Source organism: Pseudomonas sp. GW823-FHT02C02 (genome assembly GCF_058797635.1).
This window is the reverse complement of record NZ_JBXAJV010000001.1, coordinates 1-229,367: the sequence shown is the minus strand read 5'-3', so window position 1 is coordinate 229,367 and position 229,367 is coordinate 1. Positions and strand designations below refer to the sequence as shown.

Sequence of the window (229,367 nt, the reverse complement as noted above, 5' to 3'; positions counted from 1 at the left end):
CACCAGAAACACTTCCATGGCCCGCTCCACGAGACTGCCAAAAGCGAGCATGTCACCCATCATGATGCCCGCGGCGACCTGGGTGTCTTCAAGGTTGTCGGTATCGCCATGCACCGCGTGTTGTGGTTCGACGTTCTGGTGACCGACCACCGGCTGGACCAGATGCTCGGCAGGGGTTTCGTCGTTGCCCGTGGAGCTGACTTCTTCCTGGCGCAATCCGAGGCCGGCGGCGAACACCGACAGAAACCCATAGGCGTGGATAGACTCGGCCCCGACATACGCCAGGGCAATCAAAGCAAGGGCCAGGTAATCGTTCGGAGACAGCGTGCTGTCATCGTTCTTGATCCGCAGCGCCAAGGTCAGGCGCCCGATGCCGCGTCCCATCCAGTACCCCGTCAGAAAACCGGCCGGAACCGCCCAGATCAGACTGCGCAGCACCCAGTCGCCCAACCAGCCGGGGTTACCCTCGTGTTGCAGCAGGAGCAGGCCAAGGATCACGAACGGAAACGCGATCCCGTCATTGAGCCCGGCCTCACCGGAGAGGCCGAAGCGCACGCTGTCGTCATCCCGCGCGTCGTTGACCTGGACCAGCGCGGCGAGCACCGGATCGGTGGGGGCCAGGATCGAGCCGATCAGCACTGACGCGCCCCATGACAATTGCAATGCGTAATGCAGCAACAAGCAGACGCCGACAATGGTCAGCAGCATCACCGGGCCGGCCAGGCCGACCGCAATCCGCCAGTTTTTATGCTTGAGCGGCGAGCGCAATTTCAGGCCGCAGACAAACAGCGAAAAGAGCACCGCGACTTCCGTCAGGTGCTCCATCCAGATCGAAGCGTCAGCGGTGTCCAGTTTCAACAGCCCGAACCCGGCCGGGCCGATGGCGGCGCCCAGCACCAGGCACACCGCCGACGTGGTCACTGGCATCCATCGCAGGTAGGACGAGGTCAGCGCCAGCGTCAGGAGTACAGCACCCAACACGGCCACCCATAAAATGAAACTCATACTCGGTTCTCGCTGGGGGTGGACCGCGTTTGTTGGTCTCTGCGGATCAACCGACCGTGGCGCGCAGGTATTCAGGCGTCAGCACGTTGAACCACAGCAGAATCATCTCTACCAGAATAGTCACCAATACCAGGAGCCCGACGCCCCAGACGCACGCCGCATTCAGCAGGCCTTGTTCCTTGCGCTCGTGCATGAACGTCGGCAAGCCGACGAACAGCAAAAACGTCGAATAAGCCGAAGCAGCCATCAACACAATGATTGCCAGCCAGCGACTCGGGTACAGCCCGGCAATTCCCGCCAGGAAAAACGGCGTCGCGGTATACGCCGCAAAACCGATGCATTGATTGATGGTCGGACGCGCGTCGAAGGTGCGCGACATCCAGCGGATGAATCCCCCCATCAACGCCACGCCGGCGATGATGGTGACGTACAGCAGCACGCAGAGTTGCAACGCACTTTGGGTACTGAGTTTGACGGTTTCGTTCTCGGCCAGGCTCCAGCCGACATAGGTGGTGCCGATGAACAGGCAGACGGCGGGGATCAAGGCGAGCAGCAGCAAATGCGCGAGGTAATGGCGCGGATGTGCTTCCTCCTCCCGGCGAATATCCGTCCAGGCGAAATTGGGCTGGGTGAACAGTTTGACGATAGGTGCGGACATGACGACCTCCTCGAACGGCCCGTGATGGGGGCCTAAACGTATTGAGGGGAGAGATTTGTCAGGGGTTCATTTTTTCGCGACTTCGCGGAATGACGTGTACGTGTAGCCGTTGGCCAGCCTTGTGGCGAGGGGCAAGCCCCTCGCCACAAGGCTGCTGCTATTACAGCGGGCGGTCACAACATCGGTTTACCGCCGGTCACGCCGTACCGCTGGCCGGTGATGTAGCTGGCCTCGTCCGACGCCAGCAGCACGTAAATCGGCGCCACTTCCACCGGTTGGCCCGGCCGGCCCAGCGGGGTGTGCGCGCCGAAGTTCTGCACCTCTTCATCGGGCATGGTCGAGACGATCAGCGGTGTCCAGATCGGCCCCGGCGCCACGCTGTTCACCCGAATGTTTTTCGGCCCGAGCATCTGCGCCAGGCCACCGGTGAAGTTGGCGATGGCACCCTTGGTCGTGGCGTAGGCCAGGAGGGTGGGTTTGGGCATGTCCGAGTTGACCGAACTGGTGTTGATGATCGAACTGCCGGCCTTCATGTGCTTGAGCGCGGCCTGGCAGATCCGGAACATGGCGGTGATGTTGACGTCGAAGGTCATCACCCATTCTTCGTCCGGGATGTCTTCGAAGTGTTCGTGCGTCATCTGGAACGCGGCGTTGTTGACCAGAATATCAATCCGCCCGAAGCGTTCGACTGTCTTGTCCACCAGGGCCTGGCATTGCGCTTTCTGCGCGATGTCGCCGGGCAGCAGCACGCACTGACGTCCGGCCTGTTCGACCCAACGTGCGGTTTCCTGCGCGTCTTCATGTTCATTGAGGTAGGCAATCGCGACATCGGCGCCTTCACGGGCGAAGGCGATGGCGACCGCACGGCCGATGCCGCTGTCCGCCCCGGTGATCAGGGCGATCTTGCCATCCAGCCGGCCCGAGCCTTTGTAGCTTTTTTCGCCGCAGTCTGGATACGGGTCCATTTTCTTTTGGGAGCCTGGGACAGGCTGGCCTTGTTTGGGGAAGGGTGGTCTTGGGTAGTCAGTCATGGCAAATCTCCGATCTCGGGGCACAGGATTCAAAGGGTTGACCCTGATGTTTTGCCTTGAGTTCGGTTGGATTCAGGTGGGTGCACAAAACCCCGAATCCTGGCAAATCCCTTGTAGGAGCGAAGCTTGCTCGCGAAGGCGGTGTGTCAGTCATACATGTGTCAACTGGCACACCGCCTTCGCGAGCAAGCTTCGCTCCTACAGGGGGATTTGTCGTGTTGTCAGGCCTTGAGGTTGAGCAAGCTACGCGCCATGCGTGCCAAGCCTTCTTCGAGCAATGCCCGTGGGCAGCCGAAGTTCAGGCGCACGAACTGGCGGTTGTTGTCGCCGAAATCCAGGCCGGGGCTGAGGCCGACCTTGGCCTGGTCGAGGAAGAACTGCTGCGGATTGTCCAGCCCCAGGGCGGAGCAATCGAGCCATGCCAGATACGTCCCCTGCGGGATGTTCATCGTCACGCCCGACAAGCGCGTGCGAACCGCTTCCACCAGGTAATCCCGATTGTCTTGCAGGTACGCCGTCAACCCGGCCAGCCACGGGCCGCCTTCGCTGTAGGCAACGCGAGTGGCTTCCATTCCCAGCGGGTTGACGCTGTCGACCATGCCGCAACGGGCATGATTGACCCGCGCACGCACCGCCGAATCCTGGATGATCATGAAGGAGGTTTTAAGACCGGCAATGTTGTAAGCCTTGCTCGCCGACATCAGGGTGATGGTGCGCTGGGCGATCTGCGGGCTGAGCGATGCCGTGGGAATGTGCACGCGCCCGTCGAAGCACAACTCGGCGTGGATTTCGTCGGAGATGATCCACGCGTTGTGTTCCAGGCAAATGTCCGCCAGCGCTTGCAGTTCTTCCCGCGGGAAAACCTTGCCCAGCGGATTATGCGGGTTGCTCAGCAGCAGCGCGCCGCCGCCGGTCAGTGCCTGGCTCAAGGCCGCAAGCGGAGTGTTGTACGTTCCATCGGCCAGCGCGTCGAATTCCAGTTCAACCTTGTTCAAGCCCCAATGACCTGGCGCATGACGCAGCGGCGGGTAGTTCGGCACCTGGACCACGACGTTTTGTTGCGGCTCGATCAGCGCCTTCAGGGCCATGTTGAAACCCGACTCCACACCCGGCAGGAAAATCAGTTCCTCCGGCAAGACGCGCCAGGCGTATTTGTTCCAGAGGTCGGCGACGATGGCGGCGCGCAAATCGTCCTGAGGCACGCTGTAGCCGACCATCGGGTGTTCCAGGCGTTTACGCAGGGCTTCAAGGATGACCGGCGGCGCGGCGAAGTCCATGTCGGCGACCCACATCGGCAACACGTCGGCCGGGTAGCGGCTCCACTTGGTACTGCCGGTGTTGTGGCGGTCGAACACCTGATCAAAATCGAAGGTCATGCTCAGTCTCATAAAAAGCGGGGTTGAACGTGGCGCCATGATAAACGCCAAGCCCCTGTGGGAGCGAGACGGTAATCGCCCAAACAACACAAACCCCTGTGGGAGCGAGCCTGCTCGCGATGGCGTCAGCTCATTCATCATCCAGGCAAACTGACCCACCGCTATCGCGAGCAGGCTCGCTCCCACAGGGTTATGCGTGATGGCTGGCATTTGGGCACTGTCCGATGGTCGGTTTTCAGGCAGTCAGTTCTCCCATTGTCTAGAGTTCAAAGTGTCGGTAGCCACGCTGCCGGCACCGTGATCGTCCAGAAAAACCCGGCAAAAGTACCGGGTCTCCACCTGATCAGGAGTGCACGATGGACCTCAACCGTCGTCAGTTCTTCAAGGTCGCCGGTATCGGCCTTGCGGGCTCGAGCCTCGGCGCGCTGGGCATGCTGCCCACGCCTGCCTTTGCCGAGCAGGTACGCCATTTCAAACTCGCCCACACCCATGAAACCCGCAACACCTGCCCGTATTGCTCGGTCGGCTGCGGGTTGATCATGTACAGCCAGGGCGATAACGCCAAAAACGTTGCGCAAAGCATCATCCACATCGAAGGCGACGCAGACCACCCGGTCAACCGCGGCACCCTGTGCCCCAAAGGCGCCGGCCTGCTGGACTTCATTCACAGCCCCGGGCGCCTGCAATATCCGCAGGTGCGCAAACCCGGCAGCACCGAGTGGACGCGCATCTCCTGGGATGAGGCACTGGATCGCGTTGCCGACCTGATGAAGGCCGACCGCGACGCCAACTTCATCGAGAAGAACGACAAGGGCCAAACGGTGAACCGCTGGCTGACTACCGGTTTTCTCGCAGCCTCGGCGGCGTCCAACGAAGCGGGTTATATCACCCACAAGGTCATTCGCAGTCTCGGCATGCTGGGGTTTGATAACCAGGCGCGTGTCTGACACGGCCCGACGGTGGCAAGTCTTGCCCCGACGTACGGCCGTGGTGCCATGACCAATCACTGGACCGATATCGCCAACGCGAATCTGATCCTGGTGATGGGCGGCAACGCAGCAGAAGCGCACCCGTGCGGTTTCAAATGGGTGACCGAAGCCAAGGCGCATAACAAGGCGCGCTTGATCGTGGTCGATCCGCGTTTTACCCGGACCGCCTCGGTGGCCGACTATTACGCGCCGATTCGCACCGGCACCGACATCGCCTTCATGGGCGGGTTGATCAATTACCTGCTGAACGAGGACAAAATCCAGCACGAATACGTGCGCAACTACACCGACGTGTCGTTTATCGTCAAAGCGGGGTACGGCTTCGAGGACGGCATCTTCAGCGGTTACGACGCGGCCAAACGTGTGTATACCGACAAATCCGGCTGGGGGTACGAATTGGGCCAGGACGGTTTCGTCAAAACCGACCCGAGCCTGCAAGACCCGCACTGCGTGTATCAGCTGATGAAGCAGCATTACAGCCGCTACAACATCGAACTGGCGAGCCAGATTTGCGGTATGCCGGTTGATGCCATGCAGAAGATCTGGGAAGAAATCGCCACCTGCTCGCAACCGGGCAAGACCATGACGATTCTCTACGCGCTGGGCTGGACCCAGCACTCGATCGGCTCGCAAATCATCCGCAGCGCGGCGATGGTGCAACTGCTGTTAGGCAACGTCGGCATGCCGGGCGGGGGCGTCAATGCCTTGCGCGGGCACTCCAACATCCAGGGCCTGACCGACCTCGGCTTACTGTCCAACGCACTGCCGGGCTACCTGACCCTGCCGAACGACGCCGAGCAGGATTACACCGCCTACATCACCAAGCGCACGCAAATGCCGTTGCGTCCGGGGCAGCTGTCCTACTGGCAGAACTACAGCAAATTCCACGTCAGCCTGATGAAGGCCTGGTACCGCGACAACGCCACGCTGGAGAACAACTGGGCTTACGACTATTTGCCGAAACTGGACATTCCCAACTACGACATCCTCAAAGTGTTCGACCTGATGGGCCAGGGCAAGGTCAACGGCTATATGTGCCAAGGGTTCAACCCCATCGCCGCGCTGCCTGACAAGAATCGCGTCATGGCGGCCCTGGCCAAGCTCAAATGGCTGGTGGTGATGGACCCGCTGTCCACTGAAACCTCGGAGTTCTGGCGCAATGTCGGGCCGTACAACGATGTGGAAACCGCCGGCATCCAGACCGAAGTGATTCGCCTGCCCACCACCTGTTTCGCCGAGGAGGACGGCTCGCTGGTCAACAGCAGCCGCTGGCTGCAATGGCACTGGAAAGGCGCCGATGGCCCGGGCGAGTCGCGCACCGACGTGCAGATCATGAGCGAACTGTTCCTGCGGCTGCGCCAGCGCTATCAAGCCAAGGGCGGGGCTTATCCCGACCCGATCCTCAAACTGTCGTGGCCGTACAAGATCGCCGACGAACCCTCGCCGGAAGAACTGGCGCGAGAAATCAACGGCACGGCCGTCACCGACTACACCGACGCCACGGGCGCGACGATCAAGGCGAATGCGCAACTGGCCGGGTTTGGCCAGCTCAAGGACGACGGCAGCACGGCGTGCGGCTGCTGGATTTTCTGCGGCAGCTGGACCGAGGCGGGCAATCAGATGGCCCGGCGCGACAACAGCGACCCCTACGGCATGCACCAACATCAGGGCTGGGCCTGGTCCTGGCCGGCCAACCGACGGATTCTCTACAACCGCGCTTCGGCCGACCCGCAAGGCAAGCCATGGGACGAGAAAAAGCGCCTGGTGTGGTGGAACGGTAAAACGTGGGGCGGCACCGATGTGCCGGACTTCAAGGCCGACTCACCGCCGGAAGCCGGGATGAATCCGTTCATCATGAACCCCGAAGGCATCGCGCGGTTCTTCGCCGTCGACAAGATGAACGAAGGCCCATTTCCCGAGCACTACGAGCCGTTCGAGACGCCGATCGGCATCAACCCGCTGCACCCGCAAAACAAGAAAGCCACCAGCAACCCGGCGGCACGGATCTTCGATTCGGTGTGGGATTCCCTCGGCGTGGCCAAAGACTATCCGTATGCGGCGACCAGCTACCGGCTGACCGAGCATTTCCACTTCTGGAGCAAGCATTGCAAGCTCAACGCGATTTCCCAACCCGAGCAATTCGTCGAGATTGGTGAAGTGCTGGCCAAGGAGAAAGGCATTGTCGCCGGCGACCGGGTCCGGGTCAGTTCCAAGCGCGGGCACATCGAAGCGGTGGCGGTGGTGACCAAGCGGATTCGTCCGCTGCAGGTCAACAATCAGGTGGTGCATCAGATCGGTATCCCGCTGCACTGGGGCTTTACCGGCCTCACGCGCCACGGTTACCTGACCAACACCCTGGTGCCGTTCCTCGGCGATGGCAACACACAGACCCCGGAATCCAAGTCATTCCTGGTCAACGTGGAGAAAGTCTAAATGGCCAGCCAAGACATCATCGCCCGTTCGGCCACCACCACCGTGCCGTCCTCGGTGCGCAACCAGGAGGAAGTGGCCAAGCTGATCGACACCACCAAGTGCATCGGTTGCAAGGCCTGCCAGGTCGCCTGCTCGGAATGGAACGAGTTGCGCGACGACGTCGGCCACAACCTCGGCACCTACGACAACCCGCAAGACCTCAGCGCAGAAACCTGGACCCTGATGCGCTTCACCGAGCATGAAACCGATGCCGGCAACCTGGAGTGGCTGATCCGCAAGGATGGCTGCATGCACTGCGCCGAGCCGGGTTGCCTGGCGGCGTGCCCGAGCCCGGGGGCGATCATCAAGCACGCCAACGGCATCGTCGATTTCGATCAGGACCATTGCATCGGTTGCGGCTATTGCATCACCGGCTGCCCGTTCAACATTCCGCGGATCTCGCAAAAGGATCACAAGGCCTATAAATGCACCTTGTGTTCAGACCGGGTGGAAGTGGGGCTGGAACCGGCCTGCGTGAAAACCTGCCCGACCGGCGCCATCGTGTTCGGCAGCAAGGAAGACATGAAAGAACACGCCGCCGAACGCATCGTCGACCTGAAAAGCCGCGGCTTCGATCACGCCGGCCTGTACGACCCCGAAGGCGTGGGTGGTACGCACGTCATGTACGTGCTGCATCACGCCGACACGCCGACGTTGTACGCCGGTTTGCCGGGCAGCCCGACGATCAGCCCGCTGGTGGAATTGTGGAAGGGCGTGAGCAAACCCTTGGGCTTGCTGGCCATGGGCCTGGCGGTGCTGGCCGGGTTCTTCCATTACGTGCGCGTCGGGCCGCAAGTGGTTGAAGAAGATGAATTGCCGCCGCTCAACGACCCGGCCGTGCATGAAGTCGATCCGTCGGTGCATACCTTTGATCCGCGTGGGGAGGACAGACCATGATCCGCAGACAGATCCTGCGCTACACCCCAAACCAGCGAACCAATCACTGGCTGGTGGCGATCCTGTTTTTCACGGCCGCGCTGTCAGGCCTGGCGCTCTTTCACCCGGCGTTGTTCTGGCTCAGCCACCTGTTCGGCGGCGGGCCGTGGACACGCATCCTGCACCCGTTCCTGGGGGTGGCGATGTTTGTGCTGTTCCTTGGTCTGGTGATCCAGTTCTTTCGGGCGAATTTCTTTATCAGCAATGACCGGTTGTGGCTCCGGCGCGTCGGGCGGGTGATCCGCAATGAAGAGGAGGGTCTGCCGCCGATCGGCAAGTACAACCCGGGGCAGAAGCTGCTGTTCTGGATCTTGTTGCTGTGCATGCTGGTGTTGCTGTTCAGCGGGTTGGTGATCTGGCGTGCATATTTCAGCGAATACTTCGGCATCACCTCGATTCGCTGGGCGATGCTGCTTCACGCGTTGGCGGGTTTTGTGCTGGTGTTGAGCATCATCATCCACATTTACGCAGGGATCTGGATCAAAGGCTCGGTCAGCGCCATGGTGCATGGCGGGGTCAGCCGCGCCTGGGCGAAGAAGCACCATGAGCTCTGGTATCGGGAAGTGACCCGGGACGAGCACCCTGAGCGGCCGATCAGCAAAAAAGGATAAGCCCTTTGGCAACCATTCTTGAGCCTGGAGAGATCGAAGCGGCGGCGGGTTCTCCGCCGTTCCTGCACCTGCCACCGAACAACCTGTTCGCGTTGCGGGCGCTGCGCCTGGAAAAACTGGCAGACGGGCACCCACTGGCCGATTACTTGCGGCTGGTGGCGGACCTGTGCCGCGTTCAGCAGGACCTGTTGGACAATCCACCTGACTCGGCGCCACTCGATCCCGAGCGTCTGCGAATGTGCCAGCAACACGGTCTGCCACCGTTCGCCGCCGACAGCCTGGTGCGCGAAGACACCTGGCTCGCGTATCTCGACGCCTTGTTGCAGCGGTATTCGCCACCACCAGACTCCGCCGTCGAGAAAGCCATCGCGTCCTTGCGCAATGCCAACAGCGGGCAACGCAAAGCCTGGGCGATCGCACTGGTCAGCGGCCAGTATTCGCTGCTGCCGGCGGCGCTGGTGCCCTTTCTTGGCGCAGCGTTGCAGGCCGCGTTCAGTCATTGGCTGCTGCACACGCCGAAGCTTGCGCTCAAACCCGGCGACAGCCTCAACCAATGCCCGGCCTGTGGTTCGCCGGCCATGGCCGGGGTCATTCGCCATCGCGGCAAACACAACGGTTTGCGTTATCTGGTGTGCTCGTTGTGTGCCTGCGAATGGCACGTGGTGCGGGTCAAATGCGTGTACTGCGAACAAAGCAAAGGCCTGGAATACGTCAGCCTCGATGACGACCGCCATGCCGCCAATCAGGCGCCGCTGCGCGCCGAAACCTGCCCCGGCTGCCACAGCTACCTGAAACTGCTGTACCTGGAAAACGACGCCGAGGCCGAAGCGCTCTCGACCGACCTGACCAGCCTGATGCTGGACATGCGTCTGGAACAGGAGGGTTACGTGCGCCCGGCACCGAATCTTCTGCTCGCACCGGGAGGCGATTAAGCACAACGGCTACACTCAGGCGCGACAGTTAACGTTTGCGGGAGCGCCTGATGCCTGCCAGATCCGCCAGCCCAGCCTTGCGGCTGCCTTCCATCGACAGTTTGCTGCGCCATCCGGCGTGCCTGCCATTGACCGAGCGCTATGGGCGTGACGCGCTGCTGGCCAGCCTGCGGCAGTTGCTGGATGACCTGCGCGAACCGGTACTGTCAAGCCAACTCGACGCCGTTGAAATCACCCCCGAAGTCTTGGCTGGCAGAGCGGGCGAGCGCCTGGATCTCCAGCATCGCAGCCAGGTACGCCGGGTGTTCAACCTGACCGGCACAGTGCTGCACACCAACCTCGGTCGCGCGTTATTGCCAGACGAAGCCATCGATGCGGTGCAAAGGGCCGCTCGCTATCCGCTCAATCTCGAATTCGACCTGCAAAGCGGCAAGCGCGGCGACCGTGACGACCTGATCGAAGGCCTGATCCGTGAACTGACCGGTGCCGAAGCCGTGACCGTGGTCAACAATAACGCCGCTGCCGTGCTGCTGACGCTCAACAGCCTGGGCGCGCGCAAGGAAGGGATCATTTCCCGGGGCGAGCTGATCGAAATCGGCGGCGCCTTCCGCATTCCCGACATCATGGCCAGGGCCGGCGTCAAACTGCACGAAGTCGGCACCACCAATCGCACCCACGCCCGGGATTACGAGGCGGCGATTGGCCCGCGCAGTGGGCTTCTGATGCGGGTGCATGCGAGCAATTACGCCATTGAAGGCTTCACCGCCCGGGTGCCGACGGCCGAGTTGGCTGAATTGGCGCACAAGCACGGGCTGCCACTGCTCGAAGACCTTGGTAGCGGCAGTCTGCTGGACCTGACCCGCTGGGGCTTGCCCGCCGAACCCACGGTGCGCCAGGCGCTGATCGATGGCGCGGACATCGTCACCTTCAGCGGCGACAAGTTACTCGGCGGTCCACAGGCCGGGTTGATCGTCGGCCGCAAAGACTTGATCGCGAAGATCAAGAAGAACCCGCTCAAACGTGCGTTGCGGGTCGACAAACTGACCCTGGCAGCCCTCGAAGCGGTGTTGAGCCTGTACCGTAATCCCGATCAACTGGCCGAACGACTGCCGAGCCTGCGCCTGCTGACCCGACCGCAGGCCGACATTCTTGCGCAAGCCGAACGCCTGCAACCGTCATTGGCGCAGGCTCTGGGCGATGGCTGGAGCGTCAGCGCAGTGGCGGCGCTGGGCATGATCGGCAGCGGCAGCCAACCGGTGGCTCGCCTGCCGAGCGCGGCGTTGTGCCTGCGCCCGTTGGTCAGTAAACGCCTGCGCGGCCGGCATTTACTGGGGCTGGAGGCCGCGTTCCGTCAGCTGGCCATTCCGGTGCTAGGCCGGATTGACGACGACGCGCTGTGGCTGGACCTGCGCCAACTGGACGACGAAGCCGCGTGGCGGGCGCAACTCGATCAATTGCAGGTGCCAGGGTGATTGTCGGCACCGCCGGGCACATCGACCACGGCAAGACGGCGTTGCTCAAGGCATTGACTGGCCAGGCCGGCGACCGTCGCCGGGAAGAACGCGAGCGCGGCATGACCATCGACCTCGGTTATCTCTACGCCGCATTGGAACCGGGCGCTGCATTGACCGGTTTTATCGACGTACCGGGTCATGAGCGCTTCACTCACAACATGCTGGCCGGAGCCCAGGGCATCGATCTGGTATTGCTGGTAGTGGCAGCGGATGACGGCGTCATGCCCCAGACCCGCGAACATCTGGCAATCGTCGAACTGCTGGGCATCCCTCGGGCGCTGGTGGCGATCAGCAAATGCGACCGGGTCGATCCGGCCCGCGTGCAGGCCGTGCGCGAACAAATCGAAAGTTTGCTGGTGCCCGGGCCGTATGCCGGCGCGCCGCAGATTGCCCTGTCGAGCGTGACCGGGGAGGGCGTCGAGACGTTGCGTCTGGCCTTGCTGGATGCGCAGCGTGATGTGCTGCAACGCAGCACCCGTGGCAGTTTTCGTCTGGCGATTGATCGTGCGTTCAGCGTGGCCGGGGCCGGTATCGTGGTGACCGGCACGGCGCTGTCCGGGCAGGTTGCCGTGGGCGATACGCTGATGCTCGGTCCGTTGGGCAAGTCCGTGCGCGTGCGTGGCTTGCATGCGCAAAACCAGGCCGCAGAGATTGGGGTTGCGGGTCAGCGAGTGGCGCTGAACCTGAGTGCCGAGCGCTTGGCACTGGAGCAGATTCACCGTGGCCACTGGCTGGTGTCCGAGTGGCTCTACGCACCGACCCAGCGCCTGGACATCGACATGCGGTTGCTGGCCAGCGAAGCCAAGGCGTTCGAGCATTTTCAAACGGTGCATGTTCACTTGGGGACGCAGGATGTCACGGGGCGAGTGGCGCTGTTGGAAGGTGCCAGCGTTGCGCCGGGTGAACGGATGTTCGCGCAAATCCTGCTGAATGCGCCGGTGCAGGCGGTGAAGGGCGATCCATTGATTCTGCGTGACCAGAGCGCCCAACGAACCCTCGGCGGTGGCCGGGTGCTCGACCCGTTCGCGCCGACCCGACACCGTCGCAGCCCCGAGCGATTGGCGCAGCTGCAGGCACTCGCCACCCGCAATGCGCTGGAAGACGTGCTGCCTGCGTTATTGCTGAACAGCGAAACCGGGCTCGACCCGCGACGCCTGGAGCGTCAGTTCAACCGGCCGCGTGACACCTGGGTCCTGCCCGCCAATATCCGTTTGATCGATACCCGCCAAGGACCCTTGCTGTTCAGCGCTGACCGTTGGGAAGCGCTGAAAGCGCCATTGCTGGGGCATCTGGCTCGTTTCCATCAGCTCGAACCGGACCAGATGGGCCCCGACCGGGATCGCTTGCGGCGCTTCGCCGGGACATCTTTGGATCGGCCGACTTTCATCAGCCTGGTCGACGAATTACTCACCAGTGGCGCCATGCTGGCCAGCGGGCCGTGGCTGCATTTGCCCGAGCATCAGGTGCGCTTGAGCGAAGAGGACGAAGCGTTGTGGCAACAGCTGCAACCGTTGTTCGAACAGGCCGGGTTCAATGCCCCATGGGTGCGCGACCTTGGCCATGACGAAGTGACGGTGCGCCTGCTGCTGCGAAAAATGGCGAGGCTGGGGCTGGTGCATCAGGTCGTCCGCGACCTGTTCTACACCGAAGCAGTCATTCGCCGATTGGCGGCTATGCTTGTGCAACTGGCCGCGCAGAACCCGGTGATTCAGGTCACGGCATTTCGCGATGCCGTGGGCCTGGGGCGCAAGCGCAGCATCCAGATCCTCGAATACTTCGACCGGCTGGGCCTGACCCGACGCTTTGGCGACAAGCGCCATCTGCGGCTCGACAATGCCCTGGCCCAGCCATCAGGAAACTGACTTCAAGGAAGGCAATCGCGCCCGGTGGCGCGGCCGGGCTTCAAACCCGGTTGGGGACGGCATCCGTTCCCGGGCAGGTTCGACTCCGGCTGCCTTCCGCCATTTCCCTTCATAGATGCCCGAAATTCAGCGGGTACTGAACGACCACGTACACCCGGTCAATATCATCGCCGGCCTGCGCCGCATTGGCCCGATGCGAGACATGGGACAGTTGCAGCGATAACCCTTTGGCCGCGCCGGACTGCACGATGTAGCGCAGGTCGATGTCGCGCTCCCAATGCCGGCCGCCATCGCCTTGTTGTGGCACGTATTCGCCGATGGACTCATCGAAAGGGTTGTAGGCGCCGCCCTTGGGCGCACGGGTGCCGTCGATCCGGCTGCCCATGACGTAACGGGTCATGAAATTCAGGCCAGGTATGCCGAAGGTGCTCAAATCGAGGTCGTAGCGTGCCTGCCATGAGCGTTCGTGGGCGCCGTTGAAATCGGCGTACTTGATCGAGTTGGCGAGGTAGATCGAGTCGCCGCCGACAAAATCGAACGGCGTATCGCCATTGATTTTTTGATAGGCCAGGGTGAAGGCGTGGGCATCGACGGTGTACTTGCCCGACAGGCTGAACGCGGTGTTGTCGATGGCGCCGGCCAGCGCTTTGCCGGTGTCTTGCGTGTGGTAGAGATTGGCGTCGAGGAACACCCCGGGCTGCTTCAGGTGCAGGTTGGCGTAGTACTGATGCCAGGTGTCGCTGAGTTCTGAGGCATAGAGCGCGCCGCCGACGGGGCGTTGGGTGAATAAGTCAGTGCCCAGAAACGTAATGCCTCCGGCTTCGGTGTTGGCGCCGTAGCCGTAGAAATTGCCTTTGCTCGAAGAACTGTCCTGGTTTTTGAACGCGGTGAAATGCCCGGCCAGCAGATTCACGTCATCGATTTCGCGGCTGTTCAATAGAAAGCCTGTGGCGTATTCCGGTTGCAAGCGTTTGTCCGCGGTGTCGAACACCGGGGTTTCCACCATCATTTCACCGAACGCCAAGGTGGTTCGCGAGGCTCTGATTTTCAGTGCGCCGCCGCCACTGGAATAGTTGTCTTCGCTACGGCCGTCATCATTCACGGGCAGCAATCCGGTCCCGGAATGACCTTTGCCGCCATCCAGCTTCAATCCCAGAAAGGCGTGGGCGTCGAGGCCTAAGCCGAGCGTGCCGGGTGTGAATCCAGATTCAAAAGTGCTGATAAAGCCTTGAGCCCACTCGGCTTTATAGCTTTTACCTGTCGGCGAAGGGGACCGGTAGTCGCTGTTGAGGTAGAAGTTGCGGCTGAGCACGTCAAGCGCCGCGCCATCCAGAAACCCTTGTGCGGGTTCATCCGCCCAGGCTGTTCCGGCGAACAGCACCGACAACCAAAAGGGCAACCGGGTACGCAGGTCTTGCTTGCCAAACTTCATCATCAATCACCACGCAGCAGCGACTGCGGAGGGTCCGCAGTCGCTCGCTTTTCAGAGGAGGACCGCTTAATGGCCTTCCGAGGCACCGAACATTGTTTTGGCGTAGATCAGGCCAAGACCGTAGGAACCACCGTTGGCAATCGAGGTTTTCACGGTTTCTTCATAGGTTTCGGTACGTGCCCAGTCGCGTTGCAGTTCGAGCAGGTATTGCAGCGAGGTCATTGGACGGGCGCCGATCTGGATCATGCGCTGCATAGCCATTTCATGGGCTTCGGTGCTGACGTCGCCACAGGCGTCGGCAATCACGTAGACCTCAAAACCCTGGTCGATGGCCGACAGCGCCGGGCCGACGATGCACACCGAGGTCCACAGGCCGGCGAGGACGATTTTCTGTTTGCCGAATTTGTTGACTTCGACGGCGATGCGCTCGTCTTCCCAGGTGTTCATGCTGGTGCGGTCGATGACGTTGTGTTCCGGAAACACCGACTTGATTTCGTCGAAGATCGGCCCGGAAAAGCTCTTCTCGGCGACAGTGGTCAGGATGGTCGAGACTTTGAAGCCGCGCGCGGCCTTGGCCACGAGGGCTGCGTTGTTGCGCAGGGTGACGGCGTCGATCGACTTGGTCGCGAAGGACATCTGCGATTGGTGATCAATCATGATCAGGGTGTGGTCGGTCGGGGTCAGCAGGGTTTTGCCGGGAGCAGCTTTGGCGATGGCCATGGCGAGGTCCTTACAGGTGAGTGAGGAGGCCATGGTTGCGCAGATTCAGGTGGGAATATTGAAGCGATGTGCTGTGTTTGGTTATTTGCGAGGACGCCTGAAGAACGGCCCCGCGCAATATCGGTCAGCGCGCGGGGCTGTCGGTCATTGCATCACATAACGCCCGGGTGCCGATTCCAGCGCCGGGTAGTGCGCGTTGCCGATGTGCGACACCGAAGGCTGACGCTCGCCGGCCTGGTCTGCCAGCCAGACAAACCAGTCATTCCACCAGCTGCCGGCCTGTTCCTGGGCATTCATGAACCAGGTGTCGGGATCCTTCGACACTCGATTGTTGGTCCAGTAATGGCGTTTTTCCCTGGCCGGCGGGTTGATCACCCCGGCGATGTGCCCTGAGGCACCCAGCACAAAGCGCTTGGTCCCGGAGAGCAATTGGGTGCTGGCATAAGCGCTGCGCCACGGCACGATGTGATCGTCGTGGGTGGCGAGGATGTACGCCGGTGCATCGATGGCGCGCAGGTTGAGCTTGACCCCGCAGCAGTCCAGTTCACCGGATTTCAGGTCGTTCTGCAGGTAGGTGTGACGCAGATACCAGCAGTACATCGGCCCCGGAAGGTTGGTGCTGTCGTTGTTCCAGAACAGCAAGTCGAGGGGGATGGGTTTCTGGCCCTTGAGGTATTTGTCGACGTTGTAGTTCCACCACAAATCATTCGGGCGCAGCAGCGAGAAGGTGTTGCCCATGTCCTCGCCCTTGAACAGGCCGATGGGGCCCTCCTGACCACCGATGGTGCGCTCGCGGTAGGCCACCAGTTGTTCGTCGACGAAGATGTCGATGGGGCCGGTGTCGAGGTAATCGAGGAAGGTGGTCAACAGGCTCACGCTGCCAATGTCCTTGTCGCCGCGCGCCGCCAGTACCGCCAGCGCCGAACTCAACAGCGTGCCGCCGATGCAGAACCCCACGCAATTGGGGCGTTGATCGCCGCTGATCTCGCGGGTCACTTGCAGGCCTTTGATGATGCCGGTGTCGATCAGGTCATCCCAGGTGGTGCCGGCGTGCGCCTGATCGAAGTTGCGCCACGACATCAGGAACACCGGGTGGCCTTGTTGCAGCAGATGGCGAACCATCGAGTTGTCCGGGCGCAGGTCGAGGATGTAGTACTTGTTGATCGACGGCGGGACGATGAACACCGGGCGCCGGTACTGGGTTTCGCTTTGCGGGTAGTACTGAATCAACTGGAACAGTTCGTTCTCGAACACCACTTCGCCGGGGGTGTTGGCCAGATCCACGCCGACCTTGAAAGCGCCGCTGTCGCACTGACGCATCTTGCCTTCTTGCAGGTCGCTGGCCAGGTGCAACAGGCCGGTGAACAGGCTGCCGCCCTGAGTGTCGACGACGCGTTGCAAGGCATCGGGGTTGCTCGCCAGAAAGTTGCTGGGCGCCCCGGCGGCAATCGCTTGCTCCACCAGATACAGCAGACGCTGGCGGGGTTTCTTGTCTTTGATCGGCAGTTTATCGAGCAGCTTCAGCAGAAAACCGGCATTGAGCAGGTAGAACGCTGCGAGGGAGCCGAACAGCGGCGTGCTCCAGTTGCCACTGGAAAAACGTCGATCTTCAAAGGAAAACGGCTGGCCGGTCAGCAGCCGCTGGCCCAGATCACCCCATTGGGTTTGATACTCGGCTTGCAGGCTTTCCAGTGTGGTGCGTGGCAGGTCAAACCACTTCTCGTATTCCTGGCCGGTGAACCAAGGATTGGTGCTCACCCACAAGCGTAATTGTTGCACTGCAAAGGAGGCAATGAACGGGACCTGGCCTGACCAGAAGGTGTTGAAGGTGTGCGCGTTATTGTCCATGGAACTCCTTGCCCACATCGGTAAACCGGGCAGAAAAAAACCGCGGTGCCGCCATTCGGCACCGCGTCAGCAGTCAAGCAAGCAGTCCTGTGATTCTTGTTATCGTTCGATGACCAGGCTGACACCTTGGCCGCCACCAATGCACAACGTGGCCAGGCCTTTTTTGCCGTCACGGCGAATGAGCTCGTGCACCAGCGAGACCAGAATCCGCGCGCCCGACGCGCCGATCGGATGCCCCAACGCAATCGCACCACCGTTGACGTTGACCTTGGCGGTGTCCCAACCCAGTTCCTTGCCAACCGCCAGCGATTGCGCGGCAAACGCTTCGTTGGCTTCGATCAGGTCGAGGTCGTCCAGGCTCCAGCCGGCTTTTTCCAGCACCAGACGGGTGGCCGGGACCGGGCCGATGCCCATGATCGACGGGTCGACGCCCGCACTGGCGTAAGCCTTGATGCGCGCCAGCACCGGCAAGCCGAGGGCCTGGGCCTTGGCGGCGCTGGCCAGCAGCAACACGGCGGCGCCATCGTTGAGAGTCGACGAATTGCCGGCGGTCACGCTGCCGTCTTTCTTGAACGCCGGTTTAAGGTTGCTCAACGCTTGCAGCGTGCCGCCCGGGCGCGGTTGTTCATCCGTGTCGAACACCAGCGTATCGCCCTTGCGCTGAGGGATCAGGATCGGGGTGATTTGCCCCTTGAAGTAGCCCGCTTCGATGGCGGCGGCTGCTTTCTGTTGCGAGGCGGCGGCGAAGGCGTCCTGATCTTCGCGGCTGACGCTGTACTGCGTGGCCAGATTCTCAGCGGTGATTCCCATGTGGTAGTCGTTGAAGGCATCCCACAAACCGTCCTGAATCACGCTGTCTTGCAACTGCGCATGACCCAGACGCAAACCGGTGCGTACCTTGGGCAGCACATAAGGCGCCAGGCTCATGTTTTCCTGACCGCCGGCAATCACCAGCTCGGCGTCGCCGCAGCGGATCGCCTGAACCGCCAGTTGCACAGCCTTGAGGCCCGAGCCGCAGACCTTGTTCAGCGTCAGGGCAGGGGTGGTGAAGGGCAGGCCGGCCTTGATTGCCGTCTGACGTGCCGGGTTTTGCCCCGAGCCTGCGGTGAGCACCTGGCCCAGAATCACTTCATCAATCTGCGTGCCGTCCAGGCCGGTTTCTTCCAGCAGACGGCGGATCACCGCTGCGCCCAGTTCAGTGGCTGGAATCGCGGACAAGGCCCCTTGAAAACTGCCGATGGCGGTACGTGTAGCGGCAACGATTACGACTTCGTTCATGCGTGACCTCATTAAGATGTTGTCGAGCGGGAGCAGGGCGTCCTTGCCCTGATCGGTCTACTGCATGTTCATGCCGCCGTTCACCGAGAAATCAGCGCCGGTGCTGTAGCCCGATTCATCGGAGGCCAGCCAGGCGACGATCGAGGCGATTTCTTCGGGTTGGCCGAGGCGCCCGACGGGGGTGGCGGCGATTATGGTGTCGAGGATGTCCGGGCGGATGGCCGCGGTCATGCTGGTCTGGATGTAACCCGGGGAGACGGTGTTGACGGTCACGCCCTTGCCGGACACTTCCCGCGCCAGGGCCATGGTGAAGCCATGGATGCCGGCCTTGGCCGCGCTGTAGTTGGTCTGGCCGAACTGGCCTCGTTGGCCGTTGATCGAGGAGATATTGATGACCCGTCCCCAGCCCTTGGCCAACATTCCTTCAATCACCTGCTTGGTGGTGTTGAACATGCCGCTCAAGTTGGTGCCGATCACGGCATTCCAGTCCTCGGGCGTCAGCTTGCGGAAGGAGGCATCCCGGGTGATGCCGGCGTTGTTGACCAGCACATCGATCGGGCCGAATTGTTCCCGCGCCATCTCGAAGGCCTTGCGCGTCGACTCCCAATCGGTGATGTCGCCGTAGATGCATTCGAACTGATAACCCGCCGCCAGTTGACCGGCAATCCAGTCGTTTTTGCGGGCGGAATCCGAGCTGCAACCGACGATGACTTTGAACCCTTCCTTGTACAGGCGCTGGCTGATCGCCGTACCAATCCCACCCATACCACCTGTGACCAACGCAATACGACCAAGCGACTTCATAAGCTCCGTTCCTCTTTTTTGTTTTGCGCTGCAAGATGGGCGATTGTTCGGTATTGGCGGGGGATGCGGAAGTGTTTGGAGGTGACGGGCTGGTGTCCAAAGGCGCCATGGCTGGTTTAGTTGCATCCGGGCGACGAATGGCCGGGAACAGTGGCGAAAAATGAGGATTACCTATACTGGGATCAATATTGGCAACGGAACCACTCGTTAATATTTGATTTATTTCAGATCAGTCACGGCTCCGGACAGGATGTCCGGTTCCACAGGTCATTGAGGACGCCATGTATAAAATGAGTTCAGGCTATGCCAGCGTGCTGGTCAATACGCTCTCGGCCCAAGGACTGGATGTTGCCAGTCTGTGTCGGGAGGCTGGACTAGACGTTGACCTCGCGGACCAACCAGGTGCGTTTTGCGAGCGAAAGGCCATCTATCGACTCTGGGAGCTGGCCGCCGAAGCCTCGGGCGATCAGGACATTGGCTTGAGGGCCTATGGCAGTTTCCACCCCGGCAGCTTTCAGATCATCGGCTACACCATGATGTCCAGCCTGAATCTGAAAAACGCCCTCGAACGCCTGGTCCGTTTCAGTCCGCTGATTGGCACCGGGTTCAGCCTTTTCTTTACCGCCGAACAGCAACATTACCGGTTGTCCGGGCTCGATCATCAGCAGCAGGGTTCGATCAAACCGCGCCAATACACCGATGCCGGGCTGGCGTCGTTGTTGGGGTTCTGCCGTAAGCTGGCGGGCGGCAACGCACCGCAACCCTTGAGCGTCGAATTCACCTATCCAGAACCCGAAGACACCACCGAGCATCGACGGCTGTTTGGCTGCAATCTGCAGTTCAACGCGCCTTACGACAGCATTTTGTTTGACGGGCAGGAATTGATGCGACCGTTGAGCATGGCCAACGAAACGCTGGCGGTGCTGCATGACAGTTTTGCCGAGGCGCAACTGGACCTGCTGTTTGGTTTTTGCATTGTCGGGCGAATTCGCGCGCTGATTACCGAGCGCCTGAGTCAGGGCCAGGGGCAATGCGACATGGAATCGATTGCGGCGGCCTTGAACATCAGCAAGCGAACGCTGCAACGAGCGCTGGAAAAGGAAGGGACACAGTTCAAGGACGTGCTGAGCGCGGTGCGCCGGCAACTCGCTGATTTCTACCTGCGCCATTCTCACTTCAACATGAAGCATGTCGCCTATCTCCTTGGCTTTCATGACCACAGCAGCTTCAACAAAGCTTGTAGCCGCTGGTTTGGCATGACGCCGGGGCAGTATCGGTCCGATGAATCGTTCGAGATCCAGGAAGCCGCGCCAGTGTGACGCAGTGAACTGCTCTAACATTTTGTCGACAACGAACCCCGTGGGAGTGCGCTTTTGTGGTGAGGAAGCTTGCTCCCGCTGGGTCGCGAAGCGGCCCCAAAAGCTATGCGACTGCTTCGCAGCCGAGCGGGAGCAAGCTCCCTCGCCACACACATAGGCTCGCTCCCACAAGTTACTCATCAGAGAGCAGGAGGTTTCTTCGCGGCTTTTTTGCCCTTCGCGGGTTTGCGCGTTTTTGTCAGCGCTCCCGGGGCAATCGGCTCAGCGACGACCACGGGGGCGCTTTGTTTGGCGGGCTCTGGTGCGACGACCGCGGTTTTCGGCTTGATCGGCTCCGGGGTTGTCGTCGGGGTTTCCTCCTCGACAACATCGGCTGCGCCCGGAGGTTGAGTCAGGTTGAACCCCGGCAGTGGCACGTCGAGCAGCGTGTGCAGCTCACACCAGAACGGATTGTCTGCGCCGCTGGTCAGCAGTTCCGGCAGCATGTTGGCGACGGCGGCCAGCACTTGCTGGCGTTCTTCGACCTCGGCCAGCATCAGGGGCAGACTTTGCAGGCTTTCCTGCGGATGGGTGGCGACCAGCAGTTTTTGCAGGCGCAGGGTTTCGCGCAAGTCCAGCGGCTCGGCGCTGTAGTCCTGCAGCAGCACCTGCAATTGCAGGATGAGTTTCTCGACGCTTTGCTTGCCCGGTTCGTCGCTGTCGCGGCCCAGCAGGAACAGGATCCGGATCAAGGCTTCCATCAAGCCGCCGAGGGGCAGGGCGTCCTGAAGGCGGTCGATCAGGACTTTATCGTGCTGCTCGGCGTGCGCCTGGAGATTGCGAGCCGGTACGTTGCCGGTAAGGCTGTTGAGCACGCCATACACGCCGTAAAAGCTCATTTCCTGAGCGGCATCACGCAGGTCCCGATAGCCGTTCAAGGCATCCTGTATCTGGTTGGAAAACAATGCCTGCCAGGCCAGCAACGGATTGGACGGGTTTGCCGGCTGACGGTTCTTGCTCACCTGGGCGGCACTGCCTGCCAACCACCAGAGCGCCGGGTTCAAACTGTTCCACATCACCTGTTGCTGGTGAAACGGGTGGGCCTTGCGCATCAGCTCGGCGGTCGGCTCGTTGATCAACTGGCGCAACCACGGTCTTACAAACCCGTCGTAAAGGGTGTTGTTGAAATCAGAGGCACGCTCGACCAGCGCGAATTCGCGATCGTCGTCACGGGGCGGCTGCGCGTCACCGTGGATGTCGGCGATACGTCGTCGCTCGAAACGCACGGCGTAGGGCGTTGGCGAATGTTCCGGCAGGTCCTCGATGAGCATTTCATAGAGCCCGCCCGGCAGTTCGTTGATCGCGTCGACGGCGCCCAACAACTCCCGGTGCTCACGACGCGCGACTTCACCGGAAACAAAGATGCCCAGATGGCCAATGCTCGCGTGCCGCAGGTAAACGATGGTGCGACCGGCATTTTGCAGGGCTAGGTCGCTGGGGTAGACGTCGGTGATCCAGTCCAGTGCTTGCTGCGGCGAGGTGATGTTATCGCCATAGGAACAGAACACCACCACCGGCACTTCGATGCGTTTGAGGTCGAGCCCGCTGCTCTTGCGCCCGAGGCCGCCGGACAGTTGATTGCCGATGAACAGGTCATCGACAATCATCTCGATCTCTTCGCCATTGAGCAGGGTCGGGCTGCCCCACCAGCGTTCGAAATCGAGGAAGCGCGGGGCCTCGCTGTCGACCTCGCTGAACAGGTGGTAGTACTTGCCCCACCAGGTGTTGGCCGGGTCGAGGCTTTCGAAATTGCTCACCAGCCAAGTGCCGTCGAAACGGTCATTGCCCAGGTCGCTGCCCAGGCGTGCCATCCAGCCGCCGCCCAGCAAACCGCCGGTGTAGCGCATCGGATTGCGCCCATTGACGCCCGCCCAGTACGACAAAGGCGCGCCATTGACGATGATCAGTCCCGGCAGTTCCGGACGGGTCGCCGCCAGGCCCATCAACGCCCAGCCGGCCTGGCAGTTGCCGATCACCACAGGTTTGGTGCTGGCGGGGTGTCGCGCGCTGACCTCTTCGATAAACCGCGCCTGGGCTGCAACGATGTCCGCGAGGGTTTGCCCCGGGCGTGGCGAATGGCTGAACGAGATGAAATAGGTCGGGTGACCGGCGCGCAGGCTTTCGCCGATGACCGAATCCTGTTTGAAGCCACCGATCCCTGAACCGTGGCCGCCGCGCGGGTCAATGATGATCACCGGCTGCTTTTTACTGTCGAGCTGTTGCCCGGGGCCCGCGATGATCTGCAGCAGCGAGTAGTTGACCGGGCGCGGCAGGTCTTCACCGGCAATCAGGGTTTCATGGTTGAACTTGAGCAGCAGCGGATACCCGGCGCGTTCGTGGGCCAGGGTGTTGTCGCCGCGCTGACGCAAGGTGTCCCAGAACAGCACGCTGCGTTGGCCAAGGTCGGTGAAGTATTCCTGCCAGTCAGCGGCGGTCGGCTGCTTGAGTTGTTCAAGACTTGAAGGTGCGTAGGTTTTGGCCTGGCGCTGTTGCACGGCGTCAATAACGTTGCGGGTATTGAGGCGCTGCAGATGGTTCAGGTGCTCGAACACACCGGACGCAGTCGAAAGCCCTTTATCTTGCAGCGCAATATTTTCTTCCTGACCCATCGTGAACTCCTGACGCCATGCGTGGGAACGTTGCCCTGACTAATAGCAATCAAGCCGGTCGTTCGATTTTCACGAGTGTATAGGGAATAACGGTCAAGGAAGCGAACTTTATTGTGCGCCGCACAAAATAGCCGTTGCCAAATAGTTTTGTGCACTGCAATATCAAGGCTAACGCGATGTCTGGCAGGATCGCTATCGCGTCCTCAGGCCCATCCGGGCCTTCCAGAACCAGGAGATAAAGCATGTCTTTTTTCAATTCGGAAAAACTGCAAACCGCTCAGAAAGCCAACCTCGATCTTTTGCAGCAGATCAGCGGCAAAGTCTTCGCCAGCGTTGAACAACTGAGCCAGTTGCAGTTCAAGGCACTGCGCGACTCCACCGAAGAGCACTTCGAAGGCGTGCGCAAGCTGCTGGCCGTGCGTGACCCACAAGGTTTTGCCGATTTGCAGGCATCGTTTACCCAGCCGAGCGCGCAGGCCGAACGTCTGGCCGAGTTCAATCGTCAGGTTCAAGCGCTGATCGTGGGCACGCAGTCGGACATCGCCAAACTGACGTCGAGTCAGGTCGAGGCGGGCACCCAGCAGGTCAATGAGTTTGTTGAATCGATCAGCAAGAATGCACCGGCCGGCTCCGAGCCTGTCGTGGCTGCATTCAAGTCGGGCCTTGCCAATGCCAGTACCGTGTTTGAAAGCGCACAGAAAGCCGTGAAACAGGCTTCCGATGTGGCTCAGAGCAATTTTGACGCCGCCACTGCCGCTGCCACCAAAGCAGCACCAGAAGCGAGCGCCAAGGCCACCAGCGGTAACAAGTAAGTCATTTCAGGCCAGCGGCACAAACGATGGCGATGGGTTTATTCCCCATCGCCATTTTTTTTCGGCCCTTTATCGGTGCCGGGCTTGGCGCCAAACATGCCGAACAGGTTCTGGGTATTGAGGTACAAGGCCTTGGACTGGTCGACATACTGGCGCATCAGGTCCTGCATGACCGGGGCCTGTTGATGCATGAAGTCGCTCCAGGCTTCGGATGACTGCGCGCCGGTCTGGGACTGGATGTCGATGACGGTCTGGATGCTTTTATCCAGGTAGCTGCCGAGCACACCCTGGTACGGACCGTAGAACTGGATAATCCCCATCAGCATCTCGCTGGTGAAGATCGGCTCGCCGCCGCTTTCGGCTTCCAGAATCACTTGCAGCAGGATACTGCGCGTCAGGTCTTCGCCGCTCTTGGCATCGACCACCTTAAACGCAACTTTATCGACGACCAGTTGGCGCACATCCGCCAGCGTCAAATGACTGCTGGTGTGGGTGTCGTAGAGTCGGCGATTGGGGTATTTCTTGATCAGGCGGGGGGTGGTATCAGTCATGCGGGGCGTCTCGCGGCGGGCCTGGTTTGCAGGCATCTTAACCTACTCTCATGTTTGGCGCCTTTGAGGCCGCCTTCGCGAGCAGGCTCACTCCTACCGTTGACCGCGTTCCCCTGTGGAAGCGAGCCTGCTCGCGAAGAGGCTCGCCATCTCAGCGAAAATCCACAACAAAAAGGGGAACTGCGCCGCCAAGCGAGTCCCCCCTTGTGAAGCCTGAATCGTTACCAGATCGGCAGGGTGTAGCTGACAATCAAGCGATTCTCATCCAGATCGCTGCCGAAGTTGGTCGAACGCACCGTCGCATTACGCCATTTCACCCCGACATTCTTCAGCGGACCGCTCTGCACGACATAACCAATGTCGGTATCACGCTCCCATTCCTTGCCTTCGGGGCGGTTGCCGCCCAGGTCGATATTGTCGCCAGTGATATAGCGGGTCATGAAGGTCAGGCCCGGCACACCCATGGCTGCAAAGTTGTAGTCGTAACGCGCCTGCCAGGATTTTTCATCCTTGCTGGCGAAGTCTCCGATCTGCACGAAGTTCACCAGAAACGCATCGGTGCCGTTGATGTAGGCAAAACCGGTGTCGCCGCTCATGCCTTGATAACCCAGGCCAAACGCGTGACCGCCGAGGCTGTAGGTGAACATGGCGCCAATCGCATTGTTGTCGACATTGCTGCCGCCATCATCCGTGGAGCGGGCAAAGCGCAGGTCAGTCTTGAACGATTGCCCCGTCGTTACCGGCATCACGTAGGTCAGGTTCACCAGGTGCTGGCTGTAGAAGTTGTCGAGGTGGCCGTAGCTGTAGCCGGTGGCGAGGTTACTGGTCCATTTGTAGTTCAGGCTGGCGAAATCAAAGCTGTCGCTTTCGAGGTGCCGCGTGGTGATGCCTTTGGCGCCGGTCCGGGTGATGCCCATGTCCTCGTAGTCCGAGGAGTCACGCTGATTGACCTGGGTTAGCCGCCCGGCATCCACGGTCAAGCCTTCAATCTCCAGCGAGTTCAATTGACCGCCCTTGAAGGTTTGTGGCAACAGCCGTGAATCGTTGGCCAGCACCGTCGGCAACTTCGGCAGCAGCGTGCCGAGTTTCAGGGTGCTTTTGGAGGCGCGCAGTTTGGCGGTCAATCCCAGTTCGCCGTACTCGTCCTGAGCGCCTTTGCTCGTGTCGCGATGGCGTTTGAGCAGGCCGGAACCGGCGCGATCAGGACTCGAATCAAGCTTGACGCCGACCAGGCCGATGGCATCGAAACCGACACCGACCAAACCGTCGGTGAAGCCCGACTCATACCGCAGCAGGAAACCCTGGGCCCATTCCTCTTGTTTGGATTGGGCGGCGTTGTCCTGGCGATAATCCCGATTGAAATAGAAGTTGCGCAGCTCAAGGCTGGCCTTGCTGTCTTTGACAAAGTCAGCCGCGGCGGGGGCCGAGAGGCTGATGACGCCGCCGGCCAGCAATAGTCGGGTAGCGAGGATGCGGGTGTTGCGGTCCATGGTGAAGCCCCTTTGTTTTTATTATGGAAAGACAGGTCCCGCGGCCCTCGCCGGGTGGACGAGGGCTTATCAATAAAAAAAACGCGGACGCCGAATCGAGAGGAGCGTGGCGCCGCGTCGGTTCAATCGTTAGAACTGTTCGGCGCTCAGGCCGTACAACGAGGCGCTGCCGGCAAGAATGGAATGCTCCAGGCTCAATGTGCGCGGAAGCAGGCGACGGATGTAGAAATCGGCGGTGGCGATCTTCGCGCCATAGAACTTGGGGTCCTCGCTGAGTTTTTTCTTCGCAACCTGGGCCATGCGCGCCCAGAGCCAGGCGTAGGCGACGTAACCGAACAGGTGTAAATACTCGACCGAAGCCGCGCCGATTTCGTTGCGGTTGGTGGCGGCTTGGTCTTGCAGCCAGTCGCTCAGGTTTTCCAGACGCTGCACGGCATCGAACAGTTGCACGGAGTAGGGCGCGTCTGGCTGATGGGCGAAACGACGTATCTCCCCGGTGAATTGACGCAGCGCGAAGCCGCTGTCGGCCAACACTTTGCGGCCGAGCAGGTCCAGCGCCTGAATGCCGTTGGTGCCTTCGTAGATCTGCGCGATGCGCACGTCACGGACCAACTGCTCCTGGCCCCATTCGCGAATGTAACCATGGCCGCCGAACACTTGCTGGCCGTTGATGCAGCTTTCCAGACCCGTGTCGGTGAAGAACGCCTTGGCCACGGGTGTCAGCAGCGCGACCAGGGTTTGTGCGCTGTCGCGCTCCTGGGCGTCATCGGAGAACTTCGCCAGGTCCAGTTGTTGACCGACGTAACTGGCAAACGCGCGGCCACCTTCGGTCATGGCTTTCATGCTCAGCAACATGCGGCGCACATCGGGGTGGACGATGATCGGATCAGCCACTTTGTCCGGGGCCATCGCGCCGGTCGGTGCGCGGCTCTGTACACGTTCACGGGCGTAAGCCACGGCGCTCTGATAGGACGCTTGCGCACAGCCGATGCCCTGAATGCCGATGGACAGGCGCTCGTAGTTCATCATGGTGAACATCGCCGCCAAGCCTTTGTTGGCTTCGCCGACCAGCCAACCGCTGGCGCCGTCAAAGTTCATCACGCAGGTGGCCGAAGCCTTGATGCCCATCTTGTGTTCGATCGAACCGCAGCTCACGGCATTGGCGTCGCCAAGGGAACCGTCGGCATTGACCAGCACCTTGGGCACGACGAACAGCGAGATCCCTTTTGGTCCGGCTGGCGCATCCGGCAGCTTGGCCAGCACCAGATGGATGATGTTTTCCGTCAGGTCCTGATCGCCACCGGTGATGAAGATCTTGCTGCCGGTGATGCTGAAACTGCCGTCGGCCCGGGGTTCGGCGCGGGTGCGGATGATCCCCAGATCAGTGCCGGCATGCGCTTCGGTCAAGCACATGGAACCAGCCCAGCGGCCTTCATACATCGGTGGCAAATACAGATTTTTCAGGGTCTCGCTGGCGTGGGCATCCAGCGCCAGGCAGGCCCCGGAACTCAAGGCCGAATACAGGGCGAAGCTTGAGTTGGCGCCGTAGAGCATTTCTTCGAACTGCACGGCAAGCATCTTCGGCATGCCCATGCCGCCGAAATCGGCGTTACCGGACAGGCCCACCCAGCCGCCTTCGATGAAGGTGGCATAAGCCTGTTTGAAGCCGATCGGCGTGCTGACCTGGCCATCGAGCCACTGGGCGCCTTCTTCGTCGCCGCTGCGATTCAACGGCGCAATCAGGTGCGAGGTGACTTTCGCCGCTTCCTCAAGAATGGCGTCAGCGGTGGCGGCGTCGACCGTGTCGGCCAGGGCCGGCAAGCGCGCCCACAGGGCCGGGGCATCGAACACTTCGTGCAGCACAAAGCGCATGTCGCGCAGCGGGGCGTTGAATTCGGGCATAACGTGAACCTCAAAAGGTGTGCGGTGGGCACGGCGCCGTTACGGCAGACCGTGCCCTTTCAATCAATGAGCGGAAGCGCTGGCGGCGCCGAGGCCGGTCTGGGCGCGAACGAACTGGTCGGCGTAGGCGTCACGCTCCTTGTCGGCGCGCACGCTGCGGTCGAGTTTCGACACCACGACGATCACGAAGAACGCCAGCGGCATGGAGAACAGCGCCGGGTGGTCGTAGGGGAAGATCGCGTGAGCGTGACCGAGCACGGTGACCCAGACCGCTGGCGACAGGATCACCAGCACCAGTGCGCAGATCAGGCCGGCAAAACCGCCGAGAATCGCGCCTTTGGTGGTCAGGCCTTTCCAGTACATGGCCATGATCAGCACCGGGAAGTTGGTCGACGCGGCAATGCCGAAGGTCAGGCCTACCAGAAACGCAACGTTCATCTTCTCGAACAGAATGCCCAGCAGAATCGCGATGATGCCCAGGCCTACCGTCGCCATGCGCGTTACGCGCATTTCCTGTTTCTGGCTGGCCTTGCCTTTCTTGAACACCGTGGCGTAGAGGTCATGGGAAATCGCCGAGGCACCGGCCAGGGCCAGTCCGGAGACGACCGCCAGAATGGTGGCGAAGGCCACGGCCGAGAGGAAACCGAAGAACAGGTTGCCGCCCACTGCTTTGGCCAGGTGCATGGCAACCATGTTGCCGCCGCCGATCAGGGCGCCGCCGACTTCACCGTTGACGTAGTACTGCGGGTCGGTGCCGATGATGACCATCGCGGCAAAGCCCAGGGTGCAGACCACCAGGAAGAAGAAACCGATAAAGCCTGTGGCGTAGAACACCGACTTGCGCGCTTCCTTGGCGTTCGGCACGGTGAAGAAACGCATCAAAATGTGCGGCAGACCGGCAATCCCGAACACCAGGCCCAACGACATCGACGCGGTGTTGATCGGGTCGGCGAGCATCGAGCCTGGCCCCATGATGTTCCAGCCGCTGGCATGGGCCTGGACGGCTTTGTCGGCCAGGGTTTCGTAGCTGAAACCAAACTGCGACATGGCCATGACCGCCAGGGTGGTTCCGCCGGCGAGCAGCAGCACAGCCTTAATGATTTGCACCCAGGTGGTGGCAATCATGCCGCCGAAGATCACGTAGACCAGCATCAATGCACCGACGATCACCACCGCAACCGGGTAGTCGAGACCGAACAGCAACTTGATCAACTGACCGGCCCCGACCATCTGCACGATCAGGTAGCAGCACACCACCGTCAGCGAACCGAACGCGGCGAAGATCCGCACCTTGTTCTGGTCGAGTCGATAGGAAACGATGTCCGCGAAGGTGTAGCGGCCCAAGTTGCGCAGGCGCTCGGCCATCAGGAAGGTGATGATCGGCCAGCCGACAAAGAAGCCGATGGTGTAGATGAAGCCATCGTAGCCCTTGGCAAACACCAGGCTGGACAGCCCCAGCAGGGTGGCGGCGGACATGTAGTCACCGGCAATTGCCAGGCCGTTCTGGAACCCGGTAATGCCACCGCCAGCGGTGTAGAAGTCCGACGTGGATTTGGTTTGCCGTGCGGCCCACCAGGTAATCGCCAGGGTGCCCAGCACGAAGACGAAGAACATGCCGATCGCATGCAGGTTCAGCGGTTGTTTTTCCACTGCGCCCATTGTCGGGGCGGCGAGGACGATGGAGGCCGGCAACAGGCCGGCAGCGGCGAGGATGAGCTTACGCAGCAGGTTCATCACTTGCTCTCCTCGAGAATGGCGGCGCCCAGTGCATCGAAACGCGTGTTGGCGCGATAGACGTACCAACCGGTCAGCAGCCAGGAAAAAATGATGATCGCCGCACCCACCGGCATGCCCAGGGTCAACATCCGATGCTCGGCGACTGGCGCATGCAGCCATTGCGGGGCAAATGCCACCACCAGCATGAATCCGTAGTAAGTGCCCAGCACGGCGGCACTCAGCGACCAGGCCAGGCGCGAACGGCTGCTCACCAATTGAAGGAATTTCGGATTGGTCCGAATGCGTTCACAACGTTGGGTATCGGTTGAATGGATGTCGATCATGGGTGGCTCCACATTGTTTTTGTTATGTGTCTGGGGGCAGGGCAGGGCCGAATTCGGCCTGCACGAGCCCGAAGCGGCAGATGAAACACCTGCCGCCGGGTGGGTAAAACGTCGGTTCGGGTTAGAGCGCTTTAGCCCTGTCGCGCAGGACGTACTTCTGGATTTTTCCGGTGGACGTTTTCGGCAACAGGGTGAAGATCACCGTGCGCGGGACTTTGAAGCCCGCCAGATGCTCGCGGCAGAAACTGATGATGTCGGCCTCGCGAACGTCCTGGTGGTCGGCCTTCAAGGTGATGAACGCACACGGCGTTTCGCCCCATTTTTCATCGGGACGGGCAACCACGGCCGCTTCCATCACGCCCGGATGGCGATACAGCACGCCTTCCAGTTCGATGGTGGAAATGTTCTCGCCGCCGGAAATGATGATGTCCTTGAGTCGGTCCTTGATCTCGACATAACCATTGGGATGACACACCGCCAGGTCACCGGTGTGGAACCACCCGCCTTCGAATGCTTCGGCGGTGGCGGTCGGGTTTTTCAGGTAACCCTTCATCACGGTGTTGCCGCGCATGAAGATCTCACCGATGGTCTGACCGTCCCGTGGGGTAGGTTCCAGCGTCTTTGAGTCGCCGACCATCACGCCTTCAAGCGTCGGGTAGCGCACGCCCTGACGGGATTTGATCTGTGCCCGTTCGTCCAGCGGTAACTCATCCCATTCGGCATGCCAGGCGCAGAGCGTCACCGGACCGTAGGTTTCGGTCAGGCCATAGACGTGCGTGACCTTGATGCCCATTTCTTCCACGGCGCCGATCACTTTGGCGGGCGGTGCAGCACCGGCAACCATGGCGTTGACCGGGTGGTCGATGGCCGCTTTCGCCGATTCCGGCATGTTGACCAATGCATTGAGCACGATAGGCGCAGCACACAGGTGCGTGATTTGATGCTCGCGAATCAGCGTGAGGATTTTCTGCGGATCGACCCGGCGCAGGAACACATGCACACCGGCCATGGCGGTGATGATCCACGGGTAGCACCAACCGTTGCAGTGGAACATCGGCAGGGTCCAGAGGTAGACCGGATGGTTGCCCATGGCCCAGGTCATCTGGTTGCCCAGCGAGTTCAGGTACGCGCCGCGATGGTGGTAGACCACTCCTTTCGGGTTGCCGGTGGTGCCTGAGGTGTAGTTCAGCGAGATGGCTTGCCACTCGTTGTCCGGCCATTGCCAGGCGTAATCCGGATCGCCTTCGGCCAGCAGCGCTTCATAATCCAGGTCGCTGACGGCCTTGCCTTCGCCGTATTCCGGGTCATTGACGTCGATGACCAGCGGCGGGTGATCGAGCATGCCGATGGCCGCGTGAATCACGTCATGGAATTCACGGTCGGTGATCAGTACCTTGGCTTCACCATGCTGCAGCATGAAGGCAATGGCTTCGGCATCCAGGCGCACGTTGAGCGGGTTGAGCACGGCGCCGATCATCGGCACGCCAAAATGCACTTCAAGCATCTCGGGAATGTTGGGCAGCATCACCGCCACCGTATCGTTCTTGCCGATGCCACGACCGGCCAGCGCCGAGGCCAGGCGCCGGCAACGGGTGTAGGTCTGCGCCCAGGTACGACGGATCGAACCGTGGATCACGGCGGGGTAGTGGGGGTAAACGCTGGCAGTGCGTTCGATGAAGCTGAGCGGCGACAAAGCAATGTGATTGACAGCCGAAGGGCCTAGCCCTTGTTCATAGATCGACATGACGGGTACTCGGTGGCTGATTGTTAGCTCTATGGATGGGCCTGTTCAGCGTAGCCGCTGAGGTCATCCTTTATGTCCGGTGTGCTTTATATAACAATCTGCCATGGATATGGAAGTACAACCTACGCAGTATAGTAGATGTACTATATTTGATTCTTCTGCCTCCAAATGAATGCGGCGATACCTCTAGCGCCGGTATATTCTTGGCTCCCCCGACAATGCGGACCTGTGATGACCCTGACTCCCGTTCGATTGCACAGCTGGTTGCGCCTGCAGCGCGAGGGCGTGTCCCTGGCCGCTCGGGCGGATGCGTTGTGCCGTGCGCTGCAGGAATGTCCCGAGGTGCGGCGGGCGGTTTACCTGAGTTGGCAACCCACCGCGCGAATTTACAGCCACGAAGGCGCCGCCCAGCATTTCCCGCCAGGCCTTGGCGATCCGTCGCTGGCCAGCGATCAGCTGCTGTTTGATCGGCTGGGCGAGACCGGGCGCCTGGACCTGGCCCAGGTGCGGCAACTCGATTGCTGGCTGTCCGGCCGATTACGCCGCGCAGCCATCAGCCATGGCCAAGTGTTTGATCTGGCCTTGCAGGCGGGGCAGTCAGGCCTGTTGCTGGTGGAAGTCTGCGACGGCGTGAGTCTGGACTGGCTGGGTTGGATGCAGGATTTGTTGACCACCTTGCTCAGCAGCGTCAACGGCATGCTGCGGGGGTCGCCGCTGTTGGGGCACGACCCACAACCGAGTCTGTTGCTCGATGCGCAGGGCCGACCGCTGGAGTTCAATGCCGCGCTGCTGGCCCTGCTCGCGGAAAAGCCGCTGACCGAGGTGTTGGGCTTTTTGCCGGTCAATCATCGGGTGTTGGTGCGTGCCTGCCTCGACCAGCAACGTGCCATCGAAGGGGTCGAAGCCCAGTTCGAGGCGCAGATTCTGATCTGGACGTTTATCCCCGATCCCCAGGACAACCGCGTGCTCGCCCGTTGCCGCGATGCCACGGTACAAGTATTGGCCGAACGCGAAGCCGCCACGGCACGGCGGCTGTACCGGCTGATCATCGAGAACACCACCGACCTGATTTCCCGGCACACCCCGGACGGGCGTTTTCTCGATGCCTCGCCGGCATCCTGGACATTGCTTGGCTACTGGCCCGAAGAGTTGCGCGGGCAAATGGCCCAGGGCCTGTTTCACGGCCAGGACCTCGCCAACCTGGTGCAGCGTGCGCGGGACGCGCTGGAGCAGGACGGTTATCACACCATGACGTACCGCATTCGCCACCGCGCCGGGCATTACCTCTGGTTCGAAACCGCCAGCCGGGCGATCCGTGAAACCTACACCGGCGCGGTGGTCGAGGTGGTCAGCGTGTCCCGGGACATCACCGCCCGGGTACAGGCCGAAGAGAACAAGCGGCGCCTGGCGGAAGTGGTCGAGGCCAACACCGATCCGGTGTTGTTCATCGACCCTGACGGGCAAGTCACTTACCTCAACCCGGCCGCACGGCGCATCCTCGATATCGACGAGCAACAACCGATGCCGGCGCTGGCGCAGCTGTTTGCCAGCGCTGACCTGACGCGCCTGCAACGTGACGGCTGGAGCAGTGCCGAACGCGACGGCGTGTGGAGCACCGATGCACGGTTGCAACCGCCCGGTGGCGGCACGTCGGTGCCGGTGTCGCTGGTGCTGCTGGCGCACCGTTCGGCCGGCGGCGAGCGCTATTACTCTTTGGTGGCGCGGGACATGACCGAGCGTGAATTGCGCGAGGTGCAACAGCGTCGCCATCAAGACGAATTGGCGCACACCGCACGGTTGGTGACCCTGGGCGAGCTGGCCTCGGGCATTGCCCACGAAATCAACCAGCCGTTGGCCGCCGTGGTCAATTACGCCAATGCCAGTCAACGCTATTTACAGACGCTCGACACCAACCCCGAGGCCGCCGAACGCGTGGCGAAAGGGCTGCAACGCATCACCCATCACGCCACCCATGCCTCGGAAGTGATCAAGCGCTTACGGGCATTTCTGCGCAAGGGGCAGCGGCGCATGCAGGCCCTGAATTTTACCGACGTCGCCCGTGAGGCCGTGCGTTTGTGTGCCTGGGAAGCGAGCAATTGCCAAGTGACAATCGAGGATCGACTGCCGGATAATCTGCCGCCCGTTTATGCCGACCGGGTGTTGCTGGAGCAAGTGCTGCTCAATCTGCTGCGCAATGCCATCGACGCCAACCGCGAACAACATCCGGGGCAGCCCTCGCTGATCGTGATGACGGCGGAGCAGGGCGGTGGTGCCACCGTGGAAATCCGTGTGCAAGACCAGGGGCCGGGCGTCAGTGAGCCCGAACTGGAGCAGATATTTACCCCGTTCTATACCAGCAAGGCCGATGGCCTGGGCCTTGGCTTGTCCATGAGCCGCAGCATCATCGAAGGTTTCGGCGGTGAATTGCAGGCCCGGCGCCAACCGGTCGGGCTGCTGATGGGTTGCCGCTTGCCGCTTGCCGGCCCAACAAAACAACAACAGGAATAACGCAATGGCAGGTGTGACTGAGCACGTGGTGTATGTGGTCGACGATGACCAGGGCATGCTCGATTCAACGGTCTGGCTGTTGGAATCGGTCGGGCTCAAGGCCTTGCCCTTTACCAGTGGCGTGGAGTTTCTCAGCGCCTGTGATGCCACGCTCGACGCCTGCGTGCTGCTGGATGTGCGCATGCCCGGCATGGGCGGGTTGAACGTGCAGGAAGAAATGCGCGCTCGGGAGTTGAACCTGCCGATCATCTTCGTCAGCGGCCACGCCGATGTGCCCATTGTGGTGCGCGCGTTCAAGGCGGGCGCCCATGACTTCATCGAAAAACCCTACAACGAGCAGTTGTTGTTGGACAGCGTGCAACAGGCGCTGAGCAACTGCGCGGCCAACCGATCGGGTAATCAGGGCCATGACGCCTTGCAAGCCCGTTTGCTGACACTGACCCCCCGCGAGCGCGATGTCTTGCTGCCGCTGGTGCAGGGTTACACCACTCGGGAAATCGCCGAGCAACTGGGCGTCAGCGCAAAAACCGTCGACCTGTATCGCTCACGCGTGATGAAGCGCATGCAGGCCAGCACCCTGCCGGACCTGGTGGGCATGGCCATTGCCGCCGGACTGGTCGATCCACTGAAATTGCGTTGAAGCCTCACGCCGTGTATTGAGCGTCTATGCTGGGCTAACCGATCCGCTACCGTTGCAGTGATCTGCAAGGAGCCACCCGTGGAGCCCACACCCTTTACCGAGAAAACGCTGAGCCGCACCCTGCTCGATGTAATGATTCGTGCCGGGTTGATCGCGGTGCTGGTACTTTTCTGTTTCCAGATATTCAGCCCGTTCCGCGACTTGATGTTGTGGTCGCTGATCCTGGCGATCACCCTCTATCCGCTGCAAGAGCGACTCAGGGGGAGCCACAAACCCGGGCACGTCGCGACGCTGATCATTCTGATCGCCATCGTCATCCTGATGGTGCCGATCTACCTGCTGGGTACCTCGATTGCCGATTCGGTCGAACGGGCGATGGACGTCGTCAAGGGCGGTGGTTTTCACATTCCACCGCCGGCCGAATCAGTTGCCAGTTGGCCGTTGGTGGGCCGGCCACTCTCTGATCTGTGGCTTCAAGCCTCCACCAATCTTCCCGAGCTGACCGCCAAATACGTACCGCAAATCAAACACGTCAGCCTGGGCCTGTTGGGTAAACTCGCGGGTGTCGGCATGGGTTTCCTGACGTTCATCTTCGCCTTGATCATTGCCGGGATTTTCATGGCCCATGGCGAAGGCGGCAGTCGCGCCGCGGTCCAGATTGCCTCCAGAGTCAGCGGTCCGGCACGGGGCCCGAAAATCGCTGAACTGTGCACCGCCACCATCCGTGCGGTGGCGTTGGGCGTGGTCGGCATCGCGTTCATCCAGATGCTGCTGGTGGGCCTCGGCTTTGTCTTCATGGGCATCCCCGGTGCCGGTCTGCTGGCCTTGGCGGTGCTGCTGCTCGGCATCATGCAATTGCCGGTGACGCTGATTACGCTACCGGTGATTGCCTTCGTCTTTGCCACCGAAGGCGCCAGCACCGCGACCATTATTTTCGCCATCTATGTGTTCATTGCCGGCCTGGTGGACAACGTCCTCAAGCCCTTGTTGCTGGGGCGCGGTGTCGACGTGCCGATGCCGGTGGTGTTGATTGGTGCGTTGGGCGGCATGGTCACCAGTGGCATCATCGGGCTGTTCATCGGGCCGGTGGTCCTTGCCGTCGGCTATCAATTATTCTGGCAGTGGGTGCAGGATCGACCATCGGAAACAGGAGGGCCGCCACTGTGAATGCGCAGGATCATCCACTGCTGGATCAGGTGCTGATCGCCCATGGTGGTCTGGACCGCTGGAACAGCTTCAACACTGTGCGCGCCACCCTCGTGACCGGCGGCTCGCTCTGCGCCGCGAAAGGGCTGACCCAAGACAGCGCCCCTCGCCAGATGACCGTTTGGCTGCATGAACAGAAAGCCTCGGTAACCCCCTTCGGTGGCCCGGATAAACGGACAGCCTATTCACCCGATCGAATCGCCATCGAAACCACCGACGGGCAGGTGATCGCCGAGCGCCGGGCGCCCCGGGAATCCTTTGGCGACCACACCGAAAACACCCCGTGGGATCCGCTGCATCGCGCGTACTTCAACGGGTATGCGCTCTGGTCCTACCTGACCATGCCTTTTCTGTTCAAGTGGACGGGTGTGGTGACCGAGGAAATCGAACCCTGGCAAGAAGCAACCGAGCGCTGGCGCCGTTTGCGGGTGCACTTTCCCGAAAGCATCGCCACGCACTGCGTCGTACAGGATTTCTACTTCGGTGAAGACTTCCTGCTGCGGCGACACGACTACAACGTGGATGTCAGTGGTGGTATGCCTGCCACCCAATATGTGTCTGACTACATCGAGGCTGACGGGCTGCGCATGCCCGGCAAGCGTCGTGCCTACCGACGCGGGAAGGACGGCCTGGCTGACATGGATGCCTTGCTGGTAGCCATCGATCTCAGCGAAATCGTCTATTCCTGATGCGCTGCGCAGGGAACAATCATGACCGTACATGCCTGGGAAAAACTCTACCTCGATGACCTGAGCCTGGGTCAGCAGTTCGAAAGCGACAGCGTGCGGGTCCATCGAGCGTCGATGCTGGCCTTCGCCCAGGAGTACGACCCGCAACCGTTTCATCTCGACCCTGAAGCTGCCGAGTTGAGCCTGTTCCGCGGCCTGGCCGCCAGCGGCTGGAACACCGCCGCCCTGACCATGAAGCTGCTGGTGGACAGCGTGCCGTTGGCGGACGGCATCATCGGGTTGGGCATCGAGCTGAGCTGGCCGACACCGACTTACCCCGATGACCTGTTGCGCCTGCAATGCACCGTGCAGGCCATCGACCCGTCCAGCTCCAAACCCGACCGGGGCGTAGTGACGATGTTCATGGAGACCCTCAATCAGAATGACAAGGTGGTGCAGAGAGCCACCGGCAAATTGCTGGTCTTCAGGAGACCGCCGCCTGACTGAAAAGTAGTCATGGGTTTTAGGGGGCGCGCATGATGGCGGAGGCCAGTTTTCACCGAGTCAGTCGAGTGCGCTCTGTCGATGGCAGGGACCGGAGGAGGCGTCGTGAAACCATTTCTGCCCAGGCCCAGCGCCTCAACAATGAACATGTTGCGTGAAGGGTGCCTGCAACGCCGTGATGCGGTGCCGCAAGACCTGACGGAACAAGCAGTCATTCCGGGCATCCCGAATGCGCGCTACTGGCTGGACCGGGACCTGACGGCGTTCATTGTGGATGCGAGCCTGGCCAACGATCGCGAGGTCGAGGCGCTCGCCGACACAGAGTTGCCGACCGATGCGCTGCCACTGGCTTACTACCTGGCCATTTCGGGGGGCGGCGACGCCGGCACCTTCGCGGCGGGCATCATCGCCGGCTGGAGCTTGCATGGGAGTCGACCGCCTTTCAAAGTCGTCACCGGCATCAGCGCAGGTGCCCTGGTCGCACCGTTCGCATACCTGGGGCCTGAGTATGACCCGGTCATCCTGGGGATCTGCAGCGCAATCGGTCCGAAAGATGTGTTCCATGCGCGAAGTGTGCTGACCCGCCTGGCCAGCGACGGCATCGCGGACAGCAAGCCCCTGGCGCGCCTCATTGCCAAGTACATCACCGCCGACGTGTTAGCGGCCATCGCTGCGCAATACGCCAAGGGACGACTGCTGATGATCGGCACCACCGACCTCGATGCCGGGCGGCCCGTCACCTGGAACATGGGCGCGATTGCTTCCAGCGGAGCACCGGGCGCGCTGCACCTGTTTCGCAACATCATGATCGCGTCGATGAGCATTCCCGGTGCCGTTTCACCGGTCATGATCGATGTGGAGGTCGACGGCCAACAGTTTCAGGAAATGCACGTGGACGGAGGCGTCCTCACTCAGGTGTTCCTTTACCCGCCGGGCACCGTGATGGCGTTGAACAGCGTGGCCGGCGCGCGTATCCGCCGTGCCCGGCATTTCTATGTCATTCGCAATGGCAAACTGGAACCGCAGTGGTCCGGTACCAAGCGCCGGACCTTGAGCATCGGCGGGCGAGCCATCAGCACCTTGATCCAGACCCAGGGGATCAGCGACCTCAATCACATTTACCGGATCGCCCAGCAGGACGGCGCAGATTTCAATCTGGCGTACATCGGCGCGGATTTTATCTGCCCGCGCAATCAGAAATTCGATGGCGAGTACATGAAGCGTCTGTTCGATTACGCCTTTCAACTTAGCGCGCAAGGCTACCCGTGGCATAAATCGCCGCACACCTGAGTTGCCTGCATGAAATTTATGCTGTAGTTTTTCATGAAATTATAAAAATATAATTTCATGAGGCTTGTATGTTTCAGCAGTCCACGCAGCATGTCGCCAGCTATTACGCCCACAGTTGCGCTGATCGCCTGGCCACCCGACCGGCGCTTGCCGGTGAGCAAACCACCGAAATCGTCATCATCGGTGCCGGTTTCAGCGGCCTGCATACTGCGTTGCGCCTGGCTTTGGCTGGTAAGCGGGTGACGCTGCTGGAAGCCAGCTGCGTGGCATGGGCCGCGTCGGGGCGCAATGGCGGGCAGGCCATTCTCGGCTGGTCGTGTGACATGCCGCCGCTGGAAGCAGCGTTGGGCTACGAGCGTGCGCGGCGGTTGTGGGACGGCATGCGCTGGGCTGCGCAAGAGCTGCGTGAGTTGCCGGCTCGCCATGGTTTCGACTGTGATTACCGTGCTGGCCATTTGTGGACATCGGTGATGCCCCGTCGGGTTGGTCTGCTGACGGAGTGGCAGCACGAAGCCAGCCACAAGTGGGGCCACGATGGCTTGCAGTTCATCCGCCGTGAACAGTTGCCGGAATGGGTGGCCAGCGAGCGCTATCAGGCCGGGCTTTATGACCCTGAAGGCGCGCACCTGAATCCACTGAAACTGGCCCTCGGCCTGGCCGCCGCCATCGAGCGTGCGGGCGGCCGTATCCATGAACAAAGCAAGGCGCTGAGTTATCGAGAGGAGGGCGGTCAATTCCTGGTAAACACCGAACGCGGGTCGATTCGCGCGGATGTGCTGGTGCTGGCCTGCAATGCCTATCTCGACGAGCTCGACCCGCAGCTGGCCAGTTGCGTGTTGCCGGTGGGCACTTATCAAGTCGCCACCGCGCCCCTGACGGCCGAGCAGGCCACGGCGCTGTTGCCGAGCAATGTCTGCGTCACCGACAACCAGTTCGTCCTCGACTATTTCCGTCGCACGCCGGACAACCGCTTGCTGTTCGGCGGTGGATGCACGTATCTGGGTGGGATGCCCAGGGACATTGCCGGCGCAACCCGGCCGTTTCTGGAACGGGTTTTCCCGCAGCTCAAAGGCGTGAAGCTGGAGTTCGCCTGGGGCGGGCACATTGACCTGACGCTCAAACGCACCCCAGACATTGGTCGCAAGGGTGATCGCTACTGGCTTCAGGGGTATTCCGGGCATGGCGTGCTGCCCACGCTGGCCGCTGCCCGCGCAGTGTCCGACGCGATTCTCGGCCAGAGTGATGAACTGGCGTTGTATCAGGGCTTGAGTAACCCCAGCTTCCCCGGCGGTAAATACCTGGCGGCGCCGCTGGAAGCCATCGGCAAGGCGTGGTATCGACTGCGCGACAGTATTTGATGAATCACTTGGCGGAATTCCAGGCATGAACAAGCAAGAAGAAATCGCCGCGCTGGCGATCCTGATTCACGATCTGCGCAAGCATAAGAAGTACACCTTGAAGGATCTGGCTGACCAGATCGGTCGTTCCGTCGGCTTTCTCTCACAGGTCGAACGCGGCCTGTCACGACCCACCGTGGCCGACCTGACGGCGATCAGCGAAACCCTGGGCGTGCCGACCACCTATTTCTATAGCCTGCCCAAACCCAAGGAGCTGCCGTGGGTCACCCGGCCGGATGAACGCCGCACGTTGTACTACGCCAACGGCATCACCGACATTCTGGTGTCGCCGAAGATGCGGGCTTCGTTTTCCATGCTCGAAAGTCACCTCGAAGCCGGCGCCAGCAGTGGCGAACGGCACTTGAGCGACAGCTCGGAGCAGGGCGGCTACGTGCTCGAAGGCGAGTTGACGCTGTGGTTGGGTGATGACGACGCCGTTACCTTGCAGGCCGGCGACAGCTTTCAGTTCGACAGCCATACCCGTTGCCGCTACGGCAACCTCACCGAGCACCTCACGCGAGTGCTCTGGGTCTACACCTGATCACCACAATAGGACCAACCATGATGGACGCTGATCTGCTGGCCGAGGTGCACGCCTTTCGCCAACGCTACCCTGATGTACGTTATGTCGACCTGATTTCCCTGGACATTCCGGGGCACTTCTACGGCAAGCGCTATCCCGTGGAGATGCTGGAAAAGGTCGCGGCCGGCAGCGCGCTGAAACTGCCGCAAAACTGTGTGCTGCTCGGTGTGCAAGGCGGTTTGTTCAAGATTGGCGACTACTGCTTCAACGACGGTGACCCGGATGCGCTGCGCCGCCTGGTGCCCGGTACACTCAAGCCGGTCAGCTGGGAAGCACAACCGCTGGGGCAAATGCTGATCACCTCGGACGGCACCGAGAAGCCGATTGTGTTCGAGCCGCGCCAGGTCCTGGCGCAGGTGTTGGACAGGCTCGCTGGCAAAGGCATCCATCCGGTGGTGGCGTTCGAGCTGGAGTTCTATCTGTTCGATAAAAAGCTGCGCGACGGACTGCCGCAATTCCCCCGGGATGATCTGACCGACGATGCCGACGATCAGCCGAACATGCACATCGAGCGCCTGTCACGTTTTGCGCCGGTGCTGGATGAGATGGTCGAAGCCTCGCGGGCCCAAGGCATCGATACCACAGTGATCACCGCCGAGCTTGGCCCGGGCCAGTTCGAGATCAATTTCGGGCATCTTGATGATGGCTTGCGAGCGGCGGACTGGGCGGCCCTGTTCTGTCGCAGCACCCGTGGCGTGGCCCTGAAACACGGTTATCGCGCCAGCTTCATGGCCAAGCCTTACTTGCAGCACCCGGGCAGCGGCATGCATGTGCACGTCAGCCTGTATGACGCCGCCGGCAATAACCTCCTCGCCGCGAATCAGCAGCAATCGTTGCGTCATGCCGTGGCCGGTTGCCTGGAACTACTGCCGCATTGCATGCCGATCTTCGCGCCGAACCAGAACGCCTTTCGCCGTTTGGGCGGCACCACCAACATCGCCACCCGGGCGAGCTGGGGCTTTGAGGATCGTGATGCGTGCCTGCGCATTCCGGAATCGGATGCGAAAAACCTGCGCATCGAATATCGCCTGGCCGGTGCCGATGCCAACCCGTACCTGGTGCTGGCGGCGATTCTGGTGGGACTCGAGCAGGGCCTGGAAGCAGGCAACGAACCGATCCCGCCGCTCAATGAAGACCGCAACAGCGGGGTCGACTTCCCGCTGGAGATGCTCGAAGCGGTGCGCGCCATGCAGCATCAACCGCAGCTGCGCGAAGGGCTGGGAGCGGAGTTCGTAGACGTGTATTGCGAGAACAAGCGCCAGGATCATCTGGCGTTCATGCAGGAGATCAGTGCGCGGGAGTATCGCTGGTATCTATAAGCCAAGCGTGCAAATGCACTTTAATAAAGCTTTCGTGCGGCGGCATGCACTAAGCCAAGGCAGAAACCGCCACGTTGATCTTCTTAAGGTCCCGGAAGGCGCCGTAAAACACTGACATTCAGCGCTTGGCACAATCGCTGCATTACATCGATCAGGCCCACCGTGAACGCAGTCGAGTGGGCAGCCCCCTCGGTCAACGACGATCGATTCGTGGGCAACATCGGTGGGTCAGGCATAGACGTCTGGTTTCAACACCGCAAAAGAACAGGCAAAGACGCCTGGAACCGCAAGGTTTCAGGCGTTTTTTTTTGCTTTTTGAACCGTGATGGGCTTAGTCGGGTACTTCTTATGAATTCCAATGTCGCCGCGTTGAACAAGCTGCAAACGCTGATCGTGATCGGTAACGGCATGGTCGGACATCATTGTGTCGAACAGCTGATCGAGCGCGGTGCCCTTGATCACTATCGGCTGCACGTTTTCAGCGAGGAGCCGATGCGCGCCTACGACCGCGTGCACCTTTCCGAATACTTCACCGGACGTGATGCCGAGTCGCTCGCCTTGGGTGAAGCCTCGTTGTACCAGACCCCGGGCGTCACCTTGCACTTGGGTGTGCCGGTCCTGGAAATCGACCGCGCCCGCTGCCAGGTGATCACCGCGCAAGGCTGCGTCGCCTACGACAAATTGGTACTGGCCACCGGGTCCTACCCGTTTGTGCCGCCGATCGAAGGCGCCGAGGGCGATTCGCGCCTGGTGTACCGCACCCTTGAAGACCTTGATGCGATCCGCGCCGCTGCGTCCAATGCCCGACGTGGCGTGGTGGTCGGCGGTGGCTTGCTCGGACTGGAAGCCGCCAATGCCCTGAAAAGCCTGGGCCTGGAAGCTCACGTGGTGGAATTCGCGCCGCGCCTGATGCCGGTGCAGCTGGACGAGCAGGGCGGTCGTGCACTCAAGGCCCAGATCGAACGCCTCGGCGTCGGCGTGCACCTCTCGCGAGGCACTCAATCGATCAGCCCAGGCGAGGAATATCGCTATCGGATGAATTTCGCCAATGACGAATTTCTGGAGGCCGACCTGATTGTGTTTTCCGCCGGGATCCGCGCCCAAGATACCTTGGCCCGCCAGTGCTCGCTGGAAGTCGGCCCGCGCGGCGGCGTGGTGGTTGACGACCAATGCCTGAGCAGCGATCCGAACATTTATGCCATCGGCGAGTGTGCCGCGTGGAATGGCAGCATTTTTGGCCTGGTCGCCCCGGGCTACCAGATGGCGCGCGGCGTGGCTGCACGGCTGTGCAACGAAGTCGCCGAGCCGTTCATGGGCGCGGACATGTCGACCAAGCTCAAGTTGTTGGGCGTTGACGTCGGCTCCATCGGCGATGCGCATGGCAGCACGCCGGGCTCGCGCAGTTATCAATTCATCGACGAAACCACCGCCAGCTACCGCCGATTGGTGGTGGATGCGACAGGCAAGCACGTACTCGGTGCGGTGCTGGTCGGCGACAACAGCTATTACGACACGCTGCTGCAATACATGCAGAACGCGATTGCCTTGCCCGCGGAACCCGCCAGCCTGATTCTGCCCTCGTCCGAAGGCGCGCCGACCCTGGGCCCGGGCGCGTTGCCCGAATCGGCCACAGTGTGCTCGTGCCACAACGTCACCAAGGGCTCCATTTGCTCGGCCATCGACGGTGGCTGCACCGACCTCGGCCTGCTCAAGTCACAAACCAAGGCCTGCACCGGCTGCGGCGGGTGTGCCGGGCTGCTCAAGCAGGTTTTCGAACATGAGCTGATTGCCCGCGGCGTCAGCGTCGACAAAAGCCTGTGCGAACACTTTGCCTATACCCGTCAGGAGCTTTACGCATTGGTACGGGTAGAAGGGGTGATCACCTTCGAAGAACTGCTGGCCAAACATGGCCGTGGCCACACCGGTTGCGACGTGTGCAAACCGGCGGTGGGCTCGATCCTCGCATCGTGCTGGAACCAGCCGATCATGGACGCCTCACTGGTGCCGCTGCAGGACACCAACGACACGTTCATGGCCAACATGCAGAAAAACGGCACCTATTCGGTGGTGCCTCGCATCCCAGGTGGCGAGATCACCGCCGACAAACTGATCGCCATCGGCGTGGTGGCGAAGAAATACGACCTCTACACCAAAATCACCGGCGGTCAGCGTATTGATTTGTTCGGCGCGCAGTTGCACGAGTTGCCGGACATTTGGGCCGAGCTGATCGAAGCCGGTTTCGAAACGGGGCACGCCTACGGCAAATCGACCCGCACGGTGAAGTCCTGCGTCGGCAGCACCTGGTGCCGGTATGGCGTACAGGACAGCGTGAAAATGGCCCTGCTCATCGAGGACCGCTACAAGGGCCTGCGTTCGCCGCACAAGCTTAAGTTCGCGGTGTCCGGTTGCACCCGTGAGTGCGCCGAAGCCCAGAGCAAAGACGTGGGCGTGATCGCCACCGAGAAAGGCTGGAACCTGTACATCGCCGGCAACGGCGGCATGCGACCGCGTCACGCCGAACTGTTTGCCACCGACCTCGACGATGAAACCCTGATCCGCTACATCGACCGTTTCCTGATGTTCTACATCCGCACCGCCGACAAATTGCAGCGCACCTCGGTATGGCGTGAAAGCCTGGAAGGCGGCCTCGACTTCCTCAAGGAGGTGATCATTAACGACAGCCTCGGCCTGGGTGAAGAGCTCGAATCGCAGATGCAATTGGTGGTCGACCGCTATGAATGCGAGTGGGCCAACGCCCTCAAAGACCCGGAAAAACTCAAGCGTTTCCGTACCTTCGTCAACGACAAACGCCCGGACCCGGACATTCACTTTGTCCAGGAGCGCGGTCAGCGGCGTCCGATCATGGCCGCCGAACTCAACCTTATCCCTGTCACCGAGGAGATTGCCTGATGAGCCAGCCCACTACCCGACGCATTGCGCCCCTGGAAAACACCGGCGCCTGGCAAACCGTCTGCGACCAACAGGACCTGGTCAGTAACTCCGGCGTGGTCGTCTGGCTCGACGGCGCACAAGTGGCGCTGTTCTACCTGCCCGGAGCCGAGGGGCAGACCCTCTACGCCATTGACAACCATGACCCGCAATCCGGGGCGAATGTCATCGGTCGCGGATTGATCGGCAGCATCAAGGGCGACCTGGTGGTGGCGTCGCCGATCTACAAACAGCATTTCCGGCTCGAGGACGGCAGTTGCCTGGAGTACCCGCAACAGCGTTTGCGGGTCTGGCCGGTGCGGTTGAACGGGGGGAGGGTGGAGGTCGGGGCGGTTTGAAGGCCATTAACTGCATCACGCAATCGAATCGGAGCCACGTATGAAAACAGCCGCACAGTTGCTCAAACTCAAGGTCGTGCAGAACCGTCAGGTGCATAGCATCGCACCTGATGAAATGGTGCTGGAGGCCCTGAAGCTGATGGCCGAAAAGAACGTCGGGGCACTTCCCGTCATCGACAAAGGCCAGGTGGTCGGGGTGATCAGCGAGCGTGACTATGCCCGCAAAGTCGTGCTGCAGGGGCGCTCTTCAGTAGGGACGCCAGTGCGCGACATCATGAGCTCGCCGGTAGTGACTGCGCCGAGTCAGCAAAGCATCGAGCGCTGCATGGCCGTCATGACCGACAGTCATCTGCGTCATTTGCCGGTGGTGGACGACGGTGAACTGATTGGTCTGCTGTCGATTGGCGATCTGGTCAAGGAAGCCATCGTCGAACAGGCCGATCTGATTCGGCAATTGGAGCATTACATTCGCGGGCACTGAGACGGTGGGTGGTTTTGCGCCAAAGCCATCAACTGACCGGTTCGACCGTACAGCTCATTTCCCGTGAGCCTGGCTTCTGGAAAAGCACCGCGTTGCCGTCTTGCCAAAAGCTGTAATTGCCCTGGTAATCCTTGCCGGTGTATCGAGTGCCCGAATCGCTCGGCACCTGGCTCAGGGTGATCGCGGTGTTGGCCCATTTCAGGTACACGACACCCGGCTGCGTACTGAAGAAAGTGGCAGTAATCAGCGTGTTAAAGCCTGCACAACGAAACGCCAGGGGGCCTTCGGTGAGTCGGTCTGGATCCTTGGTTCTCACGATGGCCGAGCCTTGGCGAAGCTGGTGCGCACGCTCGGCATAACTGCGGATGATGCACATCTTTTGCTCCGGTCCCGAGGCACACCCATTGCGGGCATCGATCCAGAACTGCTGGTCGATGATGACTTTGTCCGGGGGCGGAACTGAACGTTCATCGGTGAGCGCCAGGCGATAAAGACGCGTCAGTTCGATGTCCATCTGCGTCAGTTGTGGATCGCGACAGATAAGCTTTTCCACGGAGACCCTGGTCTTGGCGCAGTCGATGCCGGGAGGGGACGCAGCGTGGGCGCAGGTGCTCGCCGCCGCGCACAGGCTGGCAGCGAACAGGCATCTGAACAGGGCCGTGACCGTTTTCATGTTGGCTTCACCCAGATCATTTTGGGATGCCCGGATTGCCGAGGACCTGGCGATCCGTTGAACAGTCATTCGTTTGCATGGGTGTACGCAGTGTATGCCAGTGTTTGAAACTTGCCACACCCGCCCGGCGGCGGGTGACCTTCAGAATCGATCCAACCTGTAGGGCGCAATGTCCGGTAATTCATGGGTATGAGGCGCAGGCGAAGCCAGTTGCGCGATGAGTTCGGCTGTGACTGCGGCCTGTGTCAGGCCTAGGTGCTGGTGACCGAAAGCGAGCAGCACTTTGCCGTCGCACACCCGGTCGATGATCGGCAGGGAATCCGGCAAGGACGGGCGAAACCCCATCCACGGCGTCGCCGCCTCAGCGTTCAAATCGCGCTTGAACAGACCTTCACTTAACCGGTGCAACTGCCAGGCACGCTCCATCACCGGCGCTCGGTCGAGGCCGGCAAACTCGACGGTGCCGGCCAAGCGCAGTCCATCGGTCATCGGGGTCATGATGAACTTGCGCTCCAGCGAGGTGACGGCGAACGGCAGCCGTCCGTGTTCATGGGGCAACATCAGGTGATAGCCGCGCTCGGTATCCAGCGGTACTTTTTTGCCGGTCAGCGCTGCCGTCAACTTCGCGGAGTGAGCACCGCAGGCGATCAGGGTCTGGCGTGCGGTGAAACGGCCCTGGTCGGTGATAAGCGAGACGCCGTGCTCATGCAGGTGTGCGCCCAGGACCTGGTGCTTGAGGAAGTGCACGCCGCAGGCTTTGGCGGCATGGACCAGTTCGCAGACCACTCGGTAAGGGTCGAGAAAATGACCGGTGCGCGGGAAGAACAGACCGCCCTGAATTCGCTCGCTGAGTTGTGGCGCCGCCTCGCGCACCGCGTTGGCCTGCCAGTAGTCGACCGGTACGTGTTGATGGCGCATCCGAGCCTGTAGCGCTTCGATTGCTTTATGCGAGTCCGCCCGTTCGAACACCAGCAACGAGCCGTCTTCGCGCAGCAGATGGGGGCGGGCAATGTCCTCCAGCAGTCGGTGCCAGGCGCCCAGGCTGCTTTCGTTGAGTGCGCGCAGGCCGGCGATGGTTCGTTGGAAGGGGGCATGTCGCAGGTTCAGCAACAGGCGAGTGAACCAGGGCAGAGCGCGTGGCAGGTATTTCCAGTCCAGGCGCAACGGCCCCATTGGGTCTGTGAGCATGGCGGGCAGACGTTTGAGGATGGACAGGTCGGCGATAGGAAACACCTGTTCGGTCGCCAGGTGCCCGGCATTGCCAAACGAGGCGCCCCGGCCAGGGTCTTGCTGGTCGAGGACCACCACCCGCAGACCCTGACGTGCCAGCCGCACAGCGCAAGCGACGCCGATGATGCCGGCGCCGACCACGGCAATGTCAGCGATGTCGTGCGGGTTGTGTGCAGCAGGCAGAGTCATGGCGCTTTCCTGGAATAAGTGGCCCGGCTGCAAAGCCGGGCGGGTTTACAGCGGGCGCAGTCAGGGTGGGATCAGGCAACGTTCTGCTCGGCCGACCAGTTTTTGTACCACTGGCGGAACAACGTGTACTGAGTCTCGGCATAGCGCCGTTGGGCATCGCTGAGCGCATCGGTTTCGTTGAAGTGCAGGGTGTATTCCTTGTCGCCATTGAGCACCATCAGGTGCTTGTAATAGAGCACCAGATCGCAGCCCTCATCGAAGGACGAAAGCACCTGCAGCGCAGATTCCAGCTCTTTGGCCAGGCGGCGAGCCGTGGCGTCACCCTTGGCCGCCTGCTTGCTGAGGGCCACCAATTGCAGCACTTCGCGGGGCAGCGCGTTGCCGATGCCGGTGATAGCGCCGGTGGCGTTGCAGTTGACGAAGCCATGCACCACTTGGGTATCGACACCGACCATCAGGGTGACGTCATCGTCCTTTGACGTGATGTTTTCGGCGGCGTAGCGCAGGTCGGCAGCACCGCCGAACTCCTTGAAGCCGATCAGGTTCGGGTGTTCGCGGCGCAGTTCGAAGAACAGCTCGGCACGGGTGGCGAAGCCGTAGTAAGGACTGTTATAGATCACCGACGGCAGATTTGGAGCAGCCTCCAGAATCGCCGCGAAGTGAGCTTTTTGCGCGGCCGGCGAGGCGCCCCGGGAGAGGACGCGAGGGATGACCATCAGGCCCTGGGCACCGACCTTGGCCGCATGCGCCGCGTGGGAAATCGCTTCACGACTGTTGACGGCACCAGTGCCGACGATGGTCGGAACGCCGGCAGCGACCAGACGCGCCACACCTTCCTGGCGCTCGGCTTCGGTGAGCAGAGGCCAGTCACCCATGGAACCGCAATACACGACAGCACTCATGCCGATATCGATCAGTTCGCGACCTTTGGCCACCAGCGCGTCGAAGTCGGGTTTGCGCTCGGCGGTGCAAGGGGTCATCAGTGCAGGCATGCAGCCAGTGAAGATGTTTGCGCTCATTGTTGGCACTCCTAGAAGCGTTTATTCAGCTTGATTGAGGTGGGGAATGCAGCGTGTTCGCTCAAATGCCCCACGCGAAGGGGTCCTGTTCGTCGATCAGCAGCGTGCTGTCGGCGGTCATGAAGGCCTGGCCGGTAATGAACGGGCGGACGCGTTCGCCTTCCCATTCGTAACTGCCGACGAATTGACTGGCGGTGATGCTGGCTTGTACCCAGGGCGCACCCGCGGCCAGTTTTCCATCGGCAGCCAGGCATGCCAGTTTGGCGCTGGTGCCGGTACCGCAGGGCGAGCGGTCGTAGGCTTTGCCCGGGCACATGACGAAGTTGCGGCTGTCGGCCTGGTCGTCGTCGGCAAACAACTCGACATGGTCGATGACGGCGCCGTCTTCGCCATGGATGCCTTGGGCTTCGAGGGCCTTGAGCATCGCCCAGGTGTAATCGGCGAGCGCTTCGACGTTATCGAGTTGCAACACTTGCCCGTGGTCGGACACCAGGAAAAACCAGTTGCCGCCCCAAGCGATGTCGCCGTAGACGCAGCCGTGCCCGGGGACGTCTACCGGCACCTGTTGGCGATAGCGGTAGGCGGGCACATTGCGCAGGGTCACCGTGCCGTCTTCATGCAACGTCGCGCTGACCGGGCCGACCGGCGTGTCGATCTTGTGCACACCCGGAGCGATGTGCCCCAAGTAATGTAACGAGTTGACCAGGCCGATGGTGCCGTGACCGCACATGCCGAGGTAGCCGGCATTGTTGAAGAAGATGACGCCGCAGGTGGCATCCGGCGAGACCGGCTCGCAATACAGGGCGCCGACCAAGACATCGTTTCCCCGGGGCTCCAGCAGGCAGGCCTTGCGCCAGTGGTCATGCTGATCGCGCAGGGCATCACGCTTCTCGATCATGGTCTGGCCGGGCAATTGGGGAAATCCGTTCATCACCAGGCGAGTCGGTTCGCCGCCGGTGTGGGAGTCGATGACATGTACTCGTTTCATGAACCCATCCTTTAGAAGTGTGCCGGTACACCGGTTGCCACCACCAGGCCACCGAACCTGCGGATAGAGTGAACGCGTCAGGGGCGATAGCGATTGATGTTTTCCATGAATGCAAATGACGAAATCAGCACAATCCTTATGGCCTCGACACGGGATAAACCTTGGGGCAATCTGCTTACGCGCGCCTCGACACCGGCTCCAAAGTGAAGGCCAGTTGCTGAGCGAAGAGGGCGCAAGGGAGGATTTTTGCTTGTCCGCAGAATGGGAGAACAAGCGTCATGACGCAGAACGCATTGGCGATCCTGTGCCAAGGAAACGACCTGAATCGCCCCGATACCCTCGAAGAATTACTGGCGGGCGTGGCACTGCTGTTGCCGATGCTGGACGTGATCCCCAATGCCGCGATCTTTATCAAGGACATGAAGGCGCGTTATGTCATGGCCAATAGCACGCTGGTTCAGCGCTGCGGGTTGAAACAGTTGCAACCGCTGCTTGGCAAAACCAGCGCTGAAGTCTTTCCAGCACAATTGGGGCCTGGCTACACCGAACAGGATCGTCGTGTACTGGAGCAAGGCTTTGTTCTGGAAGACCAGTTGGAATTGCACTTATATGGGAGTCGAGAACCCGGTTGGTGCCTGACGCATAAACGCCCGTTGTATAACCGCAGCGGTGAAATCATGGGCCTGGTGGGAATTTCGGTCGACCTGCAATCGGCCAGTGATGCTCACCCGGCCTATCAGCGCCTGGCGGCGGTGGATGAATACATTCGCGCGCATTTCAATCGCCGTATCACCTTGGGTGAACTGACGCGGATCGCCGGTATTTCGGTGGCGCAACTGGAACGGTATTGCAAGCGCGTGTTCCACCTGACGCCACGGCAGATGATTCAAAAGATTCGACTGGAACATGCGCACCGACTGCTGCACACCGAAATTCCCATTACCGACGTGGCATTGCAGTGCGGCTACACCGACCACAGTGCGTTCACACGACAGTTCAAGGCATTGACCGGGTTTACGCCGCGCCAGTATCGACAGGTGTCATGAATGCATCGGGGGACATTCATTCGCCAGAAACTAAGTTAGAGTGCCCATCAGTGTCTGCTCATAAGGGCCCTGCACTCGATTCGCGTAATCGCGCCAAGCGGTTCCAGCGAACGAACAGGGCAAAAAAAACCGTGTATCAATCGTTATGTGAAGAATGAATCGTCCGCTGTTTGTTTCTCTAGATGGGCCCAAGGGAGCCGGCAAAACCACACTGTTGGAGGCCGTCACGAAAGTACTGAGGGCAGACAACAAAAAAGTGATCCGGCTTTGCGAGAAAAAAAGCGATCCCTACAGGGGTGAAACAATGGCCCTCGTGAACAAACTCGTCAGAAATCCCAGCCGGGATCTGGAGTTGGAAGTTTGTGAGCGCTTCGCCGATAGCCGTGCCTGGATCTCCCGGCACGTGCTGACTAAACAACCACCAGGTAGCATCATCTTGATTGATCGCTGGTATCCATCTGATGCCGCGTTTCGCCGGATAATCCCGTTTGCAGAGATTCTGCAGTTGAACATTGATCGAAACGTGCGAGTGCCAGACCTGCATGTCGGAGTTGTCACCGCCCCTGATATTTCGTGGGCGAGAGCAGCGGCACGACAGCGTGGGCTGAGCAGTACTGTGATCCATCGGTTGGAAGAACATGTCGCTTGTACCCAGGCGTTCGAACGAGCGATTGCAGATCACGGCTGGGTTTTATGCCGTAATGAAGGAACGATCGAAGCCGCAACGATGCAGGTGGTTTCGCAGATCAATGGAGTCCTTCGATGTGTCCCGTAGACGAAGTTCGCTACGCTGGCCTTGGTGCGGTTGACATAGCGGTCGATCTATCGAAGGGGTGATTTGTCGCCGCAGTGGTAGCTCGAAAGAACCTTGATAGAAGTTCCTCTCTGACACATCATTTAACATAATATACATTATGCGTAATCTCTTATATGGGGCTGGGGGGCTCTGGTGATCAGATTTGAAGGCAGGCTCAAAGGTTGTCCGGCTCCTGATCGGAATCCGGCAACTGCTCCAGCGGCGGCATTCCATAAAACACGATGAACATATCTTTGCTGCCCAGCTCACGATACCAGTGCACAACGTCCTCAATCAGTTCGTCCAAGACACCGATCAAAATATCGTCGTAACCTCCAGGAGCACCGGCTTCATATCGATTAACGCGCATTGGTGAAAACTTCACGATCCTTCTCGATCCAATGCTCGTGACGATCAAGCCGAATATGCTGCCTGATCGGTTCAGGTATCGCGTGAAACAACGTAAGCAGATCGTGCTTATTTGGCCCTCTGTCTTTCCGATAAACCGGAATTCTGTCTGTCGCTTTCAAATGCTCATGCGCAGCTTTTATTGCTACCAGGTCTAGTTCGTAAGTTTCATTAACCTGGCCAAGGTTGCCATTGGGTTTTGACACGAAGCTTTTGAGCAGGATTTCCATGCCAATTGCAGCATTGATCTGCGCAATGTCCAGCATGTCATGGCCACGTCTAAGGTGCTTCGCAGCCTTCAAATAGCGATAAGCGCTTTCAACCATCCAGGGCGATAAATATGTCATTACAACAATCTTTTCACTCGTTTTCGTTCAGCTCTTAGAAGCCAAAGCCAGAAGCTTCACAACGCTGGAGCCCCTGATTTACTTGGCTTGTTACCGATTACACGTGTCTGCTTGAAGCTTTGAAAGATACCGTACATGATTGAAAGATAGCGACCAAGGAAGAACGACCCCTAGTTCATTTAATGCACTACCCTTCCCCATTAATAACGGATAATTATAACTAAGCTAAATGTCTATTTAGTTTAGTTATATTAATGTGGCGAAATCGCATAGATGATCGATGTGATGTTTTTTGAGCAGCCTGCCAGCTATCCGAACTAAATAACCTAAAAAATGGTAACTAAAAGCATGAAACTGTCTGGTTGTTTGCTTCTGTCACCCGCTACTCGCTCCGACTGCCAGTCCAGGTGTCCGCAACATCATCTGTCGGCTTGTCAGTAGTGATGAGCTTCTCGATGCCCCAGTCACCAGGCACATTCCAATCCTCGCCGAAAAGTTCGGCCGGGTGCATCGTACGGTCGGAACCATTGCCGCAGGCCAGGGACTTCGCCGGACAATAACGGTCGCACCCCCAACAAATCCGTTCGGGGTGCTTGGGGTTGATGGGGAAGTTCTTAGCCATGCCGATCTCCGGTCATTGGGAGGCGTTCTTCCAACCTATAGCCCTTACGCAAAGCCAGCCTTGATACACATCAAGAATCGACATCAGATGACTGCGCTCACCTCCTTCGCAATCCCGGGGCTAAGCTAACGCTTTAACAGACTTGGAGACGCCTCTCATGCTCAATAAAAATCCTTTCCCAAGCGGCCTATCAACTTGGGACGATCAAGATGCTGCAACATCTCTTGATGACAAAGCGTTTACCGCCCCGCCCGCCTTGACCAACGCTGAACTGGTTCATCTGCGTGTCCGAGTGATTGCCTTGGAAAACCTGGTCATCGCCCTGCTGGCCGATGGTTCGGAACACCAGCTCGCCGTTGCGCGCGAGATGGCCACCTACATATCCCCCAGACCCGGCTTTACCCAGCATCCGCTGACCATTCACGCAGCCGAACAGATGACCCACACCGTCGAGCGCGCCCAGCGATTTCGCCAGAGTGATGTGCCATCGGTTTAATTTCTCGAAACTTGATGCCAATCATTATTGTTCGCAGCAAAGCTTCCTAGACTCGGGCTCCTACTCGTCAATGCCCAGGAAGAAATTATGCGTACCCCCTTGTCGCTTTCGCTTGCCCTGCTCTTGCTCACACCGCTGGCTCACGCTAAGGAATACCCGATCGGTGAGCCACAGTTGTGTCCTGGGCTGGAAGTCGGGGCGGTGTATTTGCAGCCGATCGAGATGGCACCTGCCGGAATGATGCGGGCCACCGCGGATTCCGATGTGCATCTGGAAGCCGACATTCGCGCCACGGCGGACAATCGACAGGGCTTTCAGGAAGGCAGTTTCGTGCCTTACCTCAATGTCTCGTTCAATCTGAAAAAACAGGGCAGCGAGAACGAACTCAAAGGCGATTTCCACGCCATGGTCGCCAATGACGGCCCGCACTATGGCGACAATGTAAAGCTGCTCGGCCCAGGCAAATATCAGCTGACCTTCAACGTCCTGCCACCCGGCGGTCATGGGTCCCTTGGCCGTCATACCGATAAGGAAACCGGCGTAGCCCCCTGGTTTGAACGCTGCGAATTGCACTACGAGTTCATCTACGCCGGCATTGGTAAAAAAGGCGGCTATTGAATGAAGCGCCTGCAGATTGCCTGGCTGATGCTTGCCGGAGCAGTGGCGCCGTTCACGGCCTATGCCGAATTACCCAGCTATGAACTCAGCCTGCGCGATGGCCACTTCACTCCTGCCCTGTTGGAGGTTCCGGCCGGTCAGCGCTTCAAGATCATCCTGAGAAATATCGGCCAAGGCCCAGCCGAATTTGAGAGCACACCATTGCGGGTTGAAAAAGTACTGTCGCCGGGCGTGACAACCTTCGTGGTCATTCACCCGCTCAGGCCCGGCCACTACCCCTTCTTCGACGAGTTCAATCCACAACTGCCCGAGGGCGGCATCCTCGCGAAATAACCCGTTCAAACACGGAGTTTTCATGTATCAATCAATGTTCATTGTCTGGCGCGAAAGCGTCGAGGCGCTGCTGGTGATCGGCATTCTCCAGGCCTGGGTCAGTAAGCAGCATCAGGGTGATCGACTGGCGAAGTACTTGTGGGCAGGCGTCGTGCTGGGGTTGATGCTTTCGGGCCTGCTGGCGGTGTTGATTCTGTTTGCCGGTGAGGCCATGAGCGGTTCAGCCAGTGAATGGTTTCAGGCTGCACTTGCGCTGGTGGCCAGCCTGCTGATAGTGCAAATGGTCGGCTGGATGCACCGCCACGGGCGCACGCTCAAGCACGATTTGCAACGACACGCTGATAGCTACCTGGCTCGGCATGGTGGCGCGAGTCTGTTACTGCTGGCCCTGCTCGCCGTCAGCCGCGAAGGCAGTGAAACGGTAGTCTTTCTCTATGGCTCCGGTGCTCAGTTGCGAGGTCCGCAGCTCAGTTTGTTTGTCGTCGGCGGCGCAATGGGATTGGTGCTGTCGGCGCTGACCATTGCCTTGCTGCACAGCAGTCGCCGGTTCATCTCGTGGCAGCGATTCTTTTCCATCAGCCAAGCTGTTTTGCTGATACTCGGCGCGGCGTTGCTGGTCAGCGGTACCGAGCGAATTGGCGGCCAATTACTCGCCATGGATTTACCGGAGGTGATGTACAGCCTCGTTGGTGATGCGCTTTGGGACAGCAGTGCCTTGCTCAGCGACAGCCATGGACTGGGTGGTTTTCTTGCCGGTTTTGCCGGTTATCGTGCGACGCCCAGCGGCATGACGTTACTGGTGCTGGCCGGTTATTGGCTGACCGTCGGGGGTTGGCTGCGCCAGCGTGCTGTGGAAAAAGTCCCATGCCTGAGCTGAGTCGCCGCAATCAATGGCTGCAGCGCCTGGGCGACGGCATGCGTCGTCACGCGCCCGTCATCCGTGCCGTGCAGTGGGTCGTTGTACTGTTTTACGCGTTGCTGTTGGTGATCCCGGCGGTGTTGTCGCTGCCGGACAGCCAGGCACGGCTGCTCGATAACCTGACCCTGTTCGCGCAGTTTTTGTTCTGGGGCATTTGGTGGCCGTTCGTGTTGCTGTCGATCGTACTGTTTGGACGAATCTGGTGTGGCGTTCTCTGTCCGGAAGGCTCACTCAGCGAATGGGCCAGCCATTACGGCAAAGGTTTGGGTGTACCGCGCTGGTTGCGCTGGGGCGGCTGGCCAACCCTGGCGTTCTGCCTGACAACCCTCTACGGCCAGTTGATCAGCGTCTATGACTACGCCCAGGCGGCGCTGTTGATTCTGGGCGGTTCGACCGTCGCCGCGGTCGTCGTCGGGTTGCTGTTCGCCCGAGGCAAGCGGGTCTGGTGCCGTTACCTGTGCCCGGTCAGTGGCGTCTTCGCCCTGCTCGCCCGACTGGCGCCCGTGCATTTTCAGGTCGACGAACAACGCTGGATGGAAAACCCCGCGCCACGGCTGCCGCCGCCCAACTGCGCGCCCTTGCTCGATATCCGTCGTATGCAAGGCGCCAGTGACTGCCATGCCTGCGGACGTTGCAGCGGACAACGCGGCGCGGTTCAGCTGATCGCGCGCTCCAGCAACCAAGAGATTCTTCATGCGACGGCGCAGACGCTTTCACCATGGGACGCGCGTCTATTGCTGTTCGGTGTGATCGGTCTGGCCATGGGCGCCTTTCAGTGGACGGTCAGCCCATGGTTCGTCGCCCTCAAACAAACCCTCGCCCAATGGCTGGTCGAGCACGACCAACTCTGGGCCCTTGAGGACAACGCGCCCTGGTGGCTGCTGACCCATTACCCGCAGCTCAACGACAGCTTCAGCTGGCTCGACGGTTTCAGCATCGTCGCTTACTTGAGTTTGAGTTCGATGGTGTTGGGCACGGCGTTGATGATCCTTCTGCGCCTGACGGCTCGACTGGCGCAAGATCCTGCACTGTATTGGCCCCTGGCGCTGACACTCACGCCCTTGGGTGGTGCGGGATTGTTTCTAGGGCTGTCGGCCACAACGGTAAAATTGCTGCGCTATGAAGGTCTGCTACTGGAGTGGGTACAACCGGCCAGGGCTTGTCTGTTAATGGCTGCGATGGGCTGGAGCCTGTTGCTGGGTTGGAAACGGCTGGACCGCGAAGGCCTTTCCCAGGTTCGTTGCTGCGCTGGCAGCACTTGCCTGTTACTCGCCATCGGCTTGGTAGGGTTCGACTGGTGGTTGCAGTTCTGGGGCTGGTCCTGAGCGCCCTCATCCACAACCACCAACCCGAATTACCTAGACTTTAAAACGCGCCACCGTCTGGTGCAGCGCCCCGGCCATCTGCGCCAAATCGTGACCTGCGGTGTGAGTATGTTGGGCACCCAGCAAGACCTGCTCTGACAAGTTGCGAATCCCCATCAGATTGCGGTCCACCTCACGCGCCACCAATGCCTGCTCCTCCGTAGCGCTGGCAATCATCATGTTGCGCTCGTTGATCTGCGAGATCGACCGGGTGATTTCATCCAATGCATCGCCCGACCGTTGCGCCACTTCCAGGGTGGCCCGCACCAGGTTACTGCTGCTTTGCATGGCCGTCACCGCATGCCCGGTATCGAGACGAATGTTGCCGATCATCTGCTCGATTTCCTGGGTGGACTCTTGAGTGCGATGCGCCAGGGCGCGCACTTCATCGGCGACCACGGCAAAACCGCGTCCGGCATCACCAGCACGAGCCGCTTCAATGGCCGCGTTAAGGGCCAGCAAATTGGTCTGCTCGGCGATGCTGCGAATCACGTCCAGCACCTTGCTGATGTCCTGCACCCGGCCCGCCAGTTGCTCGATGCGCTGTGAGGTGTCGGTGACCCCATCGGCCAGTGCGCCGATTGAAACCACGGTTTCCTGAACCTGTTCACGCCCGCGTTGCGCGGTTTGCTCGGACTGCCGCGAGGCCTCGGAGGTGCTGACCGCATTGCGCGCCACTTCATCGACCGCCGCGGTCATCTGGTTCACGGCGGTGGCCGCCTGCTCGATCTCCAGCCCTTGCAATTGCAGGTTGCTGCTGGTCTGGCTGCTGACCGCACTCAGCTCTTCGGAGGAACTGGCCACCTGGTCCACCGACATCGCGATGTGCCTGACCATGGCATTCAGACTTTGCTGCATCTGATGCATGTTCATCATCACGCTGCCGCCGGCACTTGAGTTCACGGGTACCTGAATCGTCAGGTCGCCTTGAGCGATCTGACTTAAAAACCGTGCGGCATCATCCGGCTCGCCGCCCAATGGACGGGTCACACTGCGCGTGACGATCACCGCCGCGGCGATGACCAGCGCCACACAGAACAAAAACAACCCGAGCATATTGCGCCGGGCATCGCTGTACAGCGCCTGCGCTGATTGTTCTCTGTCGGCGAATATTTTGCCTTGCAGCGCCATCAATTGATCCAGGCTGCCATAAACCTCGCGTTCGGCCGGCACGACCTTTTGTTTCAGCTGTGCCATGGCGTCATCGAAAGTCCCTTGCCGGATCAACACCTGCACTTGAGTGAACGCCGCCACGTAGGCTTCACGATTCTTCTTCAACGCGGCATAAGCGGTTTTGCCCTCTGGCAAATAGAACAATGGTTCAAGCGTATCGAGTGCCTGGGTAATCCGTTTTTTGGTAGCGTCGATTGACTGCTGCACCTGCTGATTATCTTTATCGATCAGTAGATCCCGGGTGTTCCTGGCGTTATCACGTACGCCGGTGGCGATGACCATGATCGGATCGATCTTCGGCCAGTCCTGCTTGACGATTACTACCGCCTGTTCCTTGAGCGTTGCCAGATCGTGCAACGCGTAAAACGCCATGCCCATCAGCGCCAACGGCGCGATGGCAAAGCCGATGACGATACGTTGTGCTGTCGTTAATTTGGCCATATCAAATGCTCCCTGTTTGATACCTGCCGATTGGCAGCGCATTTGAAAACCTAATGATGGATGTCACCGTTAAACGTTGATTCGCAGCCACGGTTACCCCCGTAACACGAAAGCGGGAAACAGCTCGCGCATGGCTTCCCATAAGTCAGGTAGCAAGGCTTGTGCCGAAACACTCGGCAGCAACGGGTCGAACATCCGCTCGGTGCGAACCAGTTGCACGGCGAAACGCTTGACGCCGAGTTCGCTCAAGCGCTTGGCAAGGATCAGCAGACGCGCCGGTTCAAACAGATGCCAGTGCACGGTGGTACGACATTCATAATCGACACCACTGGCCAGCAGATGCTCAAGACTGCGCCAATTGGCGGTACCGCTGCCTTCGACCCGGGTGATCGCCTGGCAATCCTCCGGCAGCGCCTTCACATCGAAGCCAACCCAATCAGCGCCAGGCAATGCCTTGGCGAACGCAGCCGGCTTGATACCGGCACTGTGCAAACCAATGCGAAACCCCATCGCCCGCACCTCCTCCATGGCGCCGAGCAAACCGTCCTGCAGGGTCGGCTCACCGCCACTGAACACCACCGCATCGAGCAGGTCCTGACGCCGTTGCAGAAACGCCAACACCCGCCGCCAATCCACTTCGTCTGTGCCACGAGGCGGGATCAACTGCGGGTTATGGCAGTAACGACAACGCCATGCGCAACCCTGGCAAAACAGCACACAGGCGAGCTGTCCCGGATAGTCGATAGTGGTCAGGGGCACCATGCCCCCGACCCGAAGCGTTCGACTCATTGGCGCCCGGCCAGCGCCGCGCTTTCAGTGAAGTGCACCCGCTCACGGTGCTCCGACTGTTTACCCGGATTGAACGCCGACACAGGGCGGTGATAGCCCATCACCCGGGTCCAGACTTCGCAGCGTTGACGTTGAGCCTGGGGCAGTGCTTGCGATGCAGTCATGGTGAAGCTCCTTGCGGTTGAGTGGATCGAAATCAATGAACGGTGCCGAGCTTCTGTTCTTGCAGCAGCAAGACCTCGTCGCATTTGGGGCAGAACTCATGCTCGCCATCGAGGTAGCCGTGCACCGGGCAGATGGAGAACGTCGGGGTCACGGTCAGGTACGGCAGGCGGAAGCGGCCAAGGGCTTTGCGCACCAGTTGCTTGCACGCCTCGGTCGAGGAAATCCGCTCGGCCATGTACAGATGCAAGACGGTACCGCCGGTGTATTTGCATTGCAGTTCGTCTTGAAGCTCCAGGGCCTCGAAGGGGTCTTCGGTGTAGCCCACGGGCAGTTGGGAAGAGTTGGTGTAATACGGCGCTTGCACGCTGCCAGCCTGGAGAATGCCGGGGTAACGCTTGAGGTCTTCCTTGGCGAAGCGGTAAGTCGTGCCCTCGGCTGGCGTCGCTTCCAGGTTGTACATGTGGCCGGTTTCCTCTTGGAAACGCAGCAACGTGGCGCGCACATGATCGAGCATGTTCAGGGCAAACTGCCGGCCATGCTCGGTGTGCATGCCCTCCTCGTCGCCGGTGAAATTGCGCAGCATTTCATGCATGCCGTTGAGGCCGATGGTCGAGAAATGGTTGCGCAGGGTTCCGAGGTAGCGCTTGGTGTACGGGTACAAACCGGCATCCATGTGGTGCTGAATCACCTTGCGCTTGACCTCCAGGCTTTCCATCGCCAGTTCCATCAGTGTGTCCAGGCGCTGCAATAATCCACTGGTATCACCCTTGAACACATAGCCCAGCCGTGCGCAGTTGATGGTGACAACGCCAAGCGATCCGGTCTGTTCCGCTGAGCCGAACAAGCCGCCGCCACGCTTGAGCAACTCGCGCACATCGAGCTGCAAACGGCAGCACATTGAACGCACCTGATTGGGTTGCAGATCAGAATTGAGGAAGTTCTGGAAATACGGCAGGCCGTACCGCGCGGTCATCTCGAACAGACGATCGGCGTTTTCACTGTCCCACGGAAAGTCATGGGTGATGTTGTAGGTCGGGATCGGAAAGGTGAACACCCGCCCTTTCGCGTCGCCGGCCTGCATCACTTCGATGTAAGCGCGGTTGAGCAGCTCCATTTCGGCTTGCAGGTCACCATAGGCAAACGGCATTTCTTCACCGCCGATGACGGGTATTTGCTCACGCAAATCCTGGGGGCACACCCAGTCGAAGGTCAGGTTGGTAAATGGCGTTTGCGTGCCCCAGCGTGACGGTACGTTGAGGTTGTAGATGAACTCCTGGATCGCCTGGCGTACTTCCTGAAAACTCAGTTGATCCTTGCGCACGTAGGGCGCCAGATAGGTGTCGAACGAGCTGAACGCCTGGGCACCGGCCCATTCGTTTTGCAGGGTGCCGAGAAAATTCACCATCTGCCCCAAGGCACTGCTCAAGTGCTTTGGCGGACCGGCTTCAACACGCCCCGGCACACCGTTGAGCCCTTCGTGCAACAGGGTGCGCAGCGACCAGCCGGCGCAGTAACCGGCGAGCATGTCGAGGTCGTGCACATGCAAATCCGCCTCGCGGTGGGCCTGGCCTATGGCCTCGCTGTACACCTCGTCCAGCCAGTAGTTGGCAGTGACCTTGCCCGACACGTTCAACACCAGTCCGCCCAGTGAATACCCCTGATTGGCGTTGGCCTGGACCCGCCAGTCTTCACGGTCCAGGTATTCGTTCATCGAAGTCGCCACCTCGACCATGGTCCGGCGGTCGCGGCGCAAGCGCCCGTGCTGTTCGCGGTAGACGATGTAGGCACGCATGGCGAGGAAATATCCGGCGTCCATCAACACCCGTTCAACACGGTCCTGGATTTGCTCGACATGGAGTCTTGGCAAACCTTCGAGCCTGGCCAATACCGCGTTAAGCAAGCCTTCAACCTCAACCTCGGCGTACTCCCCCGTCGCCTTGCCGGCGGCGATCAATGCCTGACGGATTTTGTCGGCATCGAAGGCGACCTGACTGCCATCGCGTTTGTGCAAGCGGTTACATCCTACTGCGATCAGCGTGCTTTGCATTTGGCCTCCAGACACTACATATAGACTTAAAAAAATCTAAAACCACAACATGCAGTGAAGGCTACGGAAAAAGTGCTGATCTGCAATTGATCGACATCAAGATTCCCCGGCGAAAGAACGTCCGATGACGGCAGAAGAAAATCTAATGTGGGAGCGAGCCTGCTCGCGATGGCTGCAGCACGCTCAACATTGATGTCGATTGTTCTACCGCTATCGCGAGCAGGCTCGCTCCCACAGTGATTTGCTGTGTTTTACAGATCAGCTCAACCGCCACTCATGTTCATGAACCGTACAATCTGCACCTCCCCTTCGGGGCTGAAATCGTGGCGCAACGGTTTGCCGCGCAAGGCCTTCTGCACGGCATTGATCACGGGCTGATCATCCAGCGGATAACGCCGCAGCAATCCTCTTAAATCCAGGGCATCGTCCTGCCCTAAACACAGCAACAGCTTCCCTTCAACGGTCATCCGTACCCGGTTGCAGCTGCCGCAGAAGTTGTGGCTGTTGGGTGAAATGAAGCCGATCCGGGTCTCGGGATGGCGTTCCAGACGCACATAGCGTGCCGGTCCGCCGCTGTTTTCGGTGCTGTCGAGTAACCGATGCTGGCTGGCGATCAGCGACCGAACCTCGTCGCTGGAACACAACGATTCACCCCGGGAACGCCCGACATCGCCCAAGGGCATTTCCTCGATGAAACTGATATCGATGCGCTGGTCGATGGCGTACTGCACCAACGCCGGGACTTCATCAAAGTTGCGGCCCTTCATCACCACGCAGTTGAGTTTGATCCGCTCGAACCCCGCGTCCCGTGCTGCCTCAATGCCGTTGAGCACTTGATCGAGATCGCCAATGCGGGTGATCGCGCGAAACTTCTGCCCGTCCAGGCTATCGAGGCTGATGTTCATCCGCTTCACCCCGGCATCGACCAACGGCCGGGCCAGACGGCCCAGCTGCGAGCCGTTGCTGGTCATCACCAATTCGCGCAAACCGGGCAACGCGGCGATGTTGCGACAAAGGTCGACAATGCCCGGACGAATCAGCGGCTCGCCGCCGGTCAGGCGAATCTTGCGTACACCCAGACCAACGAACAGCGTTGCCAAACGCTGCAACTCTTCAAGGGTGAGCACCTGCTGACGCGGCAGGAAGGTCATGTTTTTCGCCATGCAATACACACAGCGAAAATCACAGCGGTCCGTCACCGACATCCGCAGATAATCAATCTGCCGTCCAAAGCCATCCTGCATTACAGCGTTCATCACATCTCCCGGTTTGCCTCGATGCTCACTGCACCAGCGGTGAGTCGGCGCCCTGCAAATGGATACCGCGAATATCCGCCGCACCGATCAGGGTTTGCAGGTACTGCACCAGGGCTTTTTGCCACACGCCTTGCTGCAACTGCGTGCGGATCGCCGTCGACACCACTTCGTAGGGCAACGGCATGCCTTCGATTCGCTGATCGACACTGACTACATGCCAGCCGTAGCGACTTTCCAGCGGTTTGCTGGCCAGGCCCGGCGCCAGAGTGAACAACTGACGTTCCAGTTCAGGCACGGTTTGGCCCTTGCTGATCTGCCCCAAAGAACCACCCTGAGCCTTCGACGGGCAGGCCGAATATTTCAACGCCAGTTCGGCGAAAGTGCCGGGGAATTCATCCAGACGTTGCAGCAGGACTTCCGCCTGAACATGCGCAAGGCTGCGCGCCTCGACATCGTCCGGCGCACATTCGAGCAGGATGTGCCGTACCGCCAGCAATGGTGCGCTGTGAAAGCGCCCGCGATTGTTTTCGTAGTAACGAAGACTGGTTTCCTCGTCGCACTGCGGCACATGCACCTCGCGTTCAAGCAACAAACGCGTGGCCGCTTCTTCTTCGTTCTCGCCAGCACCGATCTCCATCGATACGCCGAGTTCGGCAATGCGCTGCTGCAACAACTCGCGGATCACCAACGCCCGGGCGGCCAAGTACACCGCTTCTTCGCGGCTTTCGGCCGGATGATATTGCAGCTCCAGCGCCATCGCTTCCGGGGTGATCGACACCTCGTTGACGCTGATGATCGGCCACTCCTGTTCACTGCTGGCGATCAACTGCGCCGGGGCGTCATCGGCCCCTGCGGGCTCAACCGGCAGCGCCTCGAACTGCGCCTCTGCGACCGGCGCCATGTCGAGAACGGCCTCCGCTTTTTTTGAAGAACCGCAGCCACCGCTGCCCCCATTACCGCCACCACATCCGCATCCACCTGACATGATTGTCTCCTCAGTACTTCTGACGAACGATTTGATAACGACGCCCCAGGTACCAGATCGGTGCGCTGATCATGTGTACGAGACGGGTGAAGGGGAACAGCACAAACAGGGTCAAACCGAGAAACACATGCAGCTTGTAGATCAGCCCGACCGGCGCGATGGCCGCCGCGGCTTCCACCGGACGCAACAACACGGTGTTCTGTGCCCAATCGGCGAGCATCACCATCACCGAGCCGTCCATGTGCGCGGTGGACGCAACGATCGTCAGCAGCCCCAGCAGCAACTGCGCCAGCAGCACCAGCAGAACCAGAATGTCCGAGGGGCTGGACGTGGCGCGGACCCGTGGATCGGTCAGCCGCCGATTGACCAGCATCAGCAAGCCAATCAGGCACAACAGACCAAAGAAGCCACCGGACACCATCGCCAGCAACTGCTTGTTCTCAGTGCTGATCACGTGGTGATACACCGACGCCGGGGTCAGCAGGCCGACAAAGTGTCCGGCCAGTACGAACAACACACCAATGTGGAAGAAGTTGCTCGCCACGCGCATGCCGCGCTGATTGAGCATCTGGCTCGAGCCGGCCTTCCAGGTGTACTGCGACAGATCGAAACGCGCCCAGCTGCCAATCAGGCAAATCGCCAGGGCGACGTAGGGATAGACCCCGAACAACAACAGATTCCATTTAGACATTGCCTACCTCCTTGGCCGGCACGACGGCCAACCCTTCATGCTGAAAATCCACCCAGTGCAACGGCACCGCGCTTTCTTCCCGGGGCTTGCCCGGTGCGCTTGGCAGTCCACTGCAACGGTCCTGCTGTTCGGCCTGGAGAAAGTCCACGGCCTCCTCTTCCCAGATCTTGTCGAGGGCTTCCAGGGAGTCGTCGCGCGGCTCCGCCGCCACCTGCGCCCGCAGGTCGGCCACCGCTTGATGCGGCTCGGCCCCGGCAATTTGCAGCAGCGCCCGGAAGCAGCTGGCATAGGCACTTTCACGCTCTTCCAGACGCGCCGCGAGCAAGGCCAGCAAGTGCGACACATCCGCCAGGCCCTCCCGGGCCTCGATGTCTTCGCGGGTGGACAGGAACTCCAGGTACAGCGGGATGTAATCGGGCAGCTCTTTGACACCGATGGCAAAACCGGCTTCTTCGTATTGCGCCATCATGTCGACCATCGCCTGGCCACGATCGCGGGATTCGCCATGCACGTGCTCGAACAAGAGCAGCGACAGCGAGCGACCTCGACCGAACAGCGCACCGTAGTGCTCCTGCCCATCCATCAGGTCATTGGCGCAGATCAACTCCAACAATTCGAACAACGCGCCGCGTTGCTTGGGGCTGATTTCCCGCGACTGAATGATCGCTTGCTCGAGTTCGTCGCGACCGCCAATCAGTGTCTCGGTCGGGTAATCGAGCAGCAGCGAAATCACTTTGAGAATTTGCATGCTCATTCCTCCCACAACTGGACAGTTTTCAGGATGTCGCGGCGGTTGGCTTTCTTCGCACCGAACATGTTGGTGTCGGAACTGCCGCTGCAGCCGCTACCAAAGCTGAAACCGCAACCGGAGCGCTCGGCAAAGGCGTCGCTCATGGCGTCTTCACGGTGGGCGCTCGGTACCACAAAGCGGTCTTCGTAGTTGGCGATAGCCAGGTAGCGATACATCTCCTCGACCTGGGCCACACTCAGGCCGACATCCGCCAGCACCTGCAGGTCCTGCACGCCGTCGACTTGCTCGGAACGTTTGTAGGCGCGCATCGCCAGCAAGCGTTTAAGCGCACGCTTGACCGGTTTTTCATCACCCGCCGTCAGCAGGTTCGCCAGGTACTTCAGGGGAATACGCAGGCTGTCGACATCCGGGATCACCCCGTTCATGCCGACGGTGCCGGCGGTCGCGGCGTTCTGGATCGGCGACAGCGGCGGCACGTACCAGACCATCGGCAAGGTGCGGTATTCCGGGTGCAGCGGCAGGGCGAGTTTCCAGTCCACGGCCATTTTGTAGACCGGCGAACGCTGAGCGGAATCGATCACCGATTGCGGTACGCCATCGGCCAGGGCCTGACGAATCACTGCCGGATCGTTCGGATCGAGGAAGATCTCCAGTTGTTTCTCGTACAGGTCCTGCTCATTGGCGGTGCTCGCCACTTCGCTGATGCGGTCGGCGTCATAAAGCAGCACGCCGAGGTAGCGGATGCGCCCGACGCAGGTTTCCGCGCAAACGGTCGGCATCCCGGCTTCGATACGCGGGTAGCAGAAGATGCATTTCTCGGACTTGCCGCTTTTCCAGTTGAAATAGATCTTCTTGTACGGGCAGCCGCTGATGCACATCCGCCAGCCACGGCATTTTTCCTGGTCGATCAGGACGATGCCGTCTTCTTCACGCTTGTAGATCGCACCGCTCGGGCACGATGCCGCGCACGTCGGGTTGAGGCAGTGCTCGCACAGGCGCGGCAAATACATCATGAACGTGTTTTCGTACTCGCCGTAAATGTCCGCCTGAATCTTGTCGAAGTTCTTGTCCTTGCGACGTTTGGCGAATTCGGTGCCGAGGATTTCTTCCCAGTTCGGACCCCACTCGATTTTTTCCATGCGCTTGCCGGAGATCAGCGAACGCGGACGCGCGGTGGGTTGATGCTCGCCCAGCGGCGCGGTGTGCAGGTGCTGGTAATCGAAGTCGAACGGTTCGTAGTAGTCGTCGAGGCTCGGCAGGTCCGGGTTGGCGAAAATGTTTGCCAGCACGCGGAATTTACCGCCGATGCGCGGGTTGATCGTGCCGTTGGCGTTGCGGATCCAGCCGCCCTTCCACTTGTCCTGGTTTTCCCATTCTTTCGGGTAGCCGATCCCGGGTTTTGATTCGACGTTGTTGAACCAGGCGTATTCCATGCCTTCGCGGCTGGTCCAGACGTTTTTGCAGGTGATCGAACAGGTGTGGCAACCGATGCATTTGTCCAGGTTCAGAACCATGCCGATTTGTGAGCGAATCTTCATCTCAGTTCTCCTCAATATCGGTCGGCAGCGGACGTGGCAGGTCATCGCCACTTGAACCATCGAGCCAGTCGACTTTGGACATTTTGCGCACCACGACGAATTCATCGCGGTTGCAACCGACCGTGCCGTAATAGTTGAAACCGTAGGCTTGCTGCGCATAGCCGCCGATCATGTGGGTCGGCTTGAGCACGACGCGGGTAACCGAGTTGTGATGGCCGCCACGGGTCTTGGTGGTTTCCGAACCTGGCACGTTCACGATCCGTTCCTGTGCGTGATACATCATCACCATGCCGTCCTTGACGCGCTGGCTGACCACCGCCCGGGCGGTCAGTGCACCGTTGACGTTGAAGCACTCGATCCAGTCGTTGTCCTCGATGCCGGCGCTTTTCGCGTCATTCTCCGAGAGCCAGACAATCGGCCCGCCGCGACTGAGGGTGAGCATCAGCAGGTTGTCGCTGTAGGTGCTGTGGATGCCCCATTTTTGATGCGGGGTAATCCAGTTCAGGACGATTTCGATCTCGCCGTTGCTGCGCTTGCCTTTCACCCCTTCGATGGTGCGGGTGTTGACCGGCGGCCGATAACTCATCAGTTGCTCGCCGAATGCCTGCATCCACGGGTGATCCTGATAGAACTGCTGGCGACCGGTGATGGTGCGCCACGGGATCCCTTCGTGAACGTTGGTGTAGCCGGCGTTGTAGCTGACGTGATCGTCTTCTAGGCCCGACCAGGTCGGGCTGGAAATGATCTTGCGCGGCTGTGCCTGAATGTCGCGAAAACGAATCGCCTCGTGGGCCTTGGACAGCGCCAGGTGGCTGTGATCGATGCCGGTGAATTCCGACAGCGCAGCCCAGGCCTTGACCGCAACCTGGCCGTTGGTTTCCGGCGCCAGGGACAGAATCACTTCAGCGGCATCGATGGCCGTGTCGATTTTCGGACGGCCGTGACTGATACCGGCATCGCCTTCTTTGTGATTGAGTTCACCGAGGAATTTCACTTCGTCTTCGGTGTTCCAGTTGATGCCCTTGCCGCCGTTGCCGTGTTTTTCCAGCAATGGCCCGAGGGACGAGAACTGTTTGTAGATGTTCGGGTAGTCACGCTCCACCACGTGCAGATTCGGTGCGTTTTTGCCCGGCACCGGTGCCACGCCGTCGCTTTTCCAGTCGGTGCCGCCAAACGGCTGGGCCAGTTCGCCGACGCTGTCGTGCATCAGCGGGATGGTCACCAGATCCTTCTCAACGCCCAGGTGCCCTTCGGACATACTGGAAAACGCCTTGGCGATGCCTTTGTAGATTTCCCAGTCGGAACGCGATTCCCACGCCGGGTCGATCGCTGCCGACAACGGGTGAATGAACGGGTGCATGTCCGAGGTGTTCATGTCGTCTTTTTCGTACCAGGTTGCGGTCGGCAACACGATGTCGGAATAGACGCAGGTCGAGGACATGCGGAAGTCCAGCGTAGTGACCAGATCAAGCTTGCCGATGGCGCCCTCATCCACCCATTCGGCTTCTTCAGGTTTGCAATCGCCGACCTGGCCGATGTCTTCGTTCATCACCCCGTTTTTGGTGCCCAGCAGGTACTTGAGCATGTACTCGTGGCCCTTGCCCGAGGAGCCCAGCAGGTTGGAACGCCAGATAAACATGTTGCGCGGGAAGTTGACCGGGCTGTCCGGCTGTTCGCAGGAGAAGCGCAGCGAACCGTCCTGCAGCGACTTGACCACGTAGTCTTTCGGGTCCATGCCGGCCGCCGCCGCGTCACGGCAAATATGCAAAGGGTTAGTGTTGAGTTGCGGTGCGCTGGGCAACCAGCCGGCGCGTTCGGCGCGGATGTTGTAGTCCAGGGCATGCTCAGGGAATTGTGATTTATCGGCCAATGGCGAGAGCACATCGTGCATGCTCATTTTCTCGTGACGCCATTGCGAGCTGTGGGCGTAGAAGAAGCTGGTGCCGTTCATTTGGCGAGGCGGACGGTTCCAGTCCAGGCCGAATGCCAGTGGCAGCCAGCCGCATTGCGGACGGAGTTTTTCCTGACCCACGTAGTGCGCCCAACCGCCACCGGTCTGACCGACACACCCGCAGAGCATGAGCATGTTGATCAGCCCGCGGTAGTTCATGTCCATGTGGTACCAGTGGTTCATCGCCGCGCCGACGATGATCATCGAGCGGCCCTTGGTCTTGTCGGCGTTGTCGGCGAACTCACGGGCAATCTGGATGGCTTTCTCACGGCTGACGCCAGTGATCTGCTCCTGCCAGGCCGGGGTGCCGGGCACCGAGGCGTCGTTGTAATCCTTGGCGACGTTTTCACCCCCCAAGCCACGGTCGATCGCCAGATTGGCCGCCGACAGGTCGAACACGGTGGCGACTTTGGCCACACTGCCGTCCGCCAGCACCACGCTGTGTACCGGCACGCGGCGGTATTGCACGGCATCGCCGGCCACGTGCTGGAAGTGTTCGTGGGACTCGCCGGCAAAATACGGGAACGCCACTTCGGCCACGTCATCGCCGATCAGGCTCAGCTTCAGATCGATCTCGCGGCCTTCGCCGCCTTCACGGGGAAGGATGTTCCACTTGCCCTTCTCTCCCCAGCGATAGCCGATGGAGCCCTGAGGGGACACCAGTTCGCCACTGACATCCAGCGCGATGGTTTTCCATTCCGGGTTGTTTTCCTGGCCGAGGTTGTCGGTCAGGTCGCTGGCGCGCAGGAAACGGTCCGGCTGGTAACCGGCGCCCGGTGCCTTGTCGACCATTTGCTTGAGCAGCACCAGCACCGGCAAATCGGTGAAGCGCTTGGCGTAGTCGGTGAAATAGGCGCTCGGTTTGTCCAGGTGGAATTCTTTGAAGATCACATGGTTGAACGCCTGGGCCAGCGCCGCATCGGTGCCTTGCTTAGGGTTCAGCCACAGGTCGGTGAGTTTGGCGACTTCCGAGTAATCCGGGGTGATCGCGACTGTCTTGGTGCCCTTGTAACGGACTTCGGTGAAGAAGTGCGCGTCGGGGGTACGGGTTTGCGGGACGTTGGAACCCCAGGCAATGATGTAGTTGGAGTTGTACCAGTCGGCCGACTCCGGCACGTCGGTCTGCTCGCCCCAGACCATCGGCGAGGCCGGTGGCAAGTCGCAGTACCAGTCGTAGAAACTCAGGCAGGCGCCACCGATCAGCGACAGGTAACGCGAGCCTGCGGCATAGCTGACCATCGACATGGCCGGGATCGGCGAGAAGCCGACGATCCGGTCCGGGCCGTATTGCTTGATCGTATAGACGTTGGCCGCGGCAATGATCTCGTTGACTTCCTCCCAGTTGGAGCGGATGAAGCCACCCATGCCACGCTTGCTTTTATAGGAGTCGGCCTTGGCCTTGTCCTCGACGATGCTGGCCCAGGCTTCCACTGGCGCCATGGTCTGCCGCGCATCGCGCCAGAGCTTGAGCAATGGCTTGCGGATTTTCGGGTACTTGAGCCGGTTGGCGCTGTAGATGTACCAGCTGTAACTGGCACCACGTGGACAGCCACGGGGCTCATGGTTCGGCAGATCGTTACGGGTACGCGGGTAGTCGGTCTGCTGGGTTTCCCAGGTGATCAGGCCGTTCTTGACGTAGATTTTCCACGAGCAGGAACCGGTGCAGTTCACCCCGTGGGTGGAACGCACGATCTTGTCGTACTGCCAGCGCGAACGGTAGACGTTCTCCCAGTCACGGGACTCTTTGCGGGTCTCGCCATGACCGTCGGAAAACTCGTTTTGCTTGCGGTTGAAAAACCGCAATTGATCCAGTAAATGACTCACGGTGTAGTCCTCTCAGGCTTTGTCGCGGGGTCTGTGCCCCGCCCACGCAATGGTTGGATGCAGCTCGGCTCAGCAGGGTGTCGCGGCGCCTTTGCGCGCGTACCACCACCAGGTCACCACGATGCAGCTCAGGTAAAAGCCGACGAACATGTAGAAGGCCATCTCCGGGCCGCCGGTCTGGGCCATCGAAGTGCCGAAGGATTTGGGAATAAAGAACGCGCCGAAGGCGCCCATGGCCGAACTGAAGCCCAGGACCGCAGCTGATTCTTTGCCGGCATCCTTGAGCGCTTGTTCGCGCACGGCGGCTGGTTTGCCGGCCGAGGCTTTTTCATGTTGGGTACGGAAGATCACCGGGATCATGCGGAAGGTGGAACCGTTGCCGACGCCGGTGGTGATGAACAGCAGCATGAACATACCGAGGAAGCCGTAGAAGTTACCGCCCTGGCCACTTTCTGGAAGAAAGTGCAGAACACCGAAGACCATCACGATCATCAGCACGAAGTTCCACAAGGTCACCTTCGCACCGCCGAGCTTGTCCGCCAGCCAGCCGCCCAATGGACGCACCAGCGCACCCACCAACGGGCCGAGGAAAGCGAATTTCAAGGCAATGACGTCAGGAAACGAGGTTTTGATCAGCAGCGGAAACGCGGCGGAGAAACCGATGAACGAACCGAAGGTCGCCAGGTACAACCAGCACATCAGCCAGTTGTGTTTGCGTTTGAAGATCACCGCCTGTTCGCTGAACGAGGCCCGGGCACTGGACAGATCATTCATGCCAAACCAGGCTAGCACGGTCACCAGGACAATAAACGGCACCCAGATGAAGCCGGCGTTCTGCAACCACAACTGGCCGCCGTCCGGCAGTGCTTGCGGCGAGCCGCCCATGAAACCGAACACACCGAAGGTAATCACCAGCGGCACACAGAACTGCATCACCGAGACGCCCAGGTTACCCAGCCCCGCGTTGAGGCCAAGGGCAGTGCCCTGCTGCGACTTGGGATAGAAGAAACTGATGTTGGACATGCTCGACGCGAAGTTGCCGCCACCAAAACCGCAGAGCAACGCAATCAACACGAACACGCTGTAGGAGGTGCTCGGGTCCTGCACGGCGAAGCCCATCCAGATCGATGGCAACAACAGCGACGCGGTGCTCAGGGCGGTCCAGCGACGGCCACCGAAGATCGGCACCATAAAGGAATAGAAGATCCGCAAGGTCGCCCCGGACAGCCCCGGCAACGCCGCCAGCCAGAACAGCTGGTCGGTGGTGAAGGAGAAACCGATGGCGTTCAAACGCACGATCACCGTGCTCCAGACCATCCACACCGCAAAGGCCAGCAGCAGCGCAGGAATGGAAATCCACAAGTTGCGCGTGGCGGTCTGTTTACCGCTACTTCCCCAGAACGCGGGGTCCTCGGGGCGCCAGTCATGAATGACCGGGCCTTTGTCAGGCTTTTGCAGAACGGACATGTTCTTCTCCTAGGGCAATGCTGGAAATCGGGGACGGTGTCAGCAGCGGCGCTTTACCCAGCACCGGGCTTTTGCGTATTTCGCTGAAGTACATCCAGGTGAGGGAGACCCAGACCACGCCGTACATCAACATGAAGCAGGAAGAGCGCACGCCGGTGAGGTCCACCAAGGCGCCGAACAGGATTGGCAACACGAAGCCGCCCAGGCCACCGGCGAGGCCGACGATGCCGGACACCGCACCCATGTTTTTCGGGTAGTCATTGGCGATGTATTTGAAGACCGAGGCCTTGCCGAACGCGAAGGCGATGCCCATGACGAACAGCAGTACGGTGAACAGCGCAGGGTTGAGGCCGATGTGAAAATCCACCGGGCCGTTGATCGTTTGCACTTGCAGTTGGGTCTGGGGATACGAGAGCAGGAACAGGCAGATCCAGCTGACCCACAACACCCACCAGGTCACGCTTTGCGCACCCCAGCGATCCGACATCCAGCCACCGACCGCACGCAGCACGCCACCGGGCAGGGAAAAACAGGCCGCCAGCAACGCCGCGCTTTGCAGGCTGAAACCGTATTCCTGCACGTAGTATTTGGTCATCCACAGCGCGAGGGCGACGTAGCCACCGAAGACGATCGAGTAGTACTGGCAGTAGCGCCACACGGCCGGGTCCTTCAGCGAACTCAATTGCTCACGCAACGTGGCGCCCGAAGCGCTGCGGTGGTTTTTGTTCTCGGCGCTGAGGAACCAGAACAACAGCGCGGTGATAAATAGAATGGCGCTGAAAACTTTCGGCACCAACTGCCAGCTGCCGGCAGCGATCAATGCGGGGGCCAGAAACTTGGTCACCGCGGCTCCGGCGTTACCGGCGCCGAAGATGCCCATGGCGAAGCCCTGATTCTCCTTGTCGAACCATTTGGCGACGTAGGCAATCCCCACCGAGAACGAGCCGCCGGCCAGGCCGACGAACAAGCCCAGCACCAGGAACTGCCAATAGGCGGTGGCGTGACTGATCAGGTACAGCGGCGCGACGCAGGCCAGCATCAGCAGGAAGAACACGCTGCGCCCACCAAAGCGGTCGGTCAGCAGCCCCAGTGGCAGACGCACCAGCGAACCGGTCAGCACCGGCGTCGCGGCCAGCAGGCCGAACTGGGTTTCGTTGAGCTGGAGAAGGTCCTTGATCGGCACCCCGAGCACGGCAAACATCATCCAGACCATAAAGCAGACAGTGAAGGCCAATGTGCTCATGCCCAGCACCAGGCCTTGTCGTACACGGGGTTCGGTCACAATGCTCTCCAGTCAGTTAGCCATGGCGGCAGACTAGAGAGGCCAACCCCGCAAAAACTTGACCTACGTCAACGAAGCCCATGGGGGCATAGGCCTATGCTTGCGGGGTCTACCTCTAAGGAGGTAGTACAGAAGAACCCTGAAACCGTTTGTTTATCAGTGTCTTAAGGTTTTTCGCCAAGGTTTTTGCTGACAAGGATCAGTCGACAACTCTTTAGAGGTAGCGCGCCCGGGATCGGCGGCAAAGCCCTGACCTGGGGTTCCGCATGCTCTGTTTTCCTGAAATCTTCCGGGACCTGCGCTGATGATGCGCTGGTTGCGCAGCTCCCTGCCCGCTCGCGCCGGGCTGGCCGTGATCCTGATCGCCGTGCTCGCCCTCGCCAGTTCGTTGAGCGCCGGACTGATCGCCTGGTTCAGCCAGGGTGATGCGGCTGCCATCAACACCGCTGGCTCTGTGCGCATGGAGACCTACCACCTGAGCTGGAAACTGGCCGCAGGGGCAACCGGCGAAGAAATCCTCGCCATCACCGACAGCCTGCAAACCCGTCTAAACAGCCAGTCACTCAAAGCCGTGCTGGAAGATGGCCCGACCACTGCGCTGCAGATCAGCTACGGGCAAATCCAGCAACAATGGAACGAGGATTTGCGTCCGGCACTGGAGCGCGGTGATGCCGCCTATTTTCAGGCCCAGGCCTTGTCCTTCGTTGAGCAACTGAACCATTTCGTCGACCTGTTGCAGCGCCAAAGCGAACAGAAGCAAGGCTGGCAACAAGTTATCCAGGGCTTGGCGCTGTTCACCACGATGATCGTCCTGCTGCTTGGGCTTTATGAACTGCAATATGGCGTGGTCACGCCTTTGAAAGAGTTGGTGGACGCGACCCAGCGTTTTCGTCGTGGCGATTTCAAGGTGCGGGTCAACCATCAGTCCCAGGACGAATTGGGCCAATTGGCCATGAGTTTCAACGCCATGGCCGAGACGATCGAAGACTCGCATCGCACCCTTGAGAGTCAGGTGCAGCAAAAAACCCTGAACCTGCAACAAGCCAATGCTGCCCTTGAATTGCTGTACCAAAGCAGTCGAAGCCTGGCCACACGCCTGGCCAATGCCGAAGGTTTGGATGAGTTGATCCGGCGCTTTCAGCAACGCCTGCCCGGCTTGCGCCTGTCGCTGTGCCTGCAAGGTCAATTACATGCCCCGGCCCAACAGTTGCTCGCCCTGCATGGCGCCAACATCCGCGAAGTTTGCGCCAGCAGCGATTGCGCCACGTGCCAGAAACACCATAAAGCCAGCCCGCAAACCTTCAGCATCAGCAACCAGGGCAGCGAACTGGGTGAGCTCAAGGCGCATTTTGTCGATGGACACCCGACGCAAGCCTGGGAAACCCAACTGATCCAGGCCCTGGCCAACCTGATTGGCACCTCGCTCTCGCTCAAGCGCCAACGGGAACAGGATCATCGCCTGCTGCTGCTCGACGAACGCACGATCATTGCCCGCGAGCTGCACGACTCACTGGCCCAGGCCCTGTCCTACATGAAGCTGCAAGTCAGCCGCCTGCAAACCCTGATGCGTCGTGGCGAACCGATCGAGACCCTGGAAAACGTCACCGCCGAACTGCGCGAAGGGCTGAACAATGCCTACCGCCAGTTACGCGAATTGCTGACCACCTTTCGCTTGCAGATTCACGATGCGGGGCTGGTGCAGGAGCTCAAGGACACCGCCGAAGAGTTCTCCCGTCGCGGGGAGTGCCAGGTGCACCTGCACGTCGACGCGCTGGCCTTTCAATTATCGGCCAGCGAACAAATCCACATTCTGCAGATCACCCGCGAGGCGCTCTCCAATTGCCTGCGTCACGCCCATGCGCAAAACGCCTGGCTGCAACTGCGTCAGGACGGTGAAACCGTGAGGCTGATCGTCGAAGACGACGGACGTGGCTTCAGCGGCAACGTCGACCAACGCGAGCATCACGGCCTGAAAATCATGGATGAGCGGGCCCGCAGCTTGCGCGGTCAACTCGAAATAGTCTCCAGGGAGCCGCAAGGCACCCGTGTCCAACTGGAATTCCAACCGGAGTTTCTGGGACAAAAAACAGAAGGTAGCGTCACATGAACCCGTCCCTGCAACACACCATCCTGCTGGTCGATGACCATCCGATGATGCGTCACGGCATCCGCCAGATGCTCGAGCTCGAAGATGATTTCCTGATCGTCGGTGAAGCCAGCAACGGTGAAGAAGCGCTCGGACTGATCGAGCCGCTGCAACCGGATCTGGTATTGCTCGATAACAACATGCCGGTGATGAATGGCATTGAAACCCTGCGCCAGTTACGGGCGATGCACTACACCGGCAAGGTGCTGCTGTTCACGGTATCGGATGCCGAAGACGATATTCGCGACGCACTGCGCCTGGATGCCGACGGCTACCTGCTCAAGGACATGGAGCCCGAACTGCTGATTCAGTACATCCGCAATGCCTTGAACGGCGAATTGGTGATCAGCCCGGGGCTGACCCAGGTCATGGCCCAGGCACTGCGCTCACCCCAGCGCCAGACCGTGGTGGAACTGACCGAGCGTGAACGTCAGGTGCTGAAAACCATCGCCAGCGGCTTCAGCAACAAAGTCATCGGGCACAAGCTCGGCATCACTGAAGGGACGGTCAAGGTTCATGTGAAAAACCTGCTGCACAAACTCGGCTTGCGCTCGCGGGTCGAGGCTGCCGTATGGGCCATGGAACATCTGCGCAATGCCGGATGACGGGTATGCCTCTTTGGAGGTAGGCCGGCAGAGGCATAGGTCATCTGGCCGACGCTCTCTACTATGAGCGTCAGCGGAGGTACGCCATGCTGACCCACCCTTCCATCGTTTTAACGTTGCGCCGTCACCATCTGTTCAGCCAACTACCGGAGAAAATCTTCGAGGAGGTCTGCGGCCTGGCGATGCTCAAGCGCCTGAGTTGTCACAGCACACTCATGCACCAAGGGGATCCGGCCAAGCGTTTCTTTCTGCTGGTCAGCGGCCAGATCAAGTTGTATCGGCTGACCGGCGAAGGCCAGGAGAATCTGGTGGAGATCATTCAGCCGGGCCAGACCTTTGCCGAAGCCTTACTGTTCAGCCAGGCCCGTCTCTACCCGGTCAGCGCCACGGCGCTGAAAGACAGCGTACTGGTGAGTATCGAGGGCAATCACTACCGCAATGCCCTGGAAGATCAGCCGAAAGTCTGCCTGGCGATCCTGGCGAGCATGAGCGTGCACCTGCACCTGCGTCTGCGCGACATCGACACCTTGACCATGGCCAGTGCGAGCCGCCGGGTGATCAATTTCCTGTTGCAGGAACGCAACCCGGTCAGCGGTTTGATTGTGTTGCAGGTGTCCAAACGCCTGGTGGCCTCGAAGCTGGGCATTCAGCCGGAAACCTTTTCGCGGATCTTGCACCGCCTGGTGGACAGCGGCCTGATCGCGATGGAACGCCGCAATATCAGCATCCTCGCCGAAGAGGATCTCGCGGCCTTCCAATAGTCGTAATTGACCGCCGTCAATGCGCAATGCCACCGCTCTTGCAGACTGAAGAAGTCCCTCCATGGAGAGTGCTCATGCCCCGTTCAACCTTGCCGCTGATTTATGCCTGCTCAGGCTGCTCCAACGTTGCCCAACTGGCCAATACCCTGGCGGTGCGCCTTGATCGCAGCGGACTGGCGGAAATGTCCTGCATCGTCGGTGTTGGCGGGCATGTGGCGGCGCTGGTCAACAAGGCCCGTTCGGGACGGCGGATTTTTGCGCTGGACGGCTGCCCGCTGCAATGCGTCGAAAACTGCCTGAAGCAACATGGCCTGCACGCGAACGTGCACTTGATTCTTAGCCATTACGGGTTGCGTAAACGCAATGGCGAGGATTGCACGCCAGCGCAGGGGGATGAGTTGTTCGAAGAGATCAGGCAGTTGATTGCGAGTGATGCTCGCCAGCATGAAAAACGCCAGTAAACGATGGTCTGACGGCCACCGAAATTCCAACAGGGGGAGCGCGCCTGCTCGCGAAGGCGGCGTGTCAGTCAGCCTCCATATGGATGGACTGGCCCCTTCGCGAGCAAGCTCGCTCGGTTAATCTGTGTGGGTCAAACCGTCGCCAACCCCTTCCCTGCCCGCTCCAGATTGCGCCACAGCCACACAGGCAACACGTCGGGATCGAGGCTGTCGATCAGGTTCTTCAGCGCCAGCCCCAACTCCGTATCCCCCTCAATCACCAAACGCCTGCGAAAGAACAACGTATCCGGATCCTCCTGACGGCTGGCCAGCAATAAAAACTCGCGCCAGTTACCGCTGATGGTCACATGCGCCGTGGCATGCTCGGCAATTCGCAACCCTTGACGGGTCAGCGTCAAATACCAGGACAAGCCCAAATCCGGAATCCGCAGGCATAACCAGCGCCCACGCAACACTTCAAACTCGCCGTCGCGCAACGGCTCGGCAAGGCAACGATTCAACGCCTGCTGCAACGCCAGACGCTGCACTGCAAAAGGCACCCGGCGCACCAACGGCAACAACCGGTCGGCGCCTTTGAGCAGCCACTTCTTCCGATTCAACACAGGCCGACCTCCTCGATGCGCAACATGCCGGCCTGGCCATGCCAGTAACCGTTACAACCGTCGACGAACACCGGCGGTGTCTCGCCCAGACGAACCCGTTGATAGGCGGCAATGACCTGCGCCATGCCTTGATAACGAGGGCTCAGTCGCAACAAATCAGCGCCGCAGGCCACCAGACCCGCGTAATCTGCCAGGAGATTGGTCACCTCGGCCGACATCGTTTGAATGCCGTTAATGGTGAACAGTGCTTGCCCTTCCTGACTGGTCAGCGGCAGACCGTCGGGGTAGTTGATGCAGCAAAACTGGCAGTCGTCCTTGGGCCGGTTTTCCGCCCGCGCGGTGAAGCAGCGTGCGGAATAGGCCAACGGCAAATGCCCGTAAGCAAAGACTTCGACTTCCGGGACCTCTCGACCCAGTTCCCGCACCTGATCGAGCACATCGCTAATCAGCGTCGCCGAACACTCCACGGGCGGCACCCAACGGGTCATCCCGCCGTCCAGCAGTTGCGTGAGCGTATGCCCGTTGTACACATTCAGCGCAGGACCGCCCACGAACGGCAACTTGCGCTCGGCCAGAAACTGCACCGCGCCCATGTCGTTGGCTTCCACCAACAGTTGGCCGTTGTCGCAGAGCCGCCGCAGGCTAGAGAGCTCAGAGGCCGCTTCGATAAGCGTCAGGCTGGAGAGAACCAGTTGTGCCTGGCTGCATTCTTGTAACTCGCGCCCCAGGCCCAACCATTGATCCAATGAAAATGACCGGCGTTTCGAGCACACGGTTTCTCCCAGATAAATCACATCCAGGGGCAAGGCCGACATCTCGGCGTAAAAGTTGCTGAGTTGCGCTTTGTCCCAATAAAACAGGACCGGTCCAAGGCTGAGCTTCATGTCGCCTCCCTCATTGCCATGATCGATGGTAAGCACCCAAAGTGGTTTGGCTGCCTTCGGACAAACCGGCCAACACCCGGCGCCATTCCTCCTTGACCCGAAAACTGCCCGGCGAGCCACGATGGGCATCCAGCGCCGCACGCCAGACACGGGTGACTTGTTCGACATACGCCGGGCTGCGTTGCCGGCCCTCTATTTTGACCGCCTCGACGCCGATGGCCGTCAATTCCGGCAGCAAGTCCAAGGTGTCGAGGCTGGTGGGTTCTTCCAGCGCATGAAAGCGTTTGCCGCCGACCAGGAAACGGCCTTTGCACAGGGTTGGATATCCGGCGGGTTCCTCAGGGGTGTAACGGTCGATCAGCACTTCACTGAGCCGTGCGCTCAAGCCGTCGGCGTCTTCGCTCCAGCGCACCGCTTTGGCCGGCGAACAGACGCCACAGAGGTTCGGCGACTCACCGGTAATGTACGAAGACAGATGGCAACGCCCTTCAGCCATGATGCACAAGCTGCCGAAGCCAAAGACTTCGATGGGCACCGGGCTGCTTGCAGCGACCTGGCGCACCTGCGCCAACGACAACACCCGAGGCAGTACCGCGCGACGAATTCCGTAGCGTTGCGCATAAAACTCCAGGGCCGCGGCATGGGTCGCCGAGCCCTGCACCGACAGGTGCAGCGCCAGTTGCGGATGCCGCTGGCTGGCGTAGTTGAGTACGCCGGGGTCGGCGGCGATCAGCGCATCCACACCAAAATCGGCGGCGCGATCAACCGCGCGCTGCCAGCGTTCCCAGCCCTTGGGTTGCGGGTAGGTGTTGACCGCGACGTAGAGTTTGCGTTGGTGCTGACGGATGTGGGCGACCGCCGCGTCGAATTGTTTGTCGTCCATGTTCAGCCCTGCAAAATGCCGGGCATTGGTGTCATCGCGAAAACCGACATAAACGGCATCGGCGCCTTGGCGCACCGCCGCTTTCAGCGCAGGCAGGTTGCCTGCCGGGCAGACCAGTTGCATGGGTAATCCTCATGGAAAAACGCGTCTGGACCCTCCCTCGATGCCTGTGGCACAGCGATCGAAAAAGGCGCTGCCAGTCTAGCGAGACCGGCAGGCACGGCCTTGACGGCAATCAATTGCGATCAATGCATCAGGTCGGCGAAGGACAGGAACATCACGTTTTCGTGCTTGAGCACTTGCTGCTCGCACTCGATCACCGCCAGGCCATCGGCCCAGCACGCGGCGGTCAACATCGCCGAGCTTTGCTGAGGGTGCAGCTCCACGCTCAACTGACCATCAGCACCGGGTGTCAGCCGAGCCCGCAGGTACTGCCGACGTTTGTTGCGCTGCAACCAATCGAACCCGGCGGGCACGGCCAGTGGCGCCGGCAACACATCGCTGACGCCCTGAGCCCTGAGCAGGAACGGGCGCACCACCACCAACGCGGTAATCAGCGCCGCCGAAGGATTGCCCGGCATGCCGATCCAGGGTTTGCCGGCGACTTCGCCGAAGGCCAGCGGCTTGCCCGGCTGAATGGCCAGCCGCCAGAAATCCAGGCTGCCGAGTTCCTCGATCGCTTGTTTGAGGTGATCTTCCTCACCCACCGAGACGCCACCGGAACTCAACAACAGGTCGCATTCCGAAGACGCCAGGCTCAAGGCATGCCGGCTGGCGGCCAACTCATCGGCCATGACGCCATAGTCATGCACCTCGACCCCCCAACCGCTCAACAACGCGGCGAGGCAATAACGATTGCTGTTGTAAATCTGCCCGGGCGCCAATGAATCACCCGGCTCACGCAGTTCATTGCCACTGCTGAGCAAGCACACCTGCAACGGTCGATAGACCTCGACCCGCCCGATGCCAGCGCCCGCCAGCAACCCCACTTCTTGCGCACGCAGACGTTTGCCGGCCTGGATCAACAGGTCGCCGCGGCGAACCTCCTCACCTTCTTTGCGCACGTGATCGCCAGTACTGACGGGCGGGAACCACGCGCGCTCGCCCTCGATCCGACAGCGCTCTTGCGGCACCACGGTGTCGGCGCCTGCAGGTAATGGAGCGCCGGTAAAAATCTGCACTGCTTGCTGCGCGAGCAACGGTGAGCACGCCGAATCCCCCGCTGCGATTCGACCGCCAATCAACAACCAGCCACCCTCCGGTGGCAGGTCAGCGGCCCTGAGGGCATAACCGTCCATGGCGCTGTTGTCCCAGGCCGGCAGGTTGACGGGGGAATGAATGTCCGCCGCCAGCACCCGACCCAAGGCTTGATCCAGGTCGATCTTTTGCGCCAGGGGCGGCGGCGGTGCCTGGTCCAGCAAACGATTGATGGCCTCGTCCACCGGCATCAAGTGACCAAGGTCACACACCCGGCCGGTCATGAGCGGGTCTCGCAGGCGTCGACGACCCGTTGCCCTTGCGGTTTCAAATGGGGGGCGAAATTGCATGGGCCGGTGCGGCTGTCCAGCTGTTCGAGCAGGATCTGGTTCCAGGCCGTTCGACACGCGCCCGGCGAACCCGGAACGCAGCACACCAGCACGCCATTGCTCATCCCTGCCAATGCCCGTGACTGCAGGCTGGACATGCCGATTTCCGCAAGGGACACCTGACGGAACAGTTCACCGAAGCCTTCCACGTGTTTGTCCAGCAACGGCAAGACCGCTTGTGGTGTGTTGTCGCGCGCGGTGAAACCGGTGCCGCCGGTCATCAATACCACCTGCACCTTGGGGTCGGCGATCCAGTGGGAAACCTTGGCGCGGATCTGATAAATGTCGTCCTTGACCAGACCACGATCGATCAATACATGCCCGGCCGTTTGCAGCAAATCCGTGAGGGTCTGCCCCGAGGTGTCGGTGTCAAAGGTGCGCGTATCGCTGATGGTCAGTACGGCAATGTTCAGGGGTTCAAACGTGCGTTGCGCCAGATGGGCCATATCCAAGCCTTCCCGTAAATGAGGGTATGGGGCAAAGCCTGAACTGGAATGCCCGATGAGCCTATTCCTCCAAGGAGGTACCTCTACAGGGACATATGAAGAACGTGTAGGCCACACGATACCTGTGGGAGCGAGCCTGCTCGCGATAGCGGCTTGTCAGGCAACATTGATGTCGACTGACCCACTGCTATCGCGAGCAGGCTCGCTCCCACATTGTTCTCCATCGCTGCGCGTTCTGCGGATTCAAGGCGCCAGGCGGTTGCGTTGCCATACGCCATCGCGCAACCGGTAATCGAGGCGGTCATGCAAGCGGTCGGCACGGCCTTGCCAGAATTCCAGGCGATCCGGCTGCAAGCAGTAGCCGCCCCAATGCTCGGGCCGCGGCACGGTCTGGCCGGCAAACCGTTGGGTGGTTTGTGTCAACAGCGATTCAAGCTCGGCCCGATTGGCCAATGGTCGGCTTTGCGGTGAGGCCCAGGCGCCCAGGCGACTGTCCTGTGAGCGGGAATCGAAGTACGCATCCGACAGCGTCGGGGCGAGCCTGGACACCTGACCCTCGATCCGCACCTGACGCTCCAGCCCCGGCCAAAAAAAGGTCATCGCAGCATACGGATTAGCAGCCAACTGCTGCCCCTTGTCGCTCTGGTAATGACCAAAAAACGTGAAGCCTTCATCACTAAAGCCCTTGAGCAGCAGGACCCGACAGTGCGGGCGACCTTCACTGTCGACGGTCGCCAACACCATGCTGTTGGCTTCGACAGGCGCGCGCTCGGTGTCGCGGGCCAGTTGCATCCACTGTCGGAACATGGCCAGCGGGTCGTCCAGCGCCGCCTCGTCTTGCAGGCCAAAAAGGGTGTAGTTGCGGCGCATCTGTGCCAGAGAAAGGGGCATGACGGTGATCTCCGAAAAGGTTCTGCCCAGCGTGCGAGACTTCGCGCAACAGCACCTTGACCACCATCAACACTGAGCATGCCCCGCCTTATTTGAGGCGTAACCGCCGCGCCAGTTTGTGCAGGTTGCTGGGATCGATTTCCAGGATCCGCGCGGCGCTGGCCCAGTTATCCCCGGACAGGCTCAAGGCCTGGAGAATTTTCTTGCGCTGGTAATCGTCGACCGCTTCCCCCAGGGGCTGGAACGGCGCGTCAGCCGTTTCGTCCAGAGGACTTTCGACGACCACGCCCTGCCCGCCCATGGCACTGTCGAGGTCCAGAATCTCGGGTTCCAGCGTCATGATCAGGGTACGACTCGTGCCGCGGCTGAGCGTCTTCAACGCGGCTCGGCTGATCACATGTTCCAGCTCGCGCACGTTGCCCGGCCAGTTGTAAGTCAGCAGCGCGCGCTCGGCGGCCGGCGACAGACGCAAACCGCGCAAGCCAAGCCGCGCCCGATTCAGCTCAAGGAAGTGCCCGGCCAGCATCAACACATCGTTACCCCGCTCGCGCAACGGCGGAATCGGCACCGGATAGACCGAGAGCCGGTGATACAGATCCGCCCGAAACAAACCATCGCGGATGCTGTCCGGCAGGTGCCGGTTAGTCGCGGCGATGATGCGCACATCGACGTGCAACGGCTTGTCGGCGCCGAGACGCTGGATCTCGCCGTTCTGCAGGGTGCGCAGCAGTTTCGCCTGCACCGCCAATGGCAATTCACCGACTTCATCGAGAAACAGCGTGCCGCCGTTGGCCGCATCGAAACGCCCGGCACGGTCACTGGTGGCGCCGGAAAACGCGCCTTTGACATGGCCGAACAATTCACTTTCCGCCAGAGACTCCGGCAAAGCGGCGCAGTTGACCTGCACCAGCGGCTTATGACTGCGACGCGACAGACGATGCAAGCGCCGGGCGAACAGCTCTTTGCCGACGCCGGTCTCGCCCAGCAGCAACACCGGCAGCTCGGAATCGGCCAGTACATCCAGTTCATTGAGCAACTGGTGCAGCACTTCACTTTGCCCGAGGATTTCGCCTTCGTCCGCCGGTCTGCGTACGTCTTGAATATCGCTGCGGGACAAGCGCAGGCTGCGGTTTTCCTGTTCCAGTCGGGTGACTCGCACGGCGGCTTCGATCTGCAAGGTGCAGCGCTTGAGTTCTTCCCGCGCACGGCTGTCGAAGGTCCCGGCATGCAGCGCATCGAGGGTGATCGCCCCCCAGATCCGACCTTCCACATACAGACTCACGCCCATGCAGTCATGCACTGGCATCGGTTCGCCGGCGTGATTGTCGAGCAAGCCATCATAGGGATCCGGCAGCCGACTGTCGGGCTCGAACCAGGTGGGTTCGCGCGACGCCATGATCGCCGCCAGCCGCGGATGCTGAGCGATGACAAACCGGCGGCCCAACGCTTCATGCACCAGCCCCACCGTCGCGACCGGCCTGAGGCTGTCGTCATCCAGACGCAGCAATCCCACGGCGCCACTGTTGAAGTACTCGCGCAGGGTCTGGACCAAACGTTGCAACCGCACAGCATTCGGCAACTCGACGATCAGGTCGGCCGCCAGGCTTTCACGCAGCATGGTAGTTATTACCCTCTATGGTTGGATTCACCCTAAAGTGTCCGGGTGTCTATCACCACAACTAAAAATTAAGCCATATTTTTCAATACGTTAAATATGGCATGTCGGATGCAATGAGCCTGGGGAACCGTTGAAATCCAAACAAGGAACCCCTGATGAGCCTGACTCTATTGGAACAAAGCCTCGGCCAACTGGCGTGCGACATTCCCGGCGCCACGCGGATCTTCCACACCTTTAAACTGGACTTCTGTTGTGGCGGGCATAAAAGCCTGCTTGAAGCGGCCGCTGGCAAAGGCCTCGATCCGGCCCTGATTGCCGATGCGCTGCACCGGCTGCAAGACACCGGCGAAACCCAGCACGACTGGCGCAACGAACCCTCGGAGCTGTTGATCGCCCATCTTCTGGCGCGCTACCACGCCCGCCATCGCGAACAACTGCCGGAACTGATTCGTCTGGCCCGCCGCGTCGAGCAGGTCCATGGTGCCCGCAGCAGTTGCCCCAACGGCCTGGCCGATCTCTTGACCGACATGCAACAAGAACTTGAAGGCCACATGCTCAAGGAAGAACAAGTGCTCTTCCCGATGCTGCAACAAGGCATCGGCCCTCAGGCCGCACCGCCGATCCAGGTGCTGCGCTTTGAACATGATCAACATGGCGAAGCATTGGAAAGGCTGCTTGCGCTGACCAACAACATCACCCCGCCGGCCGATGCCTGTAATACCTGGCGTGCCCTGTATCGCGGGCTGCTGGAGTTCCGTGATGACTTGATGCAACACATCCATCTGGAAAACAACGTGTTGTTCGTCAACGCACTTAAACCTCGCCATTGATCGATTGCGGGTCATACAAAATCAGTGGCACAGCTTTCGCGAGCCAGCTCGCTCTCACAGGGGAACGGTATCCCAATGTGGGAGCGAGCCTGCTCGCGAATGGCGCCGTTACAGGGTTACGGGTTTTCCAGCGCGATCAACCGTGCCAATAGAACATGGCCTTGGCCAGGATCACGATCAACACCATGTGCCCGAGGATGCTGCGGCGAATCCAAGTGGCGCGGGTCGTGGTCAGGCATGCGCTTTTCAGCCAGTACGCCAGCAGAAAGTAATGGCCGATGATGCTCAGGGCCAGGATGATCTTCAGGCTCAGCAACGTACCAAAACTGCTCGCCAGCGGCTGACTCAATACACCCCGGTGTTGCCACGCCAGGCTGATACCGGCGCCATACAACAGCAGCACCACGCCATGCAGCACCTTGCGCGAACGCACTGCAATCGCTTGATCGGCGCTCGTTTGCGCGCTAACCGCCACCTGCTGGCGGGCGATGTGCCAGATCACCACCTCGAAAAACAGCGTGCCGATGAAGGCAATCGCCGCCAGCAAGTGGGTGACCAGTAAAAAGGGATACATCACCGGCAGCCTCCATCAGTTAGCGTGCTTAGCCCGGATGGCCGTCCACCCGGGACTGCAACAGCATCGGCCCATAGCGCCAGGCGTATAGCGCAAACGCCAGCACCCAACACAGACCGGCCAGCCACAACGCCGGCAAGGGGAAAAACAGGATCAACACGACCCGGCTCAGACAGGCCAGGTTGAGCAGAATGAACGCCAGGGTCATGCCCGACGGCGGCTCCAGCGCGCGGCCGGTATGCCCCAGGCTGACCCGTGCAATCATCGCCAGCACCAGGCCGCCCATGGCGCCAATGGTCAGGCAATGCACCGCCAGACTCGGATTGATCGGCACACCGAAATGCCACAGCGCCATCCCGAGACAGGCCACCGCCAGCCAGGCATAAGCCAGGTACAACGACCACAACAACGGCACATGCCAGAGGGCGCGATCATGCCAGCGCACCAGGCGCACCAGATGCCCAGCGGCCAACACCGAGAACAACAGGCCCACCCAGAAATCGGGGGCAAGCGCAGGTCCCGCGGCATAGAGCAACGCCACCAGCGGTGAGCCAATCAGCAGCAGCCAATCCAGCCACGGCCAAGGGGTAACGCCCTCGACCTTGCCGAGGCCGCGCTGGATGAAGAACGGAATGACGCGCCCACCGATCAAACCCATCATTGCCGCCACCAGCCACAGACCCGTCAACACGCCTTGACGCTGCCAGCCTTCATGACCTTCGACCAGACCATACAGGGACAACCCATCGGCCGCCGCTAACAGCAGCAACACCACCGCAATGGGGTAGTTACGCTTCTGCCGCACCTTCCACAAGGTGAATCCCATGAGCGCAGCCACCGCCAGCGGGAACGCCAGTTCCAGCACCGCGAGCACCGGCAACGGTGCATTGACCAGCCAGGCCACGCGCGCCAACAACCACAGCAGCGCCAGCATGGCCAGTGGTTGCCCGCTGATACCGGGGCGACCGGTCCAGGTCTGCACCGCCGTCAGCAAAAAGCCGGCGATGATCGCCAAGCCGAATCCGAACAGCAATTCGTGTCGATGCCAGCTCAGCCAGCCACCCGCCGGCTGCCAGCCGGAAAGCTCACCACTGAAGGCGAACAGCCAGAGCGGAATGACCAACACCGCCAGCAGGCAGCCGGCGAGGAAAAACGGCCGAAAGGCCAAACGCAACAGCGGCGCGATAGCCATCGCTTTACGGCGGTCAAGCACTTGCATAAAGCTACTCCTTTACCTTGCTGCTGACCTGACGCCAACCCACACGCGTCGAGGCAAGTCCGGGGGCAATCATCGGGTATTGACGATTAATTGCCTTTGTCGCAGATCAAGTGTGCAAGGGCCGTGCCCTGATGTTCATTCGCCCGCTGTGGTGAGAGGACCTGCCCCCTGCGGGACCAGCCCAAGGGTAGAAATAACCATTAAAGGGTTATTTGAACCCTAAACCCCGTGGTCGTTTTTACCCTCCTATCTGACAACCCCAGTAAACAAAGGGCTCCAGGCATGGCCCGCGTCTTGCTCAATGGTTCAGAAATTAAGGAAAACCTGATCCTTCTCGATCTCCAGGAGTCGTCATGAAAAAAGTCATCCAGCCATTGGCCTGGTTTGTGGTGCTGACCTCGGTGCTGGCGTTGGCCAGCGGTGTCTCGCTGGGCCTCGTTTGACTTGATCGCCATCCCCTCTTCAAACTTCAGGATGAATTCTTATGGTGCTTCATCGCGTCCATCACCAGATTCTGCGCAGTCATCACTTGTTCGAGCCGTTGAACGAAGAACAGCTGGATGAGTTGATGAGTACCAGCCATTTGCTGAGCATCGACAAAGGCGAACCGTTGTTCCGTCAGGGCGAGCCGGCAGACTCGTTCTATTTCGTGATTGCCGGCGCGGTGAAAATCTATCGCCTGACGCCGGACGGGCAGGAGAAAGTGTTTGAGGTCATTGGTGACCGGCAAACCTTCGCCGAAGCGATGATGCTGATGGACACCCCGAACTATGTGGCCTCGGCCGAAGCGATCTGCCCCACTCAGCTCTATCGGTTATCCAACAGCACCTATATGCGCCTGCTGCAAAGTAACAGCCGACTGACCTTTGCGCTGCTCGGCAAGCTGTGCGTTCGCTTGCATCAACGGGTCAACGAAATCGAAACCCTGTCACTGAAAAACGCCACCCACCGGGTCGTGCGTTATCTGCTGACGCAACTGGTGCGCCAGCAAACCGTTGGCAGCCAATTCGAATTGCCAATGGCCAAGCAACTGATTGCCGGGCACCTGTCGATCCAGCCGGAAACCTTTTCGCGGATTATCCGTCGCCTGATCGATGAAAACATCATCACCCAGGACGGCCGCCAGATCGCCATTCTCGATCGTCTGCGCCTGGAGCAGTTTGAGTGAGTGCCATGCCCGTCTGCTTGTATTGCCAACGTGCCAACCCCGCACAAGAAACCGAGTGCCGCCAGTGCGGCATGCCCTTGCCAGTATTGGCCGCACACGCGGCGCAACGTCGGCTGCGCCGATTCACGTGGTTCTGCATTGGCCTGACGATCTTCTGCGTGACGATGTTTTTCTGGCTGCCACGCGGCATCAGTTGATGCTGCGTGCCCCCCTCAGGGTTGGGTCAACTGGCGGTACAGCTGCGGCAATCGCAGGGGTAATTGCTCGGGCTGACGGATCAAGGTGTAGCCATTGGCGCCGAACATGTAAGGCAGGTAATTCCCGGCCTCGCGATCAATCGTGATGCAGAACGGCGTCAACCCCTTGCGCCGCGCCTCCAGCACCGCTTCGCGGGTGTCTTCAACGCCGTAACGTCCCTCGTACAAGTCCAGATCGTTCGGTTTGCCATCCGTGAGCAATAGCAACAGTTTGCTGCGGCGCTTGCTCTTGCCCAGCAGTTGGGTGGCCTGGCGGATGGCGGCGCCCATGCGCGTGTAATAACCCGGTTTGAGCCCTTGAATACGCCCGCGGGTGTTGTCGTCATAACGCTGGGTGAAAGACTTGAGTTCCTGCATCCGCACTTGATGACGGCGCAACGAGGAAAACCCGTACAAGGCGAAATCATCACCGAGCACCGACAGGGTCTCACCGAACAGCAGCAAGCTGTCGCGGATGACATCAATCACCCGATGCTCATCGTTCAGGTGCGCGTCGGTGGACATCGACACATCGGCCAGCAACAGGCACGCCAGGTCACGGCGTGTCTGCCGTTGTTCCATGAACAAACCGCGTTCCGCACACTGGCCATGCTCGCGTTCAACGTGAAAATCCAGCCAGGCCTGCATATCCAGTTCAGACCCTTGGGGTTGCTGGCGTAACCATTGGCGGTCATTGCGCAGGTGCTCGAACTGGCGCCGCAGACGGTGCGCCGAAGCTTTCAGCCGTGGCGGCAGTGGCTGCGCCTCGCAGTCCCGGGGCACCATCATTTGCAGATTGACGAAGGCGTCTTGCATCTGCTGTTTGCGATAGTCCCACTCCGGCAACTTGATGCCCTCGCCCAGGGGAATATCGTCGACATCGGCCGGCGGTAAATCCAGGTGCAGCTTGAGGCCGCCGCCCTTGCGCAGACGGGTGCGCGACAGGCTCAACTCGTCGAGGTCCTCGGCGACTTTGGCCGCGTCCGGGTCCTCGCTGTCGTCCGACCAGCGATCCAGGTCCACGTGTTCGGTCCAGCTGAACAGGTTCTCCAGACGCACGATTAACAACCCGCCGTCGCGGGTGCTTTCATCTATCCGCTTGGCGCGTTTTCTTGCGCCCTTTTGCTCACCGGGCGGGGTCGTCAACGATTCTTCGGACTCCTCCCCCAGGTCGGCAGCCTGAGGGCTCGCAAGGTTTTGCGGCGGGTACAACCACAGCGGCAGCGGCCACGCGGCCCGTTCGCTGCGGGGAAAATGTTCGACACTGCCGGGCTCGCGCAGCGCCTGGCATAACGCCCGTTCCAGGGCCGCTTCGCCGCTACTCAATGTGGCCGGATCCGGGCGCAATTGCAGGTGAGCATCGACCAGACGTTTGTACCGGGCACGCAACGCGGGATAACGCCCTAACAGCAGTTGCGTCCAGCGTTGATTGTCCCGTCCCCAGTGCCGCATCTGGCCGGCCTGTGCCGCCAGCAAGGCGAGCCAACGATAGAGTTCTTCGTTCAGTGCGACTTCGGGAAACACCGCGAGGCTCGACGGTAGACGAAGGTTGCTCGCATCGCACCACGCCAGGGGCACTTGCTTGCAGGTGCCGGCGATCTGCTGCAACACGTTGCGCCGCAACAGCAGATCGCGGTCGCTGGCGGCTTCGACACCGATACCACTGGCACCGCCCATGGCGCGAAACAGCAGCGCCAGCGGACGTTGCTGGCTGGCCAGTTCAACGCGTGCTTCGGGGAAGTCCGGGCTGGCGCGCCGGGTGATGAAGCGATGCCAGACGCTGCCGACCCACTCTTCCAGTTCGACGGTAAAGGCCATGATCATTGCCCTTTTTGTAAAGCAAAAAAACGGCCCGCTGTATCAGCCGGGCCGACCTTTTCTAACCTTGACACCGGCTCATGAAGGCACCACGGCCGCCGGGGCGCGCAAGGCTGCGCGGCCACGTTGCTTGAAGCTGAACAGGTAACAGAGCAGTCCCGCAAGGAAACCAAGACCGGCACCAAAACGGGCCCAGAACAGCACCTGCAGTTGTTCGACCGTGGCCATGAAGGGCAACGCAACACCATCGACCTGCCAGCGTTGCAGGTAGACCTGAACGACACCGGCTGCGGTGAGGAACAGCGTGATCATCACCATCGACAGGGTCATCAACCAAAAGCCCCAGATTTCGAAGGTCTGCGAGCGCTCATCGCCTGCTTCACCCAACCCGCGCAGTCGTGGCATGGCGTAGCTGATCAAGGTCATCACGATCATCGCGTAAGCACCGTAGAAAGCCAGGTGGCCGTGCGCCGCCGTCAGTTGCGAACCGTGGGTGTAGAAGTTGACCGGTGCCAGGGTATGTAAAAAGCCCCAGACGCCAGCACCGAAGAACGCTGTGACGACGGTTCCCTTGGCCCACAGGGTGGCGGCGCGGTTCGGGTGTTGTCGGCGGCGGTTCTTCACCATGCTGAAGGCGAAAATCACCATGGCCAGGAACGGCAGCGGTTCGAGTGCCGAGAAGATTGAACCGACCCACAACCAGACCTCAGGCGCACCAATCCAGAAGAAGTGGTGACCGGTGCCGATGATCCCGGTAATCAGCGCCATGGCGATGATCACATACAGCCATTTCTCCACGACTTCCCGGTCTACCCCGGTGATCTTGATCAGGACAAACGCGAGCATCGAACCCATGATCAGTTCCCACACGCCTTCCACCCAAAGATGCACCACCCACCACCAGTAGAACTTGTCGCGGGCCAGGTTGCCGGGGTTATAGAAGGAGAACAGGAAGAACACCGCGAGCCCGATCAACCCGGTCATCATCACCATGCTGACGGTGGTCTTGCGACCTTTGAGCAGGGTCATGCCGATGTTGTAGAGGAAGCCCAGGCACACCACCACAATGCCCATCTTGGTGATGGTCGGTTGCTCCAGGAACTCCCGGCCCATGGTCGGCAGCAATTCGTTGTGGGTCAGCCTGGCCAGGCCGGCATACGGCACCAGCAGATAGCCCAGGATCGTCAGCACACCCGCGGCGGCGAAGACCCAGAACAGGATGATCGCCAGCTTCGGACTGTGCAGTTCGCGGTCGGCCTCTTCCGGAATCAGGTAATAGGCAGCGCCCATGAACCCGAACAGCAGCCAGACGATCAGCAGGTTGGTGTGCACCATCCGCGCCACGTTGAAGGGAATGATCGGGAACAGAAAGTCCCCTATCACGTATTGCAGGCCCATGATCAACCCGAACAGCACCTGCCCGAGAAACAGCATCAGGGCGAACACGAAGTACGGTTTGGCCACGGCTTGCGAGGCAAATTTCAGATGCGGATTAGCAATGCTCATCGCTTAGCCCTCCTTGTTTGGCGGCCAGCCATTGGTGTTGATGTTCGAGCTCCATTTGAGGAACTCGGCGATGTCATCCACCTCCTGGTCACTCAACTTGAACTGCGGCATCGCGCGCCGGCCGGGTACACCCAGTGGCTGCATTTTCATCCAGGCATGCAGAAAGGGTTTGAAGCCCGCTTCCCCACCGCGCCGCTGGAACACGTTGCCCAGCTCAGGCGCAAAGTAGGCGCCCTCGCCCAGCAGCGTGTGGCAGCCGATGCAATTGTTTTGCTCCCAGACCAACTTTCCGCGCACCACGGATTCGGTGAGCTGCGCCTCATTGCTGCGGGCCGGAAAGGTCTGTTCCGTGTGATAGGTCAAGGCCAGGAATATCAGGAAGAAGAAGATGCTTCCCCCGAAATAGATATTCCTGGCCATGCCTTTGGTGAAGGTCTCTGACATGGTCGCTTCCTCTTTGCTTGGCCCGTCCATGATAGGAAGCGAAGGGTTGGAACCTGCTTGATGGCGATCAAGAAAGTCAGATGGTTTTGGTCGGGTATTACTGACAACGCAGATCGAATGTGGGAGCGAGCCTGCTCGCAAAGGCAGAGTGTCAGTCAACTTGGATGTTGAATGTGACGGCTCCTTCGCGAGCAGGCTCGCTCCCACGTTAAAAGTTGTGCTGTTTTACGGGCTGTATTCCTTCAGCGGACCACCTCCAGCGTCAGGCCTACAACCGTCGCCAACACCAGCGCCCAGCTCAACATCAACCGGCGCCACAGTCGCGGTGCGTGGCGCATCTCCATGAAGCCGTCGGTAATCAGCCACGCCTTGCCCACCGCCACCAGCAAGATGGCCATCGACAGCAGCGATGTCGCGCCAACGTGGGCCAACACCACCGTGCACACACTTAACGTGGCAAGCGCCGCCCAACAGACGAGCAATACCCTGGAAACAGACATGAGAACCTCGTCAACTCAGCACGTAGACCAGCGGAAACAGCATGACCCAGATCAGATCGACCATGTGCCAATAGAGCACGCCGGATTCAAACCCGCTGCGCTTGCTGGCGTCGTACAAGCCACGGCGACAGCGCTCCGCGAGCCACCCGAGAATGACCATGCCGAGCAGTACGTGGAGAAAATGAAAACCGGTGAGGATCCAGTAGAGGGTGAAAAAGGTGTTGTGCTCCATGCCCAGCCCCGAGGCGAGCAAGTGCCGATATTCCGTGAGTTTCAGCACCACGTAGACACTGGCGGCGAGTAACGCCATCAGCAGGAAGACCGCACCGTGACGCGGCCGCGAGTGCCTGACTTGCTCTTGCGCCAACGCGGCGAACAGCCCCGCAGTGAGCAGGCTCAGGGTCATCGCCAACCCGGTTGAGGTGTTCAGCAACAGGCGGCTTTCACTGAACATCTGCGGTTTGAGCGCTTGGGTCACGGCGAACGCCAGGATCAGGATGGCGAACACCGACAGCTCGGCCAGAATGAAAAACCACATCGCCAGATCGCCCGGCAAGTGACGGCGCAAGACGCCCGCGGACTCAGCCGAAGTGGACATCAACCACGTCCATCAGCGCGGCAACGGTCAACGGATCGTCGCTCAGCGGCTCGGCCAGGCAGGCCATGCAGGCCTCACGCGGGCTCATGCCGGAGCGGATCATGCGCGCGGTAAAGATCAGCAGCCGCGTTGAGGCGACCTCTTCCAGATCATGTTGATCGAGCCGGCGCAGCGCCTGGCCCAACCGCACCACTTGCGCCGCCAGCGCGGTGTCCACCTGGGCTTCCCGGGCCACGATACGTTCTTCGTCGGCCACCGGCGGATAGCCGAAACGCATCGCCACGAAACGTTGGCGGGTGCTGGGTTTCATGCCTTTGAGCAGGTTCTGGTAACCGGGGTTGTAGGAGACCACCAGCATGAAGGACGGCGGCGCCTTCAGCACTTCGCCGGTGCGTTCCAGGAACAGTTCACGACGATCATCGGCCAGCGGATGCAATACGACCACTGTGTCCTGACGCGCCTCGACCACTTCGTCGAGGTAACAGATGCCGCCTTCACGCACCGCGCGGGTCAGCGGTCCGTCCTGCCACCAGGTGCCCTGGGCACCGATCAGGTGGCGTCCGATCAGGTCGGCCGCGCTCAGATCGTCATGGCAAGCCACGGTGTACAGCGGCAGTTTCAGCCGATGGGCCATGTGCTGGACAAAGCGGGTCTTGCCGCATCCCGTCGGGCCTTTGATCAGCACCGGCATGCCGTGTCGCCAGGCTTGCTCGAACAGCGCCTCCTCATTGTTGAGCGGTTGATAGAAGGGTTCGCAAGACGGGTTACGGTCCATGGGCTGCCTGTTCCAAAAGCGGATTCAAGGAACACGCTACGGGCCCCTGCGACAACCTGGCAAGTGAGATGGCCGGCAAACTTGATCGTCGTCAAGCGAACATTGGCCTGCTCGGGCATAGCCTTGCACGGCACTAAGAACCTGCGTTCTGTGCTGCCGTTTCAGCACATCGCAAAGGTCTTGCCTGAGGAGAAATGGAATGCTGATCAGCAATAGAAAAACGTTTGCCCTGGCCCGCGCTGCATTGTGTTCGTCACTGGCCCTGGTGGTGGGTCATGCCGCCAGCGCTGAAGAGCCCGCCGCAGTGGTGGCCAACCTGCCCATGGTTAAAACTGCTGGCGCTCCCGACATGAGCCAGGCCGAGTTCGACTCATCCAAGGAAATCTACTTCCAGCGCTGCGCAGGCTGCCACGGCGTTTTGCGCAAAGGGGCCACGGGCAAACCGCTGACGCCGGACATTACCCAAAGCCGCGGGCAACCGTATCTGGAAGCCTTGATTACCTACGGGTCACCGGCGGGCATGCCGAACTGGGGGACGTCCAATGCACTGACCAAGGATCAGATCACGGTCATGGCCAAGTTCATTCAGCACACGCCGCCGACGCCACCGGAATGGGGCATGGCCGAGACGCTGAAAACCTGGAAAGTGTTGGTCAAACCCGAAGATCGTCCGAAGAAGCAGCTGAGCAAACTCAACCTGCCGAACCTGTTTTCGGTGACGTTGCGCGATGACGGCAAGATCGCCCTGGTCGACGGTGACAGCAAGAAGATCGTCAAACTCATCGAGACCGGTTACGCGGTGCACATCTCGCGAATCTCTGCCTCAGGCCGCTACCTGCTGGTGATCGGTCGAGACGCCCGGATCGACATGATCGACCTGTGGCCGGTGGAGCCGACCAAGGTCGCCGAAGTCAAAGTGGGCATCGAGGCGCGCTCGGTCGAGACCTCCAAGTTCAAGGGCTACGAAGACAAATACACCATCGCCGGTTCTTATTGGCCGCCGCAATTCACCATCATGGATGGCGAAACCCTGGAGCCGAAGCAGATCGTTTCGACCCGCGGCATGACCGTCGACAAACAGGAATATCACCCCGAGCCTCGGGTCGCGGCGATCATCGCCTCCCACGAATGGCCGGAGTTCATCGTCAACGTCAAGGAAACCGGCAAGGTCATGCTGGTCAATTACCAGGACATCAAAAACCTCACTGTCACCTACATCGATGCCGCGCCGTTCCTGCATGACGGCGGTTGGGACAGCACGCACCGCTACTTCATGACCGCCGCCAACAACTCCAACAAAGTCGCCGTGATCGACTCCAAGGAGCGCAAGTTGACCGCGCTGGTGGACGTCGGCAAAACCCCTCACCCGGGTCGCGGCGCCAACTTCAACCACCCGACCTATGGCCCGGTCTGGGCCACCAGCCATCTGGGTGATGACGGTATCTCGCTGATCGGCACCGACCCGACCAAACACCCGCAATACGCCTGGAAGCAGGTCGCCTCGCTCAAGGGTCAGGGCGGTGGATCGCTGTTCATCAAAACCCATCCCAACTCCCGTCATCTGTACGTCGATACCACCCTCAACCCGGATACAAAACTCAGTCAGTCAGTGGCGGTGTTCAACCTCGACAAACTCGACGCTGGCTACACCGTGCTGCCCATCGCTGAATACGCGGGCATCAAGCAAGGCGCCATGCGCGTCGTGCAACCGGAATACAACAAGGCCGGCGATGAAGTCTGGTTCTCCGTGTGGAGTGGCCAGGCAGACGAGTCGGCGCTGGTGGTGATCGACGACAAAACACTGAAGCTCAAGTCAGTCATCAAGGACAAACGACTGATCACACCCACCGGGAAGTTCAACGTCTACAACACCCAACACGACATCTATTGAGCTCCATCAATGCAAGGAAACACCATGAAAAATACTCTGTTTTCACTGTTCGCCCTGACCGCTGCGCTGAGTGTGCAACCGGCCATGGCCCAAGACGCGCTGGAGCTGTTCAAGAGCAAACCCTGCGCAGCCTGTCATTCCATCGACGCCAAGATTGTCGGCCCTGCGCTCAAGGATGTAGCGGCCAAGAACGCTGGCGTACCCGGAGCCGTGGACACCCTCGCGAGCCACATCAAGAACGGTACACAAGGCAACTGGGGGCCGATGCCCATGCCGGCCAACCCGGTAACTGAAGAAGAAGCGAAAACGCTCGCGACTTGGGTACTGACACTCAAATAACCGCCAGGAGGGCGTCTTGATGGTGTATCGACACGCTGTGATTCTGGCGGCCCTCCTCCTCATTTGCGCAACCGCGGTTGCGGCGCCGGACGCCCAGCGTCAGGCGCAACTCGAACACCTGCTGACCCAGGACTGCGGTGCCTGCCATGGGCTGCACCTGACTGGCGGGCTAGGCCCCGAACTGACGCGCGCAGCGCTGGCCGGCAAATCCAGGGACAGCCTGATTGCCACCGTCACCCAAGGCCGGCCCGGCACCGCGATGCCCGGTTGGGCCCCGTTGCTCAGCCCCGGCGACATCCGTTGGCTGGTCGATCTACTTCTCCAGGGATATCCCGCACCATGATCCGTTCAATCCTGCTGTCAGCGGCGACCGGGCTGTTGTTGTCCGCTTGCGTTCAGCCACCATTGCGTGGCACCGGCGACTTGGGCCTGGTCGTGGAGCGCGCCACCGCCAGCGTACAAATCATCGAAAGCGACACCCACACCGCGCTGGCCCGACTCGAGGGTTTCGGCGACCTGTCCCATGCCTCGGTGGTGTTCTCCCGTGACCAGCGCTACGCCTATGTGTTCGGGCGCGACGGCGGGTTGAGCAAAATCGACTTGCTGACCCGGCGTATCGATCATCGCGTCATCCAGGGTGGCAACAGCATTGGTGGCGCCATCAGTCAGGACGGCAAGCTGATCGCCGTGTCCAACTACGTGCCCGGCGGGGTCAAGGTCTTTGATGCCGACACCCTTCAGCAGGTGGCCGATATTCCGGCCACGCCCCTGGCCGATGGCACCAAGCGCTCCCGGGTGGTCGGCCTGGTCGACGCGCCGGGGCAACGTTTTGTCTTCAGCCTGTTCGATACCGGCGAGATCTGGACCGCCGATTTCAGTCAGGGCAGCACTCCACAAATCAGCCGTTTCACCGGCATTGGTGAGCAACCCTACGACGCCTTGATCACCCCGGACGGACGCTATTACATGGCCGGCCTGTTCGGTGAAGACGGCATGGCGCAACTCGACCTCTGGCATCCAGAACGCGGCGTGCAGCGAGTACTCGGCGATTACGGACGCGGTCAGGCGAAACTCCCGGTCTACAAGATGCCGCACCTGGAAGGCTGGGCCGTCGCCGATAACCAGGCCTTCGTGCCCGCCGTCGGCCGGCATCAAGTGTTGGTGATGGATTCACGCACCTGGCAGCAGACCGCCGTGATTCCGGTGGCCGGCCAACCGGTGTTCGTCACATCGCGCCCGGACGGTCGGCAGCTGTGGGTCAATTTCGCCTACCCGGACAACGATCGGGTTCAGGTCATCGACACCGAAACCCACGCCGTGGTCGCCGACCTGCGCCCCGGGCCAGCGGTGCTGCACATGGAATTCACCGCACGCGGCGACCAATTGTGGCTGTCATTACGCGACGGTGATCAGGTCCAGGTCTGGGATCCGTACCGCCTGAAGCTGCTGAGCACCCTGCCCGCCAGAGCACCGAGCGGCATCTTCTTCAGCAGTCGCGCGCAGAAAATGGGGTATTGAAATGGACCTTGAACGACTCAGCCGCCAACTCATCGACCGCTTTCAGCACGGCATGCCGCTGTGTCCGTCACCGTACAAGGAGATGGCCAGGATTCTCGGTTGCCGCGAATCCCAGGTGATGGCCTGCCTGGAAGAAATGGATCAGGCCGGCACCCTCTCACGCATCGGCCCGGTGTTCGAACACAGCCGCGCCGGGGCCAGCACCCTCGCCGCCCTCGCCGTGCCCGCCGACCGCCTGCAACAGGTGGCCGATCGCGTCAGTCAGTACCCGGAGGTCAATCACAACTACGCACGGGAGCATTTCTACAACCTGTGGTTTGTGCTGACCGGCCCTGATCGCCAACACATCGACCGCGTGCTCAAGGAACTGGAGGACGACACCGGTCTCATGCCGCTGGACCTGCCGATGTTGACCGCCTACCGCATCGACCTGGGCTTTGCCCTGGGAGAAAACTCATGACACCAGGATTGAACCCCAAACAAGCATTGGCGCTGCGCCGGCACCTCGAAGGCGGGTTGCCGCTGGTGTCGCGCCCGTATCAGGCTCTCGCCGAACGGCTCAACGCTGACGAAAACCAGGTGCTCGAACAGATGCGCCAATGGAGCGAGCTAGGGCTGTTTCGCCGTATCGGCCTGGTGCTGCACCATCGAGCGCTGGGCTTTACCGCCAACGCCATGCTGGTGCTGGATGTTCCCGATGCGCTGATTGACGAAGTCGGCCAGCGCCTGGGGCGAGCGCCCGGCATCAACCTCTGCTATCAGCGGCCCCGGCGCCTGCCGCAGTGGCGGTACAACCTGTTTTGCATGGTGCACGGGCGTCAACGTGAGCAGGTTGAGGCGCAGATCCAGGCGTTGTTGGAGGAGCATCTACTGAGCGACCTGCCCCATCAATTACTGTTCAGCACCCAGGTCTTCAAACAGTGCGGCGGCCGTTTTGCGCCCTCGCGCACCGGAGTACCGACCCATGGATGACCTCGACCGCCGACTGATCAACCGTTTGCAATTGGGCTTGCCGCTGGTGCGCCACCCCTGGCGGGTATTGGCGGCCGAACTGCAGAGCAGCAGCACTGAACTGCTCGACCGATTGCACACCCTGCTCGCTGATGGCGTGCTCACACGCTTCGGCCCGATGTTCGACATTGAACGACTGGGCGGCGCCTTCACCCTCGCCGCGTTGGCGGTGCCGGAAGAACGTTTCGATGACGTCGCCGAACAACTCAATGGCCTGCCGGAAGTGGCGCACAACTACCGACGCGAACACGCCTGGAACATGTGGTTCGTGCTTGGCTGCGCGACCGAAGAAGGCATCGCCGAGACGCTGCAGCGCATCGAAACCCTGACCGGCCTGCCCCTGCTCAACCTGCCTAAGGAGGAGACTTACCATGTCGGTCTGTATTTCCCGGTCTGAAGACACCCTCGCCCAGCGTCTGATTGCGTTGACCCAGGCCGGTCTGCCGTTGCTGGATGACCCGTGGGCGTGGCTCGCCGAACAACTGGAATTAAGCATCGAATCCACCCTGGACCTACTTAAGCGCTTGCAGGCCGAGGGCGCGATTCGGCGCATTGCCGCCGTACCCAATCACTACCGACTGGGCTATCGCCACAACGGCATGACGGTCTGGGATGTGCGCGACACCGACATAACGCGCCTCGGCGCGCTGATCGGCGCGCAGCCTTTCGTCAGCCACTGCTATCGCCGCCCGCGCCGAACCGGATGGCGCTACAACCTGTTCGCCATGGTGCATGGCCGCAGCCGCGATGAGATCAACAGCTACCGCGAGCACCTGCGCTATTTGTTGGGCGAGGCCTGTGTTGCCGACGAGATGCTGGTGAGCAGCCGCATCCTGAAGAAAACCGGCTTGCGATTACCTGTCGCTTCGCACTGAACACGCCCTGACTCAAGGAGAGTTGCATGTTGAGGATCAGCCAATACCTGCGTGCGCTGGCAGGCCAGACGCCTGCACCCAGAACCAGTCCACCGGGCAGTAACCGGGCGCCGGTGGTGATCTGGAACCTGCTCAGGCGCTGCAACCTGACCTGCAAACATTGCTACGCCACCTCGGCCGACAGTGTCTTTCGCGACGAACTGGATACGGCCGCCGCGCTGACCGTGATCGACGATTTGCACGATGCCGGGGTGAGGGTATTGATTCTTTCCGGTGGCGAACCGCTGTTGCGCGAGGATCTGTTTGTGCTCAGCGCCTACGCCCGCACCAAGGGTTTCTTTGTGGCCTTGTCCACCAACGGCACGCTGATCGGTGAGCAGAACATTGCGCAGATCAGTGCGGCGAATTTCGATTACGTCGGCATCAGCATCGATGGACTGGAAGCCACCCATGACGCTTTCCGCCAACTCAAGGGCAGCTTCGCCCGCTCCATGCAGGCGATCCGGCTCTGTCGCGAACAAGGCATTCGCGTCGGGCTGCGCACTACCCTGACCCAGGAAAACCATCCGCAGTTACCCCAATTACTGGCGCTGATGCGCGAGTTCGACGTGCAGAAGTTTTATCTGTCGCACCTCAACTACAGCGGTCGCGGTAAACGCAGTCGCAAACTCGACGCGCACCAGCAGATGAGCCGCGAGGCCATGACGTTGATCTTTGAGCGAGCCTGGGAAGACATCCAACAGGGGCGCGACAGCGATTTTGTCAGCGGTAACAACGATGCCGATGCCATTCTGCTGCTGCAATGGGCAGCCCTGCGTATTCCCGAGCATTACCCACGCCTGGAAAACATGCTCCGCGCCTGGGGTGGCAACGCCTCCGGCAGCGGCATTGCCAATATCGACAACACCGGCGAAGTGCACCCGGACACCTACTGGTGGCAGCACTCGGTGGGCAATGTCCGCCGCACGCCGTTCCGCACGTTGTGGCTAGATCAGCCGGATGCCCTGCTGTTGCGCCTGCGTGAGCATCCCCGCGCTGTCGGTGGTCGTTGCGCGCAATGCCGCTGGTTGCCCATCTGCAACGGCAACACCCGCACGCGTGCCTGGGCCGAGGGAGATCTGTGGGGCCAGGACCCCGGCTGCCACCTCAGCGATGACGAAATCGGTGTTACGCCGTCAACGAACATCCCTTGCATCACCCACTGAATAGCCCGTCCGGCCAACCACCTGACAAAGGCTGGGGCCGGCCAACCTGATGAAGCACCAAGGACGTCCCATGCCTCCATCAATTGCTATACCGGCCACACTTGAGTCGCCGTTCCGGCCGGGCGAAGTTGCCCTGGTCGGCGCCGGCCCCGGCGATCCACGCCTGCTGACCCTGCGCGCCTGGAGCCTGTTGATGCAGGCCGACGCCGTGGTGTACGACCGGCTGATCAGCCCCGAACTGCTGAACTTGATTCCCCTGACCTGCGCTCGGCATTACGTCGGCAAGGCCAGTGGCTGCCACAGCCTGCCCCAGGAACAGATCAACGAACTGCTGGCCGACCTCGCCGATCAAGCGCAACGCGTGGTCCGGCTCAAGGGCGGCGACCCGTTCATTTTCGGTCGCGGTGCCGAGGAGCTGGAGTACCTGCTGCAACGCGGCATTGATTGCCAGGTGGTGCCGGGAATCACCGCCGCTTCCGGCTGCAGCGCCTATGCAGGCATACCGTTGACCCACCGCGACCTGGTCAATTCCTGCCGGTTCATCACCGGCCATTTGCAACGCGATGGCGAGTTGTCGTTGCCCTGGAGCAGCCTCGCCGACAGTAGCCAGACGCTGGTGTTTTACATGGGCTTGTCGAACCTGGGGATCATCGCTCAACGCTTGATCGAAGCCGGGCTGTCGGCCGACACACCGGCGGCGCTGATCAGCAACGGCACGCGACCCGACCAGCACGTCGCCCGCGGCAAGCTGCACCAATTGCCGACCCTGGCGCTGGATTGTCCACCGGGTATTCCGACACTGACGGTAATCGGCTCAGTGGTCGATATGTTTGACGCAGAACAGCTGGAATACCCGGCGCGACTCTACCCGACCCAAGCCCTGCTACGTCGCGCCAAGGTGGCGATATGAGGCGCATCGTCCTCGCCCACCTGTTAGGGGTCAGTGCGGCCCAGGCCGGCGCAGCAGTGCCGGCACTTGAACACGCGACGCAACTCTATCAGCAGCATTGCCAGAGCTGTCACGGTATCAACCGTCTCGGCGGCGCAGGGCCGGCGTTGTTGCCTGAGAGCCTCAGCCGGATCAAACCTGATGAAATCCGCAGCGTGATTCAAAACGGTCGCCCCGCGAGCCAGATGGCCAGCTATGCCAACGTGTTCAGCCCCGCGCAGATCGACGCGCTGGTGGATTACCTTCAGCAACCGCCCGCCACCCCGCCCACCTGGAGCAATGACGACATACTCGGCAGTTACTCGATGCTCGCGGACCTGAGCAAACTGCCCTCCACGCCCCAGCACGGCGCCGACCCGATGAACCTGTTTGTGGTGGTAGAAGCTGGCGACCATCACATCGACATCCTCGACGGTGACCGATTTGAGGTGCTCGCGCGGTTCGCTTCGCACTTCGCCGTGCACGGCGGACCGAAGTTCTCGCCCGACGGGCGCTTCGTCTACTTCGCTTCCCGTGACGGCTGGATCAGTCTGTATGACTTGCACAACCTGAAGCTGATCGCCGAGGTCCGCGCCGGCCTTAACACCCGCAACCTGGCGGTGAGCAAGGATGGACGCTGGGTGCTGGTGGGCAACTACTTGCCCGGCAACCTGGTGGTGCTCGATGCTCGCGATCTGTCGCTGGTCAAAACCATCCCGACCATCGGTCAGAACGGTACCGCGTCACGGGTCAGCGCGGTTTACTCCGCCCCGCCGCGCGACAGTTTCATCGTCGCACTCAAGGACGTGAAGGAAGTCTGGGAGCTGTCCTGGGCGGGCACACCGGATTTCGAACCCCGGCGGATTCCTGCCGGGGATTTTCTCGATGATTTTTCCTTTTCGCCGGACTACAAACAGCTGCTGGCCACGTCGCGCAAGGCCCAGGGCGGCCAGGTCATCGACCTCGACAGCGGCAAGGTGGTCACCGACATACCGCTGCCGGGCATGCCGCATTTGGGCTCGGGGACCTATTGGAAACGCAACGGTGAATGGGTGTTCGCCACGCCGAATATCAGCAAGGGGCTGATCTCGGTCATCGACTTCAAGACCTGGAAACTGATCAAGGAAATTCCGACCCTGGGGCCTGGGTTTTTCATGCGCAGTCATGTCAACTCGCGGTATGCCTGGACTGACGTGTTCTTCGGGCCCGACAACGATGCGATCCACCTGATCGACAAACAGACCCTGGAAATCGCCCACACACTGCGCCCGGTACCCGGCAAAACCGCCGCTCATGTTGAGTTCACTCGCGACGGCCGCTACTTGCTGCTGAGCATCTGGGCCACCGATGGCGCGCTGATCGTCTACGACAGCAACACCCTCCAGGAGATCAAACGCATTCCGATGAACAAGCCTTCGGGCAAGTACAACGTGGGGAACAAGATTGAGTTTGCCGAGGGGACTTCGCACTAGGCCTTGGGGGTATATCCGTTTCTTTGGTAACGGCGGCTATTGGTTTCGCTTTTACCCTTTTCGTTCGGTGGGCCTCTCGAGGGGGCGACTACCGCAAAAACACTGCGAGGCGGCCTACCGGCCGGCCTGTATCTTCAAGCGTACGCATTCCCCTGTGGGAGCGAGCCTGCTCGCGATGAGGCCCTGTCAGTCGACATCAATGTTGAATGTAAGTCCGCCTTCGCGAGCAGGCTCGCTCCCACAGTTGGATTTTTGGCGGGCATGACATAGAGGTCCACCGCCGATGACCTTGACAGACATCAGGTCGGCTATCAGGCCGCCTCGCTTTGGCTTTTGATCTGGCTTTTGAGCTTGATCTTGATCTGCCCCGTCGGAAGGCCGAGCGCAGGTTCTGCGCAGTGGGCAGCGCGGCAAGGATGCCGCGGTAGCCGCCCCCGGCCATGGATGGCCGATGGCGGCGGGCCCACGGAGCAGGACCGGAGCGAGGGCATGCCGAGCCTAGGCGAGGCACCGTACGTCAGGGGCGAAAGCGTTTGGTTACTTGGCGCTTTTCCAAGTGACCCGCTGTAAAAGCGGAACCAATAGTAGCCGTTACCGCAGAAACGGATATGTACCCCGAACGGACTTCAGCCCAAGGTGTAACCGTTATCAACCTTCCAGTCCTGGCCGTAAACACCCCGAGCGCCCTGCGACAGTTGAAAAACAATCACATTGGCCACCGCCCCTGCGTCGAGAAAGTGACCGGGCAACAGACGTTTACCCAGGGTGTCGGCGACGTCGCCGAGTTCCCCCTCGCTCAACCCCAGGTTGTCCCACATCGCGGTGGCGGTCGGTCCCGGCGAGACCAGATTAATGCGCACATCAAAGCTCGCAAACTCCACCGCCAACGTCCGCGCCTGAGCCGCGAGCGCCGCCTTGCTGGCAATGCAAGCGGCCAACCCGGGAAAGCTCGAGCCGGTCAGGAAGCTCCCGACAAACACCACCGAAGCCGGGCTCGCCAATTCACCGCGTAACGCCGCCAGGGTGTTCAATGCACCGGCGCCGTTGACCGCCCACTGACGCTGGAAGGCCTGCATATCCAGGCTGTCGGCCATCTCGGCGACACCCGCGTTAGGCACCAAATAGTCCACGGGGCCCATCGCCGCAGCGCGCTCGGCCAGTTCGCTCAGGTCTTGCTGACTTGTGACGTCCCCGGCAAACCACTGCAACCGCTCGCCGTAGATCTGCTGCAAGGCCGGCAATTCACCGAGGGTCCGTGACATCGCCAGCACCTTGACCCCGCGCGGTAACAGCGCGGCGCACAGCGCCAGGCCGATCCCGGAGCTGGCACCTGTGACCACCGCCAAACGATCTTGAAACTCGGTTTTCATCATTTTCTCCTGGGCATCACGGATGCCAGCACTGGGGACGTAGCGAGCCCTATCTTTGAGCAGGAGACGAAAAAACGACTTGACGGCGATCAGGCTTTTAAAACGACGTTAGTGCTGTTGCAGCAGCGCCGGAGTGATCTCGCTGAAGCGCAGCAAGCGACCGCCCTGTTCAGCGGCAAGCTTTTCAGCGGCCTCGCGACTTGAGAACGACGCCAGCACCACGCCCATGGCGCCTTTGAGTTGAGTGCCGACCACGTAGAAGGCGTCTTTGGCATCGATCAGGTGGGCGTCATTCGGCGCGTTCCACGGGCTGCGGCCCATGTCATGGACATACAGTTTTGCATCGCCATGATGGTTTTCCGGCTGCAACCACCAGCCGATCATTTCCGCCGTGGAACAGAACTTCTTGATCCCCGCCCGCTCGACCAATTCGCCCTTGGGCCCGGGGAATCCGTCGATAATCATCCCGCAGACATGGCATTCATCACTGGGATGAAAGGCCGCGGCGGTGTCGCTGTAAGTGGCTTGCACTGGGTTGTCACAGGCCGTCAGCAGCAGGCACATCATCAGGCCCGCCACCGCGCGCATCGTCGTCAGATAAAACGCATTCATCGTCAACTACTCCAAAACCATCAAAGTGAAAATTCATGTCGCTCGGCGACGAAACAACAACCAGGCCGAACCCAATGGCACCGCCACCCACAGCGACAGGCATAGCCAGAGCATCGAGCCCGGCATCGGCAAATCGCTGCCAAGCGTCAGCACACCCGTGTTGCCGGCACCGGGTTCAAAACCGGAAAGGTTGATCAGGCGATAGATGTCAGCGGGATTGAGCAGCAGCAACCAGGGCAGCACTTTCGGGTTGAACTGCCCTTCGCTGAGCACCAACAGCGCCAGCAGGGCCAGGTCGAACACCAGCACGAAGAAGAACCACACGCCCAGTGCCAGCCCGGCCGCCGTGGATTTTTCGGCCGACGCACTGCTCAGCACATAGGCCAACCCCAGAAACCCCCAGCCCAATAACGTCGACGACGCCATGAACCGACCGAAGGCCCAGAGCAGCAGGCTCAGTTCGACGTTGTCCACCAGCACCGCGATGGCCAGCATGGCGCAGCCGAAACCGATCAGCGTCGCCAGCGCCAGGATCAACCCGTGGCCGACAAACTTGCCGAGCAGAATCTGCCCGCGACCCAAGGGGTACGTCAGCAACAGCAGCAACGTGCCGCTCTCGTCCTCGCCGACGATGGCGTCATAGGCCAACAGCAACGCAATCAACGGCATCAAAAACGTCGCCAGACTGGCGAGGCTGGCGATGGTGGCCGGCACCGAGGTGAAACCCAACTGCCCGGAGGCCGCGGCGCCCAGCCAGGCGATGCCGATGGCCAGCACCGCGAACAACACACTGATTGCCAACAACCAGCGATTGCGCAAACCGTCACTGAATTCCTTGCGGGCCATGTTCCAGACAGCGTTCATACGGCCTCCCCGATTGGCGCCGCACCGGCCCGGCTCATGTAGTAGCGGTAAATATCTTCCAGCGACGGTTGATGGATTTCCACGTCGGCCGGCTCGTCTTCATTGAGCAGCTGGCGCAACAGCCCGAGCTTGCTGCCATTGAGTGCGGCCACTTCAAGACCTTCGACGCCCCAGCGCTCGGTGAGGTGCCCGGCGTTGTTCCAGCGTTGCTGCAAGGGCCCGGCGTGCTTGAGGCCGTTGGCGCGAATCAGCGTCGGCAACCCGGCTTCCTCGCGCAAACTGCGTAGACTCCCCAGTGCCAGCAGACGTCCCTGGGTCAGAATCGCGGCGCGGTTGATGTGCGCCTCGACACCGGGCAAGACGTGGGAACACAGAATGATGCTGGTGCCTTGGCTGCGCAGGCGATCGAGCAACCGATACAAGTCCTGAGTGGCGATGGGGTCGAGGCCGACTGTTGGTTCGTCGAGCAGCAACAAACGCGGCTCGCCGAGTAGCGCCTGCGCCAGCCCCAACCGTTGACGCATGCCCTTGGAGTAGGTCTTGACCCGCCGATGCGCCGCACCGGCCAGGCCGACTTCCTCCAGCAGTGCGTCCACTTGGGCGGACGCGGCGCCTTTGAGTCGCGCGAAATGGCGCAAGGTTTCAACACCGCTCAGCTGCGGGTAAAACGTCACGTTCTCCGGCAGATAACCGAGCAGGCGTCGTACGTGGGGATCGCAGGGCAAGCGACCGAACACCCGGACCTGCCCTTCGCTGGGCTGGAGCAGGCCCAGCACCAGTTTCATGCTGGTGGTCTTGCCCGCGCCGTTATGACCGAACAAACCCAGCACTTCACCTTCCGCCAGGCTGAGGTTGAGCTGATGCAACACGGTGGCATGCCCATAGCGCTGGCTGACGCCTTCGATGTCGATGACGTTCATGAGTTGGGCTCCTGGGTCAGGGGTTGAGTGGATGATTTCATCAGCGGATGGCTGTCCAGCACCCCCGGCGATTTCATCACCGGAAAGGCCCGTTGCACCCAGCGCAGCAACTCGATGCCGGGGCTGTTCATCAACAGTCGTACCTGCGGGTACAGCCAGAGCAGGCGGTCGACGTTGTCATTGGGTTCGTAGGCGATATCGCCGAGGCCGTCGTTGTTGCGGTCCCAGCCCAGGTAATCGCTCCAGTAGTTACCACGGCCATCCACCGACCATTCCTGCAAGCGGGTGGCGACGTACTTGACCTGCCGCTGGTTGCCGACAAACGCGTTGTCGGCGATGCGGTTGTCTTCCGAGCCGGCGGTGAGATGGATGCCCACGGCGCTGTGCTCGAAGTGGTTGTGTTCGATGCTGTTGAACAGCGAGTTGTAGATGAACAGCGCCTTGCCCTCGGCGCCGCTGATCATGCTGTCGCCGGTCGAGCCGTCGCGCACGTCAGTGACGAAGTTGTCACGCAAGGTTGAATAGGTGATGTAGTTCATCAGGATCCCGTAGTTCTGGTCCTGTTCGGAGCGATTGCCGATCACCGTGAGCTTGCGGCTTTGCATCAAGGCGTAGCCGGTGCGGGTGCGGCGGGTGGTGTTGCCGATCAGTTGGTTATCGTTGGCGAACATGTAATGCACCCCGTAGCGCAGGTCTTCAAGGGTATTGCCCTGCAGCAGGTTGCCGTTGGAGGTGTCGATGTAGATGCCATCGCGGGTGTCGCGCACCTGGTTGCCAATGACCTTGGCGCCATGCACGGCATACAGGTGAATGCCGTTGCCGCGATCTTGCGAACGCATCGCCGGATCACCCTGAATGCGGTTGTCGATCAGGCTCACATCCTGAGTGCCGTCGACCCAGATACCGAAGCCCTTACCCTGCAGGCGATTGCCTTTAATCACCGCACCATGGGCCTTGGGCTGGATAAACACCGCCGCATTCATGGCGGTGAGGTCGTGTCCCCAGTTTAGAAAGGTGCAGCCTTCGATGGCGACATCCGGCGCGCTGATGATCACACCGTTGCCCTGCCCCTCCCCCTGAAATACCGCGCCGGGCTCGCAGAGAATCTGCATCGGTTGATCGACACTGAACGAGCCCCGGTATTCCCCCACCGGCAGGTGCCAGCGTTGATTGGCGTCCACCCGCAGCGGCAACGAGGTGATGGGTTGCACCGCCAGCGCGCTGCCGGACATCAGCAGGAGCGCAAATGCAATGACCGTCACCGGGTTTCCCTTGCTATCAGTCATTGCTTCGCTCCTGTCGATGGGCAACGGTCAGGCCTTCTCGACCTTCATGCGGCCGACCATTTCCATGTGCAGCGCATGGCAGAACCAGCTGCAGTAGTACCAGTGCAGGCCGGCCTTGTCGGCGATGAAGGTGATCGACGAGGTCTGCTGCGGGCTGATTTCCATGCTCACGCCATGGTTGGTCATCACGAAGCCGTGGGTCACGTCTTCAATCTGGTCGATGTTGGTGATGGTCACCGTGACCTCGTTGCCTTGTTTGACGGTGAACTCCGGCAAACCGTAGGCCGGGGCCATCGAGGTCATGTAGACGCGGACTTTGTTGCCGTCGCGGATGACCTTGTTATCGGTCTCCAGCTTGATCCCGTCTTTGGCGGCGATCGCCACCGTCTCGGCAAAAAACGGGTCGTTGCGGTCCCAGATCTTCTTGGTCTTGATCTGGTCGCGGCGGGCCATGACGCAGTCGTGGGGTTCGGCGAAGGCCGGGCCGTCATGCACCAGTTTCATTTCCTCGCCGGAGATATCGATCAGTTGATCGTTTTCCGGGTGCAGCGGGCCGGTCGGCAGGAAGCGATCCTTGGAAAACTTGCTGAGCACCATCAGCCATTGGCCGTCGGCCTCACTGGTTTCGGTCAGCGACGCATGGTTGTGGCCTGGCTGGTATTGCACGTCGAGTTTCTGCTTGATGTAGTTGACCTTCTCGCCGGTGTACGCGCGAATGGCCTCCTCGACGTTCCACTTCACCACCTGGCTGTCGATAAACAGCGTGGTATAGGCATTGCCGCGGCCGTCGAAAGTGGTGTGCAGCGGGCCCAGACCGAGCTCGGGTTCACCGACCACCACGTCGCGCGGGTCCTTGAATTTGTCGTCGAACAGATCGTCAAGCCTGGCGATGGCAATGATGGTGCAGGTCGGCGAAAGCTTGCCGTTGGCAATGAAGTATTTGCCATCAGGCGAGGTATTGAGGCCGTGGGGGTTCTTCGGCGTCGGGATGTAACGGGTGAATGCGCTGTCCTTGCCATCGGTTTTACGACCGTCGACCACCGGCACTTTCGAGCCGTCCAGGGTGATGAACTTGCCAGCCTTGATCGCCGCTTCGATGCGCGGGATGTTGAACACCACCACCCAGTCGCGCTCGTTGCGCATCATGCCGCCCAGGTCGTAGGCCTTCTCCGAGTTGTAGCAGGTGGACGCCGCGTATTTGCCGGTGTAGTCGGCGTCGGTGTTGTCCAGGTTGCCATCGACAATGACCTGGAAGGCCATCTCCATTTTCTCGGCATCGATGGCGTTAAACATCGTGTAGCTGTTCTTGTCCTGTAGGTCGAAGGTGCTGCCGTCATTGGGGTGTGGAATCACGAATTCAGCATTGGCGAACACGTATTTTGTGTGCGGCACTTTTTGCAGGCGCAGCCCGTGAACGGCCTGCACATTGGGCACGGTGAGCATCTTGTCGCACTTCATGATGTCCAGACGGATACGCGCAACACGGCTGTTGGCCTTGTCATTGATGAACAGGTATTTGCCGTCGTACTTGCCGTCAGTCATGGACAAATGCGGGTGGTGGCAGTCGCCATTCTGGAAATGCGCGCTGTCGCCCATGATCCGTTTGCTTTCGTTGGTCAGGCCCCAGCCAGTGGCGGAGTCGACGTTGAACACCGGTACACGCAACAGCTCGCGCATCGACGGAATGCCCATGATCCGCACTTCCCCCTGATGACCGCCACTCCAGAAACCGTAGTACTGGTCCAGTTCGCCCGGCCCGACGTGGGTTTTGAGTTGCGCGTCCTTGGCCGCTGCCGCCCAGGTCTCACGGGTAAACACCGCGCCACCGATGGCCGTGGCACCGGCCAGTACCGCACCGGTTACCGCACTGGTGCCCAGGAAACCGCGACGACTGAGGCCGGTCGATTCCGGCACTTCAGTGGTTTTCTTGGATTCTGTGTCGTTCATCAGTTGTGTTCCTTGAAGGGATAAAAACGGTCGCAGCGCACAGGCGCTCGCGGGGTTCATTCCAGAGCGCTCACTTCCACGACAGGTATCAGTTGCACAGCGATGGGTGCCGGTTTGCCGCGCTTCTTGCGCTTGTTGATCAGCGGCGGACACTTGTTGTCGCTCTGGTAAGTCATCTGGCAATCGAGGCAGTAGTGGCACTCGTTGGCATTGATTCGGCCATCGGGATGAATCGCCTGGATCTCGCACTCCTTGGCGCACAGCTGGCAGGGTGTGCCACAGTCCTTGCGGCGTTTGAGCCAGTCGAACAGGCGAAATTTGCTCGGAATCGCCAGCGCGGCACCCAACGGGCAGATGTAGCGGCAATAGACTTTGCGGGTGAAGAGGTTGATGACCAGCAGTGCCACCGCGTAGAGGACGAACCACCATTGGCGGTCGAACTTGAGGGTGACAGCGGTCTTGAACGGTTCCACCTCGGCGAACAGTTCGGCGGTGGACATCGACTCAAGGGAGAGGCCGAACAGCAGCAGCAAAATGATGTATTTGATGGCCCACAGCCGTTCATGCACCGCGAAAGGCAATTCGTATTGGGGGATTCTCAGCTTGCGCGCGGCTTCGTTGATCAGCTCCTGCAACGCACCGAACGGGCACAACCAGCCGCAGAATACGCCCCGCCCCCACAGCAGAATGCTCGCAGCGGTGAAGACCCAGAGCATGAAGATCAACGGGTCGGTGAGAAACAGCTCCCAGCGAAAGTGATCGAACAGCGCATGGGCGAAGGTCAGCACATTGACCACCGACAGTTGCCCCAGCGCATACCAGCCGAGAAACACCACGGTAAAGACCAGGTAACCTCGGCGCAGCCAGTGCAGAAAACGTGGCCGACGCGTGAAGGAGTCCTGCAGGAACAGGATCGCCATCAGCAGCAGTAATGCGCTGCCGAGCACGGTGATCTGAAAGGATTTCTGGTACCAGATGGTCAACCACATCGGCCGACCGGCTTCCTCGAGGGCGGCCAATTCTTCGGCGCTGGGCAGTGGCCGCTCAAGGTACGGCTCGGGCAGTTGATAAGGCAGTTCGAAGCTGCTGAACGTGCCACTGAGCGGCCCGGTTTGACGACGCACCAGCAATTCCAGGGACCAGGGCGATCCCGGGTCGAACAGGGCCGGCTCGCGCACAATGAAAATCGACATTTCGGTGAATTCCGGCATGCCCTTGGCAAAGACGTCGGAGAGCCGCTGATGGTCCATGTCGCGAAAACTGATGACGTTGCCGAACTGGCGCAATTGCACCCGATCGAAAATCCCGCCGCGCACATACCCCGAGCCTTTATAGGAAAAAAGCCCACGACCCAGCACCGCAATGGCCTGCTCGCCGGGCTTGAGGTCCTGCATAAGTAAGCGATATTGATTGTCGCCCAGCAGTGCACGGCCGATGGTCGGCGGATTCAGGTCGGCGGTGTAGAGCTCGATAAAGGTCTCATCCACCTGATCGGCGGCGGCGTTTTCCACGCCTTCGGCGTCGGTGCCCTTGAAGGCGGCGTCGACCTGGCCACGGGTCAGGTTCAAGCGGCGGATGGCGCCGTTGCCGGTGAGTTGTTCCCAGGTGGCGGGTTCGAAAAAGTCCTGGCGCACGGTGGCAGGCATGCGTGCCACACCGCCCGTGTCCTCGATCAGCTTGAGCGATACGGCCACGTCGTGGGCGGCGCGCATGATGACCTCGTTGACCACCATCGCCGTGACGGTAGCCCCGGCAATCGCATCGACGGTGACGGCCTTCGGGTCGCTGGAATGGCCGACGACCACCCGCCGGCTGACCTTGATGCCCTTGTACCTGGCGCTGAAGCCGTGAAGTTTTGCCTCAGGAATGCCGATCAGCAGAATGGGCTCATGGTGCTCCAGCACATAGGCATCCTGAATCGCACCAGCAGTGTCGAGGATCACCTGGGTATTGATCGGCTTGCCCGAGTAGGCAGGAATGTCCACCACGTCCAGACTCTGGAACACATAGCCGAGCACCTTGCCGGCGGCGGACAGCGTGCGCACCTTGAACCGGCCTTCGGGGGCGGAAACGGAATCGGTCTGAGGGAAGGTTTTCTCGATGCGCTGCTGCTCGATGTCGCCGTATTGCTTGGCTTGCACCGCCTCAAAGGTGGCGAGCATCAGCATTAGCATGACCACCAGCCCGACGCCCCAGGCGCGCAGGTTGCCGTGTATCGAAGGCGGATGGATTGTCATGGGCTCGCTGATTTCAAAAGGGCTTTCGGTCATGTTAGGGAGCGTTGCGCCCCCTGCCCTTGATTGAAATCAACTTGAGAAATTAGCCCTTGAGGACAGGCGCCAATGACTCAAACCGTGCGTGAAAACAGGCCTTTTTGCTCACTACCCAGATAGGCGTCAAACGCCATCGCGGCACTGCGCATCATCAAGTGCCCCTGTGGTAACAGCACCAGTTCGTCGCAGTGGATCTGCAGCAGTCCGTCGCGAACATGTTCCTCCAGTTGGGCCAAGGCATCGGCAAAGTACTCGATGAAGCGAATGTCATGACGCATTTCATAGCGGTTAAACGTAATACGGCCGTGGCACATCAGGTCGCTGATCACTTCGCGGCGCAGCAAGTCGTCTGCGCTCAAGCGGTAACCGCGATGCACCGGTAGCAGGCCTTGGTCCAGACGCGCGTAGTACTGAGACAGCTCCTTTACGCTCTGGCTGTAGCTGTCGCCGACCTTGCCGATCGAGGACACGCCGAGGCCGATCAAGTCGCAGTCGGCGTGGGTGGAGTAGCCCTGAAAGTTACGCTGCAGGGTGCCATTGGCGCGGGCCAGCGACAGCTCGTCGTCCGGCAAGGCGAAATGATCCATGCCGATATAGACGTAACCGGCCGCGGTCAGACGGCGGATGGTCAGTTCAAGCAATTCCAGCTTGCGCTCCGGCGGCGGCATGTCGGCGGGACGAATCAACCGTTGTGCGCGAACCATTTCCGGCAGATGCGCGTAGCTGTAGGCGGCAATCCGGTCCGGACGCAGCGCGATGATCTTGCCGAGGGTGACGTCGAAACTCTGCACGGTTTGCAACGGCAGGCCATAGATCAGATCGACGCTGATCGACTTGAATTGCGCCTCGCGTGCCGCAGCAACCAGCGCATAAATCTGCTCTTCACTTTGCTGGCGATTGACCGCGGCCTGCACGTCGGGGTCGAAATCCTGAACACCGAAGCTCAGGCGATTGAAGCCCAACTGGCGCAGCGACCGGATCTGCTCGGTGCTGATGGTGCGCGGGTCGACTTCGATGGAAAACTCATGGTCATCGCTGTCATCCATGTTGAACGCCTGGTGCAGGCAATCCATCAGGTCCGCGAGCTGTTCACTGGTTAAATAAGTAGGCGTGCCGCCGCCCAGGTGCAATTGCGTGAGTTTACGGGTGCTATCGAACAAGGCCGCCTGCATCGCAATCTCAAGCTTGAGGTACCGAAGGTACTCGACGGCGCGATGGGTTTTCTGGGTAATGATTTTGTTGCAGGCGCAGTAGTAACAAAGACTTTTGCAAAACGGAATGTGGATATACACCGACAGCGGTTTCGACGCGCTCGCCTGGTTGCTCTCGCGGGCGGCACGCTGATAGTCGTCAACGGCAAAGGCCTGATGGAACTGTGGCGCGGTTGGGTAAGAAGTGTAGCGCGGCCCCGGGCGGTCATACTTTTCGACCAGGGCGCGATTGAAATCAAAGGAAGGCTTCATGATCAATCAACTCGCAAATGGGTTAACACCTCGCACCGCCCACATCCTTTTCAAACAGGTTGCAGATGGCATCCACTTCCGGCCGACCGGCAGGGAGAATGCTGATGAAGCGGTCCGACAACTCAATCAACCCCTCACGACTCAATTGCTCCAGCAACGGCCAGACCGACGAGAAATACCTGGAAAAAACCAGCCCATAACGTCTTTCGATGGCGCGTATATCCAATTCCAGATCACACGCCAGTCGCTCCATGACCATTTGCCTGATTTGCTCCCCCGCCTCGAAGCGCCAGCCTCGACACGTCGGCAATTGCCGCATGTCCAGTTGCTGCTGATAGCGTTCAATCTCGTCGGTGTTTTGCGTGTACAAATCGTCGATCTGGCTAATGGCACCCAGACCGAATCCAACATGATCGCAATAGCCGTGACGGGAGAAACCCTCACAGGTACGGCGCAACCGGCCTCGCTCCTGGGCGACGGCCAAATCATCATCGGGCCGGACAAACTGCCCCATACCGATGTAGTGATAACCCGCGCAAAGCAGTTGATCAAAGCAGATTTGGCGCATCGCGCCTTTATCGACCTGGCTGCACGGCGCTCTGACTTTGTCACCGGGCACAGGACGATAGCGCCGTGGTGGCCGGGCATAATCGAACACCATCAGCCGGTCTGGCTCCAGCTTGATAATGCTCGCCAGCTTCAACGCAAAACTGTCTGGCGTCTGCCAGGCATGACCAAAACCCAGATCGACGTTGATGGATCGAAAACCAAAGGTCCGCGCCGCGTCCATGAGCGACTGGATCGGCGCCGGGTTCTGGTAACAGGCCACCGACCTTTCACAGTCGCTGTCGAAATCCGGAACGCCGATACTGACATGGTTGAAACCGTGGTCGCGCAGCACACCCATGGTCGCCCAATCGGTTTGATAGAGGTCCACCTCGACGCTGTAGTCGCCGCAATCATGTAAGAGAAAGTTGAAACGGCTACGCAGATGACTCATCAGCCGCCCTATGTGAGCAGTGGTGAGTGTTCCGCCGCCCAGATGAAACTGTTCCACCCGTTGCTGCGCATCCAGGTGGCAACCGACGAGGTCGATCTCCTGCTCCAGATGCTGGAGGTACTGCTCAATAACCTGGTGCTCGTCGGCGCTGTCACGAGGGGAACAAAAGGAAAGCTTGAGGCTGGAGGGTAGCTGCACGTTCAGGGACAGCGGACGTCGCTTCTGGCGGCTGACGCGCAACGCGCGAAGCAGATCCAGTGATCCGATACCCTCATGGAATTTTTGCGTGTCGGCATGACAGTTGGGGTCGAGCACGCCCTGATCGCACCGGGCGACCAGCTCGCCGGGGTTGTAAAAGAAATCGAGCATGAAGGTCTCCGACACTGGCTGCGGATCATCAGTGTCGGGGTTCAACGATCAATACGCCTTGATTTGCATCAAGCACAAGCAAAGTCTTGGAAGGACAGACTACCCGTCAAAGCCGATCACCAGGTCAGATAAAACATTCCCTTGGCCAGCAGCACGATAACGATCATGTGACAAAACAGGCTGCCGTGGATGAACTGCAGGTACCGCGGACTCATTCGGCCACGCTTGAACAAAAACATGGCCACCAGGAAGTGCAGCAGTACGCTCACGGCCACCGCGACTTTCAAGGCAAGCAATGTGCCTAACGATGAAGCCAATGGTGAGGCAAGGACTGGCAGGTAGCGTAGCCAGACCATGCCGAGCCCCGCACCGAACAATACCAGCAACACCCACGGCATCAGCGAGCGCGCTCGCCGGCCGATGCCTTCCTCCACCAGCAACATGACCCTGGTGGGTAGCTGTTTGCGGATGCTTTCAAGGAACAGCACTTCGAAGAACACCGTGCCGATAAAGATCAGGGCGGCAAACAGATGCAACGTCAGAATCAGCGGATAGATCATGGAGGTGTCGCCTTGAGTCAAGGCAACCCGTTACGCACGGGTATGTCGATCTCTGGAGACTACAGAACCGTCCGCTCCATGTGGTTGACATCGATCAAGAAAGCCACAAAACCCACACTCACCGCACTCCATCAGTATCGAACGTGCAGGAGCGACCGTTCTTATCGTTGGTCGAGAGAAAAAACTGAAACCTGGGTCACCACTGAGTCAGCTGGCAAGGCAATACTTGTTTCAATGGACGTACCGAGTTGCCCTGCCTTGATTTAAATCAGACGAATCGACAACGAACGAACTCATCCTGCGTTATCGCTTCTCCAGTCTCGACGATGTCAGGGCGCAGCTGGGTTTGAAGTCGGGCGACCCGGTCAAACCCGAGCATGTGGACTAACCTGATGTTTTGATTTCAGCTGCGCCTCGTCCTGGCAATGACACCATTGCCTTTACATCAACCTGGATAAGCAGGTCTGCGATGTATCAGAACTTAGCTCTGCTTGCCGCCTTCCTCCTGACCTACAGCATATTTGCGGGGCGCTTCGAATCTCGCCTGCTCAACGGTCCACTCATGTTCATGCTTGCCGGCCTGATTCTTGGCCCTGCGTTCCTGGGAATTCTGCAACCCCGGATTGACAAGGACGGCCTCAGGATTCTGGCAGAGCTGACACTGGCCATTGTTCTCTTTAGCGATGCGGCCAACGCTGACCTCAAGGTTTTAAGGGCGCACGAAGGGTTGCCATTGCGTTTATTGATGATAGGTCTGCCACTGACCATGCTCAGTGGCTGGCTGGTCGGTATCTGGCTGTTCCCGCAAATACCGCCATTGGAACTGGCCATACTGGCGACCCTTCTGGCGCCCACCGACGCTGCGCTGGGGAAGGCGGTGGTGAGTAATCCCAAGGTGCCCGCCCCCGTGCGTGAAGGACTGAACGTAGAAAGCGGGCTGAATGACGGGATCTGTGTTCCAGTGCTGCTGATGTTCCTTGCACTGCTGGTCGAAGAGCAGACGCAGTCGCCGCTTTCACTCGCGGTAGAGTTGGTTATCGAGGAGCTGGGCATCGGTGCAATCAGTGGTGTGGCGCTTACGCTCATTGCCTGGCTGTTGCAGCGTTACGCCGCAAAACACCATTGGCAAGCCCCCATGTGGTCGCAACTGACACTGCCGGGGCTCGCCATTTTGTGCTTTGCCACCGCGCAAACATTGGGCGGTAGCGGTTTTATCGGCGCGTTCGTCGGTGGGTTGCTCGCCAGCTTTTTGTTTACCGAACAAAAGCATCATCTGCTCGAAGCCAGTGAAGAATTCGCCAGCCTGCTGTCGGTCATCACGTGGGTCGTATTCGGCGCAATTGTGATCCCTTGGGCCTGGAACAATCTCACCCTGAACATCTGCCTGTATGCAGTGCTTAGTCTGACCGTGATTCGCATAGTGCCCGTGCTGATCAGCCTGACAGGAACCGGCTTTGATTTCGAAACCCGCCTGTTCATCGGCTGGTTCGGCCCACGCGGCCTGGCCAGCATCGTCTTCGCCGTCATGATATTGGACTACCCTCTAGAAACCAGTCGCACCTTGGTATCTGTCGCTGCCTGTACCGTTTTACTCAGCGTGCTGCTGCACGGCTTGAGCGCCAATCCATGGGTCTCGCGGCTGGCCGGTCGTATTCATTGATTATTGTCAGAAATGCCACGGTCTGCGGGTGTTAGCGTTTTACGAAAGCGTGGCTAAGCGTTTAGGGAGCGTGAGAATGGGCGCAAACATGATTGTTGTCAGGCAGCTCGTCGGCTTGCCTGTTGCCATTATGGTCGGGGTCTTGAGCCTGGTCGGTTGCGGCAAAGAGCCCGTGACCCTGGCTCGCCAAGCCCCCGATGTGACGGTCATGACGGTCACCGCCCGCGACACCCCGGTAACATTCGAATTCGTTGCCCAGACACAAAGTTCCCGCGAGGTTGAGATCCGCGCCCGGGTTGCCGGCTTCCTGGAGAAGCGGCTGTACACCGAAGGCGATTTGGTAAAAACCGGGCAAACGCTGTTCCAGATGGACCGTAAACCTTTTGAAGCGTCATTGCTGTCGGCTCAGGGCCAATTGGCTCAACAACAGGCACGCTGGGAAGTCGCCAAGGCTACGCTGGCCCGTGTCCGTCCCTTGGCGGCGCAGAATGCGGTCAGCAAGATGGATCTGGACAATGCTGTCGGTGATGAGCGTCAGACACGGGCTGCCGTGCTTGCCGCCGAGGGCACGGTTCGAACCGAACAGTTGAACCTCAGTTACACCACCATAGCCTCGCCCCTCACCGGCCTTTCAAGTTTTGCCAAAAAGCAGGAAGGCAGTTACGTCACGCCGGGTGAATCCGGGCTGCTGACCACCGTTTCACAGATGGACCCTATCTACGTCAACTTCAGTCTTTCGGAAAACGAGACGCTCAAGTTCCGCGACGAGATTGCTTCCGGTCACCTCATTTTCCCCCTGCGCAGTGAGTTCGTCGTAGAGGTCGTGCTGGCCGACGGCACCGTTGTCCCCGAGCGTGGCCGCCTGAATTTTGCAGCGCCTTCTTATAGCCAGGATACCGGGACCTTTCTGGTCCGGGCGGTGGTTGCCAACCCGACAGGCCTACTTAGACCCGGACAGTTCGTGCGGGTGCGGGCCATCGGGGCTTCCAGGCCGAACGCCATTACGGTGCCGCAGAAGGCCGTTCTGGAGGGAGCCAAAAGCCGTTTCGTCTGGGTGATCAATGCACAGGGCAAGCCCGAGCAACGGGTGGTCGAAGTGGGTGACTGGCATGGCAATGACTGGTTTATCACCCAAGGATTGCAAGCCGGTGAACGCATCGTGGTCGATGGTGCGATCAGAGTGACCCCCGGAGGGCCGCTGAATATCATCGCCCCCCCTCCCCCGGCAACCGAGACGACGGCAAAACCGACAGCCACCGCGTCGGTGCAAGACAGTGGGCGTCGCCCATGAGCATCTCTCACTATTGCATTGATCGTCCCATTTTTGCTTCCGTTATCTCGATCATCATCACCTTGGCCGGTGCAGTGGCGATGGTCAGTTTGCCGGTCGCCCAGTACCCGGATATCACACCGCCGCAGATTACGGTGTCAGCCACCTACCCGGGCGCGGATGCCCAGGTCGTGGCCAATAATGTGGCAGCGCCTATCGAGCAGCAGGTCAACGGCGCCGACAACATGATCTACATGAACTCGTCGAGCTCAGCGACCGGCAACATGACCCTCAATGTGTTCTTCGAGATTGGCACCGACCCTTCCCTTGCCCAGGTAGACGTGCAGAACCGGGTCAACCTGGCCCTGCCGCAACTGCCCTCCGCGGTTCAGAGCCAGGGTATTCAGGTGCAGAAGAAATCATCGGCCTTCATGATGGTCCTCGCCGTGTACTCCGCAGGTGATCGTTTTGACAGCACCTATGTGGCCAACTACGCCAACCTCTACATTCTGGATGCGATCAAGCGTATTCCGGGCGCCAACCAGGCCAGTATTTTCGGCACACCCGACTACGCCATGCGGATCTGGCTCAAGCCCGACCGGATGGCCCAGTTGGGCATCACTGCGGCAGACGTGCAAAAAGCCGTGTCCAATCAGAACCAGCAATTTGCTGTCGGTCGCGTTGGCCAGTCGCCCACCGGCCAGGCGGTAGAGCAGTCGTTTGCCGTGACCACCAAGGGACGTCTGACCGAGCCGGTAGAGTTCGAGAACATCATTCTGCGCGCCAGCAACGAAGGGGCGGCAATCGTTCGTCTCAAGGACATCGGCCGTGCCGAACTCGGACAAAAAGACTACTCGCTGCGCAGCACCTATCAGGGCCGTCCGGCAACGCTGATTGCGGTGTATCAACAACCGGGCGCCAACGCCCTCGACGTGTCTGCTGCGGTTACCAAAACCCTGGCAGACATGAAGACGACCTTCCCCGAGGGCATCGAATACAAGATCGTAATGGATACCACCGCGTTTACCCGCGCCTCGATTTCCGAGGTGATATACACCTTTTTCGAAGCGCTGGTGTTGGTGGTCATCGTGGTGTTCATCTTTCTGCAGAGCCTGCGTGCCACCCTGATCCCGGTGCTTGCGGTGCCGGTGTCGATCGTCGGCACCTTCATCGGGATGTCGGCATTGGGCTTTTCAGTGAACATGCTGACGCTGTTCGGGATGGTCTTGGCCATCGGTATCGTGGTCGACGACGCCATCGTGGTGATCGAGAACGTCGAACGCAACATGCACGTCCACAAGATGACGCCCAAGGACGCCGCAAAAAAAGCCATGGATGAAGTGGCAGGCCCGGTGGTGGCCATCGTGCTGGTGCTGTGCGCGGTGTTCATCCCGGTGGCCTTCATGGGCGGGATCACAGGCCAGCTCTACAAACAGTTCGCGATCACCATCGCCATCTCTGTGGTGATATCCGGTCTGGTGGCATTGACTCTTTCGCCTGCCTTGGCGGCCCTGCTGCTCAAACCCCAACACGGCGAAAAAAATGCTTTTTTCCGCTGGTTCGAGCACAGCTTCGAACGCATGACCGAGGGCTACTCGCGCTCGGTGGCCTTCATGATCAAGCGCTTCGTGATGGCGTTGTTACTGTTCGCCGGCATGATCGCGTTGATTCTGCTCATGGCGCAGCGCATTCCCAGCGCCTTTTTGCCGCCGGAAGATCAGGGGTATCTGCTGGGGGCCGTGATCATGCCCGATGCCGCCAGTCTCGATCGCACCGGCGAGGTGGGCAAAGTAGCCAGTGACTTCTTCATGAACGACGAGGCCGTCGAGGGCGTTGCCATCGTTAATGGTTACAGCCTGCTCGACGGCCAGAACAAGAACAATGCCGGCGCCTTTTTTGTCGGGTTCAAGGATTTCGAGGAGCGCTACAAGGACTCGGACACAATCAAGGAACAAAGCGCCCCCGCCGTCATCCAGAAAGCAGTCCATGCTTTTGCCAACGTTCAAGGCGGGATCATTCTGCCGGTGAATCCGCCGTCCATTCCCGGCCTTGGCACCACCGGCGGCATGGAGGTATGGATTCAGAGCAAGGGGGACGCCGGCGTCAATCAACTGGCAGAAATGGTCGGCACGTTTGTCGCCAAAGCCAGGCAGCGCCCCGAACTCGGCGCCATCACCTCCACCTTCAACGTGTTTTCCCGGCAGTTGCTGGTCGACGTAGACCGGGAAAAGGCAGAGTCGCTGGGTGTGCCGGTGGAAGAAGTCTATAGCACCATGCAAACCATGTTCGGCTCGCTCTATGTGTCGCAATTCAACAAATTCAGCCGGCTGTGGCAGGTGATCCTGCAGGCAGAACCAAGCTATCGCCTCAAGGCCGAGGACCTGCAACAGATCTACGTGCGCAACAAAAACCAGGAGATGGTGCCGCTCAAAGCCGTGCTGACCACCCGCTACGTCACCGGTCCCGACCTGCTGACCCGTTTCAATAACTTCCCCGCAGTCAAACTCACCGCCAACGCAGCCCCCGGTTACAGCTCCGGCCAGGCACTCAAGGCGCTGGAAGAAATAAGCGCTGAAATCATGACCAACGACTACGCCCTGGCCTTGAGTGGTGAAGCCTTCGAGGAGAAAAAAAGCGGCGGTGCCTCGTCCCGGGTGTTCATCTTCGGCCTGATCATGGTGTTCCTGATCCTGGCGGCTCAATACGAGAAATGGTCACTGCCTGTCGGGGTGCTGCTGGCGGTGCCCTTTGCATTGTTCGGTGCGCTGCTGGCGGTGCTGATCCGAGGGTTGAGCAATGACGTTTATTTCCAGATCGGCTTGACCATGCTGGTGGCCCTGGCCGCCAAGAACGCCATCCTGATTTTCGAGTTTGCGGTACTGAACCGCGAAAGCGGCATGTCTGCCTACGATGCCGCCATGACCGCCGCCAAGGAGCGCTTGCGCCCGATTGTGATGACATCCCTGGCGTTTATTCTTGGCTGCGTCCCGCTGGCCATTGCCGTCGGTGCATCCGAAAACAGTCGCCACTCCATCGGCACCGGGGTCATTGGCGGGATGCTGGCGGCGACAGTCATCGCAATCTTCTTTATCCCGCTGTTTTACTACCTGGTCGAACGGTTGACCGAGAAAAAAGGCACGGTCAAGCAGACCACTCAACCACCGCCGTCTACGTCGACCGGAGAGATTCCCGGCGGCGCTGCGCAACACCGACATGAGGGGGATTGAGATGCGCACCTTTCATCTTCCCCTCGTGGTGTGCCTGGGCCTGACGGGCTGCATGCTCGGCCCGGACTACCAACGTCCGACCACGGACACCCCGGCAACCTACCGTTATGCAGACCAGGAAGCCCATGACCTGTCCAATACGCTGTGGTGGGAACAGTTCAAGGATCCGGCGCTCAATGACCTGATTCGCACGGCGCTGGCGGAAAACAAAGACATCAAGATTGCCGCCGCCCGGGTCGAGGAATTCCAGGGCCGTTACGGAGTGGTGCGCTCGCAGATGTTTCCGCAAATCGGCGCCGGTGCGCAAGGCAGTCGGTCCAGGGCGCCACGCGACAACGGTCCGGTGCCTTTGGATGCCAACGTCGATCCGATTTACAACAACTACCAGGCCACCCTCAGTGTCAGCTGGGAGCTGGATATCTGGGGTCGTTTGCGGCGCCTCAATGAATCCGCACGTGCTGACCTGCTGGCCTCTGAAGAAGGTCGGCGCACGGTCATTCTGAGCCTGGTGTCGTCGGTGGCATCCAGCTACATCCTGCTTCGCGATCTCGACCGCGAACTGGAAATCGCCCGCACCACTGCCAAGGCCCGCGGCGACTCCTACGAAATTTTCAAACTGCGCTTTGGTGCCGGCACCATTTCCGAAATGGAACTGGCGCAAAACCTCTCCGAGTTCCAGCGCACCCAGGCCTCTGTATCGCAATTCGAGTCCCAGGTTGCACAGCAGGAAAACAACCTGGCCGTGCTGTTGGGACGCAACCCGGGCCCAATCCTGCGCGGACGTGACCTGGCCCAACTGACGCTACCGTTGGTGCCTGCCGGCTTGCCTTCGGACTTATTGGAACGACGCCCCGACCTGCGTCAGGCCGAGCTGGATCTGATTTCCGCCAATGCCCGCATCGGTGCCGCCAAGGCGCTGTATTTCCCGACGATCTCCCTGACCGGGCTACTGGGCTCAGTGAGTGATCAACTCTCAAATTTGTTCACCGGGCCCGCCGCCACCTGGTCCTATGGTGTCGCCGCGAGCATGCCGATTTTCACCGCGGGTGGCATCGCCGGTGAAGTCCAGCAAGCCGAGGCGTTCCAGCAACAAACCTTGCTGGCCTACCAAAAGACCATTCAGTCGGCTTTCAGGGATGTTGAAAACGCACTGGTGGCGGCGAGCAAATCCCGCGAGCAGATGATGTCCCAGGCCAATCAGGTCGAGGCGTTGCGCACTTACACCCGGTTTGCGCGCCTGCGCTACGACAACGGGTACACCAGCTACATAGAAGTACTGGATGCCGAACGCAGCTTGTTCGACGCCGAGTTGAATTACACCCGGACCCGGGGTTCGGTGTTCAGCGCCATGGTCGATGTTTACAAGGCCACTGGCGGAGGCTGGGTTACCGAAGCGGACAAGCTGACTGTCACTGCCAGCGAAAAGCCACCCTGATTAGCGCTAGGCAGATGGGGTCAAAAAAAACACCAAGGTTAAGCCCTTGCCCGACGACAAGTATCCAAGCGTCGGGCACAGGGTCAATGCGTCGAGCAGATCCAGGAGTTTCCGATGGCCGACTCAAGCAAGAAAATGAGCCTCATGGGGCTCACCACACTGGTCACGGTGAACATGATGGGCTCAGGCATCATCATGTTGCCGACAAGCATGGCGCAACTCGGGGCCGTTTCATTGTTGTCATGGATCGTCACGGCCATTGGCTCAATGTCCATCGCCTACTGCTTTTCCCAGTGCGGTATTTTCTGCCCGCGTCCAGGAGGGTTGTCTGCCTACACCGAAGAGGCACACGCCAAATCAGGGTTTTTCCTCTGCTCGTACCTGTACTTCCTTTCGCTGGCCATCGCCAACGTGGCCGTTGCCATCTCCGCGGTGGGGTACATGACATCGTTCCTGCCGTGGCTGGGAAGTGGCGCCATTCCATTGTTCATCGGAACGGTCGGCTTGCTCTGGTTGACCACCGTGGCCAACTTTGGCGGCCCCGGCATCACCGGCAAGATCGGTGCGATCACCGTGTGGGGTGTCATCATCCCGGTGGCCGGCTTGTGCATCATCGGTTGGTTCTGGTTCAAGCCTGACGTGCTGGCTGCCGCATGGAACCCCAACGAACTGCCCATCTCCGAAGCCATCAGCAAAGCGATCCCCCTGACGCTGTGGGCCTTCCTCGGCATGGAGTCGGCGGCTCAGGCTTCCGATGCCGTGGACGATCCCAAGCGCACGGTGCCGCTGGCTTGCCTGTTCGGCACGCTCGGTGCAGCAGTGGTTTACGTGCTGTCGACGTCCGTTATTCAGGGCATCATACCCAATGCCGAACTGGCCAACTCATCGGCCCCTTTCGCGCTCGTCTATGCACACATGTTCAACCCGACAGTCGGCAATATCATCATGGCGCTGGCAGTATTGGCTTGTGTCGGTTCGCTGCTGGGTTGGCAGTTCACCCTGGCGCAAACGGCCAAGATGACGGCTGACCAGGGCATGTTTCCCAAACTGTTCAGCAAGGTCAGTGCGCTGAACGCGCCCATTGTCGGCATGCTTGTCTGCGGTGTGTTGCAGACCTTGATGGCGCTGTCGACCATATCGCCCAACGCCAGCGCTCAGTTTGCAAAACTCGTCAGCCTGGCGGCAGTGACCAACCTGATCCCCTATGTGACGGCGGCCACCGGCCTGCTGGTCATGATGTACAAAGCCAAAGTCAGCGCAGGCGTATACACCCGCAATACGGCGCTGTTACTGATTGCCGTGGCTTACTCCTTGTACGCTTTGTATGCCTGCGGCAAAGAAGCCGTGTTCGGCGGCGCCCTTGTCCTGGCGTTCGGCTACCTGCTTTACGGCTTCCTCTCCAAACGGTTTGTCGAGCCATCTGCACCGCCTCAGACTCAGGCCAACATCCCTTGACCGTCGTCTTCAGGACTGCCAGCCATCTGAATTCGGGGAACCAGGATATGAACGTTAAATTGTCCAAAGCCAACAACCTGCTGCTCGTCTGCCTGCTCACGCTGATGCCGGTATTGGCGGGTGCCGATACGCTTGAGCGCGTGCGGACGACTCAATCCTTCACCCTCGGCTACTTGCCGAACTTCCCCCCTTTTAGCGTCCAGGCAAGCGATATACCGAGCGGTTATGCGATCGATCTGTGCCTGAAGATCGCCGACAAGGTCAAGACCGAATTGGCTTTGCCTGGTTTGCAAATACGCTACCTGTCGGTCTCACCCACCGACGAGATAAATGCCGTCAGCTCGGGGAAAATCGACATTCTCTGTACACCGACCGCCCCCACTCTGGAGCGGCGCAAGAGGGTGAGCTACTCAGTACCGGTCTACACGGCTGGCCTCTCGGTAGTGGTGCGTCAGGATGCGCCGCAGCCGTTGCTCAATGCGCTTGCTGGCAAGGTGGCTAACACCGGACCAACGTGGCGAGCGACGATCAACCATGGGTTATCCAACCAGACCTATGCCGCCATTGCAGGCGGAGTCACCGAGACATGGATCCGTGAGCGGATGCGATTACTCGGGGTCGTGGCCACGCTTGTCACTGTCGAAAATACCGCGGCAGGCCTCAAGCAGGTCGCCGAAGGCAAGGCCGATGCCTTCTTCGCTGAACGCATGGTGCTGAAAAATCTTCTCGCCACGGATAAGTCTGCAAGCAATCTGGTTTTGCTCGACCGAATTTTCGAGTACGCACCGACTGCAATGGCAGTGGATCGAAACGATGAAGACTTCCGTTTGCTGGTCGATACCGCGCTAAGTGACATGTACCGCTCGGGCGAGATTGAGCAGGCATTCGACAAATACCTGGGTGGCGCCGACGACACGGCCAAAAAGCTGTTCAAGGTCTATGCATTGCCGCAATAACACACCCCGTTTTAGCGAGCGACAAGTAACGTATCCAGCAACGCCTGCAACCCCATGGGCTTGGCAAAATAATAGCCCTGAGCCTGCCCTGCCCCAATTTCGCGCAGCAAGATCAGCGTCGCTTCATCCTCGACACCTTCGGCCACCACGCTCAGGTCCAGCGATTCGGCCATCCGCACAATTGCCCGCACGATCGCGCGACTGCGGGCGCTGGTGGTCAGTTCAAGGATGAAAGACTTGTCGATCTTCAAGCCGCTGAAACGGTATTGATGCACGTAGCTCAGGGATGAAAATCCTGCACCGAAGTCATCGAGCACCACCGACATGCCATTGTCGGCCAATTGCTGCATGTTCTGCCGGGCAATAGCCGGCTCGGCCACCAGGGCACCTTCGGTCAACTCCAGGCAGATCCGCGACGGCGCGACCCGGTGCTGCGCCAACAGGGCAAGCACATCACTGGCAAAGTCCGGGCGCGTCATGCTGTAGCTGGAGCAATTCACGTGCACCGGCGGCCAATTGGCGTGTTGAGGGAGTGCGAGGATTACTGCGACGCTGGTGAGCATGTACAGGTCCAGTCGACCGATCAGGCGCAACCCTTCGACGTTCGGCAAAAACTCCCCTGGTGCGATCACTCGGCCGCCCGGCTGATGCCAGCGGATCAGCGCTTCAAGGGCCAGGAGTTCACCCGTTTCAACGCTGACAATCGGCTGGAAATACGGCAGCAGTTCGTCGGTGCGCTTCAGCGCATTGCGCAAGGCCCCTTCGCGCTCCATCTGGTCCGAGACTTCTCGGCGCACTTCCTGATTGAACACCGCGTAGCTGTCGCGACCGGCACTCTTGACCCGGTACATCGCCGCATCGGCATCGCGCAGCAAGTCGGCCGGTTCGTGATGGAACTGATTGTCGGCGCTGACAATACCGATACTGCAGGATGAAAAAACCTCATGGCCATTGATAAAAAACGGCAGGTCAAACGCCACCAGGATCCGTTCGGCGATTTCGATCACCACGTCCAGCGGCGCGTCGGGAGCGAGCACCGAAAATTCATCGCCCCCCAGTCTCGCGAGCATGTCGGTGTCACGCAGGCAGCTGCGCAAACGGTGGGCGGCTTGCCTCAACAGCAGATCGCCAAAATGGTGGCCGAGGCTGTCGTTGACCATTTTGAAACGATCAAGGTCGATGAACATCACCGCCAGGTGCCCGCCTTCGCTGCCGAATCGCAACCAGGCCTGATTGAGGTGCTGTTGCAGGTAGGTTCGGTTCGGCAGCCCGGTCAGCGCATCGTGGGAGTTTTCGTGTTGCAGCTTGGCATTGGCGTGATCGAGTTCTCGGGTGCGGCTCTGCACCCGGGCTTCGAGCTTGAGGTTGGCGGAATGGATGGCTTCGGCGGCCGTGCGTCGCGACAACGCGGTGTCGATGTGCCGCGACACAAACGTCAGCAGTTCCTGATCACGCAGGGTATACCGCACTTGCGAGGTATAGCTTTGTACCGCCAGTACACCACGCACCACATCGCCATCGAACAAGGGAATGCCCAGCCAGGAGTAGGACCGGTAACACTCTTCGGCAATTTCGATTTCACCATGCACATGCAATCGTTCAGCCTCGTCGGCGTCAATCAAGCAAGGACGACGCTGACGAATAACGTACTCAGTCAGGCCCCGGCGTCCACGCCGTGCCGACGGACAAGTTGTCTGCCGATCATCAACGTAATACGGAAAAGTCACTTCAGTGGTCGTGTCGTCGAACAGTGCGATGTAGAAGTTCTGCGCGAACAGCAGATCACCGACGATGCCATGCAATGTTTGAAACAGTTCAGCCATATCGCCAGGCTGGCTTGACAGTTCAGCAATCTGGAACAGCGCGCTCTGCAAATGTTCGGCGCGCTCACGTTCTGCCACTTCCTGCCTCAAGGCGTCGTTGAGTGCCGAAAGCTCCAGGGTGCGACGCATGACGATCCCTTCGAGATTCTCGCGGTGCAGGATCCGGTCCAGCGCCATGGCCACGTGGCGGACCACCACCAGAAACAATGCGCGGTCTTCAGCGCTGTAGGTACGGGAAACGTCGTAGACCTGCATGGCCAGCATGCCAAACACGTCATCCGAGGCATTTTTCAACGGCGCGCCCATCCAGAACTCGGGACGATCCCCCACGCAGTAGAAGCGGCCCTCGGCCTGAGCTGCGCGAATGCCGGCGGCGTCGATCAGCAACGGTTGGCCGGTGGTCAACACCTGGCCGGTCAACGACAGGTGTGAAACATCAAGGTACTCGTAGTGTTCGGCCTCCACGGCATCAACGTCGATGATGTCGACGTAATACGGATAGTCAATCTTGCCGGTGTGCGGGTCATACAGTGCGAGATAGAAGTTCTCGGCGTCGATCAGGCTGGCGAGTAGCCGGTGAACCCCCACCAGAAATACAAACCGGTCGCGGGTCGAACTCGCGAGGTAGGTAATTTCATACAGCACCCGTTGAGTAATTTGCGCTCGGGCAAGGGTATCGGTCTGTACCTGCATGCCCAGGCGCTGGGCAAATTCGGCGAGCGCCGGCTCCGCAGCATCCTTGATGGGCGCGAGCAGCCATCCCAATACACTTTCACCTCGACCGGTCGGCCATCGGTGCAAGTGCCGGGCCTGGCAAAAGGTCTCAAATTCTTCACTCGCCACACTGGACGGCCACTTCGCCTGCGGGTCGCCCTGCCCGACCAGATGCATGTGTTCGCCGGCACGGTACACCCCCCATGCGGTGGTGTGAGACCAGTGGCGAGCCGAGGTCAGCAATTGTTCAACCGTTTCTTCATGGCCCTTGCAGGCTGTGCCGACAGCACCTGGCCGACTCTTCGGTAGCGTGGCGACAACGGATTGCTGCGGGGAGTCGGACAATGGACAAAAACTCATCAGCGCTCCCTGTGCCAAAACTGGCGATATCCACTTTTTAGTTGCTAGCAATACGCCAGTGTTCTTCCCGTTTAAAGCTTATGTACCTTTTTATCAATAGTTTTATTCGCTTTAGTACCCATGAAAGATTTGACGACGCACTCAGAACTTTTCGGGAATGCGTTTTAGTGGGTAATCCGGTTCGTGATAACCGCCTGGCCGCTGACGCTTGGGCAACTTCACTTTCTCGCGCGGCACCTCTTCATAAGGAATGCGGCTGAGCAAATCGGTGATGATGTTCAGACGAGCCCGTCGTTTGTCGTTCGAGTTGGCTACCAGCCAGGGAGCATGTCCGGTATCCGTCGCCTTGAACATGTCATCACGTGCACGCGAGTAGTCATACCAGCGGCTGTACGACTTCAGGTCCATTGGGGTGAGCTTCCAGATTTTGCGGCCGTCCTCAATCCGCGCTTCAAGTCGTCGGGTCTGTTCCTGCGGGCTGACTTCCAGCCAATACTTGAACAGCATGATGCCCGAGTCGACGATTGCCCGCTCGACCAAGGGGACAGCCCTCAGGAAACTGACCGCCTGCTCTTTGGTGCAAAACCCCATCACGCGCTCGACGCCCGCACGGTTGTACCAGCTGCGATCAAAGATCACCACTTCGCCAGCCGCAGGCAAATGTGGCAGGTAACGCTGCACATACATCTGGCTTTTTTCGCGATCGGTCGGGGCAGGTAACGCCACAACGCGAAAGATCCGTGGGCTCACGCGCTCGGTCAGCGCCTTGATGGTGCCGCCCTTGCCCGCCCCGTCGCGGCCCTCGAAGACAATGCAGATCTTGATGCCCTCATGCCGCACCCATTCCTGCAACTTCACTATTTCGACATGCAGTCGGCGCAGTTCACTCAGGTAGTCCTTGTTGGACATCTTCGCGATGTCGACGGAATGACGTTTCTTGGTGGATTTCTTGTCCTTTGCCATGAACAACACCTCGCAGTCGATTGGCTCGCTGAGTTTAGTCCATGGTTGAAGATTTACCGGCGCCGAGGACGCCGTCGAGGATTTAAAAGACAAAACAAAAAAAGTGGGAGCGGGCTTGCTCGCGAAGAGGTCGTGTCAGTCAACATCCGTGTTGAATGACACACCGCTTTCGCGAGCAAGCCCGCTCCCACGGGGATTGCATCAAGCCGCCAGTTACCTCAACAACATTTAGGCCCGGCCTTGCTCCCGTAACGCGCTTCCTGGCGTTCCCGGAAGAACACTTCGTAGCTCATCACAGGCTTGTCCGGGTGTTTGCCCTGCATGTGTTCGACGTAGGTGTCGTAGTCCGGCATGCCCACCATCAAGCGCGCGGCCTGACCGAGGTATTTACCGAGGCGACTCAGGTCATTGAACATTTGGCGCCCTCCTCCCTCACGCTTGCGGCAGCGCCTGGTATGGGGCTTCTTTATCCGTACGCTCCTTGGAGCCCCAGGCCGCAATGCCGACCTTGAGCGCAAAGAACAGGATGCTGAAGACCACCAGCAGGAACAGCGCGGTCAGCGTTGCGTTGGTGTAGGCGTTGTAGATCACGTGGTGCATCTGGTCGATGCTCTTCGCCGGGGCGAGGATCTGGCCGTTGGCCAGCGCATCGCTGTACTTTTTGGCCAGGGCCAGGAAACCGATCGCCGGGTTGGCATCGAACAGCTTGATGAAGCCTGCGGTGGTGGTGCAGATCAGCAGCCACACGGCTGGCAACATGGTCACCCAGACGTAGCGCTGACGTTTCATTTTGATCAGCACAACGGTCGCCAACATCAGCGCGATACCGGCCAGCATCTGGTTGGAGATACCAAACAGCGGCCACAAGGTGTTGATGCCGCCCAGAGGGTCGATCACGCCTTGGTACAGCAGATAACCCCACATCGCCACGCAACCAGCGGTCGCGATCAGGTTGGCGGTCCAGGATTCAGTGCGCTTCAGCGACGGTACGAACGAACCGAGCAAATCCTGCAACATGAAACGCCCGGCACGGGTGCCCGCATCGACGGCCGTCAGGATGAACAACGCTTCAAACAGGATCGCGAAGTGGTACCAGAACGCCATGGTGTTTTCACCTGGCAGAACGTGATGCAGGATCTGCGCGATACCGACCGCCAGGGTCGGCGCACCGCCGGCACGGGCCAGGATCGTGGTTTCACCGATGTCCTTGGCCACCGCTTGCAGCGCTTCCGGAGTAATTGCAAAACCCCAGCTGCTGACGGTCTGAGCAACCGACACAGCATCAGAGCCAACCAGCGCCGCCGGGCTGTTCATGGCGAAGTACACGCCCGGCTCGATCACCGAAGCCGCGACCATCGCCATGATGGCGACAAAGGATTCCATCAGCATGCCGCCGTAACCGATGTAACGGGCATGACCTTCGCTGGCCAACAGTTTCGGCGTGGTGCCGGAGGCAATCAGTGCATGGAAACCCGAGACCGCGCCGCAGGCGATAGTGATGAACAGGAACGGGAACAACCCGCCTTTCCACACCGGGCCAGTGCCGTCGATGAACTGGGTCAGTGCCGGCATTTTCAGGTCGGGCATGGTGATCAGAATGCCGATCGCCAAGGCCACGATGGTGCCGATCTTCAGGAAAGTCGAGAGGTAATCACGCGGGGCCAGAATCAGCCACACCGGCAATACCGCGGCGACAAAACCGTAGCCGATCAACATCCAGGTGATCTGAATGCCAGTAAACGTAAACGCTTTGGCCCAGACCGGATCAGCAGCAATCTGCCCACCGAGCCAGATCGAACCGAGCAGCAACAGCACACCAATGATGGAGATTTCACCAATGCGACCCGGGCGGATGTACCGCATGTAGATGCCCATGAACATCGCGATCGGGATGGTCGCCATCACCGTGAAAATCCCCCACGGGCTCTCGGCCAAGGCTTTCACGACGATCAATGCCAGCACCGCAAGGATGATGATCATGATCAGGAAGCAGCCGAACAGCGCAATGGTCCCTGGGATGCGGCCCATTTCTTCGCGGACCATATCGCCCAGGGAACGGCCGTTGCGGCGGGTGGACATGAACAGGACCATGAAGTCTTGAACCGCACCGGCCAGCACCACGCCGGCAATCAGCCAAAGCGTACCGGGCAGATAGCCCATCTGCGCCGCCAAAACGGGACCGACCAGCGGACCTGCGCCGGCGATGGCCGCGAAGTGGTGACCAAAAAGTACGTGTTTGTTGGTCGGCACGTAGTCCAGGCCATCATTGTTGATGACGGCGGGCGTGGCACGATTGGGGTCGAGTTGCATCACCTTTGTGGCGATGAACAGGCTGTAGTAGCGGTAGGCAACGAGGTAGATAGCGACTGCTGCGACTACGATCCACAGGGCGTTGATCGCTTCGCCGCGGCGCAAGGCCACGACACTTAGCGCAAACGCTCCCAGAACAGCCACGGCAAACCAGGCGAGGTGTTTAGCCATACGGGGCATAGCGTGTCTCCTGCCGACAGCCAGTGGACTGCGGCGGTAATTTTTTATAATTGTGTCCGCGGTGCGGAGCTGGCCCAATATCCCCGCATGCCGTCCACAAATAAATCCGCGTTACTACGTACATGGCGCCTACGTAGTTCTACGTAGACGCGCTGATTCCTCTCTAGGAGCGAGCCTGCTCGCGATAGCGGACTGACATTCACCATCAATGTCGTCTGACTACCGCTATCGCGAGCAGGCTCGCTCCTACAAGGGTTTTGCATTTCACCTGACAGACATCCCCGCCGCAGGTCATTCCGTCCAGCACCGCTACTGGACGCGCGTATCTTTGGCATATGATGCCGGGCCATCGCCTTCCCTCGGTCCGGTCAGGAGCCAAGATGCAGCTCAAACACAAAATCGTCGCGCTCGGGATTCTGCCGCTGGTGTTGGCGATCGCGGTGATCTGCGCGCTGGTGATTTCCCTCAATCGCCAACTCGGCGATCAACAGGCGCAGCTGATTGAAGACAGCATTCTGGCGAGCAAACGCGCCGAGCTTAAAAACTACGTGGAAATGGCCCAGAGCCTGATCGCGCCGCTCTACGACGACGGCCACGGTGACGAGCACGCCCAGCAACAGGTGCTGGAAGAACTGCGCAAGCTTAGCTTTGGCATCAACGGCTACTTCTTCGTCTACGACCGTGAGGGTCGCAGCCTGATGCACGCGCGCCAGTCGGAACTGGTGGGCAAATACCTGTGGGACATGAAAGATCCCCAAGGTTTGCCGGTGATTCAGGCACTGCTCAAAAGTGCGCAATCCGGCGAAGGTTTTCAGCGCTACGCCTGGAACAAGCCTTCCTCCGGTCAGGTCACCGACAAACTCGCGTATGTAGTGATGCTGGACCGTTGGGGCTGGATGCTCGGTACCGGCATCTACCTTGAAGACGTTGAGCGCGCCACCCAGCAGGCGCGTGACGAAGTGGCCCACGGCATCCGCAAGACCATGCTGGCGATTGCCGCGGTGGCCCTCGTGGCCGTGCTGTTCGTCTTCGCCAGCGGCATGACGCTCAACGTCAGCGAGCATCGCCTGGCGGACAAAAAGCTCCAGCGCCTGACCCAGCGGATCGTCAGCCTCCAGGAGGAAGAGCGCTCACGGGTTTCCCGGGAGCTGCACGACGGCATCAGCCAGGTGCTCGTCTCCATAAAATTCCAGTTCGAACTGGCCAGCCTGCTGCTGGAGAATGGCCAGGCCAACGACAAGGGTTTGAATACGCTGAAAGATGCCACGGAGCGCCTTGGCGACGCGATTGGCGAGGTTCGCAGTCTCTCTCACGATCTGCGCTCGTCATTGCTCGACACGCTGGGCCTGCCGGCGGCGATCGGCCAGCTCGCCGCCGAATTCGAGCAGCGCAGCGGTCTCACCGTGACTTACGACGATAATGAATTTGACTGTGACCTGGTCGACGGTGCGGCGGTTTCGCTGTTCCGGATTGTGCAGGAAGGCCTGACCAACATTGAACGCCACGCACAGGCCAAAAACGTTTCGATTACCCTGCATGGGTCACAGGAATCCGTGCGGTTGACGGTGGTCGACGACGGTGTCGGTTTTAATGTCGCCCAGGTCGAACGTCGCCACGCGGGCATCGGCCTGCGTAATATCCGTGAGCGTGTCGAACATTTTGGCGGGCGGTTCGACCTGATATCGATGCCTGGAAGAAGTGAGCTGGACGTGCTGCTGCCGATGAAAATGCCCGGTGCGAAACGCTGACCCACCCCCTTACAACAAGAGTGAATATCTGCGATGAACCTGCCCTATCCGATCCGCGTCGCCCTGGTCGACGATCACTCCCTGGTCCGCGACGGGATCAAAGCGCTGCTCGCGGTCATGGCGCCCCTGGAAGTGGTGGGCGAAGCCGAAAGTGGCGCGCAGGCCATCGAGATGGTCGGGCGCTGCCAGCCAGACTTGTTGCTGGTCGACATCAGCCTGCGCGACATGAACGGGCTTGAGCTGACCCGCGTGCTGCGCAGCCAGTACCCGTCGCTCAAGGTGCTGATGCTGAGCATGTACGACAATTATGAATACGTGAGTGAATCCGTTCGCGCCGGCGCCAGCGGCTATGTGCTGAAGAATTCACCGTCGCGGGAAATCATTGCGGCCATCGAAGCCATCGTCAGTGGCGGCACGTTCTACAGCGCCGAAATCGCCCAGCGGCTGATAGCCGACAAAAGCACCGACAATGAGCTGACCCCTCGCGAAAGCCAGGTGTTGTACAAAATGGCGCAAGGATTGAACAACAAGGAAATGGCCCGCGAGCTCGACATCAGCGTGCGCACTGTGGAAACCCATCGTTTGAGCATCCGCCGCAAACTGAACATCGACAAACCCGCAGCCCTGGTCAAGTACGCGATCGATCACGGGATCATTTCGCGCTAGCAGGCACGCCTTACACCGCCTCGGGATTGACCACCTTGGCAGAGCGGATAAACAACGCCCGCACCTTCTCCCAGAAATTGCCCCCCAGCACAAAAAGACTCATGAGTGTCCTGCCTATCAATGATCGCAGAAGGTTTGAGGGTGCCTGAGAAGCTTAGCAGCCGGTTGCTCATTTGGACGGCTATGCTCCAGTGACCTTCTCTGGTTGGACGATACGCGATGCCTCGAGGCCGTTCCTTGCAAAGACTGCCAGGCCACCTCCTCCTGCTCGGCGCACTTGGCCTGAGTGGCTGCGTGCGGCTGGGGCCGGACTTCCAGCCGCCGGGCGAAACGTGGGTCGAACACTGGAATACCGCAGCCCTTGAACACGCCAGTCAACGCGGACCGAATCCGGATATCCGCCAGTGGTGGCAGGTCTTCAACGATCCGCTACTGAATCAGCTGATCGCCGAGTCGGATGCAAATAATTCCAGCCTGAAAATCGCCGGCTTGCGCGTGATGGAAGCCCGTGCCCAGCTGGGCATTGCGCAAAGCGCTCTGTACCCGCAACTGCAACAAGCCAGCGCCGACAGTTTGTACTTCAATCGCCGGCAATCGGGTGGCACCAATCCCCAGGACAGCCATTTCTGGCAATACAGCGCTGGGTTCGACATGGGTTGGGAGCTGGACTTCTGGGGGCGTTTCAGCCGGGCCATCGAATCGTCCGACGCCAGTTATTTTGCCGCTCAGGCCAACTATGAAGACGTGCTGGTATTGCTGCGCGCCCAGGTCGCGGACACCTACTTTTCGTTGCGCACCACCGAGGCCCGGTTACGCGTTGCCCGGGAGAACGCCAAACAACAAAAGCGTAATTTCGAGATCACCGAAAAACTGTTCAACAGCGGCCAGCAAGCGGAACTCGACCTGCAACAGGCCAAAACCCAATACCTCGGCACCCTGAGCACCATCCCCTCCCTCGAAGACCAGTTGCAACGAACGCGCAATGCGTTGGCCGTGCTGATCGGGCAACCGCCCGGCGCGTTGCCGATGCTCGTGAGCAACGAAGGCTTGATCCCGCTGGTCGATCGCGCCGTGCTCCAGGATGTGCCGGCCAATCTGCTGCTGCGCCGGCCCGATGTGCGCGCCGCCGAGCTGAATGTCGCCGCCCAGTCGGCATTGATTGGCGTGGCCGAAAGTGACTTCTATCCGTCGCTGACCTTGCTTGGCAGCATCGTCTGGTCGGCCGACACGCTAAACGGTACGTCCCGAAGCCTGGACCTGATCGGCGGCCCCAGCCTGCGCTGGAACCTGTTCGACCATGGCCAGATCAGCAATAACGTGCGCGTCCAGGATGCGCGGTTGCAGCAACTGATCGAGGCGTACCGCGACAAAGTCCGCCAGGCTGCGCGGGAGGCTGACGATGCCGCCACTGGTTTGATCAAATCGCTGGAGCGCGAACGCATCCTGAGCGAAGCCGGAGTGGCCGCCAAACGCTCGCTGGTGCTGGCCAGCACGCAGTACCGCGAAGGTTACTCAGACTTTCAGCGGGTGCTCGATGCTCAGCGCGCACTGCTCGAACAGCAGGACAGCTACCTGGTCGCCCGCAGCAACGCGGTGAGCAACCTGATTGCCCTGTACAAATCCCTCGGTGGCGGTTGGTACAGCGCCCAGCCCAAAGTCGATGAAGCCACCCGCCAGCAGATGGAAAAACGCACCGACTGGGGCGACCTGCTGAGCGAGCCCGCCGCCCTCCCTGCCTCACAAGGTAAACAGCCATGAGTGAAACCGCGCAGCCTGTCCCCGAGGCGCCCGCCCCAAAGCCTCCTGAGCCTGCCGCCGACCCGGCGAAAAAAGGCATCAAATGGGTGCTGCTCCTGATCCTCCTGAGCCTGGCGTGGTACCTGGCGGCCGACCGTTTCACGCCCTATACGCAACAAGCCCGCGTGGGCGCCTTTGTCATTCCGGTCGCCTCGGAAGTCGCCGGCCGGGTGATCCGCGTCAACGTGCGCAACAATCAGGACGTCCAGGCGGGCGACGTGCTATTCGAAGTGGACCCGCAGCCCTACCAGATCGCCGTCGACCGCGCCCGCGCAGACCTTGAATCGACCCGTCGGCAGATCGGCGCCAGCACCGCCGGCATCGCTTCGGCGCAAGCCAACTTGCGCGCGGCCCAGGCCAACGAACTGAAGGCGAAACAAGACAATCAACGTTTGGAAGGTTTGTACCGCGAAGACCCCGGAACCATTTCCGTGCGTCTGCTCGAAGTGTCTCGCGCCAATCGTGAACAGGCGGTCAGCCAGGTCGCGGCCGCCCGCGCCGAAGTGCAACGAGCGCGCGAGCAAGAAGGTGGCAGCGAGGAAGACAACGCCCTGCTGCGAAGCGCCGCCACGGCGCTGTCGAAAGCCGAGCTGGATCTGTCCAACACACAGATCCGCGCCCGTTCGGCGGGGTTGGTCACCGACCTGCGCACCGACGCCGGGCAGTTCGCCGCGGCCGGTGGCCCGGTCATGACCCTGATTGCCATCCACGATGTCTGGATCAGCGCGGACATGACTGAAAACAACCTCGGTCTGGTGAAAGTCGATACGCCTGTGGCGATCGTCCTGGATGCATTCCCGGGCGAAGTGTTCGACGGACGCGTGCGCAGTGTCGGTTATGGCGTCAGTGTCGGACAGACACCGGCGCCTGGCACCTTGCCCAGTGTCCAGAACAGCCGCGACTGGCTGCGACCGGCCCAGCGTTTTCCGGTGATTATCGAGCTCTCCGAAGACGCCCGAAAAACCTTGCGTGACAGCGGCGCCATCCGTGCTGGCGGGCAGGCCGAAGTCATGGCCTTCCCGAATCAAGGCAACCCGCTGAACCCGTTGGGTCGGCTGTTTGTGGGTTTCATGAGCTGGCTGAGCTATGCCTACTAAACGCACGCCCCGGGAACAGCGCGCATTACGCCTGGCCACTGGCACGGCGCTGTGCCTTGCCGCCAGCTTCGGCCTCGGGTTGCCGATCCCCTTTCTCGCGCCGGTGCTGTGCCTCATCCTGCTGGCCTCGATCAATCGCCCGTTGCCGTTCAAGGCAGCCGTGGTGCTCGCACTGGCTGCGATGTTGACCACGGGCCTTGGCCTGTTGTTGATCCCGATCCTGCGTTATTACCCCGTCAGCGGCGTGCTGCTGATCGGTCTGAGCCTGTTTCTGGTCTTCCGTTTTGGCCTGCGCGGTGGAAATGCCCTGATCGTGACCTTTCTGGTGATTGGCCTGACGATGATTTCCTCGGCCGGCGTTGCCGAATTCGATCTGGCGGCGATGGTCATCGGTGCGCTGGTCAAGGGCTTGCTGCTCGCCGTAGCGGTCGTGGCGATCAGTCACGGGTTATTCCCGGATCCGCCCAACGCCCCTTCCCCGCCACCCGCCCCGACGTTGCCCGCCGAAGAGGTCAGCCGAGTGGCGCTACGTGCAACCCTGATCGTGTTACCGACGTTCCTGCTCGCGTTGATCGACCCGGCCGGTTACCTGCCGATCATCCTCAAAGCCGTCAGCCTGGGCCAACAAAGCTCCACGACCAACGCCCACACAGCCGGTCGCGAACTCGTTGGCTCAACCTTGCTCGCAGGCCTGCTGGCGATCCTGTTCTGGAGCGCCCTCAGCCTGTTTGTGCACCTGTGGATGTTCTTTCTGTGGATGCTGCTGTTCGGCCTGGTGCTGGCGCGCAAGCTCTACGCGCTGAGCCCGACCGGGTTCAGCCCGGGGTTCTGGCTCAACGCCCTGATCACGCTGATTATCCTGCTGGGCCAGTCGGTTCAGGACAGCATCGCAGGCAAGGACGTGTACACCGCGTTTGCGGTGCGCATGGGCTTGTTCCTTGCCGTCACGTTGTACGCCTGCCTGATGGTTTATCTGCTCGAGCAGCGGCCGCGAAAGGCTCAGGGGTTAACCTGATACCCCTTGCCCTGCAGGCAACTGGTGTACGCCGTCGAGGTCGTTGCGGCACTGGTTTTCTCTTGTGCCCGGCGTTCCTGACGCTGACGCGAGCCGCCCACCACGGCACCGGCCACGGCGGTCTCTTTCGCGCGGTCCTGCCGATAGTCCTGTTTCGTGTCGTCATCGATGCGCTCATAAAACTCGTCATGCTGACGCCCGCGCACTTCTGCCCCGGCCGATCCCGCGGCGGCCCCCGCGGCAGCACCGCGCAATCGCCCTCCGGAAGCAGGCTGTGCGGTCGACGCAGCCTGACCGGACGCGATGCTGTTGCATTCATTGATGTCCAGCTGGGTCTGTTGCGAACTCTGCCCTTTCATCGGAACGACCGTTGCAGCCCAACCCTGGGTGCACGCAACCGCCAATGCGATGCTCAGGCCGATGGATGACACCTTGCTCATAATGACCTCCAACGCAGCCCGTCACTCTGCATTAACCCCGGGTAGCTGATCCCGGGCTTGATTCAGCAACAAAGAGTGTAGATCACGCGGCACTCACTCTCTGCACGGTATTGCCTGATCCTGACGGCGAACAGGATTCTTTTCGATCGTTTTGGCGTGATGGCCTAACCTCATAGGTTGAGCGACCCACCACAGAGTCGAGCCCCCCCATGCGTAATGCATTGAAGTCAATGATGTTCGTCGTGCTCACGCTGCTTGCAACCAGTGACGGAGCGCTGTCGGCCGCCGACATACTGCCGGCTGCCGGTATTACATCGGGTACTTCGTCGTTAGTCATTTCTCAGAGTGATCTGCAAAACCTGCAAATCCGCCTTGACCGAATCAAGCAACAGATTTCGCTGGCCAATAACCTCACCCAGATGGTCGGCCTGCAAGATGCTGTTCAGTCGTTTATCAACGACGTGGATAGCCTGCAGTCATCCCTGCTGCCCGAACAGAAGCAACTGCAAGCCCAACTTGATGTGTTGGGCCCGGTATCACTCGACGATGTAGAGTCAGAGAAATCGGATATCGCGACGCAAAGAGCCTATCTCTCCGAGCAAAAGACCAAAGTCGATTCCAGCCTCAAAACCCTGACAGCACTCAGAAACAATGCTGCCGGTCTCCTTATTCAAATCGCCGGTATTCGCCGCAACCTGCTGGAAAGCGAAGTCACGCTGCGCAGCGGCAGTATCCTGGGGCCGGGGTTCTGGGCGCCATTGTTCAGTCCGCTGAAGGAGGACCGCCAGCGGCTGAGCGAATTCATCCAGCAGGCTTCCAGCGCAATCAAGGCCGCCTGGCAACCCGGCGAACGCCTGTTCACCATCGCATTGATCGTGCTGGCCCTGGGTGTTTGGTCCTGGGGCCGAAGAATCGCGGAGCGCGGGCTGACCTGGGTGTGTATTCATCGAATGCCGGAAGGACGTTTGCGTCGAAGCTCGCTCGCACTGGCCTCTGTCGTGGCCACGCTGCTGACCACGGCTTTTGCAATGCAACTGCTGTTTTATGCGCTCACCCGGCAATTGCCGTTGTCGCCTTTGATTCAGAACTTTGCCGATGAATTCGAAAAAATCATCTATGTGTGCATCCTGATTACCGGTCTGAGCCGGGCGCTGCTGTCGACCCGACATCCTTCCTGGCGGCTGCCGGCCATCTCCGATCCCGTGGCACTGGCAATCCAGCCCTTCCCCAGGATACTGGCCGTCACACTGCTGATTCTGGTCAGCCTGGCACAAATCACCAACGTCACCGGCATGAGCCCGCCGGCCATTCTGTTTGGCCGCGGTTTGATCGCGCTGGTGGTCACGCTGATTATCGGCACGTTGTTCCGGCGAGCCAGCAGAGTCCGCAGAGCCGTTGCGGCTACCGGGGAAGCGCCCGAATCGAGTACCACCCTTGCCGGCCTGATTTATTCGTTGGCCGGTTTTGCGACGGTGGTATCGCTGATTGCGCTGCTGATCGGCTACATCTCCCTGGCACGGTTCATTACGTACCAACTGGTCTGGGGTTTTATCATCCTGTCGGGCTTCTACTTGCTGACGCAATTGTTCAGAGACAGCTGTGAGTACCTGTTTTCACCCAAGAGTCCAAGCGGCAAGGCGCTCAAACAATTGCTCGGAATCGGCGATGTACGCCTTGAGCAAGCGTCGATCATTCTGTCCGGTGTCGGTCGCGCCGGTTTAATGCTGCTGGCGGTCATTTCACTGTTTGTCGGTGGCGTCGGCACGACGCTGGGGCAACTGTTTACCCAGACGTTCGCCATCCTCGGCGGCGATGGCCTGCGCAAACTCAATATCATCCCGGGTCATTTGCTGAATGCGCTACTGGCCCTGTTCATCGGCATCTACCTGATTCGCGCACTGCGCCGATGGCTGGATAACGAGTTCCTGCCCAAGACCGACATGGACCCCGGCATGTGTGCCTCGCTCAGCACACTGTTCTCCAATATCGGTTACGCCCTGGTGATTCTGCTGACCTTGTCATCCCTGGGCATCGAGTGGACCAACCTGGCGTGGATTGTCAGCGCCCTGTCGGTGGGGATCGGCTTCGGCTTGCAGGAAATCGTCAAAAACTTCGTCTCCGGGCTGATTCTGCTGACCGAGCGCCCGGTCAAGGTCGGCGACCTGATCAGCATCAGTGGCGTCGAAGGCGACATCCGCCGCATCAACGTCAGGGCCACCGAAATACAACTCAGTGACCGCTCGATCGTCATCGTGCCCAACTCACAACTGATCTCGCAGAACCTGCGCAACGTCACCCTTGGCGGCAGCGCACAAGGGGTGGCGACTCTGGAGCTGATGTTCCCGCTGGACATCGATCCGGAGCAAGTTCAAAACCTGCTGTACGACACGTACCGCGAGAACGAAACCATCCTCGACAAACCGGCTACCTTCGTCCGGTTCAGCAAACTGACCCCCGAAGGCATCACGCTGACGGTCACGGGCTACGTCAGCAGCCCGAGAATCGTCGGCACGACTAAAAGCGATTTGTTGTTTGAAATTCTCAAGCGATTGGGTGCGGCCGGGATTGAACTGGCGAAACCTGCATCGACGGTTTGAACAAAAAACCGGTCGTTCAGCCAGTCACTGCGCCCTCTCGGCGAGGCTGAACTTGCGAATCAGGTCCTGCTCGGGCGAATGCGCTTGAGCGTTTCACTCGGCAGTTCCTTGAACAGCGCCCGGTAACTGCTGGAAAACCGCCCCAGATGCCAGAACGACCAATTCATCGCCACTTCGGCAACGGTGGTGTCATTCGGTGTTCGCGCGAGCAATTCGCGGTGGGCGCTGTTGAGGCGGCGCAGGCGCAGCCAATGGGTGGGCGTCATCCCGGTGAAGGCCTTGAACGCATGCTGCAACTGCCGCAGGGAAACCCCGGCCACCTGGGAGAGCTCCAGCAGGTTGAGGGTTTCTTCCGGTGAGTCGGCGGCCCATTCGCCGATGCGTTTCATCACTGCGCGTTCTTCGGTGCGGCGCTGCAGGCCGCCGTGATCGAGGCACACACAGGCGTTGTCGAGGATGTACAGGCAGTCTTCGAGCAGTTGCTGGGTCAGCGCTTCTTTGCTCGGCGGGTCGAGCGTTTCGGCGAGGCGGGTCAAGGTGCCGCTCAACCAGCGGCTGAACAAGGCGTTCTGCCCCGAGTTCAGCGGCGACATGAACAAGCCTTCCAGCCGCGCAACATTCAAACCGTGACGCTGCACGAACTCCGGACCAAACACCACGGCGACTTCCTGGTAGTTCTCCGGGGTGATCCAGATGTTGCGACTTTCGCCATTCAACACATACAGCGCGTTGTCGCTGCGATCGAAACAGAACGCCAGCGAACCCTCGGGCGCGCTGAAATTCTGTTCGACCCGGGTGTTCATCTGCTCTTCGTAAATCTCCACGCCTTGCAGGTCCAGGTAGCGCACACGCCCGGCGAAATGCCCCGGCGACATTTGCTGGTAATGCTGGACCCAACCCGGCGTGGCGCGGATTTGCGCAGCGACATCGTCGGTGTTGAACGCTTGAACCTGTATTGGACTGGACGCTGACATGAATGACCTTACGCACTCGTTTGGTGCGTTTTGGTGCTGCTGAAAGTGGATAGATGGAACCGCAAGGCTCGCCCAAGATAGTCGTCAACGCGTCTCAGGGGAAGTGTGCGGTGGATGAAACCGTCCTCCCCGGCGTTAAAAAAAACCAATAACGAGGTCTTTATGAATGCCCCTTTCGATCAGCTCCTCACGTGGCTGAAAGATCACAAGATTACCGAAGTCGAGTGTGTGGTCAGTGACTTGACCGGCATTGCACGCGGCAAAATCGCACCCACCAACAAGTTCCTGCATGAGCGAGGCATGCGCCTGCCGGAAAGTGTGCTTTTGCAAACGGTAACCGGGGACTTTGTCGACGACGACATCTACTACGACCTGCTCGACCCGGCCGACATCGACATGGTCTGCAAGCCCGTCGCCGACGCGGTGTATGTGATTCCATGGGCCATCGAGCCGACCGCCATCGTGATCCACGACACCTTCGACAAGTTCGGCAACCCGATCGAACTGTCGCCGCGCAATGTGCTGAAGAAAGTGCTGCAGCTGTACACCGACAAAGGCTGGCGGCCGATTGTCGCGCCGGAAATGGAGTTCTACCTGACCCAGCGCTGTGAAGACCCGGACTTGCCGCTCAAGGCGCCGCTGGGCCGTTCGGGCCGTGCGGAAAGCGCTCGTCAGTCGTTTTCCATCGACGCCGCGAACGAATTCGATCCGCTGTTCGAAGACGTCTACGACTGGTGCGAACTGCAAGGCCTGGACCTCGACACACTGATCCACGAAGACGGCCCGGCGCAGATGGAAATCAACTTCCGTCATGGCGATGCGCTGGACCTGGCCGACCAGATCACTGTGTTCAAACGCACCATGCGTGAGGCGGCGCTCAAGCACAACGTCGCGGCGACGTTCATGGCCAAGCCGATTGGCGACGAGCCCGGCAGCGCCATGCACATCCACCAGAGCGTAGTCGACATTGCCACGGGTAAGCCGATCTTCGCCAATGCCGACGGCACGATGAGCGAGCTTTTCCTGCACCACATCGGCGGTCTGCAAAAGTACATCCCCAAAGTGCTGCCGATGTTCGCGCCCAACGTCAACTCGTTCCGCCGCTTCCTGCCGGACACCTCGGCCCCGGTCAACGTTGAATGGGGCGAAGAAAACCGCACCGTCGGCCTGCGAGTGCCGACCTCGACGCCAGATTCGATGCGCGTGGAGAACCGCTTGCCGGGGGCTGACGCCAACCCGTACCTGGCGATCGCGGCCAGTTTGTTGTGCGGTTATCTGGGCATGGTTGAACGCATCGAACCGAGTGCGGCGGTGCAAGGTCGAGCCTACGAGCGCCGCAACCTGCGCCTGCCGATCACCATCGAGGATGCGCTGACGCAGATGGAAGAGAGCGAAACCATCGGACGGTATCTGGGCGACAAATTCGTGCGCGGTTACGTGGCAGTCAAGCGTGCCGAACACGAGAACTTCAAGCGGGTGATCAGTTCCTGGGAGCGTGAGTTCTTGATGCTTAGCGTCTGAAAGCCACGCGAGATCACGCGCCCCCCCTGTAGGAGCGAGGCTTGCCCGCGAAGAGGCCGGTCCGTTCAACATCATCGTTGACAGTCAGGCCGCCTTCGCGGGCAAGCCTCGCTCCTACACAGTCTAATAACTAAAGAGGTGTCGAATGCGTCTATTGAAATCCATGGTGCCGGCCGCGCTTGCCGTGCTGTTCAGTGCCGTTGCCCAGGCTCAACCCACCGTCAGCGTCTACAACTGGACCGATTACATCGGCGAAACCACCCTCGCCGACTTCCAGGCCAAATCCGGGATCAAGGTGATCTACGACGTCTTCGATTCCAACGAAACCCTGGAGGGCAAGTTGCTCGCCGGGCGTACCGGGTATGACGTGGTCGTGCCGTCCAACCACTTCCTCGCCCGTCAGGTGAAGGCCGGCGCGTTCCTCAAGCTGGACCGTGCGCAGTTGCCCAACTTCAAGAACCTCGACCCGAAATTGTTGGCGCTGCTGGAGAAAAACGATCCGGGTAACGAGCATTCCGTGCCGTACCTGTGGGGCACCAACGGCATCGGCTACAACGTCGACAAGGTCAAGCAAGTGCTCGGCATCGACCGCATCGATTCCTGGGAAGTGCTGTTCGAACCGGAAAACATCAAGAAACTCAGCCAGTGCGGCGTATCGATGATGGACTCGGCCGATGAAGTGTTCCCGGCGATTCTCAATTACATGGGCATGGACCCGCGCAGCGAGAACCCTGAAGACTTCAAAAAAGCCGAAGCCAAACTGTTGAGCATCCGGCCTTACATCACCTATTTCCACTCCTCCAAATACGTGTCGGACCTTGCCAACGGCGACATCTGCGTGGCCTTCGGCTATTCCGGTGACGTGTTCCAGGCCGCCAACCGGGCCAAGGAAGCCAAGAACGGCGTGAACATCGCCTACGCCATTCCGAAGGAAGGCAGTAACTTGTGGTTTGACCTGTTGGCGATTCCTGCCGATGCCAGCAACCCGAAAGAAGCCCATGCCTTCATCAACTACCTTCTGGACCCGCAAGTGATTGCCAAGGTCAGCGCCTCGGTCGGCTATGCCAACCCCAACCCCGCCGCCAAGGAATACATGGACGCGGAGCTGGTGAACAACCCTGAGGTTTACCCACCTCAGGCAGTCCTCGACAAACTCTACATTTCGACCACTCCGCCCCAGGCGATCATGCGACTGATGACCCGTTCCTGGAGCAAAGTGAAGTCCAACAAATGAATAACGAACACGCACATTCCTACTACGCGGCCACCGCCAAAGGCCTGACGCCCTACCCCACGCTGGCCTCGGACCTTGTGGCCGATGTCTGCGTGATCGGCGGCGGTTTTACCGGGGTCAACACCGCGATCGAGCTGGCTCAGCGCGGGCTCTCGGTGATTGTGCTGGAGGGCCGGCGGATTGGCTGGGGCGCCAGCGGGCGTAATGGCGGGCAGTTGATCCGCGGCATCGGCCATGACGTCAGCGGTTTCACCCGGTACGTCGGTGAGGACGGGGTGCGCTATCTGGAGCGTGCGGGGATCGAATCGGTGGAACTGGTGGGCAATCGCATCCGTGAACACGGGATTGAGTGCGACCTGCGCTGGGGGTTCTGCGAGCTGGCCAACACCAAGGCGCAATTCGCGGCGTTCAAGACGGAGCGCGACAGTCTGGCCGAATCAGATTACGCCCACGAAACCCGTCTGGTCGGGCCGGAGCAGATCCGTGAGCAAGTGGTGGACTCAAGCGTCTATGCCGGTGGTCTGGTCGACATGGGTTCGGGCCATTTGCATCCGCTCAATCTGGTGCTGGGCGAAGCAAGGCTGGCGCAATCCCTTGGGGTGCAGATCTTCGAGCAGAGCCCGGTTCTGGAGTTGATCCATGGCAGCACGGTGCAGGTTCGCTGTGCCGGTGGCACGGTACGCGCGGGAAGTCTGGTGCTGGCCTGCAACGCGCACCTTGAAGAACTCGAACCGAAGCTCAGCGGCAAGGTGCTCCCGGCCGGCAGCTACATCATTGCCACCGAGCCGTTGGCACCTGAGGTTGCCGCGCAGTTGATCCCGCAGAACCTCGCGTTGTGCGACCAGAAAGTCGGCCTGGATTACTACCGGCTCTCGGCGGACCGGCGCTTGCTGTTCGGCGGCGCCTGCCATTATTCCGGGCGCGATCCGGCTGACATCACGGCGTACATGCGCCCGCAGATGCTCAAAGTCTTCCCGCAATTGCGCGATGTGCGCATCGACTATCAATGGGGCGGCCGGATCGGCATCTCCGCCAATCGCTTCCCGCAAGTTGGCCGCTTGAGTCAGCACCCGAATGTGTTTTATGCCCAGGGTTACTCGGGGCATGGGCTGAACGTCACGCATTGGTGCGCGAAGCTATTGGGTGAAGCGATCCATGCCGGGCACAGTCGAGGGTTCGACGTGTTCAGCGCCGTGCCGCACATGACCTTTCCCGGCGGGCCGATGCTGCGCTCGCCGTTGCTGGCGCTTGGGATGTTCTGGTATCGCCTGCGCGAACTGGTTGGCTGACAGGCCGCTATCGCGAGCAGGCTCGCTCCCACAGGGGATTTTCGGCGGACACAGCATTTTTGAACGACGACGATCCCTGTGGGAGTGAGCCTGCTCGCGATAAACGATAACGCGGTCAATCAGTTGTTTAGGCCTTTCGATTTGCTCAATCGCAAGGCACTTCTATATTGAGGAGGTGCTCTGACTTTCCTGCGTCCTGGCGAGTACGGCCTATGGCTACGACTGACCGACTGATCATCTGCGAGCACTGCGACTGCGTGTATGAAAAAGTCACGCTCGCCAAACATCAAAAAACCCTGTGCACACGCTGCGGCGGTGTGCTCCAGCGCTATAACGGCCTGACGGTGGAACAACGCCTGGCGTTGACCTGGACGGCGTTGATGCTGTGGATTTTCGCCAATTTCTACCCGGTCATGAGCATCAGCCTCAAAGGCCTGAAAAACAGCGCAACCCTCTGGGACTCGGTGCTGGCCCTGAGCCTGGGGCCGATCACGTTCATTGCCATGGTGGCGGCGATCGCGATGATCATCGCGCCGATTTTCCAGCTGTTGCTGCTGATCTGGGTGCTGAGCTATGCCCTCGCCTCCCGGCGCTCGCCCGGTTTCAGCTTCTGCATGCGCTGGCTGGAAACCCTGCGGCCCTGGAGCATGCTCGAAGTCTGTCTGCTGGGGGCCATGGTTGCGGTGATCAAGCTCGCCGGGTTGCTGGATGTGCTGCCCGGCATCGGTCTGTTTGCCCTGGCCGTGCTCAGTCTGATGATGATCCGCATCGCCGGGCGCGATATCCGTGAGCTGTGGGACATTCTATGACAACGCCTCCGGTCGCCAGCGAACTCAACCTCTGCCTGTGCCACAGCTGCGGACTGGCCTGCGACATGACAGGTGAACCGCACGAATGCGAGCGCTGCGGCGCGCCGTTGCATCGGCGCAAAACCAACTCGCTGACCCGCACCTGGGCCTACCTGCTGACCTCATTGGTGTTTTACGTCCCGGCCAATCTGCTGCCGGTGATGAATACGAAGATGGTCGGCAACGGAGCTGACAGCACAATCATGGGCGGCGTGCTGGATTTCTGGCAGCACGGTGCCTGGGACATCGCCCTGATCATTTTTATCGCCAGCATCGCGGTGCCGGGCGTCAAGTTCGTCGCGTTAATGCTGCTGCTGATTACGGTGCATCGCAACAGCCTATGGGCGCGCAAGGAACGATCGACGTTATACCGCTTCGTCGAGCTCATCGGTTATTGGTCCATGCTCGACGTGATCGTGGTGGCCCTGGTGGCCTCACTGGTGAAGTTTCAAGCCCTGGCCGATATCGAACCGCGTCCGGGCATTCTGTTTTTTGGACTGGTGGTGGTGTTCACCATGCTGTCAGCGATGAGTTTCGACCCGCGTCTGATCTGGGATAACGAGCAGGATAAAAACTCACACACCGAGGAGGACATGGATGAAGTCGCAAGCCACTGACGGGCCGCAAGCCCCTGGCCAGGCCCCAATCAAGACTCGTCGTTTCAGCGTTTCGCTGGTTTGGATCGTGCCAATCGTCGCAGTACTGGTGGGCATTTCCCTGGTGGTCCACAGCATGATGCAGGAAGGCCCGACCATCACGGTCACGTTCAAGACCGGCAGCGGCCTGACTGCCAACAAGACCGAGGTCAAATACCGCAATGTGGTGATCGGGCAGGTCTCGGACGTGGAACTGAGCAGCGACCAGAAGAGTGTCAACGCTACGATCAAACTGGCCAAACAGGCGGAAAGCTTCACCCGTGAAGACTCACAGTTCTGGGTGGTGCGTCCGCGTATCGGTGCCGGCGGCGTGTCGGGCATCGATACCCTGTTCTCCGGTGACTACATCGGCGCGGATATCGGCCAGTCCAACACCCGTTCGAAACACTTCAAAGGCCAGGAAAACCCGCCAGCGATTACCTATGGCGAACCGGGCAAACGCTTTACCTTGCACACCCAGGACCTCGGATCGCTGGACATCGGCTCGCCGGTCTATTACCGAAAAATCCCGGTCGGCCAGGTGGTGGCCTATGCGCTGGACCCTGACGGCAACGGTGTGAACATCGACTTGTTCATTCACGCGCCCAACGATGCCTATGTCACCGAAAACACCCGGTTCTGGAACGCCAGCGGTATTGATGTCAGCGTCGGCGCCAATGGCTTCGCGGTGAAGACCGAGTCATTGTCATCGCTGCTGGTTGGCGGCATCGCCTTCCGCGCGCCGGAGTACAGCCCCAACGATAAACCGGCGGCCGAAGAGTATGCCTATGAACTGTTCCCAGACCAGCAAACCGCCCTCGCCCCGCCCAGTGGCAAGGGCCAATACTTGAGCCTGCGTTTCGACCAGGCCCTGCGTGGCCTCAAAGTCGATGCACCGGTGGAATTCCTCGGCGTCGAGTTCGGCAAAGTGGTGTCGATCAATCTGGATTTCGATGCGAAAAAACGCAGTTTCCCGGTCAACGTTGGCATCGTGATCTACCCGCAGCGCCTGGGTTCGGCCCATACCAAAATGCTCAAGGCGCTCAATCATGATCCCAATGATGAAGCCGCAGCCGTGCGCTTGATGGGTTCCTTTATCGAGAACGGTCTGCGCGCCCAGGCACGCAGCGGCAATCTGCTGACCGGCCAGCTGTACATCTCACTGGATTTCTACCCCAAGGCCGAGAAAGTCGCGTTCGATCCAAGCGCCCGTCCGGTCAGTATCCCGACCATTCCCGGCAGCCTCGAACAGTTGCAGGAAAAACTCGAAGGCATGGTCAACAAGATCAACCAACTGCCGATCGAGCGAATTGCCGGCAATCTTGACAGTAACCTCGTCGAACTGCGCAAAGGACTCGCCCAATTCAACGCCAAGACGCTGCCGGGCGTGCAAACCACCCTGGCCGACGTCAGCAAGACCCTGCAATCGGCCAGTTCGACGCTCGCCGAAGACTCGCCGCAGCGGGAACAGCTGACCCAGACCCTGGACGAACTCGGACGCATGTCGCGCTCCTTGCGTGAGCTCTCGGATTACCTGGGACGCCACCCGGAATCGCTGATTCGCGGCCGCCCCAACAACGCCGCACCGATGGATCTGCAGGCGCCACCGCGCAACTGACCACAGGAGCAACACCATGGCTTTTTCGCTGAAGATCACCTTGGTCACCGCGCTGTTACTGCTCACCGCTTGCCGCAGTGATCCGATTCAGTTTCACACCCTGATTCCGGCGCAATTGGGTAATCAATCCAGAGGCGGTACCTCGGAGATCGAGATTGAAAGCATCAGCGTGCCGCCCCAGGTCGATCGTCCGCAGATCGTGATCCGCCAGGGCAACAGCGGCCTGGCGATACTCGAAACCGAATGGTGGGCCGCGAGCCTGGTGGATGAATTGCGCAGCGCCATGGTTGACCAACTGCTCAACAGCCACTCACAACGCAAAATGTCACTGCGCCTGGATGTGCAGCGCTTCGACTCGATTCCAGGGCAATACGCGCTGATCGATGTCAAATGGCGCCTGCGCAGCCTTGGCGACAGTGATAACACGCTGATTACTTGCCGCAGCACGTTGCAGTCACCTTCCGGTCCCAGCATTGATGAATTGGTGGTGGCCCATCAGAACAACGTCAAGCGTCTGGCCGCTGCGATCAATCAGGCGGCCGGCGGAACTTCGAAAGGCTGCCCATCGAGCCAGTGACCACACCGTTTGATTCAGACCCATCGGGCAAGGGGCCGAGGTGCTGCTAATCTGAATGTAAATGACATGTATTAACGGTTTCTTTGACGTTTTTTTCTCATTTTTAGCTCTACATTCCCTGCGATTCAAACATGCAAATGGTTCGCATTGATTGATCCGCGAATGGACGTGCATGCCTTCCAAAAGAACAGGAGCTGCCGACAGAATGTTCACCTCTACCCCTTCCTTCCTCAAAGCGGCCTTGCTGGCCACTGCCCTGCTCGGCGCCACACAGGTGTTTGCAGCGGATGACGGCATTGTGGTCTACAACGCGCAGCACGAAAGCCTGACCAAAGCCTGGGTCGAGGGCTTCACCAAGGAAACCGGCATCAAGGTCACCGTGCGCAATGGTGACGATACCGAGATGGGCAATCAGATCGTGCAGGAAGGCGCCGCGTCCCCGGCCGATGTGTTCCTGACCGAGAACTCCCCGGCGATGGTGCTGGTGGACAACGCCGGCCTGTTTGCGCCGGTTGCCCCGACGACGCTGGAGCAAGTCGAGGCGGCTTATCGTCCTGCCCATGGCAAATGGGTCGGGATTGCCGCGCGCTCAACCGTGTTTGTCTATAACCCTGCGAAACTGCCCGAGGCCGACTTGCCGAAATCACTGATGGACCTCGCGGGTCCGGCGTGGAAAGGTCGTTGGGGCGCTTCTCCGGCCGGTGCCGACTTCCAGGCAATCGTCGCTGCAGTGCTGGAACTCAAGGGTGAAGCCGCAACGCTGGAATGGCTCAAAGGGATGAAAACCAACGTTACGGCCTATCGCGGCAACAGCGCCGTGCTCAAGGCGGTGAATGCCGGGCAGATCGACAGCGGCGTGATCTATCACTATTACAGCTTCGGCGATCAAGCCAAGACCGGCGAAAACAGCAACAACACGGCCCTGCACTACTTCAAGCACAAGGACCCGGGGGCCTTTGTCAGCGTCTCGGGGGGCGGCGTATTGGCGTCCAGCAAGCACAAGGAACAAGCCCAGGCGTTGCTCAAATGGATCACCGGCAAGGACGGCCAGGACATCCTCAAGACTGGCAAGTCGTTCGAATACGCCGTGGGCAAAAACGCCCCATCCAATCCGAAACTGGTGCCTTTGTCGCAACTCGACGCCCCAGTGGTCGATGCGTCGAAACTCGACAGCAAAAAAGCCGTGGACCTGATGACTCAGGTGGGGCTGCTCTAATTGATCCCTGAATCCCTGCCAACCGGTATCCCCGCGGCGATACCCGTCAACCTGCGACGACGCGCCCGTGGCGTCTTCGCCGGTCGCGGTGGCGCCTGGGTAATCGGTTTGTCGGTGCTGGTGTCGTTGCTGGCACTGATGCCGATTGCCTTCGTCATCGGCGTGTCGATACAAACCGGCTGGGCAACGCTGGTGCCGCTGGTGTTCCGGCCTCGGGTCGGCGAGTTACTGATCAACACCGTGTTGCTAGTGGTGATCACGATTCCGTTGTGCATCAGCCTGGGCCTGGCCCTGGCCTGGTTGACGGAGCGCACCAACCTGCCCGGGCGACGTGGCTGGTCGTTGCTGGCGATCGCGCCGCTGGCGGTGCCGGCCTTCGTGCACAGCTATGCCTGGGTCAGCCTGGTACCACCGATTCACGGCCTGTTTGCCGGGGTTCTGGTCTCGGTGATCGCCTACTTCCCGTTCCTGTACTTGCCGATTGCAGCGACGTTGCGCCGGCTCGACCCGGCGATCGAAGACGTGGCCGAATCCCTGGGGCTCAAGCCCTGGGCGATCTTCTTTCGTGTGGTGTTGCCGCAACTGCGCCTGGCCATCTGTGGCGGTGCGTTGCTCGTGGGCCTGCACCTGCTGGCCGAATATGGCCTGTACGCGATGATCCGCTTCGACACCTTCACCACGGCGATCTTCGATCAGTTCAAATCCACCTTCAACGGCCCCGCTGCCCACATGCTGGCCAGCGTGCTCGCCCTGTGTTGCCTGGTGATGCTGACCGCCGAGTCGGCCGCTCGCGGTACGGCGCGTTACGCCCGGGTCGGTTCCGGCAGCGCGCGTGAACAACGGGTGGTGCGCCTGGACGCTCAAGCCACCGTGCTGGGGTTGATGCTGCAAATCACCACCTGCGCCCTGGCCTTGGGTGTGCCGCTGATCACCTTGGGCAAATGGCTGATCGCGGGCGGCCCGCAAGTCTGGGACTTGGCAGAGCTTGTGCCGGCGCTGGAACAAACCCTGCTGCTGGGGATTTGCGGCGCAGTCCTGACCACCTGCGCCGCCATCCCGATCGCCTGGCTGTCGATTCGCTCGCCGGGTCGGCTGCAGCGGTTGCTGGAAAGCTGCAATTACATCACCAGTTCATTGCCCGGCATCGTCGTGGCCCTGGCGTTGGTGACTATCACCATCCATTTCGCCCGACCGATCTACCAGACCACGATCACCGTCCTGTTGGCGTATCTGCTGATGTTTTTGCCCCGCGCCCTGGTGAGTTTGCGTGCGGGCATCGCGCAGGCACCGGTCGAACTGGAAAACATGGCGCGCAGCCTCGGCCGCTCGCCTGCGCGAGCACTGTGGCTGATCACCCTGCGCCTGGCCGCGCCCGGGGCCGCCGCCGGTGCCGCGCTGGTGTTTCTGGCGATCACCAATGAGCTGACCGCGACCCTGCTGCTCGCCCCCAACGGCACGCGCACCCTGGCCACCGGTTTCTGGGCCATGACCAGCGAAATCGACTATGCCGCCGCGGCCCCCTACGCGCTGCTGATGATTGTGCTGTCGCTTCCGTTGACCGCAATTCTTTATTACCAATCCAAACGAACGGCTGGACGATGAACGCTCTGGAACTGCACGCGATCTGCAAATATTACGGTTCTCAGCGAGCGCTGGAGAACGTCAGCCTGTCGGTGCCAAAAGGCAGCCGGACAGTCATCGTTGGCCCATCGGGTTCCGGCAAAACCACGTTGCTGCGGATGATCGCCGGTTTCGAATTCCCGGACACGGGCAGTATTTCGCTCGACGGCCAGACACTCGTCGACGACACCCATGAAGTCCCGGCGCATCAGCGCTTGATCGGCTATGTCCCCCAGGACGGCGCGCTGTTCCCGCACATGACGGTGGCCGCCAATATCGGTTTCGGGCTGTCGACCAAAGGCGAGGCGAAGCACCAGCGAATCGCTGAGTTGATGGACAGCGTGGCCCTCGATGCGAGCATGGCCCAACGTTGGCCTCATGAGCTTTCCGGCGGTCAGCAACAGCGAGTGGCGCTGGCGCGTGCGTTGGCGCAGCAACCACGGCTGATGTTGCTGGACGAGCCGTTTTCGGCCCTCGATACCGGTCTGCGGGGCGCCATGCGCAAAATGGTCGCGCGATTGCTGTCCGACGCCGGCGTCACCACCATCCTGGTCACCCATGACCAGAGTGAAGCCTTGTCGTTCGCCGATCAGTTGGCGGTGATGCGTGACGGCCGGCTGGTGCAGTCGGGCCATCCGCTGGACCTTTACCGCTATCCCGACGACGAACAAACCGCGCTGTTTCTTGGAGATGCCGTGGTCATGCCCGCCAGGATCGAGGCCGGGTGGGCCCATTGCGATCTGGGCCGTATTCCGGTTAACAACCACCGTAACAACAATGCGGCGCAGATCATGCTGCGCCCCGAGCAGCTGCAATTGGTCAGCATCCAGCCCAGCCCGACCGAAGTCGCCGGGTGCCGCGCCGTGGTGACAGAGCGGGATTTCAGCGGCAACACCTGCACCTTGACCGTGGAGTTGCAGCCTGCCGTCGCCGGCGACCCGCACGGTCGATCATTGATGGTGCGCAGCTCTGGCCTGTACGCGCCGCCCGCTGGCAGCGAGGTTCACGTATCAACCATCGGCCATGCCCATGTGCTGAGTGAACCCTGAATCCACGCCATCACAGATCAAAGCGATCCACCGCCCGACGCCGCTCGTTGTCGTCGCGCACATCGTAGTTGGCCGTCGTCTGGATGTTGCTGTGATGAGCGAGTTTTTGCGCGATCGACAGGTCATGCTCTTCGATCACCCGGGTGATGAACGAGCGCCGAAAATCATGCGGCATGATCTTCACCCCGACCTGCGCACCGCGCTGCCGGGCGATGTAATAGATCGCGTGTTTGGTGATGCGCTCGCGGGTGATGTGGCTGCCGCGACGGATGCGGTTGAACAGGAACGGGTCGTCCACCTCGCCTTCCTTGAGGTGCGAACGGCGCAGTTCCAGCCAGGCCTGCAGTTTTTCAAAGGCCCAGGCCGGGGCGTATTTGATCAACTGCTTGTTGCCCTTGGCGGTGACCCGCAAGCTGCGCTCGCTGAAATCCACCTGTGACAGGTCCAGGTTCACCGACTCGGATTTGCGCATTCCCGAACCGTACAAAATCCCGATGATGGCGGCGTCTCTCAGGCCTTGAGGACGCGGGTCGGCGGCACACACCGCCATCATCTCCTGAATCAGCGAGCGCCTGAGGTTGCGCCCCTGGGACAGACGCGTGCCGGCAATCCCTTTCACCGAGCGCATTTTCAGCAAGTGTTCCTGACTGATCAGGCTCATGCGCCACGCTTCGTTCATCACACCGCGTACCGCATTGACGTACAGCGACGAGGTATTCGGTGCGTACCCGTCTTCACGCAGCGCTGCGACCAGCGCAATCACATTGTCGGGTTGGAGCTGATGCCAGGGAATCTCCTCGACGTTCATGTCTTCGAAACCCAAACGGTCGGCCGCATCCTGCAAAACGTAGCGCATGGTCAACTGACTGGAGGGCGCCAGTCGGGCCAGGTAGACAGTCATCGGGTTGGTCTTCGAAGCAACAGAGTGGGTATTAACTAAGTCAATCAAACGAAACGGCCTTGAGTGGAAACAATTCAGTAAAAACAACTAAGGATTGAAACATTGTTCATATAAAGGGGAACACTTCCGCAGGACTTCTCTTCTAAAAATCGCGATAAACGGCAGAAGTCTGAACAGTGGCTGTATGACTTTCAGATAAACGATTCGAAGACCGGTTTTTCATGTTCCTTTCACAAAATCGGGCATAACCTTCAATCAACCCGACGAGCCCTTGTGGGTCGTCACGCTGCCGGTCGCGGCCCGGAAAGTCAATTGATGGCTTCCTGCTCCGGCAGTCAACCCCTTGAAAACACGCTTCTTTCGGCGATTTTGCTGAAGGAAGCCGTTCGCCCGGAGATTCTTATGAATGAGGCGTTTCTCCCCTTCTCCCGCCCGACTATCGGCGATGAGGAAATCGCAGCCGTAGAGCAAGTATTGCGCTCCGGCTGGATCACTACCGGGCCGAAAACCCAGCAACTGGAAGAGCAATTCGCCCACTATGTCGGCTGCCGTCATGCCGTTGCACTTTCTTCGGCCACTGGTGGTATGCATATCACGTTACTGGCCTTGGGCATTGGTCCGGGCGATGAAGTCATCACGCCATCCCAGACCTGGGTGTCCACGGCCAACATGATTTGCCTGTTGGGTGCCAAACCGGTCTTCGTCGACGTTGACCGCGACACGCTCATGTGTGACCTGGCCAGCATCGAGGCGGCGATCACGCCGCGCACCCGGGCAATCATTCCGGTGCATTACGCCGGTGCCGCCTTCGACCTTGATCCACTTTACGCATTGGCCGACAAACACGGCATCCCCGTCATCGAAGACGCCGCCCATGCAGCAGGCACCTTCTATAAAGGTCGACATGTCGGCGCGAAAGGCACGGCGATCTTCTCGTTCCACGCGATCAAGAACATGACCTGCGCCGAGGGCGCGATGTTCGTCAGCGACGACACCGCGCTGGCCAACCGGGTACGCATGCTCAAGTTTCATGGGCTGGGCGTTGATGCCTACGATCGGCTGACCCACGGTCGCAGACCTCAGGCACAAGTGATGGAGCCGGGTTTCAAATACAACCTGGCCGACATCAATGCCGCCATCGCCCTGGTGCAGCTTGAGCGTCTGGGTGCGATCAACGCCAAGCGCACCGAGCTGGCGCGCACCTACCTGCAACGCCTCGAAGGTTTACCGGTGCAACCGCTGGCCATCCCGACGTATCCGCAGCGGCACGCGTGGCACCTGTTCGTCCTGCGCATCGACGCCGAGCGCTGCGGACTGGATCGCGATGCCTTCATGAGGGCCTTGCAGGAACAGAACATCGGCACCGGCATTCACTTCATCGCCACGCACCTGCACACCTGGTACCGCCAGCGTTTCCCTGACCTTCACCTGCCCAACACCGAATGGAACTCGGAGCGCCTGTGCTCGATTCCGTTGTTCCCCGACATGACCACCGATGACGTCAATCGTGTCGTCGACGCCATCGAAAACACACTGGAAAAAAGCCTGTGAAACCGTATCCGATCCGTTGCGTGTCGATCGTCATCCCAGTCTACAACGAACAGGACAGCCTGCCCGAGCTGCTCAGGCGGACCGAAGCGGCCTGCCGTTTGTTGCGCCATGACTATGAAATCGTGCTGGTCGATGACGGCAGCCGCGACAACTCCGCACAAATCCTCGAGGAGGCCGCCAATCGAGAGTGCAGCCCGGTGGTGGCGGTCATTCTCAACCGCAACTACGGCCAGCACGCGGCAATCATGGCCGGTTTCGAGCAGTGCAAAGGCGATGTGGTGATCACCCTCGACGCCGACCTGCAAAACCCGCCGGAAGAAATCCCTCGCCTGGTGGCGCAGGCCGAGCTGGGCTATGACGTGGTTGCCACGGTACGCAACAACCGCCAGGACTCCGCGCTGCGCCGCTGGCCGTCGAAGCTGATCAACCTGGCCGTACAGCGCTCGACCGGTGTGGCCATGAGCGATTACGGCTGCATGCTGCGCGCCTACCGCCGCAGCATCGTCGACGCGATGCTCGCCTGCCGCGAACGCAGCACCTTCATTCCGATCCTGGCCAACAGCTTTGCCCGGCACACCACGGAGATCCTGGTGACCCACGCCGAACGTGAACACGGCGAATCCAAATACAGCCCCATGCGCCTGGTCAACCTGATGTTCGACCTGATCACCTGCATGACCACCACGCCGCTGCGGTTGCTGAGCATCGTCGGTTTCGCCATGGCCGGACTCGGCTTGCTGTTCGCCACGGCGTTGATCGTCCTGCGCCTGGTGTTCGGCGCCGAATGGGCCGGCGACGGCACATTCGTGTTGTTCGCCGTGCTGTTTGTGTTCACCGGCGGGCAGTTCATCGGCATGGGCCTGTTGGGCGAATACCTGGGCCGCATGTACAGCGACGTCCGCGCCCGCCCCCGATTCTTCGTCGAGAAAGTCCTGCGTAGCCAACCCGCCACGCCAGCACCCGTTGTCACCGTCGACGGCCTCACTAACACTTCTTCCGATCAGGTTCTCTCATGAGCGCAAAAGCTGTTGTCTTCGCCTATCACGATATCGGCTGTGCCGGCATCGAAACCCTGCTCGACTCAGGCTTCGAGATCGCCGCGGTGTTTACCCACGCCGATGATCCGAAGGAAAACGCCTTTTACGCCTCCGTGGCGCAACTGTGCGCGCGCAAGGGCATCCCGGTTCATGCCCCGGAAGATGCCAACCATCCGTTGTGGATCGAGCGCATCAGCAAGCTGAAACCCGATTACCTGTTCTCGTTCTACTACCGCCAGCTGCTGAGCGAACCGCTGTTGGCCACGGCACGCAAAGGCGCGTTCAACTTGCACGGTTCATTGCTGCCGCGCTATCGGGGTCGGGCACCGGCCAACTGGGTGCTGGTCAACGGTGAAAGTGAAACCGGCGTGACCCTGCACCGTATGGTCAAGCGCGCCGACGCCGGCGCAATCATCGCCCAGCAACGGGTGGCCATTGAGCGCAGCGACACGGCGCTGAGCCTGCATGGCAAATTGCGTGTGGCCGCCATCGACCTGCTGCGCGATGCCTTGCCGGCGTTGCGTCAAGGCACCGTCAGCGAAACCCCGCAGGACGAATCCAAAGCCACGGTATTCGGACGTCGCACCCCGGCCGACGGCAAGCTTGTATGGAAGCGCCCCGCCGAAGATCTGTTCAACCTGGTTCGCGCCGTCACCCAGCCGTACCCAGGCGCGTTCTGTGCCGTTGGCGAACACAAGCTGATCGTCTGGAGCGCAGAAGTTGCCAAGGGCAACGCAGGCCTGGCACCGGGCCGGGTCATCAGCGTCGATCCGCTGCGCATTGCCTGTGGCGAAGACTCTTTGGTCATCACCTCCGGCCAGCGTAACGACAACGGCTTGTACCTGAGCGGTCCGCAACTGGCCAGCGAACTGGGGCTGGTCGACGGTTCCGTGTTACGTGGCGCCGAGTCCGGCCGCGCGCCACGCCGCACTCGGGTGCTGATCCTGGGCGTCAACGGCTTCATCGGCAATCACCTGTCCGAGCGGCTTTTGCGCGATGACCGATATGAGGTGTACGGCCTCGATATCGGCTCCGACGCCATTGACCGCTTGCGCAGCCATCCGCGTTTTCACTTCGTCGAAGGCGACATCAGCATTCACTCCGAGTGGATCGAATACCACATCAAGAAGTGCGACGTGATCCTGCCGCTGGTGGCGATAGCCACGCCAATCGAATACACCCGCAACCCGCTGCGGGTGTTCGAACTGGACTTTGAAGAAAACCTGAAACTGGTGCGCTACTGCGTCAAATACAACAAGCGCGTGATCTTCCCGTCGACCTCCGAAGTGTATGGCATGTGCCAGGACCAGAACTTCGACGAAGACAGCTCCAACCTTGTCGTCGGCCCGATCAACAAGCAACGCTGGATCTACTCGATCTCCAAGCAGTTGCTCGACCGGGTGATCTGGGCCTACGGCCAGAAAGGCCTGAACTTCACCCTGTTCCGTCCTTTCAACTGGATGGGCCCGCGCCTCGACCGACTGGACTCGGCGCGGATCGGCAGCTCCCGGGCCATCACCCAACTGATCCTGAACCTGGTGGAAGGCACGCCGATTCGCCTGTTCGACGGCGGCGAGCAGAAACGCTGCTTTACTGACATTGCCGACGGCGTCGAAGCGCTGGCCCGGATCATCGACAACGAGAACGATGCCTGTAATGGCCAGATCATCAACATCGGCAACCCGGACAACGAGGCCAGCATTCGTCAGTTGGGCGAAGAACTGTTGCGTCAATTCGAAGCGCACCCGTTGCGCGACAACTTCCCGCCGTTCGCCGGTTTCCGCGACGTGGAAAGCAAGGCGTTCTACGGCACCGGCTACCAGGACGTGTCCCACCGCAAACCGAGTATCGCCAACGCCAAGCGCCTGCTGGACTGGACGCCGACAGTGGAGATGAGCGAGACCATCGGCAACACCCTGGATTTCTTCCTGCGCGAGGCCATGCTCGAAATTGCCGAGCACTCCAAAGAAGAATCATGCTGATGCGGGCAGGCCTTCGAATCGATGTCGACACTTACCGGGGCACCCGTGAGGGGGTGCCGCGACTGCTGGAAATCCTCGATGAAGCGCAGGTCAAGGCGACGTTTTTCTTCAGCGTCGGGCCGGACAATATGGGGCGCCATCTGTGGCGCCTGATCCGCCCGCAATTCCTCTGGAAAATGCTCCGTTCCAACGCGGCCGGCCTGTACGGCTGGGACATTCTGCTGGCCGGCACGGCCTGGCCGGGCAAACCGATCGGCCGCGACCTCGGGCACTTGATGCGTCAGGCCCGGGATGCGGGCCATGAAGTCGGTCTGCACGCCTGGGATCACCATGGCTGGCAGGCCAATGCCGGGCGGTGGAGCGAGGCGCAGCTGATCGAACAGATCCGCTTGGGCGTCGACACCCTCAGCGACATCCTCGGGCAAGCCGTTGAGTGCTCGGCGTCGGCCGGTTGGCGTGCGGACGAACGCGTGATCGAGGCCAAGCAGGCCTTCGGCTTTCGCTACAACAGCGATTGCCGCGGCCAGAGCCTGTTCCAACCAAGGTTGGCCGGCGGTGGCTTGGGGGCGCCGCAGATTCCGGTGGACCTGCCGACCTTCGATGAAGTGGTGGGCCCTGCCGTTGCGGCCAAGGACTTCAACGCCTTCATCCTCGATCGCTTCACCCCTGAACACCTCAACGTTTATACGATCCACGCCGAAGTAGAAGGGATTCTGATGGCCAACGATTTCCGTCAACTGCTGGCCGATGCGCGCCAGCGTGGTATCGGCTTTAAACCCTTGGGCGACCTGCTTCCCGCAGCCCCGGGCGCCTTGCCAACGGGCCGGGTCGTGCGCGGCCATCTCGAAGGCCGGGAAGGCTGGCTGGGAGTGCAAGGCGCATGAGCAAACGCTGGGGACTGCCGCTGCTATTGGGGTTTTTTCTGTTGGCGTATCTGTTGCCGTTGGGCAGCCACGGCTTATGGATTCCCGATGAAACCCGCTATGCGCAGATCAGCCAAGGCATGCTCCTGAGCGGCGACTGGGTATCGCCGCATTTCATGGGCCTGCGCTATTTCGAAAAACCGGCAGCCGGGTACTGGGTGATTGCGGCCAGCCAGGCCTTGTTTGGCCAGAACCTGTTTGGAGTGCGCTTTGCCTCGGCGCTGAGCATGGGCCTGAGTGTGTTGTTGTGTTTTCTGATCGCCCGTCGTTTGTGGAACGAACCGCGCAAAAGCTTTGCCTGTGCGTTGCTGTACATGAGTTTCACCGTGGTCGCGGGCCAGGCCGGCTACGCCAATCTCGACCCGCAATTCACCTTCTGGGTCAATCTGAGCCTGGTCGCGTTATGGTTCGCGCTCGACAGCGACCGCCGGGGTCCGCGCCTGACCGGTTGGGCGGTGCTGGGGCTGGCCTGCGGCATGGGATTCATGACCAAGGGCTTTCTCGCCTGGTTACTGCCGGTGCTGATCGCCCTGCCCTTCATGATCTGGCAAAAACGCTGGCGTGAGCTGCTGGTCTACGGCCCCGTGGCAATCATCGTGGCTATTGCGGTCAGTCTGCCGTGGGCGCTGGCGATTCACTCGCAGCAACCCGATTACTGGCGATTTTTCTTCTGGCACGAACACATCCGTCGCTTTGCCGGTGACGACGCCCAGCATGACGCGCCGTGGTGGTTCTATTTGCCGTTGCTGGTGGCGTTCAGTCTGCCGTGGGTGGCATTGCTGCCGTCGGCGTTGCGGCAAGCATGGACAACCCGTGGCCAGGTCCGCATTGGTTTTCTGCTGCTGTGGCTGGTGATGCCGCTGCTGTTTTTCAGCCTGAGCAACGGCAAATTGCCGAGCTACATCTTGCCCTGCCTGCTGCCATTGGCCTTGCTGTTGGGGCATACCCTGGCCGACCGACTCAAGCTGGAGCAAGGCCGGGTCCTGGGCCTCAACGGTTTGCTGAACTTGCTGCTGGGGCTGACCGCCCTGCTCGCACTGGTTTACCTGCAACTGAAAAAGCCGCTGTATAACCATGAACTGCACAACCTGGTGCTGGTGTTCATCGGCCTGATCGGCTGGATCATGGCCAACCTGCTGCAAGCTTTCAGACCCCTGCAATGCTGGGCCGCACCGGCCTTCGGCAGCCTGCTGCTGATCGGTCTGCTGCCCGCCGGGCTGCCCGACTCGGTGGTGGCCAACAAGATGCCCGACCAGTTCATCCGCCATCACGCCGATGAACTGGCGCAGACCGGGAAACTGTTGAGCAACGATCTCGGCGCCGCGGCCGCCCTGGCCTGGCGTCTGAAGCGCCCGGACGTGGCGTTGTACAACACGATAGGCGAACTGAAATATGGCCTTGCTTATCCTGACTCGGTGCAGCAGCGCGTCGATCCCGATCAGGTTCAGCAGTGGATGCGCAACGCCCGTCAGAGCGGCTCGGTCGGCGTGGTGATGCGGGTCAAGGGTGAGGACGAGCTGCAAGAAATCGAACGGCTGCCCAAGGATGGCAAGCGCTATGAACAAGGCAATCTGGTGATTCTGATCTTTCCTCAGGGTGCGTCATGAGCCTGCTCCTGCTGTTGGCCGCGTGCCTGCTGACCTGCCTGGGCCAGATCGCCCAGAAGTACGCCGTCGACAGTTGGCGGGCGAAGCCGTCAGCCTGGGGCGAGAAACTGCGCTCGCCGTGGTTGTGGCTGGCACTCGCTGCGCTGGGGTTGGGTTTGCTGGTCTGGCTGCTGGTGTTGCAGCGCCTTGAAGTCGGCATTGCCTACCCGATGCTCAGCCTGAATTTCGTGCTGATTACCCTGATCGCCCGGTTTGTCTTCCACGAGCCCATCGACCGCCGGCACTGGCTGGGCGTGGCGCTGGTGATCGGCGGTGTGATTCTGCTGGGGCAACACGCATGAGCCTGCGTCGCGGAATCAGCTTCGCCATGGGCAGCGTGCTGCTCGGCAGCGCGGCGCAGTTGGGCATGCGCTGGAGCATGACGCGCCTGCCTTCCCCCGAACATCTACTGACTTCCAGCATCGATCCAGTGGCGGTCGCCGTGGTGCTGGGGGCGATTCTGGCCTACGGAGTTTCAATGCTGTCCTGGCTCGCCGCCCTGCGGGATGTGCCGCTGGGCCGGGCCTATTCGCTGCTGAGCATCAGCTACGCGCTGGTGTATCTGCTGGCCGCCAGCCTGCCGCTGTTCAACGAAGCGTTCAGCGTTACAAAAACCCTCGGCGTGGCCCTGGTCATGCTCGGAGTCATCACCATCAACTCACGTCCGGCTCGCGCGCCCGAACGCAGGAGTGCCTCATGAAAATCAGTGTATTTGGTAGCGGTTACGTTGGCCTGGTGCAAGCCGCCGTCCTGGCGGAAGTCGGCCACGACGTGGTCTGCATGGACATTGACGAGAAGAAAGTCGAATTGCTGCAACAAGGCCACGTGAGCATTTTCGAACCGGGGCTGGCCAGCCTGGTGCGCGAAAGCCTGGAAGCCAAACGCCTGCAATTCACCACCGATGAAAAACTCGCGGTGCAGCATGGTCAGGTGCTGTTTATCGCGGTCGGTACACCGTCCCGGGACGATGGCTCGGCGGACCTGCGTTACGTGTTGTCGGTGGGCGAAGCGGTTGCACGGCATCGTGAGCAGCCGGTGATTCTGGTGGAGAAATCCACGGTACCGGTGGGCACGGGCGACACCTTGCGAGCGCATATCGACAAGTGCCTGATCAAGGTCGGCCGCTTGCTGCAGTTCGATATCGTCTCCAACCCCGAATTTCTGAAGGAAGGTTCGGCCGTGGCGGACTGCCGGCGCCCGGACCGGATCGTCATCGGCTGCGACAGCGATGACGTGCGCGACGTGATGCGCGACCTTTACGCGCCGTTCAATCGCAACCACGACCGCATCATGTTCATGGACCTGCGCAGCGCCGAGCTGACCAAGTACGCCGCCAACTGCATGCTGGCCACCAAGATCAGCTTCATCAACCAGATCGCCGAACTGGCCGAGCATCTGGGTGCGGACATCGAATCGGTGCGCCTGGGCATCGGCGCCGACTCGCGCATCGGTTACCACTTCATCTACCCCGGCTGCGGGTATGGCGGCTCGTGTTTCCCCAAAGACATGCGCGCGCTGATTCACAGCGCCGAAGAGGCGCACTGCTCCAGCGACCTGTTGCAAGCGGTGGAAGCGATCAACCAGCGGCAGAAGCACAAGCTGTTCGAGCGCATCAACGCGTTCTACAAGGGTGACTTGCGCGGCAAGACCTTCGCCGTGTGGGGCCTGGCCTTCAAACCCAACACCGATGACATGCGTGATGCGCCGAGCCGGGTGCTGCTGGAATCACTGTGGGCCGCCGGCGCCAGCGTGCGCGCATTCGACCCGGAAGCCATGCAGGAAACCCAGCACCTGTATCCCGAGGAGTCGAAGTTGATGCTGATGGGCACACCGGAATCGGTATTAGCCGGTGCCGACGCGCTGATCATTTGCACCGAATGGCAGCAGTTCAAGGCCCCCGATTTCAACCTGATCCAGCAACGTTTGAAGGCGCCGGTGATCTTCGACGGACGCAATTTGTACGACGCCGAACGCCTGGCACGCAGCGGTTTCCTGTACTTCCCGATAGGCCGTGGGGAATCACGCAAATTGCCGATTCCGTTCCAGCAGTGGCCCGCGAATCAGGTCGTCGCTTGATCGCCGTATCGGCGCCCATACGCCGGCAGTCCTTGTGGCTGGGGCTGATGGCGCTGGGGCTGTTCAGCGCCGGGGTTTATCAGCAGGCCGCCATCGGTTTCGATTCGCGTTTTGTGCTGTTTGCCGAGGAAATGCTGCGCCATGGGCCGTCGGTTTTTCCGACCACCTATGGCCAGCCCTACGCCGATTACTCGGCGCTTTCGACCCTGTTCATCTGGGTCCTGTCATTGCCCTTCGGACAGGTCAACAGCCTCAGTGCCTGGTTACCAAGCGCAATTGCCGGGGCGGTAATCGTTACGCTGATGTACCGCTTGCTGGCGCCCTACTCCCCACGTTGGGCGCTGCTGAGCATCGCGTTGATGTTGATGACCAACACCTTCGTCACCGAAGTCCGAGCGGTGTCCCAGGACTTGATGCTCGCGGCGATCGCCTTTGCAGTGTTCTATCTGGGTTATGCCGCGGACCACTTTTCGGCACCCCGGCGCTGGCTGCTGATTTTTGCCCTGTTGCTTCTGGGCTTTGCAGTTCGTGGCCCGATCGGGCTGGTGGTCCCGACTGGCATGCTGTGCAGTTATTGGCTGCTTAATCGCCAATGGCAGCGGCTGTTCGGCTTCGGCCTGACGGCGGCGGTGCTGCTGGCCGCAAGCGTCGGCATGTTGTTATGGCTGGCCGAAAGCCGTGGCGGTCCCCTGTTCGTGCAGGATGTCGTGCGCATGCAGTTTCTGGGGCGAATGGACGGCAGTGAAGGCGTGAGCGGTTCGCTGTATTACTTCACCGGATCGCTGGGCAACTATGCGCTGGCGTATCCGTTGGCGCTGCTGGTGTTGGCGGCGGTCTGGCTGCCCCATCAGCGCCAGTCAGGTCCGGCGCTGCGCCTGTTGCAGTACTGCACGGCGGCGGCGTTGATCGTGATGGTCGGACTGTCGATTCCCCAAGCAAAAAAGGCCCGCTACCTGCTGCCGATGTTGCCCATGGCCGCGATCATTGCCGCGTACCCGTTCCAGGTGGCGCGGGGACGGGTTTTCGTTTGGTTGCGCGGTTTGATGCAAGGAGTGTGGTTGTTGACGCCCTGCGTATTGATCGGCGTGTTGCTGTACGCCCATCGACGGTTTCCCGAGCAACTGACCTCGATCACTTCGATGCTGATCATCCTCGCCGCGCTGCAAATGATCGCACTGGCCACGCTTTTCAGGCCCCGATGGCGGGCACAGACCTTGGCGTTTTGCGCGGTTCTGGCGTTGTGGTCGGTGTACATTCTGGTGTTCGAACCGGTCGAACGCCGGCTCTACGACACCCAGACGTTCAGCCGCGCGGCCTTTGCGCTCGTGCAAAACGATCCGGCGCCGCTGGTATTGCATGGCATGGGTAAAGACGCGAAGGCGATCAAGTTCATGGTCAATATCGATGAGGACTTGCAGCCGGTGTTCACCGAGTCGATTCAGGAGCTGGAACAGCTTCAACTGCCGGCGTGGTTGATGATGGACGCGCGTGACTATCGGGCTTTGCAAGGCACGCCGTTCGCAGCCGTGCCGCCGGTGTTGAGCGGCCGATTCGACAAAGATGATTACGTCTTGCTGCACCTCAACCTGCCTTCGCAGATGCCGAGCCCGTGAGGCTGCTGCTAAAGTGCGCGGATGAACTTTCTTGTCCGTCGTGCCCGAGTTTCCGACGCTGCCGCCCTCCCCGCCATCGAGCGTTCGGCGGCTGGCCACCGCCAAGTTCAAAAGAAGAATATTTTTCGCAAGAATTTACTTGTTGATCATTTCTTGCGCCGGCTTCCACACCATGATTATTTTTTCCGCAATTACTTACTTTATAAATATTGATTATATTATTCTCAGAATAAGGGGCGGGACTTGTTATATCGGCTTATCAATTTATCTTTTGATCGCCTTCCCAAAAAAAAAAACTTGAGAAGGTACTGTGAAAAATAAATCAGATTGATCAAAACAGATGACGATGCGCAGCCTGAAATAATCCCTGTCTTGCGTATCAGATGTGTCTGACTTTCAAACCGGCACCTTCAGATCCACACCCAATGCCTGCGCAAACGCCTTGACCAGCGGGCTGCGCACGGTGTTGTGGCGCAGGATCAGATTGAACGGCGTGACGATGCTGATCAGGTCCGGGCGCACCGCGCGAAATTGCCCCTGAGCCGCCATCGATGCGGCGTAATGCTGCGGCAAAAAGCCCAGGAAACGCCCGGTCTTGATCAGCAATGCCACGGCTTCCACCTGAGTTGCCGACGCGGAAAAACTGTCGTAGTGGACGAAATTGAGTTTGTCGCGATGAATCGCGTAGCGGTGGTTGATGAACTCGTAATCCTTGAGCACGTGGCTGCCGATTTCGGCGTCCGGCATCGAGAACAGCGGATGACCGAGCGCGCAGTAAACCTCCGAGCGCTCTTCATACAGCGCGTAGTAATCAAACTCTTCACGCTTCTGATAAACAGGAACGATGCCCGCCACTAACCGCCCCTCTACGACGCCTCTTTCGACTTCATCCAGTTGCGATGACTGAAGTTGGAACCTTACTTTAGGTGACTCTTCATTGATTCTTCTAAGCGCGGCCACTAACGGTGAATTATCGTCGGAGATTGTATTGTCAATAACACCCACCCCAAGGTCACCGACAAGTTCATTCTGCGCCGAACTAAGCCGATCACGAAAGTTGTCGACCGAGGCAAACAAGTCGATGGATGCCTGGTACACCAGACTGCCTTCTTCGGTCAGGTGAAAGCCTTCCCGGCCTCGGGTGCACAGGCGCATGCCGATGCGGATTTCAAGGTCGGAAATCTGTTTGCTGATGGCTGCCAGCCCCACATTCAGCTCGTTCTGGGCGGCACTGAAGCCTCCGGCCTCGACCACGGCCTTGAACACTTTGAGCAGTTTGAAATCCAGGCCACTGAGGGCCAGCGGCGCCCGATGCGACGTTTTCGGTGGCGGGTTTCCGGAATTGGAAAGTGGGGTTTCCATAATGCTTATTTACCTCTGGCGCCCTATTCAACACTCTGTGTCCAACAACAAAAATAGTGCTGGTAAATAATAATGAACACAGAAAACCAGGCTTGGCAACCGCTAATAATCCCCGTACTTCAGTGCCAACTCACTGATTTCGAACTATTAAAAGCTGACACTTCGATCAGCTCTCGCAACGATATAACTGCCCCTATTGAAACTGCTTTGGCCTGACCACGCCCGGTTGATTTTTTAACGATCCCGGCACGGGTTCCAGGTCCGGCATACCGATCTGTAGGAGCGAGGCTTGCCCGCGAAGCTCTTCGGCATCACACCAAACTAATGACTAACTTCCGGCTACGACGAGGAAAACAACAATGTCTCAATCCACCGACCGTCTCTGGGGTGCCCGCTTCAAAAGCGGCCCGTCCGAAGCCCTGGCGGCGTTGTCCCGTTGCCCCGAACGCTACTTTCGCCTTACCCCGTATGACCTCGCCGGTTCCAAGGCGCATGCCCGTGAATTGCAGCGCGCCGGGCTGTTGAGCGAGCAGGAAACCCTGACCATGCTCGACGCTCTGACGCGCATCGGTGATGACTTCCGTGCCGGCAGCATCGCGCCGACCCTGGACGACGAAGACGTCCACACCTTTATCGAACGCCTGCTGACCGAACGCCTCGGCGCCCTCGGTGGCAAACTGCGCGCCGGGCGGTCCCGTAACGACCAGACCGCCAACGACCTGCGTCTGTTCCTACGGGATCACGTGCGCACCTTGGCCGTCGAAGTGCTGGCCTTGCAGCAAGCGCTTGTGGATCAGGCCGAGCAACACATCGAGAGCATCTGTCCAGGCTTCACTCACTTGCAGCAAGCGCAACCGATCGTCTTCGCTCACCACTTGCTGGCTCACGCTCAATCGATGCTGCGTGACGTGCAACGCCTGGTGGACTGGGACAATCGCACCTCGCTGTCGCCACTCGGCGCGGCGGCCATGGCCGGTTCCGCCATCGCGCGCCTGCCGCAGCAGTCGGCCAAGGAAATGGGCTACAGCGGCGTCTGCGAAAACTCCATTGACGCCGTGGCCAGCCGCGATCACGTCGCCGAGTTTCTGTTTATCGCCAGCATGCTCGGGATCAACATTTCCCGCCTCGCCGAAGAGTTTTGCCTGTGGTCCTCGCGGCAATTTCGCTGGGTCGCGCTGGACGATGCCTACGCCACCGGCAGTTCGATCATGCCGCAGAAGAAGAACCCGGACATTGCCGAACTGGCCCGGGGCAAGGCTGGCCGCCTGATCGGCAACCTCACCGGGTTGTTATCGACGTTGAAATCCCTGCCGCTGTCGTACAACCGCGACTTGAGCGAAGACAAGAACGGCGTGCTCGACAGCGTCGACACGCTGCTGCTGGTGTTGCCGGCCATGGCCGGGATGGTCGCAACCATGAAGGTCAACGTCGAAGAACTGCGTCGCCAGGCACCGCTCGGTTTCACCCTGGCCACCGAAGTCGCCGACTGGCTGGCCATGCGCGGCGTACCGTTCAAGGAAGCGCATGAAATCACCGGCGCGCTGGTCCAGGCCTGTGAGAAACACGACATTGAATTGTGGGAAGCATCGCCGGCGCTGCTGGCCGAGATTGATCCACGCCTGACCGCGGAAGTGCGCGAGAGTCTGACCCTCGAAGCTGCCATCGCCGCCCGCAGTGGCTGGGGTGGCACGGCGCCGCAACAGGTGCGCGAGCAGATCGGCCGTCTGAAAACCGCCCTCGCGGCGCAGCAGCAATGGACCGAGAACTATCAGGGTTTCCGCCTCTGAAGCAGCACGCAAAAATCCGTAGGAGCGAAGCTTGCTCGCGAAGAGGTCATGTCAGTCGACCTCAATGTTGAATGTCACACCGCTTTCGCGAGCAAGCTTCGCTCCTACAGGGGATTTTGGTTGATCTGAATGAACAGTGTACGGAGAAACAACATGAGCCAGACTCAGGCAGAACGACTCCAGCGGGAGCGAAAACTGGCGGAAAACCAGTTCGACATTACCCAATACCACCACGTGCCCCGGCGTTATTACGGGCGGATTTTCTTCGCCACCGTCATCGTCATTGCGATTCTCGGGCTGGTACGCGCCTTCGCCGAAGGCAAGATCGAATGGTCGTACATCGGCCAGTTCCTTACCTCGCAAGCGATCATGTGGGGTTTGCTCAACACCATCGTCATGGCGGTGCTGGCGATGGCCCTGGGCATCGTCTTCGGGGTGATCACGGCGATCATGCGCATGTCGGCCAATCCGATCCTGCGTTATGTCGCGGTGACCTACACCTGGCTGTTTCGCGGTACGCCGCTGATCCTGCAACTGCTGTTGTGGTTCAACCTGGCGCTGATCTTTCCCACCATCGGCATTCCCGGCGTGTTCGAAATGGACACCGTGACTCTGATGACCCCGTTCGTGGCCGCCCTGCTCGGCTTGAGCATCAACCAGGGCGCCTACACCGCCGAAGTGGTGCGCGCCGGCCTGCTGTCGGTGGACACCGGGCAGTACGAAGCCGCCAAGTCGATCGGCATGCCGCGTCTGCAAGCGCTGCGCCGGATCATCCTGCCGCAAGCCATGCGGGTGATCATTCCGCCGGTGGGCAACGAGTTCATCGGCATGGTGAAAATGACCTCCCTGGCGAGCGTCATCCAGTACTCGGAGCTGCTCTACAACGCCCAGAACATCTACTACGCCAACGCCCGCGTGATGGAGCTGCTGATCGTCGCCGGTATCTGGTACCTGGCCACCGTCACCGTGCTGTCCTTCGGTCAAAGCCGTCTGGAGCGTCGTTTCGCTCGCGGCGCCGGCAAGCGTTCTTGAGGAGCCCCACATGAGAAGCATCGTCAAGGCCGTGAGCCTGAACAAATATTACGACCAGTTCCACGCGCTCAAGGACGTCAATATCGAAGTCGAGCAAGGCGAAGTGCTGTGCATCATTGGCCCGTCCGGCTCCGGCAAAAGTACCTTGCTGCGTTGCGTCAACCAGCTGGAAAAGATCGACAAGGGCGGCCTGTGGGTCGACGGCGAACTGGTGGGTTACCGGGTCGTCGGCAACAAACTGCACGAGCTCAACGAGTCGCAGATCGCCCGTCAACGCCTGTCCACCGGCATGGTGTTCCAGCGTTTCAACCTGTTCCCGCACATGACTGTGCTGCAAAACATCATCGAAGGGCCGTGCCAGGTGCTCAAGCGTTCGCCCAAAGAGGCGCACGAAGAAGCCGTGGAATTGCTCGCTCGCGTCGGCCTGGCCGACAAGCGTAACAGCTACCCGATCGAACTCTCGGGTGGTCAGCAGCAACGCGTCGCCATTGCCCGTGCCCTGGCCATGCGTCCCAAGCTGATGCTGTTCGATGAACCCACTTCGGCACTCGACCCGGAACTGGTCGGTGAGGTGCTGTCGGTGATGCGTGACCTCGCGCAAACCGGCATGACCATGATCGTCGTCACCCATGAACTGGGCTTTGCCCGTGAGGTTGCCAACCGCATGGTGTTCATGGACGGCGGGCAGATCGTGGAGGCTGGAAGCCCCGAAGAAATACTAATAAGTCCGCAAAACCCGCGCACCCAAAGCTTCATTTCTGCCGTTCGAACCTAAGCGCCGTTTGGCGCTCACAACACTCATAAGAGAACGACCATGAAGAAAATAGTTATCCCGACAGTACTCGCAGGCGTTATGGCTTGCGGCTTCACCTTCGCCGCTGAGCTTCCGGCCGGCATCAAGGAAAAAGGCGAGGTCGTTGTGGCGATCATGCCGAACTACCCGCCGATGGATTTCAAGGACCCGGCCACCAACACCCTCACCGGTCTCGACGTTGACCTGGGCAATGCCCTGGCCGAACGTCTGGGCGTGAAGATCAAGTGGCAGGAAACCGGCTTCGAGCAAATGATCAATGCCCTGACCACCGACCGCGTGGACATGGTGATGTCGGGCATGACCGACACCGCTGAACGCCAGGCCAGCGTGACCTTTGTCGACTACTTCACCAGTGGCCCGCAGTTCTACACCTTGCAGAAGAACAAGGACTTCAACGAGATCACCGACCTGTGCGGCAAGAAAGTCGGCACCAGCCGTCGTACCACCTTCCCGGCGGAAATTGCTGAATACAGCAAGGCCCACTGCGAAGGCGCCGGCAAACCGGCCATCGTGGTGGTCGGCACCGAAGGCTCGGCCGATGCCCGCGCGCAATTGCGTCAGAGCCGTATCGATGCGGCCATGCAGGGTAGCGAAACCCTGCCGTATCTCAAAACCCAGGAAAAGGACATGTACAAGACCGTGGGCCTGCCAATCTCCCAGCAGTTCACCGGCCTTGGCGTGAGCAAGAAAAAGCCTGAGTTGAGTGAAGCGGTGAAGGTCGCGTTGCAGAGCATGGTCGATGACGGCAGCTATCAGGCGATCCTCAAGAAATGGGACCTGGAACTGGGCGCGATCAAGACCGTGACCATCAACGCCGGCAAGTAATGCTTGCCCTGTAGGCGCGAGGCTTGCCCGCGAAGGCGGTGTTTGGCAGAGATGTTGAATGTACCGGCCTCTTCGCGAGCAAGCTTCGCTCCTACAGGAACTGCGTTTTACTTATAGATAAAATGGAGCGCCACGATGTCCTCCGCCCCCCAACCCACCTGGCCCTACCCGCACAAAGCCTGCCTCGCCCTGGCCTTCGACCTCGATGGCCCGACGGGCGATGCGATGCTCAACGGTTCGATCTGGCGCAAGCCCGAGTACTTCGGTTTTGGCGGTTATGGTCCTTACCGGGCCTTGCCGCGGATTCTGGATTTGCTCGACGAATACCGGATCCCGACGACCTTTTTCGTCCCGGCCTGGGTCGTGGAAAACTGGCCGAAACAGTGCCAGGCGATTGTCGAGCGCGGGCATGAGGTGGCGTACCACGGCTACAAACACGAATCCTTTTACGCCCTGGCGCTGGAACAGCAAAAGGATGTGATGAACAAATCCCGCGAGGTGTTCTGGAAACACCTGAACATCCGCGCCGAAGGTTTCCGCACCCCCTCCGGCGACTGGCGAGCCGAGACCCCGGCGATGCTGGTGGAAGCCGGCGTGACTTACTCCAGCAGCATGCGCGGCGATGACCGCCCGTACCTGGTGAAAGTGCCGGGCCATGAAACCCCGCTGGTGGAAATCCCCGGCCGCTGGGAAATGGACGACTACGCCTCCCTCGCCTACACCCGGGCGCCGGACTTCCCCTCGGGGCTGGACCGCACCGCCAGCTACGCACTGACCCTCGACAACTGGTGCCGCGAGTACGACGGCGCGATGAATGAAGGGCTGTGCCTGACTACCCTGTTCCACCCCAAGATCACCGGCAAGCCGGGGCGCATCCTGCTGCTGGAAAAACTCTTCGAACACATGCGTCAGCGCGACGACGTGTGGTTTGCCACCTGCCGCGATGTCGCCCAGTGGTGGCTCAAGGAGCATCACCATGGCTGATTCCACCGTCTGGCCCAAAGGCTACCGCTGCGCCGTGGTCCTGACCGTCGACTACAACGACATCCACGGCATCCTGACCCAGGCGCCTGAAGTCGCGGGCCGCGACAAGACGCTGTCGGTCTGGCGTTACGGCACCCAGCGCGGCGTCGAGCGGTTGCTCGGTTTGTTCGCCGAACTCGGGGTAAAAAGCAGCTGGTGCATCCCAGGCATCGTTGCCGAGGAAAACCCGCAACACCTTCGGGCAATTCAGGCCGGCGGGCATGAGATCGCCTGCGCCGGCTATCGCCACCAGAACTACGACCTGCTCGATCTGGCCGGACAAAGCGCCGAGATTGCCAAGGGTTGCGAAGCGCTCGCGGCGCTGACCGGCCAGCGTCCAAGCGGGTTTCGAATCCCGGCCGGTAACGGTGCGCCGGGCTTCATCGAGGCGCTGAGGAACCAAGGCATTCGCTGGTCTTCGTCGTGGCGCGGCGATGATTTGCCGTTCGCTCACCCCACCGCCCCCGAAGTGATCGAGCTGCCGTTGCACTACGAACTGGAAGACGAGCCCTATTTCGCCTTCAACCTCAGCCCGGCGGTGCCGCCGGCACAATCGCGAATCGCCTCTTACAGCCACACCCTGGGCAACCTGCAAATGGACTTCGCCGGGTTTCGCCGGTTTGGCCTGTGTTACGTGCTGCGCCTGCACCCGGAAATCATTGCCACGCCGGGGCGAATTGGCGTGTTGCGTGAATTGCTTGAGGGCATGCAGCAGCACGATGACGTGTGGATCGCCACGGCCGGCGAGGTCGCGCAATGGTGGGCCGATTCGGCAGTCCCCGTGACCGAGGATCATCCGGCATCGGTGTATGAGCGGCATTACCGGGATTACCTCGTATGACTGAACGCATGCAGCGACTCGCGCAGTTTTGCGTCGACACGCGCTTTGAAGATTTGCCACCGGCCCTGGTGGCGCAAGCCAAACGGCACATCCTCGACACCTTCGGCGTGACATTGGCCGGGGCTGACAGCGAAGTGGCGAAACAGGCGCGTCAGGTATTCGCAAGTGAAGCCGGCGACACCCTGGTCTGGGGCACTGATCTGCGCATGGGCGCCGCTCAGGCCGCGATCCTCAATGGCATCGCCGCCCACGCCCTGGAACTGGACGACACAGGGGGCTGCGACCACTCCGGCGCGGTGGTGCTGCCGGCGGTGATGGCTGCGGTGTCGATGAAGACCGAACCGGTCAACGGCCGCGAGTTGATTACCGCCGTGGTGATTGGCTACGACGTCAGCCGTCGCGTGCTCGAAGCCTGCGGCGGCTATTCGGCGCACAACGGCGCGGGCTGGCATTCGACCGCGACCTGCGGGGTGTTCGGCGCCGCGGCGGCGAGCGCGCGGATCCTTGGACTGGACGCCGCGCAAACCGTGTCGGCACTGGGCATCGCTGGAAGTTTCAGCGGTGGTCTGTGGGCCTTCATCCACGACGGCTCGCAGAGTAAAAAGCTGCACAGCGGTCGAGCGGCCGAAGGTGGATTGCTGGCGGCGCGGTTTGCTCAACAAGGCATCAGCGGACCGAAAAAGTTGTTCGAGGATGTCTGGGGCGGTTTTCTCAGAACCCTGGCCGGCGTGGCCTCAAACCCGACCGCGCTCGATGCGGATCTGGGCGTCGTGTGGAAGCTCGCCCGCTGCTCGATCAAGCCCTACGCCGCGTGCCGGGGGACTCATTCGGCAATCGATGCGTTGGGGTTGTTAATGGATCAACTGCAGGTCGGCGCCGATCAGATTGAAGACATCGAAGTCTCGTTGTGCGGGTTTCTTCAGGACATGTGCGGTGGACAGGATGTCAGCACGCTCGCGGCGGCACAGATGAGTTTGCCCTATGCCCTCGCCGCCCGGCTGGTTCATGGTCATTGCCGGCTGGAAGCCTATGACGAGGCACAACGGGGCGACCCTCGGATTGCTCACTGGATGGCGCGCATTCGTCTTGAAGTGGATCCGCAACTGTCAGAGGATGGCGAGCCCGTCATCTGCGTGCGGACGGTGGACGGTCGGCAGGCAAATCTTTGTGTCGACCCGCCATTGGGCGCGCCGGGGAATCCGTTGAGTGATGCGGCGCTGGAGGAGAAGTTTTTCAGTCTGGCCGGGCGGGTGATGCCCCTGGAGCAGGCTGGGGAATTGCTTGAGCAATTGTGGCGGTTGGACACGCTTGAATCGGTGTTTTGCCTGTGCGGGCCTCTTCGCGGGCAAGCCTCGCTCCTACAGGTCATGCGTTGATCATGCGGACACCAACAACCTGTAGGAGCGAGGCTTGCCCGCGAATGAAGGCGACGCGGCTCCACGACGAACACCACAAAACCTAAATAAGGACATTTGCCCCACCGTGGCCACTTACTCGCTCGTAATCCGCCGGTTGATGATCGTTTCGCTGACCATCGTCGTCAGCCGCGCCATCACCAGCCCGCTGCTCACCTTGTTCCTGAGCAACAAGCTCGGCCTCAACCAGCAGGACGTCGGTTTGCTGCTGGGCATCGCGGTGTTCATCGCCACCCTGCTCGCGCTCTATGGCGGCTACATCATCGACCGCCTCGAAAAACGTCGGCTGCTGATTCTGGCGATGCTCTCCAGCGCCATCGGCTTCGTCCTGCTGACCTTCGCCGAAAACCTCTACCTGACCACCGCCACCCTGGTCATCACCGAAACCGCCTCGGCGCTGTTCCTGATCGGCTCGAAGGCGATCCTCAGCGAAAACCTGCCGATTGGCCAACGCGCCAAGGCGTTTTCCCTGCGCTACACCCTGACCAACATCGGCTACGCCACCGGCCCGATGCTCGGCGTGGTGATTGCCGGGGTGTACCCGATTGCGCCGTTCCTGATAGCCGGCGGCATCGCGTTCTTCAGCATTTTCCTGATGATCGGCATCCCCAGGGACTCGTCGCAGACACCCCCGATCGGCCAACCCCAAAGTTTTCTCAAGACGCTGATTACTCTGAAGAACGACCGCACACTGATCATGTTCACCTGCGGTTGCCTGCTCAGCACCGTGGTCCACGGTCGATTCACCCTGTACCTGTCGCAATACCTGCTGGTGACCCATGATTCCAAGCGCGCGCTGGAAACCATGGCCGCCCTGCTCGCCTGCAACGCCATCAGCGTGATCCTGCTGCAATACCAGATCGGCCGATTCCTCAAGCGCGAACAGCTGCGTTACTGGATCGCCGGCGGCACCAGCCTGTTTATCGTCGGGTTGATCGGCTTCAGTCTGGCCGACAGCCTGGTGAGCTGGTGCGTGGCGATGTTCATCTTCACCCTCGGCGAAATGATCATTTACCCCGCCGAATTTCTCTTCGTCGACACACTGGCCCCGGAAGAACTGCGCGGCAGTTACTACGGCGCACAAAACCTCGCGGCCCTCGGCGGAGCCCTGAGCCCGGTGATTTGTGGCTTCCTGCTGATGCACACACCGGCACCCACCATGTTTTATGCCCTGAGCGCGCTGACGGCCATGGGCGGGTTCCTGTGTTTCATGAGCGGTCGTCGAGTCGCGTTACAGCAAAAATAATGCACTCAAACTGCATTAATATGAATTTGTAAGCATCGGGATTGAACGGCACACTGTGCCCCGTTCCTCCCCCAATAGTTGGAACACCTTCAAGGGCTTTCTGGGTTTCCCAGTTAAGCCTTTTTTTTTCCTGGATTTTTACCAACGGATCGTTTGCCTCATGCTCGCTCGCTGGTTACCTGCCGCCATCAACACCCGTCCTTCCGAATGGAGCCGTGCTGCCATTGGCATGTCCCTGGGCACGCTGTTCAGCGTCTGGCTGTGCGCCCAAGTGTTCGGCATGGAAGTGGCGCAACATTTGATCGGGCCGTTGGGCGCATCGGCGGTGTTGCTGTTCGCGGTGTCCTCCGGCGCCCTTGCCCAGCCATGGTCGATTCTGGGCGGATACTTGAGTGCCGGCGTTGTTGCGCTGCTGGTCGCACATGTTCTCGGCCGAACCCTTGGCAGCGCCTGCCTGGCGGCGGGCATGGCGCTGATCCTGATGTGCTGGTTGCGTTGCCTGCACCCACCGGCCGGAGCGCTGGCGTTGCTGTTGGTGCTGGCCGATCCGGCAACCATCGCACTGGACTGGAAAGCCCTCGGCGCGGTGATGCTCGCCGCATCGACCATGCTGCTCTGCGCGCTGGCCTATAACAACCTGACGCGCATTCGCTACCCCAAGCGCGCTGCCGAGCCGGTGCCCATGGTGCCGGCGGATCATCCGCCGATCGACAGCCAGGCCATCACAGCCCAGGACTTGAAACTGGCATTGGCGGACATGGAGGCGTTCTTCGATGTCACCCCGGAAGACCTGGAACAACTGATTCATATCAGTGAGTTACACGCCAAACGTCGCAGTATTAGTGAAGTGCTGCGTCATAGTTCCTGACGACACACCTCCCTGCTCGCGAAGACGCCCTGCCCGTCAACCTCAATGTTGAATTACACAACGCCTTCGCGAGCAGGCTCGCTCTCACAGGCCCATGCAAATATGCAGAAAGCACCTGCATATATCCCGGTTGTACATCATAAATTTGCACTGGTACGATCCGGGATCGCTCGCGCGCGAGCTTCTCTATAAAGAACAATAAAAGCAGGGAGTTAGTGATGACTGCTCAGGTTTCATCGAAAGAGACTTCGTTCATGGATGCCACGCAAAACGAAGTGCTGGCCGAGGTCCGCAACCACATCGGTCACCTGACCCTCAATCGCCCCGCCGGTCTCAACGCCATTACCCTGAACATGGTCCGCCACCTGCAGCGCCAGCTCGACGCCTGGGCGCAGGATCCGCAGGTTCACGCGGTGGTCTTGCGCGGTGCCGGCGAGAAAGCCTTCTGTGCCGGCGGCGATATTCGCTCGCTGTATGACAGTTTCAAAAGCGGCGACACGTTGCACGAAGACTTCTTCGTCGAGGAATACGCCCTCGACCTCGCCATTCATCACTACTGCAAACCGGTGCTGGCCCTGATGGACGGTTTTGTCCTCGGCGGCGGCATGGGTCTGGTGCAAGGCGCTGACTTGCGCGTGGTCACGGAGAAGAGCCGTCTGGCGATGCCGGAAGTGGCCATCGGTTATTTCCCGGACGTCGGTGGCAGTCATTTCTTGCCACGGATTCCCGGTGAGCTGGGAATTTATCTGGGCGTCAGCGGCGTGCAAATCCGCGCAGCCGATGCGCTCTATTGCGGCTTGGCAGACTGGTTTCTGGAAAGCGAAAAACTCGGCGCCCTCGACGAGCAACTCGACCAGCTCGAATGGCGCGACACGCCGCTCAAGGACCTGCAAGGCCTGCTGGCGAAACTCGCGGTGCAACAACTGCCCGATGCGCCATTGGAAGCGCTGCGCCCGGCCATCGATCACTTCTTCGCCCTGCCCGATGTGCCGAGTATTGTTGAGCAACTGCGTGAAGTGACGGTCGCCGACAGCCATGAATGGGCCATGACCACCGCCGACCTGCTGGAGAGCCGTTCGCCGCTGGCGATGGGCGTGACCCTGGAAATGCTGCGCCGTGGTCGGCACTTGAGCCTCGAAGACTGTTTCGCCCTTGAGCTGCACCTGGACCGTCAGTGGTTCGCGCGCGGCGACCTGATCGAAGGCGTGCGCGCCTTGCTGATCGATAAAGACAAGCAACCACGCTGGAATCCGCCAACCTTGCAGGCGCTGGACGCCGAGCACGTCGCGAGTTTCTTCAGCGGTTTTGACCAGAGCGGGAACTGAGCCATGCACGATATCGAATTGAGCGAAGAGCAAGTCATGATCCGCGACATGGCCCGGGACTTTGCCCGCGGCGAAATCGCGCCCCATGCGCAAGCCTGGGAAAAGGCCGGCTGGATCGATGACGGTCTGGTGGCGAAGATGGGTGAACTCGGCCTGCTGGGCATGGTGGTGCCGGAAGAATGGGGCGGCACCTATGTCGACTACGTCGCCTACGCCCTGGCGGTAGAAGAGATTTCGGCCGGCGACGGCGCCACGGGCGCATTGATGAGCATCCACAATTCCGTGGGCTGCGGCCCGGTGCTCAACTACGGCACCGAAGAACAGAAACAAACCTGGTTGCCGGATCTGGCCAGCGGCCAGGCGATCGGCTGCTTCTGCCTGACCGAGCCGCAAGCCGGCTCCGAAGCGCACAACCTGCGCACCCGCGCCGAACTGCGCGACGGCCAATGGGTGATCAACGGCGCCAAGCAATTCGTCAGCAATGGCAAGCGGGCAAAACTGGCGATTGTGTTTGCCGTGACCGATCCGGACCTGGGCAAGCGCGGCATCTCGGCGTTCCTGGTGCCGACCGATACCGCCGGTTTCATCGTCGACCGCACCGAACACAAAATGGGCATTCGCGCCTCCGACACCTGCGCGGTGACTTTGAGCAACTGCACGATTCCCGAAGCCAATCTGCTGGGTGATCGCGGTAAAGGGCTGGCCATCGCCCTGTCCAACCTCGAAGGCGGCCGCATTGGCATCGCTGCCCAGGCGCTGGGCATTGCCCGGGCAGCGTTCGAAGCCGCACTGGCGTATTCGCGGGATCGGGTGCAGTTCGACAAACCGATCATCGAGCACCAGAGCATCGCGAATATGCTCGCTGACATGCACACACGGCTAAACGCGGCGCGCTTGCTGATCCTGCATGCGGCTCGGCTGCGCAGTGCCGGCAAACCGTGCCTGTCCGAGGCTTCGCAGGCCAAGCTGTTTGCGTCGGAAATGGCCGAGAAAGTCTGCTCGTCGGCGATGCAGATTCATGGCGGGTACGGGTATCTGGAAGATTACCCGGTGGAGCGCTATTACCGGGATGCGCGGATTACGCAGATTTATGAAGGGTCGAGCGAGATACAGCGGATGGTGATTGCCCGGGAGTTGAAAAACTATCTGGTGTGAAGCTTGAAAGCTTCGCGGGCAAGCCTCGCTCCTACAGGTTATCGGTGTTCGCATGAACGACCCGTAACCCAGTAGGAGCGAGGCTTGCCCGCGAAGGCGTCGGTGAGGTCGCTACATCACTTACCCTGGAACTGCGCCTCACGCTTGGCAATGAACGCCGCCATCCCTTCCTTCTGATCCTGCGTCGCAAACGCCGCATGGAACACCCGGCGCTCAAAGCGCACGCCTTCCGACAGGCTCACTTCAAACGCGCGGTTGACGCTTTCCTTGATCATCATCGCGATCGGCAACGACTTCTTGGCGATCAACGCGGCGACTTTCAGCGCTTCTTCCAGCAGTTCATCCGCCGGCACGATCCGCGCGACGATCCCGCAGCGCTCGGCTTCTACCGCATCAATCAAACGTCCGCTCAGGCACATTTCCATGGCCTTGGCCTTGCCCACGGCGCGGGTCAGGCGCTGGGTGCCGCCCATACCCGGCAGCACGCCGAGGTTGATTTCCGGCTGGCCGAATTTCGCATTGTCGCCGGCAAGGATGAAATCGCACATCAGCGCCAGTTCACAGCCACCGCCCAGGGCGAAACCGTTGACCGCTGCAATGATCGGCTTGCGGCGGTTGGCCACGCGATCGCTGTCGCTGAACAGGTCGTCCAGATAGATCTGCGGGTAGGTTAGTTCGGCCATTTCCTTGATATCGGCGCCGGCGGCGAAGGCTTTTTTCGAGCCGGTCAGCACGATGCAGCCGATGTTCGAATCAGCTTCCAGGCCATCGAGGGCGTGGTTCAGTTCGCTGACGATCTGCGCATTCAACGCGTTCAGCGCCTGCGGACGGTTGAGGGTGATCAGGCCTACACGACCGTGGGTTTCCAGCAAAATCGTTTCGTAACTCACAATGGACTCCTTCTTAAAGATTGCGCGAAATAACCATGCGCTGAATATCGCTGGTGCCTTCGTAGATCTGGCAAACCCGCACGTCGCGGTAGATCCGCTCCAGCGGGAAGTCGTTCAGGTAACCGTAACCGCCGAGGGTTTGCAACGCCGAGGAGCAGACCTTCTCGGCCATTTCCGAGGCGAACAGCTTGGCCATGGACGCTTCGACCAGGGCCGGTTGACCGCTGTCCCGCAGTGCCGCTGCGTAATGCACCATCTGCCGGGCGACGGCGATTTGCGTCGCCATGTCTGCCAAGCGGAAGGCTACGGCTTGATGTTCGATGATCGGCTTGCCGAAACTCTCACGCTCACGGGCGTAGTCGCGGGCCGCTTCAAACGCGGCGCGGGCCATGCCCACCGATTGCGAAGCGATGCCGACGCGGCCGCCTTCAAGGTTGGCCAGGGCGATCCGGTAACCTTCGCCCTCCTCACCTAACCGGTTGGCCACCGGCACTTTGACGTCTTCGAAGAGAATCTGGCAGGTGTCGGAGGCGTGCTGACCGAGTTTGTCTTCGACCCGGGCGACTTTGTAGCCCGGCGAATCGGTCGGCACGATCAGCGCCGTGATGCCGCGCTTGCCGGCACTCGGGTCGGTCACGGCAAACACGATCACCACCCCGGCGTTCTGCCCGGACGTGATGAACTGCTTGCAGCCGTTGAGCACGTAGTGATCGCCTTCCAGGCGCGCACGGGTTTTCAGGCCGCTGGCGTCGGAACCGGCCTGCGGTTCGGTCAGGGCAAAGGCGCCGAGCATCGCGCCGCTGGCCAGTGGCTTGAGGAAGCGTTCTTTCTGATCGTCGTTGCCGTACTTGAGGATAGGTACGCAACCCACGGAGTTGTGCACGCTCATGATCGTCGAGCAGGCGCCGTCACCGGCGGCGATTTCTTCCAAAGCCATGGCGTAGGCCAGGTAACCGGTGTTGCAACCGCCCCACTCCTCCGGCACCAGCATGCCGAAGAAGCCCAGTTCGGCCATCTCACCGATGGCTTCCTTGGGGAAGCGGTGTTCGCGGTCCCACTCGGCGGCAAACGGTTTCAGCCGTTCCTGGGCGAATTGTCGGGCCATGTCGCGGATCTGTTGTTGGTCGTCATCGGGAATCATGGTGAATCCTTAAAAATTGAGCCTGACGCAGAACCTGTAGGAGCGAGCCTGCTCGCGAAGAGCCGTGTCAGTCGACATTAACGTTGAATGACACACCGCATTCGCGAGCAGGCTCGCTCCTACAGTGGGAATTGCGTCAACCTTGGTAAAGGCATTCCACAGCCATGGCCGTGGCTTCACCGCCGCCGATGCAGATCGCTGCAACGCCGCGTTTCAGGCCTTTCTGGCGCAGGGCCGAGAGCAAGGTCACGAGAATCCGCGCGCCAGACGCACCAATCGGGTGGCCCAGGGCGCAGGCGCCGCCGTGCACGTTGATCTTCTCGTGGGGGATTTCCAGTTTGGTCATGGTCACCAGACTGACCACCGCGAATGCTTCGTTGACTTCGAACAGCTCGACGTCGTCCACGGACCAACCGGTTTTCTTCAGCAGCTTCTTGATCGCGCCCACCGGTGCCACCGGGAACAGGCCCGGGGTATCGGCAAATGCAGCATGGCCGTGAATCACTGCCAGCGGTTTCAGACCTTGTTTCTGTGCTTCGGACCGGCGCATCAGCACCAGCGCCGCCGCACCGTCGGAAATCGAACTGGAGTTGGCCGCGGTCACCGTACCGCCTTCACGGAATGCCGGTTTCAGCGAAGTTATCTTGTCCAGCTTGGCTTTCGGTGGTTGTTCGTCGTTGCTGATCAGCACCTGCTCTTTTCCGACAGTCACGGTAATCGGCACGATCTCGTCCTTGAAGCTGCCGTCCTTGATCGCCTGCTGCGCGCGGGTGGTCGAGGCAATGGCGAACGCGTCCTGGGCTTCGCGGCTGAAACCGTTGGTTTCGGCGCAATCCTCGGCGAAGGTGCCCATCAGGCGGCCCTTGTCGTAGGCGTCTTCCAGACCGTCGAGGAACATGGAATCGAGCACGCGGCCATGGCCCATGCGGTAACCGCTGCGGGCGCGGTCCAGCAGGTACGGCGCGTTGGACATGCTTTCCATGCCGCCCGCGACGACCACCTCGGCGCTGCCGGCAACGAGCATGTCGTGGGCCAGAATCGCTGCTTCCATGCCCGAGCCGCACATCTTATTCAGGGTGGTGCAGCGGGTCGATTTATCCAGCCCCGCGCCCAATGCAGCTTGCCGCGCCGGTGCCTGACCGAGCCCGGCGGGCAGTACGCAGCCAAACAGCACTTCTTCTACGGATTCAGGCTTGATACCCGCGCGTTCGACGGCAGCGCGGATCGCGGCAGCCCCCAGTTGCGGCGCGGTCAGGCTTTTCAGTTCGCCCTGGAAACCGCCCATCGGGGTGCGGACGGCGCTGACGATAACGATGGGATCGTTGGCAATAGTCATGACAAATCCTCCTTATTTAGCGGCCATGCGCAAGGCACCGTCGAGACGGATCACCTCGCCATTGAGCATGCTGTTTTCAATGATATGCCTGACCAGCGCGGCATACTCGCCCGGTTTGCCCAGGCGCGGCGGAAATGGCACACCGGCCGCCAGGGACGCGCGAACTTCCGGGGTCATGCCGGCCATCATCGGGGTTTCAAAAATGCCGGGGGCGATGGTCATCACGCGGATGCCGAAGCGCGCCAGTTCACGGGCGGCGGGCAAGGTCAGGCTGACGATCGCGCCTTTGGACGCCGCATAAGCGGCCTGGCCGATCTGGCCATCGTAAGCCGCGGCTGAGGCGGTGTTGATGATCACGCCGCGTTCGCCGTCGGCATCCGCTTCGGCTTCGGCGATGGCCGCCGAAGCCAGGCGCAGCATATTGAAGCTGCCGATCAGGTTGACGTTGATCACCTGGCTGAAACTGGCCAGCGCGTGCGGGCCAGTCTTGCCGAGGATCTTCTCGCCACGCACGATGCCGGCGCAATTGACCAGACCGTTGAGACCGCCGAAGGCTTTCACCGTCGCCTGCACAGCGGCTTCGGCGGCGGCTTCGTTGCTGATGTCGGCCACTACGCTTTGCGCGCCGAGACGTTGCGCCTGGGCCGCGACCGCCTCGGCGTTCATGTCCACCAGCATCACTTTGGCGCCAGCCGCGACCAGCATTTCAGCGGTGGCCGCACCGAGGCCCGAGGCACCGCCGGTGACGAGAAAAACCTTGTTTTCGATCTGCATCATTGTGTCCTTGATTCAAGCTAAACGTTCTTCGCCGCAGCCTCTTGAGCCTTGGCGATTTCCTGGTTGCGCAAGATAAAGCGCTGCAATTTGCCGCTTGGGGTTTTCGGCAACTCGCTGACAAATTCGATTTCACGCGGGTACGAATGCGCGGCCAGACGCTTGCGCACGTGTTGGCGCAGTTCTTCGGCCAGCTCCGGCGTCGGGCGGTATTGCTCGCAAATCACGACGAAGGCTTTGACCAGTTCGGTGCGCTCCGGATCGGGTTTTCCGACGACGGCCGCTTCGATCACTGACGGGTGTTCGATCAATGCACTTTCCACATCGAACGGGCCGACGCGGTAGCCGGAAGTGGTGATCACGTCATCGCTGCGCCCGACGAAGCTGATGCTGCCGTCCGGGTTCCACTCGACGGTGTCGCCACTCAGGTAGTAGTTGCCAACGAAGGCCTTGGTTGGCGCGCCTTCGTAACCGGCGAACCAGCACATCGGCGACTGGGTACGGTCGATGGCGAGGATGCCGGGCTGGCCGACGCCGAGTTCCTTGTATTCGTCGTCGAGCACCACGATGCGGTGGCCCGGCGAGGCAAACCCGGCGGCGCCCATGTGGATCGGGTGCTCCAGGCCATGGTGATTGCACAGGACCATGCCCAGTTCGGTCTGGCCGTAATGGTCATGAATGACCACCCCGAGGTTGTCGGCGAACCAACGGATCACTTCCGGGTTCAGCGGCTCACCGGCGCTGCTGACGATGCGCAGTTTGCCCTTGATCGACTTGGCGAACTCGTCGCCACCGGCAATCAACAAGCGATAGGCCGTCGGTGACCCGGTGAGGTTGGTGATCCCGTATTTATTGATCACCCGGCAGGTGCTTTCGAGGGTGAACGGGCCATCGTAAAACGTGATCGGATGCCCCATCGCCATGGGACCGGTGACGCCGAAATAGATGCCGTAGGCCCAGCCCGGATCGGCGACGTTCCAGAACGCGTCTTCGGGGCGCAGGTCCACGGCGTCGCGGGTGTAGCTCTGGAAAGCGACAATGGCTTTGAGCGGCACCGACAGGGCTTTCGACGGGCCGGTGGTGCCCGAGGTGAACATCAGCAGGAACGGGTCTTCGCCGGTCAGCAACACCGGTTCGTACTCGGGGGAATAATTAGCCAGTTCGGCCCAGAAGCTGTAATCGCCACGGACGATGCCTTGGCCTTTCGCACCGCCGACGGTAACGATGGTCGGGCAGTCGGCGACTTCAATGAGTTTGGGGCGATTGACCGCATCGGTTACCACCACTTTGGCGCCGGAGCAGCTGAGTCGGTGTTCGATGGCTTTCGGGCCGAAGGCGGTAAACAAAGGCTGATAGACCGCGCCGATGCGCCAGGTGGCGAAGACGGTGATCAGCAATTCGATATTACGTGGCAGCAGGCCGGCGACCTTGTCGCCTTTTTTCACGCCCTGGGCCAGAAGGAAGTTGGCAAAGCGCGCGGCTTTGTCCTGCAAGTCCTTGAAGGTATACGTGGCGCTGGCGCCGTCGCGGCCTTCCCAGAACAGCGCAATACGCCCCGGCAAGGCATGCCGGTCGCAACACTCGACGCAGGCGTTTAGGGCAGTCAGATCGCCGGCCAGGGCGGCGTCGACGGTGTGCTGATAATTGAACTGTGACGTGGCAGACAAGTAATCGCGCATTGCCAGAATCCCTGTGTATTTTTATTAGGTTGGGGGAACCGTAAAAACCACAGAAATACTCACCCCACGCGGGGCTCGGGGCAATGGTCAAAGCTATCAAGTTGTCTGACTGGTTTGGCCAAGGTAGCCAATGCGTGGGAATGATCGGTATCTAGCTCGCTTCGTTGAGGATCAAACTCCGATAATGCCCAGGATTGGACCCCGACCACTTGCGAAACGCCTTGTAGAACGAACTCGCATCCGCAAACCCCAGCCGCGTGGCGATCTCGGCAAAGCTGATACTCGGCTCAGCCAGCCAGACAATGGCCAATTCCTTGCGCACGCTGTCCTTGAGCCCTTGATAGGTCTGCCCTTCCTCCGCCAGGCGCCGGCGCAAGGTCGAGGCCGACATGCACAGTTGCTGCGCCAGAGGCTCGGTCTCCGGCCACTGATCGGCGGGCAACTGGCGTAAATCATGCTTGATCCGGCTCGCCAGGCTCTCCGGGTCGCGGTACTTGACCAGAATATTCGCTGGCGCATGGGCCAGGAAGCGCTTGAGTTCTTCCGGGCTGCGCTTGATCGGCAGGTCCAGGCAATCCGCCGAGAAAATCATCCGCGTGCGGGGCCGGTCGAATCGCAGGTTCTCGGAGAACATCACCTGATAGTCATCGCAGAAATCCGGCGCCGGGCAGCGTAATTCGATGGCCAGAATCGGTATCCGTCGCCCCGCCAGCCAACAGGCAACGCCGTGCACGATCATCCAGTAGGTGAAATAGGTAAAGGCCCGGCGCGGGTCCAGCTCATCTTCCAGCAACACGATCTCCGCCAGGCTTTGCTGACGAACCAGTTGCGCCGGCATGCGTTCGAGCATCAACGACAGGAAACTCAGGCCTGAGGTCAGGCCGGCTGCCAGGCTCGGCTGGATCATCGAGCTGCGGCAGAGAAACTCAAGGCTGCCGGATTTGAGCTTGCGCGGGTCCATGCCAAAAAATTCATCGTCCCCGCGCCTGGCCAGCAAGCGCCAAAGCCGTGCATACGCCGTCGCCGGAACGCGGGCATCGCTGGTTTGCAGCAGCTGCGGATCGATGCCGACCTTGTTCAATACCTCGTCGGTGGCGGCTCCGGGGGCGCAGCTTTGCAACAGGGCTTCACGCACCAGTTGGATGGCGATGGTGTCTTTTTCCGACATTGAGCGAGGTGGGCCTTGATCTTGTTTGAGTGCCGGCATCTTAGCGCACAGCGACCCAATCCTGTAGGAGCGAGCGGTGCGGCGATCCGACTTGCCCGCGAAGCAGGCGACTCGGTCTTGCCCTGATACCGAGTAATCGTTCTTCGCGGGCAAGCCTCGCTCCTACAAGGGGGGGTGATCTTTAGAGTTGTTCAGGTTAGGTTCAGGTAAATGCCAATGAATGCCATTTGGGAATGAGTGTCATTATGTTACAACTTAGCACCCTATCTAATCCTGAGTCGGTGCTGAATGCTTGTTCCTTTTCTGATCATGCTGCGCGAAGGCATTGAAGCCGCGTTGATCGTTGGCATCATCGCCAGCTACCTCAAACAGACCGGCCGTGGCCAGTGGATGCCCGCCGTGTGGATCGGCGTTTTCCTTGCCGTTGCGCTGGCCTTGCTGGTGGGCGGTGGTCTGGAGCTGGTGAGCGCCGAATTCCCGCAGAAACAACAGGAGTTGTTTGAAGGTGTGGTCGGCCTGGTGGCTGTCGGCATTCTCAGCTCCATGGTCTTCTGGATGCGTAAAGTGGCGCGTTCGATCAAGCACTCGCTGCACGTCTCCCTCGACCACGCGCTGACCGGCTCCAAACACCAGGTCACGGCACTGATCGCCATGGTGTTTTTCGCCGTGGCCCGGGAAGGCCTGGAGACGGTGTTCTTCCTGCTCGCGGTGTTCCAGCAGAGCGAAGGCCCGGCGGCACCGATCGGCGCCCTCCTCGGCCTGATCCTGGCGATCATCGTCGGCTTCCTGATCTACACCGGCAGCATGCGCCTGAACCTCGGCGCGTTCTTCCGCTGGACCGGCTTGTTCATCCTGGTGGTGGCGGCGGGCATTCTCGCCAACTCGGTGCAGGCGCTGCATGAAGCCGGAGTCTGGAATCACCTGCAAACCGTGCTCTTGGACTTCAGTGCGACGCTGCCGATGGACGGCCCGGTGGGTTCGGTGCTGGCCGGCATGTTCGGTTACCAGGACGCGCCGACGGTCAGCACCCTCGGGGCCTATCTGATTTACCTGGCAGTGGCGCTGGTGATGTTCTTCATCCCAGCCCCGGCACCCGCTGAACAACCTTCTTCCGTTTCCAGCCAATAAGGGCACCCATGCCAAATCAAGCCCCTCCCCAGGCCTCGCCTCCCCGCGCCTTGCGCTGGGCGGTGGCCGGTTCGGTGATCGTGATGATCGCCGCCGGCGGCCTGTTCTACTACGCCTCGAAAATGGCGGCGGCCAAGCGCCAGGTTAACCATGACGAAGTGCTGGTGACTATTCACCCGCACAGCTGCGAGCCGAATGCGCTGTCCGTTCCGGCGGGTCGCGCCAGCTTCCGCATCGTCAATCGCTCGGACCGGGCGGTGGAATGGGAGATCCTTGACGGCGTGCTGGTAGTCGAAGAACGGGAAAACATCGCGCCGGGCCTGAGCCAGGTGATCAATGCCAACCTGCTACCCGGCGACTATGCGATCACCTGCGGATTGCTGAGCAACCCGCGAGGCACCTTGCACGTGACTCCGACTGCCGCCTCCGACGCGGCCGCCAAGGCCAAGCCGTCGATGGTCGCCTTCGTAGGGCCGTTGTCAGAATTCCGTGTGTACCTGAGCAGTCAAAGCAGCGCGCTGATCAAAGCCGTCGCCGCCCTTGAGCAAGCAATCGCCGCTGGCGACCTGAGCCAGGCACAAGCGCTGTATGTGCCCGCCCGCGCCGCTTATCAACGGATCGCCCCCGCCGCCCAGCGTCTGGCTGAACTGGACAACGCCATCAATGCCCGCGCCGATTACTTCGAGAAACGCGAACAGGATCCAGCCTTCAGCGGTTTCCACCGCATCGAGTACGCGCTGTTCCAGCAACGCAACCTCGACGGTCTGGCACCGGTTGCCCAGCGCTTGAGCAGCGACGTCGCCACGCTCAAACAGCAACTGCTCGCGCAATCGCTGCCACCGGAGCAGTTGGTGAGCATTGTCGTGCGCAATCTGCACAGCCTCGCCGATGTGCGTGCCAGCAGCGGTGAAGAAGAACGCTACAGCCACACCGACCTGAACGGTTTCGCCGCCAACCTCTTTGCTGCGCGCAAAGTCGTCGACCTGTTGCGCCCGTTGCTGACCAAGTCCGCCACCGAGTTGTTGCCGAAGATCGACAGCGCGATCACTGCCCTCGATGCCGAACTCAATGGGTTGAAGGTCCAGGACGGCTACGCGAGCTACGACACAGTGAGTGCCGCGCAGCGTAAACAGATCGCCGACAAGGCCAAGGCGCTGGCCGACGCACTCGATGGAATCGATCCCGCCCTCGGCCTTTCCGGCCTTTAAGCAGAAGACTCAAAACCGATGAACGATTCAGAACACTTCAACCTCCAGCGTCGCCGGGTATTGATGGGCATGGGCGCTGCGGGTGTTGCGCTGGCAGGCTCCGCACTGAGCTGCCCGGCGATGGCCGCAAGCCCCGCGCAAGTCACCGAAGCACCAAGCAGCGACAAGACCGAAGACCGCCACGCGTTCCACGGCAAGCACCAGACCGGCATCGTCACTCCGCGCCCGGCGTCCGGCATGTTGGTGTCGTTTGATGTGCTGGCCAGTGATCGCGAGGACCTGGAACGGCTATTCCGCACCCTCAACGAGCGCATCGCGTTCCTGATGCAGGGCGGACCGGTGGCGCAAGTCGATCCGAAACTGCCCCCGGTGGATTCGGGCATCCTCGGCCCGGTGGTCACGCCGGACAACCTGACCATCACCGTATCGGTGGGCGAGTCGCTGTTCGACGAGCGCTTCGGCCTGGCCGCGGCCAAGCCCAAACGGTTGAGCCGCATGGTCGGTTTTCCTAACGATGCTCTGGACGCCGATTGCTGCCACGGCGACCTGAGTCTGCAGTTTTGCGCCAACACCACCGACACCAACATCCACGCCCTGCGCGACATTGTGAAAAACCTGCCGGACCTGCTGCTGGTGCGCTGGAAACAGGAAGGCAGCGTGCCGCCCCAGGCGCCGACGAAACCCGGTGTGCCGGCGCAGAGCGCACGCAATTTCCTGGGGTTTCGCGACGGCTCGGCGAACCCGGACTCCAACGATGCCAAGTCCATGGACAGCATCGTCTGGGTGCAACCGGGCAGCGACGAACCGGCGTGGGCCGCCAATGGCAGCTATCAGGCGGTGCGGATCATCCGCAACTTCGTCGAGCGCTGGGACCGCACGCCCTTGCAGGAACAGGAAAGCATTCTCGGACGCATAAAAGCCACCGGCGCGCCCATGGGCGGCGCCCATGAAACTGAAGTTCCGGACTACGCCAAGGACCCGCAAGGCAAACTGACCAAACTCGACGCGCATATCCGCCTGGCCAACCCGCGCACTGCTGCGACCCAGGCCAACCTGATCCTGCGCCGGCCGTTCAACTACTCCAACGGCGTGAACAAGAACGGCCAGTTGGACATGGGTTTGTTGTTCATCTGCTACCAGGCCGATCTGGACAAAGGTTTTATCACCGTGCAGACCCGACTCAACGGCGAGCCGCTGGAGGAATACCTCAAGCCGGTCGGCGGCGGTTACTTCTTCACCCTGCCGGGTGTGACGGGCGACCAGGACTTCATCGGTCGCTCGCTGCTTGACGCTGCCTCACCCAAAACAAACACCTGAACAACCCCACACGGAACCGTCCCATGAAAAAGTCGCCCCTCGCGTTATTGCTGACCCTAGGCTTGCTCAATACCCCGCTGTCGGCTTTCGCGGCGACGGCGCCGCTGGAGTTGGTGCAGCCGATTTCGGATTACAAAATCTATGTCACCGAGCAACTGGATGAGCTGGCCAGCCACACACAGCAGTTCACCGATGCAGTGAAAAAAGGCGACTTGGCCACCGCCAGGAAACTGTACGCACCGACCCGGGTTTTCTACGAATCGATCGAGCCGATTGCCGAGCTGTTCAGCGACCTCGATGCCTCCATCGACTCACGCGTTGATGACCACGAAAAAGGCGTGACGGCCGAAGATTTCACCGGTTTCCACCGCATTGAATATTCGCTGTTCTCGCAAAACAGCACCCAGGGTCTCGATCAACTGGCCGATGGCTTGAACAAAGACGTCAAAGACCTGCAAACCCGCGTCGCCGGCCTGACCTTCCCGCCCGAGAAAGTGGTGGGCGGCGCCGCTGCCTTGCTTGAAGAAGTGGCGGCCACCAAGATCTCCGGTGAAGAAGACCGCTACAGCCACACTGACCTGTATGACTTCCAGGGCAACATCGACGGCGCGAAGAAAATCGTCGACCTGTTCCGTCCGCAGATCGAAAAGCAGGACGCGGCGTTTATTGCCAAGGTCGACAAGAACTTTGCCAGCGTGAACAAGATTCTGGCGAAGTACAAAACCGGGGATGGTGGGTTCGAGACGTATGACAAGGTGAAAGAGAACGACCGCAAGGCGTTGGTTGGGCCGGTGAATACGTTGGCTGAAGACCTTTCCACATTGCGTGGGAAATTGGGTTTGAACTGATTTTTCGTAGCGTTTTGGCGGGCTTCTTCGCGGGCAAGCCTCGCTCCTGCTGCGAGGCTTGCCCGCGAAGGCATTATCACGCTCACCGATATTCCTCCTGCCTTGCACATAACCCGCGCTAACATCCCCCGCCAATAATAAAAGCTCACGGAAGACTCACCATGACCACCCCTGCCTTCGACCTGCGCCCACTCATGGTCGCCAACATGGCCTGTTCCATGTCGATGATGGCGTTCGTCTCCCTGATCGGACCTATCGCCCGGGTGTTGGGCCTGGCCACCTGGCAGGCCGGCGCGGCGGTGACGGTGTCCGGGGTGATCTGGATGTTGCTCGCCCGCCCCTGGGGCCAGGCCAGTGATCGCTATGGCCGGCGACGGATTCTGTTGATCGCCACAGCCGGCTTCACCCTCGCCTACTGGGCCTTGTGCCTGTTCATCGATGCCTCGTTGCGTTTTCTGCCGTCGGCGCTGTTGGGGTTTATCGGGTTGATGATCGGACGCGGCCTGATCGGCGTGTTCTATGCCGCGATTCCGGTGGGCGGCAACGCGCTGATCGCCGACAACATCGAGCCGCAACACCGCGCCAAAGCCATGGCGGCCCTGGGCGCGGCCAACGCCTGCGGGCTGGTGATCGGCCCGGCGATTGCGGCGTTGTTGTCGCGTTTCAGTCTGAGCCTGCCGTTCTATGCCATGGCGATCCTGCCGTTACTGGCGTTTGTGGTGCTGCACTACAAACTCAAGGGTCAGGAACTGCACCTGCGGCAAGCGCCGCGCAAGGTTCATCTGAACGATCCACGACTGCGTCGCCCAATGGCCGTCGCGTTTGTGGCGATGCTCTGTGTGTCGATTGCGCAGATCACCGTCGGCTTCTTCGCCCTCGACCGACTCGGCATGAACCCGGCCGATGCCGCGCAAACCGCGGGTATCGCCTTGACCATGGTCGGTTTCGCGCTGATCTGTTCGCAACTGCTGGTGCGCCGGCTTGAATGGCCGCCGCTGCGGCTCATCCGCGCGGGCGCACTGGTGGCGGCCGTGGGCTTTGCCGGCAGCATCCTGGCGGATGCTGCGTGGGGTTTATGGCTGTGCTTTTTCGTGTCGGCGGGCGGGATGGGACTGATCTTTCCGTCATTCGCCGCACTGGCGGCCAACGCGGTCGACGCCTCGGAACAAGGCGCCACCGCCGGCTCCATTGGTGCCGCGCAAGGCTTTGGCGTGGTCATCGGACCGCTGGCGGCGACGTTGATCTACGACGTCGATCCGCGCCTTCCCTACCTGGTTGCCGCTGCGCTGTTGCTGCTGGTGGCGTTGTGGCCACAGACGCGGCAGCACTGAGGGTTACAAAATCCGATAGAGCAACCGCTCGATCCGCACCCGACTGACACGCTTGAGGAACTTGGCCACCGCCGCCGGGTATTCCAGCAGCGTTTCCAGATCCTGATATCGCTGGATGCGCGTGGTGTTGTGGAAAATCTCGCCCAGTTCTTTACTGCGCGGCTCCAGCAATTCGCCTTTCGGGTCATCGATCAGCAACGCGTTCTCAAGGTCGAGGCGGAACGCCCGTGGGTTGAGGTTATTACCGGTCAGCAAGGTGTAGCGCTTGTCGATCCACATGCCTTTGAGGTGATAGGTGTTGTCGCCGTCCTTCCACAAATGCAGGTTCAACTTGCCGCTGTCGATGCTGTGTTGATGGCGTTTGGCAAAGCGCCGCAGGCTGATCTCGTAAAGATACGGCAACGCGGCGATCACCTTGAACGGCTCGCTCGGCGGGATGAAGAAGTCGTTGGCGGTCTTGTCGCCGACCACGATGTCGATTTTCACGCCGCGCCCCAGGGCCCGGTTGATTTCCCGGGTCACCGCCAATGGCAGGTTGAAATACGGCGTGCAGATGGTCAACTGATGTTGAGCGCTGGCGATCAACTCGCAAATCACTCGGCTCAACGGGTTGTTCTTGCCCACACCGAGCAGCGGACTCACCGACAAACCGCCCTTCGCCGTACTGCCGGCCGTGGTGTCGTACGCCGCGTGCTTGAGGCGGCTGCGCAAATCGCCAATGTCGTTGCGCAGGCTGCGGGTGGTCGGCAGGTTCGGCAGGTCGAGGCGATGCACCGCTTTGGAAGCGATCAGACCGTGCTGGATCAAGTGCTGCATGGAATCAGCCAGTGCGTGGTTCTGCAGCAGGTGATAACGGTCGTAGCGGTACTTGTCGAACTTGTGCAGGTAAACGTTGTTCAGGCTCGCGCCGCTGTAGATCACGCAGTCATCGATCACAAAGCCTTTCAAATGCAGCACGCCGAACAACTCGCGAGTCTGCACCGGCACGCCGTACACCGGCACAACACTTTCGTGGGTGCGCGTCGCTTCCTGGTACCAGGCCGAGTTGCCCGGCTGTTTGCCGGCACCGATCAAGCCGCGCTGAGCGCGCAGCCAGTCAACCACCACGACCACGTCCAGTTCCGGACGCTTCAGTTTGGCGGCGTGCAAGGCATCAAGGATTTCCTGACCGGCCTCGTCCTGTTGCAAGTACAGCGCAACGATATAGATGCGTTGGGTGGCACTGGCGATTTTTTCCAGCAGGCAACGCCGGAACTCGGCAGCGCCGGAAAGAATGGTGACGGCATCGGCGGTCAGCGGAAAACTGCGCAGCTTAGGCAGCAGAGAGCGTTTGAAAAGCGACGGCATAGGGCTCGCAAAGGGTCAATTCCGAAGAGTCCGAGAGCTTACACCATGGATCCGCTTGGGTCTTCCCACGGCACCGATCGTTCCCGCGCTCTGCGTGGGAATGCCGCCATGGACGCTCTGCGTCCGCTTCGAAATGTGACGCGGAGCGTCACGGGATGCATTCCCACGCAGAGCGCGGGAACGATCTTTCTAAAAACCTGTTGACCAAGGAGAACGATCGTTCTACTGTTCGCCACATGAACGAAATCACAAGCAACGACACACGCGACATCATTCTGGATGTCACCGAAAAGTTGATCTATAAAAGTGGCATCGCCGCCACCGGCATGGATCTTCTGGTAAAGACCGCCGGCGTCTCCAGAAAAAGTATCTACCGCTACTTCGCCAACAAGGAGGAGCTGACCGTCGCCGCCCTGCAACGCCGCGACGCGCGCTGGATGCACTGGTACAGAAGTGAAGTCGACCAGGCTGAAACCCCGGCCGACCGCCTGCTCAACCTGTTTACCGTGCTCAAGGCCTGGTTCGCCTCTGAAGGCTTCCGTGGCTGTGCGTTCATCAATACCAGTGGTGAAACCGGCGACCCGTCAGACCCGGTTCGCCTGGTCGCCAAAGACCACAAACAAAAGCTGCTCGACTACGTGTGCGAGCTCTGCACCGAACATGGCGCTAACGACCCGGAGACGCTGGCCAAACAGCTGCTGATCCTGATCGACGGCGCCATTACCGTAGCGCTTGTGATGGGTGATCACAGTGCCGCCGATAATGCGCAATGCATGGCGCGAAAGTTATTGGACCTGTAACACTTGAACCAAGCCTGACAACTTGCTCGAACTCTAACTTGAAAGGGAGACTATATATGTCTAACGCCGAAGTTCGTCCGCCATTGCCGCCGTTTACCCGTGAATCAGCCATTGAAAAAGTTCGCCTGGCCGAAGACGGCTGGAACTCCCGCGACCCGGAACGCGTGTCGCTGGCCTACACCCTGGACACCAAGTGGCGTAACCGCGCCGAGTTCGCCTACAACCGCGAAGAAGCCAAAGGTTTCCTGACCCGCAAGTGGGCCAAGGAACTGGATTATCGCCTGATCAAGGAACTCTGGGCCTTCACCGGCAACCGCATCGCCGTACGTTATGCCTATGAATGGCACGACGACTCGGGTAACTGGTTCCGTTCCTACGGCAACGAAAACTGGGAGTTCGATGAAAACGGTTTGATGGCCAACCGGTTTGCCTGCATCAACGACATGCCGATCAAGGAAAGCGACCGCAAGTTCCATTGGCCACTGGGACGTCGCCCGGATGATCATCCGAGCTTGTCCGACCTCGGTCTGTAACCGCTGATCCCCTGTAGGAACGAGGTTTGCCCGCGAGGGCGATGTAACAGGCCACTTATTTGTTGACTGTGAATCAGCCTTCGCGGGCAAGCCTCGCTCCTACGGGATTTATGTCGTCCGCCCATTTTGTGATGACCACAATCCCGTAGGAGCGAGGCTTGCCCGCGAAAGGGCCAGACCAGTCGCCGCAAAGTCTGGATCTAGGTAAGATATCGGCCCTTCCCCGCAGCCCCTTGCTGCACCCCGCCGAATAAGCCGATTTCCATGCCTTTTGAACTCAGCGTTGACCTCACCACCCTGGCCATTCTGGCCATTGTCGCCTTCATTGCCGGTTTCATCGACGCCATCGCCGGCGGTGGCGGTCTGCTGACTACCCCAGCGCTGTTGACCGCCGGCCTGCCGCCACACCTGGTGCTGGGCACCAACAAGCTGAGTTCGACCTTCGGCTCCGCCACCGCCAGTTTTACCTTCTACCGCCGCAAGCTGTTCCATCCCCGGCAGTGGGTGCATGCCATTGTCGGTACGCTGGTCGGTGCACTGACCGGCGCCGTGGTCGCGCATTACCTGCCCGCCGAATGGCTGAACAAAATGCTGCCGGTGATTGTGTTTGCCTGTGGCCTGTACCTGTTGTTCGGCGGCACGCCAAAAGCGCCGCTGGACAGCGACGCACCGATCAAGAAAAAGTGGCAATCGACCCAAGGCTTCAGCCTCGGTTTCTACGACGGAGTGGCCGGTCCGGGCACCGGCGCGTTCTGGACTGTCAGCAGTCTGCTGATGTATCCCATCGACCTGGTGAAGGCCAGCGGCGTGGCGCGCAGCATGAACTTCGTCAGCAACATCGCGGCGCTGTCGGTGTTCGTGTTTTCCGGGCAGGTGGACTGGATCATCGGCCTGAGCATGGGCCTGTCGGTGATGGTCGGCGCGTTCTTCGGGGCTCGCACCGCCATCAGCGGCGGCGCGAAGTTCATTCGCCCGGTGTTCATCACCGTAGTGCTGGGCTTGACCGTGCGGCTAGCCTGGCAGCACTGGTTCAGCGTGGCCTAAGCGCCGCGCCACGTAGACGTCGATGAGGTAACGGGCAATCGAGCGCGACGCCGGCAAGGGTGGCAACTCATGAACGTTGAACCACTGGGCGTCTTCAATCTCGTCTTCCTGACAGACAATCTCGCCACCGGCGTACTCGGCGTGAAAGCCGAGCATCATTGAATGCGGGAACGGCCAGCACTGGCTGCCCAGGTACTGGATGTTCTTGACCTCGATCTGCACCTCCTCGCGCACTTCGCGAATCAGGCAGTCCTCGGCTGACTCGCCCGGCTCGGCAAACCCCGCCAACGTGCTGTAGACCCCGGTCACGAAACGTGGCGAACGGGCCAACAGCACCTCGTCGCCCCGGGTCACCAGCACAATCATGCTCGGCGAGATGCGCGGGTAATAACGCAAATCACACGGTTCGCAGTACATCGCACGCTCACGAGGAACTTGCGTCGCCGCCTGACCGCAATTGCCACAAAAGCGATGCTCGCGGTACCAGGTGCCGATCTGCGCAGCATAACCAAGCACCTTGTACACCGTGTGATCGCCATCGAGCATGAACGCCCGCAAGCCTTTCCAGTTGCAGCCCGGTACTTCGCTGTGACTGCGCAATTCCAGCAGGTAGACCGGTTCGCCATCCAGGTGACCGATGCCATGTTCGGCCAGGATCGACAGGTCCTGGCGTTTGAGCCATTCGCGGGGGAACAGCGCGCCATTGTCGTCGAACAGAAAGCCTTCGGGGCTGCGAGCCACGGCCCAGCCGCCAGGTTGATCGGTGTCCAGTACTGCGGTGGTCCAGCGTGAAGTCATTTTAATCAGTCCAGAAATTCGGGTTTCTGTTTGCTCATATGGGCAGCCATGGCCACCCGCAAATCGGTGGATTGCAACATGGCGGCGTTCCAGGTGGCAACGTATTCGAGGCCGTCGTCGATGCGGTGGTCGCGCATGTAGCTGATCATCTCTTTGGTGCCGGTGACCGCGATCGGCGACTTGCTGGCGATTTCCCGGGCAATGCCCATCACACCGTCCAACAGGCTGACCTGGTCGCTGTAAACGCGATTGACCAGGCCGATGTTGCGCGCTTCCTCGGCGCCAAAGGTGCGACCAGTGTAAGCCAGTTCACGCAGCATGCCGTCACCGATGATCCGCGGCAAACGTTGCAAAGTGCCAACGTCGGCGGCCATGCCGATGTCGATTTCCTTGATCGAAAATTGCGCGTCCTCGGCGGCGTAACGCATGTCGCACGCGGCAATCAGGTCGATGGCGCCGCCCAGGCAATAACCCTGAATCGCCGCCAGCACCGGCTTGCGGCAGTTATCGACGGCGTTGAACGACGCTTGCAGAGCGAGGATCTTGCGGCGCAGCAGACGTGCATTGCGGCCGACGTCCTTGCCCAGTTCATTGGCCACCCCGGCCAGCATCATCAGGTCGATGCCGGAGGAAAAGTGCTTGCCGGCGCCACTGAGTACAACAACCCGGGCTTCATCGGTGTCATCGATCCACTGGAAAATGTCGATGATCTCGCTCCAGAACGCGGCGTTCATCGAATTGATCTTTTCCGGGCGGTTGATCTGCACATGGGCGATTTTATCGGCCAGTTCGACGGTGAACGCGGTGTACTGAGACATGGCAGTGATCCTTTTACCGGGCAAAAATGAGGACCGGACTATAACAAGGCATTGCGTGGGGGAGTAAGGCAGTGGTTCGGCCAAAAGCGGGACTGCCTCGGGTTCTCCAGTGTCTGATCTGACCTCTTCGCGGGCAAGCCTCGCTCCCACGGGCATACGGTGCCTTTGTAGGAGCGAGGCTTGCCCGCGAAGGCAGCACCGCCGATCTAACTGCCCTTCACCGCCACAAACGCCACGGTTTCATAAGGTACGGTCACCACATCCTTGCCGCGCAAGTCAGGCTCCCCGGCAATCAACGCCCGCATCTGTTCATCCACCCTCTCCCGCTGTTCCTCGGGCAGCGCCGCAATAAAACTGGTCGAGCGCACGCGATTGAAGATCACATCTTCCGGCGCCCCCGTGTGCCCATGGCTGAAATACTGGGCTTGCAACGGCCCGAACGCCGGATGAGGAAAGGCCTGACGCCAGGCTCCCGTGTAGTAGCGCGGCGTATCGCCTTCCAGCGCGTTGACGATCGCATCCAGTTTCGGCACCCAACTCACCTTGGTATCGCGCAGGTTCCACACCAGGCCCAGCCTGCCACCGGGCTTGAGGACCCGGGCGATTTCGGTCAGAGCTTCAGTGCTGGCAAACCAGTGAAAGGCCTGGGCGCAGACCACCACGTCCACCGATGCATCCGGCAGCGGCAAATCCATCGCGGTGCCGCTCACCGCCAACACATCGGGGAACGCGTCGGACAACTTCTCAAGCATCTGCGACACCGGTTCCACGGCAATCACCTGCGCGCCGGTCGCGACCAGGCGTCCAGTGAATTTACCGGCGCCCGCGCCCAGATCGATCACGGTTTTGCCCGCGTTCAAGCCCAGGGTTTCGCTCAGCCACTCGGCCACTTGCGGCGGGTAGTCCGGGCGGCCGCGAACATAAGTATCGGCCCCGGTTTTGTAACCCGCAGCCGCAGAATGATGGACCTGATCTTTCATGGCAGTGCTCCTGAACAACAACGAATGCTGTCGAGCATAGCGCCTCGATTTGAGCTTTCCCCGCCAAAGAAATGAATAATTGTTCACCCTGCGGTGTTCTCCAATCAACGCACCATGAGAATTGCCCTTGCGGCTGCCGCCTGCGGCCGGGGCGTGGTTTACACTCAATCGAATCAACTCGCCGAGCATTTTCCATGACTATCCGTTTTGCTGTTTTCACCGCCCCGCTGTTGCTCGCCGTTGCGTTGTCCGGTTCACTGGCCCTGGCCGATGGCGACGATGACGCTCCGGCCAAACCCAACTGCCCCAAAGGCCAGGTGTTCGACACCAAATCGCAGAAGTGCGTCATGCAAACCAGCAGCCTGGTCCCGGACGCTGACCGCACCGATTACGCCTACCGCCTGGCCAAGGACGGTCGCTACGAAGAAGCCCTGGCCCTGCTCGATACGCTCAAGAATCCAAATACGGCCAAGGCTCTGAACTACCGCGGCTATGCCACGCGTAAACTGGGGCGTACCGACGAAGGCATCGGTTATTACCTGCAATCGGTCAAACTCGACCCGCACTATGCGCAAGTGCGTGAATACCTCGGCGAGGCTTACGTGATCAAAGGTCGGCTGGACCTGGCGCAAGAGCAGTTGCAGCAGATCAAATCGATCTGTGGCAGTACGTGTGAGGAATATCAGGACCTGGCCGAAGCGATCAATGATTCATCGAAAACCTGACACACCGAACAGACGGAGGTCGCCATCGCCAGCGATCAGGCAATACGAACAGAACTGGGCCAGCATTTGACGCGTTTATGGCGTTACGGCCTGCTGCTGTCCCGGCAACGGCATGTGGCCGAAGACCTGGTGCAAGCCACCTGCGTTCGGGCACTTGAGCGTGCCGGACAGTTTGTCCCTGGCACCCGCATGGACCGCTGGCTGTTGAGCATTTTGCATTCGATCTGGCTCAACGAAGTGCGCTCCCGACGGGTGCGCCAAGGTCAGGGCCTGGTCGATGCCGACAGCCAGTTGTCGGTTGACGGGGAATCGGTAGCGCAGACCCATGTGCTCGCCGCCCAGGTCATCCGCCGTGTCGACGCCCTGCCCGAGGCCCAGCGTGAAACGGTGTACCTGGCTTACGTTGAAGGCCTGTCGTATCGCGAAGTCGCCGAGGTGCTGCAAGTGCCCATCGGCACCGTCATGAGCCGCCTCGCCGCCGCACGGGTGAAACTGGCTGAATATCCGCCACTGCACACAGTGCCGAACCCTTTCACGGGAGAACGTCGATGAACGAGCGCGCGACACCTTCGGACGAGGAACTGGTGGCGTACCTCGACGATCAGCTCGATGCCGACCAGCGCACCCGCATCGACGCGGCCGTCGCCGAAGACTCGACACTCAACTTGCGCCTGCAATGGCTGGCCCGCAGCAGCCTGCCGTTCAAAGAGGCTTATGACGAACTGACCCAACAGGCGCCTGTCCACCGCTTGCAGTCGATGCTCGACACTTTGCCCTCGCCTGAGCGTCCGGCCCTGAATCGACGCCGATTCCTTGCGGCGGCGGCCGGCCTGGTGGTGAGTGGCGTGGTGGCGGATCGACTGTTCCTTGCCTGGCAACTGAGCCAGGAGAAAAGCAACTGGCGGGGCCTGGTCGCCGACTATATGTCGCTGTACGTGCCACAAACCCTGGAACACTTGCCCGTCGACGAAGCCTCACAACGGGCGCAACTGCGAACCATCGACGCGCGCCTGGGCCTGAGCCTGACGCCTGCAAAACTGGCCCTGCCACGGTCCGAATTGAAGCGCGCGCAGATCCTCGAATACGACGGCATGCCGATCGCGCAGATTACTTATCTGGACCCGGCACATGGTCCGATTGCCTTGTGCGCCAAGCGCTCCAACAGTGGTAGCCGGCATTTTTCCCATGAGATTCGGCACAGGATGAATGTGGTGTATTGGGCAGACATGGAACATGCGTGGATGCTGATCGGGCATAACCCGGCGGCGGAACTGGAAGGCATGGCGAAATCGTTGCGTAGCCGACTTAGCGCGTGAGCGAAGTTGCCCTATGCTTGGCGTCTGTTTTCCAAGGAGGAACCTCCCCATGCCAAACGCTTCTCGCACAGCCTTGCTGGTCATCGACGTACAGAACGACTTCATCCCCGGGGGGCAACTGCCGGTGCCCGAGGGAGACTTGATCGTGCCCTTGATCAACCGCCTGGGCGACCGGTTCAAACAGGTCATCATTGCCCAGGACTGGCATCCACCCGGCCACGCCTCGTTTGCTTCAAGCCATCCCGGCCGTGAGCCTTACGAGGTCATCGAGCTGCCTTACGGCGCGCAAACACTGTGGCCGGATCATTGTGTACGGGCGACGGCAGGGGCCGAGTTACACAAGGATCTCAACCTGCACCACGCGCAACTGATCATCCGCAAAGGCTGCAACCCGGACATCGACAGTTACTCGGCATTTCTGGAAGCGGATCGCAAGACCACCACCGGTCTGGCCGGCTATTTGAAAGAACGCGGCATCGACACGCTTTACCTGGTCGGACTGGCGCTGGATTTCTGCGTGATGTTCTCGGCACTGGATGCGCGGGCGGCGGGGTTCAATGTGTTCGTGGTGTTGGATGCGTGCCGGGCGATTGACCTGGACGGATCGTTAGCGGCTGCGATCGAGCGGATGCAGGTGGCTGGCGTTGATCTGGTTTCAGCGGATCAAGTGCCGGGTTAACCCCCGGCACCTGCCCACAAGGACTGCGTTCGAGTGCGCCCCGACTCGAACGCAGTTTCGCAGGCTTGGCAGACGCTACCTGGAAATTGCAATCGCTCACTCACCGATAACCAAGTCTGTTCCGTTTCGGCCCCACCCTAATCAGCCACTCTGAAATTATCGAGTGAGAACCAGTCCGGCGTAGGGCAGTGAAAATCCAGCCGAGCGATACCCGGTGCATCAAACGAAACATTCACCGGACCACCGTATGATGTCCCCAGTTTCTGTGTGCCCAGCAAGGCTCCAGCGGCGGTGTAATACGACACGGTGCTGTTGTCGTAATTGGAGCTGACGTGCCAGAAACTGATCCGTGAATAACTGTTCTTGAGTTTCAATTCCACGTTCACCGCCGCTGCGCCAAACGCTTCGCGACCGATGCTCAGCACCTGGTTTTCTACCTGTCCGGGAAACGATTCGCCAATTTCAGTGCGGGGGGTGACGGCAACCTCGCCTTCTCCCGACTTGAACGTGATCCGCATGCTGGACAGATCAATGACACCGCCGTGCCGCACCGTTTGGGTGGGCGCATCGTCAAAGTCCTCCAGACGCTGAGCGGGCAGGTTCAATACTGTCAGTTCCTGTGTGGCAAACACCACGGCAGCGCTTTCATCGTCCTTGCCGTCGAACCCCACTTTCAACACCATTTGCAGCTGGCTTCCGGGCTTGAACTTCAGCAGCAGATCCCGTGGCACCGTGTTGTCCAGCCCGCCTATCTCAACATTCGTGACAGGTGCGCCCTGAGCGATAGGGATGACGTACTCGTTGCCATTTACATCAACACCGTGCAGGCGAAACCAACGCAATTGCCCAAGTCCTATCCCGGGCCATGGCGCGCATTGCGCCTGCACTGGGCCCGCAAACGAGCCGAGATCCAGCACCTTATTGCCGAGGGATTGAGGGATCGACGGCTTTGGCAGGCGCGGATCCTTGTCTTTTATTCGATTGATCGTCACATCCAGTGAATCGCTGGCTTGTGCCGCAGTATCGCGGAGCAACACCCAGGACAGGCTCATGACCGCACCATGATTGGCCATCAACATCTGTGGCTTGAGCAGAAAGTTCGCCCGATGGTTTTTGTTGAAGGCTATGGCGGCGAACGTCGGCGAGCCGAGACCGGGTGTACCTTCGGCCAACAGTCGGGCCTGATCACCGGGAACATCGTCAAGAAATTCCACACGAGCGGTCACGCCATCAACAAAGTCCAGTGGGTCCAGTGGAGTGCCCGCCCCCACCAGCGATGGCGGTTGCAGCAAGGAGACAGCCTTGCCTTTGACGTCGACCTTCAACGCAATGGAACGATCAAGCCTATTGCCCTGACTCATGCGGGTGTAACTGAACACGGCAGTCCCGCCCGCAACTCGGGCGAATCGATCGTATGGAACGGACAGCGAATACATGAAAGGGACATTCTTGATTGTTTCAATGAGCGTCAACACGTCTTCCGGTTCCGATCCGTCGGCGCTGCGGAAGCGGCAAGTGAGGTGGATTTCGTCGTCTTTCAACCAACCGCGCGGCACGTAAACCTGCGCCGTGGCCGGTTTGCCCGCGAGTTTTTCAAGCTCGATGGTATCGGGATCGTCTTCGGCATCGGCGGGGTCTTCACTGACGATCGGTGGGTCATACCACGTGCCCTTCAGGTTAACGTACAGATACAGACTGGCCGAGTACGGGCTGTTGACATCCGGCCCGTTACCTACGCGATCGATCACTGTGTAATTGATGCGAAAACGCGGATTATCGCCAGCCGCAACAAATGTCGCTTCGTCGACCGTCATCTCAAGCCAACCCTGATCGACTTCAGGCTGGGTCACCGTGTGGTTGAGCACAATGGAATTGCAATCGAGCCGAATCTGGTCAAACGTCCTCATCAACGGATAGGACAGCGTAACGATAACGCCTTCGCTCGCCCGCTCAGGGTCCACGCCTTGATCCAGCACTTCTGACTCGACTTCAATCGATAGCTCCGAATGACCTTCCTCGCCAGGAAACTGATCCACGAGGCCGGGGCGCTGCGCATGGAATAACACTCGCAACGGCGCCGAAGCGTCGATCTCGGTGCCTGCGCGATCAAGCAAGCAATCGAGCGTATTGAGCCCGTCCGTCCAGTGCCGGGTCTGCACGTAAACAGTCGCACGCTTGTCTTCTTCACCCGCCATCACGGGGAATGAGGCCACCGTTGCGCCGTTGAGCTGCAACTTGAAGGTGTCACCGGCTTGCGCGAGGGACGAAGGCTCGATGAACACTTTGACCCCTTCCGGATACAGGTAAGTCAACGCCAGTGGCAGCCCGGCGTCGACGCCGTCCGGCCCCGGAATCGGTTCTTTCATTCCCGGAATGAGGGGTTTGTCGAGGGTGAATGTGGTCATCGTATTCATGGGAAAGTCCCTGTAGGCCGGGCTGCGATGGCTGGATAGAAAAGAGCACGTCCTTTTTATTCAACACCGCCCGGCCGATGACCGCTACTGTCAGATCTGACAGGTACAGCACCTTAAAAACCTGAATGACTACCTTTAGTCTGAAAACGCGCCTGACCTTAAGCCGAAGTGCTGGCCGGCGTCGGCAACCACAATTTGAATCGCGCTCCGCCGAGCGGCGATGCCTCAACGGTCAGCGTGCCACCCTGCGCTTCCAGCGCCCGACGACTGATCGCCAGCCCCAGGCCAAATCCGCCCGTTGCCCGATCCCGGCTGCGATCCAGTCGATAGAACGGTTCAAAAATCCTCTCGCGCTCATCGTCGGGAATGCCGATGCCGTCGTCGTCGACCCAGATTTCACACCCTTTCGGACAGACCTTTACGCCAATCTGAATACGCTTTTCGCAATAGCGCATGGCATTGCGCAGCAGGTTCTGTATCGCGCGAGCCGTCAGTCGCGGGTCCAGCACGAAGCGTTCAAGTTGCCCATGCAGCAGCACGTCGATCACGATGTCCGGCGATTCCAGTTCTTCATCGACGCTGCCCAGAATGCTGTCGATGAACTCGTCCAGCGACACTTCAACCTGCTCCGGCAGCCGCGCCGGGTTTTGCAGTCGGCTGTAGGACAGCAACTCCAGCACCAGCTCATCCAGCTCCCGTATGTGCGCGACCAGCCCCAGCAGCCGCTCGCGACTGGCGGCCGGCAAGTCGTCGGACAGCGCCAGGGCCAGGCCGAAGTCCAGGCGCGTCAGCGGTGTGCGCAGTTCGTGGGACACGGCGTTGAGCAAGTCGCGTTGCTGGTTGAGCAGGTTTTCGATGTCGCCGGCCATGGTGTCGAAGACAGTGGCCAGGCTGCCGATGTTGGAGTGCGAGGAGATCTGTGTGCGTTCGCCGAGGTGGCCCTTGCCGAAACGTTCGGCGGTGCCTTTGAGCCGTTCCAGATCGCGCCAGTGCGGACGCAGCCACAGCAACAGGCAGGCGAGCATGGTCGCGCCGATCAGGACGTTGATGCTCCAGTACAACAGGCTGACGTCCATCGGGTCCGGCGGTACGACCATTTCGACAACGGACTGCTCATTCAGCGGTGCCACGGCGAGCGTGCGCCAGCCCCAGTCGCCGATGCGCACGATGTTCTCGCCACGCTGCAAACGCTGGCGCTCCTGGAGGGTGAAGTCGGGATCGTCATGGCGGGTCAGAACGATGCGCAGCGGGGCAAACTCCTTGTCCATTTCAGTCGCCAACGCTGGCCATTGAGCTTCCGGCACGGCATGGAACTGTTTGACGATGAGGGTTTGCAGCCCGCGCGAATAATCGAGGTTGTAGGTGACGAACCGCTCATGGAAGAGCTTGATCACCAAGTCCGGCATCAGGTAGATCGCCGCGCTGTACGAGACGATCATCACCAGATAGAGGCGAAACAGGATCCTGAACATCGTCTCAGCATTCCCACTCGGAACGGCTGAACAGGTAGCCCTTGCCCCACACGGTCTTGATCTTGCGCGCCTCGCCCGCGTGGTCGTCGAACTTGCGCCGCAACTTGGAAATCGCCACGTCCACCGAGCGGTCGGTGCCGTTGAATTCGATGCCGCGCAGGCGTTGCAGGATCTGGTCGCGGCTCAGCACTTCGCCGGCATGCCGGGCCAGCACCACCAGCAGGTTGTATTCACCGCTGGACAGCTCCACCAGCTGATCGCGCCAAGTCACGGTGCGCTCGGACAAGTCGATGCACAAGTTGCCCATGAGGATGCGGTCGTTGGCGGTCTGCGGTTCGCTGAGGCTGCTGCGGCGCAACAGCGTGCGCACGCGGGCCAGCAAGACGCGGGGTTCGCAGGGTTTGGTGACGTAGTCGTCGGCGCCCATTTCCAGCCCCAGCACCTGGTCGTGGCTGTCGTCGCGAGCGGTGAGCATCAGGATCGGCAGCGTGGCCGAATCCGCCCGCAGCAAGCGGCAGACTTGCAGGCCATCGAGCCCGGGCAGCATCAGGTCGAGGATGACCAGGTCCGGCGGATTGACCCGCGCCCGCTCGCGCACATGGTCGCCACGGCTGATCACACTGACGCTATAGCCATTGCGTTCCAGGTAGCTGGCAATCAGTTCGGAGAGCGCGGTGTCGTCTTCGACCAGGAGGATGTTGGGCATGGGTGTTTCCAGAAAGTGCAGTGGCGACCTTTGGGGCCTCTTCGCGGGCAAGCCTCGCTCGTACAGGGAAATGCGAATACTCGCTCCTACGAGGGAATGCGATTAACGGTAGGAGCGAGGCTTGCCCGCGAAGGCGGCCTGACAGGCGCAAAAAGTTTCAAGCGGCCAAGGATATACGCCCCCGCACGCCCGCGAGCAAAACCCTTACACAATTTCACACAGCACCAACAAAGCTTCACCGCTACTCTCCTCGCCTCCCCGTAGGATGCGGGCAGTCATTATTGGGGTAATTACATGTCAAAGAACCTGCTTGCCAAGCTCAGCCTGATGGCGCTGGCATTGACGCTGAGCGCTTGTGACAAGTCCTCGAACGCCGAAGAACAGGCGCCTCTGGCCACGGTGCGCGTCGAAACTGTCGAAGCCCGGCCCCTGTCGATCACCAGTGAACTGAGCGGGCGGATTGCCGCGCCACGGATTGCCGAAGTCCGCGCCCGGGTCGCCGGCGTCGTGTTGCAACGCACCTTTCGCGAAGGCAGCGACGTCAAAAAAGGCGATGTGCTGTTCCGTATCGACCCGGCGCCCTTCAAGGCTGACCTCGACAGCGCCGAAGCGTCCTTGCGCAAGGCTGAAGCCAATGCGTTCCAGGCCAAATTGCAGGAACAGCGTTATGCCCAGTTGATCGAAGGCAACGCCATCAGCGGCCAGGATTACGACAACGCCCGGGCCAGTGCCCGGCAAACCGCTGCTGATGTCGCCGCCAACAAGGCCGCCGTGGACCGGGCGAAACTCAACCTCGGCTACGCCACCGTCACTGCGCCGATTTCCGGGCGTATCGGCCGCGCGCTGGTGACCGAAGGTGCGCTGGTCGGGCAGAACGAAACCACGCCGCTGGCACTGATCCAGCAGCTGAACCCGATTCACGCCGACCTGACCCAATCGACCCGGGAACTCAACGACCTGCGCCGTGCCTTCCGTTCCGGGCAGTTGAAGGAAGTGGGCCAGGGCCAGGCCAAAGCCACGCTGATTCAGGATGACGGCAGCCTTTACCCGCTGCCGGGCAAGCTGCTGTTCACCGACATCACTGTCGACCCTGGCACTGGCCAGATTATCGTGCGCAGCGAGTTTCCCAACCCGGACCTCGACTTGCTGCCGGGCAGCTTCGTGCGGGTGCGCCTCGAACAAGCCGTCAATCAGCAAGGCATCAGCGTACCGCAGCGGTCCATTCAGCGTGACAGCGCCGGCATTGCCCAGGTGTTGGTGATCGACGCCGAGCAGCGTATCGGCCAGCAAACGGTAGAACTGGGCGCGGTACAGAACGATCGCTGGATCGTCACCGCCGGCCTTAACCCCGGCGACCGCATCGTCACCGAAGGCCTGCAACACGCCAAGCCCGGTGAAAAAGTCCAGATCGACAACACCCCTCTTCCACTTGCCCAGGTTTCTGGTCAGTAAGCAGGACGCTTTTTATGCCGCAGTTCTTTATCGATCGCCCGGTGTTCGCCTGGGTGGTTGCCCTGTTCATCCTGCTGGCCGGCGCCTTGGCCATTCCTCAGTTGCCGGTGGCGCAATACCCCGACGTCGCGCCGCCGCAGATCGAAATCTACGCCGTGTACCCCGGCGCTTCGGCGCAGACCATCGACGAGAGCGTAGTCAGCCTGATCGAGGAAGAGCTCAACGGCGCTGATCACCTGTTGTATTTCGAATCCCAGAGCAGCCTCGGCAGCGCCACCATCAAGGCCACTTTCCAGCCGGGCACCCACCCGGAAATGGCTCAGGTCGACGTGCAAAACCGGCTGAAAGTCGTGGAATCGCGCCTGCCCCAAGCGGTCAATCAGCAAGGCTTGCAGGTGGAGAAAGTCTCCGCCGGTTTCCTGTTGTTGATCACCCTGACTTCCAGCGACGGCAAGCTCGACGATGTGGCGCTCAGTGATTACCTGGCGCGCAACGTGATGAACGAGATCAAGCGTCTGGACGGCGTCGGCAAAGCCCAGTTGTATGGCGCCGAACGGGCGATGCGCATCTGGATCGACCCGCAGAAGCTGATCGGTTTCAACCTGACCCCGGGCGACGTCAACGCCGCCATCGTCGCGCAGAACGCCCAGGTCTCGGCCGGCAGCATCGGCGATTTGCCGACGCGCACCACCCAGGAAATCACCGCGACCATTCTGGTAAAAGGCCAATTGTCGACGCCGGAAGAATTCGCCGACATCGTCCTCAAGGCCAACCCCGACGGTTCCACCGTGCGCATCAAGGACGTGGCGCGGGTCGAGATCGGCAGCCAGGAATATCAGTTCGGCACGCGCCTGAACGGCAAGCCTTCCACCGCCGTCAGCGTACAGTTGGCGCCGGGCGCCAATGCGCTGAGCACCGCTACCCTGGTGCGAGCGAAGATGGATGAACTGGCGCGCTACTTCCCGGCGAACGTGGAATACAAGATTCCTTACGACACCTCGCCGTTCGTCAAAGTCTCGATCACCAAAGTGGTTTACACCCTCGGCGAGGCGATGCTGCTGGTGTTTGCGGTGATGTTCCTGTTCCTGCAGAACATCCGCTACACGCTGATCCCGACGCTGGTGGTGCCGGTGGCGCTGATGGGCACGTTTGCGACCATGCTCGCGCTGGGCTTCTCGATCAACGTACTGACCATGTTCGGCATGGTACTGGCCATCGGCATTCTGGTGGATGACGCCATCGTGGTGGTGGAAAACGTCGAGCGGATCATGGCCACCGAGGGCCTGTCGCCCAAAGAGGCGACGCGCAAGGCGATGAAGCAGATTACCGGGGCAATCATCGGCATCACCCTGGTGCTGGTGGCGGTGTTTATTCCGATGGCGTTCATGCAGGGCTCGGTCGGGGTGATTTACCGACAGTTCTCGCTGTCGATGGCCACCTCGATCCTGTTCTCCGCCTTCCTTGCGCTGACCCTGACCCCGGCGCTGTGCGCGACGCTGCTCAAGCCGATTGCCAAGGGTGAGCATCACGAAAAGAGCGGGTTCTTTGGTTGGTTCAACCGTGGTTTCGAGCGTCTGACCGAGCGTTATCAAGGTTGGGTGGCGTATGCACTGAAACGCACGGGCCGTTATCTGCTGATCTACGGCGTGCTGCTGATTGGTCTGGGCCTGTGTTTCAGTCGCCTGCCCTCCTCGTTTCTGCCGGTTGAGGATCAGGGCTACACCATCACCGACATTCAGCTACCACCGGGCGCGAGCAAAAACCGCACGGTCAAGGTCGTGGAACAAGTTGAAGCGCACAACGCCACGGAACCGGGTGTCGGCGACAGCACAGTGATTCTCGGTTTCAGTTTTTCCGGCAGCGGACAAAACGCCGCGCTGGCATTTACCACGCTGAAGGATTGGTCGGATCGGGGCAGCGACGACTCGGCGAGTTCGATTGCCGACCGCGCCAACATTGCCCTGAGCCAGATAAAGGATGCGGTGGCCTTCTCGGTGCTGCCGCCGCCGGTTGACGGTCTCGGCACTTCCAGCGGCTTCGAGTTCCGCTTGCAGGACCGTGGCGGCCTCGGTCATGCCACGCTGATGAAAGCGCGTAGCGAATTGCTCGCCGCCGCCGAGAAAAGCCCGATCCTGATGAACGTGCGCGAAAGCGCGCTGGCCGAGGCGCCGCAAGTGCAGCTGGAAGTCGACCGCAAACAGGCCAACGCTTTGGGCGTGTCCTTTGCCGACATTGGCAACGTGCTCTCCACGGCGGTCGGTTCGGCCTACATCAACGACTTCCCCAATCAGGGGCGGATGCAACGGGTGGTGGTTCAGGCTGAAGGCGATCAACGCAGCCAGGTGGCCGATCTGCTGAAGATCCACGTGCGTAACGACGGCGGAAAAATGGTGCCGTTGTCGGCCTTCGTCCAGGCGAAATGGACCCAGGGCCCGGCGCAGTTGACCCGTTACAACGGCTACTCGGCGATCAGCATTTCCGGCGAGCCGGCGCCCGGCCACAGCACCGGCGAAGCCATGGCGGAAATCGAGCGGCTGGTTGCGCTCGGCCCGGCCGGGTTGGGTCAGGAGTGGACCGGGTTGTCGTTGCAGGAACGTTTGTCCGGCAGTCAGGCACCGATTCTGCTCGGGCTGTCGCTGTTGATCGTGTTCCTCTGCCTGGCGGCGCTGTATGAAAGCTGGTCGATTCCGACATCGGTGCTGCTGGTAGTGCCGCTGGGTGTGCTCGGCGCCGTGCTGGCCGTGACCTTTCGCGGGATGCCCAACGACGTGTTCTTCAAGGTCGGACTGATCACCATCATTGGCCTGTCGGCGAAGAACGCGATCCTGATCATCGAATTCGCCAAGAGCCTGTACGACGAAGGGCATGACTTGGTCGACGCCACGCTGCAAGCCGCGCGCTTGCGGTTGCGGCCGATTGTGATGACGTCGCTGGCGTTCATTCTGGGTGTGGTGCCGTTGGCAATTGCTACCGGGGCCAGTTCGGCGAGTCAGCAAGCAATCGGCACCGGGGTGATCGGCGGGATGATCACAGCGACGCTGGCGGTGGTGTTTGTGCCGGTGTTTTTTGTGGTGGTGATGAAGCTGGTCCGCAAACGCCATAAAGACATCTAACCCACCACATATCCCCTGCGGGAGCGGGTTGTTTTCTCTGGTGTGGTCACAACAGACCACACTGGACTAAGGTGGTCGCATACCCTGGCCCATCGAGCACCCATGCCCTATCTCGCCCGCACCCACCCTCGCCTGTCTGCCGCAGCCACCCTTGGCCTCGCGGCAGGCATTCTGGCTCCAGTCGATTCGATCATCAGCAAAATCCTCATTGGCTGGAATGTCGGGGTCTGGACGTACTTGATCCTGATGCTCTGGCTCGCCGCCCGCGCCAAGGCGCCTGATGTAAGGCGTATTGCCGAGATCGAAGACGAAAACGCCGGGTTGGTGTTGTTTGTGGTGTGCATCGCGGCGATTGCCAGCCTCGCGACCATCACCTTCGAGCTGGCCGGCAGCAAAGACCTGGAAACCACCCGCAAGCTTCTGCATTACGGCTTCACCGCGCTGACGGTCATCGGCTCATGGCTACTGATCGGGGTGATTTTCAGCGTGCATTACGCTCGCCTGTTCTACACCTGGAACGGCAAGGACCTGGCACTACGCTTCGCCGAAGGACTGGAAACTCCCAATTACTGGGACTTTCTGTACTTCTCTTTCACCATTGGCGTGGCGGTGCAGACTTCGGATGTGGGCGTGGCGACTCGGAGCATGCGCAAGATTGTGCTGGCGCAATCACTGATCGGTTTTTTGTTCAATACGGCGATTCTCGGTTTTTCGATCAACATCGCAGCCGGGTTATTTGGCTGAGCGCTGCACAAACGTTCTAGTCATTGTTCCCGGCGTCGGCGTTAAATACGTCGGTAAACGGTTTCGCAGGTGCAACATGACCACCCACAACTGGATCGACCTGACCCAAGACGCCGACACCGGCATCGAAACCCTGCGCGCGCATTTCAAGGGCCACGCTTACGATCCGCACTGGCATGACAGCTACCTGGTGGGCGTGACCGAGCAAGGCGTTCAGCAATTCAATTGCCGGCGCGCCAGGCATCAGAGCACGCCGGGCAAAGTGTTCTTGCTCGAACCGGGAGACATCCACGACGGAGAGGCGCCGACGGAGGATGGGTTCACCTACCGCATGTTGTACCTCGATCCACAGTGGCTGGAACGTGAGTTGAGCGCGCTGTTCGAAGACGCGCCGCTTAATAGTCAATTGAGTTTCGCCACCACCCTGGCCAGTGATACAAGGCTGGCTCACGCCATCAGCCTCGCCTTTGAAGCCTTGCACGGGGCGGAATTGAGAATCGTGCGCCAGAGCGCTCTTGACGGGTTACTGGAGCGCCTCACCACTCACTTGCACTGGCGCACCCGTTATGCGGAAGACCCGCGCCTGCCCCGGGTGGCGCAGAAGGCCCGGGAGTACCTGCATGCCAACGCCCGTTACGACATCGGTCTCGATCAATTAGCTGCGGCAACTGGCGTAGATCGATTCCGTTTGACCCGCGCGTTCAAGGCCGCTTATGGCATCGCACCCCATGCTTACCTCGTGCAATTACGCCTGGCCACCGCGCGTCGCCTGCTGGCCCGCGGAGAACTACCGGCCACAATCGCCATGGAATTGGGGTTTTCCGATCAAAGTCATCTGGGCCGCTGGTTTGTAAGAGCCTATGGCCTGACACCCGCGCTGTACCGCAAGCGCTGCTCAAATCTTCCAGACAGGTGATACGCCGATTGTGAAGATCGTCATCATCGATCTTCACCGGAGTTTGCCCACGATGCTGCCCTCTTTCCCGACGTTCCTGCCTTTCCTGCTGTTTGCTTTCGTGGCGTCGATCACGCCCGGCCCCACCAACATTCTGGTGCTGAGTAACAGCGCCCGATATGGACTTTCTGCCGCGCTGCCGATCATTCTCGGTGCCTGTGCCAGCGCCGCCACCCTTGTTTTGGTGGTGGGTACCGGAGCTGGTTCGTCGCTGAGCGCGTTGCCCGCCGTGCAAACCGCCATGCAATGGATCGGAGTGATGTGGCTGAGTTACCTCGCGTGGCAGATTTTCAGCGCCCCGGCGCAATCCGTTGCCGCGCAGGAAACCAAGGCGCGACTTGGAGCGGTGGGCGCCGCCAGCTTGCAATTGATTAACCCGAAAACATGGATGATGGCCCTCGCCGTCGTCAGCGTCTTTGCCGGAACGGGTGAACATCGGCTGGTACAGGTGGTGTATCTGTCGCTGGCATTTTTCCTGATTTCCCTGCCTTGCCTCGGCGTATGGGCACTGCTCGGCGCAGGCTCCATGCGCTGGTTACGCTCGCCGCAGGCGATGCAACGTTTCAACCGTGGCATGGCGGTATTGCTGCTGGTTTCGGCCTGGCTGAGTGTCTGGCTGTGACCTCCATCCGTCGGCGTTTATAGGCTCATCGTTCATTCGCTACTTGACGGGGGATTCGTTTCTGGTGTCTTCTGAAACCGGTTTCAGTGCTTGGCACTTAACCTGATAAATCCAATAAGAAGGTTTCAGACCGTGAACGATTTCTCCGCCGCCCAGCGCAGCCGCGTCACCATGCTCGACGTCGCCGAACATGCCGGCGTCTCCAAGGCCAGCGTCTCGCGCTTCATCGGCGATGATCGCGCTCTGCTCTCCGATGCGATTGCCTTGCGCATCGAGCAGGCAATTGCCCAACTCGGCTATCGCCCCAACCAGATGGCCCGCGGCCTGAAACGCGGCCGCACTCGCCTGATCGGCATGCTGGTAGCCGACATCCGTAACCCTTATTCGATTGCCGTGATGCACGGGGTGGAAACCGCCTGCCGTCAGCACGGCTACAGCCTGGTGGTGTGCAACACCGATCGCGATGACGAGCAGGAACGCCAGCACCTGGCGTTGCTGCGCTCATACAACATCGAAGGTTTGATCGTGAATACCCTGGGCCACCACCGCGATGAGTTGCGCGAGCTGCATCGGGAGATGCCGATGGTGCTGGTGGATCGCAAGGTTGAGCAGCTTGAAAGTGATCTGGTCGGTCTGGACAACCCGGCCGCAGTGGAAATGGCCATCGCCCACTTGCAGGAACGCGGCTATCGCGACGTGCTGATGGTGACCGAACCGTTTGACGGCACCAGCTCGCGGATTGAGCGGGTCAGCAGTTTCAAGGCGCAGATCGGGCAGCGTCCCGCGCTGACCGGCGCGGTGGTCGAAACGGGGAGCGAGCTGATTGCGCAACTGAAAACCTTCCTGGAAACCCCCGGCCTTGGTCACAAAGCGTTGTTCTGTGCCAATGGCATTGCGGCGTTGGCCGCAACCCATGCCTTGCGCGAGTTGCAGTGCAATCTGTTCGAGGATGTCGGGTTGATTGCTTTGGATGATCTGGATTGGTATCCGCTGGTGGGCAGCGGGATTACGGCGCTGGCCCAGCCGACGGCGGAGATTGGCGCGAGCGCGTTTGAGTGTTTGCTCAAGCGGTTGCGTGGGGATGACGGACCGGTGCGGACGATGGATTTTTCGGCGCGGTTGATTGTGCGTGGGTCGACCCTTGGGAATCTTCAGTGAATGTGATGGCCCTATCGCGAGCAGGCTCGCTCCCACATTGGAATGCGTACACCTGCTCGCGATGAGGCCCGAAAGAACCCCACATTACTTAAGCCATTTTTTTTGAACAAAAATGAAACCGGTTTCAGAGGTGCAAAACAATGAATAAACCACCCGTTTCCATCAGCCTGTCGAGCTACGGCGCCGATCTGGTCCGCCAACGCGGCCAAGGCAGTTTTATCGAGGTATTGGCGGCTGCCGGTGCCACGCGCATTGAATGGCGCGAAGAATTGCTGACCCATGAAAACCCGGTGCAACTGGCCGACGCCACTCGCTCACATGGCCTGGAAAGCATCTATTCCTCACCGATGGAACTGTGGCTGGCCGGCCAGTCGAAACCCAACCCTGAACTGCTTTGCACCCTCCAGCGCGCTGAAACGTTCGGCGCCAAATGGCTGAAAGTTTCCTTGGGCTACTTCACTGACAACAACGATGTGCACACCTTGAGCCGGATCCTCGCGCGAAGCCAGGTGCAGCTGCTGGTGGAAAACGACCAGACCTTGCACGGCGGGCGTATCGAGCCGTTCCAACGCTTCTTCGGCGAAGTCGAGCAACACCGACTGCCGATCAAAATGACCTTCGACATCGGCAACTGGCAATGGCAGGACCAGTCCGCCGTCAATGCCGCTCGGCTGCTCGGTCGGCATGTCGGCTACGTGCATTGCAAAGCCGTTGCGCGCCGGGCTGACGGCAAACTGGTCGCCACCCCGCCAGCTGCCAGCGATGTGCATCTGTGGGAACAACTGCTGCGGCACATGGCCCAAGGCGTCATGCGCGCGGCGGAATATCCGCTGCAAGGCGATGACCTGGTGCAGTTGACCACCGACCACGTCGCCACCCTCGCCCGCCTCGGCCAATCCCGCCTGGAGAGTGCCCATGTCTGAGTTCGATATCCTCTCGTTCGGCGAAACCATGGCGATGTTCGTCGCCGATCAGAACGGTGATCTGGCGGCCGTCTGCCAATTCCACAAGCGCATTGCCGGGGCGGACAGCAACGTCGCGATCGGCCTGTCGCGGCTGGGGTTCAACGTGGCGTGGCTGAGCCGGGTCGGTGCCGATTCGTTAGGACGGTTTGTCGTTGATACGTTGGAAAAGGAAGGCCTGGATTGCAGCCATGTCGCCATCGACCCGGCACACCCGACCGGGTTTCAGCTCAAGTCTCGTACCGACGATGGCAGCGATCCGGCGGTCGAGTATTTCCGTCGCGGCTCGGCGGCGAGTCATTTGTCGGTGCAATCGATCTCCCCGCCGTTGCTCAACGCGCGACATCTGCACGCTACCGGCATTCCTCCGGCGCTGTCTGCGTCGGCCCGGGAAATGTCGTTCGAATTGATGACCCGCATGCGCACTGCCGGGCGCAGTGTGTCCTTCGACCCGAACCTGCGCCCAAGTCTGTGGGCCAGCGAGCAACTGATGATCAGCGAGATCAATCGCCTCGCCGCCCTCGCCCACTGGGTGCTGCCGGGGTTGAGTGAAGGACGTTTACTGACCGGGTATGAAGACCCGGAGGACATTGCGGCGTTTTATCTCGATCAGGGTGCAGAAGCGGTGGCAATCAAACTCGGGCCCCATGGCGCGTATTACCGCACGCAGCAAGATCAGGGGTTTGTCGCGGGTGTGCCGGTGGCAACGGTGGTCGATACCGTCGGCGCCGGTGATGGCTTTGCCGTCGGCATGATCAGCGCCTTGCTCGAAAACCACAGCTTCGCCGATGCCGTGCAGCGGGCCAACTGGATTGGCAGCCGTGCGGTGCAGAGTCGCGGGGATATGGAGGGGTTGCCGACCCGACTTGAGATGTCCGTCGAATTTGAGACCGCTGTTCGCGGGCAAGCTTCGCGCCTACAGGACAGCGGCGCTCTTGTAGGAGCGAGGCTTGCCCGCGAAGAGCCCCGCACAGCCACTGAAGATTTCTGACCCGTTACCTGCTGCGACAAAAACAACAAGCTCAGGAGCACCACTATGAAAACCGCCTCACTCGCCACCCGCCGTTGGTGGTACATCATGCCAATCGTCTTCATCACCTACAGCCTGGCGTATCTGGACCGCGCCAATTACGGCTTCGCTGCCGCCTCCGGGATGGCCGCCGACCTGATGATCACGCCCGGCCTGTCTTCAATGCTCGGCGCGCTGTTTTTCCTCGGTTACTTTTTCTTCCAGATACCGGGCGCGATCTATGCGCAGAAGCACAGCGTGAAGAAGCTGATTTTCGTCAGCCTGATCCTCTGGGGCGGGCTCGCGACGTTGACCGGGGTCGTCTCCAACGCCTATTGGCTGATCGTGATCCGTTTCATGCTCGGTGTGGTCGAGGCCGCGGTAATGCCGGCGATGCTGGTGTACTTGTGCCACTGGTTCACCCGCGCCGAACGCTCCCGGGCCAATACTTTCCTGATCCTCGGCAACCCGGTGACCATGCTGTGGATGTCAGTGGTGTCAGGTTATCTGGTGCAGCATTACAGCTGGCGCTGGATGTTCATCATTGAAGGTTTGCCGGCGGTATTCTGGGCGTTTATCTGGTGGCGTCTGGCCGATGACCGTCCGGCCCAGGCCAAGTGGCTGACCGACCAGGAGAAGCACGACCTGGAAAGCGCTCTCGCCGCCGAACAGGTCGGCATCAAAGCAGTGAAGAACTACGCCGAAGCCTTCCGTTCGCCGAAAGTGATCATCCTTGCGCTGCAGTTTTTCTGCTGGAGCATTGGTGTCTACGGTTTCGTGTTGTGGCTGCCGTCGATCCTCAAGGCCGGCGCGCAGATGGACATGATCGAAGCCGGCTGGCTCTCGGCGCTGCCGTACCTGGCCGCAGTGATCGGCATGCTGCTGGTGTCCTGGGGCTCGGACAAACTGCAGAAGCGCAAACGCTTCGTCTGGCCGCCGCTGCTGATTGCTTCCATTGCGTTCTACGGTTCCTACGCCTTGGGCGCCGAACATTTCTGGTGGTCCTACACCCTGCTGGTGATCGCCGGCGCCTGCATGTATGCGCCGTATGGGCCGTTTTTCGCCATCGTTCCGGAAATCCTCCCGGCCAACGTTGCTGGCGGGGCCATGGCGCTGATCAACAGCATGGGCGCGCTGGGGTCGTTTGGCGGTTCGTATCTGGTCGGCTACCTGAACAGCTCCACCGGCTCGCCCGGCGCTTCTTACTTGCTGATGAGCGGCGCGTTGATGCTCTCCGTGATTTTGACGATTTTCCTCAAGCCCGGCGCCAGTGACCGGGTCGTGGCCAAGGCCGATACGCAACGGTCAGTCCCGGCTCACCCTTGATTTGAAGTTGAGATGATGACGATGAAAAAGCAGGTCGTGCTGTACAAGAAACTCTCGCCGCAGTTGATGGCTCGCCTGCATGAGCACACCGACGTGACACTGATCGACAACCTCAACCCGGAGGGCATCGAACAACTGCGTGCCGCCCTGCCCCGCGCCCATGGCTTGCTTGGCGCGAGTCTGAAGCTGGACGGCGAATTGCTTGATCTGGCGCCCAATCTTGAAGCGATCGCCAGTGTCTCGGTGGGCGTCGACAACTATGACATCGACTACCTGACCGAGCGGCGCATTCTGCTCAGCAACACCCCGGACGTGCTGACGGAAACCACGGCGGATACGGGGTTTGCGCTGATTCTGGCGACGGCCCGGCGGGTGGTGGAACTGGCCAACATGGTCCGCGCCGGTCAGTGGAACCGCAACATCGGTCCGGTGCATTTCGGCACCGACGTGCACGGCAAGACCCTGGGCATCATCGGCATGGGGCGTATTGGTGAGGCGTTGGCCCAGCGCGGGCATTTTGGTTTTGGCATGCCGGTGATCTATCACAGCCATTCGCCAAAACCGGCGGTTGAGCAACGTTTTGATGCTCAGTACCGCAGCCTGACGGCGCTGTTGCAACAGGCCGATTTCATTTGCCTGACCTTGCCGTTGACGGCTGAAACCGAAGGGTTGATTGGCGCTGAAGAGTTCGCCTTGATGCGCCCGGAGAGTATTTTCATCAACATTTCCCGAGGAAAAGTCGTCGATGAGGCCGCGCTGATTGAGGCATTGCGCACCGGACAGATCCGCGCGGCGGGACTGGATGTGTTTGAGCGTGAGCCGCTGAATGTTGATTCGCCGTTGTTGGCGTTGAACAACGTGGTGGCGACGCCGCATATGGGGTCGGCGACGCATGAGACGCGGGAAGCGATGGCTGGGTGCGCGGTGGATAATCTGCTGATGGCGTTGGCTGGAGAACGGCCGAAGAACCTGGTGAATGTCGGGGCGTGGTCCGAGCGTAAGGATTTCGGCGTCTGTTAGTCAGCCTTCGCGGGCAAGCCTCGCTCCTACGGGTTTCGCCGATCCTGTAGGAGCAAGGCTTGACCGCGAAGAGGCCGGCACTCACACAACACTGTCAGGCCCGCCGCGCTTCGAGCAGGTCCGCTGCACACAACGCAATCCGCCGGCACGCATCCGCCAGTTTCACTTGATCCACCACCAACCCGATGCGGATATGCCCCGCCGCACTCGGCCCGAATGCCTCGCCGGCAAGCACCGACACGCCGTAACCCTCCAGCAGACGCTCGGCAAACCCTTGGGCGCACAACCCGGTCGGGCGCACATCGACCATCACGAACATCCCGCCATCCGGCCGGATCGGGCGGATCCCCGGGCAACCACTCAACCTCGCGCACACCAGATCGCGACGCAGGCGATATTCCTCTCGCATCAGCGCCACTTCCGGCAGGTCTTCATCCAGCGCCACTTGCGCGGCTTTCTGCACAAAATCGGGAATGCCGAACAGCATGCACAACGACAAATGCACCAGGTGCTCGGCCAACAGTTTCGGGCCGATTGACCAACCCACGCGCCAGCCGCTCATGGCGTGGGATTTGGACAGGCTGTTGATGGTCGCGGTGCGTTCGGCCATGCCCGGCAGGCTTGCCGGGCTGATGTGTTCGCCCTCGAACAACAGATCGCTGTAGACCTCGTCGCTGATCAGCCACAGATCATGACGCACGCACAACACCGCCAGCGCTTGCCAGGTCTTCAATGACAGGCTTGCGCCGGACGGATTGTTTGGACTGTTGAGTAACAGGACGCGGGTCTTCGGCGTAATCAGCGCCGCGACATCCGCCGGGTCAACGCGAAAGCCGTTCTCCGGCCGCACTGCCACCGGCACCACCTTGGCCGCGCAAGCGCCGAACACCCCTTCATAGGTCACGTACATCGGTTCGGCGACGATCACCTCATCGCCGGGATCGAGCAGGCATTGCGCGACCGAATACACCGCACACTGCGCGCCCGGAAACACGATCACATGATCGGCGTCCACCGCCTGACCACTGCGCTGTCGATGGCGCCGCGCAATGCTGCTGCGCAATCCGCGACTGCCGCGCACTTCCGGGTAATGCGTGTCGCCGGCCCGCAAACTGTCGATGGCCGCCTGCACGATGGGCGCCGGCGTATCAAAATCAGGATCGCCGATCGACAACAGCAGTACATCGACTCCTTGCTCGCGCATTTCCAGCGCTCGGTCATGAATCTGCCAGGCTGCCGCTCCGTCGCCGGCGATTCGTTGGGTCAAGGCTGAATAGCGCATGTGTTTCTCCTGTCGCGCGCGGACTCCCAGTCTCAACCCTATCTCAAATCACGAAACGCGCCACCATCGCATTCAAATCGACCGCCAGGCGCGACAGCTCATGCGTCGCGGCGCTGGTCTGATTGGCACCGGCGGCGGACTGGGTGGCGAGGTCGCGGATGTTCACCAGGTTGCGGTCGACTTCACGAGATACCTGCGCCTGCTCTTCGGAAGCGCTGGCGATCACCAGGTTGCGTTCGTTGATCAAGTGGATTGACTGGGTGATCTGCTCCAGCGCCACACCAGCGGCGCGGGCCATCTCCAAGGTGCTCTGGGTGCGCTGATTGCTCTGCTGCATCGACGAGACGGCTTCGCCCGTGCCGTTCTGGATGCCGGCAACCATTTTTTCGATTTCCTGGGTCGATTGCGCCGTGCGATGGGCCAGGGCCCGGACTTCGTCTGCCACCACGGCAAAACCACGTCCGGCTTCACCGGCACGGGCCGCTTCAATGGCTGCGTTGAGCGCCAGCAGGTTGGTCTGTTCGGCGATGGCGCGGATCACGTCCAGCACTTTGCCGATGTCGCGGCCCTGTGCGGCCAGGCCTTCGATCATCAATGAAGTGTTTTGCACGTCGTGGGTCATGGTCTGGATCGCGTCCACGGTTTCCACCACGCGGTCGCGGCCTTCACGGGCGGCCTGGGTCGACTGGCTCGACGCTTCGGAGGTCGACACCGCGTTGCGCGCGACTTCTTCCACGGCAGCGGTCATTTCGTTGACCGCCGTGGCGGCCTGTTCGATTTCGTTGTTCTGTTGTTGCAGGCCGCGGGACGCTTCCTCGGTCACGGTGCTGAGTTCTTCTGCGGCAGCACCCAGTTGCGTCGCGGAACCGGCGATCTGCTCGATGGTTTCGCGCAGATTGGCCTGCATGACGGACAAGGCCCCGAGCAAGCGTGCCGGTTCGTCCTTGCCGTCGATTTCGATGGCTTTGCTCAGGTTGCCGCCGGCAATGGTTTCTGCGGCCTGCACTGCGCGATTGAGCGGCGTGACGATGCTGCGGGTCAGTAGCCAGGCCAGCAGCACGGTCAGGAGCGACGCGACCACCGATACCACGATGATGCCGTTCACGGCGGTGTTGTAGTTTTCTTGCGCAATCATCCCGGCCGCTTTTGCGCCCTGTTGGTTGTAAGCCACCAGTTTATTGAGCTGCTCGCCCATCTGGTCGGTGCCTTCCTTGATCCGCGTGTTGATCAAGGCGCGCATCTCATCCACTTTGTTCTGGCGCGACAGGTCCAGCATCTCGCGTTGCGCTTGCATGTATTTTTCCAACGTCGCGCTGAATACCTTGTACAGCGCCTCTTCGTCCGACTCCATCGGCAACTCGGCATAACTGGCCTGGGCCTTGCGCGCCTTGTCGATAAGCACCGCGATCCGCGCTTCAGCTTCCTGCAAACTGGCCGGCTCGCGGTTGACCAGAATCCGGAACGACAAGATGCGCATGCGCAGGATGTTTTCGGTGACATTGCCCAGGAAGCCGATGCTGGGCAGTTGGGTACTGCCCATGTCGATCGAGGCCTGGCGGATGATCGACATGCGATTCACCGCAAACACACCGAGCACGATGACGAGCAAGGCAATGAAAGCAAACCCCAGGAAGGCTCGAGGTGCGATATTCAGATTACGCAGGGACATAGGACGATACTCGGGTGATTGAGGCGGCGAGCGTCCTTGCGGTGATGGCTGAGTGGCGGGCGTGAGGCGCACAGGGTCAGCGGGGCGCCACTGTTGTAATAGGTTTGTGTGCGCTTATTGGCTGTATCGGCTGGGGATGAGGTTTTTTGCGGGGATTGGAGAAAAATATTTTTGCTGGGCGACATCTGTTTCAACGCTGAAACACAGTGGCGGCCCTGATGAACATTTGTGGCGAGGGAGCTCGCTCCCGTCCGGCTGCGTAGCGGCCGTAGATTTTGGGGCCGCTTCGCAGCCCAGCGGGAGCAAGCTCCCTCGCCACAGGATTCCTGTGTGCAGACAATTTTGGTCAGGGTTTGCGGCTGGCGATCCGCCAAACACGGGCAATATCACTCGCTCGCTCGCGCAACAACCGTGGAGCCTCGGCACAGGCCTGTTCCAGCGTCATCGGTCCGCTGGCCAAAGCAAACGCGGCATCAATGCCATGTTCATACAACGCTTGATAACCCTCACCCAACGTCCCCGCAATCACAATCACTGGCACGCCCTGCTCCCGGGCAATGCGTGCGACGCCGAATGGGGTTTTGCCGCGCAAGGTCTGGGCGTCAAAACGGCCTTCGCCGGTGATGACCAGATCAGCGCCCTTCACCGCCACGGCCAGCCCGACCAGTTCGGCCACCACTTCAACCCCGGCCTTGAATTGCGCCTCCAGAAACGCCTTGGCCGCAAATCCCAACCCTCCCGCCGCGCCGCTGCCCGGCTCGTGCTGGACGTCCTTGCCCAACGCCTGGGCGCACTGCTCGGCGAAGTGCCCTAGGGCAGCGTCCAATTGCAGTACTTGCTCGGGCGACGCACCTTTCTGCGGACCAAAAATCGCGGAAGCGCCGTGCGGACCGCACAGGGGGTTGTTGACGTCGGCGGCGATGTCGAAACGCACGTCGGTCAGGCGCGGATCAATTGCACTCAGGTCGATGCAAGCCAGTTGCGCCAGGGCCAATCCACCTGGGGCCAGCGCTTGCCCTTGCACGTCCAGTAACTTCACGCCCAGCGCCTGCATCGCTCCGGCGCCGCCATCATTGGTGGCGCTGCCGCCAATGGCCAGGATCACCCGTTGCGCCCCGGCATCGAGCGCGGCGCGAATCAGTTCTCCGGTGCCGAAGGTGCTGCTGATGCACGCATCACGTTGCCCCGGCGGCACCAGTTGCAGACCGCTGGCTTCGGCCATTTCGATGATTGCGGTGTGGGTTTGCGGCAACCAGCCCCACGCGGCATCGACGGTGATGCCGAGCGGACCGCGAACTTGGGTCCTGCGCAATTCGCCTTCGCACGCGGCCAGAATCGACTCGACCGTGCCTTCGCCGCCGTCGGCCATCGGGCATTTGACCAACTGTGCGTCTGGCCAGACTTGCGCCAGCCCTACAGCAATGGCATCGGCCACACCCTGGGCACTCAGGCTGTCCTTGAACGAATCGGGGGCGATCACGATTTTCATGCGAATTCTCCAGTTCCAATGCGTTCCATGCTGCCAGCAGCCCCGCACAATAACGCCGGTCCGCTGCACAAGCGGGGGTGGCGTTTGTTGTTCATTTCTACAAAACGTCTGTTTTCAGATCCAGCATTTGTGCGGCTGCTGGTCCGCCATCGCGAGCAGGCTCGCTCTCACATTGGTCCTGCGGTGTTCACCCCTGCTCGCGATGGCGTCCTTGAGATCGCTACGGGACATCCGTTTGTGGCAAAAGCTGCACGCCGAGGTAGAGCGCGAGCATGCCGTCCAGTTTCAGCGGATCAACCCCGCTCAACTCGGCAATCCGCTCCATCCGATAGCGCAAACTGTTGCGATGAATCCCCAGCGCATCCGCACACGCCTGACTCTGCCCGTCGTGCTCGCACCAACTGCGCAAGGTCGCCAGCAGTTGGCCGTTGCCGTCCTTGGCGATGACTTTGCGCAGTGGCTTGAGCAATTCATCCAGCGCGTCATCGTTGCGATGCCGCCACAGCATCACCGGCAACCGATAACGGGTGAGCGTGAGCAAGCGCGAACGCGGCAGCACATCGCGCCCATAGGCCAGTAAGTCGCCAACCCGTCGATAACAACGACGCAGCCCGGACAACCCATCCGCCTGCCCCCCCACGGCAATGCGCACAATGTTCCAGCCCAGGCCATCGAGTTTTTCCAGCAGCCGTTCATTCTCGATCGCCTGACTCGCCGGCCGACACCACAGCAACGAAGACTTGGCCGAACTCACGCACCAGCTGTCCGGGTAACGCGAAGTCAGCCAGGCACTGAGCGCCTCCACCGTCTGCCCGGGACCGTGCTCCATGCCCAACTCGAACAGATAAGGCACCCGCGTCATTTGCGGTTTCAGGCCCAATTGCTGCGCTTCATCCAGCAAGCGCGGCGAATCCCCGGCCTCGCTCAACAGCAATGCCAGCAGATCATCGCAACGCTGACGCCGCCATTGCTGCTCGGCCTGCTGATTGCGCTGGCCTACCAACATTTCGGCGGTCATCCGCACCAGCTCGGCATAGGTGCGCAGTTGCTCCGGCTCGCCGGTAATGCCCAGCACACCGATCAGGCGCTGATCGAGCAGCAACGGCAAGTTGATCCCCGGCTGCACGCCTTTGAGGTGAATCGCCGTCTGCGCATCGATCTCCACCACGCGCCCATTGGCCAACACCAACTGCGCGCCTTCATGGCGGGTGTTGATGCGCTCCGGCTCGCCGCTGCCGAGAATCAATCCCTGGCTGTCCATCACGTTGACGTTGTACGGCAGGATGGCCATCGCCCGGTCGACGATGTCCTGGGCCAGGTCGTGATCGAGTTCGAACATATCGGGATCCTTTAAAGCGTGATGGGACAGGTTGTTCACCCGCACAGGGCTGGGTCGCAAACCCTGTGCTCAGGCACAAAGACAGCCACCCCGAGGGTGGCCGAGACTCTCTGGGCGATCAACGTTACCCTGCGCATCGCAAAAAATCATAATAAAGAGAGAGCCCGCCATGTCACAGAGCGCCGCCGCTACCCAGGCCATCGTTGACGACAAAAACGCCGTCTACAAACGCATTACCCTGCGTTTGATCCCCTTCATCTTCATCTGCTACCTGTTCAACTACCTCGACCGGGTCAACGTTGGATTCGCCAAACTGCAGATGCTCGACGCGCTGAAATTCAGCGAAACCGTGTACGGCCTCGGGGCCGGGATCTTCTTCATCGGCTACGTGCTGTGCGGCGTACCGAGCAACCTGGCCCTGACCAAATTCGGCCCACGGCGCTGGATCGCGCTGATGATGATCGTCTGGGGCACGCTTTCCACCTGCCTGCTGTTCGTCACCACCCCGACCGAGTTCTACACCTTGCGCCTGTTCACCGGCGCGGCCGAAGCCGGGTTCTTCCCGGGCGTGGTGCTGTATCTTTCGCAGTGGTTCCCGACCTTCCGCCGTGGCCGCATCATGGCGCTGTTCATGTCGGCGATCCCGGTGTCCGGCCTGCTCGGCAGCCCGTTCTCAGGTTGGATTCTTAACCATTTCGCGGCGGGCCAAGGGGGTTTGGCGGGCTGGCAGTGGATGTTCCTGTTGCAAGGAATCCCGACCGTAATCCTCGGCGCCCTCGCCTATTTCCTGCTGAGCGACAGTTACGCCAATGCCAAGTGGCTCACGCCGTTTGAGCGCTCGGTGCTGGAAGCCGACCACGCCATCGATCTGGCCAACAAACCGAAAACCGCCACTGACTCGCTGCTGGCCGTGTTCAAGAACCCGGCGATCTGGGCCTTCGGTTTGATTTACTTCTGCATCCAGAGCGGCGTCTACGCGATCAACTTCTGGCTGCCGTCGATCATCAAGAACCTGGGCTTCAGCGATAACCTGGTGATTGGTTGGTTGAGCGCGATTCCGTATCTGCTGGCGGCGCTGTTCATGTTGATGGTTGGGCGTTCGGCAGACCTGCGCAAAGAACGACGCTGGCATTTGGTGGTGCCGATGCTGATGGGCGCGGTGGGCTTGCTGATTGCCGTGAACTTCGCCACAACACCGGCCATCGCGATTCTCGGTTTGACCATCGCCACCATGGGCGCCCTCACCGGTTTGCCAATGTTCTGGCCAGTGCCGACAGCGATGTTGAGCGCGGGCGCGGCGGCGGGTGGTCTGGCGCTGATCAACTCCATGGGACAGATGGCGGGTTTCCTGAGCCCGTACCTGGTGGGTTGGGTCAAGGACAGCACCGGCTCGACCGATGCCGCGCTTTATCTGCTGGCGGGCGTGATCGTGTGCGGGAGCTTGTTGGCGCTGCGCATGACGCGCACGTTGCGGGTGTAAGGCGTTACAGATGATCGTTCCCACGCTCCGCGTGGGAATGCAGCCCGGGACGCTCCGCGTCCCTTCCGATCAACAAAAAAAGGCCCTTTCGGGCCGTTTCTTATTTCGCGTGTGCACACAGGTCTTATGTGGCCTGACACACTTTTGTGAACACTCAAGCTTTTGTGGCGAGGGAGCTTGCTCCCGCTGGGCTGCGAAGCAGCCCCAAAAGCTGCAACCGCGACCTTTCAGGTACACCGCAGATACCGGATTTACGACTGCTGCGCAGCCGAGCGGGAGCAAGCTCCCTCGCCACGAGTATGTGCCCTCTTCGAAATTGGCTTTAGCCCTGCGGGCCAACGTTATCCAGCAGCCGATTCGCCGTGATCTCCGCCGTCATAATGCTGTTGGAAATACCCAACAGCGCATAACGCGACTCACCCGCCAGATGATCCACCAACTGATGAACCATCACATCGACCGACGCCAGCGTCTCGACCAGATACACCGCAAGGGTTTCGGTCGTGGCTTCGGGGTCTACGGAAAACAGGGTGCTGCGGGTTCGCGGGGTGGCCTTGATGTCGGCATTGGATGGGAAGTGAAAGTCGAGCGCTCGTTCGGCGGCATCGTTGAGTTTTTTGGAATCGGTGGATTCGTAGGGGGAAACGTCGTCCGCTTCGGGTGGGTTTGGTGTTGGTTTGAACATAGATGAAACTCCTAATTGAAATTAAGGAGCCCTCACCCTCGCTACCAAACGAAAGGTGGTGGCCATACGCGGGTTGGTAGACCGGCAATTAGGACCCGGCGCCCCCGAAGGAGCCCTGCGCATGGCCACCATAAAAACAGAGACCTGAAGAGGCCTGTAAACGGTGGCTATATGCGCCTAATTGCCGGGCTACCAAACCCGATCACTGATATTCAGCGACGGGACAAACGATAAAACCCAGGCCCAAGACGCACAAGCCGGCGGATTCTGGCGCAGTCGTAGGCAACGGCGCAAGGTTGTGTAGTCCGAGAGAGTGTCTGGAGATGTCTGTTAAACATCTCCGTTTATTACTTACTCATCACGGCTGTTGCAACAGCCCTGACTAACCCGCTTGCACCTGATAGGAAACCTTGCCATCCAACAGTTCTTGCACCGGACTGCTGTCGCCGCCCGTTTGAGCGCTCCCCCAAGTCACCACGCGGCCGTCCGAGGTCAGCGCCGTGAACGCGGTACTATTGGCGTAAATGGCTCGTACATCGGTCAACCGGCTTTCCACCGCAGATGTATCGCCCCCCAAGCTTTTATTCCCCCAGGCCACAACGCTGCCATCCTTGCACAGGGCTGCAAAGGCTGCCGACGAGCCAACCACCTGAACAATGTCGCGCCGTTGTGCAATATCGGCAGGTATTTCGCCACCAGCTGAGCCATCTCCCCAAGCGACAACCTGACCGTTGGTGCAAAGAGCAGCAAATGCGGAAAAGGTGCAGCAGACTACTTCAATATCAGTCCGGGCCTCTATTTCTGGGTTGCCGATGGTGCCACCCCCCATTTGGTGCCCCCAGGCCACAACCTGGCCGGTGGAACGCGTTGCAGCAAAGGCGAACTGATTGGCGCAGCACAGTTCGTTGACATCGGTCAGTGAGGCGATGGGTGCCGGCAGGGTTCCCCCGGTACTCCGGCCCCAGGCGACGAGACTGCCCTTTGCGCGCAATGCGGCAAAAGCATATTGGGTGCCGAGGAAGGTTTTGAAGTCGGAAAGCATCGCGATCTCGGGCGGCAGCGTTCCACCGGTGTCAGGTTTGCCCCAAGCCACCAAATGCCCGGTTTCCCGTCGTGCGACAAATACACCGTCACTGCCCACGCACTGCACAATGTCCCTCAGCGCGCCGATGGACTCGGGCACTTCGCTACCCTGTCCCCAGGCCACCACTTGCCCGGTGTTTTTTATACCGGCGAAAGCGCTTTTGCCACCGCTGACCTCAACAAAATCCGAAGAACTGATACCGCCCATATTCCCGCCAGCGCCCGCGTCGCCCCAAACCGCCACCGTTCCATCGGCTCGAAGGGCGGCAAAAGCGCTGGAAGTGGCGCTGACAGCAGTGATGTCATTCGGGGGCGCAGTGTCCGCAGGGATCGCTGCACCCAAATCCGGATGCCCCCAGCCGACGAGGCCCCCGTCATCAGTACGCGCGACGAAGGCGCCCCAACTGCCAATAATGTTCGCCGAATTCAGGATGACCTGATCGTCGCCGACGCGAACATGCAGTGCCTGTTGCTGGGTATCGCGCCAGGTGTGGGCCGTCGTCCAGTCGTTGTCAGTCGCGTACTTCCACTGCGCAACGACTGGCTCCCCGGTAAGGGCATCAAAGGCGCGCAGTACACGTGACGTACCAGACAGCCCAAACAGGTGGGGGCTTGAGCGCACGCCCATGACTTTCAGGCGGCCTGAGCCTATCACGGCTTTTTCGGATGTTTCTGACGTTGAAATGGTGCGGTCGGATTGAACAGACATGATGATGACTCCTGTCGAGGGTATGAGTGACGGAGTCAATTAAGGCGTAAGACGATGGTATTGGCTACTGTCAGAAATAACAGGTAACCGGAGGTTGCTGACAAGCGGTAGGCGTGCTTATACGGGGTTAGCAGACCAGGACTCTAGAACCCGGCGCACCGAAGTGCCCCATGCAAAGCCGCCATAACATGAAGAGCGAACGTTGTACGTCTAAAGATGACCCGGACTACCAAACCCGATCGCTGATATTCAGCGACGGGACAAACGATAAAACCCAGGCGCAAGACGCACAAGCCGGCGGATTCTGGCGCAGTCGTAGGCAACGGCGCAAGGTTGTGTAGCCTGAGAGAGTGTCTGGAGATGTCTGTTAAACATTCCTGCTTAATCCTCACTCAGGGCTAATCAATAAATGGCCGCCGGATAAATAAATACGTCCCCACATTTCCTCCTAGTAAATAGATCCGCCCCCTTAAACACACTGACGTATGTTTAATATGTTCAATTTTTTGCGCTACAACGAAAAAGAAAACGTATCCACAATACAATATTGACCACGAAAAATTAGTTCAATTCGCTTAATCCCGAAAAACGTAAAAGTGCTCTTTACAGGCGATTCCCCGGAGACTAATAATTCCTCGCCCAAAATCTCACCTCCTACCCCATAGATAACGGCAGTACAATCCCCCGTCCATTGCCAAAAGCTGACTTGAGAACATGGAGCTTTGAGTTCAAGTCTGACTCTTGCCCCTGAACCTTGTATACAGTTCCCTTCCAACTTCCCTGGGGCTGAACCTAAGGAAAATCGTGCAACAACTGCATAGCCATTAGCTTGAAATTGCACAAGGCTTAGAAAAAGAGCTGGCGTTTCTAAAGGAGCTTCATTTAAAAAAAGCTCTTTTTCGGGCAGGCTTTGAAAGTCCTCAAAGCTGACAAATGGTTTAATTTCAAATGTTCGTGCAGCTGACGTTTGTTCACTTCCGTACAACGCCTTCGCCGTAAAACTGTGCGGCCCCAAGGCCAGGCCGGTGTCGGTCAAGGTCCAGATTCCCGTCGTCGCATCGGCGGTGGGTTGGCCCTTCGGTGTTGTACCGTCGAGTACCTGGACTTTCTGACCTTTGCTGGCCGTGCCGGTCAGCGTCACGCTGGTCTCGAACGATGTACCGCTATTGGGAATTTCGACCCCGCTTGGCGAGCCTTTGACCGAATCAATGGTCGGTTTATCCTCCACCGCCACGGTAAACGTGAACGGTGGAGCGGACTCTTCGCCCTCGCCATACAGCGCCAGTGCCTTGAGGCTGTAAGCCTTGACGGTCAATGCACTTACCACCTGAGTCCATATGCCGCTGCCATTGGCGGTAGGTTC

The 229,367-nt window shown here is 60.3% G+C and carries 198 protein-coding genes, 1 tRNA gene and 3 pseudogenes (1 of these 202 running past the window's edge); 112 read left to right on the top strand and 90 right to left on the bottom strand.

Features of this window, described 5'->3' with window-relative positions; translation table 11 throughout:
* The 4 genes from AC1ROI_RS01010 to AC1ROI_RS00995 form a co-directional block, all read right to left on the bottom strand.
* Nucleotides 1-1,005, bottom strand: the 5' portion of a protein-coding gene (locus AC1ROI_RS01010; protein WP_010460361.1) for a cation:proton antiporter. It extends 339 nt beyond the left edge of the window; the window shows 1,005 of its 1,344 coding nt (coding positions 1-1,005); the start codon lies at nucleotides 1,003-1,005; its stop codon lies beyond the left edge, outside the window.
* 46 nt (nucleotides 1,006-1,051) lie between these two features.
* Entirely contained in the window at nucleotides 1,052-1,663 is a 612-nt protein-coding gene (locus tag AC1ROI_RS01005; protein WP_010460359.1) for a Yip1 family protein, read from the bottom strand.
* A gap of 173 nt (nucleotides 1,664-1,836) precedes the next feature.
* The gene (locus AC1ROI_RS01000; protein ID WP_010460357.1) at nucleotides 1,837-2,694 is read right to left on the bottom strand and encodes an SDR family oxidoreductase; all 858 of its coding nucleotides are present in this window, start codon (nucleotides 2,692-2,694) and stop codon (nucleotides 1,837-1,839) included.
* A gap of 221 nt (nucleotides 2,695-2,915) precedes the next feature.
* Nucleotides 2,916-4,070 (bottom strand): MalY/PatB family protein, encoded by a 1,155-nt coding sequence (locus AC1ROI_RS00995; protein ID WP_102593666.1) that lies wholly within the window; start codon nucleotides 4,068-4,070, stop codon nucleotides 2,916-2,918.
* A gap of 356 nt (nucleotides 4,071-4,426) precedes the next feature.
* On the opposite strand from AC1ROI_RS00995, the gene fdnG reads away from it, so the two are divergent.
* From fdnG to AC1ROI_RS00960, 7 genes are all read left to right on the top strand, one after another.
* Nucleotides 4,427-7,492, top strand: coding sequence for a formate dehydrogenase-N subunit alpha (gene fdnG, locus AC1ROI_RS00990; protein WP_146012949.1), 3,066 nt, complete (start codon nucleotides 4,427-4,429; stop codon nucleotides 7,490-7,492).
* Complete coding sequence (gene fdxH / locus AC1ROI_RS00985) at nucleotides 7,493-8,428, top strand: formate dehydrogenase subunit beta (RefSeq protein WP_102593668.1); 936 nt, start codon at nucleotides 7,493-7,495, stop codon at nucleotides 8,426-8,428.
* A complete protein-coding gene (locus AC1ROI_RS00980) occupies nucleotides 8,425-9,078 on the top strand; it encodes a formate dehydrogenase subunit gamma (RefSeq protein ID WP_102593669.1) in 654 nt (217 codons plus the stop codon). The genes fdxH and AC1ROI_RS00980 overlap by 4 nt, the downstream gene beginning before the upstream one ends.
* Before the next feature lie 5 nt (nucleotides 9,079-9,083).
* The gene (fdhE, locus tag AC1ROI_RS00975) at nucleotides 9,084-10,010 is read left to right on the top strand and encodes a formate dehydrogenase accessory protein FdhE (protein ID WP_077748482.1); all 927 of its coding nucleotides are present in this window, start codon (nucleotides 9,084-9,086) and stop codon (nucleotides 10,008-10,010) included.
* A gap of 50 nt (nucleotides 10,011-10,060) precedes the next feature.
* The gene (selA, locus tag AC1ROI_RS00970; protein WP_102593670.1) at nucleotides 10,061-11,482 is read left to right on the top strand and encodes an L-seryl-tRNA(Sec) selenium transferase; all 1,422 of its coding nucleotides are present in this window, start codon (nucleotides 10,061-10,063) and stop codon (nucleotides 11,480-11,482) included.
* Nucleotides 11,479-13,386 carry a selenocysteine-specific translation elongation factor gene (selB, locus tag AC1ROI_RS00965; protein ID WP_102593671.1) on the top strand — a complete coding sequence of 636 codons (1,908 nt, stop codon included), beginning with the start codon at nucleotides 11,479-11,481 and terminating at the stop codon, nucleotides 13,384-13,386. The genes selA and selB overlap by 4 nt, the downstream gene beginning before the upstream one ends.
* A 6-nt stretch (nucleotides 13,387-13,392) precedes the next feature.
* A tRNA-Sec gene (locus AC1ROI_RS00960) sits at nucleotides 13,393-13,488 on the top strand.
* A 7-nt stretch (nucleotides 13,489-13,495) separates the two neighbouring features.
* On the opposite strand, the gene AC1ROI_RS00955 is transcribed toward AC1ROI_RS00960, so the two are convergent.
* The 5 genes from AC1ROI_RS00955 to phbB all read right to left on the bottom strand — a co-directional run bounded on the left by AC1ROI_RS00955 (nucleotide 13,496) and on the right by phbB (nucleotide 19,468).
* Nucleotides 13,496-14,818, bottom strand: a complete 1,323-nt coding sequence (locus tag AC1ROI_RS00955; RefSeq protein WP_102593672.1) for an OprD family porin — start codon at nucleotides 14,816-14,818, stop codon at nucleotides 13,496-13,498.
* A gap of 66 nt (nucleotides 14,819-14,884) precedes the next feature.
* Nucleotides 14,885-15,538, bottom strand: coding sequence for a hydrolase (locus AC1ROI_RS00950; protein WP_010460339.1), 654 nt, complete (start codon nucleotides 15,536-15,538; stop codon nucleotides 14,885-14,887).
* A 144-nt stretch (nucleotides 15,539-15,682) separates the two neighbouring features.
* Nucleotides 15,683-17,386, bottom strand: coding sequence for a class I poly(R)-hydroxyalkanoic acid synthase (gene phaC, locus AC1ROI_RS00945; protein ID WP_102593673.1), 1,704 nt, complete (start codon nucleotides 17,384-17,386; stop codon nucleotides 15,683-15,685).
* A gap of 99 nt (nucleotides 17,387-17,485) precedes the next feature.
* Nucleotides 17,486-18,664, bottom strand: coding sequence for an acetyl-CoA C-acetyltransferase (locus AC1ROI_RS00940; protein WP_077748477.1), 1,179 nt, complete (start codon nucleotides 18,662-18,664; stop codon nucleotides 17,486-17,488).
* A 57-nt stretch (nucleotides 18,665-18,721) separates the two neighbouring features.
* The gene (gene phbB / locus AC1ROI_RS00935; RefSeq protein WP_102593674.1) at nucleotides 18,722-19,468 is read right to left on the bottom strand and encodes an acetoacetyl-CoA reductase; all 747 of its coding nucleotides are present in this window, start codon (nucleotides 19,466-19,468) and stop codon (nucleotides 18,722-18,724) included.
* A 281-nt stretch (nucleotides 19,469-19,749) separates the two neighbouring features.
* Between phbB and AC1ROI_RS00930 the strand changes: the two genes are divergently transcribed.
* Entirely contained in the window at nucleotides 19,750-20,787 is a 1,038-nt protein-coding gene (locus AC1ROI_RS00930) for an AraC family transcriptional regulator (RefSeq protein ID WP_102593675.1), read from the top strand.
* A 179-nt stretch (nucleotides 20,788-20,966) separates the two neighbouring features.
* On the opposite strand, the gene AC1ROI_RS00925 is transcribed toward AC1ROI_RS00930, so the two are convergent.
* Entirely contained in the window at nucleotides 20,967-23,435 is a 2,469-nt protein-coding gene (locus AC1ROI_RS00925; RefSeq protein WP_102593676.1) for a DUF3141 domain-containing protein, read from the bottom strand.
* 242 nt (nucleotides 23,436-23,677) lie between these two features.
* On the opposite strand from AC1ROI_RS00925, the gene phaP reads away from it, so the two are divergent.
* Nucleotides 23,678-24,247, top strand: a complete 570-nt coding sequence (gene phaP / locus AC1ROI_RS00920) for a TIGR01841 family phasin (protein ID WP_077748474.1) — start codon at nucleotides 23,678-23,680, stop codon at nucleotides 24,245-24,247.
* Between the two features lie 38 nt (nucleotides 24,248-24,285).
* Here the strand turns inward: phaP and phaR are convergent, their stop codons facing one another.
* The 6 genes from phaR to AC1ROI_RS00890 form a co-directional block, all read right to left on the bottom strand.
* The gene (gene phaR, locus AC1ROI_RS00915) at nucleotides 24,286-24,834 is read right to left on the bottom strand and encodes a polyhydroxyalkanoate synthesis repressor PhaR (protein WP_010460321.1); all 549 of its coding nucleotides are present in this window, start codon (nucleotides 24,832-24,834) and stop codon (nucleotides 24,286-24,288) included.
* Between the two features lie 185 nt (nucleotides 24,835-25,019).
* Nucleotides 25,020-26,288 carry an OprD family porin gene (locus tag AC1ROI_RS00910; protein WP_102593677.1) on the bottom strand — a complete coding sequence of 423 codons (1,269 nt, stop codon included), beginning with the start codon at nucleotides 26,286-26,288 and terminating at the stop codon, nucleotides 25,020-25,022.
* A 129-nt stretch (nucleotides 26,289-26,417) separates the two neighbouring features.
* On the bottom strand, nucleotides 26,418-28,190 hold the full coding sequence (locus tag AC1ROI_RS00905) for an acyl-CoA dehydrogenase C-terminal domain-containing protein (protein WP_083376747.1): 1,773 nt from the start codon (nucleotides 28,188-28,190) through the stop codon (nucleotides 26,418-26,420).
* 63 nt (nucleotides 28,191-28,253) lie between these two features.
* Nucleotides 28,254-29,924, bottom strand: a complete 1,671-nt coding sequence (locus tag AC1ROI_RS00900) for a cation acetate symporter (protein ID WP_010460315.1) — start codon at nucleotides 29,922-29,924, stop codon at nucleotides 28,254-28,256.
* On the bottom strand, nucleotides 29,924-30,250 hold the full coding sequence (locus AC1ROI_RS00895) for a DUF485 domain-containing protein (protein WP_010460314.1): 327 nt from the start codon (nucleotides 30,248-30,250) through the stop codon (nucleotides 29,924-29,926). The genes AC1ROI_RS00900 and AC1ROI_RS00895 overlap by 1 nt, the downstream gene beginning before the upstream one ends.
* Nucleotides 30,251-30,371: 121 nt before the next feature.
* Nucleotides 30,372-31,994 carry an acyl-CoA synthetase gene (locus AC1ROI_RS00890; RefSeq protein ID WP_010460312.1) on the bottom strand — a complete coding sequence of 541 codons (1,623 nt, stop codon included), beginning with the start codon at nucleotides 31,992-31,994 and terminating at the stop codon, nucleotides 30,372-30,374.
* A 231-nt stretch (nucleotides 31,995-32,225) separates the two neighbouring features.
* On the opposite strand from AC1ROI_RS00890, the gene AC1ROI_RS00885 reads away from it, so the two are divergent.
* The 12 genes from AC1ROI_RS00885 to AC1ROI_RS00830 all read left to right on the top strand — a co-directional run bounded on the left by AC1ROI_RS00885 (nucleotide 32,226) and on the right by AC1ROI_RS00830 (nucleotide 45,877).
* Complete coding sequence (locus AC1ROI_RS00885) at nucleotides 32,226-34,502, top strand: PAS domain-containing sensor histidine kinase (RefSeq protein ID WP_102593678.1); 2,277 nt, start codon at nucleotides 32,226-32,228, stop codon at nucleotides 34,500-34,502.
* Nucleotides 34,503-34,506: 4 nt separating this feature from the next.
* Nucleotides 34,507-35,142, top strand: a complete 636-nt coding sequence (locus AC1ROI_RS00880) for a response regulator transcription factor (protein WP_083376749.1) — start codon at nucleotides 34,507-34,509, stop codon at nucleotides 35,140-35,142.
* 78 nt (nucleotides 35,143-35,220) lie between these two features.
* Nucleotides 35,221-36,309 (top strand): AI-2E family transporter, encoded by a 1,089-nt coding sequence (locus AC1ROI_RS00875; protein WP_102593679.1) that lies wholly within the window; start codon nucleotides 35,221-35,223, stop codon nucleotides 36,307-36,309.
* Nucleotides 36,306-37,037, top strand: coding sequence for a hypothetical protein (locus tag AC1ROI_RS00870; protein WP_102593680.1), 732 nt, complete (start codon nucleotides 36,306-36,308; stop codon nucleotides 37,035-37,037). Before AC1ROI_RS00875 ends, AC1ROI_RS00870 begins: the two co-directional genes overlap by 4 nt.
* Nucleotides 37,038-37,058: 21 nt before the next feature.
* Nucleotides 37,059-37,523, top strand: coding sequence for a MaoC family dehydratase (locus tag AC1ROI_RS00865; RefSeq protein WP_010460302.1), 465 nt, complete (start codon nucleotides 37,059-37,061; stop codon nucleotides 37,521-37,523).
* Nucleotides 37,524-37,625: 102 nt separating this feature from the next.
* Nucleotides 37,626-38,810, top strand: coding sequence for a patatin-like phospholipase family protein (locus tag AC1ROI_RS00860; protein ID WP_042932066.1), 1,185 nt, complete (start codon nucleotides 37,626-37,628; stop codon nucleotides 38,808-38,810).
* 68 nt (nucleotides 38,811-38,878) lie between these two features.
* Complete coding sequence (locus AC1ROI_RS00855; protein WP_102593681.1) at nucleotides 38,879-40,168, top strand: NAD(P)/FAD-dependent oxidoreductase; 1,290 nt, start codon at nucleotides 38,879-38,881, stop codon at nucleotides 40,166-40,168.
* 25 nt (nucleotides 40,169-40,193) lie between these two features.
* A complete protein-coding gene (locus tag AC1ROI_RS00850) occupies nucleotides 40,194-40,748 on the top strand; it encodes a helix-turn-helix domain-containing protein (RefSeq protein WP_010460296.1) in 555 nt (184 codons plus the stop codon).
* A gap of 20 nt (nucleotides 40,749-40,768) precedes the next feature.
* The gene (locus AC1ROI_RS00845) at nucleotides 40,769-42,109 is read left to right on the top strand and encodes a glutamine synthetase family protein (RefSeq protein ID WP_371857837.1); all 1,341 of its coding nucleotides are present in this window, start codon (nucleotides 40,769-40,771) and stop codon (nucleotides 42,107-42,109) included.
* A gap of 348 nt (nucleotides 42,110-42,457) precedes the next feature.
* The gene (nirB, locus tag AC1ROI_RS00840) at nucleotides 42,458-45,019 is read left to right on the top strand and encodes a nitrite reductase large subunit NirB (RefSeq protein WP_102593683.1); all 2,562 of its coding nucleotides are present in this window, start codon (nucleotides 42,458-42,460) and stop codon (nucleotides 45,017-45,019) included.
* The gene (gene nirD / locus AC1ROI_RS00835) at nucleotides 45,019-45,396 is read left to right on the top strand and encodes a nitrite reductase small subunit NirD (RefSeq protein ID WP_077748465.1); all 378 of its coding nucleotides are present in this window, start codon (nucleotides 45,019-45,021) and stop codon (nucleotides 45,394-45,396) included. The genes nirB and nirD overlap by 1 nt, the downstream gene beginning before the upstream one ends.
* A gap of 40 nt (nucleotides 45,397-45,436) precedes the next feature.
* The gene (locus tag AC1ROI_RS00830; protein ID WP_102593684.1) at nucleotides 45,437-45,877 is read left to right on the top strand and encodes a CBS domain-containing protein; all 441 of its coding nucleotides are present in this window, start codon (nucleotides 45,437-45,439) and stop codon (nucleotides 45,875-45,877) included.
* A 28-nt stretch (nucleotides 45,878-45,905) separates the two neighbouring features.
* On the opposite strand, the gene AC1ROI_RS00825 is transcribed toward AC1ROI_RS00830, so the two are convergent.
* The 4 genes from AC1ROI_RS00825 to AC1ROI_RS00810 form a co-directional block, all read right to left on the bottom strand.
* Nucleotides 45,906-46,550, bottom strand: a complete 645-nt coding sequence (locus tag AC1ROI_RS00825; protein WP_010460286.1) for an MliC family protein — start codon at nucleotides 46,548-46,550, stop codon at nucleotides 45,906-45,908.
* A gap of 141 nt (nucleotides 46,551-46,691) precedes the next feature.
* On the bottom strand, nucleotides 46,692-47,969 hold the full coding sequence (locus tag AC1ROI_RS00820; RefSeq protein ID WP_010460284.1) for an NAD(P)/FAD-dependent oxidoreductase: 1,278 nt from the start codon (nucleotides 47,967-47,969) through the stop codon (nucleotides 46,692-46,694).
* A 71-nt stretch (nucleotides 47,970-48,040) separates the two neighbouring features.
* Nucleotides 48,041-48,988 (bottom strand): dihydrodipicolinate synthase family protein, encoded by a 948-nt coding sequence (locus AC1ROI_RS00815; protein WP_010460283.1) that lies wholly within the window; start codon nucleotides 48,986-48,988, stop codon nucleotides 48,041-48,043.
* 61 nt (nucleotides 48,989-49,049) lie between these two features.
* Entirely contained in the window at nucleotides 49,050-49,976 is a 927-nt protein-coding gene (locus tag AC1ROI_RS00810; RefSeq protein WP_102593685.1) for a 4-hydroxyproline epimerase, read from the bottom strand.
* A 278-nt stretch (nucleotides 49,977-50,254) separates the two neighbouring features.
* Here AC1ROI_RS00810 and AC1ROI_RS00805 point away from each other — a divergent pair, with 278 nt between their 5' ends.
* Complete coding sequence (locus tag AC1ROI_RS00805) at nucleotides 50,255-51,022, top strand: AraC family transcriptional regulator (protein ID WP_102593686.1); 768 nt, start codon at nucleotides 50,255-50,257, stop codon at nucleotides 51,020-51,022.
* A gap of 154 nt (nucleotides 51,023-51,176) precedes the next feature.
* Nucleotides 51,177-51,797, top strand: a complete 621-nt coding sequence (locus AC1ROI_RS00800) for a dTMP kinase (protein ID WP_102593687.1) — start codon at nucleotides 51,177-51,179, stop codon at nucleotides 51,795-51,797.
* Between the two features lie 196 nt (nucleotides 51,798-51,993).
* Here the strand turns inward: AC1ROI_RS00800 and AC1ROI_RS00795 are convergent, their stop codons facing one another.
* The 3 genes from AC1ROI_RS00795 to AC1ROI_RS00785 form a co-directional block, all read right to left on the bottom strand.
* The gene (locus AC1ROI_RS00795) at nucleotides 51,994-52,203 is read right to left on the bottom strand and encodes a hypothetical protein (RefSeq protein ID WP_256580100.1); all 210 of its coding nucleotides are present in this window, start codon (nucleotides 52,201-52,203) and stop codon (nucleotides 51,994-51,996) included.
* Nucleotides 52,178-52,573 carry a hypothetical protein gene (locus AC1ROI_RS00790; RefSeq protein ID WP_256580101.1) on the bottom strand — a complete coding sequence of 132 codons (396 nt, stop codon included), beginning with the start codon at nucleotides 52,571-52,573 and terminating at the stop codon, nucleotides 52,178-52,180. The genes AC1ROI_RS00795 and AC1ROI_RS00790 overlap by 26 nt, the downstream gene beginning before the upstream one ends.
* A gap of 382 nt (nucleotides 52,574-52,955) precedes the next feature.
* Nucleotides 52,956-53,195, bottom strand: a complete 240-nt coding sequence (locus AC1ROI_RS00785; protein WP_077748447.1) for a DUF3079 domain-containing protein — start codon at nucleotides 53,193-53,195, stop codon at nucleotides 52,956-52,958.
* A gap of 157 nt (nucleotides 53,196-53,352) precedes the next feature.
* Between AC1ROI_RS00785 and AC1ROI_RS00780 the strand changes: the two genes are divergently transcribed.
* From AC1ROI_RS00780 to AC1ROI_RS00760, 5 genes are all read left to right on the top strand, one after another.
* Nucleotides 53,353-53,691 carry a hypothetical protein gene (locus AC1ROI_RS00780; RefSeq protein WP_077748446.1) on the top strand — a complete coding sequence of 113 codons (339 nt, stop codon included), beginning with the start codon at nucleotides 53,353-53,355 and terminating at the stop codon, nucleotides 53,689-53,691.
* A gap of 87 nt (nucleotides 53,692-53,778) precedes the next feature.
* Nucleotides 53,779-54,309, top strand: a complete 531-nt coding sequence (locus tag AC1ROI_RS00775; protein ID WP_077748445.1) for an iron transporter — start codon at nucleotides 53,779-53,781, stop codon at nucleotides 54,307-54,309.
* Nucleotides 54,310-54,642: a cupredoxin domain-containing protein gene (locus AC1ROI_RS00770; protein ID WP_077748444.1), complete on the top strand. Its 333-nt coding sequence runs from the start codon at nucleotides 54,310-54,312 to the stop codon at nucleotides 54,640-54,642.
* Nucleotides 54,643-54,664: 22 nt separating this feature from the next.
* On the top strand, nucleotides 54,665-55,519 hold the full coding sequence (locus AC1ROI_RS00765; RefSeq protein ID WP_102593688.1) for an FTR1 family iron permease: 855 nt from the start codon (nucleotides 54,665-54,667) through the stop codon (nucleotides 55,517-55,519).
* A complete protein-coding gene (locus AC1ROI_RS00760) occupies nucleotides 55,507-56,886 on the top strand; it encodes a 4Fe-4S binding protein (RefSeq protein ID WP_102593689.1) in 1,380 nt (459 codons plus the stop codon). The genes AC1ROI_RS00765 and AC1ROI_RS00760 overlap by 13 nt, the downstream gene beginning before the upstream one ends.
* A 33-nt stretch (nucleotides 56,887-56,919) precedes the next feature.
* Here the strand turns inward: AC1ROI_RS00760 and AC1ROI_RS00755 are convergent, their stop codons facing one another.
* From AC1ROI_RS00755 to AC1ROI_RS00695, 13 genes and pseudogenes are all read right to left on the bottom strand, one after another.
* Nucleotides 56,920-57,624, bottom strand: a complete 705-nt coding sequence (locus tag AC1ROI_RS00755) for a methyl-accepting chemotaxis protein (RefSeq protein ID WP_370655155.1) — start codon at nucleotides 57,622-57,624, stop codon at nucleotides 56,920-56,922.
* 387 nt (nucleotides 57,625-58,011) lie between these two features.
* Nucleotides 58,012-58,539: pseudogene (locus AC1ROI_RS00750) on the bottom strand (MCP four helix bundle domain-containing protein); the annotation flags it as partial.
* A 93-nt stretch (nucleotides 58,540-58,632) separates the two neighbouring features.
* Nucleotides 58,633-59,328 (bottom strand): anaerobic ribonucleoside-triphosphate reductase activating protein, encoded by a 696-nt coding sequence (locus AC1ROI_RS00745; RefSeq protein ID WP_042932075.1) that lies wholly within the window; start codon nucleotides 59,326-59,328, stop codon nucleotides 58,633-58,635.
* Nucleotides 59,325-59,492 (bottom strand): anaerobic ribonucleoside-triphosphate reductase, encoded by a 168-nt coding sequence (gene nrdD / locus AC1ROI_RS00740; RefSeq protein ID WP_010460242.1) that lies wholly within the window; start codon nucleotides 59,490-59,492, stop codon nucleotides 59,325-59,327. The genes AC1ROI_RS00745 and nrdD overlap by 4 nt, the downstream gene beginning before the upstream one ends.
* 32 nt (nucleotides 59,493-59,524) lie before the next feature.
* A complete protein-coding gene (locus AC1ROI_RS00735) occupies nucleotides 59,525-61,540 on the bottom strand; it encodes a ribonucleoside triphosphate reductase (protein WP_083376764.1) in 2,016 nt (671 codons plus the stop codon).
* A 263-nt stretch (nucleotides 61,541-61,803) separates the two neighbouring features.
* Nucleotides 61,804-62,796, bottom strand: a complete 993-nt coding sequence (moaA, locus tag AC1ROI_RS00730; RefSeq protein WP_102593691.1) for a GTP 3',8-cyclase MoaA — start codon at nucleotides 62,794-62,796, stop codon at nucleotides 61,804-61,806.
* A 25-nt stretch (nucleotides 62,797-62,821) separates the two neighbouring features.
* Entirely contained in the window at nucleotides 62,822-63,781 is a 960-nt protein-coding gene (locus AC1ROI_RS00725; protein WP_077748439.1) for a peptidylprolyl isomerase, read from the bottom strand.
* Between the two features lie 10 nt (nucleotides 63,782-63,791).
* On the bottom strand, nucleotides 63,792-64,472 hold the full coding sequence (gene narI, locus AC1ROI_RS00720) for a respiratory nitrate reductase subunit gamma (RefSeq protein ID WP_010460234.1): 681 nt from the start codon (nucleotides 64,470-64,472) through the stop codon (nucleotides 63,792-63,794).
* A complete protein-coding gene (gene narJ / locus AC1ROI_RS00715) occupies nucleotides 64,465-65,220 on the bottom strand; it encodes a nitrate reductase molybdenum cofactor assembly chaperone (RefSeq protein ID WP_102593692.1) in 756 nt (251 codons plus the stop codon). The genes narI and narJ overlap by 8 nt, the downstream gene beginning before the upstream one ends.
* Nucleotides 65,221-65,222: 2 nt before the next feature.
* Nucleotides 65,223-66,761: a nitrate reductase subunit beta gene (gene narH, locus AC1ROI_RS00710; RefSeq protein WP_010460230.1), complete on the bottom strand. Its 1,539-nt coding sequence runs from the start codon at nucleotides 66,759-66,761 to the stop codon at nucleotides 65,223-65,225.
* Between the two features lies 1 nt (nucleotide 66,762).
* Complete coding sequence (locus AC1ROI_RS00705) at nucleotides 66,763-70,536, bottom strand: nitrate reductase subunit alpha (RefSeq protein ID WP_102593693.1); 3,774 nt, start codon at nucleotides 70,534-70,536, stop codon at nucleotides 66,763-66,765.
* A 69-nt stretch (nucleotides 70,537-70,605) separates the two neighbouring features.
* Nucleotides 70,606-72,003: a NarK family nitrate/nitrite MFS transporter gene (locus AC1ROI_RS00700; protein WP_102593694.1), complete on the bottom strand. Its 1,398-nt coding sequence runs from the start codon at nucleotides 72,001-72,003 to the stop codon at nucleotides 70,606-70,608.
* Complete coding sequence (locus tag AC1ROI_RS00695; protein WP_077748434.1) at nucleotides 71,981-73,285, bottom strand: MFS transporter; 1,305 nt, start codon at nucleotides 73,283-73,285, stop codon at nucleotides 71,981-71,983. The genes AC1ROI_RS00700 and AC1ROI_RS00695 overlap by 23 nt, the downstream gene beginning before the upstream one ends.
* Nucleotides 73,286-73,589: 304 nt before the next feature.
* Between AC1ROI_RS00695 and AC1ROI_RS00690 the strand changes: the two genes are divergently transcribed.
* From AC1ROI_RS00690 to AC1ROI_RS00675, 4 genes are all read left to right on the top strand, one after another.
* Nucleotides 73,590-75,392 carry a HAMP domain-containing protein gene (locus AC1ROI_RS00690; RefSeq protein ID WP_010460223.1) on the top strand — a complete coding sequence of 601 codons (1,803 nt, stop codon included), beginning with the start codon at nucleotides 73,590-73,592 and terminating at the stop codon, nucleotides 75,390-75,392.
* Nucleotides 75,389-76,036, top strand: coding sequence for a two-component system response regulator NarL (gene narL / locus AC1ROI_RS00685; RefSeq protein ID WP_010460222.1), 648 nt, complete (start codon nucleotides 75,389-75,391; stop codon nucleotides 76,034-76,036). The genes AC1ROI_RS00690 and narL overlap by 4 nt, the downstream gene beginning before the upstream one ends.
* Before the next feature lie 86 nt (nucleotides 76,037-76,122).
* Nucleotides 76,123-76,797, top strand: a complete 675-nt coding sequence (locus AC1ROI_RS00680) for a Crp/Fnr family transcriptional regulator (protein WP_010460219.1) — start codon at nucleotides 76,123-76,125, stop codon at nucleotides 76,795-76,797.
* A gap of 74 nt (nucleotides 76,798-76,871) precedes the next feature.
* Nucleotides 76,872-77,258, top strand: coding sequence for a putative zinc-binding protein (locus AC1ROI_RS00675; RefSeq protein ID WP_102593695.1), 387 nt, complete (start codon nucleotides 76,872-76,874; stop codon nucleotides 77,256-77,258).
* 131 nt (nucleotides 77,259-77,389) lie between these two features.
* On the opposite strand, the gene ubiT is transcribed toward AC1ROI_RS00675, so the two are convergent.
* From ubiT to norR, 7 genes are all read right to left on the bottom strand, one after another.
* Nucleotides 77,390-77,860 carry a ubiquinone anaerobic biosynthesis accessory factor UbiT gene (gene ubiT / locus AC1ROI_RS00670; RefSeq protein WP_010460215.1) on the bottom strand — a complete coding sequence of 157 codons (471 nt, stop codon included), beginning with the start codon at nucleotides 77,858-77,860 and terminating at the stop codon, nucleotides 77,390-77,392.
* Nucleotides 77,854-78,744, bottom strand: coding sequence for a U32 family peptidase (locus tag AC1ROI_RS00665; protein ID WP_010460213.1), 891 nt, complete (start codon nucleotides 78,742-78,744; stop codon nucleotides 77,854-77,856). The genes ubiT and AC1ROI_RS00665 overlap by 7 nt, the downstream gene beginning before the upstream one ends.
* Nucleotides 78,745-78,754: 10 nt before the next feature.
* A complete protein-coding gene (gene ubiU, locus AC1ROI_RS00660) occupies nucleotides 78,755-79,750 on the bottom strand; it encodes a ubiquinone anaerobic biosynthesis protein UbiU (protein ID WP_010460211.1) in 996 nt (331 codons plus the stop codon).
* A 122-nt stretch (nucleotides 79,751-79,872) separates the two neighbouring features.
* The gene (locus AC1ROI_RS00655; RefSeq protein WP_102593696.1) at nucleotides 79,873-81,108 is read right to left on the bottom strand and encodes a molybdopterin molybdotransferase MoeA; all 1,236 of its coding nucleotides are present in this window, start codon (nucleotides 81,106-81,108) and stop codon (nucleotides 79,873-79,875) included.
* Entirely contained in the window at nucleotides 81,105-81,659 is a 555-nt protein-coding gene (gene moaB, locus AC1ROI_RS00650) for a molybdenum cofactor biosynthesis protein B (protein WP_010460206.1), read from the bottom strand. Before moaB ends, AC1ROI_RS00655 begins: the two co-directional genes overlap by 4 nt.
* Before the next feature lie 243 nt (nucleotides 81,660-81,902).
* Nucleotides 81,903-82,550, bottom strand: a complete 648-nt coding sequence (pdxH, locus tag AC1ROI_RS00645; protein WP_010460203.1) for a pyridoxamine 5'-phosphate oxidase — start codon at nucleotides 82,548-82,550, stop codon at nucleotides 81,903-81,905.
* A gap of 88 nt (nucleotides 82,551-82,638) precedes the next feature.
* Nucleotides 82,639-84,168: a nitric oxide reductase transcriptional regulator NorR gene (gene norR / locus AC1ROI_RS00640; RefSeq protein WP_010460201.1), complete on the bottom strand. Its 1,530-nt coding sequence runs from the start codon at nucleotides 84,166-84,168 to the stop codon at nucleotides 82,639-82,641.
* 155 nt (nucleotides 84,169-84,323) lie between these two features.
* On the opposite strand from norR, the gene ytfE reads away from it, so the two are divergent.
* Nucleotides 84,324-84,998, top strand: coding sequence for an iron-sulfur cluster repair protein YtfE (ytfE, locus tag AC1ROI_RS00635; RefSeq protein WP_017338886.1), 675 nt, complete (start codon nucleotides 84,324-84,326; stop codon nucleotides 84,996-84,998).
* 136 nt (nucleotides 84,999-85,134) lie between these two features.
* Here ytfE and AC1ROI_RS00630 read toward each other — a convergent pair whose 3' ends face one another.
* Both AC1ROI_RS00630 and AC1ROI_RS00625 read right to left on the bottom strand, forming a co-directional pair.
* The gene (locus AC1ROI_RS00630; protein ID WP_102593697.1) at nucleotides 85,135-85,572 is read right to left on the bottom strand and encodes a hypothetical protein; all 438 of its coding nucleotides are present in this window, start codon (nucleotides 85,570-85,572) and stop codon (nucleotides 85,135-85,137) included.
* Between the two features lie 28 nt (nucleotides 85,573-85,600).
* Entirely contained in the window at nucleotides 85,601-86,791 is a 1,191-nt protein-coding gene (locus tag AC1ROI_RS00625; protein ID WP_102593698.1) for an NnrS family protein, read from the bottom strand.
* A gap of 484 nt (nucleotides 86,792-87,275) precedes the next feature.
* On the opposite strand from AC1ROI_RS00625, the gene AC1ROI_RS00620 reads away from it, so the two are divergent.
* Together AC1ROI_RS00620 and AC1ROI_RS00615 are read left to right on the top strand one after the other, a co-directional pair.
* Nucleotides 87,276-87,959: a Crp/Fnr family transcriptional regulator gene (locus tag AC1ROI_RS00620; RefSeq protein ID WP_010460193.1), complete on the top strand. Its 684-nt coding sequence runs from the start codon at nucleotides 87,276-87,278 to the stop codon at nucleotides 87,957-87,959.
* Complete coding sequence (locus AC1ROI_RS00615) at nucleotides 87,956-88,156, top strand: hypothetical protein (RefSeq protein ID WP_010460191.1); 201 nt, start codon at nucleotides 87,956-87,958, stop codon at nucleotides 88,154-88,156. The genes AC1ROI_RS00620 and AC1ROI_RS00615 overlap by 4 nt, the downstream gene beginning before the upstream one ends.
* Nucleotides 88,157-88,171: 15 nt before the next feature.
* Here the strand turns inward: AC1ROI_RS00615 and AC1ROI_RS00610 are convergent, their stop codons facing one another.
* The 6 genes from AC1ROI_RS00610 to AC1ROI_RS00585 all read right to left on the bottom strand — a co-directional run bounded on the left by AC1ROI_RS00610 (nucleotide 88,172) and on the right by AC1ROI_RS00585 (nucleotide 93,836).
* Complete coding sequence (locus AC1ROI_RS00610; RefSeq protein WP_102593699.1) at nucleotides 88,172-90,013, bottom strand: nitric oxide reductase activation protein NorD; 1,842 nt, start codon at nucleotides 90,011-90,013, stop codon at nucleotides 88,172-88,174.
* 78 nt (nucleotides 90,014-90,091) lie between these two features.
* Nucleotides 90,092-91,519 carry a cbb3-type cytochrome c oxidase subunit I gene (locus AC1ROI_RS00605; protein WP_077748429.1) on the bottom strand — a complete coding sequence of 476 codons (1,428 nt, stop codon included), beginning with the start codon at nucleotides 91,517-91,519 and terminating at the stop codon, nucleotides 90,092-90,094.
* Nucleotides 91,520-91,522: 3 nt separating this feature from the next.
* Nucleotides 91,523-91,963, bottom strand: a complete 441-nt coding sequence (locus AC1ROI_RS00600) for a c-type cytochrome (protein ID WP_010460184.1) — start codon at nucleotides 91,961-91,963, stop codon at nucleotides 91,523-91,525.
* 242 nt (nucleotides 91,964-92,205) lie between these two features.
* The gene (locus AC1ROI_RS00595) at nucleotides 92,206-92,463 is read right to left on the bottom strand and encodes a cytochrome C oxidase subunit IV family protein (RefSeq protein ID WP_077748428.1); all 258 of its coding nucleotides are present in this window, start codon (nucleotides 92,461-92,463) and stop codon (nucleotides 92,206-92,208) included.
* A 10-nt stretch (nucleotides 92,464-92,473) separates the two neighbouring features.
* Nucleotides 92,474-93,061: a cytochrome c oxidase subunit 3 gene (locus tag AC1ROI_RS00590; protein ID WP_077748427.1), complete on the bottom strand. Its 588-nt coding sequence runs from the start codon at nucleotides 93,059-93,061 to the stop codon at nucleotides 92,474-92,476.
* Nucleotides 93,045-93,836 carry a CbbQ/NirQ/NorQ/GpvN family protein gene (locus AC1ROI_RS00585; RefSeq protein ID WP_010460176.1) on the bottom strand — a complete coding sequence of 264 codons (792 nt, stop codon included), beginning with the start codon at nucleotides 93,834-93,836 and terminating at the stop codon, nucleotides 93,045-93,047. The genes AC1ROI_RS00590 and AC1ROI_RS00585 overlap by 17 nt, the downstream gene beginning before the upstream one ends.
* 199 nt (nucleotides 93,837-94,035) lie before the next feature.
* Here AC1ROI_RS00585 and nirS point away from each other — a divergent pair, with 199 nt between their 5' ends.
* The 11 genes from nirS to AC1ROI_RS00530 all read left to right on the top strand — a co-directional run bounded on the left by nirS (nucleotide 94,036) and on the right by AC1ROI_RS00530 (nucleotide 103,075).
* The gene (nirS, locus tag AC1ROI_RS00580; protein WP_102593700.1) at nucleotides 94,036-95,727 is read left to right on the top strand and encodes a nitrite reductase; all 1,692 of its coding nucleotides are present in this window, start codon (nucleotides 94,036-94,038) and stop codon (nucleotides 95,725-95,727) included.
* 24 nt (nucleotides 95,728-95,751) lie between these two features.
* Complete coding sequence (locus AC1ROI_RS00575) at nucleotides 95,752-96,066, top strand: c-type cytochrome (protein ID WP_102593701.1); 315 nt, start codon at nucleotides 95,752-95,754, stop codon at nucleotides 96,064-96,066.
* 19 nt (nucleotides 96,067-96,085) lie between these two features.
* Nucleotides 96,086-96,409, top strand: coding sequence for a c-type cytochrome (locus AC1ROI_RS00570; protein WP_017338897.1), 324 nt, complete (start codon nucleotides 96,086-96,088; stop codon nucleotides 96,407-96,409).
* Complete coding sequence (locus tag AC1ROI_RS00565) at nucleotides 96,406-97,584, top strand: cytochrome D1 domain-containing protein (protein WP_102593702.1); 1,179 nt, start codon at nucleotides 96,406-96,408, stop codon at nucleotides 97,582-97,584. Before AC1ROI_RS00570 ends, AC1ROI_RS00565 begins: the two co-directional genes overlap by 4 nt.
* Nucleotide 97,585: 1 nt before the next feature.
* Nucleotides 97,586-98,044, top strand: coding sequence for an Lrp/AsnC family transcriptional regulator (locus AC1ROI_RS00560; RefSeq protein WP_010460166.1), 459 nt, complete (start codon nucleotides 97,586-97,588; stop codon nucleotides 98,042-98,044).
* Nucleotides 98,041-98,556, top strand: coding sequence for a siroheme decarboxylase subunit beta (ahbB, locus tag AC1ROI_RS00555; RefSeq protein ID WP_102593703.1), 516 nt, complete (start codon nucleotides 98,041-98,043; stop codon nucleotides 98,554-98,556). Before AC1ROI_RS00560 ends, ahbB (AC1ROI_RS00555) begins: the two co-directional genes overlap by 4 nt.
* Complete coding sequence (locus AC1ROI_RS00550; protein ID WP_010460162.1) at nucleotides 98,549-98,992, top strand: Lrp/AsnC family transcriptional regulator; 444 nt, start codon at nucleotides 98,549-98,551, stop codon at nucleotides 98,990-98,992. The genes ahbB (AC1ROI_RS00555) and AC1ROI_RS00550 overlap by 8 nt, the downstream gene beginning before the upstream one ends.
* A complete protein-coding gene (gene ahbB, locus AC1ROI_RS00545; protein WP_077748422.1) occupies nucleotides 98,967-99,470 on the top strand; it encodes a siroheme decarboxylase subunit beta in 504 nt (167 codons plus the stop codon). Before AC1ROI_RS00550 ends, ahbB (AC1ROI_RS00545) begins: the two co-directional genes overlap by 26 nt.
* Nucleotides 99,471-99,496: 26 nt before the next feature.
* Nucleotides 99,497-100,675, top strand: a complete 1,179-nt coding sequence (nirJ, locus tag AC1ROI_RS00540) for a heme d1 biosynthesis radical SAM protein NirJ (protein WP_102593704.1) — start codon at nucleotides 99,497-99,499, stop codon at nucleotides 100,673-100,675.
* 70 nt (nucleotides 100,676-100,745) lie between these two features.
* Nucleotides 100,746-101,585 carry a uroporphyrinogen-III C-methyltransferase gene (cobA, locus tag AC1ROI_RS00535; protein ID WP_102593705.1) on the top strand — a complete coding sequence of 280 codons (840 nt, stop codon included), beginning with the start codon at nucleotides 100,746-100,748 and terminating at the stop codon, nucleotides 101,583-101,585.
* On the top strand, nucleotides 101,582-103,075 hold the full coding sequence (locus tag AC1ROI_RS00530; RefSeq protein ID WP_102593706.1) for a nitrite reductase: 1,494 nt from the start codon (nucleotides 101,582-101,584) through the stop codon (nucleotides 103,073-103,075). The genes cobA and AC1ROI_RS00530 overlap by 4 nt, the downstream gene beginning before the upstream one ends.
* Before the next feature lie 626 nt (nucleotides 103,076-103,701).
* Here AC1ROI_RS00530 and AC1ROI_RS00525 read toward each other — a convergent pair.
* From AC1ROI_RS00525 to AC1ROI_RS00480, 10 genes are all read right to left on the bottom strand, one after another.
* Nucleotides 103,702-104,445 carry an SDR family NAD(P)-dependent oxidoreductase gene (locus AC1ROI_RS00525; protein ID WP_102593707.1) on the bottom strand — a complete coding sequence of 248 codons (744 nt, stop codon included), beginning with the start codon at nucleotides 104,443-104,445 and terminating at the stop codon, nucleotides 103,702-103,704.
* Between the two features lie 108 nt (nucleotides 104,446-104,553).
* Nucleotides 104,554-105,057, bottom strand: coding sequence for a nitrous oxide reductase accessory protein NosL (locus AC1ROI_RS00520; protein WP_102593708.1), 504 nt, complete (start codon nucleotides 105,055-105,057; stop codon nucleotides 104,554-104,556).
* A gap of 33 nt (nucleotides 105,058-105,090) precedes the next feature.
* Entirely contained in the window at nucleotides 105,091-105,921 is an 831-nt protein-coding gene (locus tag AC1ROI_RS00515) for an ABC transporter permease (protein WP_010460145.1), read from the bottom strand.
* Complete coding sequence (locus tag AC1ROI_RS00510) at nucleotides 105,918-106,841, bottom strand: ABC transporter ATP-binding protein (protein ID WP_010460143.1); 924 nt, start codon at nucleotides 106,839-106,841, stop codon at nucleotides 105,918-105,920. Before AC1ROI_RS00510 ends, AC1ROI_RS00515 begins: the two co-directional genes overlap by 4 nt.
* Nucleotides 106,838-108,127 (bottom strand): nitrous oxide reductase family maturation protein NosD, encoded by a 1,290-nt coding sequence (locus AC1ROI_RS00505; RefSeq protein ID WP_077748417.1) that lies wholly within the window; start codon nucleotides 108,125-108,127, stop codon nucleotides 106,838-106,840. The genes AC1ROI_RS00510 and AC1ROI_RS00505 overlap by 4 nt, the downstream gene beginning before the upstream one ends.
* Before the next feature lie 27 nt (nucleotides 108,128-108,154).
* Entirely contained in the window at nucleotides 108,155-110,077 is a 1,923-nt protein-coding gene (gene nosZ / locus AC1ROI_RS00500; RefSeq protein WP_371857839.1) for a TAT-dependent nitrous-oxide reductase, read from the bottom strand.
* A gap of 53 nt (nucleotides 110,078-110,130) precedes the next feature.
* On the bottom strand, nucleotides 110,131-112,311 hold the full coding sequence (nosR, locus tag AC1ROI_RS00495; protein ID WP_172962141.1) for a transcriptional regulator NosR: 2,181 nt from the start codon (nucleotides 112,309-112,311) through the stop codon (nucleotides 110,131-110,133).
* A 110-nt stretch (nucleotides 112,312-112,421) separates the two neighbouring features.
* Nucleotides 112,422-113,810 (bottom strand): oxygen-independent coproporphyrinogen III oxidase, encoded by a 1,389-nt coding sequence (gene hemN / locus AC1ROI_RS00490; protein WP_077748414.1) that lies wholly within the window; start codon nucleotides 113,808-113,810, stop codon nucleotides 112,422-112,424.
* Nucleotides 113,811-113,832: 22 nt separating this feature from the next.
* Nucleotides 113,833-115,179, bottom strand: coding sequence for an oxygen-independent coproporphyrinogen III oxidase (locus AC1ROI_RS00485; RefSeq protein WP_102593711.1), 1,347 nt, complete (start codon nucleotides 115,177-115,179; stop codon nucleotides 113,833-113,835).
* 116 nt (nucleotides 115,180-115,295) lie between these two features.
* Nucleotides 115,296-115,739: a CopD family copper resistance protein gene (locus tag AC1ROI_RS00480; RefSeq protein WP_077748412.1), complete on the bottom strand. Its 444-nt coding sequence runs from the start codon at nucleotides 115,737-115,739 to the stop codon at nucleotides 115,296-115,298.
* Between the two features lie 469 nt (nucleotides 115,740-116,208).
* Here AC1ROI_RS00480 and AC1ROI_RS00475 point away from each other — a divergent pair, with 469 nt between their 5' ends.
* From AC1ROI_RS00475 to AC1ROI_RS00450, 6 genes are all read left to right on the top strand, one after another.
* Nucleotides 116,209-117,399 (top strand): cation:proton antiporter, encoded by a 1,191-nt coding sequence (locus tag AC1ROI_RS00475; RefSeq protein WP_102593712.1) that lies wholly within the window; start codon nucleotides 116,209-116,211, stop codon nucleotides 117,397-117,399.
* 76 nt (nucleotides 117,400-117,475) lie between these two features.
* A complete protein-coding gene (locus AC1ROI_RS00470; protein ID WP_083376788.1) occupies nucleotides 117,476-118,690 on the top strand; it encodes an efflux RND transporter periplasmic adaptor subunit in 1,215 nt (404 codons plus the stop codon).
* Nucleotides 118,687-121,896, top strand: a complete 3,210-nt coding sequence (locus tag AC1ROI_RS00465; protein ID WP_010460123.1) for an efflux RND transporter permease subunit — start codon at nucleotides 118,687-118,689, stop codon at nucleotides 121,894-121,896. The genes AC1ROI_RS00470 and AC1ROI_RS00465 overlap by 4 nt, the downstream gene beginning before the upstream one ends.
* A 1-nt stretch (nucleotide 121,897) precedes the next feature.
* Nucleotides 121,898-123,331: an efflux transporter outer membrane subunit gene (locus AC1ROI_RS00460; RefSeq protein ID WP_077748409.1), complete on the top strand. Its 1,434-nt coding sequence runs from the start codon at nucleotides 121,898-121,900 to the stop codon at nucleotides 123,329-123,331.
* A 114-nt stretch (nucleotides 123,332-123,445) separates the two neighbouring features.
* Nucleotides 123,446-124,786, top strand: a complete 1,341-nt coding sequence (potE, locus tag AC1ROI_RS00455; protein WP_010460119.1) for a putrescine-ornithine antiporter — start codon at nucleotides 123,446-123,448, stop codon at nucleotides 124,784-124,786.
* A 47-nt stretch (nucleotides 124,787-124,833) separates the two neighbouring features.
* Nucleotides 124,834-125,742, top strand: a complete 909-nt coding sequence (locus AC1ROI_RS00450) for an amino acid ABC transporter substrate-binding protein (protein WP_102593792.1) — start codon at nucleotides 124,834-124,836, stop codon at nucleotides 125,740-125,742.
* Nucleotides 125,743-125,753: 11 nt separating this feature from the next.
* Here the strand turns inward: AC1ROI_RS00450 and AC1ROI_RS00445 are convergent, their stop codons facing one another.
* The 4 genes from AC1ROI_RS00445 to AC1ROI_RS00430 form a co-directional block, all read right to left on the bottom strand.
* Nucleotides 125,754-128,639 carry a sensor domain-containing phosphodiesterase gene (locus AC1ROI_RS00445; protein ID WP_102593791.1) on the bottom strand — a complete coding sequence of 962 codons (2,886 nt, stop codon included), beginning with the start codon at nucleotides 128,637-128,639 and terminating at the stop codon, nucleotides 125,754-125,756.
* A gap of 141 nt (nucleotides 128,640-128,780) precedes the next feature.
* Nucleotides 128,781-129,602, bottom strand: a complete 822-nt coding sequence (gene ppk2 / locus AC1ROI_RS00440) for a polyphosphate kinase 2 (protein ID WP_010460112.1) — start codon at nucleotides 129,600-129,602, stop codon at nucleotides 128,781-128,783.
* 218 nt (nucleotides 129,603-129,820) lie between these two features.
* The gene (locus AC1ROI_RS00435) at nucleotides 129,821-130,018 is read right to left on the bottom strand and encodes a YbdD/YjiX family protein (protein WP_010460111.1); all 198 of its coding nucleotides are present in this window, start codon (nucleotides 130,016-130,018) and stop codon (nucleotides 129,821-129,823) included.
* Between the two features lie 16 nt (nucleotides 130,019-130,034).
* Entirely contained in the window at nucleotides 130,035-132,092 is a 2,058-nt protein-coding gene (locus tag AC1ROI_RS00430) for a carbon starvation CstA family protein (RefSeq protein WP_010460108.1), read from the bottom strand.
* Between the two features lie 380 nt (nucleotides 132,093-132,472).
* Between AC1ROI_RS00430 and AC1ROI_RS00425 the strand changes: the two genes are divergently transcribed.
* Nucleotides 132,473-133,840 (top strand): cache domain-containing protein, encoded by a 1,368-nt coding sequence (locus AC1ROI_RS00425; RefSeq protein ID WP_077748407.1) that lies wholly within the window; start codon nucleotides 132,473-132,475, stop codon nucleotides 133,838-133,840.
* Between the two features lie 33 nt (nucleotides 133,841-133,873).
* Entirely contained in the window at nucleotides 133,874-134,506 is a 633-nt protein-coding gene (locus AC1ROI_RS00420; protein WP_010460104.1) for a response regulator, read from the top strand.
* Nucleotides 134,507-134,516: 10 nt separating this feature from the next.
* On the opposite strand, the pseudogene AC1ROI_RS00415 reads toward AC1ROI_RS00420, so the two are convergent.
* A pseudogene (locus AC1ROI_RS00415) lies at nucleotides 134,517-134,606 on the bottom strand (transporter suffix domain-containing protein); the annotation flags it as partial.
* A 119-nt stretch (nucleotides 134,607-134,725) separates the two neighbouring features.
* On the opposite strand from AC1ROI_RS00415, the gene AC1ROI_RS00410 reads away from it, so the two are divergent.
* Genes AC1ROI_RS00410 through AC1ROI_RS00400 form a run of 3 tightly spaced genes read left to right on the top strand, consistent with a single transcriptional unit; the run spans nucleotide 134,726 to nucleotide 138,415 of the window.
* Nucleotides 134,726-136,264 (top strand): efflux transporter outer membrane subunit, encoded by a 1,539-nt coding sequence (locus AC1ROI_RS00410; protein WP_102593790.1) that lies wholly within the window; start codon nucleotides 134,726-134,728, stop codon nucleotides 136,262-136,264.
* On the top strand, nucleotides 136,261-137,400 hold the full coding sequence (locus AC1ROI_RS00405; protein ID WP_102593789.1) for an HlyD family secretion protein: 1,140 nt from the start codon (nucleotides 136,261-136,263) through the stop codon (nucleotides 137,398-137,400). The genes AC1ROI_RS00410 and AC1ROI_RS00405 overlap by 4 nt, the downstream gene beginning before the upstream one ends.
* A complete protein-coding gene (locus AC1ROI_RS00400; protein WP_102593788.1) occupies nucleotides 137,390-138,415 on the top strand; it encodes a DUF2955 domain-containing protein in 1,026 nt (341 codons plus the stop codon). The genes AC1ROI_RS00405 and AC1ROI_RS00400 overlap by 11 nt, the downstream gene beginning before the upstream one ends.
* Here AC1ROI_RS00400 and AC1ROI_RS00395 read toward each other — a convergent pair.
* Nucleotides 138,400-138,855, bottom strand: a complete 456-nt coding sequence (locus tag AC1ROI_RS00395; protein WP_102593787.1) for a YMGG-like glycine zipper-containing protein — start codon at nucleotides 138,853-138,855, stop codon at nucleotides 138,400-138,402. The two genes, AC1ROI_RS00400 and AC1ROI_RS00395, sit on opposite strands and share 16 nt — an antisense overlap.
* Before the next feature lie 209 nt (nucleotides 138,856-139,064).
* Here AC1ROI_RS00395 and AC1ROI_RS00390 point away from each other — a divergent pair, with 209 nt between their 5' ends.
* On the top strand, nucleotides 139,065-141,452 hold the full coding sequence (locus tag AC1ROI_RS00390; protein ID WP_042932089.1) for a DUF3772 domain-containing protein: 2,388 nt from the start codon (nucleotides 139,065-139,067) through the stop codon (nucleotides 141,450-141,452).
* 59 nt (nucleotides 141,453-141,511) lie between these two features.
* Here the strand turns inward: AC1ROI_RS00390 and AC1ROI_RS00385 are convergent, their stop codons facing one another.
* Nucleotides 141,512-142,426 (bottom strand): helix-turn-helix domain-containing protein, encoded by a 915-nt coding sequence (locus AC1ROI_RS00385; protein ID WP_010460092.1) that lies wholly within the window; start codon nucleotides 142,424-142,426, stop codon nucleotides 141,512-141,514.
* A gap of 162 nt (nucleotides 142,427-142,588) precedes the next feature.
* Here AC1ROI_RS00385 and AC1ROI_RS00380 point away from each other — a divergent pair, with 162 nt between their 5' ends.
* The 10 genes from AC1ROI_RS00380 to AC1ROI_RS00335 all read left to right on the top strand — a co-directional run bounded on the left by AC1ROI_RS00380 (nucleotide 142,589) and on the right by AC1ROI_RS00335 (nucleotide 154,033).
* Nucleotides 142,589-143,947, top strand: a complete 1,359-nt coding sequence (locus tag AC1ROI_RS00380; RefSeq protein ID WP_102593786.1) for a glutamine synthetase family protein — start codon at nucleotides 142,589-142,591, stop codon at nucleotides 143,945-143,947.
* Nucleotides 143,948-144,092: 145 nt separating this feature from the next.
* Nucleotides 144,093-145,181, top strand: coding sequence for a polyamine ABC transporter substrate-binding protein (locus AC1ROI_RS00375; protein WP_010460089.1), 1,089 nt, complete (start codon nucleotides 144,093-144,095; stop codon nucleotides 145,179-145,181).
* Complete coding sequence (locus tag AC1ROI_RS00370) at nucleotides 145,178-146,470, top strand: NAD(P)/FAD-dependent oxidoreductase (protein WP_102593785.1); 1,293 nt, start codon at nucleotides 145,178-145,180, stop codon at nucleotides 146,468-146,470. The genes AC1ROI_RS00375 and AC1ROI_RS00370 overlap by 4 nt, the downstream gene beginning before the upstream one ends.
* 212 nt (nucleotides 146,471-146,682) lie before the next feature.
* The gene (locus tag AC1ROI_RS00365; protein WP_102593784.1) at nucleotides 146,683-147,279 is read left to right on the top strand and encodes a paraquat-inducible protein A; all 597 of its coding nucleotides are present in this window, start codon (nucleotides 146,683-146,685) and stop codon (nucleotides 147,277-147,279) included.
* A complete protein-coding gene (locus AC1ROI_RS00360; protein WP_102593783.1) occupies nucleotides 147,276-147,935 on the top strand; it encodes a paraquat-inducible protein A in 660 nt (219 codons plus the stop codon). Before AC1ROI_RS00365 ends, AC1ROI_RS00360 begins: the two co-directional genes overlap by 4 nt.
* Nucleotides 147,916-149,571, top strand: coding sequence for a PqiB family protein (locus AC1ROI_RS00355; RefSeq protein ID WP_010460081.1), 1,656 nt, complete (start codon nucleotides 147,916-147,918; stop codon nucleotides 149,569-149,571). The genes AC1ROI_RS00360 and AC1ROI_RS00355 overlap by 20 nt, the downstream gene beginning before the upstream one ends.
* 16 nt (nucleotides 149,572-149,587) lie before the next feature.
* Complete coding sequence (locus AC1ROI_RS00350; protein ID WP_083376798.1) at nucleotides 149,588-150,148, top strand: PqiC family protein; 561 nt, start codon at nucleotides 149,588-149,590, stop codon at nucleotides 150,146-150,148.
* Nucleotides 150,149-150,353: 205 nt separating this feature from the next.
* Nucleotides 150,354-151,364, top strand: coding sequence for an iron ABC transporter substrate-binding protein (locus AC1ROI_RS00345; RefSeq protein WP_102593782.1), 1,011 nt, complete (start codon nucleotides 150,354-150,356; stop codon nucleotides 151,362-151,364).
* Between the two features lie 3 nt (nucleotides 151,365-151,367).
* Nucleotides 151,368-152,966 (top strand): ABC transporter permease, encoded by a 1,599-nt coding sequence (locus tag AC1ROI_RS00340; protein ID WP_102593796.1) that lies wholly within the window; start codon nucleotides 151,368-151,370, stop codon nucleotides 152,964-152,966.
* Entirely contained in the window at nucleotides 152,963-154,033 is a 1,071-nt protein-coding gene (locus tag AC1ROI_RS00335) for an ABC transporter ATP-binding protein (RefSeq protein WP_102593781.1), read from the top strand. The genes AC1ROI_RS00340 and AC1ROI_RS00335 overlap by 4 nt, the downstream gene beginning before the upstream one ends.
* Before the next feature lie 10 nt (nucleotides 154,034-154,043).
* Here the strand turns inward: AC1ROI_RS00335 and AC1ROI_RS00330 are convergent, their stop codons facing one another.
* Entirely contained in the window at nucleotides 154,044-154,934 is an 891-nt protein-coding gene (locus AC1ROI_RS00330; RefSeq protein WP_010460071.1) for a site-specific integrase, read from the bottom strand.
* Nucleotides 154,935-155,336: 402 nt separating this feature from the next.
* Between AC1ROI_RS00330 and arnB the strand changes: the two genes are divergently transcribed.
* The 10 genes and pseudogenes from arnB (at nucleotide 155,337) to AC1ROI_RS00280 (ending at nucleotide 165,975) form a co-directional block, all read left to right on the top strand.
* Nucleotides 155,337-156,485: a UDP-4-amino-4-deoxy-L-arabinose aminotransferase gene (gene arnB / locus AC1ROI_RS00325; protein ID WP_083376802.1), complete on the top strand. Its 1,149-nt coding sequence runs from the start codon at nucleotides 155,337-155,339 to the stop codon at nucleotides 156,483-156,485.
* Nucleotides 156,482-157,501: an undecaprenyl-phosphate 4-deoxy-4-formamido-L-arabinose transferase gene (gene arnC, locus AC1ROI_RS00320; RefSeq protein ID WP_083376803.1), complete on the top strand. Its 1,020-nt coding sequence runs from the start codon at nucleotides 156,482-156,484 to the stop codon at nucleotides 157,499-157,501. Before arnB ends, arnC begins: the two co-directional genes overlap by 4 nt.
* Complete coding sequence (arnA, locus tag AC1ROI_RS00315; protein ID WP_102593780.1) at nucleotides 157,498-159,504, top strand: bifunctional UDP-4-amino-4-deoxy-L-arabinose formyltransferase/UDP-glucuronic acid oxidase ArnA; 2,007 nt, start codon at nucleotides 157,498-157,500, stop codon at nucleotides 159,502-159,504. The genes arnC and arnA overlap by 4 nt, the downstream gene beginning before the upstream one ends.
* Nucleotides 159,504-160,388, top strand: a complete 885-nt coding sequence (gene arnD / locus AC1ROI_RS00310) for a 4-deoxy-4-formamido-L-arabinose-phosphoundecaprenol deformylase (protein WP_102593795.1) — start codon at nucleotides 159,504-159,506, stop codon at nucleotides 160,386-160,388. The genes arnA and arnD overlap by 1 nt, the downstream gene beginning before the upstream one ends.
* Nucleotides 160,385-162,034 carry a lipid IV(A) 4-amino-4-deoxy-L-arabinosyltransferase gene (gene arnT / locus AC1ROI_RS00305; protein WP_102593779.1) on the top strand — a complete coding sequence of 550 codons (1,650 nt, stop codon included), beginning with the start codon at nucleotides 160,385-160,387 and terminating at the stop codon, nucleotides 162,032-162,034. The genes arnD and arnT overlap by 4 nt, the downstream gene beginning before the upstream one ends.
* Nucleotides 162,031-162,375 carry a 4-amino-4-deoxy-L-arabinose-phosphoundecaprenol flippase subunit ArnE gene (gene arnE / locus AC1ROI_RS00300; protein WP_010460060.1) on the top strand — a complete coding sequence of 115 codons (345 nt, stop codon included), beginning with the start codon at nucleotides 162,031-162,033 and terminating at the stop codon, nucleotides 162,373-162,375. Before arnT ends, arnE begins: the two co-directional genes overlap by 4 nt.
* Nucleotides 162,372-162,773 carry a 4-amino-4-deoxy-L-arabinose-phosphoundecaprenol flippase subunit ArnF gene (gene arnF / locus AC1ROI_RS00295; protein WP_077748391.1) on the top strand — a complete coding sequence of 134 codons (402 nt, stop codon included), beginning with the start codon at nucleotides 162,372-162,374 and terminating at the stop codon, nucleotides 162,771-162,773. Before arnE ends, arnF begins: the two co-directional genes overlap by 4 nt.
* Nucleotides 162,770-164,151 (top strand): annotated as a pseudogene (locus AC1ROI_RS00290) (UDP-glucose dehydrogenase family protein); the annotation flags it as partial. The gene arnF and the pseudogene AC1ROI_RS00290, both read left to right, overlap by 4 nt.
* A 45-nt stretch (nucleotides 164,152-164,196) precedes the next feature.
* Entirely contained in the window at nucleotides 164,197-165,762 is a 1,566-nt protein-coding gene (locus AC1ROI_RS00285; protein WP_256580103.1) for an ArnT family glycosyltransferase, read from the top strand.
* Between the two features lie 21 nt (nucleotides 165,763-165,783).
* Nucleotides 165,784-165,975: a hypothetical protein gene (locus tag AC1ROI_RS00280; protein ID WP_177426698.1), complete on the top strand. Its 192-nt coding sequence runs from the start codon at nucleotides 165,784-165,786 to the stop codon at nucleotides 165,973-165,975.
* Nucleotides 165,976-166,158: 183 nt separating this feature from the next.
* Here AC1ROI_RS00280 and AC1ROI_RS00275 read toward each other — a convergent pair whose 3' ends face one another.
* Nucleotides 166,159-167,124 (bottom strand): LysR family transcriptional regulator, encoded by a 966-nt coding sequence (locus tag AC1ROI_RS00275; RefSeq protein ID WP_102593778.1) that lies wholly within the window; start codon nucleotides 167,122-167,124, stop codon nucleotides 166,159-166,161.
* A 359-nt stretch (nucleotides 167,125-167,483) separates the two neighbouring features.
* On the opposite strand from AC1ROI_RS00275, the gene argH reads away from it, so the two are divergent.
* The 11 genes from argH (at nucleotide 167,484) to AC1ROI_RS00220 (ending at nucleotide 179,455) form a co-directional block, all read left to right on the top strand.
* Nucleotides 167,484-168,911, top strand: coding sequence for an argininosuccinate lyase (gene argH, locus AC1ROI_RS00270; protein WP_010460054.1), 1,428 nt, complete (start codon nucleotides 167,484-167,486; stop codon nucleotides 168,909-168,911).
* A gap of 153 nt (nucleotides 168,912-169,064) precedes the next feature.
* Complete coding sequence (locus tag AC1ROI_RS00265) at nucleotides 169,065-169,943, top strand: amino acid ABC transporter permease (protein WP_010460052.1); 879 nt, start codon at nucleotides 169,065-169,067, stop codon at nucleotides 169,941-169,943.
* A gap of 10 nt (nucleotides 169,944-169,953) precedes the next feature.
* Nucleotides 169,954-170,718 (top strand): amino acid ABC transporter ATP-binding protein, encoded by a 765-nt coding sequence (locus tag AC1ROI_RS00260; RefSeq protein ID WP_010460050.1) that lies wholly within the window; start codon nucleotides 169,954-169,956, stop codon nucleotides 170,716-170,718.
* Between the two features lie 39 nt (nucleotides 170,719-170,757).
* The gene (locus AC1ROI_RS00255; protein ID WP_042932091.1) at nucleotides 170,758-171,582 is read left to right on the top strand and encodes an ABC transporter substrate-binding protein; all 825 of its coding nucleotides are present in this window, start codon (nucleotides 170,758-170,760) and stop codon (nucleotides 171,580-171,582) included.
* A gap of 135 nt (nucleotides 171,583-171,717) precedes the next feature.
* Nucleotides 171,718-172,566: a polysaccharide deacetylase family protein gene (locus AC1ROI_RS00250; protein WP_102593777.1), complete on the top strand. Its 849-nt coding sequence runs from the start codon at nucleotides 171,718-171,720 to the stop codon at nucleotides 172,564-172,566.
* Nucleotides 172,559-173,446, top strand: a complete 888-nt coding sequence (locus AC1ROI_RS00245; RefSeq protein ID WP_077748388.1) for a polysaccharide deacetylase family protein — start codon at nucleotides 172,559-172,561, stop codon at nucleotides 173,444-173,446. Before AC1ROI_RS00250 ends, AC1ROI_RS00245 begins: the two co-directional genes overlap by 8 nt.
* Nucleotides 173,443-174,822, top strand: a complete 1,380-nt coding sequence (locus tag AC1ROI_RS00240) for an MmgE/PrpD family protein (protein ID WP_102593776.1) — start codon at nucleotides 173,443-173,445, stop codon at nucleotides 174,820-174,822. The genes AC1ROI_RS00245 and AC1ROI_RS00240 overlap by 4 nt, the downstream gene beginning before the upstream one ends.
* Before the next feature lie 106 nt (nucleotides 174,823-174,928).
* Nucleotides 174,929-176,107 carry an MFS transporter gene (locus AC1ROI_RS00235; protein ID WP_102593775.1) on the top strand — a complete coding sequence of 393 codons (1,179 nt, stop codon included), beginning with the start codon at nucleotides 174,929-174,931 and terminating at the stop codon, nucleotides 176,105-176,107.
* A 160-nt stretch (nucleotides 176,108-176,267) separates the two neighbouring features.
* Nucleotides 176,268-176,975 carry an HPP family protein gene (locus tag AC1ROI_RS00230; protein ID WP_010460040.1) on the top strand — a complete coding sequence of 236 codons (708 nt, stop codon included), beginning with the start codon at nucleotides 176,268-176,270 and terminating at the stop codon, nucleotides 176,973-176,975.
* A gap of 218 nt (nucleotides 176,976-177,193) precedes the next feature.
* Nucleotides 177,194-178,300, top strand: a complete 1,107-nt coding sequence (locus tag AC1ROI_RS00225) for an enoyl-CoA hydratase/isomerase family protein (RefSeq protein WP_102593774.1) — start codon at nucleotides 177,194-177,196, stop codon at nucleotides 178,298-178,300.
* Between the two features lie 3 nt (nucleotides 178,301-178,303).
* Nucleotides 178,304-179,455 carry an acyl-CoA dehydrogenase family protein gene (locus AC1ROI_RS00220; RefSeq protein WP_010460035.1) on the top strand — a complete coding sequence of 384 codons (1,152 nt, stop codon included), beginning with the start codon at nucleotides 178,304-178,306 and terminating at the stop codon, nucleotides 179,453-179,455.
* Between the two features lie 116 nt (nucleotides 179,456-179,571).
* On the opposite strand, the gene AC1ROI_RS00215 is transcribed toward AC1ROI_RS00220, so the two are convergent.
* The 6 genes from AC1ROI_RS00215 to AC1ROI_RS00190 all read right to left on the bottom strand — a co-directional run bounded on the left by AC1ROI_RS00215 (nucleotide 179,572) and on the right by AC1ROI_RS00190 (nucleotide 186,443).
* Nucleotides 179,572-180,345 (bottom strand): enoyl-CoA hydratase, encoded by a 774-nt coding sequence (locus tag AC1ROI_RS00215; RefSeq protein ID WP_077748383.1) that lies wholly within the window; start codon nucleotides 180,343-180,345, stop codon nucleotides 179,572-179,574.
* A gap of 13 nt (nucleotides 180,346-180,358) precedes the next feature.
* Nucleotides 180,359-181,486 carry an acyl-CoA dehydrogenase gene (locus tag AC1ROI_RS00210; RefSeq protein WP_102593773.1) on the bottom strand — a complete coding sequence of 376 codons (1,128 nt, stop codon included), beginning with the start codon at nucleotides 181,484-181,486 and terminating at the stop codon, nucleotides 180,359-180,361.
* A 136-nt stretch (nucleotides 181,487-181,622) separates the two neighbouring features.
* Complete coding sequence (locus AC1ROI_RS00205; RefSeq protein ID WP_102593772.1) at nucleotides 181,623-182,822, bottom strand: acetyl-CoA C-acyltransferase; 1,200 nt, start codon at nucleotides 182,820-182,822, stop codon at nucleotides 181,623-181,625.
* Nucleotides 182,823-182,834: 12 nt separating this feature from the next.
* Nucleotides 182,835-183,596: an SDR family NAD(P)-dependent oxidoreductase gene (locus tag AC1ROI_RS00200; RefSeq protein WP_102593771.1), complete on the bottom strand. Its 762-nt coding sequence runs from the start codon at nucleotides 183,594-183,596 to the stop codon at nucleotides 182,835-182,837.
* Between the two features lie 20 nt (nucleotides 183,597-183,616).
* The gene (locus AC1ROI_RS00195; protein WP_077748379.1) at nucleotides 183,617-185,275 is read right to left on the bottom strand and encodes an AMP-binding protein; all 1,659 of its coding nucleotides are present in this window, start codon (nucleotides 185,273-185,275) and stop codon (nucleotides 183,617-183,619) included.
* Between the two features lie 151 nt (nucleotides 185,276-185,426).
* A complete protein-coding gene (locus tag AC1ROI_RS00190; RefSeq protein WP_042932818.1) occupies nucleotides 185,427-186,443 on the bottom strand; it encodes an AraC family transcriptional regulator in 1,017 nt (338 codons plus the stop codon).
* A gap of 288 nt (nucleotides 186,444-186,731) precedes the next feature.
* Here AC1ROI_RS00190 and efeU point away from each other — a divergent pair, with 288 nt between their 5' ends.
* From efeU to AC1ROI_RS00165, 5 genes are all read left to right on the top strand, one after another.
* Complete coding sequence (gene efeU / locus AC1ROI_RS00185; protein ID WP_010460022.1) at nucleotides 186,732-187,571, top strand: iron uptake transporter permease EfeU; 840 nt, start codon at nucleotides 186,732-186,734, stop codon at nucleotides 187,569-187,571.
* 8 nt (nucleotides 187,572-187,579) lie between these two features.
* On the top strand, nucleotides 187,580-188,779 hold the full coding sequence (gene efeO, locus AC1ROI_RS00180; protein ID WP_083376818.1) for an iron uptake system protein EfeO: 1,200 nt from the start codon (nucleotides 187,580-187,582) through the stop codon (nucleotides 188,777-188,779).
* An 18-nt stretch (nucleotides 188,780-188,797) separates the two neighbouring features.
* The gene (gene efeB, locus AC1ROI_RS00175) at nucleotides 188,798-190,096 is read left to right on the top strand and encodes an iron uptake transporter deferrochelatase/peroxidase subunit (RefSeq protein WP_010460019.1); all 1,299 of its coding nucleotides are present in this window, start codon (nucleotides 188,798-188,800) and stop codon (nucleotides 190,094-190,096) included.
* A gap of 23 nt (nucleotides 190,097-190,119) precedes the next feature.
* Nucleotides 190,120-190,944, top strand: a complete 825-nt coding sequence (gene efeO / locus AC1ROI_RS00170) for an iron uptake system protein EfeO (protein ID WP_083376820.1) — start codon at nucleotides 190,120-190,122, stop codon at nucleotides 190,942-190,944.
* Nucleotides 190,945-191,105: 161 nt separating this feature from the next.
* On the top strand, nucleotides 191,106-192,275 hold the full coding sequence (locus AC1ROI_RS00165; RefSeq protein ID WP_083376821.1) for an MFS transporter: 1,170 nt from the start codon (nucleotides 191,106-191,108) through the stop codon (nucleotides 192,273-192,275).
* Nucleotides 192,276-192,278: 3 nt separating this feature from the next.
* Here the strand turns inward: AC1ROI_RS00165 and pssA are convergent, their stop codons facing one another.
* Nucleotides 192,279-193,622, bottom strand: a complete 1,344-nt coding sequence (gene pssA, locus AC1ROI_RS00160) for a CDP-diacylglycerol--serine O-phosphatidyltransferase (RefSeq protein WP_010460013.1) — start codon at nucleotides 193,620-193,622, stop codon at nucleotides 192,279-192,281.
* 236 nt (nucleotides 193,623-193,858) lie between these two features.
* On the opposite strand from pssA, the gene AC1ROI_RS00155 reads away from it, so the two are divergent.
* The 3 genes from AC1ROI_RS00155 to AC1ROI_RS00145 all read left to right on the top strand — a co-directional run bounded on the left by AC1ROI_RS00155 (nucleotide 193,859) and on the right by AC1ROI_RS00145 (nucleotide 195,999).
* Nucleotides 193,859-194,422, top strand: a complete 564-nt coding sequence (locus AC1ROI_RS00155) for a TetR/AcrR family transcriptional regulator (protein WP_102593770.1) — start codon at nucleotides 193,859-193,861, stop codon at nucleotides 194,420-194,422.
* Nucleotides 194,423-194,478: 56 nt separating this feature from the next.
* Nucleotides 194,479-194,955: a nuclear transport factor 2 family protein gene (locus AC1ROI_RS00150; protein ID WP_010460010.1), complete on the top strand. Its 477-nt coding sequence runs from the start codon at nucleotides 194,479-194,481 to the stop codon at nucleotides 194,953-194,955.
* A gap of 264 nt (nucleotides 194,956-195,219) precedes the next feature.
* Complete coding sequence (locus AC1ROI_RS00145; RefSeq protein ID WP_102593769.1) at nucleotides 195,220-195,999, top strand: TSUP family transporter; 780 nt, start codon at nucleotides 195,220-195,222, stop codon at nucleotides 195,997-195,999.
* Here the strand turns inward: AC1ROI_RS00145 and nudC are convergent.
* The 3 genes from nudC to AC1ROI_RS00130 all read right to left on the bottom strand — a co-directional run bounded on the left by nudC (nucleotide 195,967) and on the right by AC1ROI_RS00130 (nucleotide 198,595).
* Entirely contained in the window at nucleotides 195,967-196,797 is an 831-nt protein-coding gene (nudC, locus tag AC1ROI_RS00140) for an NAD(+) diphosphatase (protein WP_010460006.1), read from the bottom strand. The genes AC1ROI_RS00145 and nudC overlap by 33 nt on opposite strands.
* A gap of 5 nt (nucleotides 196,798-196,802) precedes the next feature.
* Nucleotides 196,803-197,615, bottom strand: coding sequence for a crotonase/enoyl-CoA hydratase family protein (locus AC1ROI_RS00135; RefSeq protein WP_102593768.1), 813 nt, complete (start codon nucleotides 197,613-197,615; stop codon nucleotides 196,803-196,805).
* A 206-nt stretch (nucleotides 197,616-197,821) separates the two neighbouring features.
* On the bottom strand, nucleotides 197,822-198,595 hold the full coding sequence (locus AC1ROI_RS00130; RefSeq protein WP_102593767.1) for a class I SAM-dependent methyltransferase: 774 nt from the start codon (nucleotides 198,593-198,595) through the stop codon (nucleotides 197,822-197,824).
* A 194-nt stretch (nucleotides 198,596-198,789) separates the two neighbouring features.
* Between AC1ROI_RS00130 and AC1ROI_RS00125 the strand changes: the two genes are divergently transcribed.
* From AC1ROI_RS00125 to pncA, 4 genes are all read left to right on the top strand, one after another.
* A complete protein-coding gene (locus AC1ROI_RS00125; RefSeq protein ID WP_083376824.1) occupies nucleotides 198,790-199,320 on the top strand; it encodes a tetratricopeptide repeat protein in 531 nt (176 codons plus the stop codon).
* A 66-nt stretch (nucleotides 199,321-199,386) separates the two neighbouring features.
* Nucleotides 199,387-199,872, top strand: coding sequence for an RNA polymerase sigma factor (locus AC1ROI_RS00120; protein ID WP_077748369.1), 486 nt, complete (start codon nucleotides 199,387-199,389; stop codon nucleotides 199,870-199,872).
* Nucleotides 199,869-200,636 (top strand): anti-sigma factor family protein, encoded by a 768-nt coding sequence (locus tag AC1ROI_RS00115; RefSeq protein WP_010459997.1) that lies wholly within the window; start codon nucleotides 199,869-199,871, stop codon nucleotides 200,634-200,636. The genes AC1ROI_RS00120 and AC1ROI_RS00115 overlap by 4 nt, the downstream gene beginning before the upstream one ends.
* A 49-nt stretch (nucleotides 200,637-200,685) precedes the next feature.
* Entirely contained in the window at nucleotides 200,686-201,315 is a 630-nt protein-coding gene (gene pncA, locus AC1ROI_RS00110) for a bifunctional nicotinamidase/pyrazinamidase (protein WP_102593765.1), read from the top strand.
* Nucleotides 201,316-201,452: 137 nt separating this feature from the next.
* Here the strand turns inward: pncA and AC1ROI_RS00105 are convergent, their stop codons facing one another.
* The 3 genes from AC1ROI_RS00105 to AC1ROI_RS00095 all read right to left on the bottom strand — a co-directional run bounded on the left by AC1ROI_RS00105 (nucleotide 201,453) and on the right by AC1ROI_RS00095 (nucleotide 205,907).
* Nucleotides 201,453-203,729 (bottom strand): hypothetical protein, encoded by a 2,277-nt coding sequence (locus AC1ROI_RS00105; protein WP_146012976.1) that lies wholly within the window; start codon nucleotides 203,727-203,729, stop codon nucleotides 201,453-201,455.
* Nucleotides 203,730-203,887: 158 nt separating this feature from the next.
* A complete protein-coding gene (locus AC1ROI_RS00100) occupies nucleotides 203,888-205,201 on the bottom strand; it encodes an ATP-binding protein (protein WP_102593763.1) in 1,314 nt (437 codons plus the stop codon).
* 4 nt (nucleotides 205,202-205,205) lie between these two features.
* Nucleotides 205,206-205,907 (bottom strand): response regulator, encoded by a 702-nt coding sequence (locus AC1ROI_RS00095; RefSeq protein ID WP_010459989.1) that lies wholly within the window; start codon nucleotides 205,905-205,907, stop codon nucleotides 205,206-205,208.
* Nucleotides 205,908-206,201: 294 nt separating this feature from the next.
* On the opposite strand from AC1ROI_RS00095, the gene AC1ROI_RS00090 reads away from it, so the two are divergent.
* The 10 genes from AC1ROI_RS00090 (at nucleotide 206,202) to AC1ROI_RS00045 (ending at nucleotide 218,268) form a co-directional block, all read left to right on the top strand.
* Complete coding sequence (locus AC1ROI_RS00090; RefSeq protein WP_102593762.1) at nucleotides 206,202-207,359, top strand: efflux RND transporter periplasmic adaptor subunit; 1,158 nt, start codon at nucleotides 206,202-206,204, stop codon at nucleotides 207,357-207,359.
* A 14-nt stretch (nucleotides 207,360-207,373) separates the two neighbouring features.
* Complete coding sequence (locus tag AC1ROI_RS00085; protein ID WP_102593761.1) at nucleotides 207,374-210,472, top strand: multidrug efflux RND transporter permease subunit; 3,099 nt, start codon at nucleotides 207,374-207,376, stop codon at nucleotides 210,470-210,472.
* Between the two features lie 102 nt (nucleotides 210,473-210,574).
* A complete protein-coding gene (locus AC1ROI_RS00080; protein ID WP_102593760.1) occupies nucleotides 210,575-211,216 on the top strand; it encodes a DUF1345 domain-containing protein in 642 nt (213 codons plus the stop codon).
* A gap of 76 nt (nucleotides 211,217-211,292) precedes the next feature.
* Nucleotides 211,293-212,132 carry an AraC family transcriptional regulator gene (locus AC1ROI_RS00075; protein ID WP_010459981.1) on the top strand — a complete coding sequence of 280 codons (840 nt, stop codon included), beginning with the start codon at nucleotides 211,293-211,295 and terminating at the stop codon, nucleotides 212,130-212,132.
* 52 nt (nucleotides 212,133-212,184) lie between these two features.
* A complete protein-coding gene (locus AC1ROI_RS00070) occupies nucleotides 212,185-212,793 on the top strand; it encodes a LysE family translocator (RefSeq protein WP_010459979.1) in 609 nt (202 codons plus the stop codon).
* A gap of 132 nt (nucleotides 212,794-212,925) precedes the next feature.
* Nucleotides 212,926-213,951: a LacI family DNA-binding transcriptional regulator gene (locus tag AC1ROI_RS00065; protein WP_102593759.1), complete on the top strand. Its 1,026-nt coding sequence runs from the start codon at nucleotides 212,926-212,928 to the stop codon at nucleotides 213,949-213,951.
* Nucleotides 213,952-214,091: 140 nt separating this feature from the next.
* Entirely contained in the window at nucleotides 214,092-214,874 is a 783-nt protein-coding gene (locus AC1ROI_RS00060; RefSeq protein WP_102593758.1) for a sugar phosphate isomerase/epimerase family protein, read from the top strand.
* A complete protein-coding gene (locus AC1ROI_RS00055) occupies nucleotides 214,867-215,904 on the top strand; it encodes a sugar kinase (RefSeq protein ID WP_102593757.1) in 1,038 nt (345 codons plus the stop codon). The genes AC1ROI_RS00060 and AC1ROI_RS00055 overlap by 8 nt, the downstream gene beginning before the upstream one ends.
* Nucleotides 215,905-215,949: 45 nt before the next feature.
* Nucleotides 215,950-217,248 carry an MFS transporter gene (locus AC1ROI_RS00050; protein ID WP_102593756.1) on the top strand — a complete coding sequence of 433 codons (1,299 nt, stop codon included), beginning with the start codon at nucleotides 215,950-215,952 and terminating at the stop codon, nucleotides 217,246-217,248.
* Between the two features lie 21 nt (nucleotides 217,249-217,269).
* The gene (locus AC1ROI_RS00045) at nucleotides 217,270-218,268 is read left to right on the top strand and encodes an NAD(P)-dependent oxidoreductase (protein ID WP_102593793.1); all 999 of its coding nucleotides are present in this window, start codon (nucleotides 217,270-217,272) and stop codon (nucleotides 218,266-218,268) included.
* A gap of 94 nt (nucleotides 218,269-218,362) precedes the next feature.
* On the opposite strand, the gene AC1ROI_RS00040 is transcribed toward AC1ROI_RS00045, so the two are convergent.
* The 4 genes from AC1ROI_RS00040 to AC1ROI_RS00025 form a co-directional block, all read right to left on the bottom strand.
* Entirely contained in the window at nucleotides 218,363-219,550 is a 1,188-nt protein-coding gene (locus tag AC1ROI_RS00040) for a pyridoxal phosphate-dependent aminotransferase (RefSeq protein ID WP_077750477.1), read from the bottom strand.
* Between the two features lie 43 nt (nucleotides 219,551-219,593).
* Nucleotides 219,594-221,219: a methyl-accepting chemotaxis protein gene (locus AC1ROI_RS00035; RefSeq protein WP_010459969.1), complete on the bottom strand. Its 1,626-nt coding sequence runs from the start codon at nucleotides 221,217-221,219 to the stop codon at nucleotides 219,594-219,596.
* Nucleotides 221,220-221,565: 346 nt separating this feature from the next.
* Nucleotides 221,566-222,708: a glycerate kinase gene (locus AC1ROI_RS00030; protein ID WP_102593754.1), complete on the bottom strand. Its 1,143-nt coding sequence runs from the start codon at nucleotides 222,706-222,708 to the stop codon at nucleotides 221,566-221,568.
* 220 nt (nucleotides 222,709-222,928) lie between these two features.
* Nucleotides 222,929-224,047, bottom strand: a complete 1,119-nt coding sequence (locus tag AC1ROI_RS00025; RefSeq protein WP_010459967.1) for a sugar diacid recognition domain-containing protein — start codon at nucleotides 224,045-224,047, stop codon at nucleotides 222,929-222,931.
* A gap of 169 nt (nucleotides 224,048-224,216) precedes the next feature.
* Here AC1ROI_RS00025 and AC1ROI_RS00020 point away from each other — a divergent pair, with 169 nt between their 5' ends.
* Nucleotides 224,217-225,527: an MFS transporter gene (locus AC1ROI_RS00020; protein WP_010459966.1), complete on the top strand. Its 1,311-nt coding sequence runs from the start codon at nucleotides 224,217-224,219 to the stop codon at nucleotides 225,525-225,527.
* A 322-nt stretch (nucleotides 225,528-225,849) separates the two neighbouring features.
* Here AC1ROI_RS00020 and AC1ROI_RS00015 read toward each other — a convergent pair whose 3' ends face one another.
* The 3 genes from AC1ROI_RS00015 to AC1ROI_RS00005 form a co-directional block, all read right to left on the bottom strand.
* Entirely contained in the window at nucleotides 225,850-226,212 is a 363-nt protein-coding gene (locus AC1ROI_RS00015) for a DUF6124 family protein (RefSeq protein WP_010459965.1), read from the bottom strand.
* Between the two features lie 382 nt (nucleotides 226,213-226,594).
* Nucleotides 226,595-228,004 carry an RCC1 domain-containing protein gene (locus tag AC1ROI_RS00010; protein WP_077750472.1) on the bottom strand — a complete coding sequence of 470 codons (1,410 nt, stop codon included), beginning with the start codon at nucleotides 228,002-228,004 and terminating at the stop codon, nucleotides 226,595-226,597.
* 511 nt (nucleotides 228,005-228,515) lie between these two features.
* The coding region (locus AC1ROI_RS00005; protein ID WP_173678064.1) for an Ig-like domain-containing protein at nucleotides 228,516-229,367 on the bottom strand (852 nt) is incomplete at its 5' end.

What these genes read in the sequence shown, in the direction of transcription:
- AC1ROI_RS00770 (WP_077748444.1), top strand. Translation starts at nt 54,310, where the DNA reads ATGAAGCGCCTGCAGATTGCCTGGCTGATGCTTGCCGGAGCAGTGGCG.
- AC1ROI_RS00080 (WP_102593760.1), top strand. Translation starts at nt 210,575, where the DNA reads ATGCCCTATCTCGCCCGCACCCACCCTCGCCTGTCTGCCGCAGCCACC.
- AC1ROI_RS00155 (WP_102593770.1), top strand. Translation starts at nt 193,859, where the DNA reads ATGAACGAAATCACAAGCAACGACACACGCGACATCATTCTGGATGTC.
- AC1ROI_RS00025 (WP_010459967.1), bottom strand. Translation starts at nt 224,047, where the DNA reads ATGTTCGAACTCGATCACGACCTGGCCCAGGACATCGTCGACCGGGCG.
- AC1ROI_RS00845 (WP_371857837.1), top strand. Translation starts at nt 40,769, where the DNA reads ATGATGGACGCTGATCTGCTGGCCGAGGTGCACGCCTTTCGCCAACGC.
- AC1ROI_RS00255 (WP_042932091.1), top strand. Translation starts at nt 170,758, where the DNA reads ATGAAGAAAATAGTTATCCCGACAGTACTCGCAGGCGTTATGGCTTGC.
- ubiU (WP_010460211.1), bottom strand. Translation starts at nt 79,750, where the DNA reads ATGCAACTGGTCTGCCCGGCAGGCAACCTGCCTGCGCTGAAAGCGGCG.
- hemN (WP_077748414.1), bottom strand. Translation starts at nt 113,810, where the DNA reads ATGAAGCCTTCCTTTGATTTCAATCGCGCCCTGGTCGAAAAGTATGAC.
- AC1ROI_RS00850 (WP_010460296.1), top strand. Translation starts at nt 40,194, where the DNA reads ATGAACAAGCAAGAAGAAATCGCCGCGCTGGCGATCCTGATTCACGAT.
- AC1ROI_RS00195 (WP_077748379.1), bottom strand. Translation starts at nt 185,275, where the DNA reads ATGCGCGATTACTTGTCTGCCACGTCACAGTTCAATTATCAGCACACC.
- AC1ROI_RS00925 (WP_102593676.1), bottom strand. Translation starts at nt 23,435, where the DNA reads ATGGGTCAGGAAGAAAATATTGCGCTGCAAGATAAAGGGCTTTCGACT.
- AC1ROI_RS00930 (WP_102593675.1), top strand. Translation starts at nt 19,750, where the DNA reads ATGTATAAAATGAGTTCAGGCTATGCCAGCGTGCTGGTCAATACGCTC.
- AC1ROI_RS00655 (WP_102593696.1), bottom strand. Translation starts at nt 81,108, where the DNA reads ATGACCGGCCGGGTGTGTGACCTTGGTCACTTGATGCCGGTGGACGAG.
- AC1ROI_RS00380 (WP_102593786.1), top strand. Translation starts at nt 142,589, where the DNA reads ATGAATGCCCCTTTCGATCAGCTCCTCACGTGGCTGAAAGATCACAAG.
- AC1ROI_RS00275 (WP_102593778.1), bottom strand. Translation starts at nt 167,124, where the DNA reads ATGGAAACCCCACTTTCCAATTCCGGAAACCCGCCACCGAAAACGTCG.
- AC1ROI_RS00125 (WP_083376824.1), top strand. Translation starts at nt 198,790, where the DNA reads ATGACTATCCGTTTTGCTGTTTTCACCGCCCCGCTGTTGCTCGCCGTT.
- AC1ROI_RS00760 (WP_102593689.1), top strand. Translation starts at nt 55,507, where the DNA reads ATGCCTGAGCTGAGTCGCCGCAATCAATGGCTGCAGCGCCTGGGCGAC.
- arnE (WP_010460060.1), top strand. Translation starts at nt 162,031, where the DNA reads ATGAGCCTGCTCCTGCTGTTGGCCGCGTGCCTGCTGACCTGCCTGGGC.
- AC1ROI_RS00100 (WP_102593763.1), bottom strand. Translation starts at nt 205,201, where the DNA reads ATGTTCAGGATCCTGTTTCGCCTCTATCTGGTGATGATCGTCTCGTAC.
- AC1ROI_RS00885 (WP_102593678.1), top strand. Translation starts at nt 32,226, where the DNA reads ATGACCCTGACTCCCGTTCGATTGCACAGCTGGTTGCGCCTGCAGCGC.
- cobA (WP_102593705.1), top strand. Translation starts at nt 100,746, where the DNA reads ATGCCTCCATCAATTGCTATACCGGCCACACTTGAGTCGCCGTTCCGG.
- arnT (WP_102593779.1), top strand. Translation starts at nt 160,385, where the DNA reads ATGAGCAAACGCTGGGGACTGCCGCTGCTATTGGGGTTTTTTCTGTTG.
- AC1ROI_RS00130 (WP_102593767.1), bottom strand. Translation starts at nt 198,595, where the DNA reads ATGAAAGATCAGGTCCATCATTCTGCGGCTGCGGGTTACAAAACCGGG.
- AC1ROI_RS00395 (WP_102593787.1), bottom strand. Translation starts at nt 138,855, where the DNA reads ATGAGCAAGGTGTCATCCATCGGCCTGAGCATCGCATTGGCGGTTGCG.
- AC1ROI_RS00560 (WP_010460166.1), top strand. Translation starts at nt 97,586, where the DNA reads ATGGACCTTGAACGACTCAGCCGCCAACTCATCGACCGCTTTCAGCAC.
- AC1ROI_RS00525 (WP_102593707.1), bottom strand. Translation starts at nt 104,445, where the DNA reads ATGAAAACCGAGTTTCAAGATCGTTTGGCGGTGGTCACAGGTGCCAGC.
- AC1ROI_RS00600 (WP_010460184.1), bottom strand. Translation starts at nt 91,963, where the DNA reads ATGTCAGAGACCTTCACCAAAGGCATGGCCAGGAATATCTATTTCGGG.
- narI (WP_010460234.1), bottom strand. Translation starts at nt 64,472, where the DNA reads ATGTCTAAATGGAATCTGTTGTTGTTCGGGGTCTATCCCTACGTCGCC.
- AC1ROI_RS00075 (WP_010459981.1), top strand. Translation starts at nt 211,293, where the DNA reads ATGACCACCCACAACTGGATCGACCTGACCCAAGACGCCGACACCGGC.
- ytfE (WP_017338886.1), top strand. Translation starts at nt 84,324, where the DNA reads ATGAGCCTGACTCTATTGGAACAAAGCCTCGGCCAACTGGCGTGCGAC.
- AC1ROI_RS00265 (WP_010460052.1), top strand. Translation starts at nt 169,065, where the DNA reads ATGAGCCAGACTCAGGCAGAACGACTCCAGCGGGAGCGAAAACTGGCG.
- AC1ROI_RS00425 (WP_077748407.1), top strand. Translation starts at nt 132,473, where the DNA reads ATGCAGCTCAAACACAAAATCGTCGCGCTCGGGATTCTGCCGCTGGTG.
- pssA (WP_010460013.1), bottom strand. Translation starts at nt 193,622, where the DNA reads ATGCCGTCGCTTTTCAAACGCTCTCTGCTGCCTAAGCTGCGCAGTTTT.
- AC1ROI_RS00785 (WP_077748447.1), bottom strand. Translation starts at nt 53,195, where the DNA reads ATGGCTAAGAACTTCCCCATCAACCCCAAGCACCCCGAACGGATTTGT.
- AC1ROI_RS00410 (WP_102593790.1), top strand. Translation starts at nt 134,726, where the DNA reads ATGCCTCGAGGCCGTTCCTTGCAAAGACTGCCAGGCCACCTCCTCCTG.
- AC1ROI_RS01005 (WP_010460359.1), bottom strand. Translation starts at nt 1,663, where the DNA reads ATGTCCGCACCTATCGTCAAACTGTTCACCCAGCCCAATTTCGCCTGG.
- AC1ROI_RS00745 (WP_042932075.1), bottom strand. Translation starts at nt 59,328, where the DNA reads ATGAGTCGAACGCTTCGGGTCGGGGGCATGGTGCCCCTGACCACTATC.
- AC1ROI_RS00680 (WP_010460219.1), top strand. Translation starts at nt 76,123, where the DNA reads ATGCTGACCCACCCTTCCATCGTTTTAACGTTGCGCCGTCACCATCTG.
- arnB (WP_083376802.1), top strand. Translation starts at nt 155,337, where the DNA reads ATGAATGAGGCGTTTCTCCCCTTCTCCCGCCCGACTATCGGCGATGAG.
- AC1ROI_RS00015 (WP_010459965.1), bottom strand. Translation starts at nt 226,212, where the DNA reads ATGTTCAAACCAACACCAAACCCACCCGAAGCGGACGACGTTTCCCCC.
- phbB (WP_102593674.1), bottom strand. Translation starts at nt 19,468, where the DNA reads ATGAAGTCGCTTGGTCGTATTGCGTTGGTCACAGGTGGTATGGGTGGG.
- AC1ROI_RS00520 (WP_102593708.1), bottom strand. Translation starts at nt 105,057, where the DNA reads ATGAATGCGTTTTATCTGACGACGATGCGCGCGGTGGCGGGCCTGATG.
- AC1ROI_RS00030 (WP_102593754.1), bottom strand. Translation starts at nt 222,708, where the DNA reads ATGAAAATCGTGATCGCCCCCGATTCGTTCAAGGACAGCCTGAGTGCC.
- nrdD (WP_010460242.1), bottom strand. Translation starts at nt 59,492, where the DNA reads ATGACTGCATCGCAAGCACTGCCCCAGGCTCAACGTCAACGCTGCGAA.
- AC1ROI_RS00620 (WP_010460193.1), top strand. Translation starts at nt 87,276, where the DNA reads ATGGTGCTTCATCGCGTCCATCACCAGATTCTGCGCAGTCATCACTTG.
- AC1ROI_RS00595 (WP_077748428.1), bottom strand. Translation starts at nt 92,463, where the DNA reads ATGTCTGTTTCCAGGGTATTGCTCGTCTGTTGGGCGGCGCTTGCCACG.
- moaA (WP_102593691.1), bottom strand. Translation starts at nt 62,796, where the DNA reads ATGAACGCTGTAATGCAGGATGGCTTTGGACGGCAGATTGATTATCTG.
- AC1ROI_RS00735 (WP_083376764.1), bottom strand. Translation starts at nt 61,540, where the DNA reads ATGCAAAGCACGCTGATCGCAGTAGGATGTAACCGCTTGCACAAACGC.
- AC1ROI_RS00035 (WP_010459969.1), bottom strand. Translation starts at nt 221,219, where the DNA reads ATGTCCCTGCGTAATCTGAATATCGCACCTCGAGCCTTCCTGGGGTTT.
- AC1ROI_RS00830 (WP_102593684.1), top strand. Translation starts at nt 45,437, where the DNA reads ATGAAAACAGCCGCACAGTTGCTCAAACTCAAGGTCGTGCAGAACCGT.
- AC1ROI_RS00210 (WP_102593773.1), bottom strand. Translation starts at nt 181,486, where the DNA reads ATGATTCCCGATGACGACCAACAACAGATCCGCGACATGGCCCGACAA.
- arnF (WP_077748391.1), top strand. Translation starts at nt 162,372, where the DNA reads ATGAGCCTGCGTCGCGGAATCAGCTTCGCCATGGGCAGCGTGCTGCTC.
- moaB (WP_010460206.1), bottom strand. Translation starts at nt 81,659, where the DNA reads ATGGCCCATCTGGCGCAACGCACGTTTGAACCCCTGAACATTGCCGTA.
- nirJ (WP_102593704.1), top strand. Translation starts at nt 99,497, where the DNA reads ATGTTGAGGATCAGCCAATACCTGCGTGCGCTGGCAGGCCAGACGCCT.
- AC1ROI_RS00190 (WP_042932818.1), bottom strand. Translation starts at nt 186,443, where the DNA reads ATGTCGGAAAAAGACACCATCGCCATCCAACTGGTGCGTGAAGCCCTG.
- AC1ROI_RS00435 (WP_010460111.1), bottom strand. Translation starts at nt 130,018, where the DNA reads ATGTTCAATGACCTGAGTCGCCTCGGTAAATACCTCGGTCAGGCCGCG.
- arnA (WP_102593780.1), top strand. Translation starts at nt 157,498, where the DNA reads ATGAGCGCAAAAGCTGTTGTCTTCGCCTATCACGATATCGGCTGTGCC.
- AC1ROI_RS00070 (WP_010459979.1), top strand. Translation starts at nt 212,185, where the DNA reads ATGCTGCCCTCTTTCCCGACGTTCCTGCCTTTCCTGCTGTTTGCTTTC.
- AC1ROI_RS00780 (WP_077748446.1), top strand. Translation starts at nt 53,353, where the DNA reads ATGCTCAATAAAAATCCTTTCCCAAGCGGCCTATCAACTTGGGACGAT.
- nirS (WP_102593700.1), top strand. Translation starts at nt 94,036, where the DNA reads ATGCTGATCAGCAATAGAAAAACGTTTGCCCTGGCCCGCGCTGCATTG.
- AC1ROI_RS00585 (WP_010460176.1), bottom strand. Translation starts at nt 93,836, where the DNA reads ATGGACCGTAACCCGTCTTGCGAACCCTTCTATCAACCGCTCAACAAT.
- AC1ROI_RS00880 (WP_083376749.1), top strand. Translation starts at nt 34,507, where the DNA reads ATGGCAGGTGTGACTGAGCACGTGGTGTATGTGGTCGACGATGACCAG.
- AC1ROI_RS00725 (WP_077748439.1), bottom strand. Translation starts at nt 63,781, where the DNA reads ATGTCAGGTGGATGCGGATGTGGTGGCGGTAATGGGGGCAGCGGTGGC.
- AC1ROI_RS00375 (WP_010460089.1), top strand. Translation starts at nt 144,093, where the DNA reads ATGCGTCTATTGAAATCCATGGTGCCGGCCGCGCTTGCCGTGCTGTTC.
- AC1ROI_RS00815 (WP_010460283.1), bottom strand. Translation starts at nt 48,988, where the DNA reads ATGAGCGCAAACATCTTCACTGGCTGCATGCCTGCACTGATGACCCCT.
- AC1ROI_RS00605 (WP_077748429.1), bottom strand. Translation starts at nt 91,519, where the DNA reads ATGAGCATTGCTAATCCGCATCTGAAATTTGCCTCGCAAGCCGTGGCC.
- AC1ROI_RS00280 (WP_177426698.1), top strand. Translation starts at nt 165,784, where the DNA reads ATGAACTTTCTTGTCCGTCGTGCCCGAGTTTCCGACGCTGCCGCCCTC.
- AC1ROI_RS00220 (WP_010460035.1), top strand. Translation starts at nt 178,304, where the DNA reads ATGCACGATATCGAATTGAGCGAAGAGCAAGTCATGATCCGCGACATG.
- pdxH (WP_010460203.1), bottom strand. Translation starts at nt 82,550, where the DNA reads ATGCCCCTTTCTCTGGCACAGATGCGCCGCAACTACACCCTTTTTGGC.
- AC1ROI_RS00800 (WP_102593687.1), top strand. Translation starts at nt 51,177, where the DNA reads ATGAATCGTCCGCTGTTTGTTTCTCTAGATGGGCCCAAGGGAGCCGGC.
- efeB (WP_010460019.1), top strand. Translation starts at nt 188,798, where the DNA reads ATGAACGATTCAGAACACTTCAACCTCCAGCGTCGCCGGGTATTGATG.
- AC1ROI_RS00150 (WP_010460010.1), top strand. Translation starts at nt 194,479, where the DNA reads ATGTCTAACGCCGAAGTTCGTCCGCCATTGCCGCCGTTTACCCGTGAA.
- AC1ROI_RS00510 (WP_010460143.1), bottom strand. Translation starts at nt 106,841, where the DNA reads ATGAACGTCATCGACATCGAAGGCGTCAGCCAGCGCTATGGGCATGCC.
- AC1ROI_RS00515 (WP_010460145.1), bottom strand. Translation starts at nt 105,921, where the DNA reads ATGAACGCTGTCTGGAACATGGCCCGCAAGGAATTCAGTGACGGTTTG.
- potE (WP_010460119.1), top strand. Translation starts at nt 123,446, where the DNA reads ATGGCCGACTCAAGCAAGAAAATGAGCCTCATGGGGCTCACCACACTG.
- AC1ROI_RS00905 (WP_083376747.1), bottom strand. Translation starts at nt 28,190, where the DNA reads ATGCCCGAATTCAACGCCCCGCTGCGCGACATGCGCTTTGTGCTGCAC.
- AC1ROI_RS00285 (WP_256580103.1), top strand. Translation starts at nt 164,197, where the DNA reads ATGGCGCTGGGGCTGTTCAGCGCCGGGGTTTATCAGCAGGCCGCCATC.
- AC1ROI_RS00350 (WP_083376798.1), top strand. Translation starts at nt 149,588, where the DNA reads ATGGCTTTTTCGCTGAAGATCACCTTGGTCACCGCGCTGTTACTGCTC.
- AC1ROI_RS00330 (WP_010460071.1), bottom strand. Translation starts at nt 154,934, where the DNA reads ATGACTGTCTACCTGGCCCGACTGGCGCCCTCCAGTCAGTTGACCATG.
- AC1ROI_RS00115 (WP_010459997.1), top strand. Translation starts at nt 199,869, where the DNA reads ATGAACGAGCGCGCGACACCTTCGGACGAGGAACTGGTGGCGTACCTC.
- AC1ROI_RS00245 (WP_077748388.1), top strand. Translation starts at nt 172,559, where the DNA reads ATGGCTGATTCCACCGTCTGGCCCAAAGGCTACCGCTGCGCCGTGGTC.
- phaR (WP_010460321.1), bottom strand. Translation starts at nt 24,834, where the DNA reads ATGCCTGCAAACCAGGCCCGCCGCGAGACGCCCCGCATGACTGATACC.
- AC1ROI_RS00755 (WP_370655155.1), bottom strand. Translation starts at nt 57,624, where the DNA reads ATGACCGCGGCGGTCGATGAAGTGGCGCGCAATGCGGTCAGCACCTCC.
- AC1ROI_RS00430 (WP_010460108.1), bottom strand. Translation starts at nt 132,092, where the DNA reads ATGCCCCGTATGGCTAAACACCTCGCCTGGTTTGCCGTGGCTGTTCTG.
- AC1ROI_RS00085 (WP_102593761.1), top strand. Translation starts at nt 207,374, where the DNA reads ATGCCGCAGTTCTTTATCGATCGCCCGGTGTTCGCCTGGGTGGTTGCC.
- AC1ROI_RS00625 (WP_102593698.1), bottom strand. Translation starts at nt 86,791, where the DNA reads ATGCAAGTGCTTGACCGCCGTAAAGCGATGGCTATCGCGCCGCTGTTG.
- AC1ROI_RS00355 (WP_010460081.1), top strand. Translation starts at nt 147,916, where the DNA reads ATGAAGTCGCAAGCCACTGACGGGCCGCAAGCCCCTGGCCAGGCCCCA.
- AC1ROI_RS00200 (WP_102593771.1), bottom strand. Translation starts at nt 183,596, where the DNA reads ATGCAGATCGAAAACAAGGTTTTTCTCGTCACCGGCGGTGCCTCGGGC.
- AC1ROI_RS00335 (WP_102593781.1), top strand. Translation starts at nt 152,963, where the DNA reads ATGAACGCTCTGGAACTGCACGCGATCTGCAAATATTACGGTTCTCAG.
- nirB (WP_102593683.1), top strand. Translation starts at nt 42,458, where the DNA reads ATGAATTCCAATGTCGCCGCGTTGAACAAGCTGCAAACGCTGATCGTG.
- AC1ROI_RS00675 (WP_102593695.1), top strand. Translation starts at nt 76,872, where the DNA reads ATGCCCCGTTCAACCTTGCCGCTGATTTATGCCTGCTCAGGCTGCTCC.
- AC1ROI_RS00565 (WP_102593702.1), top strand. Translation starts at nt 96,406, where the DNA reads ATGATCCGTTCAATCCTGCTGTCAGCGGCGACCGGGCTGTTGTTGTCC.
- AC1ROI_RS00095 (WP_010459989.1), bottom strand. Translation starts at nt 205,907, where the DNA reads ATGCCCAACATCCTCCTGGTCGAAGACGACACCGCGCTCTCCGAACTG.
- ahbB (WP_102593703.1), top strand. Translation starts at nt 98,041, where the DNA reads ATGACACCAGGATTGAACCCCAAACAAGCATTGGCGCTGCGCCGGCAC.
- AC1ROI_RS00470 (WP_083376788.1), top strand. Translation starts at nt 117,476, where the DNA reads ATGGGCGCAAACATGATTGTTGTCAGGCAGCTCGTCGGCTTGCCTGTT.
- AC1ROI_RS00590 (WP_077748427.1), bottom strand. Translation starts at nt 93,061, where the DNA reads ATGTCCACTTCGGCTGAGTCCGCGGGCGTCTTGCGCCGTCACTTGCCG.
- AC1ROI_RS00205 (WP_102593772.1), bottom strand. Translation starts at nt 182,822, where the DNA reads ATGACTATTGCCAACGATCCCATCGTTATCGTCAGCGCCGTCCGCACC.
- AC1ROI_RS00480 (WP_077748412.1), bottom strand. Translation starts at nt 115,739, where the DNA reads ATGATCTATCCGCTGATTCTGACGTTGCATCTGTTTGCCGCCCTGATC.
- AC1ROI_RS00105 (WP_146012976.1), bottom strand. Translation starts at nt 203,729, where the DNA reads ATGAATACGATGACCACATTCACCCTCGACAAACCCCTCATTCCGGGA.
- AC1ROI_RS00405 (WP_102593789.1), top strand. Translation starts at nt 136,261, where the DNA reads ATGAGTGAAACCGCGCAGCCTGTCCCCGAGGCGCCCGCCCCAAAGCCT.
- AC1ROI_RS00445 (WP_102593791.1), bottom strand. Translation starts at nt 128,639, where the DNA reads ATGAGTTTTTGTCCATTGTCCGACTCCCCGCAGCAATCCGTTGTCGCC.
- AC1ROI_RS00865 (WP_010460302.1), top strand. Translation starts at nt 37,059, where the DNA reads ATGACCGTACATGCCTGGGAAAAACTCTACCTCGATGACCTGAGCCTG.
- arnD (WP_102593795.1), top strand. Translation starts at nt 159,504, where the DNA reads ATGCGGGCAGGCCTTCGAATCGATGTCGACACTTACCGGGGCACCCGT.
- AC1ROI_RS00550 (WP_010460162.1), top strand. Translation starts at nt 98,549, where the DNA reads ATGGATGACCTCGACCGCCGACTGATCAACCGTTTGCAATTGGGCTTG.
- AC1ROI_RS00045 (WP_102593793.1), top strand. Translation starts at nt 217,270, where the DNA reads ATGAAAAAGCAGGTCGTGCTGTACAAGAAACTCTCGCCGCAGTTGATG.
- ahbB (WP_077748422.1), top strand. Translation starts at nt 98,967, where the DNA reads ATGTCGGTCTGTATTTCCCGGTCTGAAGACACCCTCGCCCAGCGTCTG.
- fdxH (WP_102593668.1), top strand. Translation starts at nt 7,493, where the DNA reads ATGGCCAGCCAAGACATCATCGCCCGTTCGGCCACCACCACCGTGCCG.
- narH (WP_010460230.1), bottom strand. Translation starts at nt 66,761, where the DNA reads ATGAAGATTCGCTCACAAATCGGCATGGTTCTGAACCTGGACAAATGC.
- AC1ROI_RS00385 (WP_010460092.1), bottom strand. Translation starts at nt 142,426, where the DNA reads ATGTCAGCGTCCAGTCCAATACAGGTTCAAGCGTTCAACACCGACGAT.
- AC1ROI_RS00895 (WP_010460314.1), bottom strand. Translation starts at nt 30,250, where the DNA reads ATGATCGACATCCATTCAACCGATACCCAACGTTGTGAACGCATTCGG.
- AC1ROI_RS00855 (WP_102593681.1), top strand. Translation starts at nt 38,879, where the DNA reads ATGTTTCAGCAGTCCACGCAGCATGTCGCCAGCTATTACGCCCACAGT.
- AC1ROI_RS00260 (WP_010460050.1), top strand. Translation starts at nt 169,954, where the DNA reads ATGAGAAGCATCGTCAAGGCCGTGAGCCTGAACAAATATTACGACCAG.
- AC1ROI_RS00820 (WP_010460284.1), bottom strand. Translation starts at nt 47,969, where the DNA reads ATGACTCTGCCTGCTGCACACAACCCGCACGACATCGCTGACATTGCC.
- AC1ROI_RS00980 (WP_102593669.1), top strand. Translation starts at nt 8,425, where the DNA reads ATGATCCGCAGACAGATCCTGCGCTACACCCCAAACCAGCGAACCAAT.
- AC1ROI_RS00465 (WP_010460123.1), top strand. Translation starts at nt 118,687, where the DNA reads ATGAGCATCTCTCACTATTGCATTGATCGTCCCATTTTTGCTTCCGTT.
- AC1ROI_RS00940 (WP_077748477.1), bottom strand. Translation starts at nt 18,664, where the DNA reads ATGAACGAAGTCGTAATCGTTGCCGCTACACGTACCGCCATCGGCAGT.
- nudC (WP_010460006.1), bottom strand. Translation starts at nt 196,797, where the DNA reads ATGACTTCACGCTGGACCACCGCAGTACTGGACACCGATCAACCTGGC.
- AC1ROI_RS00910 (WP_102593677.1), bottom strand. Translation starts at nt 26,288, where the DNA reads ATGGACCGCAACACCCGCATCCTCGCTACCCGACTATTGCTGGCCGGC.
- narJ (WP_102593692.1), bottom strand. Translation starts at nt 65,220, where the DNA reads ATGCAAATTCTCAAAGTGATTTCGCTGCTGCTCGATTACCCGACCGAG.
- AC1ROI_RS00530 (WP_102593706.1), top strand. Translation starts at nt 101,582, where the DNA reads ATGAGGCGCATCGTCCTCGCCCACCTGTTAGGGGTCAGTGCGGCCCAG.
- AC1ROI_RS00610 (WP_102593699.1), bottom strand. Translation starts at nt 90,013, where the DNA reads ATGGCCTTTACCGTCGAACTGGAAGAGTGGGTCGGCAGCGTCTGGCAT.
- AC1ROI_RS00505 (WP_077748417.1), bottom strand. Translation starts at nt 108,127, where the DNA reads ATGACTGATAGCAAGGGAAACCCGGTGACGGTCATTGCATTTGCGCTC.
- AC1ROI_RS00055 (WP_102593757.1), top strand. Translation starts at nt 214,867, where the DNA reads ATGTCTGAGTTCGATATCCTCTCGTTCGGCGAAACCATGGCGATGTTC.
- nirD (WP_077748465.1), top strand. Translation starts at nt 45,019, where the DNA reads ATGAGCCAGCCCACTACCCGACGCATTGCGCCCCTGGAAAACACCGGC.
- AC1ROI_RS00995 (WP_102593666.1), bottom strand. Translation starts at nt 4,070, where the DNA reads ATGACCTTCGATTTTGATCAGGTGTTCGACCGCCACAACACCGGCAGT.
- AC1ROI_RS00050 (WP_102593756.1), top strand. Translation starts at nt 215,950, where the DNA reads ATGAAAACCGCCTCACTCGCCACCCGCCGTTGGTGGTACATCATGCCA.
- AC1ROI_RS00825 (WP_010460286.1), bottom strand. Translation starts at nt 46,550, where the DNA reads ATGAAAACGGTCACGGCCCTGTTCAGATGCCTGTTCGCTGCCAGCCTG.
- AC1ROI_RS00460 (WP_077748409.1), top strand. Translation starts at nt 121,898, where the DNA reads ATGCGCACCTTTCATCTTCCCCTCGTGGTGTGCCTGGGCCTGACGGGC.
- AC1ROI_RS00630 (WP_102593697.1), bottom strand. Translation starts at nt 85,572, where the DNA reads ATGTATCCCTTTTTACTGGTCACCCACTTGCTGGCGGCGATTGCCTTC.
- nosR (WP_172962141.1), bottom strand. Translation starts at nt 112,311, where the DNA reads ATGACAATCCATCCGCCTTCGATACACGGCAACCTGCGCGCCTGGGGC.
- AC1ROI_RS00765 (WP_102593688.1), top strand. Translation starts at nt 54,665, where the DNA reads ATGTATCAATCAATGTTCATTGTCTGGCGCGAAAGCGTCGAGGCGCTG.
- AC1ROI_RS00230 (WP_010460040.1), top strand. Translation starts at nt 176,268, where the DNA reads ATGCTCGCTCGCTGGTTACCTGCCGCCATCAACACCCGTCCTTCCGAA.
- AC1ROI_RS00700 (WP_102593694.1), bottom strand. Translation starts at nt 72,003, where the DNA reads ATGTCCGTTCTGCAAAAGCCTGACAAAGGCCCGGTCATTCATGACTGG.
- selA (WP_102593670.1), top strand. Translation starts at nt 10,061, where the DNA reads ATGCCTGCCAGATCCGCCAGCCCAGCCTTGCGGCTGCCTTCCATCGAC.
- AC1ROI_RS00360 (WP_102593783.1), top strand. Translation starts at nt 147,276, where the DNA reads ATGACAACGCCTCCGGTCGCCAGCGAACTCAACCTCTGCCTGTGCCAC.
- AC1ROI_RS00690 (WP_010460223.1), top strand. Translation starts at nt 73,590, where the DNA reads ATGATGCGCTGGTTGCGCAGCTCCCTGCCCGCTCGCGCCGGGCTGGCC.
- AC1ROI_RS00165 (WP_083376821.1), top strand. Translation starts at nt 191,106, where the DNA reads ATGACCACCCCTGCCTTCGACCTGCGCCCACTCATGGTCGCCAACATG.
- AC1ROI_RS01000 (WP_010460357.1), bottom strand. Translation starts at nt 2,694, where the DNA reads ATGACTGACTACCCAAGACCACCCTTCCCCAAACAAGGCCAGCCTGTC.
- AC1ROI_RS00950 (WP_010460339.1), bottom strand. Translation starts at nt 15,538, where the DNA reads ATGGCCATCGCCAAAGCTGCTCCCGGCAAAACCCTGCTGACCCCGACC.
- phaP (WP_077748474.1), top strand. Translation starts at nt 23,678, where the DNA reads ATGTCTTTTTTCAATTCGGAAAAACTGCAAACCGCTCAGAAAGCCAAC.
- AC1ROI_RS00400 (WP_102593788.1), top strand. Translation starts at nt 137,390, where the DNA reads ATGCCTACTAAACGCACGCCCCGGGAACAGCGCGCATTACGCCTGGCC.
- AC1ROI_RS00225 (WP_102593774.1), top strand. Translation starts at nt 177,194, where the DNA reads ATGACTGCTCAGGTTTCATCGAAAGAGACTTCGTTCATGGATGCCACG.
- AC1ROI_RS00370 (WP_102593785.1), top strand. Translation starts at nt 145,178, where the DNA reads ATGAATAACGAACACGCACATTCCTACTACGCGGCCACCGCCAAAGGC.
- efeU (WP_010460022.1), top strand. Translation starts at nt 186,732, where the DNA reads ATGCTTGTTCCTTTTCTGATCATGCTGCGCGAAGGCATTGAAGCCGCG.
- AC1ROI_RS00060 (WP_102593758.1), top strand. Translation starts at nt 214,092, where the DNA reads ATGAATAAACCACCCGTTTCCATCAGCCTGTCGAGCTACGGCGCCGAT.
- narL (WP_010460222.1), top strand. Translation starts at nt 75,389, where the DNA reads ATGAACCCGTCCCTGCAACACACCATCCTGCTGGTCGATGACCATCCG.
- AC1ROI_RS00420 (WP_010460104.1), top strand. Translation starts at nt 133,874, where the DNA reads ATGAACCTGCCCTATCCGATCCGCGTCGCCCTGGTCGACGATCACTCC.
- AC1ROI_RS00810 (WP_102593685.1), bottom strand. Translation starts at nt 49,976, where the DNA reads ATGAAACGAGTACATGTCATCGACTCCCACACCGGCGGCGAACCGACT.
- efeO (WP_083376818.1), top strand. Translation starts at nt 187,580, where the DNA reads ATGCCAAATCAAGCCCCTCCCCAGGCCTCGCCTCCCCGCGCCTTGCGC.
- AC1ROI_RS00040 (WP_077750477.1), bottom strand. Translation starts at nt 219,550, where the DNA reads ATGCGCTATTCAGCCTTGACCCAACGAATCGCCGGCGACGGAGCGGCA.
- AC1ROI_RS00665 (WP_010460213.1), bottom strand. Translation starts at nt 78,744, where the DNA reads ATGAAGCTCAGCCTTGGACCGGTCCTGTTTTATTGGGACAAAGCGCAA.
- AC1ROI_RS00145 (WP_102593769.1), top strand. Translation starts at nt 195,220, where the DNA reads ATGCCTTTTGAACTCAGCGTTGACCTCACCACCCTGGCCATTCTGGCC.
- pncA (WP_102593765.1), top strand. Translation starts at nt 200,686, where the DNA reads ATGCCAAACGCTTCTCGCACAGCCTTGCTGGTCATCGACGTACAGAAC.
- efeO (WP_083376820.1), top strand. Translation starts at nt 190,120, where the DNA reads ATGAAAAAGTCGCCCCTCGCGTTATTGCTGACCCTAGGCTTGCTCAAT.
- AC1ROI_RS00240 (WP_102593776.1), top strand. Translation starts at nt 173,443, where the DNA reads ATGACTGAACGCATGCAGCGACTCGCGCAGTTTTGCGTCGACACGCGC.
- ppk2 (WP_010460112.1), bottom strand. Translation starts at nt 129,602, where the DNA reads ATGGCAAAGGACAAGAAATCCACCAAGAAACGTCATTCCGTCGACATC.
- AC1ROI_RS00475 (WP_102593712.1), top strand. Translation starts at nt 116,209, where the DNA reads ATGTATCAGAACTTAGCTCTGCTTGCCGCCTTCCTCCTGACCTACAGC.
- norR (WP_010460201.1), bottom strand. Translation starts at nt 84,168, where the DNA reads ATGCTGCGTGAAAGCCTGGCGGCCGACCTGATCGTCGAGTTGCCGAAT.
- AC1ROI_RS00390 (WP_042932089.1), top strand. Translation starts at nt 139,065, where the DNA reads ATGCGTAATGCATTGAAGTCAATGATGTTCGTCGTGCTCACGCTGCTT.
- AC1ROI_RS00890 (WP_010460312.1), bottom strand. Translation starts at nt 31,994, where the DNA reads ATGTCGATCTATGAACAAGGGCTAGGCCCTTCGGCTGTCAATCACATT.
- phaC (WP_102593673.1), bottom strand. Translation starts at nt 17,386, where the DNA reads ATGGACAATAACGCGCACACCTTCAACACCTTCTGGTCAGGCCAGGTC.
- AC1ROI_RS00790 (WP_256580101.1), bottom strand. Translation starts at nt 52,573, where the DNA reads ATGACATATTTATCGCCCTGGATGGTTGAAAGCGCTTATCGCTATTTG.
- AC1ROI_RS00775 (WP_077748445.1), top strand. Translation starts at nt 53,779, where the DNA reads ATGCGTACCCCCTTGTCGCTTTCGCTTGCCCTGCTCTTGCTCACACCG.
- AC1ROI_RS00020 (WP_010459966.1), top strand. Translation starts at nt 224,217, where the DNA reads ATGTCACAGAGCGCCGCCGCTACCCAGGCCATCGTTGACGACAAAAAC.
- AC1ROI_RS00805 (WP_102593686.1), top strand. Translation starts at nt 50,255, where the DNA reads ATGACGCAGAACGCATTGGCGATCCTGTGCCAAGGAAACGACCTGAAT.
- AC1ROI_RS00345 (WP_102593782.1), top strand. Translation starts at nt 150,354, where the DNA reads ATGTTCACCTCTACCCCTTCCTTCCTCAAAGCGGCCTTGCTGGCCACT.
- argH (WP_010460054.1), top strand. Translation starts at nt 167,484, where the DNA reads ATGTCTCAATCCACCGACCGTCTCTGGGGTGCCCGCTTCAAAAGCGGC.
- AC1ROI_RS00090 (WP_102593762.1), top strand. Translation starts at nt 206,202, where the DNA reads ATGTCAAAGAACCTGCTTGCCAAGCTCAGCCTGATGGCGCTGGCATTG.
- AC1ROI_RS00570 (WP_017338897.1), top strand. Translation starts at nt 96,086, where the DNA reads ATGGTGTATCGACACGCTGTGATTCTGGCGGCCCTCCTCCTCATTTGC.
- AC1ROI_RS00365 (WP_102593784.1), top strand. Translation starts at nt 146,683, where the DNA reads ATGGCTACGACTGACCGACTGATCATCTGCGAGCACTGCGACTGCGTG.
- AC1ROI_RS00135 (WP_102593768.1), bottom strand. Translation starts at nt 197,615, where the DNA reads ATGTCTCAGTACACCGCGTTCACCGTCGAACTGGCCGATAAAATCGCC.
- AC1ROI_RS00955 (WP_102593672.1), bottom strand. Translation starts at nt 14,818, where the DNA reads ATGAAGTTTGGCAAGCAAGACCTGCGTACCCGGTTGCCCTTTTGGTTG.
- AC1ROI_RS00900 (WP_010460315.1), bottom strand. Translation starts at nt 29,924, where the DNA reads ATGAACCTGCTGCGTAAGCTCATCCTCGCCGCTGCCGGCCTGTTGCCG.
- AC1ROI_RS00485 (WP_102593711.1), bottom strand. Translation starts at nt 115,179, where the DNA reads ATGCTCGATTTCTTTTACAACCCCGGCGAGCTGGTCGCCCGGTGCGAT.
- AC1ROI_RS00250 (WP_102593777.1), top strand. Translation starts at nt 171,718, where the DNA reads ATGTCCTCCGCCCCCCAACCCACCTGGCCCTACCCGCACAAAGCCTGC.
- AC1ROI_RS00575 (WP_102593701.1), top strand. Translation starts at nt 95,752, where the DNA reads ATGAAAAATACTCTGTTTTCACTGTTCGCCCTGACCGCTGCGCTGAGT.
- AC1ROI_RS00450 (WP_102593792.1), top strand. Translation starts at nt 124,834, where the DNA reads ATGAACGTTAAATTGTCCAAAGCCAACAACCTGCTGCTCGTCTGCCTG.
- AC1ROI_RS00010 (WP_077750472.1), bottom strand. Translation starts at nt 228,004, where the DNA reads ATGTCTGTTCAATCCGACCGCACCATTTCAACGTCAGAAACATCCGAA.